The organism is Leptothrix discophora (assembly GCF_030705305.1).
Taxonomy (GTDB): Bacteria; Pseudomonadota; Gammaproteobacteria; order Burkholderiales; family Burkholderiaceae_C; genus Sphaerotilus; species Sphaerotilus discophorus.
This window is the reverse complement of record NZ_JAUZEE010000001.1, coordinates 283,202-508,282: the sequence shown is the minus strand read 5'-3', so window position 1 is coordinate 508,282 and position 225,081 is coordinate 283,202. Positions and strand designations below refer to the sequence as shown.

Annotated in this window: 201 protein-coding genes, 5 tRNA genes and 1 pseudogene (2 of these 207 only partly in view); 97 read left to right on the top strand and 110 right to left on the bottom strand. The window is 70.7% G+C overall.

Features of this window, described 5'->3' with window-relative positions; translation table 11 throughout:
* From alaS to Q8X39_RS02240, 4 genes are all read right to left on the bottom strand, one after another.
* A protein-coding gene (gene alaS / locus Q8X39_RS02255; RefSeq protein ID WP_305747999.1) for an alanine--tRNA ligase crosses the window boundary here: on the bottom strand, positions 1 to 2,104 show its 5' portion. Its footprint begins 524 nt before the window's first position; the window shows 2,104 of its 2,628 coding nt (coding positions 1-2,104); its start codon is at positions 2,102 to 2,104; the stop codon falls past the left edge of the window.
* Positions 2,105 to 2,126: 22 nt separating this feature from the next.
* On the bottom strand, positions 2,127 to 2,612 hold the full coding sequence (locus tag Q8X39_RS02250) for a type II toxin-antitoxin system VapC family toxin (protein WP_305747998.1): 486 nt from the start codon (positions 2,610 to 2,612) through the stop codon (positions 2,127 to 2,129).
* On the bottom strand, positions 2,596 to 2,841 hold the full coding sequence (locus Q8X39_RS02245; RefSeq protein WP_305747997.1) for a type II toxin-antitoxin system Phd/YefM family antitoxin: 246 nt from the start codon (positions 2,839 to 2,841) through the stop codon (positions 2,596 to 2,598). The genes Q8X39_RS02250 and Q8X39_RS02245 overlap by 17 nt, the downstream gene beginning before the upstream one ends.
* A 95-nt stretch (positions 2,842 to 2,936) precedes the next feature.
* Positions 2,937 to 4,346: an aminotransferase-like domain-containing protein gene (locus Q8X39_RS02240; RefSeq protein ID WP_305747996.1), complete on the bottom strand. Its 1,410-nt coding sequence runs from the start codon at positions 4,344 to 4,346 to the stop codon at positions 2,937 to 2,939.
* Positions 4,347 to 4,513: 167 nt separating this feature from the next.
* On the opposite strand from Q8X39_RS02240, the gene gabT reads away from it, so the two are divergent.
* The 9 genes from gabT (at position 4,514) to Q8X39_RS02195 (ending at position 16,357) form a co-directional block, all read left to right on the top strand.
* Positions 4,514 to 5,812, top strand: coding sequence for a 4-aminobutyrate--2-oxoglutarate transaminase (gene gabT, locus Q8X39_RS02235; protein WP_305747995.1), 1,299 nt, complete (start codon positions 4,514 to 4,516; stop codon positions 5,810 to 5,812).
* 59 nt (positions 5,813 to 5,871) lie between these two features.
* A complete protein-coding gene (locus tag Q8X39_RS02230; RefSeq protein WP_305747994.1) occupies positions 5,872 to 7,062 on the top strand; it encodes an acyl-CoA dehydrogenase in 1,191 nt (396 codons plus the stop codon).
* Positions 7,062 to 8,267: a CaiB/BaiF CoA transferase family protein gene (locus Q8X39_RS02225; protein ID WP_305747993.1), complete on the top strand. Its 1,206-nt coding sequence runs from the start codon at positions 7,062 to 7,064 to the stop codon at positions 8,265 to 8,267. Before Q8X39_RS02230 ends, Q8X39_RS02225 begins: the two co-directional genes overlap by 1 nt.
* A 168-nt stretch (positions 8,268 to 8,435) precedes the next feature.
* On the top strand, positions 8,436 to 9,611 hold the full coding sequence (locus tag Q8X39_RS02220; protein WP_407067946.1) for an ABC transporter ATP-binding protein: 1,176 nt from the start codon (positions 8,436 to 8,438) through the stop codon (positions 9,609 to 9,611).
* A 57-nt stretch (positions 9,612 to 9,668) separates the two neighbouring features.
* Positions 9,669 to 10,703 (top strand): ABC transporter substrate-binding protein, encoded by a 1,035-nt coding sequence (locus Q8X39_RS02215; protein ID WP_305747992.1) that lies wholly within the window; start codon positions 9,669 to 9,671, stop codon positions 10,701 to 10,703.
* A gap of 43 nt (positions 10,704 to 10,746) precedes the next feature.
* Positions 10,747 to 12,006, top strand: coding sequence for an ABC transporter permease (locus Q8X39_RS02210; protein WP_305747991.1), 1,260 nt, complete (start codon positions 10,747 to 10,749; stop codon positions 12,004 to 12,006).
* 24 nt (positions 12,007 to 12,030) lie between these two features.
* A complete protein-coding gene (locus tag Q8X39_RS02205; protein WP_305747990.1) occupies positions 12,031 to 12,861 on the top strand; it encodes an ABC transporter permease in 831 nt (276 codons plus the stop codon).
* Positions 12,862 to 12,995: 134 nt separating this feature from the next.
* Entirely contained in the window at positions 12,996 to 14,486 is a 1,491-nt protein-coding gene (locus Q8X39_RS02200) for an NAD-dependent succinate-semialdehyde dehydrogenase (protein ID WP_305748257.1), read from the top strand.
* A gap of 149 nt (positions 14,487 to 14,635) precedes the next feature.
* Positions 14,636 to 16,357 (top strand): sensor domain-containing diguanylate cyclase, encoded by a 1,722-nt coding sequence (locus Q8X39_RS02195; protein WP_305747989.1) that lies wholly within the window; start codon positions 14,636 to 14,638, stop codon positions 16,355 to 16,357.
* On the opposite strand, the gene argP is transcribed toward Q8X39_RS02195, so the two are convergent.
* The gene (gene argP / locus Q8X39_RS02190) at positions 16,354 to 17,283 is read right to left on the bottom strand and encodes an HTH-type transcriptional regulator ArgP (RefSeq protein WP_305747988.1); all 930 of its coding nucleotides are present in this window, start codon (positions 17,281 to 17,283) and stop codon (positions 16,354 to 16,356) included. The two genes, Q8X39_RS02195 and argP, sit on opposite strands and share 4 nt — an antisense overlap.
* 81 nt (positions 17,284 to 17,364) lie before the next feature.
* On the opposite strand from argP, the gene Q8X39_RS02185 reads away from it, so the two are divergent.
* Positions 17,365 to 19,044 (top strand): flavin monoamine oxidase family protein, encoded by a 1,680-nt coding sequence (locus Q8X39_RS02185; protein WP_305747987.1) that lies wholly within the window; start codon positions 17,365 to 17,367, stop codon positions 19,042 to 19,044.
* Between the two features lie 8 nt (positions 19,045 to 19,052).
* Complete coding sequence (locus Q8X39_RS02180; protein ID WP_305747986.1) at positions 19,053 to 19,877, top strand: carbon-nitrogen hydrolase family protein; 825 nt, start codon at positions 19,053 to 19,055, stop codon at positions 19,875 to 19,877.
* Positions 19,878 to 19,888: 11 nt separating this feature from the next.
* Here Q8X39_RS02180 and Q8X39_RS02175 read toward each other — a convergent pair whose 3' ends face one another.
* The gene (locus Q8X39_RS02175; RefSeq protein ID WP_305747985.1) at positions 19,889 to 20,800 is read right to left on the bottom strand and encodes a GGDEF domain-containing protein; all 912 of its coding nucleotides are present in this window, start codon (positions 20,798 to 20,800) and stop codon (positions 19,889 to 19,891) included.
* 293 nt (positions 20,801 to 21,093) lie between these two features.
* On the opposite strand from Q8X39_RS02175, the gene Q8X39_RS02170 reads away from it, so the two are divergent.
* Complete coding sequence (locus Q8X39_RS02170; protein ID WP_305747984.1) at positions 21,094 to 21,630, top strand: hypothetical protein; 537 nt, start codon at positions 21,094 to 21,096, stop codon at positions 21,628 to 21,630.
* A 33-nt stretch (positions 21,631 to 21,663) separates the two neighbouring features.
* Here the strand turns inward: Q8X39_RS02170 and tam are convergent, their stop codons facing one another.
* On the bottom strand, positions 21,664 to 22,449 hold the full coding sequence (tam, locus tag Q8X39_RS02165; RefSeq protein WP_305747983.1) for a trans-aconitate 2-methyltransferase: 786 nt from the start codon (positions 22,447 to 22,449) through the stop codon (positions 21,664 to 21,666).
* A gap of 106 nt (positions 22,450 to 22,555) precedes the next feature.
* On the opposite strand from tam, the gene mfd reads away from it, so the two are divergent.
* Together mfd and serB are read left to right on the top strand one after the other, a co-directional pair.
* The gene (gene mfd / locus Q8X39_RS02160; RefSeq protein ID WP_305747982.1) at positions 22,556 to 26,101 is read left to right on the top strand and encodes a transcription-repair coupling factor; all 3,546 of its coding nucleotides are present in this window, start codon (positions 22,556 to 22,558) and stop codon (positions 26,099 to 26,101) included.
* A 180-nt stretch (positions 26,102 to 26,281) separates the two neighbouring features.
* Positions 26,282 to 27,001, top strand: coding sequence for a phosphoserine phosphatase SerB (serB, locus tag Q8X39_RS02155; protein WP_305747981.1), 720 nt, complete (start codon positions 26,282 to 26,284; stop codon positions 26,999 to 27,001).
* A gap of 80 nt (positions 27,002 to 27,081) precedes the next feature.
* Here serB and Q8X39_RS02150 read toward each other — a convergent pair whose 3' ends face one another.
* The 4 genes from Q8X39_RS02150 to Q8X39_RS02135 all read right to left on the bottom strand — a co-directional run bounded on the left by Q8X39_RS02150 (position 27,082) and on the right by Q8X39_RS02135 (position 31,987).
* Positions 27,082 to 27,948: an HDOD domain-containing protein gene (locus Q8X39_RS02150; RefSeq protein WP_305747980.1), complete on the bottom strand. Its 867-nt coding sequence runs from the start codon at positions 27,946 to 27,948 to the stop codon at positions 27,082 to 27,084.
* 91 nt (positions 27,949 to 28,039) lie between these two features.
* Positions 28,040 to 28,570: a ribonuclease E activity regulator RraA gene (gene rraA, locus Q8X39_RS02145; protein WP_305747979.1), complete on the bottom strand. Its 531-nt coding sequence runs from the start codon at positions 28,568 to 28,570 to the stop codon at positions 28,040 to 28,042.
* A gap of 83 nt (positions 28,571 to 28,653) precedes the next feature.
* Entirely contained in the window at positions 28,654 to 30,582 is a 1,929-nt protein-coding gene (dsbD, locus tag Q8X39_RS02140; protein ID WP_305747978.1) for a protein-disulfide reductase DsbD, read from the bottom strand.
* A 49-nt stretch (positions 30,583 to 30,631) separates the two neighbouring features.
* Entirely contained in the window at positions 30,632 to 31,987 is a 1,356-nt protein-coding gene (locus Q8X39_RS02135) for an MFS transporter (protein WP_305747977.1), read from the bottom strand.
* 230 nt (positions 31,988 to 32,217) lie between these two features.
* Between Q8X39_RS02135 and Q8X39_RS02130 the strand changes: the two genes are divergently transcribed.
* The 4 genes from Q8X39_RS02130 (at position 32,218) to Q8X39_RS02115 (ending at position 36,657) form a co-directional block, all read left to right on the top strand.
* Positions 32,218 to 33,636 (top strand): roadblock/LC7 domain-containing protein, encoded by a 1,419-nt coding sequence (locus Q8X39_RS02130; protein WP_305747976.1) that lies wholly within the window; start codon positions 32,218 to 32,220, stop codon positions 33,634 to 33,636.
* Between the two features lie 44 nt (positions 33,637 to 33,680).
* Positions 33,681 to 35,027, top strand: coding sequence for a hypothetical protein (locus Q8X39_RS02125; RefSeq protein ID WP_305747975.1), 1,347 nt, complete (start codon positions 33,681 to 33,683; stop codon positions 35,025 to 35,027).
* Positions 35,028 to 35,143: 116 nt separating this feature from the next.
* A complete protein-coding gene (gene nadA / locus Q8X39_RS02120; protein ID WP_305747974.1) occupies positions 35,144 to 36,271 on the top strand; it encodes a quinolinate synthase NadA in 1,128 nt (375 codons plus the stop codon).
* 101 nt (positions 36,272 to 36,372) lie between these two features.
* On the top strand, positions 36,373 to 36,657 hold the full coding sequence (locus Q8X39_RS02115; protein ID WP_305747973.1) for a late competence development ComFB family protein: 285 nt from the start codon (positions 36,373 to 36,375) through the stop codon (positions 36,655 to 36,657).
* Between the two features lie 15 nt (positions 36,658 to 36,672).
* Here Q8X39_RS02115 and nadB read toward each other — a convergent pair whose 3' ends face one another.
* The gene (nadB, locus tag Q8X39_RS02110; RefSeq protein WP_305747972.1) at positions 36,673 to 38,298 is read right to left on the bottom strand and encodes an L-aspartate oxidase; all 1,626 of its coding nucleotides are present in this window, start codon (positions 38,296 to 38,298) and stop codon (positions 36,673 to 36,675) included.
* A 189-nt stretch (positions 38,299 to 38,487) separates the two neighbouring features.
* On the opposite strand from nadB, the gene Q8X39_RS02105 reads away from it, so the two are divergent.
* Positions 38,488 to 39,738 carry a hypothetical protein gene (locus Q8X39_RS02105; RefSeq protein WP_305747971.1) on the top strand — a complete coding sequence of 417 codons (1,251 nt, stop codon included), beginning with the start codon at positions 38,488 to 38,490 and terminating at the stop codon, positions 39,736 to 39,738.
* 66 nt (positions 39,739 to 39,804) lie between these two features.
* Here Q8X39_RS02105 and clpB read toward each other — a convergent pair whose 3' ends face one another.
* The 9 genes from clpB to Q8X39_RS02060 all read right to left on the bottom strand — a co-directional run bounded on the left by clpB (position 39,805) and on the right by Q8X39_RS02060 (position 49,734).
* Positions 39,805 to 42,396 (bottom strand): ATP-dependent chaperone ClpB, encoded by a 2,592-nt coding sequence (gene clpB, locus Q8X39_RS02100; protein ID WP_305747970.1) that lies wholly within the window; start codon positions 42,394 to 42,396, stop codon positions 39,805 to 39,807.
* Between the two features lie 160 nt (positions 42,397 to 42,556).
* Positions 42,557 to 42,949 carry a fluoride efflux transporter CrcB gene (gene crcB / locus Q8X39_RS02095; RefSeq protein WP_305747969.1) on the bottom strand — a complete coding sequence of 131 codons (393 nt, stop codon included), beginning with the start codon at positions 42,947 to 42,949 and terminating at the stop codon, positions 42,557 to 42,559.
* A complete protein-coding gene (locus tag Q8X39_RS02090) occupies positions 42,946 to 43,482 on the bottom strand; it encodes a molybdenum cofactor biosynthesis protein MoaE (RefSeq protein WP_305747968.1) in 537 nt (178 codons plus the stop codon). The genes crcB and Q8X39_RS02090 overlap by 4 nt, the downstream gene beginning before the upstream one ends.
* Positions 43,483 to 43,518: 36 nt before the next feature.
* Positions 43,519 to 43,770 carry a MoaD/ThiS family protein gene (locus Q8X39_RS02085; RefSeq protein WP_305748256.1) on the bottom strand — a complete coding sequence of 84 codons (252 nt, stop codon included), beginning with the start codon at positions 43,768 to 43,770 and terminating at the stop codon, positions 43,519 to 43,521.
* A gap of 11 nt (positions 43,771 to 43,781) precedes the next feature.
* Positions 43,782 to 45,062 (bottom strand): molybdopterin molybdotransferase MoeA, encoded by a 1,281-nt coding sequence (locus Q8X39_RS02080; protein WP_305747967.1) that lies wholly within the window; start codon positions 45,060 to 45,062, stop codon positions 43,782 to 43,784.
* On the bottom strand, positions 45,052 to 45,597 hold the full coding sequence (mobB, locus tag Q8X39_RS02075) for a molybdopterin-guanine dinucleotide biosynthesis protein B (RefSeq protein WP_305747966.1): 546 nt from the start codon (positions 45,595 to 45,597) through the stop codon (positions 45,052 to 45,054). Before mobB ends, Q8X39_RS02080 begins: the two co-directional genes overlap by 11 nt.
* Positions 45,598 to 45,670: 73 nt before the next feature.
* Positions 45,671 to 47,089 (bottom strand): threonine synthase, encoded by a 1,419-nt coding sequence (gene thrC, locus Q8X39_RS02070; RefSeq protein WP_305747965.1) that lies wholly within the window; start codon positions 47,087 to 47,089, stop codon positions 45,671 to 45,673.
* Positions 47,090 to 47,097: 8 nt separating this feature from the next.
* Positions 47,098 to 48,408: a homoserine dehydrogenase gene (locus tag Q8X39_RS02065; RefSeq protein ID WP_305747964.1), complete on the bottom strand. Its 1,311-nt coding sequence runs from the start codon at positions 48,406 to 48,408 to the stop codon at positions 47,098 to 47,100.
* Positions 48,409 to 48,504: 96 nt separating this feature from the next.
* Positions 48,505 to 49,734 carry a pyridoxal phosphate-dependent aminotransferase gene (locus Q8X39_RS02060; protein ID WP_305747963.1) on the bottom strand — a complete coding sequence of 410 codons (1,230 nt, stop codon included), beginning with the start codon at positions 49,732 to 49,734 and terminating at the stop codon, positions 48,505 to 48,507.
* A 117-nt stretch (positions 49,735 to 49,851) separates the two neighbouring features.
* Between Q8X39_RS02060 and Q8X39_RS02055 the strand changes: the two genes are divergently transcribed.
* From Q8X39_RS02055 to Q8X39_RS02040, 4 genes are all read left to right on the top strand, one after another.
* Complete coding sequence (locus tag Q8X39_RS02055) at positions 49,852 to 50,223, top strand: Mth938-like domain-containing protein (RefSeq protein ID WP_305747962.1); 372 nt, start codon at positions 49,852 to 49,854, stop codon at positions 50,221 to 50,223.
* Between the two features lie 151 nt (positions 50,224 to 50,374).
* Positions 50,375 to 50,854: a peroxiredoxin gene (locus tag Q8X39_RS02050; RefSeq protein WP_305747961.1), complete on the top strand. Its 480-nt coding sequence runs from the start codon at positions 50,375 to 50,377 to the stop codon at positions 50,852 to 50,854.
* A 262-nt stretch (positions 50,855 to 51,116) separates the two neighbouring features.
* Positions 51,117 to 52,958: a PhoH family protein gene (locus Q8X39_RS02045; RefSeq protein ID WP_305747960.1), complete on the top strand. Its 1,842-nt coding sequence runs from the start codon at positions 51,117 to 51,119 to the stop codon at positions 52,956 to 52,958.
* 73 nt (positions 52,959 to 53,031) lie between these two features.
* Positions 53,032 to 54,255, top strand: coding sequence for an SLC13 family permease (locus Q8X39_RS02040; protein ID WP_305747959.1), 1,224 nt, complete (start codon positions 53,032 to 53,034; stop codon positions 54,253 to 54,255).
* Positions 54,256 to 54,272: 17 nt separating this feature from the next.
* On the opposite strand, the gene Q8X39_RS02035 is transcribed toward Q8X39_RS02040, so the two are convergent.
* The 10 genes and pseudogenes from Q8X39_RS02035 to Q8X39_RS01990 all read right to left on the bottom strand — a co-directional run bounded on the left by Q8X39_RS02035 (position 54,273) and on the right by Q8X39_RS01990 (position 65,707).
* Positions 54,273 to 55,976, bottom strand: a complete 1,704-nt coding sequence (locus Q8X39_RS02035) for an ATP-binding cassette domain-containing protein (protein ID WP_305747958.1) — start codon at positions 55,974 to 55,976, stop codon at positions 54,273 to 54,275.
* Positions 55,973 to 57,394, bottom strand: a complete 1,422-nt coding sequence (locus Q8X39_RS02030; protein WP_305747957.1) for an ABC transporter permease — start codon at positions 57,392 to 57,394, stop codon at positions 55,973 to 55,975. The genes Q8X39_RS02035 and Q8X39_RS02030 overlap by 4 nt, the downstream gene beginning before the upstream one ends.
* Complete coding sequence (locus tag Q8X39_RS02025; RefSeq protein ID WP_305747956.1) at positions 57,391 to 58,407, bottom strand: ABC transporter permease; 1,017 nt, start codon at positions 58,405 to 58,407, stop codon at positions 57,391 to 57,393. Before Q8X39_RS02025 ends, Q8X39_RS02030 begins: the two co-directional genes overlap by 4 nt.
* A complete protein-coding gene (locus Q8X39_RS02020; protein WP_305747955.1) occupies positions 58,404 to 60,641 on the bottom strand; it encodes an ABC transporter substrate-binding protein in 2,238 nt (745 codons plus the stop codon). The genes Q8X39_RS02025 and Q8X39_RS02020 overlap by 4 nt, the downstream gene beginning before the upstream one ends.
* A gap of 4 nt (positions 60,642 to 60,645) precedes the next feature.
* The gene (locus Q8X39_RS02015) at positions 60,646 to 61,590 is read right to left on the bottom strand and encodes an LD-carboxypeptidase (protein WP_305747954.1); all 945 of its coding nucleotides are present in this window, start codon (positions 61,588 to 61,590) and stop codon (positions 60,646 to 60,648) included.
* A 465-nt stretch (positions 61,591 to 62,055) separates the two neighbouring features.
* Positions 62,056 to 62,562, bottom strand: a pseudogene (tadA, locus tag Q8X39_RS02010) (tRNA adenosine(34) deaminase TadA); the annotation flags it as partial.
* Between the two features lie 240 nt (positions 62,563 to 62,802).
* Entirely contained in the window at positions 62,803 to 63,570 is a 768-nt protein-coding gene (locus Q8X39_RS02005; protein ID WP_305747953.1) for a tetratricopeptide repeat protein, read from the bottom strand.
* Positions 63,563 to 63,859, bottom strand: coding sequence for a hypothetical protein (locus Q8X39_RS02000; protein WP_305747952.1), 297 nt, complete (start codon positions 63,857 to 63,859; stop codon positions 63,563 to 63,565). The genes Q8X39_RS02005 and Q8X39_RS02000 overlap by 8 nt, the downstream gene beginning before the upstream one ends.
* Positions 63,860 to 64,004: 145 nt before the next feature.
* Positions 64,005 to 64,388: a hypothetical protein gene (locus Q8X39_RS01995; RefSeq protein ID WP_305747951.1), complete on the bottom strand. Its 384-nt coding sequence runs from the start codon at positions 64,386 to 64,388 to the stop codon at positions 64,005 to 64,007.
* Between the two features lie 101 nt (positions 64,389 to 64,489).
* Complete coding sequence (locus Q8X39_RS01990; protein WP_305747950.1) at positions 64,490 to 65,707, bottom strand: ammonium transporter; 1,218 nt, start codon at positions 65,705 to 65,707, stop codon at positions 64,490 to 64,492.
* A gap of 212 nt (positions 65,708 to 65,919) precedes the next feature.
* On the opposite strand from Q8X39_RS01990, the gene Q8X39_RS01985 reads away from it, so the two are divergent.
* From Q8X39_RS01985 to gloA2, 5 genes are all read left to right on the top strand, one after another.
* On the top strand, positions 65,920 to 66,318 hold the full coding sequence (locus Q8X39_RS01985; protein ID WP_305747949.1) for a GFA family protein: 399 nt from the start codon (positions 65,920 to 65,922) through the stop codon (positions 66,316 to 66,318).
* Between the two features lie 131 nt (positions 66,319 to 66,449).
* Positions 66,450 to 66,857, top strand: a complete 408-nt coding sequence (locus Q8X39_RS01980; RefSeq protein ID WP_305747948.1) for an SRPBCC domain-containing protein — start codon at positions 66,450 to 66,452, stop codon at positions 66,855 to 66,857.
* 9 nt (positions 66,858 to 66,866) lie between these two features.
* Entirely contained in the window at positions 66,867 to 67,415 is a 549-nt protein-coding gene (locus Q8X39_RS01975) for a DUF4256 domain-containing protein (protein WP_305747947.1), read from the top strand.
* Between the two features lie 22 nt (positions 67,416 to 67,437).
* The gene (locus Q8X39_RS01970) at positions 67,438 to 67,899 is read left to right on the top strand and encodes a methyltransferase family protein (RefSeq protein WP_305747946.1); all 462 of its coding nucleotides are present in this window, start codon (positions 67,438 to 67,440) and stop codon (positions 67,897 to 67,899) included.
* A gap of 20 nt (positions 67,900 to 67,919) precedes the next feature.
* Positions 67,920 to 68,303, top strand: coding sequence for an SMU1112c/YaeR family gloxylase I-like metalloprotein (gloA2, locus tag Q8X39_RS01965; protein ID WP_305747945.1), 384 nt, complete (start codon positions 67,920 to 67,922; stop codon positions 68,301 to 68,303).
* A gap of 12 nt (positions 68,304 to 68,315) precedes the next feature.
* Here gloA2 and Q8X39_RS01960 read toward each other — a convergent pair whose 3' ends face one another.
* Positions 68,316 to 69,230, bottom strand: coding sequence for a LysR family transcriptional regulator (locus tag Q8X39_RS01960; protein ID WP_305747944.1), 915 nt, complete (start codon positions 69,228 to 69,230; stop codon positions 68,316 to 68,318).
* Positions 69,231 to 69,359: 129 nt separating this feature from the next.
* Here Q8X39_RS01960 and Q8X39_RS01955 point away from each other — a divergent pair, with 129 nt between their 5' ends.
* Positions 69,360 to 69,758 (top strand): tautomerase family protein, encoded by a 399-nt coding sequence (locus tag Q8X39_RS01955; RefSeq protein ID WP_305747943.1) that lies wholly within the window; start codon positions 69,360 to 69,362, stop codon positions 69,756 to 69,758.
* 108 nt (positions 69,759 to 69,866) lie between these two features.
* Complete coding sequence (locus Q8X39_RS01950; RefSeq protein ID WP_305747942.1) at positions 69,867 to 70,442, top strand: dihydrofolate reductase family protein; 576 nt, start codon at positions 69,867 to 69,869, stop codon at positions 70,440 to 70,442.
* A 20-nt stretch (positions 70,443 to 70,462) separates the two neighbouring features.
* Here the strand turns inward: Q8X39_RS01950 and Q8X39_RS01945 are convergent, their stop codons facing one another.
* The 3 genes from Q8X39_RS01945 to Q8X39_RS01935 are packed head-to-tail and all read right to left on the bottom strand — an operon-like array spanning position 70,463 to position 72,153.
* Entirely contained in the window at positions 70,463 to 70,780 is a 318-nt protein-coding gene (locus tag Q8X39_RS01945) for a cupin domain-containing protein (RefSeq protein ID WP_305747941.1), read from the bottom strand.
* Between the two features lie 34 nt (positions 70,781 to 70,814).
* Positions 70,815 to 71,435 carry an isochorismatase family protein gene (locus Q8X39_RS01940; protein ID WP_407067945.1) on the bottom strand — a complete coding sequence of 207 codons (621 nt, stop codon included), beginning with the start codon at positions 71,433 to 71,435 and terminating at the stop codon, positions 70,815 to 70,817.
* Complete coding sequence (locus Q8X39_RS01935; RefSeq protein WP_305747940.1) at positions 71,428 to 72,153, bottom strand: TetR/AcrR family transcriptional regulator; 726 nt, start codon at positions 72,151 to 72,153, stop codon at positions 71,428 to 71,430. The genes Q8X39_RS01940 and Q8X39_RS01935 overlap by 8 nt, the downstream gene beginning before the upstream one ends.
* Before the next feature lie 116 nt (positions 72,154 to 72,269).
* Between Q8X39_RS01935 and Q8X39_RS01930 the strand changes: the two genes are divergently transcribed.
* On the top strand, positions 72,270 to 73,964 hold the full coding sequence (locus tag Q8X39_RS01930) for a 4-hydroxyphenylacetate 3-hydroxylase family protein (protein ID WP_407067944.1): 1,695 nt from the start codon (positions 72,270 to 72,272) through the stop codon (positions 73,962 to 73,964).
* Here the strand turns inward: Q8X39_RS01930 and Q8X39_RS01925 are convergent.
* Positions 73,949 to 74,779, bottom strand: coding sequence for a hypothetical protein (locus Q8X39_RS01925; RefSeq protein WP_305747939.1), 831 nt, complete (start codon positions 74,777 to 74,779; stop codon positions 73,949 to 73,951). The genes Q8X39_RS01930 and Q8X39_RS01925 overlap by 16 nt on opposite strands.
* 78 nt (positions 74,780 to 74,857) lie before the next feature.
* Complete coding sequence (locus Q8X39_RS01920) at positions 74,858 to 75,835, bottom strand: LysR family transcriptional regulator (protein WP_305747938.1); 978 nt, start codon at positions 75,833 to 75,835, stop codon at positions 74,858 to 74,860.
* 155 nt (positions 75,836 to 75,990) lie between these two features.
* Between Q8X39_RS01920 and Q8X39_RS01915 the strand changes: the two genes are divergently transcribed.
* Both Q8X39_RS01915 and Q8X39_RS01910 read left to right on the top strand, forming a co-directional pair.
* A complete protein-coding gene (locus tag Q8X39_RS01915; RefSeq protein ID WP_305747937.1) occupies positions 75,991 to 76,617 on the top strand; it encodes an FMN-dependent NADH-azoreductase in 627 nt (208 codons plus the stop codon).
* A gap of 108 nt (positions 76,618 to 76,725) precedes the next feature.
* Positions 76,726 to 77,601, top strand: coding sequence for a pirin family protein (locus Q8X39_RS01910; protein WP_305747936.1), 876 nt, complete (start codon positions 76,726 to 76,728; stop codon positions 77,599 to 77,601).
* 16 nt (positions 77,602 to 77,617) lie between these two features.
* Here Q8X39_RS01910 and eptB read toward each other — a convergent pair whose 3' ends face one another.
* On the bottom strand, positions 77,618 to 79,387 hold the full coding sequence (eptB, locus tag Q8X39_RS01905) for a kdo(2)-lipid A phosphoethanolamine 7''-transferase (protein ID WP_305747935.1): 1,770 nt from the start codon (positions 79,385 to 79,387) through the stop codon (positions 77,618 to 77,620).
* A gap of 237 nt (positions 79,388 to 79,624) precedes the next feature.
* Here eptB and Q8X39_RS01900 point away from each other — a divergent pair, with 237 nt between their 5' ends.
* Positions 79,625 to 79,912, top strand: coding sequence for a DUF1653 domain-containing protein (locus Q8X39_RS01900; protein ID WP_305747934.1), 288 nt, complete (start codon positions 79,625 to 79,627; stop codon positions 79,910 to 79,912).
* Between the two features lie 115 nt (positions 79,913 to 80,027).
* Here Q8X39_RS01900 and Q8X39_RS01895 read toward each other — a convergent pair whose 3' ends face one another.
* From Q8X39_RS01895 to Q8X39_RS01870, 6 genes are all read right to left on the bottom strand, one after another.
* The gene (locus Q8X39_RS01895; protein ID WP_305747933.1) at positions 80,028 to 81,050 is read right to left on the bottom strand and encodes a transketolase family protein; all 1,023 of its coding nucleotides are present in this window, start codon (positions 81,048 to 81,050) and stop codon (positions 80,028 to 80,030) included.
* A complete protein-coding gene (locus Q8X39_RS01890) occupies positions 81,047 to 81,889 on the bottom strand; it encodes a transketolase (protein WP_305747932.1) in 843 nt (280 codons plus the stop codon). The genes Q8X39_RS01895 and Q8X39_RS01890 overlap by 4 nt, the downstream gene beginning before the upstream one ends.
* A gap of 15 nt (positions 81,890 to 81,904) precedes the next feature.
* Positions 81,905 to 83,164 (bottom strand): TRAP transporter large permease, encoded by a 1,260-nt coding sequence (locus tag Q8X39_RS01885; protein ID WP_305747931.1) that lies wholly within the window; start codon positions 83,162 to 83,164, stop codon positions 81,905 to 81,907.
* The gene (locus Q8X39_RS01880; protein WP_305747930.1) at positions 83,161 to 83,685 is read right to left on the bottom strand and encodes a TRAP transporter small permease; all 525 of its coding nucleotides are present in this window, start codon (positions 83,683 to 83,685) and stop codon (positions 83,161 to 83,163) included. The genes Q8X39_RS01885 and Q8X39_RS01880 overlap by 4 nt, the downstream gene beginning before the upstream one ends.
* 93 nt (positions 83,686 to 83,778) lie before the next feature.
* The gene (locus Q8X39_RS01875; RefSeq protein ID WP_305747929.1) at positions 83,779 to 84,765 is read right to left on the bottom strand and encodes a TRAP transporter substrate-binding protein; all 987 of its coding nucleotides are present in this window, start codon (positions 84,763 to 84,765) and stop codon (positions 83,779 to 83,781) included.
* Between the two features lie 109 nt (positions 84,766 to 84,874).
* On the bottom strand, positions 84,875 to 85,624 hold the full coding sequence (locus tag Q8X39_RS01870) for an SDR family NAD(P)-dependent oxidoreductase (protein ID WP_305747928.1): 750 nt from the start codon (positions 85,622 to 85,624) through the stop codon (positions 84,875 to 84,877).
* Positions 85,625 to 85,788: 164 nt separating this feature from the next.
* Between Q8X39_RS01870 and Q8X39_RS01865 the strand changes: the two genes are divergently transcribed.
* Complete coding sequence (locus tag Q8X39_RS01865) at positions 85,789 to 86,673, top strand: LysR substrate-binding domain-containing protein (RefSeq protein WP_305747927.1); 885 nt, start codon at positions 85,789 to 85,791, stop codon at positions 86,671 to 86,673.
* A gap of 86 nt (positions 86,674 to 86,759) precedes the next feature.
* Here Q8X39_RS01865 and gudD read toward each other — a convergent pair whose 3' ends face one another.
* From gudD to Q8X39_RS01850, 3 genes are all read right to left on the bottom strand, one after another.
* Positions 86,760 to 88,139 (bottom strand): glucarate dehydratase, encoded by a 1,380-nt coding sequence (gene gudD, locus Q8X39_RS01860; RefSeq protein WP_305747926.1) that lies wholly within the window; start codon positions 88,137 to 88,139, stop codon positions 86,760 to 86,762.
* 31 nt (positions 88,140 to 88,170) lie between these two features.
* Complete coding sequence (locus tag Q8X39_RS01855) at positions 88,171 to 89,151, bottom strand: Bug family tripartite tricarboxylate transporter substrate binding protein (RefSeq protein WP_305747925.1); 981 nt, start codon at positions 89,149 to 89,151, stop codon at positions 88,171 to 88,173.
* A 153-nt stretch (positions 89,152 to 89,304) separates the two neighbouring features.
* Complete coding sequence (locus tag Q8X39_RS01850) at positions 89,305 to 90,360, bottom strand: LacI family DNA-binding transcriptional regulator (protein WP_305747924.1); 1,056 nt, start codon at positions 90,358 to 90,360, stop codon at positions 89,305 to 89,307.
* Positions 90,361 to 90,463: 103 nt separating this feature from the next.
* Between Q8X39_RS01850 and Q8X39_RS01845 the strand changes: the two genes are divergently transcribed.
* Positions 90,464 to 91,657, top strand: coding sequence for a GGDEF domain-containing protein (locus Q8X39_RS01845; protein WP_305747923.1), 1,194 nt, complete (start codon positions 90,464 to 90,466; stop codon positions 91,655 to 91,657).
* A gap of 9 nt (positions 91,658 to 91,666) precedes the next feature.
* Here Q8X39_RS01845 and Q8X39_RS01840 read toward each other — a convergent pair whose 3' ends face one another.
* Positions 91,667 to 92,587: a LysR family transcriptional regulator gene (locus Q8X39_RS01840; protein WP_305747922.1), complete on the bottom strand. Its 921-nt coding sequence runs from the start codon at positions 92,585 to 92,587 to the stop codon at positions 91,667 to 91,669.
* A 161-nt stretch (positions 92,588 to 92,748) separates the two neighbouring features.
* On the opposite strand from Q8X39_RS01840, the gene Q8X39_RS01835 reads away from it, so the two are divergent.
* From Q8X39_RS01835 to Q8X39_RS01815, 5 genes are all read left to right on the top strand, one after another.
* Positions 92,749 to 94,026, top strand: coding sequence for an aromatic ring-hydroxylating dioxygenase subunit alpha (locus Q8X39_RS01835; protein WP_305748253.1), 1,278 nt, complete (start codon positions 92,749 to 92,751; stop codon positions 94,024 to 94,026).
* An 11-nt stretch (positions 94,027 to 94,037) separates the two neighbouring features.
* A complete protein-coding gene (locus tag Q8X39_RS01830) occupies positions 94,038 to 94,529 on the top strand; it encodes an aromatic-ring-hydroxylating dioxygenase subunit beta (RefSeq protein ID WP_305747921.1) in 492 nt (163 codons plus the stop codon).
* A 16-nt stretch (positions 94,530 to 94,545) separates the two neighbouring features.
* Positions 94,546 to 94,863: a non-heme iron oxygenase ferredoxin subunit gene (locus tag Q8X39_RS01825; RefSeq protein WP_305747920.1), complete on the top strand. Its 318-nt coding sequence runs from the start codon at positions 94,546 to 94,548 to the stop codon at positions 94,861 to 94,863.
* A gap of 164 nt (positions 94,864 to 95,027) precedes the next feature.
* Positions 95,028 to 96,128: a GGDEF domain-containing protein gene (locus Q8X39_RS01820; RefSeq protein WP_305747919.1), complete on the top strand. Its 1,101-nt coding sequence runs from the start codon at positions 95,028 to 95,030 to the stop codon at positions 96,126 to 96,128.
* A gap of 135 nt (positions 96,129 to 96,263) precedes the next feature.
* A complete protein-coding gene (locus tag Q8X39_RS01815) occupies positions 96,264 to 96,926 on the top strand; it encodes a DUF6647 family protein (protein WP_305747918.1) in 663 nt (220 codons plus the stop codon).
* Between the two features lie 19 nt (positions 96,927 to 96,945).
* Here the strand turns inward: Q8X39_RS01815 and Q8X39_RS01810 are convergent, their stop codons facing one another.
* Positions 96,946 to 97,872, bottom strand: coding sequence for a carbohydrate ABC transporter permease (locus Q8X39_RS01810; RefSeq protein ID WP_305747917.1), 927 nt, complete (start codon positions 97,870 to 97,872; stop codon positions 96,946 to 96,948).
* A 51-nt stretch (positions 97,873 to 97,923) separates the two neighbouring features.
* Positions 97,924 to 98,898: a carbohydrate ABC transporter permease gene (locus Q8X39_RS01805; protein ID WP_305747916.1), complete on the bottom strand. Its 975-nt coding sequence runs from the start codon at positions 98,896 to 98,898 to the stop codon at positions 97,924 to 97,926.
* 395 nt (positions 98,899 to 99,293) lie between these two features.
* On the opposite strand from Q8X39_RS01805, the gene Q8X39_RS01800 reads away from it, so the two are divergent.
* The 6 genes from Q8X39_RS01800 to Q8X39_RS01775 are packed head-to-tail and all read left to right on the top strand — an operon-like array spanning position 99,294 to position 107,040.
* A complete protein-coding gene (locus Q8X39_RS01800; RefSeq protein WP_305747915.1) occupies positions 99,294 to 100,469 on the top strand; it encodes an ABC transporter ATP-binding protein in 1,176 nt (391 codons plus the stop codon).
* Between the two features lie 46 nt (positions 100,470 to 100,515).
* Positions 100,516 to 102,693 (top strand): alpha-galactosidase, encoded by a 2,178-nt coding sequence (locus tag Q8X39_RS01795; protein ID WP_305747914.1) that lies wholly within the window; start codon positions 100,516 to 100,518, stop codon positions 102,691 to 102,693.
* A 38-nt stretch (positions 102,694 to 102,731) separates the two neighbouring features.
* Positions 102,732 to 103,832: a UDP-glucose--hexose-1-phosphate uridylyltransferase gene (locus Q8X39_RS01790; protein ID WP_305747913.1), complete on the top strand. Its 1,101-nt coding sequence runs from the start codon at positions 102,732 to 102,734 to the stop codon at positions 103,830 to 103,832.
* Positions 103,833 to 103,872: 40 nt separating this feature from the next.
* Positions 103,873 to 105,054 carry a galactokinase gene (gene galK / locus Q8X39_RS01785; RefSeq protein ID WP_305747912.1) on the top strand — a complete coding sequence of 394 codons (1,182 nt, stop codon included), beginning with the start codon at positions 103,873 to 103,875 and terminating at the stop codon, positions 105,052 to 105,054.
* 53 nt (positions 105,055 to 105,107) lie between these two features.
* Positions 105,108 to 106,115 (top strand): aldo/keto reductase, encoded by a 1,008-nt coding sequence (locus tag Q8X39_RS01780; protein WP_305747911.1) that lies wholly within the window; start codon positions 105,108 to 105,110, stop codon positions 106,113 to 106,115.
* Between the two features lie 49 nt (positions 106,116 to 106,164).
* The gene (locus tag Q8X39_RS01775) at positions 106,165 to 107,040 is read left to right on the top strand and encodes an NAD(P)-dependent oxidoreductase (RefSeq protein ID WP_305747910.1); all 876 of its coding nucleotides are present in this window, start codon (positions 106,165 to 106,167) and stop codon (positions 107,038 to 107,040) included.
* 57 nt (positions 107,041 to 107,097) lie between these two features.
* On the opposite strand, the gene Q8X39_RS01770 is transcribed toward Q8X39_RS01775, so the two are convergent.
* Positions 107,098 to 108,129 carry a M12 family metallopeptidase gene (locus Q8X39_RS01770; protein WP_305747909.1) on the bottom strand — a complete coding sequence of 344 codons (1,032 nt, stop codon included), beginning with the start codon at positions 108,127 to 108,129 and terminating at the stop codon, positions 107,098 to 107,100.
* 192 nt (positions 108,130 to 108,321) lie between these two features.
* On the opposite strand from Q8X39_RS01770, the gene Q8X39_RS01765 reads away from it, so the two are divergent.
* From Q8X39_RS01765 to Q8X39_RS01705, 13 genes are all read left to right on the top strand, one after another.
* Positions 108,322 to 110,796, top strand: coding sequence for an alpha-ketoacid dehydrogenase subunit alpha/beta (locus Q8X39_RS01765; protein ID WP_305747908.1), 2,475 nt, complete (start codon positions 108,322 to 108,324; stop codon positions 110,794 to 110,796).
* Positions 110,797 to 110,845: 49 nt separating this feature from the next.
* Positions 110,846 to 111,091, top strand: coding sequence for a lipoyl domain-containing protein (locus Q8X39_RS01760; protein ID WP_305747907.1), 246 nt, complete (start codon positions 110,846 to 110,848; stop codon positions 111,089 to 111,091).
* Between the two features lie 5 nt (positions 111,092 to 111,096).
* Positions 111,097 to 111,873: an alpha/beta fold hydrolase gene (locus Q8X39_RS01755; protein WP_305747906.1), complete on the top strand. Its 777-nt coding sequence runs from the start codon at positions 111,097 to 111,099 to the stop codon at positions 111,871 to 111,873.
* Between the two features lie 20 nt (positions 111,874 to 111,893).
* Positions 111,894 to 112,898, top strand: coding sequence for a sugar-binding transcriptional regulator (locus tag Q8X39_RS01750; RefSeq protein ID WP_305747905.1), 1,005 nt, complete (start codon positions 111,894 to 111,896; stop codon positions 112,896 to 112,898).
* 64 nt (positions 112,899 to 112,962) lie between these two features.
* A complete protein-coding gene (locus tag Q8X39_RS01745; protein ID WP_305747904.1) occupies positions 112,963 to 113,253 on the top strand; it encodes a nucleotidyltransferase family protein in 291 nt (96 codons plus the stop codon).
* On the top strand, positions 113,250 to 113,615 hold the full coding sequence (locus tag Q8X39_RS01740; protein WP_305747903.1) for a HepT-like ribonuclease domain-containing protein: 366 nt from the start codon (positions 113,250 to 113,252) through the stop codon (positions 113,613 to 113,615). The genes Q8X39_RS01745 and Q8X39_RS01740 overlap by 4 nt, the downstream gene beginning before the upstream one ends.
* On the top strand, positions 113,533 to 113,982 hold the full coding sequence (locus Q8X39_RS01735) for an SRPBCC domain-containing protein (protein WP_305747902.1): 450 nt from the start codon (positions 113,533 to 113,535) through the stop codon (positions 113,980 to 113,982). The genes Q8X39_RS01740 and Q8X39_RS01735 overlap by 83 nt, the downstream gene beginning before the upstream one ends.
* A gap of 44 nt (positions 113,983 to 114,026) precedes the next feature.
* On the top strand, positions 114,027 to 114,239 hold the full coding sequence (locus Q8X39_RS01730; protein ID WP_305747901.1) for a DUF4287 domain-containing protein: 213 nt from the start codon (positions 114,027 to 114,029) through the stop codon (positions 114,237 to 114,239).
* 9 nt (positions 114,240 to 114,248) lie between these two features.
* Positions 114,249 to 114,704, top strand: a complete 456-nt coding sequence (locus Q8X39_RS01725; RefSeq protein WP_305747900.1) for a gamma-glutamylcyclotransferase family protein — start codon at positions 114,249 to 114,251, stop codon at positions 114,702 to 114,704.
* Positions 114,705 to 114,712: 8 nt separating this feature from the next.
* Positions 114,713 to 115,114 (top strand): PPC domain-containing DNA-binding protein, encoded by a 402-nt coding sequence (locus tag Q8X39_RS01720; RefSeq protein ID WP_305747899.1) that lies wholly within the window; start codon positions 114,713 to 114,715, stop codon positions 115,112 to 115,114.
* A gap of 83 nt (positions 115,115 to 115,197) precedes the next feature.
* Entirely contained in the window at positions 115,198 to 115,668 is a 471-nt protein-coding gene (locus Q8X39_RS01715; protein WP_305747898.1) for a methyltransferase family protein, read from the top strand.
* Between the two features lie 57 nt (positions 115,669 to 115,725).
* Positions 115,726 to 116,445, top strand: a complete 720-nt coding sequence (locus Q8X39_RS01710; protein ID WP_305747897.1) for an SDR family NAD(P)-dependent oxidoreductase — start codon at positions 115,726 to 115,728, stop codon at positions 116,443 to 116,445.
* 35 nt (positions 116,446 to 116,480) lie between these two features.
* On the top strand, positions 116,481 to 116,792 hold the full coding sequence (locus Q8X39_RS01705; protein ID WP_305747896.1) for a hypothetical protein: 312 nt from the start codon (positions 116,481 to 116,483) through the stop codon (positions 116,790 to 116,792).
* A gap of 1 nt (position 116,793) precedes the next feature.
* Here Q8X39_RS01705 and Q8X39_RS01700 read toward each other — a convergent pair whose 3' ends face one another.
* The 3 genes from Q8X39_RS01700 to Q8X39_RS01690 all read right to left on the bottom strand — a co-directional run bounded on the left by Q8X39_RS01700 (position 116,794) and on the right by Q8X39_RS01690 (position 120,038).
* Complete coding sequence (locus tag Q8X39_RS01700) at positions 116,794 to 117,249, bottom strand: hypothetical protein (RefSeq protein WP_305747895.1); 456 nt, start codon at positions 117,247 to 117,249, stop codon at positions 116,794 to 116,796.
* Positions 117,249 to 118,772 carry a tyrosinase family protein gene (locus Q8X39_RS01695; RefSeq protein WP_305747894.1) on the bottom strand — a complete coding sequence of 508 codons (1,524 nt, stop codon included), beginning with the start codon at positions 118,770 to 118,772 and terminating at the stop codon, positions 117,249 to 117,251. Before Q8X39_RS01695 ends, Q8X39_RS01700 begins: the two co-directional genes overlap by 1 nt.
* A 99-nt stretch (positions 118,773 to 118,871) precedes the next feature.
* The gene (locus tag Q8X39_RS01690) at positions 118,872 to 120,038 is read right to left on the bottom strand and encodes a phytanoyl-CoA dioxygenase family protein (RefSeq protein ID WP_305747893.1); all 1,167 of its coding nucleotides are present in this window, start codon (positions 120,036 to 120,038) and stop codon (positions 118,872 to 118,874) included.
* 116 nt (positions 120,039 to 120,154) lie between these two features.
* Between Q8X39_RS01690 and Q8X39_RS01685 the strand changes: the two genes are divergently transcribed.
* A complete protein-coding gene (locus Q8X39_RS01685) occupies positions 120,155 to 121,177 on the top strand; it encodes a LacI family DNA-binding transcriptional regulator (protein ID WP_305747892.1) in 1,023 nt (340 codons plus the stop codon).
* On the opposite strand, the gene Q8X39_RS01680 is transcribed toward Q8X39_RS01685, so the two are convergent.
* Positions 121,178 to 122,344: a four-carbon acid sugar kinase family protein gene (locus Q8X39_RS01680; RefSeq protein ID WP_305747891.1), complete on the bottom strand. Its 1,167-nt coding sequence runs from the start codon at positions 122,342 to 122,344 to the stop codon at positions 121,178 to 121,180. It abuts the gene before it with no gap.
* Positions 122,341 to 123,198: a DeoR/GlpR family DNA-binding transcription regulator gene (locus Q8X39_RS01675; RefSeq protein WP_305747890.1), complete on the bottom strand. Its 858-nt coding sequence runs from the start codon at positions 123,196 to 123,198 to the stop codon at positions 122,341 to 122,343. Before Q8X39_RS01675 ends, Q8X39_RS01680 begins: the two co-directional genes overlap by 4 nt.
* Positions 123,199 to 123,361: 163 nt before the next feature.
* Here Q8X39_RS01675 and Q8X39_RS01670 point away from each other — a divergent pair, with 163 nt between their 5' ends.
* The 5 genes from Q8X39_RS01670 to Q8X39_RS01650 are packed head-to-tail and all read left to right on the top strand — an operon-like array spanning position 123,362 to position 128,696.
* Complete coding sequence (locus tag Q8X39_RS01670; protein ID WP_305747889.1) at positions 123,362 to 124,408, top strand: Bug family tripartite tricarboxylate transporter substrate binding protein; 1,047 nt, start codon at positions 123,362 to 123,364, stop codon at positions 124,406 to 124,408.
* A 50-nt stretch (positions 124,409 to 124,458) separates the two neighbouring features.
* Positions 124,459 to 125,514: a 4-hydroxythreonine-4-phosphate dehydrogenase PdxA gene (pdxA, locus tag Q8X39_RS01665; RefSeq protein ID WP_305747888.1), complete on the top strand. Its 1,056-nt coding sequence runs from the start codon at positions 124,459 to 124,461 to the stop codon at positions 125,512 to 125,514.
* A 25-nt stretch (positions 125,515 to 125,539) separates the two neighbouring features.
* Entirely contained in the window at positions 125,540 to 126,739 is a 1,200-nt protein-coding gene (locus Q8X39_RS01660) for a sialidase family protein (RefSeq protein WP_305747887.1), read from the top strand.
* The gene (locus Q8X39_RS01655) at positions 126,736 to 127,899 is read left to right on the top strand and encodes an iron-containing alcohol dehydrogenase (protein WP_305747886.1); all 1,164 of its coding nucleotides are present in this window, start codon (positions 126,736 to 126,738) and stop codon (positions 127,897 to 127,899) included. Before Q8X39_RS01660 ends, Q8X39_RS01655 begins: the two co-directional genes overlap by 4 nt.
* Before the next feature lie 29 nt (positions 127,900 to 127,928).
* Positions 127,929 to 128,696: an HpcH/HpaI aldolase family protein gene (locus tag Q8X39_RS01650; RefSeq protein WP_305747885.1), complete on the top strand. Its 768-nt coding sequence runs from the start codon at positions 127,929 to 127,931 to the stop codon at positions 128,694 to 128,696.
* A 39-nt stretch (positions 128,697 to 128,735) separates the two neighbouring features.
* On the opposite strand, the gene Q8X39_RS01645 is transcribed toward Q8X39_RS01650, so the two are convergent.
* From Q8X39_RS01645 to Q8X39_RS01620, 6 genes are all read right to left on the bottom strand, one after another.
* Positions 128,736 to 129,569, bottom strand: coding sequence for a shikimate dehydrogenase family protein (locus Q8X39_RS01645; protein ID WP_305748252.1), 834 nt, complete (start codon positions 129,567 to 129,569; stop codon positions 128,736 to 128,738).
* 59 nt (positions 129,570 to 129,628) lie between these two features.
* Positions 129,629 to 131,566 (bottom strand): bifunctional sugar phosphate isomerase/epimerase/4-hydroxyphenylpyruvate dioxygenase family protein, encoded by a 1,938-nt coding sequence (locus Q8X39_RS01640; RefSeq protein ID WP_305747884.1) that lies wholly within the window; start codon positions 131,564 to 131,566, stop codon positions 129,629 to 129,631.
* Between the two features lie 169 nt (positions 131,567 to 131,735).
* Positions 131,736 to 132,740, bottom strand: a complete 1,005-nt coding sequence (locus Q8X39_RS01635) for a DctP family TRAP transporter solute-binding subunit (protein WP_305747883.1) — start codon at positions 132,738 to 132,740, stop codon at positions 131,736 to 131,738.
* A 75-nt stretch (positions 132,741 to 132,815) separates the two neighbouring features.
* Positions 132,816 to 134,093, bottom strand: a complete 1,278-nt coding sequence (locus Q8X39_RS01630) for a TRAP transporter large permease subunit (protein WP_305747882.1) — start codon at positions 134,091 to 134,093, stop codon at positions 132,816 to 132,818.
* A gap of 36 nt (positions 134,094 to 134,129) precedes the next feature.
* The gene (locus Q8X39_RS01625; RefSeq protein WP_305747881.1) at positions 134,130 to 134,678 is read right to left on the bottom strand and encodes a TRAP transporter small permease; all 549 of its coding nucleotides are present in this window, start codon (positions 134,676 to 134,678) and stop codon (positions 134,130 to 134,132) included.
* A 117-nt stretch (positions 134,679 to 134,795) separates the two neighbouring features.
* Positions 134,796 to 136,205 (bottom strand): MFS transporter, encoded by a 1,410-nt coding sequence (locus Q8X39_RS01620; RefSeq protein ID WP_305747880.1) that lies wholly within the window; start codon positions 136,203 to 136,205, stop codon positions 134,796 to 134,798.
* Between the two features lie 152 nt (positions 136,206 to 136,357).
* On the opposite strand from Q8X39_RS01620, the gene Q8X39_RS01615 reads away from it, so the two are divergent.
* The gene (locus Q8X39_RS01615; RefSeq protein ID WP_305747879.1) at positions 136,358 to 137,131 is read left to right on the top strand and encodes an IclR family transcriptional regulator domain-containing protein; all 774 of its coding nucleotides are present in this window, start codon (positions 136,358 to 136,360) and stop codon (positions 137,129 to 137,131) included.
* Between the two features lie 45 nt (positions 137,132 to 137,176).
* Positions 137,177 to 137,593, top strand: a complete 417-nt coding sequence (locus tag Q8X39_RS01610) for a hypothetical protein (RefSeq protein ID WP_305747878.1) — start codon at positions 137,177 to 137,179, stop codon at positions 137,591 to 137,593.
* A gap of 55 nt (positions 137,594 to 137,648) precedes the next feature.
* Here Q8X39_RS01610 and Q8X39_RS01605 read toward each other — a convergent pair whose 3' ends face one another.
* Positions 137,649 to 138,011: an H-NS histone family protein gene (locus tag Q8X39_RS01605; RefSeq protein WP_305747877.1), complete on the bottom strand. Its 363-nt coding sequence runs from the start codon at positions 138,009 to 138,011 to the stop codon at positions 137,649 to 137,651.
* A 593-nt stretch (positions 138,012 to 138,604) separates the two neighbouring features.
* Here Q8X39_RS01605 and Q8X39_RS01600 point away from each other — a divergent pair.
* The gene (locus Q8X39_RS01600; protein ID WP_305747876.1) at positions 138,605 to 139,387 is read left to right on the top strand and encodes a CAP domain-containing protein; all 783 of its coding nucleotides are present in this window, start codon (positions 138,605 to 138,607) and stop codon (positions 139,385 to 139,387) included.
* 7 nt (positions 139,388 to 139,394) lie between these two features.
* Here the strand turns inward: Q8X39_RS01600 and Q8X39_RS01595 are convergent, their stop codons facing one another.
* Positions 139,395 to 140,366 (bottom strand): LysR family transcriptional regulator, encoded by a 972-nt coding sequence (locus tag Q8X39_RS01595; RefSeq protein ID WP_305747875.1) that lies wholly within the window; start codon positions 140,364 to 140,366, stop codon positions 139,395 to 139,397.
* A 395-nt stretch (positions 140,367 to 140,761) separates the two neighbouring features.
* Here Q8X39_RS01595 and Q8X39_RS01590 point away from each other — a divergent pair, with 395 nt between their 5' ends.
* From Q8X39_RS01590 to Q8X39_RS01555, 8 genes are all read left to right on the top strand, one after another.
* Positions 140,762 to 142,861, top strand: coding sequence for a bifunctional rhamnulose-1-phosphate aldolase/short-chain dehydrogenase (locus Q8X39_RS01590; protein ID WP_305747874.1), 2,100 nt, complete (start codon positions 140,762 to 140,764; stop codon positions 142,859 to 142,861).
* Between the two features lie 118 nt (positions 142,862 to 142,979).
* Entirely contained in the window at positions 142,980 to 144,269 is a 1,290-nt protein-coding gene (rhaI, locus tag Q8X39_RS01585) for an L-rhamnose catabolism isomerase (protein ID WP_305747873.1), read from the top strand.
* Positions 144,270 to 144,452: 183 nt separating this feature from the next.
* Positions 144,453 to 145,442, top strand: coding sequence for a rhamnose ABC transporter substrate-binding protein (gene rhaS / locus Q8X39_RS01580; RefSeq protein ID WP_305747872.1), 990 nt, complete (start codon positions 144,453 to 144,455; stop codon positions 145,440 to 145,442).
* 99 nt (positions 145,443 to 145,541) lie between these two features.
* Positions 145,542 to 147,179 carry a sugar ABC transporter ATP-binding protein gene (locus Q8X39_RS01575; RefSeq protein ID WP_305747871.1) on the top strand — a complete coding sequence of 546 codons (1,638 nt, stop codon included), beginning with the start codon at positions 145,542 to 145,544 and terminating at the stop codon, positions 147,177 to 147,179.
* The gene (locus tag Q8X39_RS01570) at positions 147,176 to 148,195 is read left to right on the top strand and encodes an ABC transporter permease (RefSeq protein ID WP_305747870.1); all 1,020 of its coding nucleotides are present in this window, start codon (positions 147,176 to 147,178) and stop codon (positions 148,193 to 148,195) included. Before Q8X39_RS01575 ends, Q8X39_RS01570 begins: the two co-directional genes overlap by 4 nt.
* On the top strand, positions 148,192 to 149,193 hold the full coding sequence (locus Q8X39_RS01565) for an ABC transporter permease (protein ID WP_305747869.1): 1,002 nt from the start codon (positions 148,192 to 148,194) through the stop codon (positions 149,191 to 149,193). The genes Q8X39_RS01570 and Q8X39_RS01565 overlap by 4 nt, the downstream gene beginning before the upstream one ends.
* A 20-nt stretch (positions 149,194 to 149,213) precedes the next feature.
* Positions 149,214 to 149,555 (top strand): L-rhamnose mutarotase, encoded by a 342-nt coding sequence (locus Q8X39_RS01560; protein WP_305747868.1) that lies wholly within the window; start codon positions 149,214 to 149,216, stop codon positions 149,553 to 149,555.
* 8 nt (positions 149,556 to 149,563) lie between these two features.
* Complete coding sequence (locus Q8X39_RS01555) at positions 149,564 to 151,045, top strand: FGGY-family carbohydrate kinase (protein WP_305747867.1); 1,482 nt, start codon at positions 149,564 to 149,566, stop codon at positions 151,043 to 151,045.
* A 7-nt stretch (positions 151,046 to 151,052) separates the two neighbouring features.
* Here Q8X39_RS01555 and Q8X39_RS01550 read toward each other — a convergent pair whose 3' ends face one another.
* Complete coding sequence (locus Q8X39_RS01550; protein WP_305747866.1) at positions 151,053 to 151,457, bottom strand: XRE family transcriptional regulator; 405 nt, start codon at positions 151,455 to 151,457, stop codon at positions 151,053 to 151,055.
* 157 nt (positions 151,458 to 151,614) lie between these two features.
* Between Q8X39_RS01550 and Q8X39_RS01545 the strand changes: the two genes are divergently transcribed.
* Positions 151,615 to 152,475 carry a hypothetical protein gene (locus Q8X39_RS01545; protein WP_305747865.1) on the top strand — a complete coding sequence of 287 codons (861 nt, stop codon included), beginning with the start codon at positions 151,615 to 151,617 and terminating at the stop codon, positions 152,473 to 152,475.
* A gap of 16 nt (positions 152,476 to 152,491) precedes the next feature.
* Here the strand turns inward: Q8X39_RS01545 and Q8X39_RS01540 are convergent, their stop codons facing one another.
* Positions 152,492 to 153,418, bottom strand: coding sequence for an L-lactate dehydrogenase (locus Q8X39_RS01540; protein WP_305747864.1), 927 nt, complete (start codon positions 153,416 to 153,418; stop codon positions 152,492 to 152,494).
* A gap of 266 nt (positions 153,419 to 153,684) precedes the next feature.
* On the opposite strand from Q8X39_RS01540, the gene fabI reads away from it, so the two are divergent.
* Positions 153,685 to 154,491 (top strand): enoyl-ACP reductase FabI, encoded by an 807-nt coding sequence (gene fabI / locus Q8X39_RS01535; protein ID WP_407067955.1) that lies wholly within the window; start codon positions 153,685 to 153,687, stop codon positions 154,489 to 154,491.
* A gap of 35 nt (positions 154,492 to 154,526) precedes the next feature.
* Positions 154,527 to 155,945: a bifunctional enoyl-CoA hydratase/phosphate acetyltransferase gene (locus tag Q8X39_RS01530; protein WP_305747863.1), complete on the top strand. Its 1,419-nt coding sequence runs from the start codon at positions 154,527 to 154,529 to the stop codon at positions 155,943 to 155,945.
* Positions 155,946 to 155,985: 40 nt separating this feature from the next.
* Here the strand turns inward: Q8X39_RS01530 and Q8X39_RS01525 are convergent, their stop codons facing one another.
* Complete coding sequence (locus Q8X39_RS01525) at positions 155,986 to 156,381, bottom strand: YkgJ family cysteine cluster protein (RefSeq protein ID WP_305747862.1); 396 nt, start codon at positions 156,379 to 156,381, stop codon at positions 155,986 to 155,988.
* A 142-nt stretch (positions 156,382 to 156,523) separates the two neighbouring features.
* On the opposite strand from Q8X39_RS01525, the gene Q8X39_RS01520 reads away from it, so the two are divergent.
* Positions 156,524 to 157,420 (top strand): plasmid replication/partition related protein, encoded by an 897-nt coding sequence (locus Q8X39_RS01520; RefSeq protein WP_305747861.1) that lies wholly within the window; start codon positions 156,524 to 156,526, stop codon positions 157,418 to 157,420.
* Between the two features lie 2 nt (positions 157,421 to 157,422).
* Here Q8X39_RS01520 and Q8X39_RS01515 read toward each other — a convergent pair whose 3' ends face one another.
* From Q8X39_RS01515 to ligA, 4 genes are all read right to left on the bottom strand, one after another.
* Positions 157,423 to 158,598 (bottom strand): DUF2235 domain-containing protein, encoded by a 1,176-nt coding sequence (locus Q8X39_RS01515; RefSeq protein WP_305747860.1) that lies wholly within the window; start codon positions 158,596 to 158,598, stop codon positions 157,423 to 157,425.
* Positions 158,599 to 158,753: 155 nt separating this feature from the next.
* Positions 158,754 to 159,569, bottom strand: coding sequence for a general secretion pathway protein GspB (locus Q8X39_RS01510; protein ID WP_305747859.1), 816 nt, complete (start codon positions 159,567 to 159,569; stop codon positions 158,754 to 158,756).
* A 3-nt stretch (positions 159,570 to 159,572) separates the two neighbouring features.
* Positions 159,573 to 161,273, bottom strand: coding sequence for an ExeA family protein (locus tag Q8X39_RS01505; RefSeq protein WP_305747858.1), 1,701 nt, complete (start codon positions 161,271 to 161,273; stop codon positions 159,573 to 159,575).
* A 49-nt stretch (positions 161,274 to 161,322) separates the two neighbouring features.
* Positions 161,323 to 163,434, bottom strand: coding sequence for an NAD-dependent DNA ligase LigA (gene ligA / locus Q8X39_RS01500; RefSeq protein ID WP_305747857.1), 2,112 nt, complete (start codon positions 163,432 to 163,434; stop codon positions 161,323 to 161,325).
* 140 nt (positions 163,435 to 163,574) lie between these two features.
* On the opposite strand from ligA, the gene Q8X39_RS01495 reads away from it, so the two are divergent.
* Positions 163,575 to 164,057, top strand: coding sequence for a hypothetical protein (locus Q8X39_RS01495; RefSeq protein ID WP_305747856.1), 483 nt, complete (start codon positions 163,575 to 163,577; stop codon positions 164,055 to 164,057).
* Between the two features lie 53 nt (positions 164,058 to 164,110).
* Here the strand turns inward: Q8X39_RS01495 and aroE are convergent, their stop codons facing one another.
* From aroE to Q8X39_RS01470, 5 genes are read right to left on the bottom strand one after another with little or no spacing between them, the layout of a single operon-like run.
* Positions 164,111 to 164,941, bottom strand: a complete 831-nt coding sequence (gene aroE, locus Q8X39_RS01490) for a shikimate dehydrogenase (RefSeq protein ID WP_305747855.1) — start codon at positions 164,939 to 164,941, stop codon at positions 164,111 to 164,113.
* 10 nt (positions 164,942 to 164,951) lie between these two features.
* Entirely contained in the window at positions 164,952 to 166,205 is a 1,254-nt protein-coding gene (locus Q8X39_RS01485; protein WP_305747854.1) for a CaiB/BaiF CoA transferase family protein, read from the bottom strand.
* 42 nt (positions 166,206 to 166,247) lie between these two features.
* Positions 166,248 to 166,718, bottom strand: a complete 471-nt coding sequence (locus Q8X39_RS01480) for a MaoC family dehydratase (RefSeq protein WP_305747853.1) — start codon at positions 166,716 to 166,718, stop codon at positions 166,248 to 166,250.
* Positions 166,719 to 166,723: 5 nt separating this feature from the next.
* Positions 166,724 to 167,113 (bottom strand): VOC family protein, encoded by a 390-nt coding sequence (locus Q8X39_RS01475; protein WP_305747852.1) that lies wholly within the window; start codon positions 167,111 to 167,113, stop codon positions 166,724 to 166,726.
* Entirely contained in the window at positions 167,110 to 168,081 is a 972-nt protein-coding gene (locus Q8X39_RS01470) for a ketopantoate reductase family protein (RefSeq protein ID WP_305747851.1), read from the bottom strand. The genes Q8X39_RS01475 and Q8X39_RS01470 overlap by 4 nt, the downstream gene beginning before the upstream one ends.
* A gap of 138 nt (positions 168,082 to 168,219) precedes the next feature.
* Between Q8X39_RS01470 and Q8X39_RS01465 the strand changes: the two genes are divergently transcribed.
* Positions 168,220 to 169,167 carry a LysR family transcriptional regulator gene (locus Q8X39_RS01465; RefSeq protein WP_305747850.1) on the top strand — a complete coding sequence of 316 codons (948 nt, stop codon included), beginning with the start codon at positions 168,220 to 168,222 and terminating at the stop codon, positions 169,165 to 169,167.
* A 29-nt stretch (positions 169,168 to 169,196) separates the two neighbouring features.
* Here the strand turns inward: Q8X39_RS01465 and Q8X39_RS01460 are convergent, their stop codons facing one another.
* From Q8X39_RS01460 to Q8X39_RS01440, 5 genes are all read right to left on the bottom strand, one after another.
* Positions 169,197 to 169,655, bottom strand: coding sequence for a toxin-activating lysine-acyltransferase (locus tag Q8X39_RS01460; RefSeq protein WP_305747849.1), 459 nt, complete (start codon positions 169,653 to 169,655; stop codon positions 169,197 to 169,199).
* 100 nt (positions 169,656 to 169,755) lie between these two features.
* Positions 169,756 to 170,202, bottom strand: a complete 447-nt coding sequence (locus Q8X39_RS01455) for a toxin-activating lysine-acyltransferase (RefSeq protein WP_305747848.1) — start codon at positions 170,200 to 170,202, stop codon at positions 169,756 to 169,758.
* Positions 170,199 to 176,045, bottom strand: a complete 5,847-nt coding sequence (locus tag Q8X39_RS01450; RefSeq protein ID WP_305747847.1) for a calcium-binding protein — start codon at positions 176,043 to 176,045, stop codon at positions 170,199 to 170,201. Before Q8X39_RS01450 ends, Q8X39_RS01455 begins: the two co-directional genes overlap by 4 nt.
* Before the next feature lie 294 nt (positions 176,046 to 176,339).
* The gene (locus Q8X39_RS01445; protein ID WP_305747846.1) at positions 176,340 to 177,389 is read right to left on the bottom strand and encodes an RNA methyltransferase; all 1,050 of its coding nucleotides are present in this window, start codon (positions 177,387 to 177,389) and stop codon (positions 176,340 to 176,342) included.
* 29 nt (positions 177,390 to 177,418) lie between these two features.
* Positions 177,419 to 178,150: a GntR family transcriptional regulator gene (locus Q8X39_RS01440; protein ID WP_305747845.1), complete on the bottom strand. Its 732-nt coding sequence runs from the start codon at positions 178,148 to 178,150 to the stop codon at positions 177,419 to 177,421.
* Positions 178,151 to 178,251: 101 nt separating this feature from the next.
* On the opposite strand from Q8X39_RS01440, the gene Q8X39_RS01435 reads away from it, so the two are divergent.
* Complete coding sequence (locus Q8X39_RS01435; RefSeq protein ID WP_305747844.1) at positions 178,252 to 179,406, top strand: LLM class flavin-dependent oxidoreductase; 1,155 nt, start codon at positions 178,252 to 178,254, stop codon at positions 179,404 to 179,406.
* Between the two features lie 22 nt (positions 179,407 to 179,428).
* Here Q8X39_RS01435 and Q8X39_RS01430 read toward each other — a convergent pair whose 3' ends face one another.
* The 7 genes from Q8X39_RS01430 to Q8X39_RS01400 form a co-directional block, all read right to left on the bottom strand.
* A complete protein-coding gene (locus tag Q8X39_RS01430; protein ID WP_305747843.1) occupies positions 179,429 to 181,600 on the bottom strand; it encodes a glycoside hydrolase family 31 protein in 2,172 nt (723 codons plus the stop codon).
* Positions 181,597 to 182,637 (bottom strand): ABC transporter ATP-binding protein, encoded by a 1,041-nt coding sequence (locus Q8X39_RS01425; RefSeq protein ID WP_305747842.1) that lies wholly within the window; start codon positions 182,635 to 182,637, stop codon positions 181,597 to 181,599. The genes Q8X39_RS01430 and Q8X39_RS01425 overlap by 4 nt, the downstream gene beginning before the upstream one ends.
* Before the next feature lie 40 nt (positions 182,638 to 182,677).
* Positions 182,678 to 183,727: a carbohydrate ABC transporter permease gene (locus Q8X39_RS01420; RefSeq protein ID WP_305747841.1), complete on the bottom strand. Its 1,050-nt coding sequence runs from the start codon at positions 183,725 to 183,727 to the stop codon at positions 182,678 to 182,680.
* Positions 183,724 to 184,743 (bottom strand): carbohydrate ABC transporter permease, encoded by a 1,020-nt coding sequence (locus Q8X39_RS01415; protein ID WP_305747840.1) that lies wholly within the window; start codon positions 184,741 to 184,743, stop codon positions 183,724 to 183,726. The genes Q8X39_RS01420 and Q8X39_RS01415 overlap by 4 nt, the downstream gene beginning before the upstream one ends.
* Before the next feature lie 31 nt (positions 184,744 to 184,774).
* Positions 184,775 to 186,043 carry an ABC transporter substrate-binding protein gene (locus Q8X39_RS01410; protein ID WP_305747839.1) on the bottom strand — a complete coding sequence of 423 codons (1,269 nt, stop codon included), beginning with the start codon at positions 186,041 to 186,043 and terminating at the stop codon, positions 184,775 to 184,777.
* A 173-nt stretch (positions 186,044 to 186,216) separates the two neighbouring features.
* On the bottom strand, positions 186,217 to 187,362 hold the full coding sequence (locus Q8X39_RS01405; protein WP_305747838.1) for a Gfo/Idh/MocA family protein: 1,146 nt from the start codon (positions 187,360 to 187,362) through the stop codon (positions 186,217 to 186,219).
* Positions 187,363 to 187,443: 81 nt separating this feature from the next.
* Positions 187,444 to 189,813 carry an ATP-dependent DNA helicase gene (locus Q8X39_RS01400; protein WP_305747837.1) on the bottom strand — a complete coding sequence of 790 codons (2,370 nt, stop codon included), beginning with the start codon at positions 189,811 to 189,813 and terminating at the stop codon, positions 187,444 to 187,446.
* Positions 189,814 to 189,914: 101 nt separating this feature from the next.
* Between Q8X39_RS01400 and Q8X39_RS01395 the strand changes: the two genes are divergently transcribed.
* Complete coding sequence (locus tag Q8X39_RS01395) at positions 189,915 to 190,421, top strand: acyl-CoA thioesterase (protein ID WP_305747836.1); 507 nt, start codon at positions 189,915 to 189,917, stop codon at positions 190,419 to 190,421.
* On the opposite strand, the gene Q8X39_RS01390 is transcribed toward Q8X39_RS01395, so the two are convergent.
* Positions 190,414 to 191,655, bottom strand: a complete 1,242-nt coding sequence (locus tag Q8X39_RS01390; RefSeq protein WP_305747835.1) for a cell division protein ZipA C-terminal FtsZ-binding domain-containing protein — start codon at positions 191,653 to 191,655, stop codon at positions 190,414 to 190,416. The two genes, Q8X39_RS01395 and Q8X39_RS01390, sit on opposite strands and share 8 nt — an antisense overlap.
* 4 nt (positions 191,656 to 191,659) lie before the next feature.
* A complete protein-coding gene (gene smc / locus Q8X39_RS01385) occupies positions 191,660 to 195,172 on the bottom strand; it encodes a chromosome segregation protein SMC (protein WP_305747834.1) in 3,513 nt (1,170 codons plus the stop codon).
* Positions 195,173 to 195,315: 143 nt separating this feature from the next.
* Between smc and dapC the strand changes: the two genes are divergently transcribed.
* The 9 genes from dapC (at position 195,316) to Q8X39_RS01340 (ending at position 204,230) form a co-directional block, all read left to right on the top strand.
* Entirely contained in the window at positions 195,316 to 196,536 is a 1,221-nt protein-coding gene (gene dapC, locus Q8X39_RS01380; protein WP_305747833.1) for a succinyldiaminopimelate transaminase, read from the top strand.
* Between the two features lie 87 nt (positions 196,537 to 196,623).
* Positions 196,624 to 197,448, top strand: coding sequence for a 2,3,4,5-tetrahydropyridine-2,6-dicarboxylate N-succinyltransferase (gene dapD / locus Q8X39_RS01375; RefSeq protein ID WP_305747832.1), 825 nt, complete (start codon positions 196,624 to 196,626; stop codon positions 197,446 to 197,448).
* Between the two features lie 65 nt (positions 197,449 to 197,513).
* Positions 197,514 to 198,737, top strand: coding sequence for a PilT/PilU family type 4a pilus ATPase (locus Q8X39_RS01370; RefSeq protein WP_305748250.1), 1,224 nt, complete (start codon positions 197,514 to 197,516; stop codon positions 198,735 to 198,737).
* Between the two features lie 70 nt (positions 198,738 to 198,807).
* Complete coding sequence (dapE, locus tag Q8X39_RS01365; protein WP_305747831.1) at positions 198,808 to 199,962, top strand: succinyl-diaminopimelate desuccinylase; 1,155 nt, start codon at positions 198,808 to 198,810, stop codon at positions 199,960 to 199,962.
* 61 nt (positions 199,963 to 200,023) lie between these two features.
* Positions 200,024 to 200,932, top strand: a complete 909-nt coding sequence (gene prmB, locus Q8X39_RS01360; RefSeq protein ID WP_305747830.1) for a 50S ribosomal protein L3 N(5)-glutamine methyltransferase — start codon at positions 200,024 to 200,026, stop codon at positions 200,930 to 200,932.
* Complete coding sequence (locus Q8X39_RS01355; RefSeq protein WP_305747829.1) at positions 200,929 to 201,168, top strand: RNA-binding S4 domain-containing protein; 240 nt, start codon at positions 200,929 to 200,931, stop codon at positions 201,166 to 201,168. The genes prmB and Q8X39_RS01355 overlap by 4 nt, the downstream gene beginning before the upstream one ends.
* A 154-nt stretch (positions 201,169 to 201,322) precedes the next feature.
* A complete protein-coding gene (locus Q8X39_RS01350; protein ID WP_305747828.1) occupies positions 201,323 to 202,303 on the top strand; it encodes a Tim44 domain-containing protein in 981 nt (326 codons plus the stop codon).
* Positions 202,304 to 202,372: 69 nt separating this feature from the next.
* Positions 202,373 to 202,711, top strand: coding sequence for a hypothetical protein (locus Q8X39_RS01345; protein WP_305747827.1), 339 nt, complete (start codon positions 202,373 to 202,375; stop codon positions 202,709 to 202,711).
* Between the two features lie 7 nt (positions 202,712 to 202,718).
* On the top strand, positions 202,719 to 204,230 hold the full coding sequence (locus Q8X39_RS01340) for a DEAD/DEAH box helicase (RefSeq protein ID WP_305747826.1): 1,512 nt from the start codon (positions 202,719 to 202,721) through the stop codon (positions 204,228 to 204,230).
* 80 nt (positions 204,231 to 204,310) lie between these two features.
* Here the strand turns inward: Q8X39_RS01340 and Q8X39_RS01335 are convergent, their stop codons facing one another.
* The 6 genes from Q8X39_RS01335 to Q8X39_RS01310 all read right to left on the bottom strand — a co-directional run bounded on the left by Q8X39_RS01335 (position 204,311) and on the right by Q8X39_RS01310 (position 211,184).
* Positions 204,311 to 205,876 (bottom strand): sensor histidine kinase, encoded by a 1,566-nt coding sequence (locus Q8X39_RS01335; RefSeq protein ID WP_305747825.1) that lies wholly within the window; start codon positions 205,874 to 205,876, stop codon positions 204,311 to 204,313.
* A 3-nt stretch (positions 205,877 to 205,879) separates the two neighbouring features.
* Entirely contained in the window at positions 205,880 to 206,569 is a 690-nt protein-coding gene (locus tag Q8X39_RS01330) for a response regulator transcription factor (RefSeq protein ID WP_305747824.1), read from the bottom strand.
* 184 nt (positions 206,570 to 206,753) lie between these two features.
* Positions 206,754 to 207,389, bottom strand: a complete 636-nt coding sequence (locus Q8X39_RS01325; RefSeq protein WP_305747823.1) for a Spy/CpxP family protein refolding chaperone — start codon at positions 207,387 to 207,389, stop codon at positions 206,754 to 206,756.
* A gap of 147 nt (positions 207,390 to 207,536) precedes the next feature.
* Positions 207,537 to 208,187, bottom strand: a complete 651-nt coding sequence (locus Q8X39_RS01320; protein WP_305747822.1) for a CDP-alcohol phosphatidyltransferase family protein — start codon at positions 208,185 to 208,187, stop codon at positions 207,537 to 207,539.
* Positions 208,180 to 208,866, bottom strand: coding sequence for an ATP-binding cassette domain-containing protein (locus Q8X39_RS01315; RefSeq protein ID WP_305747821.1), 687 nt, complete (start codon positions 208,864 to 208,866; stop codon positions 208,180 to 208,182). Before Q8X39_RS01315 ends, Q8X39_RS01320 begins: the two co-directional genes overlap by 8 nt.
* Positions 208,863 to 211,184 (bottom strand): ABC transporter substrate-binding protein, encoded by a 2,322-nt coding sequence (locus Q8X39_RS01310; protein WP_305747820.1) that lies wholly within the window; start codon positions 211,182 to 211,184, stop codon positions 208,863 to 208,865. Before Q8X39_RS01310 ends, Q8X39_RS01315 begins: the two co-directional genes overlap by 4 nt.
* 139 nt (positions 211,185 to 211,323) lie before the next feature.
* Here Q8X39_RS01310 and Q8X39_RS01305 point away from each other — a divergent pair, with 139 nt between their 5' ends.
* Together Q8X39_RS01305 and Q8X39_RS01300 are read left to right on the top strand one after the other, a co-directional pair.
* A complete protein-coding gene (locus tag Q8X39_RS01305) occupies positions 211,324 to 211,884 on the top strand; it encodes a sigma-70 family RNA polymerase sigma factor (RefSeq protein ID WP_305747819.1) in 561 nt (186 codons plus the stop codon).
* 5 nt (positions 211,885 to 211,889) lie between these two features.
* Positions 211,890 to 212,135, top strand: a complete 246-nt coding sequence (locus Q8X39_RS01300; RefSeq protein WP_305747818.1) for an anti-sigma factor family protein — start codon at positions 211,890 to 211,892, stop codon at positions 212,133 to 212,135.
* A 32-nt stretch (positions 212,136 to 212,167) separates the two neighbouring features.
* On the opposite strand, the gene Q8X39_RS01295 is transcribed toward Q8X39_RS01300, so the two are convergent.
* From Q8X39_RS01295 to Q8X39_RS01280, 4 genes are all read right to left on the bottom strand, one after another.
* A complete protein-coding gene (locus Q8X39_RS01295) occupies positions 212,168 to 213,142 on the bottom strand; it encodes an NAD(P)H-dependent flavin oxidoreductase (protein ID WP_407067954.1) in 975 nt (324 codons plus the stop codon).
* Positions 213,139 to 214,929, bottom strand: a complete 1,791-nt coding sequence (locus Q8X39_RS01290) for an acyl-CoA dehydrogenase (RefSeq protein ID WP_305747816.1) — start codon at positions 214,927 to 214,929, stop codon at positions 213,139 to 213,141. The genes Q8X39_RS01295 and Q8X39_RS01290 overlap by 4 nt, the downstream gene beginning before the upstream one ends.
* Before the next feature lie 179 nt (positions 214,930 to 215,108).
* Complete coding sequence (locus Q8X39_RS01285) at positions 215,109 to 216,038, bottom strand: electron transfer flavoprotein subunit alpha/FixB family protein (RefSeq protein ID WP_305747815.1); 930 nt, start codon at positions 216,036 to 216,038, stop codon at positions 215,109 to 215,111.
* Between the two features lies 1 nt (position 216,039).
* Positions 216,040 to 216,789 carry an electron transfer flavoprotein subunit beta/FixA family protein gene (locus tag Q8X39_RS01280; protein ID WP_305747814.1) on the bottom strand — a complete coding sequence of 250 codons (750 nt, stop codon included), beginning with the start codon at positions 216,787 to 216,789 and terminating at the stop codon, positions 216,040 to 216,042.
* Between the two features lie 174 nt (positions 216,790 to 216,963).
* On the opposite strand from Q8X39_RS01280, the gene murI reads away from it, so the two are divergent.
* The gene (gene murI / locus Q8X39_RS01275) at positions 216,964 to 217,821 is read left to right on the top strand and encodes a glutamate racemase (protein ID WP_305747813.1); all 858 of its coding nucleotides are present in this window, start codon (positions 216,964 to 216,966) and stop codon (positions 217,819 to 217,821) included.
* A gap of 120 nt (positions 217,822 to 217,941) precedes the next feature.
* On the opposite strand, the gene Q8X39_RS01270 is transcribed toward murI, so the two are convergent.
* The 10 genes from Q8X39_RS01270 to Q8X39_RS01225 form a co-directional block, all read right to left on the bottom strand.
* Positions 217,942 to 218,030 (bottom strand) — tRNA-Leu (locus tag Q8X39_RS01270).
* A 77-nt stretch (positions 218,031 to 218,107) separates the two neighbouring features.
* Positions 218,108 to 218,183 (bottom strand) — tRNA-Gly (locus Q8X39_RS01265).
* A 45-nt stretch (positions 218,184 to 218,228) separates the two neighbouring features.
* Positions 218,229 to 218,302 (bottom strand) — tRNA-Cys (locus tag Q8X39_RS01260).
* A 75-nt stretch (positions 218,303 to 218,377) separates the two neighbouring features.
* A tRNA-Gly gene (locus Q8X39_RS01255) sits at positions 218,378 to 218,453 on the bottom strand.
* Positions 218,454 to 218,566: 113 nt separating this feature from the next.
* Positions 218,567 to 220,990 (bottom strand): endopeptidase La, encoded by a 2,424-nt coding sequence (lon, locus tag Q8X39_RS01250; protein ID WP_305747812.1) that lies wholly within the window; start codon positions 220,988 to 220,990, stop codon positions 218,567 to 218,569.
* A gap of 121 nt (positions 220,991 to 221,111) precedes the next feature.
* Complete coding sequence (clpX, locus tag Q8X39_RS01245; RefSeq protein ID WP_305747811.1) at positions 221,112 to 222,380, bottom strand: ATP-dependent Clp protease ATP-binding subunit ClpX; 1,269 nt, start codon at positions 222,378 to 222,380, stop codon at positions 221,112 to 221,114.
* Between the two features lie 98 nt (positions 222,381 to 222,478).
* A complete protein-coding gene (clpP, locus tag Q8X39_RS01240; RefSeq protein WP_305747810.1) occupies positions 222,479 to 223,087 on the bottom strand; it encodes an ATP-dependent Clp endopeptidase proteolytic subunit ClpP in 609 nt (202 codons plus the stop codon).
* Between the two features lie 253 nt (positions 223,088 to 223,340).
* Positions 223,341 to 224,654: a trigger factor gene (tig, locus tag Q8X39_RS01235; protein WP_305747809.1), complete on the bottom strand. Its 1,314-nt coding sequence runs from the start codon at positions 224,652 to 224,654 to the stop codon at positions 223,341 to 223,343.
* Between the two features lie 38 nt (positions 224,655 to 224,692).
* Positions 224,693 to 224,779, bottom strand: a tRNA-Leu gene (locus Q8X39_RS01230).
* Positions 224,780 to 224,923: 144 nt separating this feature from the next.
* Positions 224,924 to 225,081, bottom strand: partial view of an efflux RND transporter permease subunit gene (locus Q8X39_RS01225; protein WP_305747808.1) — the 3' portion only. The gene runs 3,034 nt beyond the window's last position; only the last 158 of its 3,192 coding nucleotides appear in the window; its start codon lies beyond the right edge, outside the window; it ends in the stop codon at positions 224,924 to 224,926.

Here is a 225,081-nt window from a genome sequence, read left to right as displayed (position 1 = left end):
TGTCGCCGGTGACCGCCTCGACGCGCCGGATGCCGGCGGCGACGCCGCTTTCGGCCACGATCTTGAACAGGCCGATGTCACCGGTGCGGCCGACGTGCGTGCCGCCGCAGAGTTCCTTGCTGGAGCCGATGGTCAGCACCCGCACGGTCTCGCCGTACTTCTCGCCGAACAGCATCATCGCGCCGCTCTTCTGCGCGTCCTCCAGTGCCATGACCTGGGCGTTCGCGGCGGCGTTGGCCAGGATCTCGGCGTTCACGAGGGCCTCGACGCGGCGGATCTCCTCGTCGCTCATCGGCGCGTGGTGGGCGAAGTCGAAGCGGGTGCGTTCGGCATTGACCAGGCTGCCCTTCTGCTGGACGTGGCCGCCGAGCACCTCGCGCAGCGCCTTGTGCATCAGGTGGGTGGCGCTGTGGTTGCGCACGGTGCGGGCACGCCGCTCGGCATCGACGCGGGCCGCGTACACGTCACCCACCTTCACCGAACCCTCGATTACGCGGCCATGGTGGCCGAACACGTCGGCCTGGATCTTGATCGTGTCCTCGACCAGCACGCGGCTGGTGGCGTTGCGCAGCTCGCCGCTGTCACCGACCTGGCCGCCGCTCTCGGCATAGAAGGGCGTGTGGTCCAGCACGATGACGGCGTCGTCGCCGGCCTCGGCAGCTGCGACCGGGCTGCCGTCGACATAGACCGCGACGACCGTCGAGGTCTCGCAGACCAGGTGCTCGTAGCCGTGGAAGGCGGTGGCCACGCCCGTGTAGTCGAGGCCGGCAGCCATCTTGAACTTGCCGGCCGCACGGGCCTGCTCGCGCTGGCGGTTCATGGCGGCCTCGAAGCCGGCCTGGTCGACGCTCACGCCGCGTTCGCGGCAGACGTCGGCGGTCAGGTCGACCGGGAAGCCGTAGGTGTCGTGCAGCTTGAAGGCGGTCTCGCCGTCGATCGTCTGCGCACCGCCAGCCAGGGCGCCTTCGAGGATCTCCATGCCGTGCTGGATGGTCAGAAAGAAGCGTTCCTCCTCCTGCTTGAGCACCTCGGTGACACGGGCCTGGGCGGCGCGCAGCTCGGGGTAGGCCTCGCCCATCTGCGCGACCAGCTCGGCCACGATCAGGTGGAAGAAGGGCTTGCGCGCGCCGAGCTTGTAGCCGTGGCGGATCGCGCGGCGGGCGATCCGGCGCAGCACGTAGCCGCGGCCCTCGTTGCCGGGGATGACGCCGTCGGTGATCGTGAACGAGCAGGCACGGATGTGGTCGGCGATGACCTTCAGGCTGGGCGAGTCGGGGTCGATGCCGGCGCCGCCGCTGGCCTCGACCGCCGCCTTGGCCGCCGCCAGCAGCGCGACGAACAGGTCGATCTCGTAGTTGCCGTGCACATGCTGCAGCACCGCGGTGATGCGCTCCAGGCCCATGCCGGTGTCCACCGAGGGCTTGGGCAGCCGGTGCATCACGCCGTCCTCGGTGCGGTTGAACTGCATGAAGACGTTGTTCCAGATCTCGATGTAGCGGTCGCCGTCCTCGTCCGGGCTGCCGGGAGGGCCGCCGGGGATGCCTTCGCCGTGGTCGAAGAAGATCTCGGTGCAGGGCCCGCAGGGGCCGGTGTCGCCCATCATCCAGAAGTTGTCGGACATGTAGCGGCCGCCCTTGTTGTCGCCGATGCGCACGATGCGCTCGGCGGGCACGCCGACAACCTTGTTCCAGATCTCGTAGGCCTCGTCGTCCTCGGCGTAGACGGTCACCCAGAGCTTGTCGACCGGCAGCTTGAAGTGCACGGTCAGCAGTTCCCAGGCGTACTGGATGGCGTCGTGCTTGAAGTAGTCGCCGAAGCTGAAGTTGCCCAGCATCTCGAAGAACGTGTGGTGGCGCGCGGTGTAGCCGACGTTGTCGAGGTCGTTGTGCTTGCCGCCGGCGCGGATGCACTTCTGGCTGGTCGTGGCGCGGGTGTAGGCGCGCTTGTCGAAGCCCAGGAACACGTCCTTGAACTGGTTCATGCCGGCATTGGTGAACAGCAGCGTCGGGTCGTCACCCGGGATCACCGGCGACGAGCTGACGATGGTGTGGCCCTTGCTCTCGAAGAACTTCAGGAAGGTGTTGCGGATGTCGGAGGCTTTCATGGGCTTGCGGTCTCGGTGGAATTCATGCGGCCGGGACGGCCGTCGGATGCGGGTAGAGGGTGATGCCGGCGCGCACGGCGGCACCGGCCATCTCGGCGTCATAGGTGGCGAGCGAGGCACGCCGCCGCTGGGCCAGTTCAAGGTAGAGGCTGTCGTAGGCGCTCAGGCCGTGGACACGCGCGAGTTCGAGGTTGCGGGCCACGTCGACCGGCGTGAGGTCGACGTCCGGCTCCAACGCCATGATCACCGCCAGCGCCTGGCCGATGCGGGCAGGATCGGCAACGGCCCGGCGCTCGGCCTGCACCAGCGCGTTGGCCACCTCGGCCTGCCAGAGTGCCGGCACGACCAGCTCGCAGTGCGCCAGCAGCTGCAGTCCCTCCGGGTGCGGACGCGGCGCCGAGGTGTGCAGCACGTAGCGCAGCACGAAGGATGCGTCGACGACGACCGCGCGCGTGCGCAGGGCCGGCGGCGGCGCCGCTGCGCCGGCGCCCTCAGCTCCGACCGGCACGGATCAGATCCTCGATGCGGACGTCGCCCAGCGCGATCGGCTCGAACGACTGCAGGGCCTGCAGCGCCTCGCGGCGGCGGCTTGCGACCGCAGGCGTCACCTCGTTGATCGGCACGATGCGTGCGACCGGCTTGTTGTGCCGCGTGATGATCACTTCCTCGCCCCGTTCGGCACGGGCGATCAGCTCGGACAGGTGCGTCTTCGCTTCAAACAGTCCGACGGTTTCCATGGCAAGGCCCGATGGGTATTGGTTGAATCAACCAGATTCTAGAGGACCGACACCCGGGCGACGACCCGTGCGCCGCCCGTGAGACAGCCCCCGCGTCAGACCGCCTGACGCCGGCTTTCGAGGAAGGTGTAGAGCCGCTCGTCCTCGCAGTAGGCGACGTTGAAGCGCATCCACGGCGTCGGTGCGAGGTCGGCGCTGAAGAGGTGGCCGGGGCCCAGCAGCAGGTCGTGTTCGGCGGCCTGGTTGGAGGTCTGGACCGCGTCGGGCATGTCGGCATGGCGGGCCCACAGGAACATGCCGGCCTTGGGCTCGCAGAAGATCTCGAAGCCCAGGTCGTCGAGCCGCTGGGCGACCCGCTCGTGGGCCTTGGCCAGGCGGTCACGCAGCGCCTTCAGGTGCTTGCGCCAGCGTCCCTCGGTCAGCGCGCCATAGGCCAGCCGCTCGCCGAATTCGGAGCTGGTCAGGCCGGCGATCATCTTCAGCTGGGCCAGGTCCTCGACCAGGTCCGGGTGCGCCACCAGATGGCCCACGCGGATGTTGGGCGAGATGGTCTTGCTGTAGCTGCCCACGTGGACGACCCGGTTGAGCTGGTCCAGGCTGGCCAGCGAGGGGCGCGGTTCCGGATCGAGGTCGGCGTAGATGTCGTTCTCGATGATCAGCACGTCATGCTTCTCGGCCAGCTGCAGCACCCGGTGCAGCTGGGCCAGCGTGGCGACCGATCCGGTCGGGCTCTGCAGGCGGGGCTGGGTGAAGAACACGCGCGGCTGGTGCTCGACCAGCGCGGCTTCCAGCGCGGCCAGGTCGTAGCCGCCCGGCGTGCGCGGCACGCCGACCAGCCGGGCACCCTGGAAGCGCAGGCAGAACAGCAGGTTGGCATAGCCCGGATCGTCGACCAGCACGGCATCGCCGGGCCGCACCAGGCGACGTGCGCAGAGGTCCAGCGCCTGGCTGCTGCCCTGGGTCAGCAGGACCTGTTCGGGCGTGACGGCGACCTCCTGCTCGGCCAGCGTGTCGCGGATCAGCTGGCGCAGCGGGGGATAGCCCTTCGGATCGCCATAGCCGCCCAGGTCGACGTCGTCACCGGCGAGGCCGCGCAGGCTGCGCTTGAGGCCATCCTCGAACAGCCAGTCGCCGGGCAGCCAGCCGCAGCCGGGCTTCATCGACAGGTGGCGGTTCTCGAAGATCTTGCGCAGGTACCACATCGAGTCGAAGGACGTGCCCGCGATGCCGGCCGGCGAGGCCACGTCGACCGCCGCGACCGCGCCCTCGCTGCGCTTGCGCACGAAGAAGCCCGAGTGCGGCCGCGACACCAGCCAGCCTTGCGCGACCAGCCGGTCATAGGCCTCGACCACCGTGAAGATGCTGACCTGGTGGGCATGCGCGAACTGGCGGATCGACGGCACCTTGGTGCCCGCACGCAGGCCGCCCTCCTCGATCTGCCGGCTCAGGGCCTGGACGATCTGGACCACCAGCGGCGTGGCGGACTTGGGGTTGAGCGTGAACATGGCGGGGGCGTGAGGCGGGAAGGCGGAGGTGCCAGGTCCGACCGACCGCGCGGCTGTGCCGGTCGACGGCCCAGCACAGTGCATCGGTGCGGGGTGGCTGCCTGTACATGGTAGACGGCGGGTGCGGCCCCTACAGTGCCCTGACAGTCGCCACCCGGAGTCCCACGATGCAACGCGAACCCCACCTCAACAACGCCGCCCTCATGGCGCGCCGCCGTGCCGCCCTGCCAGCCGGCCTCGGCCAGAGCCACGAGATCTTCGTGCAGCGGGCCGAGAACGCCGAGGTCTGGGACGTCGAGGGCCGTCGCTACATCGACTTCGCCGGCGGCATCGCGGTGCTCAACACCGGCCACCGCCACCCGCGCCTGGTTCAGGCCATCGCCGACCAGCTCGACAAGTTCACCCACACCTGCTTCCAGGTCCTGGCCTACGAGCCCTATGTCGAACTGGCAGAGCGCCTGAACGCCAAGGCCCCCGGCGACTTCGCCAAGAAGAGCTTCTTCCTGACCACCGGCGCGGAAGCCGTGGAGAACGCCGTCAAGGTCGCCCGCGCCTACACGAAGCGCCAGGCGCTGATCGCCTTCGGCGGCGGCTTCCATGGCCGCACGATGATGGGCATGGCGCTGACCGGCAAGGTGGCACCCTACAAGACCGGCTTCGGCCCCTTCCCGGCGGAGGTCTACCACGCCAGGTTCCCGTGCGCGCTGCATGGCGTCAGCGTCGACGACGCGATGGCCTCGATCGAGTCGATCTTCAAGTACGACGTCGAGGCCGCCCGCGTCGCCGCCATCATCCTGGAGCCGGTGCAGGGCGAAGGCGGCTTCTATGTCGCGCCGCCCCAGTTCGCGCAGCGCCTGCGCGCGTTGTGCGACCAGCACGGCATCGTGCTGATCGCCGACGAGGTCCAGACCGGCGCCGGCCGCACCGGCACCTGGCTGGCCTGCGAGCAGTGGGGCCCGGCCGCCGTGCCCGACCTCATCACCATGGCCAAGTCGCTGGCCGGCGGCATGCCGCTGTCGGCCGTCATCGGCCGGGCCGAGATGATGGACGCGCCCGGCCCCGGCGGCCTGGGCGGCACCTATGCCGGCAACCCGCTGGCCTGCGCCTCGGCGCTCGCCGTTCTCGACGTGTTCGAGCAGGACGGGCTGCTCGAACGCGGCCGTGCGGTCGGTGAGCGCCTCAAGGCCGGCCTGTCGGCCATCGCCGCGAAGCACCCGGTGATCGCCGAGGTCCGCGGCCCCGGCGCGATGGTCGCCATCGAGCTGTGCAGGAACGGCGACCCGCACCAGCCCGACGCGGCGCTGACCGGTGCGGTCGTCAAGGAAGCCGCCCGCCGCGGCCTGATCCTGCTGTCCTGCGGCACCTATGCCAACGTGATCCGCGTGCTGGTGCCGCTGACCGTCTCCGATGCGGTGCTCGACGAGGGCCTGGCCATCATCGGCGACTGCTTCGCCGCGCTGGGCTGAACCGCCCCGCCGTCGCCACCGTCACCCGCCGTCACCGACCCGCAAGGAAAGACCGATCCATGGCCAGCCACGCCGCCTTCAACTGGGAAGACCCCCTCAACCTCGACGCGCAGCTCAGCGCCGACGAGCGCGCGGTGCGCGATGCCGCGCATGCCTACTGCCAGGAACGCCTGGCGCCGCGCGTGCTGGAAGCCTTCCGGCACGAGAAGACCGACCGCGCCATCTTCAGCGAGATGGGCGAGCTGGGCCTGCTGGGCCCGACCATCGCCGAAGCCTACGGTGGCTCCGGCCTCAACTACGTCAGCTACGGCCTGGTGGCGCGCGAGGTCGAGCGCATCGACTCCGGCTACCGCTCGATGATGAGCGTGCAGTCCTCGCTGGTGATGGTGCCGATCGAGGCCTTCGGCACCGAGGCGCAGAAGCAGAAGTACCTGCCGAAGCTGGCCCGTGGCGAGTGGGTCGGCTGCTTCGGCCTGACCGAGCCGGACCACGGCTCCGATCCCGGCAGCATGGTCACGCGGGCCTGCAAGGTGCCGGGCGGCTGGAAGCTCTCGGGCGCGAAGATGTGGATCACCAACAGCCCCATCGCCGACGTCTTCGTCGTCTGGGCCAAGGACGACGAGGGCGCGATCCGGGGCTACATCCTCAACAAGGGCGGGCATGGCACGTCAGGCCTGAGCGCACCGGCCATCAACAGCAAGGTCGGCCTGCGCGCGAGCATCACCGGCGAGATCGTGATGGACGAGGTCTTCTGCCCGGATGAGGACGCCTTCCCCGATGTGCGCGGCCTCAAGGGTCCATTCACCTGCCTGAACAGCGCCCGCTACGGCATCGCCTGGGGCGCACTCGGTGCGGCCGAGGACTGCTTCCACCGCGCCCGCAGCTACACGCTGGAGCGCAAGCAGTTCGGCCGTCCGCTGGCGGCCAACCAGCTGATCCAGAAGAAGCTGGCCGACATGCTGACCGACATCGCGCTGGGCCTGCAGGGCTGCCTGCAGCTCGGTCGCCTGAAGGACGCCGGCACGGCATCGGTCGAGGCCACGTCCATCCTCAAGCGCAACAGCTGCGGCAAGGCGCTCGACATCGCCCGCATGGCGCGCGACATGCTCGGCGGCAACGGCATTTCCGACGAGTTCGGCGTGGCCCGGCACCTGGTCAACCTGGAGGTGGTCAACACCTACGAGGGCACGCACGACGTGCACGCGCTGATCCTCGGCCGCGCGATCACGGGCATCCAGGCGTTCTCGTGATGGACCGCCCCTCGATGCTCGACGGCATCCGCGTGCTGGACCTGTCGCGGGTGCTGGCGGGTCCCTGGGCCGGCCAGCTGCTGGCGGACTACGGGGCGGACGTCATCAAGGTCGAACGACCCGGTGCCGGCGACGACACGCGCGGCTGGGGTCCGCCGTGGTGGGGGCCGGCCGATGCGCGCATGTCGGCCTACTACCTGAGCGCGAACCGGGGCAAGCGCTCGGTCGCCATCGACCTCGCAACGCCCGAGGGTGCGGCGATGGTGCGACAGCTGGCGGCCGAGGCCGACGTGCTGCTGGAGAACTACAAGGTCGGCCAGCTCGCCCGCTACGGCCTGGACGCGGCCAGCCTGATGGCGCTCAACCCACGGCTGGTCTATTGCTCGATCACCGGCTACGGCCAGGACGGGCCGCTGGCGCAGGCCGCCGGCTACGACTTCGCGATCCAGGCCACCGGCGGGCTGATGAGCCTGACCGGCGAGGCGCAGGGCACGCCGGGCTCGCAGCCGCAGAAGGTCGGCGTCGCGGTGACCGACCTGTTCACCGGCGTCTATGCCGGCACCGCCATCCTGGCCGCGCTGGTCGAACGTGGCCGCACCGGTCGCGGCCGGCACATCGATGCCGCCTTGCTGGACGTGCAGGTCGCCATGCTCGCCAACCAGGCCAGCAACCACCTCGTCGGCGGCGGCGTGCCGCGCCGCATGGGCAACGCGCATCCGAACATCGTCCCCTACCAGGTCTTCGAGACGGCCGACGGTCACCTCGTGCTGGCGATCGGCAACGACGGCCAGTTCACCCGCTTCTGCGAGCTGGCCGGCCATGCCGAACTGGCCCGCGATGCGCGCTACGCCAGCAACCCGCAGCGGGTCGCGCACCGCAACGAGCTGGTGCCCATCCTGGCCGACTGGCTGCGCACGCGCACCACGCAGGCCTGGGTCGACCTGCTGGAGCCCCAGGCCGTGCCCTGTGCACCGATCCTGGACATCCAGGGCGTGTTCGCGCACCCGCAGGTGCTGGCCCGCGGCTTGCGTGTGGACCTGCCGTCCGACACGCGCGTGGCGGCCCCGCCCATGCCGCTGGTGCGCAACCCGATGCGCTTCGACGGCGCGGCTGCGCTGGCCGACCTGGCCCCTCCGGCACTGGACCAGCAAGGCGACGCCATCCGCGCCGCGCTGGCCCGGGGCGAGGGGTGGCCCACGCGATGAGCCAGCGGGCCGACCTTGTCCCGAAGGCGGCCCGCCGGTCCGGTGCAAGCCCCTGTTTCTGTGTATCGGCTGCACACCCGATACAGCCTGCCCGCTGTCTGAGGCCGGCTGTACATGGCGCGCCGCCGCACCCGGTCGCAACATCGCCGCGCTCACCCTGAGAACACCATGCCACCTGCCGCCATCCTTCGACATCCCTCGCTCGATGCCACGCCCGCGACGCCGCCGGCCAGCGGCCTGGCCGACGCCGACACGCTGGTGCGCTTCCGTGGCGTGCAGAAGACCTACGACGGCGAGAGCCTGGTCGTGCGTGGCCTGGACCTCGACATCCGGCGCGGCGAGTTCCTGTCGCTGCTGGGTCCGTCCGGATCGGGCAAGACGACCTGCCTGATGATGCTGGCGGGCTTCGAGTCGCCGACCGCCGGCGAGATCACGCTCAACGGCCAGCCCATCACCCGGACGCCGCCGCACAAGCGCAACTTCGGCATGGTGTTCCAGAACTACGCGCTGTTCCCGCACCTGTCGATCGCCGACAACGTCGCCTATCCCCTGACCGTGCGCAAGGTGCCGAAGGCGCAGGTTGCCGAACGCGTCGCCAAGGCCCTGGCGATGGTGCAGCTGACCGGCCGCGACCAGCGCTACCCGTCGCAGCTGTCCGGCGGCCAGCAGCAGCGTGTCGCGCTGGCCCGCGCCCTCGTCTTCGAGCCGCAGCTGGTGCTGATGGACGAGCCGCTCGGTGCGCTCGACAAGCAGCTGCGCGAGCACATGCAGATCGAGCTGAAGGCGCTGCACCGCCAGCTCGGCGTGACCTTCGTCTACGTCACCCACGACCAGGGCGAGGCCCTGACCATGAGCGACCGCGTGGCCGTGTTCAACGACGGCGAGATCCAGCAGCTCGATGCCGTCGACCGGCTCTACGAGACGCCATCCAACCGCTTCGTGGCCGGCTTCGTGGGTGACAGCACGCCGCTGGCCGGCTCGCTGGGCGCGATCACCGGCCATGCCGTGCAGCCCGGCAGCCAGTGCGAGCTGAGGCTCGCCGGTGGCGCGCGTCTGACCGGCATCAACGTCAACGGCGTGGCCGATGGCACGGCGGTGCTGGCCTCGGTGCGGCCCGAGCGCATCGAGGTGCGCGTCGAGCCCGATGCGCTGGGCCAGCCCAACACCCTGCCGGCCGAGGTCGATGACGTCATCTACTTCGGTGACCACCTGCGCCTGCGCTGCCGCATCGCCGGCCAGGCGCCGGCCACCGTCAAGCTGCCGCTGTCCGGCGTGGCCCACCCGCAGGTCGGCCAGCGCATCGGCCTGCACATCCCGACACCGTTCCTGCGCGTGTATGCCTGAGCCGGCCCTCCCGAGCCGGCCACCCTGCCCCCATCCCCAACCCGAGGAGTTGCTCGCATGAAGAAGATCGCCCACTGGTCCGTCGCGGCCGCCGCCCTGATCGCCCTGCCCGCGCTGGCCCAGTCCCAGCTGACGGTTGTCAACTTCGGCGGCGCCAACGGCGCGGCGCAGAAGAAGGCCTATTTCGAGCCCTTCGAGAAGACCGGCGCGGCCAAGATCGTCGGCGTCGAATACAACGGCGAGCAGGCCAAGATCAAGGCCATGGTCGAGACCAAGAAGATCAGCTGGGACGTCGTCGAGGTCGAGAGCCCGGACGTCAACCGCGGCTGCGACGAAGGCCTGTTCGAGAAGCTCGACTACAGCAAGATCGGCAACAAGGCCGACTTCCAGCCGGCCGCCGTGCACGAGTGCGGCATCGGCGTGTTCGTCTGGTCGACCGTCATGGCCTACAACGGCGACAAGCTCAAGGACGCCCCGAAGACCTGGGCCGACTTCTGGGACGTCAAGAAGTACGCCGGCAAGCGCGGCCTGCGCAAGGGCGCGCGCTACAACCTCGAGTTCGCGCTGATGGCCGACGGCGTCAAGTCCGCTGACGTCTACAAGGAACTGGCCACCAAGGCCGGTGCCGACCGCGCGTTCAAGAAGCTGACCGAGCTCAAGCCGAGCATCCAGTGGTGGGAAGCCGGCGCGCAGCCGCCGCAGTTCCTGGTCGCTGGCGACGTGACGATGACGACCGCCTACAACGGCCGCATCGACGCGGCGCAACGCGAGGGCAAGAACCTCAAGATCTCCTGGACCGGCGGCATCTACGACCTGGACTACTGGACCATCGTCAAGGGCTCGCCCAACAAGGACGCCGCGATGAAGTTCATCGCCTTCGCCTCGTCGCCGGACGCCCAGGCCGAGTACGCCCGCAACATCAGCTACGGCCCGACCAACAACAAGGCGCTGGCCAAGCTCGACGCCAAGGTGCTGGACCTGCTGCCGACCTCGCCGGCCAACAGCAAGGACGCGCTGCAGTTCAACATCAAGTTCTGGGCCGATGCCGGCGAGGAACTCGAGAAGCGCTTCGCCTCCTGGGCGGCCCAGTAAGGCCCGTCCCCGCCACGACCCGCCGCCTGAAAGCGCCCCGCCGATGACCGCCACCGTGCTCGATGCCCCTGCCCTGCGACGTTCCCTGAAGCGGGTGCAGGTGCGTCAACGCTGGCTGGCCATCGGCCTGACGCTGCCGCTGCTGGTCTTCCTGCTGGCCACCCTGCTGGTGCCGATCGGCGCGCTGCTGCTGCGCGCGGTCGAGAACCCCGAGGTGGCCGGCGCCCTCACGCGCACCGGCGCGGCCCTGTCGAGCTGGGACCGCCAGGCCGAGCCACCGGCCGCCGCGTTTGCCGGCGTCGCGCAGGACCTCGCCGCGATCGAGGAAGGCGCGCAGGCCGGCGCACTGGCGCGCCGCCTGAACACCGAGGCCTCGGGTGCCCGGTCGCTCGTCATGGGCACCTACAAGGCCGTGCACAACCCCGAGACCTGGGGCGCCGACCTGGCCTCGCAGACGCCCGACCAGATCCGCGAACGCATGCTGGCGCTCGACGCCCGCTGGTCCGACCTGAAGTACTGGCAGGCGATCGCCAAGAACGCCTCGCCCTGGACGCCCGACTACCTGCTGACCTCGCTGGACCTGCGCCGCACGCCCGCCGGCGACATCGCCCGCGTCGAGCCGGACCAGCGCGTCTTCGGCCGCATCCTGCTGCGGACCTTCGAGATCAGCGCGCTGGTCACCGTCTGGTGCCTGCTGCTGGCCTATCCGCTGGCCTACTGGCTGTCGACGCTGGCCGCGCGCAAGGCCAACGTGCTGATGATCCTGGTGCTGGTGCCGTTCTGGACCTCGATCCTGGTGCGCGTGGCCGCCTGGATCGTGCTGCTGCAGCGCGAGGGCCTGGTCAACAAGTCGCTGATGGCGCTGTCGGTGCTCAACGAGCCGGCCGCGCTGCTGTTCAACCGCACCGGCGTGGTCATCGCGATGGTCCACATCCTGCTGCCCTTCATGATCCTGCCGCTCTACAGCGTCATGAAGTCGGTGCCGCCGACCTACCTGCGCGCGGCGGTCTCGCTGGGCAGCGCGCCGCTGGCGGCCTTCTTCCGCGTCTACGTGCCGCAGACCTTCCCTGGCATCGGCGCGGGCGCCTTGCTGGTCTTCATCCTGAGCATCGGCTACTACGTGACGCCGGCGCTGCTCGGCGGCGCCGACGACCAGATGCTCAGCTACTACATCGCCCAGTACACCAACGTCGACATCAACTGGGGCATGGCCTGCGCGCTCGGCGCGGTGCTGCTGGTGACGACGCTGCTGCTCTACGGCGTCTACCGCCGGCTGGTCAAGTCCGAGCTGAGCCTGGGCTGAGGCCGAGCCTGAAAGGGAACCGCCATGCTGCCGAAGTCGCTCGCCCTGCCCATCTTCCCGGCCTACTACACGCGGCTCGACCAGCTCGGCTGGTGGGCGCTGCGGCTGTTCGGCGTGGCCATGCTGCTGTTCCTGCTGCTGCCCATCCTGGTGATCGTGCCGCTGTCGTTCTCGGCCAGCTCCTTCCTGGCCTACCCGATGCCAGGCTGGAGCCTGCAGTGGTACGAGAACCTGTTCACCTCCGACGACTGGGCCCGCGCCGCACGCAACAGCTTCATCGTCGCGCCGGCCGCGACGTTGGTCGCCACCGTGCTGGGCACGCTGACGGCGGTCGGCCTGGCGCGGGTCCAGTTTCCCGGCAAGGGCCTGCTGATGAGCGTGCTGATCGCGCCGATGGTCGTGCCCATCGTGGTGGTCGGCGTGGCCTGCTACCTGTTCTTCGCCCGCATCGGCCTGTCCGACACCTACCTCGGCCTGATCGTCGTGCATGCTGCGCTGGGTGCGCCCTTCGTGGTCACCACCGTGCTGGCGACGCTGCAGGGCTTCAACCACAACCTCGTGCGCGCCAGCCTGAGCCTGGGTGCCGGGCCGCTGGAGACCTTCTGGCGCGTGACGCTGCCGGTGATCGCGCCGGGCGTGATCTCGGGCGCGCTGTTCGCCTTCGCGACGTCCTTCGACGAGGTCGTCGTGACGCTGTTCATCGCCGGCCCCAGCCAGGTCACGCTGCCGCGCCAGATGTTCACCGGCATCCGCGAGAACATCAACCCGACCATCGCCGCGGTCGCGACGCTGCTGACGATCTTCACGACCGGCCTGATGCTGGTGCTCGAATGGATACGCGGCAAGAAGGCCTGAACCGCGTCGGCGCCGACCTGCCCCCAGGAGATGCCGTGCGTGATGCCCGGCATGCGACGCCCGGCATCCGACGAACTTGCGCGCCGCGACGTAGAGTTGCCAGCCCTTTCCACCGCATGAGACGACCCACCACCATGGACACCAAGACCTCTCCGCTGGCCCTGCTCAACGATCCCACGCTGCTGCGCACGGATGCCCTGGTCAACGGCCAGTGGCTGGCCGGGAGCGGCCGCTTCGCCGTCGAGGACCCGGCCACCGGCCTGACGCTGGCCGAGGTCGCCAACACCGGCGCGGCCGAGGCCGAACAGGCCATCGCCGCTGCCCACGCCGCCTGGCCGGCCTGGAAGGCCAGGCCCGCCAAGGAGCGCGCCGCCATCCTGATGCGCTGGTACCACCTGCTGGTCCAGCATGCGGACGACCTGGCCCGCATCATGACCGCCGAGCAGGGCAAGCCGCTGGCCGAGGCCCGCGGCGAGGTGATCTACGGCGCCAGCTTCATCGAGTGGTTCGCCGAGGAGTCCAAGCGCGTCTACGGCGAGACCATCCCGACCACCGACCCGAACAAGCGCTACATCGTGCTCAAGCAGCCGATCGGCGTCTGTGCCGCGATCACGCCGTGGAACTTCCCCATCGCGATGATCACCCGCAAGGTGGCGCCGGCCCTGGCCGCCGGCTGCCCGGTCATCATCAAGCCGGCCGAGCAGACGCCGCTGTCGGCGCTGGCCTGCGCCGAACTGGCGCTGCGTGCGGGCATGCCGGCGGGCGTGCTGAACATCCTCAGCGCCGATGCCGACCGCTCGATCGAGATCGGCAACGTGCTGTGTGCCTCCGACGTGGTGCGCCACCTGAGCTTCACCGGCTCGACCGAGGTCGGCCGCATCCTGATGCGCCAGTGCGCGCCGACCATCAAGAAGCTCAGCCTGGAACTGGGCGGCAATGCGCCCTTCATCGTCTTCGACGACGCCGACCTGGACAGCGCGGCCGAGGGCGCGCTGGTCAGCAAGTACCGCAACGCCGGCCAGACCTGCGTCTGCGCCAACCGGCTCTATGTGCAGGCCGGCGTCTACGACGCCTTCGTCGAGAAGCTGGCCGCCAAGGCCCGCAGCATCCAGGTCGGCAACGGCTTCGAGCCGGGCGTGAACCAGGGTCCGATGATCGACGGCCAGGCCATGGCCAAGGTCGAGGCGCACGTCGCCGATGCACTTGCCAAGGGCGCCACGCTGGTGACCGGCGGTGGCCGCGCCGCGGGTCCGCTGGCCGAGCGCTTCTACACGCCCACCGTGCTGGCCAACGTCACCGCCGACATGCTGTGCGCCCGCGAGGAAACCTTCGGCCCGGTCGCGCCGGTGTTCCGCTTCGAGACCGAGGCCGACGTCATCGGCCTGGCCAACGCCACCGAGTTCGGCCTGGCGAGCTACTTCTACAGCCGCGACATCGGCCGCATCTTCCGCGTCGCCGAGGCGCTGGAATCCGGCATGGTCGGCATCAACACCGGCCTGATCTCGGTCGCCGAGGTGCCCTTCGGCGGCGTCAAGCAATCCGGCCTCGGCCGCGAGGGCTCGCGCCACGGCATCGAGGACTATGTCGAGATGAAGTACCTGTGCATCGGGGACGTGCTGCGCTGAATCGGTCCATGCACGGCGGAACAGCGCTGCCCTGGCCGGCATCTTCCGGCGATCGTCGCGGCAACGTCCAGTCGACCATGCAGAGGCCTTCCGCCGCATCCCGAACCCGGTGTCCTCCGAGAGGACGACGGCGGGCCTGAGCCTCGTCCATGCCATACAGATTCTTTGCCGATCCCGCCGCGACCCAGGTCCTTCCCTTCGGCCACGACCCGGGCCTGGTCGCGCTGTCCGTCGCCATTGCCGTCATCGCGTCGATCATCGCCCTGCAGGTGGCGACGCTGGCACGGTCCTCGCTGAAACTGAGCCACCGCATGCTGTCGATTGGCAGCGGAGCGGTCGCGCTGGGCGGCGGCGTCTGGGCCATGCACTTCGTCGGCATGATGGCCATGGAGGTCTGCTTCCACACGTCCTACGACCTGCATTGGACCGCCGCCTCGGTGCTGCCCGCGTTGCTGGCGGCCGGGCTGGCGCTGAGCCTGCTGTCGCGTGAACAGATCCGGCCGGCCCAGCTCGTGGGCGGCGGCATCCTGGTCGGTGCCGGCATCGGCCTGATGCACCACGGCGGCATGCTGTCGCTGCGCATGACGCCGTTGCTGCGCTTCGAGCCGCTCACCTTCGGGCTATCCATCGTCGCGGCGGTGGTGCTGGCGACCTTCTCGTTGTGGATCCGCGAAGCCCTGCTGGCCAGCGGACGCTTCAGCGGACTGCTGACGACGGCCATTGCCGGCACATTGATGGGCGCGGCGATCACCTCGATGCACTACCTCGGCATGGCCTCGGTGCGCTTCATCGGCGTCGCCGAGACCGACATGCCGACCGCCAGCGAAGGCGTGGTCGCGCTGGCCGGCTTCGTGGCGCTGGCCGCCGTCATCATGGGCGTGGTCGCGCTGGGCGGCAACACGATCCTGAAGTACCGCCTGGTGGTCGCGCAGCTGCAGTCCAGCGAGGCACGGCTGCAGGCCATGTTCGACACGGCCGTCGACGGCATCGTGACCATCGACGCGCGCGGCCTGATCCGCACCATCAACCGTTCGGCCCTGAAGATGCTGCGCTACGAAGCCGATCAGCTGATCGGCCGCAACGTCTCGGTGCTGATGCCCGAGCCCTACCGCAGTGGCCATGACGGCTACCTGCACCGCTATCGCCAGGGCGGCGAACCGCGCGTGATCGGCATCGGCCGCGAGGTCACGGCCCAACGCAGCGACGGCACGGTGCTGCCGGTGCGGCTGGCGGTCGGCCGGGTCGAGAACCCCGACGACGACGCCTCGCGCCAGCTGTTCGTCGGCTTCCTGACCGACATCAGCGCCCTCAAGGAAGCCCAGGCCGTGCGCGAGCACGAGGCCAGCCACGATGCGCTGACGGGCCTGCCGAACCGGCGCGCCTTCTTCCTGATGCTGGAGGGCGCGCTCAGCCGGGTGCGTCGCCAGGGCACCGCCGTCGCGCTGCTGTTCATCGACCTGGACGGCTTCAAGGCCGTCAACGACCAGCACGGCCACCACGCCGGAGACCAGCTGCTGATCGGTCTGTCGCAGCGCATGCGCGGCCTGCTGCGCCAGACCGACACGCTGGCCCGGCTTGGCGGCGACGAGTTCGTCGTCCTGCTCGAAGGCCTGAAGAACACGCCGGACGATGCCCAGCAAGTCGCCGAGCTGCTGCTGCTGGCGGCCGGCGAGCCGGTCCAGGCCGACGGGGCGACGTTGCGCGTCAGCGCCAGCATCGGCCTGGCCTGCCTGCGGCCCGGCTGCGAGCTGAGCAGCGACGAACTCGTCAAGCTGGCCGACGACGCCATGTACCGCGCCAAGCGCAGCGGCCGAAACCAGATCCGCATGGCCGCATGCGAGAACGACTCGGTGGTGCTGGCCGGCCACTAGGTCGCCGCGTTCAGCGCCACGGCCTGCCCTTCCTGTGTCAGTGCGGCATGCGCCGCTGCCTTGACCGCCGCGGTCAGCCGCCGCGCCGGCTCGGACTCGCGGGCCCAGTGCTGCCAGTAGAGGCGCACGTCGACGGTCGCGCCGGGCAGGATCTCGGCCAGGCCGGGACGGTCGACCAGGTGCTGTTCCGGCACCATGCCCCAGCCCAGGCCCAGCTCGATGGCGCGCTCGAAGGCGTCGACCGCCGGCGCGTGGTGGCGTGGGTAGTGCGGCTGCCGCAGGCCCAGGTGCTGGACCAGGAAGGCGTCCTGCAGCGCGTCCTTGCGGTTGAAGATCACCGCCGGCTCGGCCAGCAGGCGGTGCGGTGACAAGCGGCCGCCGGCCGTGTGGCAGCGCGCGACGACCTCGGGTGCCGCCACGCAGCGGTAGCGCAAGGCGCCCAGCGGCTCGGCCACGCAGCCACGGATGGCACGCGCGAGCGTGGTCACGCAGCCGACCACGTCGCCGCTCTTGAGCGCGTCGTGGGTGTGGTCCTGGTCGTCGATGACGATCTCCATCAGCAGCCGATCGCGCTGCAGCAGCGGCGCGACGCCGGGCAGGAACCAGCTGGCGACCGAATCGGCATTGATCGCCACGCCCAGGCTCTGCCATGTGGCCGCGCCACGTGCCTGGCCTCCGGGCAGGCCGGCCAGCAGGTCGGCCTCCATCAGCCGGACCTGCTTGACGTGCGCCAGCAGCGCCTGGCCGGCGGCCGTCGCGCGCACGGTCTTGCCCCGCACCACCAGGCGCTGTCCCAGGCTGGCCTCCAGCGACTTGATGCGCAGCGAGACCGCCGCCAGCGTCAGGTCCAGCGCCAGCGCCGCAGGGCCGAAACCGCCCTGCTCGATCACGGCGACGAAGGCTTGCAGCTGGCGGACGTCGAGCATGTTGGTTCAAGGAGATATTGAGTGAATCGACTTTAATTGAACTTCCTTCAAGTACCGGTTGCGCCTCTCCACACTGGCGGCATGAACTCGACCCGCGCTGCCATCCCTGCGTCCGACCAACCCGTGACGGTGTTCGGCCCCGACTTTCCCTTTGCCTACGACGACTGGCTGCGCCACCCGGCCGGCCTGGCCACGCTGCCGCCCGAGGTGCACGGCACGGAGGTCGGCATCGTCGGCGCGGGCATCGCCGGGCTGGTGGCCGCGCATGAGCTGATGAAGCTGGGCCTCAAGCCGGTCGTCTACGAGGCCTCGCGCATGGGCGGCCGGTTGCGCTCGCAGCCCTTCGAGGGCGGCCAGGGCGTCGTCGCCGAGCTGGGCGGGATGCGCTTCCCGGCCTCCAGCACCGCCTTCTTCCACTACGTCGACCTGCTCGGGCTGAAGACCCGGCCCTTCCCGAACCCGCTGACGCCGGCTGCCGGCAGCACCGTCATCGACCTGGCCGGACAGAGCCACTACGCGCGCAGCCTGGACGACCTGCCGCCGCTGTTCCGCGAGGTGGCGCAGGCCTGGGACGAGGCGCTGTCCGAGCTGGGCTTCGGCGAGCTGCAGGCGGCACTGCGCGAGCGCGACACGGTCCGCCTGAAGGCGCTGTGGGACCGGCTCGTGCCGCTGTGGGACGACCGCACCTTCTACGACTTCGTGGCCCAGTCGCGGGCCTTCTCGCGGCTGTCGTTCCGGCACCGCGAGGTGTTCGGCCAGGTCGGCTTCGGCACCGGCGGCTGGGACTCGGATTTCCCCAACACCATGCTGGAGATCCTGCGGGTCGTGCTGACCGGCTGCGACGAGAACCAGCACCTGATCGAGGGCGGCGTGCAGCAGGTGCCGCTGGGCCTGTGGGGCCATGCGCCCGAGGCGATCGCGCACTGGCCGCAGGGCACCTCGCTGGCCAGCCTGCATGGCGGCGCGACCCGGCCGGGCGTGACGGCCATTGCCCGAGCGCCGAACGGCCGCCTGGCCGTCACCGACACCTGGGGCACCCGGCGCGAGCATGCGGCCGTGCTGGTGACCTGCCAGAGCTGGCTGCTGACGACCCAGATCGAGGTCGAGGAAAGCCTGTTCTCGCAGGCCTTGTGGATGGCGCTGGACCGCACGCGCTACATGCAGTCGAGCAAGACCTTCGTGATGGTCGACCGGCCGTTCTGGAAGGACCGCGATCCGCGCACCGGCCGTGACGTCATGAGCATGACGCTGACCGACCGCCTGACCCGCGGCACCTACCTGTTCGACCACGGGCCGGACCGGCCGGCCGTCATCTGCCTGTCCTACGCGTGGATGAGCGACGCGCTGAAGATGCTGCCGCACGGACCCGAGAAGCGCGTGCAGCTCGCGCTGGCCGCGCTGGCCAAGATCTACCCGGACGTGGACATCGCCCGCCACATCGTCGGCGACCCGATCACCGTGTCCTGGGAGGCCGATCCGTATTTCCTCGGTGCCTTCAAGGGCGCGCTGCCGGGCCACTACCGCTACAACCACCGGATGCACGGGCATTTCATGCAGGACGGCCTGCCGCCGGCCGAACGCGGCATCTTCATCGCCGGCGACGACGTGTCCTTCACGCCGGCCTGGGTCGAGGGCGCGGTGCAGACCTCGCTGAACGCGGTCTGGGGCATCGTCCACCAGTTCGGCGGTCGCAGCCCGGCGGCCAACCCCGGCCCCGGCGACCGCTACCCGGCACTGGGCCCGGTGGCTTTGCCGGACTGACACCCGTCATGGACACGCTCACCCTCGCGCTCTGCCAGACCGGCTACGCCCGCGAGCCGGCCGAGGCCCTGGAACGCCTCGACGCCAGCGCTGCCCAGGCCCGCCAGGCTGGCGCCGACCTGCTGCTGTGCCCGGAGATGAGCCTGACCGGCTACGCGATCGGCGCGCAGGCCGTGCAGGCGCGCGCCGAGCCGATCGACGGTCCGCTGGCACAGGCCGTCTCGGCGCTGGCGCGGCATCACGGGCTGGCGCTGGTCGTCGGGCTGGCCGAGCGACACGCCGATGGCTCGGCGCCCTACAACACCGCGCTGGCGGTCGACGCGGACGGTTCGCGCCTGGCGTCCTATCGCAAGACCCACCTGTTCGGCGAGCTGGACCGGCGCCAGTTCAGCGCCGGTGAGGTCGGCTCGGCGGCCTTCGACTGGCGCGGCTGGCGGCTCGGCCTGCTGATCTGCTACGACGTGGAATTCCCGGAGACCGTGAGGCTGCTGGCGCTGCAAGGCGTCGACGCGGTGCTGGTGCCGACCGCCAACATGCGCGGCTACGACGAGGTCCCTCAGCTGCTGGTGCCGGCGCGGGCCTGCGAGAACCGGGTGGTCGTGGCCTATGCGAACGCCTGCGGGTGCGAAGGTGGGCTGCGCTACGGCGGCCTCACGACGGTGGCCGGGTCGGACGGCCGGATTCTGTTGCGCGCCGGTCGGGAGGCCGGCCTGCACACCGTCCGGCTCAGTCGCGCGGCGCTGGACGAGGCCCGCCGGCACGATCCGCTGGCCGACCGGCGGGTCGATCTCTACATGCCGCTGGCCGGCCCTCCCGACACGAGCGTGCGGTAGCCGGCGCGACGTCAGTCGTCGTTCGCCGCGTCGTCCATGCCGCCGACCAGTCCACCGCGGCGCGGATTGCGCGACTGGACGGCACCGGCGTAGGCCAGCCGCAGCAGTTCCTCGGCCTGGCGGCCGTGGTCCGGGTAGAGGCTGACGCCGGTGCCGATGCCGAGCACCGCCTGCTGGCCGATGACGACGTAGGGCTCGCTCATGCTGAGTGCGAGCTTGGCGGCGACACGTTCGCCGTCCTGCGGGCGTTCCATGCTGGGCAGCACGGCGGCAAAGGCATCGCTGCCGACGACGGCCACGACGTCGCTCGACCGCAGCCCGGCGCGCAGCCGCACGGCCGCCTTGCGCTTGAGCAGTTGCGCCGCCTGGGCACCCAGTCGGGCCTGGATCGCGTCCAGCCCGTCGAGCCGGAACACCAGCAGCGCCATCGGCACGGGCTCGCGCTCGCGCAGTGCGCACAGCTGGTTCAGCAGCTCGACCAGCAGGGCGCGGTTGGGCAGGCCGGTGCCGAGGTCGATCGACCAGGCGCGGCGCACTTCGAGGTCCTGCGCCTTGCGGTCGATGGCCTGGAAGACCGCGCGCTTCAGGCGCTGGCCCTGCGCGTCCTCCAGCGCCAGCACGTCCTGCACGCCGGTCTGGATCAGGCGGCGGGCCAGATCACGGTCCGGTGCCGGCCAGGCCACCACGACCGCCGACGCGGCAGCGGCCTGGGACAGGCCGCTCCAGGTCAGCAAGGACTGGGCCTGCTGACGGTTCGGACAGCCGATCACGATGGCCGGCGGGGTGTGCAGCTGCAGCTGGGCGCTCAAGGCTTCCAGGCTGTCGACGGCCTCCCAGACCAGGCCATCGGCCACCTCGTTGGGCAAGCCGCCGGTCAGTCCGAGATGACAGACAGCGACCCGATCGTTACGCGGCTTGGACATGGCAGACAGGCGGACACGGGAGCAACAAGGGCCCCGATGTTACTGAGGCTGAACCGCGAGGAACGCCGGCGGCCGCAGCAGTCGTGCGCGACCACACGAACACCTCCGTCGTTGCCCCTCAAAGCCGCACCCAATCCGCACCAAAGCCGTGCAAAGCCACAGATTCCTGAGACAGATTGATTTTCATCAAGAAGCTTTGGGGCTTACACCCAGTTTCTTCATCACTATGGGGGGAGCGAAGTTTTCATGTTCCACCTTAATCTGCTGTTCAGTCACTCAAACAAGTAGTCCACATGAAAGCCCTCCTGCTCAGCCACGCCAGTGACCTGCAAGTGCTGCTCCAGCATGAGTTGCGCCGTCGTCGGACGGATGCGGAGATCGCTCGAACCCACACCCTCGCCAGCGCCCTGCCTTACCTGCGGCAGGAGCCGGAGATCGACCACGTCGTGCTGGACCTGTCGCTGTGCGGCTGGTCGAAGATGAGCACCTTGGTGACCACGCTGCGTCCCTGCCTCGGCAGCCGCAAGCTGGTGCTGCTGGTCGACACGGTCGAGGACGTGATGCGGGTGCGTGCGCAGGGCGTGACGGTGGACGCCTGCCTGCCCAAGTCGGCCGGCCTGGGTGCCCTGGCCGATCACCTGCTGCAGGTGGACGCGACGCTGCCGGTGCTGACGGCCACCCGCTGGGCCTACCGCGACCATGCGGCGCAGGAACTGGCGTCGACCGGCTTCACGCCGGCTCCCGCCGCGCGCGGCGCGGTGCGGGTGCAGGGCGACGGCGCGTCGTCGGCCAAGGTCTATTCGGTGATGTTCAACCGCATGGCCTGGTGAACCGTGGCCTGACGCGGCGTCACCGCGCCGCGCTCAGGCCCGCCGCACCACCATGAACAGCCGCGGGAAGCGGAACAGGCGCCGGCCATCGGCCCGCCTCGGGTAGGCCGCGTCGATGCGTGCGCGGTAGGCCGCCAGGTAGTCGGCCCGCTCGGACTCGTCGGCCAGCGCGTCCAGGAAAGGCCGCAAGCCGGTCGCCCGGACCCAGTCGACGATCGCGTCCGCATCGTCCATGACCTGCTCGTAGCGGGTCTCCCAGAGGTCGATCTCGGCGGCCAGCGGCGCCAGCAGGTCGAAGTAGTCGGCCGGCGCGAGCACGTGGTTCATGGCCTCGGCCGCCGCGCCCAGGCGGCCGGACCAGGGACCGGGCAGCTCGCGCATCCAGCGGTGGCTGGGCTCGTCGCGGTTGGCCGGCATCTGCAGGGCGAGCACGCCGCCCGGCCGCACCTGGCCCAGCAGGCGGGGCAGCAGCCGGGCATGGTCCGGCACCCACTGGAACACCGCGTTGGCGAACAGCAGGTCGACCGGTCGGCCCTCGCTCGCCTGCCAGGTCGCGACATCGGCCTCGACCCAGTCCAGCGCCGGCAAGGCCCTGCGTGCGGCCTGCAGCATGGCGGGCGAGCGGTCGACGCCGGTGATGTGCGCCTGCGGCCAGCGTGCGGCCAGCAGCGCGGTGGAATTGCCGGGGCCGCACCCCAGGTCGACGACCTCGTGCACCGCCGCGCGGGGTTCGGGCTGCACGCGCGCAAGCAGGTCGACCGCCGCGCGGGTGCGCTGGTCGCCGAAGCGCAGGTAGAGGGTGTCGTTCCAGTCGCTCATGCCCTGCATTCTGGCGCCCTGCTCCCTAGAATCCGCCGCCTTGCCACGCGCCCGGACGCCGACCCGCAATCCCTGCCGGTCCGACCCTTGCGTGCACCGTCCCACCATGCAGCTCCCGACCCTCGTCCCCGGCAAACGCTACACGGTCCCGCGCTCGATCGGCTCATCCGACGCGCTGCTGCTGGCGCGCCACGCGCAGGCTCGTCGGGCCGTCGGCGAGCTGGTCGTGATCGTCGTGGCCGAACCGGCCGACGCGCAGCGCCTGCCCGACGAGCTGGCGTTCTTCGCACCGGAGCTGACGGCGGCCGTCTTCCCCGACTGGGAAACCCTGCCCTACGACAGCTTCAGCCCGCACCAGGACCTGATCTCCGAGCGCCTGGCGACGCTGTGGCGGGTGCTGCAGCGGCGCAAGGCGGCCGACCCGCTGGACGTCGTCATCCTGCCGGCGACGACCGCGCTGACGCGGCTCGCGCCCCCGTCCTTCCTGGCCGCCTACACCTTCCACTTCAAGCAGAAGCAGAAGCTCGACGAGCAGGGCCTGCGCTCGCAGCTGACGCTGGCGGGCTACCAGCACGTCAGCCAGGTCGTCTCGCCGGGCGAATACGCCGTGCGCGGCGGCCTGATCGACCTCTACCCGATGGGCTCGACCGTGCCCTACCGGGTCGACCTGTTCGACAACGAGGTCGACTCGATCCGCGTCTTTGACCCGGACAGCCAGCGCAGCCTCTACCCGGTGCCGGAGGTGCGCCTGCTGCCCGGCCGCGAATTCCCGATGGACGATGCCGCGCGCCAGGCCTTCCGCTCTCGCTGGCGCGAGAAGATGGACGGCGACCCGAGCCGCGCCCGCATCTACAAGGACATGGCCCAGGGCATCGCGACCTCGGGCATCGAGTACTACCTGCCGCTGTTCTTCGACGAGCCGGCAACCTTCTTCGACTACCTCGGCGAGCAGGCCTCGCTGGTGCTGCACGGCGAGGTCGACGAGTCGCTGGAGCGCTTCTGGACCGAGACCCGCGAGCGCCACCGCTTCCTGCAGCACGACCCGGAACGCCCGGTGCTGCCGCCCGAGGAGCTGTTCCTGCGCGGCGAGGCCTTCTTCACCCGCTGCAACGACTTCGCCCAGCTGGCCGTGCGGGGCAGCAGCCCCGTCGACTGGGCCCGGCCGCTGCCCGACCTGAGCGTGCAGCGCGGCGCGCAGGACCCGCTGCGCCGGCTGGAGGACCAGCTGGCCCGCCTGCGCGAATCCGGCCAGCGCCTGCTGATCGTGGCCGAGAGCGCCGGCCGCCGCGAGAGCCTGCTGGAGCTGCTGCGCGACCACCGGCTGGAGCCACCGTCGGTCGACACGCTGGCCGCCTTCCTGGCCAGCGACCACGCCTACGCGATCACGACCGCGGCGATGGCCTCGGGCTTCTTCTGGACCGACGCGACCGAGGCCTACGGCGTCCAGCTCGTCACCGAGACCGAGCTGTTCGACACCACGCCGACGGTGCGGCGGCGCCGCAAGCAGGAGGCCACCAGCGACGTCGATGCGCTGATCAAGGACCTGTCCGAGCTGAAGGTCGGCGACCCGGTGGTGCATGCCAACCACGGCATCGGCCGCTACCGCGGGCTGGTCAACATCGACCTCGCCGGCGACGGGTCGAGCAACGAGTTCCTGTTCCTCGAATACGCCGACCAGGCCACGCTGTACGTGCCGGTGGCGCAGCTGCAGCTGATCAGCCGCTACACGGGGGTCAGCGCCGACGAGGCTCCGCTGCACAGGCTCGGCTCGGGCCAGTGGGAGAAGGCCCGCCGCAAGGCCGCCGAACAGGTGCGCGACGCGGCAGCCGAGCTGCTCAACCTCTATGCCCGCCGGGCCGCCCGCGAAGGTTTCGCCTTCCGCTACAGCCCGCAGGACTACGAGGCCTTCGCCACCAGCTTCGGCTTCGAGGAAACGCCCGACCAGGCCGCCGCGATCCATGCGGTCATCCAGGACATGATCAGCCCGCGCCCGATGGACCGGCTGGTCTGCGGCGATGTCGGCTTCGGCAAGACCGAGGTGGCGCTGCGGGCCGCCTTCGTGGCCGTCACCGGCGGCAAGCAGGTCGCCCTGCTGGCGCCGACCACGCTGCTGGCCGAGCAGCATTTCCAGACCATCGCCGACCGCTTCGCGCCCTGGCCGGTCAAGGTCGCCGAGATGAGCCGCTTCCGCTCGCCCAAGGAGGTCAAGGCCGCGATGGAGGGCCTGGCCGCCGGCACGATCGACATCGTCGTGGGCACGCACAAGTTGCTGAGTCCGGAGACCAAGTTCAAGAACCTCGGCCTGCTCATCATCGACGAGGAACACCGCTTCGGCGTGCGCCACAAGGAACAGATGAAGGCGCTGCGGGCCGAGGTCGACGTGCTGACGCTGACGGCCACGCCGATCCCGCGCACGCTGGGCATGGCGCTCGAAGGCCTGCGCGACCTGAGCGTGATCGCGACCGCGCCGCAGCGCCGCCTGGCCATCAAGACCTTCGTGCGCAACGAGACCACCGGCACGATCCGCGAGGCGGTGCTGCGCGAGCTGAAGCGCGGCGGCCAGGTCTACTTCCTGCACAACGAGGTCGACACGATCGAGAACCGGCGCCAGAAGCTCGAAGAGCTGCTGCCCGAAGCCCGCATCGGCGTGGCCCACGGCCAGATGCCCGAGCGCGAGCTGGAGCGCGTGATGCGCGACTTCGTCGCCCAGCGCCACAACCTGCTGCTGTGCTCGACCATCATCGAGACCGGCATCGACGTGCCGAGCGCCAACACCATCGTCATCAGCCGGGCCGACAAGTTCGGCCTGGCCCAGCTGCACCAGCTGCGCGGCCGGGTCGGTCGCAGCCACCACCAGGCCTATGCCTACCTGATGGTCCCGGACATCGAGGGCCTGACCAAGCAGGCCCAGCAGCGGCTGGACGCGATCCAGAGCATGGAAGAACTCGGCTCGGGCTTCTATCTCGCCATGCACGACCTGGAGATCCGCGGCGCCGGCGAGGTGCTGGGCGACAACCAGAGCGGCAACATGATGGAGGTCGGCTTCCAGCTCTACAACGAGATGCTGGCCGAGGCCGTGCGGGCGCTGAAGAACGGCCAGGAGCCCGACCTGCTGTCCCCGACCGGCTTCTTCGGCACGGCCACCGAGGTCAACCTGCATGCGCCGGCGCTGCTGCCCGAGGCCTATTGCCCGGACGTGCAGATGCGCCTGAGCCTGTACAAGCGGCTGGCCAGCACCGACCGTGCCGACAAGATCGACGCGATGCTCGAAGAGCTGGTCGACCGCTTCGGCAAGCTGCCGGCTCAGGCCCAGACGCTGTTCGACCTGCACCGGCTGCGCATCCAGGCCAAGGCCTGGGGGGTGCAGAAGATCGAGGCCGGGCCGGGCGTGATCTCGATCCACTTCCGGCCCAACCCGCCGATCGATCCGATGAAGATCATCGAGCTGGTGCAGAAGAACCGCCACATCAAGCTGGCCGGCAACGACAAGCTGCGCATCGAGCGCGCCTGGCCCGATCCGAAGGACCGCGCGCAGGCCGTGCGCGAGGTCTTCCGCCTGCTCGGCACGCCGCAGGTCGCGCCGGCCAGGCCCGCTGCACCGACCGCTCCTTCCGGCCCTGCCGCCCCTGCCACACCCCGCACCGTGCGCTGAACGCCTCGGGACGCCCGTCACGAGACGTTCAGCCCGTCGCCTGGCCATGGGCCGGCAGGCAAGCGGCACCGGGTTGACCCTCATCGGGGAGAATTGCCGGTTCGCCAAGCCGCTGGCCTCGCGCCCTGCACCTGCCGTTGTCTGGCCTTTCCGTCTGCCCTTTCCGTCTGCCCCTTGCCGATGACCGTACCGACCTTCCCGATCGCCGCCGGCCTGACCGTGCGCGGCTTCACCCCGCCGCTGCGGCTGGCCGACTTCAAGCTGATCGCGTTCGACATGGACTCGACGTTGATCAACATCGAGTGCATCGACGAGATCGCCGATGCTGCCGGCCGCAAGCCCGAGGTCGCCGCCATCACCGCCGCCGCGATGCGCGGCGAGATTGCCGACTACAAGGAAAGCCTGCGCCAGCGCGTCGCCCTGCTTCGGGGCGTGCCAGCCAGCGCCCTCGACGAGGTCTACACGCAGCGCCTGCAGCTCAACCCCGGTGCCGAGACGCTGGTGCGGGCCTGCCAGGCCGCCGGCCTGAAGACCCTGCTGGTCTCGGGTGGCTTCACCTACTTCACCGACCGCCTGCAGCAGCGCCTGGGCCTGGACTGGACCCGCAGCAACCAGCTCGAGATCGTCGACGGCATGCTGACGGGCCGCCTGGTCGACCAGGCCTGGGGCGACATCTGCGACGGCGAGGAAAAGCGCCGCACCGTGCTGGAGACCTGCGCCGCCATGGGCATCTCGCCCAGCCAGGCCATCGCGATGGGCGACGGCGCCAACGACCTGCCGATGATGTCGGTGGCCGGCCTGTCGGTCGCCCACCATGCCAAGCCCGCCGTGCGCGCGCAGGCGATGGTCGCGATCGAGGACGGCGGCCTGGACCGCCTGCTGGACGTCCTGCGCGCCTGAGGTCGGCCCAGGCCGGGCTTGCATGCCTGGCCGCTTCGGCAGGTGCCAGGAGGTCCGCAGGCAGCTCCCTGCGTCGGGCCTCAGGCCATCAGTTCGAGCTGGCTTTCCAGTTCGTCGCACCAGATGTCGAACGCGGCCTCGGTCGCACCGAGCGCCAAAAGGGCCTGCGCGCCACCACGCTGCCATTCGCCATGGCGGTTGCGCCCCTGGCGGCGCTGGATGTAGCGGTCCGCCACCAGCGCCAGCGCGACCAGGTGGGCGACGCGCGTGCGGCCCGGCTGGGTGAAGACGCGGTAGTCGTGGTGCCAGGCGACGGCCTCGACGATCTCGTCGCTGACCCCCCAGCTCTGCGCCAGCGCCGCGCCAACGGCCGCGTGGTCGGTGGCATGGCGTGACCGTTCGACCTCGGTGAAGGGCTTGTGGCCCAGGTTGGCCTCTGCCAGCGTCACGCGGTAGCTCGGGGTCAGGAAGCGCTGCAGCAGCACCGGGATCCCGACGTCGCAGAACAGCCCGAAGGTGTGCGCCTGGTCGGCCTCGACGACGCCGAGCTGGCGGGCCAGCCAGGCCATCGCCAGGCTGCGACGGTGGGCGACGTCCCAGAAGCGCTCGAAGGTCGGACCCTGCACCGGAAAGACCTTGCGCAGCACCAGCGCGCTCAGGATCGAGATGCAGCGCTTGCTGCCCAGTTGCTCGAAGGCCCGCCGCAAGGTGCCGGCACCGGAGCGCGTGCCCGGCCCGCGCGCGTTGGCGACCTTCAGCAGCGCGGCGGCGATGGCGACGTCGTAGGACGCCAGTTGCACCAGCATGTCGAGCCTCGGCTCGTCGCGCGTCAGCTCGTCGTGCAGGCGTTCGAGCAGCTGAGGCCGCGGCGGAATGCCGATGTCACGCACCAGCGTGGACAGCTGCGAGGCGTCGATCAGGGGATCGGCAAGGACGGAAAATGGCATGGGCGACCCGTGTGGTCCGGCCCACACGACATCCGGTGGCCGGCTTCTCCTGTTGTCGGCCGCCCGTGCGTGAACTTGAGCCTGAAGCGCGTCAGCCTGGTGCCTTCGTCATCACGACGACACCATCGGCGTCGGCGCACAGCCACTCGCCCGGTCGCACGGTGACGCCCTGGACCTGCACCGGCACGTCGACTTCGCCGGCGACGCGGCGCTCGGTCGGCAGCGGCATCGGGGCCAGCGCCAGGATGCCGAGGTCGCAGGCGGCCAGCTCGGCGACGTCGCGCACGCAGCCGTCGACCACCACGCCGGCCCAGCCGTTGCGGGCCGCCGCCGCGCCGATGTTGCCGCCCACCAGGGCCCGGCGCAGCGAGCCGCCGCCGTCGACCACCAGCACGCGACCAAGGCCGGGGCCTTCGAGCAGCTGCTTGACGGGGGTGTTGTCCTCGAAGCACTTCACGGTCACGACGCTGCCGGCGAACGCAGATCGGCCGCCGAAGCTGCGCCAGACCGGCGGCAGCACGCGGAACGCACCGCTGCGATCGGCCTTGTGAACGTCGCAGAGGTCGCAGGTCGCGGGAACGGGGGCGGGGACGGTGGCTGGGGGCGAGGCAGGGCTGTTCATCGGCGCAGCGGCCCGGCGGGCCGTCGAGGAAGAGGAAGAAAGGAAGGTCCGGACCAGCTTATGAGCGCCTCACGACGCGCCGCTTACAGGCCGGCCGCGCCCAGGCTCTTCAGGAACTGCGGGACGTTCTGGTAGCCGATCACGCGGGCGGCGCTGCGCTCCTGGCCCTGTGCGTCGAAGAACAGGATGCCGGGCGGGCCGAACAGGGAAAAGCGCTTGAGCAGCTCGCGGTCGGCCGCATCGTTGGCCGTCACGTCGGCCTGCAGCAGCAGCGCTCCGGCGAGCCGGGCCTGCACCTGCGGGTCGGGGAAGGTGAACTGCTCGAACTCCTTGCAGGACACGCACCAGTCGGCATAGAAGTCCAGCATCACCGGCTGGCCGGCGGTCTGGAGGATCTGGTCCAGCTCGGCCGAGGTCTTGACGCGGCGGTAGGTGATCAGCCTGGCGTCGTTGGGCGCACGCGCTGGCCCTTCGCTGGCGGCACTCGCACCCGCACCCGCCGCGCCGCCCGCCAGGTGGCCCAGCGGCTGCAGCACCGAACGACCGCCCGACAGCAGCCCGATCCACTGCGCCGCGCCCACCAGCGCCAGCACCAGCGCCAGGCCCTTGGCGCTGCGCGACAGCATCGAGGCCGACTCGGGCAGGCGGTCCAGCAAGCCCAGCAGCACGGCCGAGACGATCAGCAGCAAGCCCCAGGCGGCCATCGCGACCCAGGTCGGAATGACCGGCGTGAGCATCCAGATCGCCACCGCCAGCATGGTCACGCCGAAGAAGCGCTTGACGCCGTCCATCCAGGCACCGGCGCGCGGCAGCAGCGACCCGGCCGAGGCACCGACCAGCAGCAGCGGCACGCTCATGCCGCAGGCCAGCGCGAACAGCGCCACCGCGCCGACCAGCACGTCGCGGGTCTGGGAGATGTAGAGCAGCGCCCCGGCCAGCGGTGCGGCCACGCAGGGGCCGACGATGAGCGCGGAGATGCCACCCATCACGAACACGCCCAGGTGATGACCGCCGCCGCCCAGGGAACCCGACCAGGCCGTCAGCCGCGTCTGCAGCGACGCCGGCATCTGCAACTCGTAGGCGCCGAACATCGACAGCGACAGCAGCACCAGCAGTGCGGCAAAGGCGCCCAGCACGGCAGGCGTCTGCAGCGTCGCGGCCAGGCCTTCGCCGGCCAGGCCGGCCAGCACGCCGAACAGCGTGTAGACCAGCGCCATGCCCAGCGCGTAGCTGATCGAGAGCATCAGGCCACGGCTGCGCGAGGTCGCTGCGCCATGGCCGACGATGATCGACGACAGGATCGGCACCATCGGCAGCACGCAGGGCGTGAAGGACAGCAGCAGGCCGGCCAGCGCGAACACCGCGACGACGCTCCACAGGCTGCCCGAGCGCAGGGCGCGCGCGACGGCGTCGCCGTTGTTGCCGTCGTTGCCAGCCATGGGCTGCGCGACCGCCACGGCGGTGATGGCCTGCACCGGACCGGCCGCGGGCATCCAGGCCAGGCCGGCCTCCTCGCCCATGACGTCGACCGAGCGGATCGCGCCGCCTTCGGTCTTCACCTTCAGCACCTGTTCGCGCGGCGGGTAGCACAGGCCGGCGTCGGCGCAGCCCTGGCTGGTCACGACCAGCTTGAATTCGGCCGGCGCGGCCTGCACCGGCACCTGGAAGACCAGCTCGTGGCGATAGGTCTCGACGTCCTTCTGGAAGGTCTCGTCGAACTTGACCTTGCCCGGCGGGATGACCGGCGTGCCGAGCACCACGCCGTCGGGTGCGGCGACGACGGCCAGCCGCTCGCGGTACATGTAGTAGGCGTCGACGATGTCGAAGCGGACCTCGACCTGGGCGCCGTCCGGGCTGCGGGCCGACAACTGGAAGGCCTTGTCCGGCTCCATGAAGTCGGCGGCGCGTACCGACGCGAAACCGCACAGCAGCAGGACCATCAGGCACAGGCTGCGCAGCGCCCGGACCGACAGGAGGATCGGGCGCAGCGCAGGCGCGGCGGAAAGGCTCATGGAAGACATCCTGAAATTGTCGCCCGCTTCGAACGGGCCTGCCTTGCGCTCAGGCAGACGCGACGGCAGCCGTCGCGGCGGTCCGTGCGGTATGTCGCCCGACCAGCGACGAGGCCAGCACCGCCGCCCCGAGCGCCAGGGCCGACCCGGCCAGCACGCCGGCCGGCTGGCCACGGTCGAGCAGCCAGCCAAAGATCGGCGCGGCGACCGAGAAGCCCAGGTCCAGGCCGGAATAGACCATGCCGTAGACCCGGCCCGATGCGTCCGGCGGTGCGGCCCGGCGGATCAGCATGTCGCGCGACGGTCCGGCCAGGCCGGTGCCGATGCCCGCCAGCGAGACCAGCGCGAGCGCCAGCCAGCCCGGCACCCAGGGCGTCGCGGCGACCAGCAGGAAGGTGGCCGCCAGCATCAGCGCGCGGGCGATCAGCGGCTCCAGCCGCTCGGCCCGCGCCAGCAGGAAGCCGCCCGCCACCATGCCCAGCGCGCCGCAGACCATGTAGGCGCTGACGACCCAGGCGGCCCACCGCAGCGGCACGTCGTGCAGCAGCTGCAGGGCGGGGCTGGCGAAGCTCTGGATCGCGGCCAGCGCGCTGGTCGTGAAGAAGAGGAAGGAGAAGCACAGCCAGACCGACGGCAGGCGCAGGAAGCCAAAGGTCGAGCCACCGGCGGTCGCCGCGGATGCCGCGGATGCCGCCTTCGCGGGGCTGGCGACCGCCGCAGGTGCTGGCGAGGACGCTGGAGAAGATGCCGGCGAGGGTCCCGGCGTAGGTACCGGCGAGCGGCGCAGCGCGGCGCGGTCGTCGAGGTCGTCGCGGCGCCACCAGACGATGGCCAGCACCAGCAGCGCGACGCCCGCCACCGCCGCGTAGGTCAGGCGCAGCGAGCCGGTCAGCGCGAACAGCTCGATCGAGAAGATCGGCGACAACGCCCAGCCCAGGTTGCCGCTGATGCCATGCACGGAATACGCGTGGCCCAGGCGCGGCGTCGAGACGCGCCGGTTGAGGATCGTGAAATCGACCGGGTGGAAGGGCGCGTTGCCAAGGCCGGCCAGCGCGGAGGCCATCATCAAACCGACATAACCGTCGGCGCTGGCCGCCAGCAGGGCCGCCGCGACAAAACACCCGAGCGCGCCGAACAACGCCGGCCGCGCGCCGATGCGGTCGACCAGGAAACCCGACAGGGCCTGCCCGATGCCGGATATCACGAAAAACACCGTGACCAGCAAACCGAGCTGCGAATAACTCAGGCCGAATTCACGCATGAAATGCGGGAACAGGGGCGGCAGCAGCAGGTGGAAGAAGTGCGAAGTGCCGTGTACCAGACCGACCAGGCCGATGGTCCGGGCGTCGCGGCGCAGCTCGTCGGCGGGACGGCCCGGCAGGGTGTCGGAGGCAATCGAGGACATCCCGGAATGATAGGAGCTGGGCCTGGCGGGCGGCGTTCAGGGGCCATCGTCGCGCCGCCGCCGCGTGGTGTGGCCTGGTGTGGCCTGGTGTTGCCAACTGTTTCGCCCGGACGTTTGCGGGCGTAACCCATGCGACTAAAGTACGGCCTGCCGGGGTCTCTCGCCGAGGGTTCCGGTGCCCCCCGGATGTCGATACCTGCCGAGAGCGTCGCCGCGAGAACGAGGAATTCATGCTGAAAAGCCTGTTTGGAGATTTGGCCCCGCTGCGTGAACCGGCCGAGCGACGCGAACCGCAACCCGACTTCGTCGCCACCGCGATACTCGAATCGGTCGCCGGCGAGGTCGATGACCGCGGCCAGATCGTCGACCGCAACCTGCGTGACCTGTTCGTGACCGGCTCGCCCGCCCAGGCGATGCGGGCGCACTTCGCCGGCACCCGGGAAGAACACGGCAGCGACCAGCGCATCATCAGCCTGCACGACCCGGCCCAGATGTGGGCGGCGGCCGTCATCAAGGCGCTGGCCGATGCCAGCGGCCAGCCGGTCGAACGCCTGCACCTGCGCGACCAGACCACGCTCAGCACGCTGGCCATGATCGAGCGCACGACCCTGCCGCGCCGCGCCGGCGACACGCTCAAGGTCTACCACGCCGACGTGCGCGGCCAGGGCGCCGACGTGACGGCGGTGCCTTTCGCGCTGATGGAACGTTCGGACCTGACCGCCGTCATCGTCGGCCCGCTGCCGCCGTCGGCGATCGACGAGATGCTGTCGCAGCTGCGCACGGCGATCGCCAGCGACACCTGGCACTGCCCCAACCTGCTGTTCCTGCTGCCGGTGGGCGCGGCCTGGATCGCCAACAAGATCGAGGCGATGGGCTGGCCGGCCGGCATGCAGGTCCACACGCTGGCCGAGCCGCTGACCAGCGCCAGCGCGGTCTGGAACAAGCTGCTGGCGCACTGGAACCAGCTCAAGAGCGGTCAGCCGGCCGCCGGCGGCAACGGGAACGGTTCCGGGGCCGGTGCCCGGCATGCCTCGGGCCCGACGGCCAGCCCGGCCGGCGCACGCGCCGATGCTGGGCCGAGCGGCTTCGGGCTGGCCTCGGCTTTCGCGCCAACCTATCCACCGGCCCTGAGCCCGGCGCCGCACAACGAGAGCGTCCACACCAACAACACGACCACGGTGCTGGTGGCGACGCCGGCCTATCCGTCGGCCGCCTCGGCCTACCCGAGCACCGGCGGTGCGGATGCGGGCGGTGCCGGCGACGCCTCGCGGCGCGCGCCCGACGGCCAGCGCGCGGCCAGCATCCTGCACGAGCTGATGCTGCTGGATGGCCTGATCTTCGCGGCGCTGGTCGACGTCAACACCGGCCAGGTCGTGGCCAGCGAAGGCCGCGGCCCGGACATCGACCGTGCCGCCGTGGCCGCCAGCGAGGTGCTGCGGGTGCACCGCCGCACGCTGCGCCAGATGGGCCATGCGCGGGTCAACGACCCGGTCGACGAGGTGCTGGTGACGGCCGGCAGTCGCTACCACATCCTGCGCACGCTGCAGGCGCACCCGGACTACTTCATCCTGGCCGTGCTCGACAAGCTGCGCAGCAACCTGGCCATGACGCGCTTCCGGATCATGGAAGCGCAGCAGGTCCTGAACTGAAACTCGACCGTCCCGCCTTGAACGGCGCCGATCCGAGGCCGGCGATGTCCGCCACACCAGACGATCCCGACGCCCGAAGTTCGCAGCCCGCCCGCGTGCGGCTGCTGCGGCGCGAGCTGCGCACCACCGAACAAGCGCCGGACGCACCACCGCTGGCCCGCGTGTTCGGCACCGCGCCGGCCGCCGAACATGCCTGGGTCGTGATCTGGGATGCCTCGCGAAGCTGGCCGGCGCTGTCGATGGTCGACCTGGCCGAGGCCGGCAGCGGCCTGCTGACCGACCTGTCGCTGCGCCGTGAAGGCCAGCTTGCACCGCTGCTGCATGCCGAACACGCCGAGCTGCGCGTCGACGGCCGGCCCACCAGCGTGCTGCTGCTGCGGACCCTGCCGCACCACACGCCGTCGATGAAGCTGGCGCTGTCGCTGATGCGGCAGGCCGACCGCCTGGTCGTGATGGCCGGCGGCACCACCGACCATGAATGGCAGCAGGTGCTCGAGAACGCGCTGCCCGAAGACGGCTGGCAAGGGCCGGCCTGGCAGGTCGCCGTACCGGTCGAGCATCCGACCCGCGCCGCACGCCTGCGACGCCACGCCTGGCCGGGTGGCGTGCGGGCGCAGGCCTTCGACTGGCCACGCGCCGGTCGCAGCCACTGGAGCCTGGACCTGCTGCGGCGGGTCCTGCTGGAACCGGTCGGCGCGGTCGCGGTGGCCGAGCCGACGCGCCCGGCCGTCCGTGCCCCGGTGGCCATCCCCCTGAATCCGATGAACCCGGCCGGTGCGCACACCGGTCCCGACATGGAGTCCCGCGTGTCCCGTTCAAAACCCCACCGCCCGGCCCTCCAGCGTGCGCTCGGCCCGGCCCTCGCCCGCGAGACGAGCCAGGCCGGACCGGCCAGCGCGGCGGTCGTGTCGCTGGCGGCCTGCGCACCTTCCGCGCAAACATCCGCCCAGACGTCCGCCCAGACGTCCGCCCAGACATCCTCACCAACTTCCGCCCCGACATCCGCACCCGCCACCTTGCCCCCGCTGGGCCCGCCCGACCGCCTGCACGAGGCCGCCTGCAGGCAGCTGATCGGCGTGCCCGGCGTGCGCGCCTGCGCCGTGCTGCGTCTGGCCGATGCGGCCGTGCTGACCCAGCAGGGCGACACCGCCTGGCTGGCCGACGGAGCGGCCGAGACCGGCCGCGTCGCCCGGGGCTGGCGCCAGGACCCGGCCCAGCCCGTGGCAACGCCCGATGCCCTCAGCTGGACCCATGCCAGCCGCCAGCACCTGCTGCTGCGCCTGCCCGACGACGGCCGCGATCTGGCCCTGCTGGCGCTGTCTGACCCGGCCGCCACCGATGCGGCCGAACTGCGCTGGATGGCCACCGTGGCCCGAAACGCCCTGGCCTGAACCGGCCCGCCTGCTGGGCTAGCATGCCGGCCCGGTCGGGTTCGCCAGCCTGTCGAACCCGTTCCACCCGAGCCCGCCCCGCCGCTTGCCGCCGCCTTCCGTCGTCTGCCCCCGCCATGACCACCGCCTCCCCCGCTTCCGCCACCGCCCAGTACGACTACGACCAGCAGGACGCCAGCGGCGCCACTTGCACGGCGCATGCCTGGGCCAAGGTCCCGGCCCCGCTGACGCCGGTCCAGCGTCGCGAACTGAAGGCGCGCGCGGCCGAGCTGCTGCGAGCCCGCGGCGCGGTGCTGGTCGCGCACTACTACGTCGACGGCGACCTGCAGGACCTGGCGGTCGAGACGGGTGGCTGCGTGTCCGACTCGCTGGAGATGGCCCGCTTCGGCCGCGACCATTCGGCGCAGACACTGGTCGTCGCCGGCGTGCGCTTCATGGGCGAGAGCGCCAAGATCCTGTCACCGGCCAAGCGGGTGCTGATGCCCGACCTGGACGCGACCTGCTCGCTCGACCTGGGCTGTCCTTCGGATGCCTTCAACGCCTTCTGCGACGCCCATCCGGACCGCACCGTGGTGGTCTACGCCAACACCAGCGCGGCGGTGAAGGCACGTGCCGACTGGATGGTCACCAGCAGCTGCGCGCTGCCGATCGTGCGCCACCTGCATGCCCAGGGCCGCAAGATCCTGTGGGCACCGGACCGCCACCTCGGTGGCTACATCCAGCGCGAGACCGGCGCCGACATGCTGATGTGGAACGGCGCCTGCATCGTGCACGACGAGTTCAAGGGCCTGGAGCTGGAGCTTCTGAGGCGCGAGCACCCGAAGGCGAAGATCCTGGTCCACCCGGAGTCGCCCCAGCAGGTGGTCGAACAGGCCGACGTGGTCGGCTCGACCGCCCAGCTGCTCAAGGCGGTGATCGAGCTGGACGCGCGCGAGTTCATCGTCGCGACCGACAACGGCATGTTCCACCGCATGCGCCAGGCCGCGCCGGGCAAGGTGCTGATCGAGGCCCCGACCGCCGGCAACGGCGCAACGTGCAAGAGCTGCGCGCACTGCCCCTGGATGGCGATGAACGCGCTGCAGGGCGTGATCGACTGCCTGGCGCAGGGCCAGGGCGAGATCCTGGTTGACGAGCCGATCCGCAGCCGGGCCGAGGGCTGCATCCGCCGCATGCTGGACTTCGTCGCGGCCCAGCCAGCGGCAGCGATCGCGCAGCCGATGGCCACGGGCATGGGCGCGGCCTGAGCAGGCCGTCACGGTCGAGCGGCGCGGCTTGCGGGTTTGTTCAAGTCCGGCGCCACGCCGCCGATAAGGCCGACAGACAGACCTCTGCGGAACCGCCTGCCATGACGCCCGACTTCAGCTCCGTGCACAACCACTACGAACGACCGGTATTCGACGCCGTCGCCCGCATGGCGCCGAACTACCCCTACCTGAGCGAGGAGCAGCTGCCCGATGTGGCCTGCGTGGCGCTCAACCGGCTCGGCGCGCGCTACATCCGCCACACCGTCGACCTGGCCTTCTACCTGACCGAGAAGGAACGCCTGTCGATGGAACAGACCATCAGCGACGCGGTCAGCTTCGCCTTCGAGTTCGTGCAGGCCCGCATCGCCATGCGCGCCCGTCGCTGACGACGGAGCGCTGGCTCAACCGGCGTCGATCGAGCGGCGTCGCGCCTCGCGCACCAGGATGGTCGGGAAGCTCACCGGCAGCGTGTCCGGAAAGTCGCGGCTGAAATGCAGCCCGCGGCTCTCGTGGCGCATCAGCGCCGAGCGCACGATCAGCTCGGCGCAGTCGACCAGGTTGCGCAGCTCCAGCAGGTCGCGGTTGACGCGGAAGTTCTTGTAGTAGTCGTCGATCTCGCTGCGCAGGAACTCGATGCGGTGCAGCGCCCGCTCCAGCCGGCGGGTGGTCCGCACGATGCCGACGTAGTTCCACATCAGCAGGCGCAGCTCGTCCCAGTTGTGCGAGATGACGACCTGCTCGTCGGCATCCTCGACCTTGCTCTCGTCCCAGGCCGGCAGCGTCGGCCGCGGCTCGTCCGGCCGGGCCAGGATGGACTCGGCGCAGGTCCGCCCCAGCACCACGCATTCCAGCAGCGAATTGCTGGCCAGCCGGTTGGCACCGTGCAGGCCGGTGTAGGTCGTCTCGCCGACCGCGTAGAGGCCCGGCAGGTCGGTGCGGCCGTGCAGGTCGGTGACCACGCCGCCACAGGTGTAGTGCGCCGCCGGCACGACCGGGATCGGCTGCTTCGCGATGTCGATGCCCAGCGCGAGGCAGCGCGCGTGGATGGTCGGGAAATGCTCGAGCAGGAAAGCCTCGCCCAGGTGCGTGGCATCGAGCCACACATGGTCCAGGCCGTGGCGCTTCATCTCGAAGTCGATCGCCCGCGCCACCACGTCGCGCGGCGCCAGCTCGGCGCGCTCGTCGTGGTGCGGCATGAAGCGCGTGCCGTCGGGCAGGCGCAGCAGGCCGCCCTCCCCGCGCAGCGCCTCGGTGATCAGGAAGCTGCGGTCCTGCGGGTGGTAGAGGCAGGTCGGGTGGAACTGAATGAACTCCATGTTGCCGACCCTGCAGCCGGCCCGCCAGGCCATCGCGATGCCGTCGCCGGTGGAGGTGTCGGGGTTGGTCGTGTAGCGGTAGACCTTGCCGGCACCGCCGCTGGCCAGCACGACCGCGCCGGCCGGCAGCGTCTCGACCCGGCGGCTGTCGATGTCCAGCGCATAGACGCCGTAGCAGCGCGGGGCCTCGTTGCGGCGCACGTGGCGCGAGGTGATCAGGTCGACCGCCATCCAGCGCGCCCGCAGCGAGATGCGCGGGTGCTGGCGGACCTCCGCCAGCAGCGCCTCATGGATCGCCCGCCCGGTCGCGTCGGCGGCATGGGCGATGCGGCGCACCGCATGGCCGCCCTCGCGCGTCAGGTGCAGGCCCAGCGGGCCTTCCGGATCGGGCGAGAACGGCACGCCGCGGTCGACCAGCCAGCTGACGGCCTCGGCGCTGCGCTCGGCGATGAAGCGCGCAGTGTGCTCGTCGACCAGGCCGGCGCCAGCCTCCTGCGTGTCGCGCACGTGGCTGTCGACGCTGTCGTCGTCGCCCAGCACGCCGACGATGCCGCCCTGTGCCCAGGCGGTCGCCGACTCTTCCAGGTTGCGCTTGGCCAGCACGACCACGTCCAGGCCCTCCTGGGCCAGGTGCAGGGCGACGGTCAGGCCGGCCAGCCCGGCGCCGATGATGACGACGGGCAGACCATTGGAAACGGGGGTGGAGCTCATGAAGCGGCTTTTGCGCGACACCTCTGGAGCGGTCCGGAATGTCCGCCTGGGTTCGTCGCTGTCGGTGGGGGCCGGATGATAGGATGACCGAATGTAAACAAATGCAGCAGCGCGGATCGGCCCTTCCGATCGCCTTGCGCCCTGCGGCAGTACCCAGCGCAAGGTCCACCCGGGCCTGGAGGCACAGGCATGAACCGTCCGCTCGAACTGCCACCACGCCGACGCGCTGACAGCGGCCCGGACACCCGCCCCTCCGGCCTGTCGACCTTCGGCCACCTGCCGGACGCCGGCCCCGACAGCCAGATCCACACCATGATCGCCCCGAACCCGGGCGACTACCTCGGCGAGCGGCCCGACATCGGTCGCGCGGTCGGCAACCAGACGCGTGAGCTGTTCGTCTCCTGCGAGGTCGGCGATGCGCTGCAGCAGCAGTTCGACCACCTCCAGCCGGCCTACATCGCCCTGCACGACCTCGCCTGCCACGCGGCCAGCCACCTGCTGCACGCCGTCGGCGCGGCGGCCGGGCGGCCGGTCCAGCGCCTGGTGATCCGCCGCCAGGGCTATGGCACGACGCTGGCCAGCCTTGAGTTCGTCGACTGCCCGACCAGCAACCAGGGCGTGGTGCGCACCTACAGCACCGATGCCGACACCGACACCCAGTCCCGCACGGCGCTGACCCGCGTGCTGCTGAGCCGGGCCACGCTCTCGGTCGTGATGATGGGCGACCTGCCCAGCCACGCCGTGCCCGAGCAGCTGCAGCCGCTGCGCGAGCTGCTGTTCAGCCCGGCATGGGAATGCCCGCACCTGCAGCTGATGCCGCTGGCACCGGCCACCGCGGTCGCGCTGAAGTCGGTCGCCGGTGGCCTGACCGCCGGGGCCGGCGTGCAGACCCGGCTGGCGCCGATGGTCAGCCGCCCGGCCGAGGCCTGGGCCTACCTGAGCGCGACCTGGAACCACATCCAGGCCCAGTTGCATCCGGACGGCCAGGGCCTGTCCCTGCTGGACAACCTGGCGCCGGCGCGCGAGGTCCGCCAGCCCATGCCCGACACCCGCAGCGGCACCCCGCGCCCCCGTCCGCTGGAGCGCTTCGTGCACGAGGTCAGCGCCCTGCCCGGCGTGCGCGACATCTGCCTGTTCGAGGTCTCGACCAGCCGCGTGCTCGCCCATGCCGGCGTCCACCCCAGCCCGACCGAGCTGGCGCGGCGCGGCACGCTGCTGCTGGCCGCCGCGGCCAGCAACCGCAAGCAGCTGGGGCTGGAGGGTCCAGCCGACGAACTGCTGCTGATGGGTGGCCTGCAGGCCCAGGGCCTGCGGATGCTGCACAGCCAGCCCGGCATCGCGATGCACGTCCTGTTCACGCCGACCCAGTCGGACTGGCCGCAGCTGCGTCCGAAGCTGATGGCGCTGGACGCCGCGCTGCCGCGCAGTCCGGTGATCTGAGGCCCCTCGCCCAGCGGGTACGCCGGGCGATCCCCCGAGGGGATGCCGCCCGGCTTGGGGCGGCGGTCAGTGCACCGTGCGCCCGAACTCGAAGCTGCCGTCCGCGGCCAGGTTCACCGGCACGACGTCCTTCGGCCCGAAGCGGCCTTCGAGGATCAGCCGCGCGACCGGGTTCTCGATGCGCTGCTGGATCGCGCGCTTGAGCGGGCGGGCACCGAACAGCGGGTCGAAGCCGACCTTGGCGAGTTCGGCCAGCGCCTCGGGCGAGACCTCCAGCGCCATCTCCATCTTCGCCAGCCGGCCTTCCAGCGCCTTGAGCTGGATCTTCGCGATGGCCTCGATGTGGGTCTGGTCGAGCGCGTGGAAGACCACCGTCTCGTCGATCCGGTTGAGGAACTCGGGGCGGAAGTGCTGCTTGACCTCCTCCCAGACCGCCTCGCGGATGACCTCGCTGTCCTGCCCGGCCATCTGCATGATCAGGTGCGAGCCGAGGTTGCTGGTCATCACGATCACGGCGTTCTTGAAGTCGACCGTGCGGCCCTGGCCATCCGTCAGCCGGCCATCGTCGAGCACCTGCAGCAGCACGTTGAAGACGTCCGGGTGGGCCTTCTCGACCTCGTCGAGCAGGATCACGCTGTAGGGCTTGCGCCGCACCGCCTCGGTCAGGTAGCCGCCCTCGTCGTAGCCGACGTAGCCGGGCGGCGCGCCGATCAGGCGCGAGACCGAGTGCTTCTCCATGAACTCGCTCATGTCGATGCGGATCATGTGCTCCTCGCTGTCGAACAGGAAGCCTGCCAGCGCCTTGCACAGCTCGGTCTTGCCCACGCCGGTCGGGCCCAGGAAGAGGAAGCTGCCGAGCGGCCGGTTCGGGTCCGACAGGCCGGCGCGCGAACGCCGGATCGCGTTGGCGACCGCGACGATCGCCTCCTGCTGGCCGACCACGCGCTCGTGCAGGCGGCCTTCCATCTTCAGCAGCTTGTCGCGTTCACCCTGCATCAGCTTGGACACCGGGATGCCGGTGGCGCGGGAGACCACCTCGGCAATCTCCTCGGCGCCCACCATCGTGCGCAGCAGCTGCGGCCGGCCGGTGCCCTTCTTGCTGGTCTCGGCGTCCTGCGACGCCTTCAGGCGCTTCTCGATCTCGGGCAGGCGGCCGTACTGCAGCTCGGCGACCTGGTCAAAATTGCCCTTGCGGGTCAGGTCCTCGATCTGCGAGCGGATGCGGTCACGCTCGGCCAGCAGGTCCTCGCTGCCCAGCGCAGCGGCCTTCTCGCTCTTCCAGATCTCGTCGAGGTCGTTGAGCTCGCGCTGGAGCTTGAGCATCTCGTCCTCGATCAGGTCGAAGCGCCGCACCGAGGCCTCGTCCTTTTCCTTGCGCACGGCCTCGCGCTCGATCTTCAGCTGGATCAGCCGGCGGTCGAGCTTGTCCATCGCCTCGGGCTTGCTGTCCTTCTCGATCTTGATCTTGGCCGCGGCCTCGTCGATCAGGTCGATCGCCTTGTCGGGCAGGAAGCGGTCGGTGATGTAGCGGTGGCTCAGTTCGGCCGCCGCGACGATCGCCGGATCGGTGATCTCCACGCCGTGGTGGACCTCGTACTTTTCCTGCAGGCCGCGCAGGATGGCCACCGTCGCCTCGACGCTGGGCTCGTCGACCAGCACCTTCTGGAAGCGGCGTTCGAGCGCAGCGTCCTTCTCGACGTACTTGCGGTACTCGTCCAGCGTGGTCGCGCCGATGCAGTGCAGCTCGCCGCGTGCGAGCGCCGGCTTGAGCATGTTGCCGGCGTCGATCGCGCCTTCGGCCTTGCCCGCACCGACCATGGTGTGCAGCTCGTCGATGAACAGGATGATGCGGCCCTCGTCCTGGGCGACTTCCTTGAGCACCGACTTCAGGCGCTCCTCGAACTCGCCGCGGAACTTGGCGCCCGCCAGCAGGCCGGCCATGTCCAGCACCAGCACGCGCTTGTTCTTCAGCGACTCGGGCACTTCGCCGTTGACGATGCGCTGGGCCAGGCCCTCGACGATCGCGGTCTTGCCCACGCCCGGCTCGCCGATCAGCACCGGGTTGTTCTTGCTGCGCCGCTGCAGCACCTGGATGGCGCGACGGATCTCGTCGTCGCGGCCGATGACCGGGTCGAGCTTGCCCAGGCGGGCCCGCTCGGTCAGGTCCAGCGTGTACTTCTTGAGTGCCTCGCGCTGGCCTTCGGCCTCGGCCGAATCGACCTTCTGGCCGCCGCGCACCGCGTCGATCGCGGCTTCGAGCGACTTGCGCGAGAGGCCATGACCGCGCACCACGCCGCCGATGTCGTTGCGGGCATCGGCCAGCGCGAGCAGGAACATCTCGCTGGCGATGAAGGGGTCGCCGCGCTGGCCGGCTTCCTTCTCGGTCGCCTGCAGCAGCTGCATCAGGTCGCGGCCGGGCTGGATCGGGCCGCCGCCCTGCACGCTCGGGTAGCCCTTGACGAGGGTGTCCATCGCGGTCTTGAGCGCGGCCACGTCGGCACCGGCGCGTTCGAGCAGCGCACGCGGGCCATCCGGCTGGGCCAGCATGGCGGCCAGCAGGTGGGCGGGTTCGATGTAGGGGTTGTCGCGGGCGACGGCCAGGCTCTGGGCGTCGGCGAGCGATTGCTGGAAAGCGGTGGTGAGCTTGTCGAGACGCATGGGGATGTCCTCCGATTGCTGCAGGACATGAGGCGAGCCCGGATCATTTCAAGCCTGGCCGCCGCCATCGAGCGGTGCGATGCGCCGCGTTTGCACTGCGTTTGCGCCGCGTTTGCGCTGCATCAAGCCGGGACGGCCGACGGCCGCGCCGCGCGGAACTTCAGGCCGACGGCCAGATCGCGCGGGCCAGCGCGACACCGGCCGCCGCCGCCGCCAGCGAAGCCAGCACATGCGCCAGCGTGTGCGCCAGCGCCCAGCCGTGGCGGCCGGCCTGCAGCAGCGCGAGCGACTCCGCCGAGAACGACGAGAAGGTCGTGAAGCCGCCCAGCACGCCGGTGACCAGCAGCAGCCGCAGCAGCGGATCGGGCCAGCGCTGCAGCCCCACCAGGGTCACGCCGATCAGCAGGCCGCCGACCACGTTGACCAGCCAGGTGCCGAGCGGAAAGCCCTTGAAGACCGGGTTGAAGACGACGCCGACCTGCCAGCGCGCCAGCGCGCCGAAGGCGGCGCCGCCGGCCACGGCGGCGGCTTCCAGCAGGCCCGGTCCGCTCACGAAGGCAGACCCGGCAGCGTGGCCGCACCGGATGCCGCGCCGGCCTCGGCGTTCGACGTCTTCAGGCCCCAGCGGCGCGCCGCCGCGTCGTCGCTGACGCGGGCGTCGACCCAGCGCGCGCCCTCGGGCGTGGTTTCCTTCTTCCAGAACGGTGCCTCGGACTTGAGGTAGTCCATCAGGAACTCGCAGGCCTGGAAGGACTGGCCCCGGTGCGCCGAGCTGACGGCCACCAGGACGATCTGGTCGAGCGCTTGAAGCAGGCCGACGCGGTGGATGACACGCGCGGCGCGGATGTCGAAGCGGCGCAGGGCCTCGTCGATCATGGCCTCGATGGCGCGTTCGGTCATGCCGGGGTAGTGCTCCAGCTCCATGGTCGAGATGCCGTGGATGCCGGCGCCGTCGTCGCGGTCGCGCACCGTGCCGACGAAGCTCGTGACCGCGCCGACGCCGCCGTCCCCGGCGCGCAGCGCAGCCACCTCGGCGCCGAGGTCGAAGTCGGCGGTCTGGATCGTGACGCGCGGGGTGCTGGCCATGTCGGGCTCCGGATGGGTGCGGGCGAGGCGGCCGGATCAGCCGCCGGTCACGGGCGGGAAGAAGGCCAGCTCGACACCGTCGGACAGCTCGACGGCCTCGGTCACCATGGCCTGGTCGAGCGCGGCGCGCACGGCGCGGCCACGGGCCAGCGCGCTGGCATGGGCACCGCCCCGGGCGATCAGCAGGTCCCGGACCTGGGCGACCGTCGCGGGCGCGGCCAGTTCGAGCGTCTCGCCCGGCCCGAGGGCTTCGCGCAGGGCGGCGAAATAGCGCAGCTGGATCTTCATGCGGGGATGGCTCATTCGGTGAACGGGATGAAGCGCACGGTGTCGCCACGCGCGATGGTCTGGCCGCCCGGGTTGTCGACCAGGCCGTCGGCCCACCCGGCCGAGGTCAGCACGCCGGAGCTCTGGTTCGGGAACAGGTCCAGGCCGCCGCGCTCGTTCAGGCGCGCGCGCAGGAACTCGCGCCGCGGGTCGGCACGCGGCCAGTCGAAGTCGGCCCGCAGCGGAAACGCCTTGGGGGCCAGCGCGGTCGCGCCCTGCAGGCGCAGGATCACCGGCCGGACCATCAGCAGGCAGGTCACGAAGCTGGAGACCGGGTTGCCCGGCAGGCCGATGAACCACGCGCCCAGGTGGCGGTCGGCATCGGGCGCATCGACGGCCCGTCGCACGCTGCCGAAGGCCAGCGGCTTGCCCGGCTTCATCGCGATCTGCCACAGGTGCAGACGGCCTTCGGCCTCGACGGCCGGCTTGATGTGGTCTTCCTCGCCGACCGAGACGCCGCCCGAGGTCAGGATCAGGTCATGCGACTGGGCCGCCTCGCGCAGCGCCGCACGGGTGTCGGCCAGCCGATCCGGGACGATGCCCAGGTCGGTGACCTCGCAGCCCATCCCTTCCAGCAGCGCCCTCAGCGTGTAGCGGTTGGAGTTGTAGATCGCGCCAGGGCGCAGCGGCTCGCCGGGCATGACCAGTTCGTCGCCGGTCGAGAACAGCGCGACGCGCGGACGCGGTGCCACCGCCAGCCGCGCAGCGCCGACCGACGCCGCCAGCCCCAGCGCCGCCGCGTTCAGGCGCGCACCGGCCTGCAGCACGGTGCTGCCCGTGCGCACGTCCTCGCCCTGGCGGCGGATCCACTGGCCGGCCCCAGGCCGGGCCAGGATGACGACGTGGCCGAGGCTGCCGTCGTCGGCCGGCTCATGGCGGGTCTGTTCCTGCATCACGACCGCGTCGGCCCCGGCCGGGATCTGCGCGCCGGTGAAGACCCGCGCGGCCGTGCCCGGCTGCAGCGGCTGGCCGACCACGCCGGCGGGGATGCGCTGGCCGATGCGCAGCCGGGACACGTCGTCGGACAGGTCGGCCACGCGCAGGGCGTAGCCGTCCATCGAGGTGTTGTCGGCTGGCGGCACGTCCAGCAGCGAACGCACGTCCTCGGCCAGCACGCGGCCGCGGGCGGCAAAGGTCGACACGGTCTCGCGCCGCGAGGCCGGCAGCGGCTGCACGGTGGTGAGCAGCCGAGCAAGGGCCTCGTCGAGCGGCAGCAGCGGCGCGGCGGGGCGGCGGGCAGGTTCAGTCGACATGCGGGGCAGGCTCGTAGTCATGGCGTCGCGGATCTTGCAACAGGTGGTCGACGATCTGCTCGGGCCGGTCCAGATCCAGCACCGGCAGCCCGGTTGGCACCGGCAGCGGCTCGCCGGCCTTGGCGGCCACGGCGATGACGTGCGCGTCGCCCCGTGCATAGAGCGGCAGCCCGTCCGAACCGCCGCGCCAGACCTCGATCTTGTGCAGGCTGGCGTGCTTGAAGCCTTCGACCAGCACCCAGTGCGCCGGTCCCAGGTCGATCAGCTCGGCCAGCATCTGGTGCACGTCCAGCGCCTCGGGCGACTCGAACTCGCGCACCTTGGCCAGCCGGTGGTCGTTGGCGATGACGACCTCGAAGGCGCCGGCCTGGCGATGCCGCCAGCTGTCCTTGCCCGGCAGGTCGATGTCGAAGCGCTTGTGCGCATGCTTGACCACCGAGACCCGCAGGCCACGGGCCTTGAAGGCGGCGATCAGTCCTTCGGCCAGGGTCGTCTTGCCCGAGCCGGAAGGACCGCAGAGACCGACGACGCGCATGGGGCGGGATCCGGTTCGGGAAGGATGGCCGTGAGGTGGACCGCGGCACGGGCCGCGACCCGTGCCGTCTGCTTCACAGGATGACGTGAGCCTCGATGTAGCGCTGCACCGTGGCGGTGTCGGCCGGCACGACCTGGAAGCGCTTCGGGCGAGATTCCAGGTCGGCCAGATGGGCCGGACGCGGCGCATGCACCGCATCGCCGAGCGCCTCGGTGATCGTGGCCTCGAACTTGGCCGGCAGCGCGGTCTCCAGCACGATCATCGGGATGCCGTCCTGGCGGTGCTCGCGCGCCACCTTCAGGCCATCGGCCGTGTGGGTGTCGACCAGCACGCCGTGGGCCTGCCAGGTCGCCTGGATCGTCGCCAGCCGGTCGGCGTGGGTGCTGCGCCCGGCCACGAAGCCGTAGCCCGCCACCCGAGCGAACTCGTCGGCCGACAGCGTGAAGGCCCCGTCGCGCGACAGGGCCGCGCCGAACAGCGACTGCGTGCGCGCACCGTCGCGGCCCAGCAGGTCGAACACGAAGCGCTCGAAGTTGCTGGCCTTGGAGATGTCCATCGACGGGCTGGAGGTCTCCCAGGTCTCGGCACTGCCGCGAACCCGGTAGGTGCCGGTGCGGAAGAACTCTTCCAGCACGTTGTTCTCGTTGGTCGCCACCACCAGCTGCGCGATCGGCAGGCCCATCATGCGGGCGACGTGGCCGGCGCAGACATTGCCGAAGTTGCCGCTCGGCACGGTGAAGCTGACGCGCTCGTCGTTCGTCGTGGTGGCCTGGAAGTAGCCCGCAAAGTAGTAGACGACCTGGGCCAGCAGCCGGGCCCAGTTGATCGAGTTGACCGTGCCGATGCGGTAGCGGCGCTTGAAGGCCAGGTCGTTGGAGACCGCCTTGACGATGTCCTGGCAGTCGTCGAACACGCCCTCGACCGCGAGGTTGTGGATGTTGGCGTCCTGAAGGCTGAACATCTGGGCCTGCTGGAACGGGCTCATGCGGCCATGCGGGCTGAGCATGAAGACGTTGACGCCGCGCTTGCCGCGCATGGCGTGCTCGGCCGCGCTGCCGGTGTCGCCCGAGGTCGCGCCGAGGATGTTGAGGCTCTCGCCGCGCCGGTCCAGTTCGTACTCGAACAGGTTGCCCAGCAGCTGCATGGCCATGTCCTTGAAGGCCAGCGTCGGGCCGTTGGACAGGGCTTCCAGCGCCAGGCCGGGTTCCAGCGGCTTGAGCGGCACGATGGCGGCGCTGCCGAACACCTCGGCGGTGTAGGTCTTGCGCACCAGCATGCGCAGGTCCTCGGCCGGGATGTCGTCGATGTAGAGCGACAGGATCTCGAAGGCCAGGTCGGCATAGGACAGGCCGCGCCAGGCCGCCAGCATGGCCGCATCGACGTGCGGATAGCGGACCGGCAGGTAGAGGCCGCCGTCGGGCGCCAGGCCTTCCAGCAGGATCTCGGAGAAGCCGCGCAGGGTCTGGTCGCCGCGGGTGCTGATGTACTTCATGGTCGGCCTCAGGCGAGTTCTTCCTTGCGCAGGCTGACGATCGGCGCGAGCACCGTCGGCAGGGCCTGCATCTGGACCAGCGCCGCGCGCATGCGGCCCTCGACGGTCTCGTGCGTCAGGATGATGACGTCGGTGGAGTTCTCGCCCTCGGCCGACTCGCGCTGCAGCACCGCGTCGATCGAGATGTCCGACTCGGCCAGGATGCGCGTGATGGCGGCCAGCACGCCCTTCTGGTCGGCCACCTGCAGGCGCAGATAGAAGGAGGTCACGACCTGGTCGATCGCGACGATGGGCGTGGCATGCAGCTCGTCGGGCTGGAAGGCCAGGTGCGGCACGCGCTGTTCCGGGTCGGCGGTGTGCAGGCGGGTGATGTCGACCAGGTCGGCAATGACCGCGCTGGCGGTCGGCTCGCTGCCGGCGCCCTTGCCGTAGTAGAGCGTCGTGCCCACCGCATCGCCCTGCACCATCACCGCGTTCATCGCGCCTTCGACGTTGGCGATCAGGCGCTTGCTGGGCACCAGCGTCGGGTGCACGCGCAACTCGATGCCGGCGGCCTGGCGGCGCGCGATGCCCAGCAGCTTGATGCGGTAGCCGAGCTGTTCGGCATAGCGGATGTCGGCGGCCTGCAGCTTCGTGATGCCCTCGACGTGGGCCCGATCGAACTGGACCGGGATGCCAAAGGCCAGCGCGCTCATCAGGGTGGCCTTGTGGGCCGCATCCACGCCCTCGATGTCGAAGGTCGGATCGGCCTCGGCATAGCCCAGCCGCTGCGCTTCCTTCAGGACCACCTCGAAGTCGAGGCCCTTGTCGCGCATCTCGCTGAGGATGAAGTTGGTGGTGCCGTTGATGATGCCGGCGACCCACTGGATCTGGTTGGCGGTCAGGCCCTCGCGCAGGGCCTTGATGATCGGGATGCCACCGGCCACGGCGGCCTCGAAGGCCACCATCACGCCCCTGTCGCGGGCGGCCGCGAAGATCTCGGTGCCGTGCACCGCCAGCAGCGCCTTGTTGGCGGTGACGACGTGCTTGCCGGCGGCGATGGCCTCGAGCACCAGCTCGCGCGCCAGCGTGTAGCCGCCGATCAGCTCGACGACGATGTCGATCTCGGGGTTGCGGATGATGTCGCGCGGGTCGGCGACGACCTGCGCATGGTCGCCGACGATCTCGCGGGCCTTGGCTAGGTCACGGCGCGAGACCATCACCAGCTCGATGCCGCGACCGGCGCGACGCTTGATCTCTTCTTGGTTGCGACGCAGCACCTCGAAGACGCCGCTACCGACGGTACCGATGCCGAGCAGGCCGACTTTGATGGGTTTCATGACAGCGAGACGCAGAGCGCCAGGTTCTAGGACAGAGGCAGGAAGGATGGCGAGGCGTGCCGCTTGCGAGCGGCACCGCCCAGGCCCGGCACGCGCTCAGCGGCCGTGGCGGCGACGGAAGCCGTCGAGGAAGCGGGCGATGCGCGTGACCGCATCGGTCAGGTCGTCCGAGTTCGGCAGGAACACGAGCCGGAAGTGGTCCGGCGTCGGCCAGTTGAAGCCGGTGCCCTGCACGATCAGGACCTTCTCCTCGGCCAGCAATTCGTAGGCGAAGGCCTGGTCGTCCGAGATCGGGTAGAGCTTCGGGTCGAGCCGCGGGAACATGTAGAGCGCGCCCTTGGGCTTGACGCAGCTGACGCCGGGGATGTCGGTCAACAGCTTGTGCGCGAGGTCACGCTGGCGGCACAGCCGGCCGGTCGGCGCGACCAGGTCCTTGATGCTCTGGTAGCCGCCCAGCGCCGTCTGGATCGCCAGCTGGCCGGGCGTGTTGGCGCACAGGCGCATGGAGGCCAGCATGGTCAGGCCCTCGATGTAGTCGCGGGCATGGCGCTTGTCGCCCGAGACGACCATCCAGCCGGCCCGGTAGCCGCAGGAGCGGTAGTTCTTGCTCAGGCCGTTGAAGGTCAGCGTCAGCACGTCGTCGCACAACGAGGCAATGCTGGTGTGGGTGTGGCCGTCGTAGAGCGTCTTGTCGTAGATCTCGTCGGCAAAGATGATGAGCTGGTGCTCGCGCGCCACCTCGATCAGCTCCAGCAGCAGGCTGTCCGGGTAGAGCGCGCCCGTCGGGTTGTTCGGGTTGATCACCACGATCGCCTTGGTGCGCGGCGTGATCTTGGCCTTGATGTCGCCGATGTCCGGGTACCACTCGCTCTGCTCGTCGCACTGGTAGTGCACCGGGCGGCCACCGGACAGCGCCACGACAGCGGTGTAGAGCGGGTAGTCGGGCGAGGGGATCAGCACCTCGTCGCCGTCGTCGAGCAGCGCGTTCATGCTCATCGCGATCAGCTCGGAGGCGCCGTTGCCGAGGTAGACGTCGTCCACCGTCACGCCCTTGACGCCCTTCTCCTGCGTGTAGTGCACCACCGACTTGCGTGGCGCGAACAGGCCCTTGCTGTCGGTGTAGCCGGCCGAATGCGGCATGTTGCGGATCATGTCCTGCACGATCTCGTCGGGCGGCTCCAGCCCGAACACGGCGAGGTTGCCGATGTTGAGCTTGATGATCTTGTGGCCTTCTTCCTCCATCTGGCGGGCCTTCTCCAGCACCGGGCCACGGATGTCGTAGCACACGTTGGCGAGCTTGCTGGACTTGGCGACGGGCTTGAGCACGAGGTCTCCTGATGGGCGGCCGCAACCGGCAACCACGGACCCTTCCGAGCGCTGCCTGAGGCACAAAGCATAGAATTTTAGCCCCAGCCCAAGGGCGCTCCTGGTCATCTCCGCACCGTGAAGTTCCAACCCGAACGCCTCGACGGCGTCAACGCGATCCAGGCCAGCACCTCGACCCAGGTGACCGTCAACCAGCAGGTCTGGACCACCAGCGTCAGGGTTCCCTGGCAGGGCGAGATCACCGCCTGGCCCTGCGCCAGGGTCGAGGACCTGACGGTCGGCCAGTTCGAGTCGCTGCTGGCCTTGCAGCCCGAGGTCGTGATCGTCGGTACCGGCGCCCGGCACCAGTTCGTGTCGCCGCGCCTGAGCCACCCGCTGCTGACGCGCGGCATCGGCGTCGAGAGCATGGACACGGCTGCGGCCTGCCGCACCTACAACATCCTGATCGGCGAAGGCCGTCGCGCCGTCGCGGTGCTTTTGCTGGATTGAGCCGATCACCACGGGCATCCCGCGCGTCGAAAGCCTCCTGTCAGCACCCGATCAGGCGGTGCCATGACCCGCGAACGGGGCCCGGACGGTTCCAGCGTTTTATAATGACGGGATTGCACTCGACCGAGTGCTATTCCAGATAGAACGCTGCATGACGCCTGCTCTCAACAAAGCCCTGCCGGACATCGACGCCAACGCCACGGGAGGCGTCAAGTTCACGTCGCAAGCCTTCCTGGGCAAGGCCGTGGTGCTGTACTTCTACCCGAAGGACAACACGCCGGGTTGTACCACCGAAGCGATGCAGTTCCGGGACCAGCACCAGGAGTTCAAGGACGCCGGTGCGGTGGTCTTCGGCGTGTCGCGCGACAACATGGCCTCGCACGACAAGTTCAAGCAGAACCTTGAACTGCCCTTCGAGTTGATCGCCGACACCGAAGAGAAGCTCTGCCACATGTTCGGCGTGGTCAAGAACAAGATCATGTATGGCAAGAAGGTCAAGGGCATCGAGCGCTCGACCTTCCTGATCGACGCTGAAGGCGTGCTGCGTGCCGAATGGCGCGGCATCAAGGTCGCCGGCCATGTCGAGGAAGTCCTCAAGGCCGTGCGCGAACTCAACATCACCACCGCCTGACCGGGCGCGTGGTGGCGGTCCGGGGCACCCGCCAGGTGCTTCCGCGTCACGGTTCGGACGGGTGCTGCAGCAGTCTCACCCTTCGCACCGGGGCCACGTTCACCGCAGTTTTGCCCATGCATAATGGGCTCATGCCTGCGACGACCAGATCGCACCCCATGACAAAGCCGCCCAGCTTGCTGCGCGGCTTTTTTGTTGTCGCGCCGGTTCCCGTCCCCGCCAACCGGCGCGTTCTGTCCTCAGCCCGCGAAGCCTGAACTCGATGCCTCTGCCTCAACCTCCCGCCAAACGCGGCGCTGTCCTCGACCCCAGCCAGTACGACGCGCAGTCCGCGCCCCGCAGCAGCCGTCGCACGGCATCGGCCAGCCGGTCCGATGGGGCCGACAGCCTCACCGCCAGCGCCGGCACCGGCGCCGTCCTGGAACTGAAGGCCCCCGAAGCCGCCCTGGCGGCTGCGCCGACCGAGGCGACGGCCGTCGCCGCGCCGGCCAAGGCGCCCCGCGCCAAGTCGGTCAAGGCCGCGACAACCCCCGCCAAGACCGCCGCCGCGCAGCCCGCCAAGGCCGCTTCGCCGGCCGTGGTCCAGCCGCCCGCCCTGCCCGCTCCGGCACCGGTCGCCACGCGCGCCGGCCAGGGTGCCTCGCCGACGTCCCGCAGTGCTGCCAGCGCCGGTTCGACCCGCGCCCGCAAGCCGCGCTCGACCGGTCCGGCCAAGCTGTTCGTGCTCGACACCAACGTGCTGATGCACGACCCGATGTCGATCTTCCGCTTCGAGGAGCACGACATCTACCTGCCGATGATCACGCTCGAGGAACTCGACGGCCACAAGAAGGGCATGAGCGAGGTCTCGCGCAACGTGCGCCAGGTCAGCCGAGAGCTCGACGCGCTGGCCGCCAGCCTGGACGAGAACGGCAAGCTCGACGCCGCCGACGGCATCGCCCTGGCCAAGACCGGCCACCGCGAGGCCGGCGGCAAGCTCTACTTCCAGACCACCTTCCTGGACATCAAGCTGCCCGACGGCCTGCCGCAGGGCAAGGCCGACAACCAGATCCTGGGCGTGGTGCAGAGCCTGCGCGGGGCCATGCCCGAGCGCGAGGTCGTGCTGGTGTCCAAGGACATCAACATGCGCATCAAGGCCCGCGCGCTGGGCCTGCCCGCCGAGGACTACTTCAACGACAAGACGCTGGAAGACGGCGACCTGCTCTACACCGGCGTGATGCCGCTGCCGTCCGACTTCTGGGAGCGCCACGGCAAGACCATGGAGAGCTGGCAGCAGGGCGGCTCGACCTACTACCGCATCAGCGGACCGCTGGTGCCGGTGCTGATGGTCAACCAGTTCGTCTACCTCGAGACCCCCGGCAACGCTGCGCTGTATGCCAAGGTCACCGAGATCACCGGCAAGACCGCCGTGCTGAAGACGCTGAAGGACTACACCCACGCCAAGCATGCGGTCTGGGGCGTGTCGGCCCGCAACCGTGAGCAGAACTTCGCGCTCAACCTGCTGATGGATCCGGACTGCGACTTCATCACGCTGACCGGCACCGCCGGCACCGGCAAGACGCTGATGACGCTGGCCTCGGGCCTGGCGCAGGTGCTCGACGACCGCCGCTACTCCGAGATCATCGTGACCCGCGTGACCGTGCCGGTCGGCGAGGACATCGGCTTCCTGCCCGGCAACGAGGAAGAGAAGATGGGGCCGTGGATGGGCGCGCTGGACGACAACCTCGAGGTCCTGGCCCGCGGTGACAGCGCCGCCGGCGAATGGGGCCGTGCGGCCACCAACGACCTCGTGCGCAGCAAGATCAAGATCAAGAGCCTGAACTTCATGCGCGGGCGCACCTTCCTGAACAAGTTCGTCATCATCGACGAGGCCCAGAACCTCACGCCCAAGCAGATGAAGACGCTGGTGACGCGCGCCGGTCCGGGCACCAAGATCGTCTGCCTGGGCAACCTCGCGCAGATCGACACGCCTTACCTGACCGAAGGCAGCTCGGGCCTGACCTTTGCGGTCGACCGCTTCAAGGGCTGGCCGCATGCCGGCCACATCACGCTGGCACGCGGCGAGCGTTCGCGCCTGGCCGACTTCGCCTCCGACGTGCTCTGACGCACACCCGGGCGTACCTGGCCCTGCTTGCAAGACCGGCTCCGGCCGGTCTTGCCGTTTCTGGAGACCCGCCATGACCCCGGCCCAGGATGTCACCGTCCTCGTCTTCGCGCTCGTCTACCTCGGCATGGTGCTGGGCGGCCTGCCCTTCCTGCAGCTGGACCGCACCGGCGTGGCACTACTCGGCGCGATCGCGCTGATCGGCGGCGACGTGCTGTCGATGCAGGATGCCGCGCAGGCCGTTCACGTTCCCACCGTCATCCTGCTGTTCGCCTTCATGGTCGTGTCCGCCCAGATGCGCCTGGGCGGCTTCTACGACTGGGCGACGCGCCGGCTGGCCGCCCTGCCGCTCTCGCCCGCCGAGCTCCTGGGCGCGCTGATCGTGGTCAGCGCGGTGCTGTCGGCGGTCTTCAGCAACGACATCGTCTGCCTGGCGGTTGCGCCGGTGCTGGTGGACGCGGCCCGGCGGCGCGGCCTGAACCCGCTGCCGCTGCTGCTGGCGCTGGCCTGCGCGTCCAACATCGGTTCGGCCGCGACGCTGATCGGCAACCCGCAGAACATGCTGGTCGGCGAGACCCTGAAGCTCGACTTCGCCGGCCATGTGCGGGATGCGACGCCACCGGTGCTGCTGGCACTCGGCCTGACCTGGGCGATCGTCGCGTGGCTGTTCCGCGGGCGCTGGACCGGGCCGGTCGAGGCGGGCACCGGCGTGGCCGAGATCGCGTTCGACCGCTGGCAGACCGCCAAGGGCCTGGGCGTCGCGCTCGGCATCGTCGCGTGTTTCCTGCTGACCGACTGGCCGCGAGAGGTCATCGCGCTGACCGGCGCTGGCCTGCTGCTGCTCAGCCGCAAGCTGCACTCGCGCGACATGCTCGGACTGATCGACTACGAGCTGCTGCTGCTCTTCATCGGCCTGTTCATCGTCAACCATGCCTTCGAGGCCACCGGCCTGCCGCAGCAGGCGGTCGACGCGCTGGCCCGGGCCGGCATCGCGCTTGCCGACCCGGCGCCGCTGGCGATCACGACCTTCGGGCTGTCCAACCTGGTCTCCAACGTGCCCGCCGTGATGCTGCTGCTGCCCCATGCGACGCATGCGCTGGCGGGGTTGACGCTGACCCTGGTCAGCACGCTGGCGGGCAACCTGCTGATCGTCGGCAGCATCGCCAACATCATCGTGGTCGATGCGGCCCAGCGGCGCGGCGTGGCGATCGACTGGCGCACCCATGCGCGGGTCGGCGTGCCGGTGACACTGGGTTCGCTGGCGGTGACCGGGCTGTGGCTGGCCTGGCTGGCCTGACCACCGGAGCGGCCTGTTCACAACCTCGGCAGGGCTGCCCACAGCGAACGCGTGACCGGGTGGCGCTGGCCGGCCACGGGGTCCAACACGCGGTCGACCGGACCGGACTCGACGATGCGGCCGGCGTCCATCACCGCCACCTCGTCGGCGATGGCCTCGACCAGCGCGAGGTGATGGGTGATGAAGACCATCGCCACGCCGGTCTCGCGCTGAAGGTCGCGCAGCAGGCTCAGCACCTGAGCCTGCGTGATCAGGTCCAGCGCCGAGGTCGGCTCGTCGCAGACCAGCAGGCGTGGCTGGCAGGCCAGCGCCCGCGCGATGGCCAGGCGCTGGCGCTGGCCGCCCGAATAGGCATGCGGATGGCGGCCGAGGTCCAGGCCCGCCAGCCCGACCTGCTCGACCAGACCGGCCAGGCGCGCGGCGCGGCGGCCGGCATCCCAGTCCGGGCGCAGCGCCGCGAGCGTCTCGGCCAGCATGTCGCCGACACGCTGGCGCGGGTCCAGCGACGCGAGCGGGTCCTGGAAGACCAGCTGCACGTCGCAGCGGGCCTGTCGCAGCGCCCGCCCCTTCAGCCCGCCCAGGTCGACGTTGTCGAGCAGGATCGAGCCCTCGAGCCTCGCCGACGCCGGCAGCAGCCGCGTCAGTGCCAGTGCAACGCTGGACTTGCCGCATCCGCTCGCGCCGACCAGCGCCAGCGTGCGCCCGGCCGCGAGCTCGAAGCCCACGCCGTCGACGGCGACATGGCCCGGCTCGCGTCCGATCAGCCCGGTCCGGCGCGCCGGGTAGGCGATGCGCAGCGCGTCGACGCGCAGCAACGGCGCGGTCGGGGTCGGGGTCGGGGTCGATCCCGGGCGCAGCTCGGCCTCCCCACGCCCCCAGCCCGCGCCACCTGGCACCGCATCCAGCAGCTCGCGCAACAAGGGCAGCGCCGGCGCACCATCGCGCCCCAGCAGCAGCGCGGTCGGACCGGCGGCGACCAGGCGGCCGTGGTCCAGCAGCGCGATGCGGTCGGCATGCCGGGCCGCGATCGCCAGGTCGTGCGTGATCAGCAGCAGGCCCAGCCGGCGCTCGGCCTGCAGGCGCTCGATCAGGCTCAGCACCTGAGCCTGCGTCAGCACGTCCAGCGCCGAGGTGGCCTCGTCGGCGATCAGCAGCTCAGGCTCGCCGGCCAGCGCGATGGCCAGCATCGCGCGCTGCTGCTGGCCGCCCGACAGCTCGAAGGCATGGCGGTCCAGCGCCGATGCCGGCAGGCCGACCTCGTCGAGCCAGCGCCGCGCCCGCGCCCCAGCCGCCGCACCGCGCAGCGCCGTGTGGGCCTCGATGGCCTCGCGCAGCTGACGGCCGATCGTCAGCACCGGGTTCAGGCTCGCGCTCGGGTCCTGAAAGACGATGCCGATGCGGCCGCCGCGCACCGGTCGCATCGCGTGTTCGGGCAGGTCGGGCAGGTTCTGCGTTGGCGCGCGACGGCCGTCGTGGGCCTCCGGGCCGCCGCGTGCGGCCAGGCGGACGTCGCCCGCGGCGATCCAGGCGTTTTCCGGCAACAGCCGCATCAGCGCCGCCGCCGTCAGGCTCTTGCCGCTGCCCGAAGGCCCGACCAGCGCGACCGTCTCGCCGCGCCGCAGCGCCAGCGACAGGCCGTGCAGCATCCGGCGCGGCCGCGGCTGCGCGTCGTCGTCCAGATCGACGCACAGCTCGGCGATGTCCAGCAGCAGCGTGCTCACGACCGTCCTCCGACGGACAGCGCGGCACGCGGGTCGAAGGCCTGCCGGATCGCATCGGCCAGCACGTTCAGCGCCAGCACCAGCACGACCATGAAGACGAAGGCCGCGCCAACCGACCACCAGACCACCGGCTCGCGCAGCAGCTCGCTGCGGGCCAGGTTGATCATGCCGCCGAAGCTCTGCAGCGCCGGGTCCACGCCGACGCCGACATAGGTCAGCACGGCCTCGTAGAGGACCAGCATGGACAGGTCCAGCGCGGCCTGGATCAGCACCAGGTGGGCGACGTTCGGGGCCAGGTGGCGCCAGACGATGCGCCCGTCCGACAGGCCGGCGCCGCGTGCCGCACGGATGAAGTCCTGCTCGCGCAGGCGCAGCGTTTCGGCCCGGACCAGCCGGCACAGCCCCGCCCAGCCGCCCAGGCCCAGGATCAGGCACAGCAGCATCAGCTTGGCGTCGGCCCGCTCCAGCGCCGACGCGAAGGCGTCCGGATGGGCGTCGATCGCGGCCTGCGCCAGCAGCACGCCGGCCGCGATCAGCAGCACGTTGGGGATGGCGGCCAGCACGGCGGTCAGGCCCTGAACCGCCGCATCCGCCGCCCCCCGGTACCAGCCCGCCAGCAGGCCCAGCGCGAGCGCCGGCGGCACCGTCGCGAGGCTGGCCAGCAGGCCGATCACGAAGGCGGTGCGCACGCTCTTGAGCGCCTGAACCAGCACATCCTGGCCGATCCGGTCGGTGCCCAGCACATGCCAGGCATCGGCCCAGCTCGCGATCACGCCGGCCAGCATCGCCAGCAGCGCGGCGGCCAGGGCCGCTTCTCGCGCCGGGCCAGCCAGCCGGTCCGGCCGGCGGCGCGTCACCGCGACGACCGCCAGCAGCGCGACGCCCAGGCCGAGCGCCGCACCCGCCAGCGCGCGGCCGGCCAGGTCCGCCAGCCGGCCGTCGACCGAGCCGCCCAGGTGCGCGCCGCCGTGCACCAGCCGCAACGGCTCGCGCCGCACCTCGCCGTCGCGCACGACGCTCTCGCGGGCCAGCGTCCAGGCATCCAGCGGCCGCGAGTAGCCCGATTCGCGCATCGCCAGCGGCCGGGCCAGCAGCAGGTCCAAGAGCGACTCGGTCTGGGTCGCATGCACGACGGGCGCACCGACCGACGCTCCCACCGGCCCCGGCAGCGCGCGCCGGAAGTGCAGGCTATCGACCAGCGCCAGCCCCGCCAGCGTCGTCAGCACGACCAGCGCCGCCGCCGCACCCGGCGTCTGCACGACACGCCCCCAGGCGCGCCGCTGCAGCGGGTCGCGGCGCAGCCGCCAGGCGCACAGCAGGCCGGCGGACAGCACGGCCCAGAGCAGCGCATCGGTCCACAGCAGCACCGGGCGGGCCTGCGCCAGCAGCATCCAGACGGGGGTCTCGGTCGGCGTCACCGGCCCTCCTCCGCCCCGTCCAGCCGGATGCGCGGATCGGCCCACAGCAGCGCCGCGTCGACCAGCAGCATGGCCGCGACGTAAAGCGCCGCGCCCAGCACGACCATGGTCCGCACGACCGCGAAGTCCTGCGCCGCGATCGCCTCGATCGCGTAGGCGCCCAGGCCGGGCAGGCCGAAGAAGCTCTCGAAGACGAGGCTGCCCAGGAAGACCAGCGGCAGCACCAGGCCGGCACTGGTCAGCACCGGCACGGCCGCATTGCGCAGCACGTGCCGACCGAGCACGGCGGCCTCGCCCAGGCCGCGCGCGCGGGCCGCACGCACATGTGGCTTGCCGGCTTCTTCGAGCAGCATCGCGCGGTACAGGCGCACATCGCCGGCCAGTCGCGTGAGCAGCGCCAGCAGCAGCGGCAGGACCAGGAACCGCCACGAGGCCCAGCCGTCCGCCCAGCCCGACACCGGCGCCAGCCGCAGCAGCTGCGAGAACAGCGCCTGTCCGGCGACGATGTAGAACAGGCTGGAGATCGACAGCATCAGCAGCGTCAGCGCACCGCCCCAGCGTTCCAGCGCGCTGCCACGCACGGCGACCAGCGCCAGCGCGATCAGCAGGCTGGCCAGCCCCTGCAGCACGAACAGCGGCAGCGCCAACTGCACGCTGACCGCCATGCGGCGAGCGACCTCACGGCCGATGTCGCCGCCGCTCTCGCTGTCGGCGCGGCCGAAGTCCAGCCGCAGCAGCGCGGCGGTGCGTTGCCAGAAGATGGTCCGGGTCAGCACAGCAGCCCCGTGTTCATCGGCATTCCAGAGCAGCGGCCGGTCGTAGCCGCGCTCGCGCTTCCAGTGCGTGACCTGCTCGGCCGTGACGCGCTTGCCGCCCAGCGCAAGGCGGGCCATGTCGTCGGGCGTGTTGATGCCGAAGAACAGCGCAAAGGTCAGCACATGCACGCCGATCAGCACCAGCGCGGCGTCGCGCAGCCGGCGCAGCAGGAAGACCACGGTGCGGCGCGCCGTCACGTCCTTGCTCCCGCCCGTGCTCCCGCCCGTGCGGAGGCCTCGGCCCGTCGATGCAGCTGGCGGCGCCAGGCCCAGGCCAGGGCAAGCGCCAGCAGCAGCGCGACGGCCAGCGGCGCCTGCCAGCGCGGCGCGTTCCACTGCGCCAGCAGGCGCGCGCGTTGCGCCGTGTCCAGCCGCAGGTAACGCAGCTGGTCCTTGGCCAGCACCGGCACGCCGGCATTGCGGACCCAGCCCTGCCAGGCCGCCCGGCCTTGCGAGATGTAGCCCCAGGCCCAGGGCGTGTCGTGCTGGACGATGGCGACGGCCTGGTCGATCAGCGCCTGCCGCGCCGGCCCGTCGGGCAGCAGCTGGATCTGGCGGAACAGCGCGTCGTAGCGGGCATCGGCGTAGTTCGACAGGTTCTCGCCGTCGCCCCGACTCTTGCCATTCGGGCCATGCAGCAGGAAGAGGAAGTTCTCGGCGTCCGGATAGTCGGCACCCCAGCCGGCGAAATAGAGCTGGTGGCGACCCTTGCGGACCTTGTCCTGGAACTGGTTGTTGTCGGTCGCACGCAGGTCCAGCGTGATGCCGAGCGCGGCGAAGCGGCCGGTCAGCCAGGCGATCTCGGCGCGCAGCTCGGGCGTCATCGCGCGGTAGAAGTCGAGGTGCAGCACCAGCGGCTGGCCGGACTGCGCCTCGCGGCCGTCGGGGTAGCCGGCCTCGCGCAGCAGCGCACGGGCCTCGTCCAGGCTGCGCCGCTCGGCCCGGCCGCCGCCGGGCGCCTGCGGGTGGTCGACCCAGCGGTGCGTCACCGGGTTGACGCCCTCGCGCGTGCCCTGGCGCGAGCCGGCCACGCCGGCCGGCAGCGGCCCCATCGCCTCGACCCCGCCCTTGGCCGGGAAGATGCGGGCGTGCTCGCCCCAGTCCAGCGCGATGGCGACGGCCTGGCGCAGCGCCCGGTGGCGGCGCTCGCGCTCGGGCGTGTCGCCCCGGCCGACCACCGGGTCGAGCATGTTGAAGCCCAGGTACCAGACCACCAGGTCGCCAGCCTCGGGCAGCTGCAGGCCGCGCTCGACCAGGCGGGCGCGGGTGGCCTCGTCGTCGCGCATGTCCAGCGCATGGTCAGCGCCCCGGTCGGTGCGCTCGACCTCGGGTGCGTCGAGCCACCCTTGCAGGAACTTGGTCTTGAGCGTGGCGGCCTCGCGCTCGATGCGGAACTCGATCCGGTCGATGAAGGGCAAGGTCCGGCCACAGTCGGCCAGCAGACCCCGTTCGGCGTCACCGGGCATGCCCTCGCAGGGATAGGTCTCGTGGCGGAAGTTCGGGTTGCGCACCAGCACGTGGCGGCGGTCCTGTTCATGGACCGCCAGCATGTAGGGCCCGGTGCCCACCGGCCAGCGGTCCAGCGTCAGGCCGCGCCGGGCCCGGCCGGGCTCGGCGTGGAAGGCCTCGACCTCCCACGGCACCGGCGCGACGAAGCTGGTCGCCAGCCAGTAGCGGAAGGCCGGGTAGCGGCCCTTTAGGCGGATGCGCAGCGTGTGCGTGTCCGGCGCGGTGACGCCTGCCAGCGGCCAGCGGCGGAAGTCCAGCCAGGGCAGGTCCGGGCTGTCCGGCGGCAGGCCGGCACGCAGCCGGGCGTCCTCGGCACGGACCTGGGCGCTGTACGCGGCCATGCCCACCACATGCTCGGCCAGCAGGCTGTGCAGCGGCGCGGGCAGGCGCGGCGTGGCGTGGCGCTGGAAGGCCAGCACGAAGTCGGCGGCGACGAGCTCGCGCGTGTCGAGGTGCGGGAAGTCCAGCGGCGCGTCGGGCTCGTCGACCAAGCGTTCGGCCTGCTCGCCGTGGTAGCGGAATCGGCCTTGCGCATCGCGCGCGAACGCCGGGTGTGGCTGGTAGCGCACACCGGGCCGGATGGCGATCTCGTAGACGCTCTCGGCGACCCGTTCGTCCGGCGCGCCATCGGGAAGGGTGCGCCCCTGCGCGTCCTTCAGCACCGGATCGGGCACGGCCAGCGCCAGGCGCGGGATCAGCGTGTACGGCCGCTTCAGGTAGTGGTAGGCCAGCAGCGGCTCGTAGACGCTGTAGGTGTAGGGCGTGTCCTGGTTCCAGTAGGACGCGACCGGGTCGAGGTGGCGCGGCGAGCGCTCGGTGAAGGCGGTGTAGAGCGTGTTCGCCTCGGCCGCGCCGGGCGGGTACGGGCTGTTGCCGCAGGCCGCCAGCAGGGCCAGCGCGGTGCTCGCCAGCCAGCGCCGCACCGCCTCAGCCCCAGGCCACCAGCGCGTCGCGGCCCTGCACCACCAGGTCCGCCTTCAGGCCGGACGGCAGCGTGACCTTGGTGCGGCCATGTCCGATCGGCAGCCCGGTCAGCACCGGCACGTCGCAGACGCTGCGCAGGTGCTCGACCACGGCCTTGAGGTTGTAGCCCCGGTCCAGCGGGCTCTTCTTCCAGCCGCTGAAGTCGCCCAGCAGGACGGCCTTCTGCGCGCCCAGCACGCCGGCCTGGTGCAGCTGCAGCAGCATGCGCTCGACCCGGTAGGGATGCTCGTTGACGTCCTCCAGGTACAGGAGGCCGCCGCGCACCTTGGGCCAGTGCGGCGTGCCCAGCAGGCTGGTCAGCACGCACAGGTTGCCGCCCCAGAGCCGGCCGCTGCGTTCAAGGCCATCGTGGCCCTCCGGCACGCGGAAGCCGATCGCCTCCAGCTCGCCGCTGACCGCCTCGTGGAAGCAGTCGGGCGTGACCTCGTCGAGCCCGCCGTCGGCCTCGCTGGCGCCAAAGTCGGCACAGGCCAAGGGGCCGTGCCAGGTCACCGCGTTCGGGCTGTTGCCGATGTGGGCCAGCAGGCCGGCCTGCAGTGCCGTCTGGTCGCTGTGGCCGACCCAGTGGGTGCCACGCTCGACCGCCTGGGCGATCCGCTGCCAGTCGATCCGGTCGAGCAGGCGGGTCAGGCCGTAGCCGCCCCGGCTGGCCAGCGCGACATGCGGCGCGGCATCGGCGACGCGGTGCAGCGCGGCCAGGCGGGTGTCGTCGTCACCGGCGAAGCGCTGGTGGCGGGCCAGCGCGGACCCGTCCAGCGTGACGCGGTAGCCGGCCTGGCCCAGGCGCTTGACCGCGCGCCGCAACACGGCGGCCTGCGCGACGACGCCGGACGGGCTGTAGACATGCAGGTCGCCCAGACCCGGTTCGGAAGACGGCTCAACGGTCATCAAGGACTTTCAGACGGCAGGTCAGCGGGGATCGGCAGCCAAGCCAGACGAGACCGCGCGGTTGCGGCCTGGCGGGCACACGCGGCGGGACGTCCGGCCAGGCAGTCAGCTGCGAGAGGACGGCCCGCGCTTCTTCTCGTCGATCAGCGGGGTCAGCGCCGCAAATGCGCTCAAGCCACCCAGCTGCGTCAGCGAGGCCTCGGCCACGTCCGGCACCGGCAACGGATCGATCGGCGCGAGCTGGGTCACCGGCATGTCCTCGATCACCTCGGGCAGCGTGAAGGTCAGCGCATCGGTCTCGCGGGTCGTGTCCGGCGGCCCCGGCGGATGGCCGCCGATGTCGACCACCGGCGCGGCATGGCGCCCGGACTCGCGCGCGGCCGGGTGGCCCAGGATGGGCGCGTGCACCAGGCCGACCGGCGCATCGTGCGACGGCTGGCGGGCATCGTGGCCATCGCGCTGCGCCTCGCCGTGCGGCAGGCCGGCCATGCCCTCGGCCCCGCGGGCCAGGCGTTCGGCCCGCTGCTGGGCCCGGCGTTCGGCGAAGAAGTCGTGCAGCACCCGGCCGCAGGGCTCTTCCAGCACGCCGCCGACGATGGACGTGTGGTGGTTCAGCTGGTTCAGCCCGAACAGGTCGACCACCGAGCCGGCCGCACCGGTCTTGGGGTCGCGCGCACCGAAGACGACGCGCTTGAAGCGGGCGTGCAGCAGCGCCATCGCGCACATCGGGCAGGGTTCGAGCGTGACGTAGAGCTCGCAGTCCGGCAGCCGGTAGTTCTCGACCAGTGCGGCGGCATGGCGCAGCGCGACAAGCTCGGCATGCGCGGTCGGGTCGTGCGTGGTGATCGGCCGGTTGTAGCCGGTCGCCAGCACCTGCGGGCCGTGTTCGGTGTGCTGGACGATGACCGCGCCGACCGGCACCTCGCCGGCCAGGTGGGCGTTGAGCGCCTGGTCCAGCGCCAGCCGCATCATGTGCTCGTCGACCGGCGTGACGCTCGACGGCAGGGGGTAGTGGTCGATCCCGGTGCCGAGCTCGGCAGGCGGTACGGACGGGTCAGGAGCGCGGGGGTCGGACATCTCGGTCTCGGCGGCATCGATCGGGAAGACACACGGGCAGGTCAAGGCCCGGACTGGCCTGCATTGTCTCCGCTGCGGCATGCCCGCAGCCGTGGCATCGCGGCCACCCGCACCTGCCGTCGCGGACCGGACCGATCAATTCCCGGTCTGGCCCCGAGGTGCCTGCGTGACCCAGCAGGATGCGAGCGACTGCCGTGCGGCGGCCGCATCGACCGGCGCGGCAAAACGCGATGCGAACCCGGCATCGAGCATGAACGGCCGGAACTGGCCGTCCTCGCACAACCACCGGACCATGCCGGGCTCGGCCTGCAGCATGTCGGTCAGGACCTGGATCGCCTCATCCCTGCGCTTGACGTGTTCGAGCATGACGACCAGGTTGTAGGCCGCCCAAGGTTGACCGCCCTGGCGCAGGCGGATCGACTCGCGCAGATGGCGCTCCGACAAGGCCAGCGCCTGCGACTCGGCGGTCTCCAGCTCGCGCCGGCGGTCCGCCGACAGCTTGGGCGCCTTGCCGGACTGGCGCAGCGACTTGGCCAGCCGCAGTTGCGCATAGCCCAGCATGGCCTGCGCATCGGCGTTGTCGGGAAACCGGTCGACGTAGGCCTGGTAGCTCTGGATGGCATCCGGATACTGCCGGTTCAGCAGCGACTGGGTGCCCGCCTGGATCTGGCCGAAGGCCTCGACCGTGCGGACCACCTGGGCCTCGACCTGATCCAGCTGGGCCTGCTTGCTCGACAAGGCCGCATCGAGCGCGCGCACCCGCTGCTCCAGCGGCGCCAGGCGCGTGGCGCTGTAGTACAGCGCACCGGCCAGGCAGGCGGCCCCCAGCAGCACCATCGACAACGAGGCCCTGGACGACCGTTGAAGATCGCCCAGCGTCGATAGGATCCGATCGTCATTCATGCTTGGACAGGCCTTGGATCAGACCTTCGACCAGCGTGAAGGCGCGGTGGAAGAAGTGGCTCACGCGCGCCGACGATGCCGTGACCAGCCCGGTGCTGCCGAAGACGGCCACCATCGCCGTCGTGTCCATCGCGCGGTCGGCGATCAGCTGGTAGCCCGCGAACAGCAGCATCACGAAGGACACCGCCGTCAGCAACAGGTAGACGATGCGCTCGACCTGGAACATCCGCAGCAAGCGGTCCAGCGCGTCGAGCGCCATGTTGACCATTTCCTTCTTGTCGTCCGCCATGTGCCTCTCCCAGTGGGTCCGTCATCCGACGCGACGCGAGTTTGAAGCACCGGCGGCTGGAACTGGCAGACCAGCGATCACTTGATCAGTGTCGGCGTCAGTTTTTGCACATCGCCGCCGGATGAGGCACAGGGGCGCCGCGGCTTCAGCGCAAGCCGCCCACATAGCGCCCCAGCAGCCCCTGCGCTGGCCGCAGGGAACGCGCGTCATCCAGCGGCATCGGCCCGCTGTTGGCGGCGACCCTGGCCGGTGCCGGCGGGGCGACCGCCGGCGCGGGCGGGAACAGCGCCGTCTGCAGCTTCAGGCCCCAGGCCTGCAGCTCCGGATGATCACGTTCGGCCAGGGCCAGCCGGATGATTTCCCGCGCATAGGCCTCGCTGCGCAGCAGCCATTCGACGTCGGTCACGCGCCCGATCTTGCGGCGCATGGCCACGTGCAGGTGCGCGGCGACGGCGAGCTTGTCGCTGTCGCTCAGGCGTTCCAGGGCGCGACCAGGAAAACGTTCGGGCGAGGAGGACGGTTCGGACATGGCGATTCCTGCGGGCTGCAAAGGACAAGGCTGCGCGGAGCAGTCCCGGTTCGACATGCAGGATCAGGGCCAACCCTGACCAGGCCCGTCGCGCCCGGCCTTCACTCGACCCGCTCGCCGTGCTGGCTCAGGTCCAGGCCGGCATGTTCCTGACGCGGCGTCACCCGCAGGCCCACCGTCATGTTCAGAAGCCAGAGGATCGCGGCCGTCGCCACCGCGCTGTAGAGCGCCACCGCGCCGGCGGCGGTTGCCTGCACCACCAGCGAGCCGCTCACCCCGCCGATCTGCGGGTCGGCCAGCACGCCGGTCAGCAGCGCGCCCAGCAGCCCGGCCACGCCGTGTACGCCGAACACGTCCAGGCTGTCGTCGGCCCCCAGCAGGCGCTTCAACCCGGTCGCGCCCCAGTAGCTGGCGACACCGGCCAGCGCGCCGATCAGCACCGCCGCGCCCGGACCCACGTAGCCCGAGGCCGGCGTCACCGCCACCAGGCCGGCCACCGCGCCGCTGCACAGGCCCAGCAGGGTCGGCGTGCCGCGCACCAGCCACTCGGCCGCCATCCAGGCCAGCGTGCCGGCCGCGGCCGCCATCTGCGTGTTCAGGATGGCGATGCCCGCCCGCCCATCGGCGGCCATGGCCGAGCCCCCGTTGAAGCCCATCCAGCCGACCCACAGCAGCCCGGCGCCGGCAAAGGTCCAGCCCAGGTGCGACGGCATCAACGGCACCTCGCCGTAGCCGATCCGTCGCCCCAGCATCGCGGCGGCGACCAGCCCGGCCACGCCGGCATTGACGTGAACGACGGTCCCGCCGGCAAAGTCCAGCGCCCCCATCGCCGCCAGCCACCCACCCGGCCCCCAGACCCAGTGCGCCACCGGCGCGTAGACGGCCAGCGTCCACAGCGACATGAACCACAACAGGGCAGCGAACCGCATGCGCTCGGCAAAGGCGCCCACGATCAGGGCGGGCGTGATGACCGCGAAGCTGAGCTGGAACATCACGAACACCGACTCCGGCACCGTGGGCGCCAGCGCATGACGGCTGACCACGCCATGGGCCAGGTCGACCTGCAGCGTGCGCAGCCAGGCCGCGCCGGCATCCCCGATCCAGCCATTGCCCGGCCGGAACGCCAGGCTGTAGCCGAGCGCGAACCACAGCAGCGTCACCACCGCGCACGTCGCCAGCACCTGCGCGAGCGTCGCCAGCAGGTTCTTCTTGCGAACCATGCCGGCATAGAACAGGGCCAGTCCCGGCAGCGTCATGAGCAGGACGAGCACGGTGGCGACGAGCATCCAGGCGGTGTCGCCAGGGTTGAGAGCAGGCATGGAGGTGGGGGTGTCGGTAGGGAAGGTGGCCGGATGTTGCAAATTGCGGGCCTTGTCCCGGCGCTGCCGTCGTTTCCTGCAGGCCGCGACGCCTGCCCGCCGAGTCCTGTCCACCGCAGTCGACCTCACGACACGCGGGCGCCAGCGACAGGACCGCGGGTCGCCGATATGCTCGGCGCCCGATCCTTCATCCGCACGTCAACGGAGCCACCATGCAGATCCACGGCCGATGCCATTGCGGCGCCATCGAGTTCACCGCGCTGATCGACCCTGCCAAGGTTTTCGCCTGCCATTGCACCGACTGCCAGACGATGTCTGGCGCCCCCTTCCGGGCGGTGGTGCCGGTGGCCGCCGAGGCCCTGTCGCTGAGCGGGACACCCAAGGTCTACATCAAGACCGCCCAGAGCGGCAACCGGCGTGCGCAGGGCTTCTGCGGCGAGTGCGGCACGCCGCTCTACGCGACGTCTGCCGATCAACCCACCCACTACGGCTTGCGGCTGGGCTGCGTGGACGAACGGGCACGGCTGGCCCCGAACCGGCAGGTCTGGACACGCTCGGCCATGCCGTGGCTCCAGGACCTGCATGACGTGCCGGCTTCCCCGGAACAGTGAAGCGGTCGACCGCAACGATCCCATGACGACGATCCATCGCGGCCGGTACACGGCCCCTGCGATCCCGTCCTGCCCCAACCCCGATCAGCCCAGAGACACGGCGCACCGCTGACGCCAGACCGGAGAACGACATGAAGATCACCGTCCAGACCCGCATCGCCGCCCCGATCGCCGAGATCTGGCGGGCCTACACGACGCCCGCCGACATCGTGCAATGGAACACCGCGCAGGACGACTGGCACACCACGCGGGCCAGCGTGGACCTGCAGGTCGGCGGCAAGTTCTCGTCGCGCATGGAGGCCAAGGACGGCAGCTTCGGCTTCGACTTCGAGGGCGTCTACACCGTCATCGATCCGCTGCGACGCATCGAATACGCCTTCGGCGACCGCATCGGCGTGGTCGAGTTCATCCCCGACGGCGAGGCCGTGACGGTGCAGGTGACCTTCGACGCCGAGAACGACTATCCGCCCGAGCAGCAGCGCCAGGGCTGGCAGGCCATCCTCGACCGCTTCGGCCGGCACGTGATGTCGCTGAGCTGAGCGGCCGACATGCCCGATCCCACCGACGAGGACTTGCTGGCCTTGCTGCAGACGCGCCATGCGACGCACCGGCACCGCCACGCCGGCATCGCCTGGGTCGACGTGCGCGACCGGCTCGCCGCCCATCCCCGAGCGCTGCCGGTGCTGCGGGCGATGGAGGCCAGCGGCGGCGAGCCGGACGTGGTCGGCATCGACGAGGCGACCGGCGCGATCGTCTACTGCGACTGTTCGCCGGAAAGCCCCGCCGGCCGGCGCAGCCTGTGCTTCGACCGCCAGGCGCTGGACGCGCGCAAGGAGAACAAGCCTGCCGGCAACGTGGAAGAACGCGCCGCCGCCCTCGGCATCGAGTTGCTGACCGAGGCGCAGTACCGCGCGCTGCAGGCGCTCGAACCCGTCGACCGCAAGACCTCCAGCTGGATCCGCACGCCGCCGGCGATCCGCGCGCTGGGCGGCGCGCTGTTCTGCGACCGGCGCTACGACCAGGTCTTCACGTACCACAACGGGGCCGAGTCCTACTACGCGGCGCGCGGTTTTCGCGGCCGCCTGCTGCTCGCCTGAGCGGACCATCCCGGAGTCCACGATGAGCTTCCTCGACCACAGGATTCCCCCGCCGGCCATCGGCGCACTCGTCGCGTGGGGCATGTGGGGCCTCGCCGGACAGGGGCCGTCGCTCGGCCTGGCGCCGGCCTGGCAGTCCGGGCTGGTGGCCACCCTCGTGCTGTCCGGCCTGGCCTTCGACGTCGCCGGGCTGCTGGCCTTCCGGGCCTCGCGCACCACCATCAACCCGATGCGGCCGCAGCGCAGCACCGCGCTGGTCACCGGCGGCGTCTACCGGCTGACGCGCAACCCGATGTACGTCGGCATGGCCCTGCTGCTGACGGCCTGGGCGCTGCACCTGGGCGCGTGGCTGGCGCTGGCCGGGCCGGTGGTGTTCGTGCTGTACATCACCCGCTTCCAGATCCAGCCCGAGGAGCGCGTGCTGGCCGGCCTGTTTGGCGACGCGTTCATGCGCTACGCGGCACAGGTTCGGCGCTGGCTGTGACGGCGAACGCCCTGCCCCCGATGCTGCGGCGCATCCACCACGTCGCGGTCATCTGCGCCGACATCGAGGTGTCCAAGCGCTTCTACGTCGGGCTGCTGGGGCTGCGCGTGCTGGCCGAGAACCACCGTGCCGCGCGGCAATCCTGGAAGGTCGATCTCGCGCTGCCGGACGGCAGCCAGATCGAGCTGTTCTCCTTCCCCGACGCGCCACCGCGGCCGTCCTGGCCGGAGGCGCGCGGGCTGCGCCACCTCGCCTTCGGCGTCGACGACGTGGCCGCCTGCAAGGCCCGGCTGGAGGCGGCCGGCGTGGGGGTCGAGCCCATCCGCATCGACGAGCACACCGGCCGGCGCTTCGTCTTCTTCGCCGACCCGGACGGGCTGCCGCTGGAGCTGTACGAGGCTTGAGTCCGGCCGTCGTCAGGCCAACGGCGACGCGCCGCCGTGGGCAGCCAGCCAGGCGGCCCAGTGGTCGACGCAGGCGCGCACCTTGGGCAGCCGATGGCGCTCGCGCAGCATCACCGCGTGGACGGGTGTCGGCGCCGAGCTGAACAGGTCCGGCAGGACCGGCACCAGCGCACCGGCGCGCACCAGCGGGGTGGCGACGAGGTCGGTCAGGCGCGAGATGCCCGCGCCCGCCTGCACCAGCGCGACCAGCGCGGCCGAGCTGTCGACGCGGGTGTCACCCCGAGCGGTCCAGACCTGCTCGCGGCCGTCGCGCTGGAAGGTCCAGTCGTTCAAGGCCGGTGAGGCGCTGCTGGTCACGAGCCGGTGGCGCGCCAGATCGTCCAGGTCCTTCGGCATGCCGCAGCGCGCGAGGTAGCCGGGCGAGGCGTAGAGCCCGCGCCGAAGCGTGCCGATTGGCCGGGCGACCACGCTGTCGCTGGCCGGCGCGCCGGTGCGGATCGCCACGTCGATGCCGTCCCGCACCATGTCGATCAGCCGGTCATCGGCGGCGATGTCCAGGCGCAGCGCCGGCCAGGTCGCCTGCAGGCTCGGCAGGCTGGGCGCGATCAGGGTCTGGGCCAGCACCGCGCTCACGCTGACCCGCACCCAGCCGCCCGGCGCGCCGAGCCGCCCGCTCAGGTCGGCCTGCAGCTCGGACTGGATGTCCAGCATGCGGCGCGACTGGGCCAGGAATGCGTCGCCCTCGTCGGTCAGGCTCAGGCCATGGGTCGAGCGCCGCAGTAACGCGACGCCACAGACCGCTTCGAGCCGGTCGACCGCCCGGCTGACCTGGCTGACCGGCACGTCGCGCTCGCGGGCCGCCGCCGAGAGGGTGCCCAGGTTGGCTACGCGCACGAACAGCGCGACATCGTCAAGTTGCAGGTTCATGGGGCGGCATGGTCGACAGGTTTTGCATTGACTGCAAGACCGTTGCGCCAGATGGCAGGTTTCCGGACCTTGCTTGCGCACCTAGAGTGCAAGCCAGCCCATCCACCTGACCCGACAAGGGACGAACCCATGCCCATCCTGACCGTGCTGATCGGCACCCTGCCCTCGCCGCAACTGGCCCGCGACGTCGCCGAAGACCTGCTGGAACTGACCGAGAAGGTGCTGGACAAGCGCCGCGACCTGACCTCGATCGCGCTGCAGTTCGTGCCGCCAGCGCAGTGGTTCATCGGCGGCGACAGCGTGCAGACGCTGGACCGGCCGACCGCCTTCGTCGAGATCCGCATCACCGACGAGACGAACACCAAGGCCCAGAAGGCACGTTACGTGGCGCTGGTCCACGAGGTGCTGCGCGCCCGGCTGGGTCAGCTGCACCCGGTCAGCTACGTGCAGATCAGCGACGTTCGAGGGGCCGCCTGGGGCTGGGGCGGGCGCACGCAGGAGGCTCGGGCGCATCGGCCGGAGGGGTGATACGGGCTCCGGGTGCCTCGCAGGAGGGTCGGAGGCCAGACACTGGCCGCTGCGCCTGCGGCATGGATAGCATCGTTTCCCTGTCCCTGACCGGAGGCCCGGCACACCATGACGACCCCCCGCAAGTCCAAGACCCAGTACTACACGGCGACCAGCCTGGACGGCTTCCTGGCCACCGAGGACCACTCGCTCGAATGGCTGTTCCCGCTGGGCGACATCGCCGAGACCGGCTACCCGGCCTTCATCGCCGAGGTCGGCGCGCTGGCGATGGGTTCGTCGACCTATGAATGGATGCTGCGCCACGCGGTGCGGGTGGCCGACCAGACCGGCAGTGCCTGGCCCTACACGCAGCCGACGTGGGTGTTCTCCAGCCGCGAGCTGCCGGCAGTGCCGGGCGCGGACATCCGCTTCGTGCGCGGCGACGTGCGACCGGTGCATGCGGCGATGTGGACGGCGGCCGGCGAGCGCAACGTCTGGCTGGTCGGCGGCGGAGACCTGGTCGGGCAGTTCCTGGACGCCGGCCTGCTCGACGAGCTGATCGTGCAGGTCGCCTCGGTGACGCTGGGCCGCGGCCAGCCGCTGCTGCCGCGTCGCCACACCTCGCCACCCTTTCGGCTGACGGCGGCACGCCGCATCGGCGACGGCTTCGCCGAGCTGCGCTACGACGTGCCCCGGCCCGGCTGAGGCCGGCCGGCGCCTCCCACTCAGTCCCTGCGCGCGACCCAGTAGGTCGCCCCCTCGGCACCGTAGCGCTCGCGGTGCGGCACCTCGCGGGCGACCTCGAAGCGGTCGCCCGGACGCAGGTGGCATTCGACGCCCACCGTGCCGCCTTCATCGACCGCCAGCCACATCTCGCCCTGCACCACCAGCGCGCTGGCGGCGAAGGGATGGGTGTGGGTGTCCAGCACGGTCAGCGGCGCCCAGTGGCGCTCCAACACCGCATCGGCACCGGCGGCCCGCGCGGCGGCCTCGAACTCGGCGTAGGTGGTCGTCACGGCGGCGGATTTCTCGGGGATGGACATGGCGGGCTCCAGCAGGAAGGGCCGATCAGGCCGGTCAGAGGATGGGGGTCTTGAGCAGCGGCAGCAGCGCCTTGAAACGTTCGTGCTCGCAGCTGCGCAGCCACTCGAAGGCGACCATCTCGACGCCGATGCAGGTCGCGCCGGCACGTTCGAGGCGGCGCAGGCCGAGCGCACGATCGTCGGCGCGGCGCGAGCCGCAGGCCGGCTCGACCACCCAGACGCGCAGCCCCGCACGCAGCAGGCCCAGCGCGGTCTGCATCAGGCAGACATGGGCCTCGCAGCCGGCGATGACGACCTCGCGCAGCGGCTGGCCGGAGCGGCCACGCAGCGCGCGCAGGGCCTCGACCAGGCCGTCGGCGCAGGCGTCGAAATGCATCTTGGCCAGCGTCGCGCCGCAGCGCTCGCGGATGGCCGGCTCGTTCGGTCCGAGGCTGTGCGGGTTCTGTTCGGTGCCGATCACCGGCACGCCCATCACTCGGGCGATGTCGGCCAGCCGGACCGCATGGGCCAGCACCGAGGCGGCGTCGTGGATCGCCGGCATCAGGCGCTGCTGGTAGTCGACCAGCACCAGCGCACTGGCCTCCGGGTTGATCAGCTCGGCCAGCGGGTCGGGCGACATGCACTCCGTCATGCGCTCGGTCATGCGCTCAGTCATGTCCACCCCCCGGCCTGCGTTGCAGCAGCTGGTCCAGGTAGCGCTGGAACAGGTCGGTCGACGGCTGGCGGAACATGCGGATGCGGCCGGTGTGGCTCAGCACCAGCAGGCCGACGACGTGGGCGAACAGCGCGGTGGTCTCGGTCAGGGCGCCGTCCTCCGGCCAGCCCAGGCCGATCAGCGCGTGGCGGGTCGGCTCCAGCGCGTCGCGCAGGCGGGCGTTCAGCGTCTCGTTGAGTTCGGGCGTCAGGCCGCGCGGCTGCATGCCCTGGAACAGGTAGAAGCCGAGGTCCAGGTCGCGCGGGTTCTCGCGGTAGAAGTCGAAGAAGGCCAGCGCGGCGGTGCGCAGCGCGGCCGTGGGCGATTCGGCTGCGGCGGCCGGTGCGACCGCCGCGTTCAGGCGCTCCAGCGACTCGGCCAGCAAGGCGCCGTAGACGGCTTCCTTGCTGTCGAAATAGCTGTAGATCGCACCGGGCGTGTAGCCGGCGCGGCGGGCGATCTCGCGCAGGCTGGCCCCTTCCAGTCCCAGCTCGAAGAAGGCATCGCGGGCGGCCTTGAGCACCAGGCTGCGGCGCACGTCGGCCAGCGCACGCTGGCGTTCGGCACGGGCGCCAGACGGGTCGGCGGCGTCGAGGTCGGTGCCACCGTTGTCGGACTCCAGCGCGGCGGCGGAGGCGCGCGCATCGGTGTTCGCGCGGGTTCGGGAGGTCTTGGCCATGAGCGGATTATGCGCTTGAGCAATTCATTGAACAGTGTTTAAACTTGTTTCATCCCGACCCGCAAACTGCCTGGCAACTGCCTGGTAACTGCCCGGAACCCGCCTGGAGACCGTCCATGAACGCCCCCGTTGAAGCCCTTCCCGATGCCGTTCCCGTCGCCGATCCGCGGCCGGCCCTGAGCGCCCGGCTGATGTCCGGTGCCGACTACCGCGAGTCGCTGCGCGCGCTGTCACCGGTGGTCTACGTCGACGGCCGGCGCATCGACTCGGTGGCCGACGCGCCCGAGCTGCTGCCGGGCATCCAGGCGCTGGCGGTGAGCTACGACTTCGCGCTGGACCCGGCCCGCGCCCGCCACATGACGGCCTTGCAGGCCGACCGAGGCGTGGTGGTCAACCGCATGCTGCACATCAACCGCAACAGCGACGACCTGCTGGCCAAGCTGGAGGCGGTGCGGCTGCTGTGCCAGGAGACCGGCTGCGCCCAGCGCTACCTGGCGCACGACGCGCTCAACGCGCTGCAGCAGGCCAGTGCCCGGCTGGACGACGCACTCGGCCGCACCGAATACCGGGCCCGCTTCGCCGCCTACCTGGCGCATGTGCAGGATCACGACCTGAGCCTGGGCATCGCGATGACCGATGCCAAGGGCGACCGCTCGAAGCGACCGCACCAGCAGGCCAACCCCGACACCTACGTTCACGTGGTGGAGCGCAACGGGCGAGGCATCGTCATCAGCGGCACCAAGGCGATCGTGACCGGCGCGCCCTACATGCACGAGCTGCTCGTCATGCCCTGCCGGCAGATGGGCCCGGCCGATGCCGACTTCGCGGTCTGCTGCGCCGTGCCGGTCGATGCGCCGGGGCTGACGATGGTGGCGCGGCCGGCGGGGCGGCCGGGCGCCAAGGTCGAGCATGGCGCGCCGCTGTTCTCGCGCCGCTACGGCCAGTCGACCGCGGTGGTCGTGTTCGACCGCGTCTTCGTGCCCTGGGAGCGGGTGTTCTTCTCCGGCGAACCGGGCGAGGTCGAGCAGGCCGGTGCGGCGACCACGCACTACGCCACCCACCACCGCCACAGCTGCATCGGCGCGCGTGCCGGCTTCGGCGACCTGCTGATCGGCGCGGGCGCGCTGATGTGCGAGGCCAACGGCTTCGACCCGGGCGAGAAGGCCAACCTGCGCGACCCGATGGTCGAGCTGATCAAGATCACCGAAGGCTTCTACGCCTGCGGCGTCGCCGCCAGCGTCTACGGCAGCGCCGACCCGCACAGCGGCAGCTGGATGCCCGAGCCGGTCTTCAGCAACATCGGCAAGCTGCTGCTGGCGACCCAGATCTACGACATGCACCGGCTGGCGCACGAGGTCTCCGGCGGCCTGATCGTCGCCCTGCCCGGCCCCGACGAGGACCACAACCCGGCGACCGCCGCGACGCTGGCCGAGGTGCTGCGCGCCCATCCGGCCGTGCCCTACGACAAGCGCATCGAGGTGGCCCGCTTCATCGAGGACCTGACCGCCAGCTACCAGGGCGGCTGGTACTCGGTCATCAGCCTGCACGGCGGCGGCTCGCCAGCGGCGATGAAGCAGGAGATCTGGCGCCAGTACCCGGTCGGCGACAAGGTCGACCTGGTCGAGCGCCTGCTCGACCGCGGCGTGCTGCACGACGAGGCTCGCGCCATCACCCGCAACCGATCCGCCGCCCGCCAGCCCGGTGCCTGCTGCGACCCCGGCTGCCAAGCGCCGGGCCAGCCGGTGGTGATCGAGCCGCCGCTGTCGCTGCGCCGGCCGGGTCATCCGGACGAGCCTCAGAGCCCCAGCTGACCTTCGTCCGGCTGGGCCTGCGGCGCCTTGCGCGCCAGCGCCATCCAGACGCCGAAGGGCAGGCCACCGGGCAGGTCCAGCGGCCGGGTCGGCGCCAGCCGCTGGACTTCCAGCAAGACCGGCTGGCCGGCCGCCTCGGCATGCTCGCGCGGGCTGCCGCGGGCCAGCAGCACGCCGCATGCGGGCGGCACGTCGTCGGCGTCGCCGATGCCCTCGGCCAGCACGTAGTACAGCGCACCGGCCAGCGCGAGGTAGGCGGCCCGCTTGTCGACCAGGCGCAGGTCGGCCAGCAGGTCGGCGCGGCTGACCTTGATCTCGTGGACCTGCGGCTGCAGCCAGGCCGCCGCGCTGGTCTGGCGGATCGAGTAGACGTCGGGCAGGACCAGGGCCCAGCGGTTCGATGCGGGCGATGCGGCCGGCGCGTCCGGCGCATCCAGCGCGGGTTCGGCCAGCGCGGCCAGCAGGTCCTCGGTCGGCCCGACCGGGTGGGCCTCGACCGCCAGCGGCGCGCGCACGCTCAGGCCGCACCAGGCCAGCCGGCCCTCGCGCGCCAGCGTCGCGGCGACCCGGCTGACCAGGCCGTCGTGGGCGCTGCGGGCGCGCCGGTTCTGCTCGCTGGCGCGCACCAGCTCCTGCACGCCGGCATCGCTCAGGTGCAGCGTCATGCGGCCCTGTTCGTCCAGCACGCGCTGCACCAGGCCGGCGGCCAGCAGCTCGGCCTCGACCCGGTCATGGCAAGGCCAGCCAGCCGACTGCCACAGCAGGCGCAGCCGCCGGCGATGGGCCGAGCCGATCGGCGGCGGGGTGGCGGGCATGGGTGCAGACATCGGCTCGGACATCCGGCAGGTCGCTTCTGGCGTGGATTCTGTTGTCGCTTCGGTTTTCATGCCCGCTCAGGCTAAGGCCGGCGCTGGCTCGCGGGATGAGCCCGCCGAAGGATCGACCGCGCCAGCACAGCCGTGCGCCCGGCAGCGCTGGGCCAGGCCGGCCACCATCGCGTCGATGAAGGCCCGCGTGCGGGCGGGCATCAGGCGGCGCTCGGGGAAGACCGCCCAGACGGTCGCCAGCTCGGTCTGCCAGCCGGGCAGGACCCGCACCAGTCGGCCGTCGGCGACGGCCTCGGCGGCGTAGAGGTCCGGCAAGGCGGTGATGCCCAGCCCGGCCGTCGCCAGCTGGCCCAGCAGGTGCGGCGAGTTGGCGGCGGCATGCACGCGCGGCCGGCCGGTCCAGGTCCGGGCCGTGGCCGTCTCGGACAGTTTCCAGGGACGCGGATCGGCCCCGTCGCGCGACAGCACCAGGCCGTCCAGCAGCGGCAGCTGGTCCGGATCGACCACCGGCTCGCGCCGGTCGACCCAGGACGGCGCGGCATAGAGCGCCCCGGTGAAGTCGACCAGCCGGCGCGCCGCGAGGCTGCTGTCGGCCGGCAGCTCGCCGGCACGGATGGCCACGTCGATGTTCTCGGCGATCAGGTCGACCCGGCGCGGCGACAGGTCCAGTTCCAGCGTGATCAGCGGGTGGCGGACCAGGAAGTCGGCCACCAGGTCGGCCATCAGGAAGGTGGCGAGGTCGCCCGCCATCGACACCCGCAGCCGGCCCGAGGGCACGACCTGGCGGTGCGCGGCCAGCGCCTGGGCGGCCTCGACCTCGACGGCGACCTGGCGGGCGTGTTCCAGCACGCCCTGGCCGAACTCGGTCAGGCTGAGCCGGCGGGTGCTGCGCTGGAGCAGCCGCTCGCCGAGCCGCTGTTCCAGCCCGGACAGCCGCCGCGACACGGTCGACTTGGGCCAGTCCAGCCGCAGCGCGGCGGCGCTCAGGCTGCCGGCCTCGACCACGCGGGCGAACAGCAGCAGGTCGTCGGCATCGATGGTCATGGCGGGCTCCGGTCGTGCGCGAAGGTTTTTAAGAGGCAAGATTGTTCCACTGACGGATCAATCATATCCACAGGCGTGGCTTCTGTTGCTGATTCAGCATCGATAGAGTTCATCCCATCGCCACACCGTTTCCCGACGTTCCGAAGGACACCGCCATGAACATCCTGCAAGTCAACACCAGCGCCCGTACCGCCACCGCCGACGCGGGTTCCCTGTCCAGCCGACTGGCCGCCGAGGTCGTCGAGCGCGTGCTGGCGGCCCATCCCGGCGCCTCGCTGACGGTGCGCGACCTGGCCCGCCAGCCGCATCCGGTGCTGGACGAGGCCGCCCTGCAGGCGCTCTTCACGCCGGCCGAGCAGCGCAGCCCGGAGGCCGCCGCCCGGGTCGCGCAGGACGATGCGCTGATCGCGGAGATCCAGGCCGCCGACGTGGTCGTGATCGGCTCGCCGATGTTCAACTTCGGCGTCACCGCGCAGCTCAAGAACTGGATCGACGCGATCGCCAAGGTGCGCGTGACCTTCCAGTACACCGCCACCGGCCCGGAAGGCCTGCTCAAGGGCAAGAAGGTCTATGTCGTTGCCACCCGCGGCGGCATCCACCGCGAGCTGCCCAGCGACACCCAGGTGCCCTACCTGCGCCAGGTGCTGGGCTTCCTGGGCATGACCGACGTCGAGGTGATCTACGCCGAGGCGCAGGGCATGGGTCCGGAGGCCAGCGAGCGCGGCATCGCTGAGGCCCGCGCCCAGATCGACGCGCTGTTCGGCGAGCCCGCCACGGCCTGATCGAGGCGGCCACGGCAGAGGCGACGTTTCAACGAAACTTCGCGCCTTGCCGGGGCCGACCCGCCCACACGTACGCCACGCAGCCATCGGAAGACAGGAGCCCAGACCATGACCACCCCCGTTGCCACCCTCACGCAGCCGCGCACCGTCGAGCGCCTGGTCGCTGGCCAGCCGACCTCGGACGGCGCGGGCGTCAAGCTGACCCGCGTGCTGACCAACAACCTGCAGCGCCGGCTCGACCCCTTCCTGATGCTGGACGCCTTCGGCAGCGACCAGGCCGACGACTACATCGCCGGCTTCCCCGACCACCCGCACCGCGGCTTCGAGACGGTGACCTACATGCTGTCGGGCCGCATGCGCCACCGCGACTCGGCCGGCAACGAGGGCCTGCTGACCAACGGCGGCGTGCAGTGGATGACCGCCGGCCGCGGCGTGATCCACAGCGAGCTGCCCGAGCAGGAGGAAGGCCGCATGGAAGGCTTCCAGCTCTGGGTCAACCTGCATTCGCGCGACAAGATGCGCCCGGCCTGGTATCGCGACATCCCGTCCAGCGAGATCCCCGAGGTGCGCCTGCCCGGCGCGACCGTGCGCGTGATCGCCGGCAGCAGCCAGGGCGTCAGCGGCGCGATGCAGCGCGACACCACCGAGCCGGTCTACCTGGACCTGCACCTGGCGCCGGGCGCGGTGGTCGAGCAGGAACTGCCGCCCGGCCACAACGCCTTCGTCTACGTCTACCGGGGTGCGGCCAGGGTCGGCCCGGACGGCGCGGCCACCGACGTGCCGGTGCAGCGCATGGCCATCCTGGCCAACCAGCCGGCGGCCGACGGCGTGCGGGTGCAGGCCGGTGGCGACGGCGCCCGCCTGTTGCTGATCGCCGGTGCGCCGCTGAACGAGCCGATCGCCCAGTACGGCCCCTTCGTGATGAACACGCAGCAGGAGCTGTACCAGGCGGTCGAGGACTTCCGCGCCGGCCGGCTGGCCTGAGCGCGCGGCCTCCGGCTCAAGGCCCGGCGCAGAGGTCGCGCGCCGGGTCGATGCCGCCGTCCGGCGAGCGCACGCCCAGGCAGCCCAGCAGGGTCGCGTACAGCTCGTGGTGGCCGTGCAGGTCGGGCGGGTCGCGGCGCGCCCGTGCCATCAGCCGGGCATGGGCGCGCGCCAGCAGCGGGTGGTCCAGCCAGCGTGGGCTGGCCCAGAACAGCATCGGCACCTTGAACTGTTCGGGCGGTGCGACCGCCTTGGGCGTGGCGTGGAAATGCATGCCCCCGCCGACCGATTCGCCGTGGTCGGCGCTGTAGGCGACCCAGGCACGCCGGTCGCGCACCGCATCGCGCACGCCCTGCAGCACGGTGTCGACCTGGCGCACGCTGTTGTCGTAGGCATTGAGCAGCGCCGCGTCGTCGCAGCGGTCGTCCGGATCGCTGCAATCGGGCGTCCAGACCGCCTGCCCGGCCGGGTAGCGCTGCGCATAGTGGAAGTGCGAACCCTTGGTGTGCAGCACGACCAGCAGCGGCTGGTGGCTGCGGCGCTCGTCATGGCGGCGCAAGGCGGCCTGCAACTGGTCGACCAGCAGCACGTCGTGCACCGGCCGGCCGGCGTTGGCGGGCTCGGCCAGGATCATCTCGCGCAGCTTCATCTCGTCCGCGCCGACCCGGCCGTAGAAGCCGGCCTCGCCTTGCAGCGCGTACAGCTCGATGCGGAAGCCCAGGCTGCGAAAGACCGAGAACACGTCGCGCTCGGTGATGCGGTCGGGCGCCCCGTCGCTGCCGGCAACCACCGCCTGCGGGCGCACGAACATGCAGGCCAGCGACAGTTGCGTCGAGGTGTCGCAGGCGCGGCCGGCAAAGGCCGCCAGGTCGCGCTCGCGGGCCAGCGCCGGCGTGGTGTCGCGGTCGTGGCCCAGCAGACCCATGCGATCGTGGCGGGTGCTCTCGCCAATCACCAGCACGACCACGCGGTCGTCCAGTGGCACCTGTGGCAGGTGGCGATGCTGCGCGGCCGGGTCCAGCAGCTGCTGGCCATCGCGGTGCTGGCGCCAGCGCTGCGCAAGCACCGCGCCAACGCCAGCCAGCCAGTTCGACGGCAGGTAGGCATGGGCGGCGATGCCGGCCGGGCTGGCCGCATGCGGCGCGTTGACCGGGCCGGACCCATGAGGCGCCCGCTCCGCCGCCGTCGCCAGGGCCAAGCGGGCGCCGGCCATCAGCAGCGCCGACAGCGCGATCCAGGCCAGCCAGGCGCCGAGCCGGCGGCACCGCAGCGGCCCGCGCCACCAGCTCGCCGGCGCAACCCGAAACCAGGCCAGCGCCGGCAGCAGGCCGACCACCAGGCACCACAGCATCAGCCTCGGCTCGAACAGCTCGCGTGTCAGGTCGTGGTCGATCGTCAGCGCGGCCAGCACGGTGCCCAAGCCGATCACGACCTGGTGCTGCCACATGAACCAGGCTGCCGCCGCGCCGATCCCGATCACCGCCACGCCGAACAGGCGCAGCACGCCACGGCCCAGCAGCGCCGCCAGCCCGAGCAGCAGGCCGCTGAGGCCGACCATCAGCAGGGCTTCCAGCGCGGTCATGCGCACCGCGTGGGTGAGGCCGGACGCCGCCACCAGCCCGCTGGCGCGGCGCCAGCCGACCGGCAGGTTCAGCAGCAGGCCGGTGCCCAGCACGAAGGCCAGGCAAGGCCAGCCGAAGGGCGAACGCGGCGGGTCGTACCTGTCACCGGATATGCCGGATATGCCGGGGGTGGCGTGGGTGCCGGGCAGGCCGCCGGCAGGCAAGGAAGGGAGGGGGTCGGGATGCACCATCGGCGGCTTCAAGCAAGGTGGGAGAAAGCGCCGCACGCTACGAACGAGGCCCCCGTCGCTGCATCACCGGAATCGGCTGAAAAGCCGCAAGAACAGGTAGGCCGGGTCGGTTCCAATCGCTGGCCAGACCGCCCGCCGCAAGCCGGACGCCCTGTCCCGTCCCTTGCGCCCACCACGGCCCCTTCCACAGCCCAGCCACAGGACCTGCCGATGCCCGACACCCCCTCGATGTCTGCCCTGCCCGCCCATGGCGCGGGTGACGACCTGCCCGAGCTGCCGTCGACACCGACCGGCCGCTACCGCCACCACAAGGGCGGCGAGTACGAGGTCATCGGCGTGGCCCGCCACAGCGAGACGCTGGAGCCGCTGGTGCTCTACCGGCCGATCTACAACTCGACCGGCTGGTGGGTCCGGCCGCACGCGATGTTCTTCGGCACGGTCGAGGTCGACGGCCGCACGGTGGCGCGTTTCGCCCGCATCGACCCGGCGGGCGGCTGAACCGGCCGCGACCTCTGCGCCGGATCGTGCGCCGGGTCTTGCGCCGGGTCTTGCGCCAGGCCATGCGCGTGACCAGCGTGTCATCACGCCGGAGGGCTCGGCCCTGTCGATGCGTTCAGCGGCCGAGCCAGCCCTTGATGCGTCCGGCCAGCGCGGTGCGGCTGATGCCGTAGCGCTCATGCAGCGTGGGCAGCGCGCCGGCGTCGAGGTAGGCGTCGGGCAGGCCGGCCAGCTCGAAGCCGGCCGGCTGCACGCGGTGGCGCAGCAGGCTGCTGGCGACCGCCTCGCCCAGGCCGCCGATGACCGAATGGTTCTCGGCCACGACGACCAGGCGCGGCTTCGCGCCGACCGCCGCGAGGATCGTGGCCTCGTCCAGCGGCTTGATGGTCGGGCAGTGCAGCACCGCGACGTCGACGCGGTCGGCGCGCAGGTCCTCGGCCACTTCCAGCGCCCGCATGGTCATGAAGCCGCTGGAGATCACCAGCACGTCGGCACCATCGCGCAGCAGCTTGGCCTTGCCCAGCTCGAAGCGGTAGTCGTATTCATCGAGCACCAGCGGCACGTTGCCGCGCAGCAGCCGCAGGTAGACGGGGCCGGGATGGTCGGCGATCTGCGGCACGGCCTGCTCGATGTCGAGCGCGTCGCAGGGGTCGACGATGGTCAGGCCGGGGATGCCGCGCATCATGGCCAGGTCCTCGGTGGCCTGGTGGCTGGGGCCGTAGCCGGTGGTCAGGCCGGGCAGCGCGCAGCACATCTTGACCGGCAGGTTTTCCTCGGCGATGACCTGGTGGATGAAGTCATAGGCCCGGCGCGTGCCGAACACCGCGTAGGTGGTCGCGAAGGGGATCAGCCCCTCCTTGGCCATGCCACCGGCGGCGGCCATGAGCAGCTGCTCGGCCATGCCCATCTGGTGGAAGCGTTCCGGGTAGGCCTGCGCGAACAGGTGCAGGTCGGTGTACTTGGCCAGGTCGGCGGTCAGGCCGACGATCTCGGGCCGGTTCGCGGCCAGCTCGACCAGCGCCTTGCCGAAGGGTGCGGCCTTGACGCGCTGCCCTTCGCTGGCGATCGAGGCAATCATGGCCGAGGTGGTCAGCCGGGGCTTGGCCGGGGTGCGGGTGTCGACGGCGGGCGTGTTCATGCGGCGGTTTCCTCGGGCTGGTTGGCGTCCAGGATCGCGATGGCCTGCTGCCATTCGGGCGGATCGACGCGGATGAAATGGTTCTTCTCGCGCTGCTCCAGGAAGGGCACGCCCTTGCCCATCAGCGTGTCGAACAGGATCACGCGCGGGCGCGGCTCGGCCAGCGTCCGGGCGGTGTCGAAGGCGGCCAGCACGGCGGCGAGGTCGTTGCCGTCGATGCGCTGGACGTGCCAGCCGAAGGCGGCCCACTTGTCGGCCAGCGGCTCGAAGCCCAGCACCTTCGACGAGGGTCCGTCGGCCTGCTGGTTGTTGATGTCGACCAGGCAGATCAGGTTGTCGAGCCGGTGGTGGGCGGCGGCCATCGCGCCTTCCCAGGTCGAGCCCTCGTCGAGCTCGCCGTCGGACATCGAGTTGTAGACGAAGGCCGGGTTGCGCTTGTGCTTCAGGCCCAGCGCCATGCCCACCGCGATCGGCAGACCCTGGCCCAGCGAGCCGCCGGAGATCTCCATGCCCGGCGTGTAGGTGGCCATGCCGGACATGGGCAGGCGGCTGTCGTCGCTGCCGTAGCTCTCCAGCTCGGACTCGGGGATCACGCCGGCCTCGATCAGCGCGGCATAGAAGGCGATGGCGTAGTGGCCATGCGAGAGCAGGAAGCGGTCGCGCCCTTCCCACTCGGGCTGTTCGGGCCGCAGGTTCAGCGCATGGCCGTAGGCCACGGCCAGCACGTCGGCCCAGCCGAGTGCCTGGCCGATGTAGCCCTGGCCCTGGACCTCGCCCATGCGCAGGGCGTAGCGGCGGATGCGGTGCGCGCGCAGGCGCAGCTCTTCAAGGGTGCTCATGAGGATGCTTCCGGATCAGTGGAGGGTGAGCCAGGGCAGGTAGGCAAAGCCCAGCAGCAGCCCGATGGCGACGATGTAGAAGGGGATCAGCTCGACCACGACGTCGCCGATGCGGACCTTGGCGATCGAGGCGGTGATGAACAGCGTCGTGCCGATCGGCGGGTGGTACAGGCCGATCGAGAGGTTCACGATCATCATGATCCCGAGCTGGATCAGGTCCATGCCCACGGCCGAGGCCAGCGGCACGAACATCGGCGTGAGCAGCAGCACCGCGGCGGGCAGGTCGATGAACATGCCGGTGGCCAGCATGATCAGGTTCATCGCCAGGATGATCAGCCACGGCGACTGCAGCGTCTCGGTCGCGAAGCGGGTGAAGACGGCCGGCAGCTGCTCGTAGGTGACGATCCAGCCGACGATGCTCGACGCCATGATGATCAGCAGCACCACGCCGGTAGAGATGCCCGCCTCGATCGCCGCATGCTTGAGCTTGGCCAGCGTCAGGTCGCGGTAGACCAGCCCGGCGACGAGCAGCGCGTAGAGGGTCGACATCACGCTGACCTCGGTCGGCGTGGCGATGCCGAAGCGCAGGAAGATGATGATCAGCACCGGCATCGCCAGGGCCGGACCGGCCTGGGCCAGCTGCACCGCGAAGGCACCCCATTCGAACGGCGTGGTGTCGCGCGGGAAGTTGCGACGGCGGCCCTGGATGTAGCAGACCAGCATGAAGCCGCCGCACATCAGCAGGCCCGGCAGGATGCCGGCCACGAACAGCGCGCCGATCGAGGCACCCGAGACCAGCGCGTACACGATCATCGGGATCGACGGCGGGATCAGGATGTCGATGGTGGCCGCTGCGGCCAACGTGCCCGCCGCGAACGGCGCCGGGTAGCCGAGCTTCTTCAGCCAGGGGATCAGCATCGAGCCGATCGCCGAGGCATCGGCCACGGCCGAGCCGGACACGCCGCCGAAGATGGTCGACGACAGCACGCCGACCTGGGCCGGACCGCCATGCACGCGGCCGATCATCATGGTCAGCAGGTTGACCAGGCTCTGGCCCAGCTTGCCGCTGACCATCAGCGCGCCGGTCAGCATGAAGAACGGGATGGCGATGAGCGGGAAGCTCTGCATCTGGGAAATCATCTGCTGCACCGCCAGGTCGACCGGGATGCGGCCCGACAGCAGCAGCGCGCTGACCGAGGCCAGCACCAGCGCATGGGCGATCGGGATCGACGCCAGCGCGGCGACGATGAACAGGCCGATGATGAGGGCGGTCATGACGTGGCTCCTTCGAGGCGATCGGCAGGCGCCGCGTCCGCATCGGACGAGGCGGCGCGCCACACCAGCGGCAGCTGGCAGAGGTTGACGACGGCCAGCAGCACGAAGCCGATCAACAGGCAGGCGACGGTCAGCGAGCCGGGCACCTGCAGGATGGGCGAGCGTTCGTCGGCGGCGATCTCCATCAGCGGAAGCGCCGCCCAGGACAGGCCGAGGTAGAGCGCCGAGACCAGCAGCGAACCGCCGCCCAGCACCCAGCGCCGGCTGCCCCGCAGGCGCTGCGTCAGGATGACCACGGCGATGTGCGAGCCGTGCTGGGCCGCGAGCACCACGCCGCTCATGATCATCCAGGGGAAGAGCAGCTCGGGCAGCTCGGAGGCCCAGGCCAGGCTGGAGCCGGCGGCATAGCGCAGCGCGACGTTGATGCTGAGGATCAGGAAGGTCACGGTCAGGGACGCGTACAGCACGATGCGGCAGCACGCGCCGATGGCCCCGTTGACCCGGTCGAGCAATCGTTTCAAGGCAGGCACCTCAGCCGGCGCGAGCGGGTCGCGGCGGCGCTCAGGGGTGTGAGTAGCCGGCGACGGTCAGGCCGCCGCCGGCGTCCGGATCGGTCAGCGCGCGGCGGCGATGACCTTCTTCAGGTAAGGCCCGATCGGCGTGGCCAGCCACTTGTCATCGACGTTGGCGGTGGCCTTGGCGAAGGCGGCCTTGTCCACGGTCGTGACCTGCACGCCCTTGGCCTTCAGCTCGGCCAGCAGCCTGTCGTCGGCCTCCTGCGACATCCGGCGCTGCAGCGCGGTGGCCTCGGCGGCGGCCTCGGTCACGGCCTTGCGATCGGCTTCGGACAGGCGGTCCCAGCTGCGCTTGCTCATCAGGAAGGGCGTCATCTGGAACATGTGGCTGGTCAGCGCGAGGTGCTTCTGGACCTCGTAGAGCTTGCTGGCGTGGATGTTGACCAGCGGGTTCTCCTGGCCGTCGACCACGCCCTGCTGCAGCGCCACGTACAGCTCGGCGAACTTGATCTGCTGCGCCTCGGCACCGAGGGCATGCATGATGTCCACGAGCACCGCGTCGGGCGGCGTGCGCATCTTCAGGCCCTTCATGTCCTCGACCTTGCTGATCGCGCGCTTGCTGTTGGTCATGTGGCGGATGCCGTTGTCCCAGTAGCCCAGCACGACCATGCCCTTCTCGGCCGACTTGTCGGCCAGCTCCTTGCCGAGCGGGCCGTCCAGCAGCTTGAAGGCCTGGGCCGGGCTGGCGAACAGGAAGGGCATGCCGTAGGCGGCGTACTCGGGCACCGTGGTCGCGACCGCGCCCTGCGAGTTGGCCGACAGGTCCAGCGCGCCGGTGCGCAGCGCGGTGACCATCGCGGCATCGTCGCCAAGCTGGGCCGACGGCGCGACCTGGACCTCGATGCGGCCGCCCGACTTCGCCTTGGCGACCTCGGCGAACTTGACGGCGGCCTCATGGCGCGGGTTGCCCGGCGCGGCACCGTGGCCGAGCGTGAGCTTGACGGTCTGGGCCTGGGCGGCCGGCAGGGCGAAGGCGCTGGCCAGGGCGGTGGCGACGAGCGCGCGGACGAAGGTGTGGCGTTGCATGGTCTGTCTCCGTGGGATCTTGTGGATGGGGCGGTGGGCTGGGGATGCGGATCGGGCGGAAGGCTCGAACCGGTCGAACCGGTCGAACCGGTCGAGCAGGTCGAACAGGTCAGTGGATCAACATGCCGCCGTTGACGTCCAGCGTCACGCCGGTGCAGTAGGCCGACAGCTCGCTGGCGAGGAAGACGCAGGCGCCGGCGATGTCGGACGGCCGGCCCAGGCGGGCCAGCGGGATGGTCGCGTTGATCTCGGCCTTGCGCTCGTCGCTGAGCTTGCCGGCGGTGATGTCGGTCTCGATCAGGCCGGGCGTCAGGCAGTTCACGCGGATGCCGTCGCCGCCGAACTCGCGCGCCATCGCGCGGGCCAGGCCCAGCACGCCGGCCTTGGCCGCCGAGTAGTGCGGTCCGCCGAAGATGCCGCCACCGCGCTGGGCCGAGACCGACGAGATGCAGATGATCGAGCCCGACTGCTGGCGCTTCATCGCCGGCAGGGTCGCCTGCGACATGTAGAGCGTGCCGCGCAGGCTGACGTCGAGGATGCGGTCGTAGTCCGCGCCGGTGATCTCCAGCGTCTTGACCGGCTGGGTGATGCCGGCGTTGTTGACCAGCACGTCGATGCGGCCGAAGCGCGCCAGCACGGCCTGCACCGCCGCCTCGCAGGAGGCCTTGTCGGTCACGTCGGCCACCAGGCCCAGGTGATCCGGGCCCAGGTCCGCCGCAGCGGCGGCCGGGTCGGCCCGTTCGAGGTCGAGGATGACGACGCGTGCGCCTTGCGCGGCCATCGCGCGGGCGGTCGCATGGCCGAGTCCGTTGCGTCCGGCACCACCGGTGATGACGGCAACCTGGTCATTGAGCAGCATGGGAAGGGTCTCCTGTCGAGGCTGGCACGGGGGCCGTGCCGGTGGGGTTCGTGATGCGTCCCGGGATGGGATGGATCGCATTCTTCGAGCCCGCTCAGATGACGACAAGCGAATAGGTTTCAGACTAGGATGACGTTTCATCATCTGACATCCGGGAACACCCCATGGCCGCGATCCCGCCCTCGCCCTACCTGCTGGCCTTCGAGGCGGTGGCCCGCCGGCGCAGCTTCGCGCTCGCGGCCGCCGAACTGCACCTGAGCGCCTCGGCCATCAGCCACCAGATCACCAAGCTCGAGAGCCAGCTCGGCGTGCGCCTGTTCGAGCGCAGCGCCCACGGCGTGCGCCTGAGCACCGCCGGCGAGTCCTACCTGTCGCGCGTGGGGGGTGCGCTCACCGCCATCAAGGCCGCCACCGAGGACCTGCGCCAGGGCGTCAGCAACAGCCTCTACGTGCATTCCGCGCCCAGCATCGCCAGCCTGTGGCTGATGCCGCGGCTGCGGCAGTTCGCGCAGGCCTATCCGGACATCTCGCTGAACCTGTCGGCCGCGCACACGCACAGCGATTTCGCGCTCGGCCAGGCCGACGTCGACATCCGCTACGGCATCCCGCAATGGCCGGACCTGGAGGTCGAGCCGCTGTTCGAGGAGCGCATCCTGCCGCTGGCCAGCGCCAGCTTCATCCGCGAGCACGGCCTGAAGCGCCCGGCCCAGCTGCTGGAGGTGCCGCTGATCCAGAGCAACGTCAGCATCGTGCAGTGGTCCGACTGGTTCGGCACCTACACCGACCTGCGCGCGCCGGAGCGCTACGCGGTGCGATTCGACCGCGCGCAGATGTCGCTGGATGCGGCCACGCAGGGCCTGGGCGTCGCGCTGGAGAGCGCCACCAACGCCGGCCAGCACATCGCCGACCGCCGCCTCAAGCCGGTCTTCGGCCTGGACATGGCGATCCGCGTCAAGGCGCACTTCGCGGTCTACCCGCTGCGCCACGCCAAGCGGCCGCCGGTCGATGCCTTCCTGACCTGGCTGCACCAGGAGGCGGCGAAGTCGTGATGGGCACGGCCGCCACCGACGGCAGCCACCGACCGCCGCCGCCGCCCACCCACGCGGTCGTCAGCCGGCCATGCCCTGATCCGGCCTCACCGCACCAGCGCCGGCCGCTTCGGGTCGAAGCGCCAGCCCGGCAGCAGGTACTGCATGGCGATCGCGTCGTCGCGCGCGCCCAGGCCGTGCTGGCGGTAGAGCTGGTGGGCACGCTCGACCTCGGCCATGTCCAGCTCGATGCCCAGGCCCGGCCGGTCCGGCACGCGCACATGGCCGTCGACGATCTTCAGCGGATCCTTCGTCAGGCGCTGGCCGTCCTGCCAGATCCAGTGCGTGTCGATGGCCGTGACCTTGCCCGGTGCGGCCGCGCCGACGTGCGTGAACATGGCCAGCGACACGTCGAAATGGTTGTTCGAATGCGAGCCCCAGGTCAGGCCCCAGTCGCGGCAGGTCTGGGCCACGCGCACCGAGCCGGCCAGGGTCCAGAAATGCGGATCGGCCAGCGGGATGTCGACCGACTGCAGGCTCAGCGCATGAGCCATCTGGCGCCAGTCGGTGGCGATCATGTTGGTGGCCGTCGGCAGGCCGGTGGCGCGGCGGAACTCCGCCATCACCTCGCGGCCTGAATAACCGTCTTCCGCGCCGCAGGGGTCCTCGGCATAGGCCAGCACGCCGTGCAGGTCGCGCATCAGGCGGACCGCGTCCTTCAGCAGCCAGCCGCCATTGGGGTCCAGCGTGACGCGGGCCTGCGGGAAGCGCTCGTGCAGCGCACGGATGGCCTCCACCTCGGCCTCGCCGGCCAGCACGCCGCCCTTGAGCTTGAAGTCGTTGAAGCCGTAGCGCTCGCGGGCCGCTTCGGCCAGCCGGACGATCGCCTCGGGCGTGAGCGCGACCTCGTGGCGCAGCCGGCACCAGTCGTCGGCCGCGTCGGGCTCGCTGGCGTAGGGCAGATCGGTGCGGGTGCGGTCGCCGACGTAGAACAGGTAGCCCAGCATCTCGACCGCGTCGCGCTGCTGGCCCTCGCCGAGCAGGGCGGCCACCGGCAGGCCGAGGTGCTGGCCCAGCAGGTCCAGCATGGCCGACTCGATCGCCGTCACCGCATGGATGGTGGTGCGCAGGTCGAAGGTCTGCTGGCCGCGCCCGCCGGCATCCCGGTCGGCAAAGGCACGCTGCACCGCCTGCATCACGCGGGCATGGTCGCCGACCTTCTGGCCGACCACCTGGCCGGCCGCGTCTTCCAGCGTCTGGCGGATCTTCTCGCCGCCGGGCACCTCGCCCACGCCGGTGCGACCGGCGCTGTCGGTCAGGACCAGCAGGTTGCGGGTGAAGAACGGCGCATGTGCGCCACTCAGGTTGAGCAGCATCGCGTCGCGTCCAGCCACCGGGATGGCACGCATCGAGACGATGCGCGGCGTGTCGAGCCGGGTCTCGGGATGGATCGCGGGATCGGTCTCGGGATCGTTCACGGGGTTCATGTCGTTCCTTCCGGCACGCAGGCCGCGTGGATCAGTCGGCCGTGATGCGGCGGGTCTCGATCAGCTTCTTCCAGCGCGCATGTTCCTGGAGCTGGAAGGCGGTGAACTGCTCCGGCGTGTTGCCGACGATCTCCAGCCCGACGGCGGTGAACTGCTGGCGGATCTGCGGATCGTTCAGTGCCGCGATCAGCGCGGCATGCATGCGCGTGCGGATCTCGGCCGGCAGGCCCCGGGGCGCGGCCACGGCCTGCCAGGAATAGACGTCGACGTTCTTCACGCCGGCCTCGGCCATGGTCGGGACCTCGGGCAGCACCGGCGAACGCTTCGCGCCGGTCACCGCCAGCGCACGCAGCTTGCCCGACCGGATGTGCTGCATCACCGCGTTGACGTTCTGGAACGAGGCATCGACCTGGGCGCCCAGCAGGTCCGAGATCGCCGGGCCGCCGCCCTTGTAGGGCACATGCACGCCGGTGGTCCCGGATTCGAGCCAGAACAGCTCGGCGGTCAGGTGGTCGCTCGACCCGTTGCCGGACGATGCGAAGGTCATCTTGTCGGGCTGGGCCCGGGCTTGCGCCAGGACGTCGGCCACGGACTGGTGCGGCGACGCGGCCGGCACCACGAGCACGTTGGGCGCCTGGACCGCGACGGTCAGGTGGTCGAAGTCCCGGGTCGCGTCATAGGGCACGCCCTTGAGCAGGTGCGGCGCGATCACCAGCGGCCCCAGCGAGGTGACCAGGAAGGTGTAGCCATCGGCCGGCGCACGCTTGACCGCCGCCGCCCCGATCGTGCCGGTCGCACCGGCCTTGTTGTCGACCACGAAGGTCTGGCCGAAGGACTTCGCCAGCGCCGGTCCGAGCGTGCGCGCGATCGTGTCGGTCGAGCCACCCGGCGGGAACGGCACCACCAGGGTGACGGGTCGGGACGGCCAGGTCTCGGCCTGTGCCGCGGCACTCAGTGCCAGGCCGGCGAACAGCGCGGAGAGCGCGGACAGGACCAGCATCCATTTCTTCATCGGTTTGCTCCAGACGGTTTCAGGGTTCGGTCCGCGCATCGGTAGCGCTACCAGCAAGAGGCGGAATGCTAGCGCTACCGTCAGTTGTCGTACAACCTCGACGACCCCCGTGGTAACCCGCCCTGTCGGGCTGGCTGCGCCCCCAGGCGTGGCTCAGGCGCTGTCGCGTTCGACGACCGAAAAGCCGATGTCGACGACCCGCTCGACCACCTCGCGGCCTTCGGCGCGGTCCACGATGAACTGCGCCGCCTGCCGGCCGATGGCCGCGCCCTTGATCTGCACGGTCGTCAGCGCGGGCACCAGGTCGGCGGCGAAATCTAGGTCGCCGAAACCGACCACCGCCAGGTCGTCGGGCACCGCGCGGCCCCGAACGCGGGCCTCGGTCATGACGCCAAGGGCCAGCAGGTCCGAACTGCAGAAGACCGCATCGGGCACGGTCCCGCCGGCCAGCAGCTCGGCCAGCCCGGTGCGGCCGCTGCGCAGCGTGGTCGGGGCGCTGACACGGGCGACGCGGGCCTCCGCCAGGCCGAGCGCCCGCGCGGTCGCCTGGAAGGCCTCGCAGCGCCGCAGCGCGCGTTCGTCGTCGCCGGTGACGATGGCCAGCCGGCGCCGACCCCGCGCGTGCAGGAACAGCGCCACCGCCCGGCCGACCTCCAGGTGCGAAAAGCCGACCAGCATGTCGATCGGCGTGGGCGTCAGGTCCCAGGTCTCGACCACCGGGATGCCGCTGGCCAGCAGCCGGCGCCGGCCCTCGGGCGAATGCAGGATGCCGGTCAGCACGATGCCGTCGGGGCGGCGGCCGACGATGGCCTCGATCAGGGCGTCCTCGCGGTGGCCGGTGTAGCCCGATTGCCCCAGCATCAGCTGGTAGCCCTGGGCGGCCAGCGCCTCTGTCAGGGCCTGCACCGACGGCAGGAAGACGGTGCCCGACAGGGTCGGCACCAGCGCCGCGACCAGCCGGCTGCGGGTCGAGGCCAGGCCGCCGGCCAGCAGGTTGGGCACGTAGCCGGTCCGGGCGACGGCGTCGGCGACCTTGCGCCGCACCTCGGCCGACACGAGGCCGGGCGAGTTCAGCGCCCGCGAGGCGGTGATGGGCGCGACGCCGGCCAGCCGGGCGACATCGTGCAGCGTGACCGCACCACTGCCCCGGCGGCTGCGGCGGGCGCGGGGCTCGGGCAGCTCATCGGCGGCGCGTTCGGGCGTGTCCATGGCCCATTCTAGGAAGCCGCCTTCCCCCCGGATCCAGGGGGCGTGGCTGGCTCAAGGTCACGGCCCCCGGGCCGAAAACAAGCACAGGAAACCGCTCTACCTGATGAAGTCGTCCCCGTCTCCTGCCGCCTCGTCCGCCCCGCCTGCGGGTCCGCGCCGACGCGCCCGCGTCGCCGAGCCCGACACGGTCTCGCGGGTCATGCACCTGCTGCTGTTCATCGGTGCGGCCATGATCCTGGCGGTCTGGGCGATGGAGCTGCACGAGGGCGTCATCAACCCCTGGGACCGGTGGATGCAGCCCTTGCTGGCGCTGGTGGTCGGCGGCGCGGCGGTGCTGATGGTCTGGCGTCCGACGCTCGACCCAGTGCTGCGGCCGCTGCCGGTGCTGTCCTTCAACCTCTACCTGATCGTGACGCTGCACATGACGCTGCTGTACGGCTCCGGCCCGCAGCAGTGGTATCAGACGCTCACCGCGCTCTACTGGGTGCCGCTGGCCTATGGCTGCGGCTTCGTCTTCCTGCGCCAGCGCATGGCGCTGCTGGTCTGCACCTTCACGGCCACCGGCATCTTCCTGCCCATGCTGGTGTGGTGGCAGCGCGGCCAGCTGCCGGCCTGGACCCACGAACATGGGCCGCTGCTGGTGATCGTGGCGATGTCCCACGTGATGTACGTGCTGCTGCTGTGGGCCGTCATCAAGCTGCGCGACAGCCATGCCGATGCGCGCGACAGCGCCGAGCGCATGCGCACGCTGGCCGCGACCGACGTGCTGACCGGCCTGCCGAACCGCCGGTCCATGCTCGACACGCTGGCCACCGCGCTGGCCGAGTCGCGCCGCAGCGGCCAGCCGCTGACGATCGCGCTGGTCGACGTGGACCACTTCAAGGCCGTCAACGACCAGCATGGCCATGCCCAGGGCGATGCCGTGCTGATGCAGATCGGCGCCTGCATGCGCGCGCAGCTGCGTGCGGTCGACGGACTGGCACGCTGGGGTGGCGAGGAGTTCCTGATCTGCGCCACCGCCACGCCGCTGGCCGCTGCGGTCGAGCTGGCCGAGCGGGTCCGCGTCGCCGTCTCGGCTTGCCCGATGCCGCACGGCGAGCAGGTCACCATCAGCCTGGGCCTGACGCCCTGCGAGCCCGGCGACGACGTCGACACCCTGCTGCAGCGCGCCGACCACGCGCTCTACGAGGCCAAGGCCCGTGGCCGCAACCGCAGCGTGACCCGCACCCGCGAGCAGGAACGGTCGGATGCGGCACGTCCGGCCAGCATGGCGACGCAAGGGCTGACGACGCCCTGATCGGCCCGGTCAGGCCGGGGCGACCAGCGGATCCGCGAACAGCTCGAAGACCCGCCCGCGCAGCCACAGGTTGGCCGCGTCGCGGTGGGCCTTGGCATGCCAGAAGACCTTGATCGGCGCCTCGGGCAACTCGACCGGATGGACACGCCAGGTCAGGCCGAAGGGTCCGGCCAGGCGCTGGGCCAAGCGCTCGGGCACGGTCGCGACCAGGTCGGTGCCTTGCAGGATGTGGCCGACGCCGACGAAGTGCGGCACGCGCAGCCGCACCGTGCGCTCGACGCCGGCGCGCTTCAGGCGTTCGTCGACCTTGCCGTGGCCGGTGCCGGCCGACAGCACGACCAGGTGCTCGGCGGCGCGGAAGTCCGCCAGCGTCAGGCCGGGCCGGTCGAGCGGATGGCCACGACGGAACAGGCAGACATAGGGCTGGCGGAACAGCTGGCGCTGGAAGTAGCCGGCCTTGAGCTGCGGCAGCAGGCCGATCGCCAGGTCGACCCGGCCGGCGGCCATGTCGTCCTGCAGGTGGACGGCGCTGCTGCGCACGGTGCTCAAGCTCACGCCCGGCGCCTCGCGGCCGATGCGCTCGACCAGTGCGGGCAGGAAGACGATCTCGCCGATGTCGGTCATGGCCAGCGTCATCGCGCACCGCACGCGGGCCGGATCGAACGAGGTCGGCGGGTTCAGGCCGCGGTGGATCAGCGCCAGCGCCTCGCCGACCGGCCCGGCCAGCTGTTCGGCCAGCGGCGTGGGCACCATGCCCGCGGGGGTGCGCAGGAACAGCTCGTCGTCAAACTGGCGCCGCAGCCGGGCCAGCGCGTTGCTGACCGCCGGCTGCGTGATGCCCAGCCGCTCGGCCACGGGGGTCACCCGGCGCTCGGCCATCAGGTGGTGAAACAGCAGCAGCAGGTTGAGGTCGACGTCGCGGAGTTCCATGGCTTGCCCGACATCACGAACGATGATGTCGAACATTCAAGCCATTCTATTGAGTGAATGCCGTCCAACCCCGAAGATCGCCGGCCAGATCCAGAGACCCACAGGAGACGCCGATGACGGAGCAGCCGCTGAAGGACATGCGCCAGGAGATGGGCCAGGACATGCGGGACGGTGCGCCCGCACGCCCGGCCGACACGGTCTTCCCGGCCGCGCCGCAGTGGGAGGATGACGGCACCCACCGCATCCCCTTTGCCGCCTACACCAGCGAGGACCTGCACCGGCGCGAGCTGGAGCGCTTCTTCTACAAGGGCCACTGGTGCTATGTCGGCCTGGAGGCCGAGGTGCCCGAGCCGGGCGACTACAAGCGCACGGTGGTGGGCGAGCGCTCGGTGATCCTGGTGCGCGATGCCGATGGCAGCCTGAACGTGGTCGAGAACGTCTGCGCCCACCGCGGCATGCGCTTCTGCCGCGAGCGCCACGGCAAGGCCAAGGACTTCGTCTGCCCGTATCACCAGTGGAGCTACGCGCTCAACGGCGACCTGCAGGGCGTGCCCTTCCGGCGCGGCGTCAAGCAGGACGGCCAGGTCCACGGCGGCATGCCGTCGGACTTCAGGACCAGCGACCACGGTCTGACCAGGCTGAAGGTCGCCGTGCGCGGGGGCGTGGTGTTCGCATCCTTCGACCACGGGATCGAGTCGCTGGAGGACTACCTCGGACCGACCATCCTGGGCTACTTCGACCGCCTGTTCAACGGCCGCCAGCTCAGGATCCTGGGCTACAACCGCCAGCGCATCCCGGGCAACTGGAAGCTGATGCAGGAAAACATCAAGGACCCGTACCACCCGGGCCTGCTGCACACCTGGTTCGTGACCTTCGGCCTCTGGCGCGCCGACAACAAGTCGCAGCTGCGCATGGACGCCAAGCATCGGCACGCGGCCATGATCAGCACCCGCGGCAGCGCCGGCCAGGCCGACCAGGTCACGCAGGTCTCGAGCTTCAAGTCCGGGATGACGCTCCACGACCCGAGCTTCATCGACATCGTGCCGGAGGCTTGGTGGGGTGGCCCGACGGCGGTGATGACGACGATCTTCCCGAGCGTCATCCTGCAGCAGCAGGTCAACAGCGTGTCCACCCGCCACATCCAGCCCGACGGCCACGGCAGCTTCGACTTCGTCTGGACCCACTTCGGCTTCGAGGACGACAGCGAGGAGATGACGCAGCGCCGGCTGACGCAGGCCAACCTGTTCGGCCCGGCCGGCTTCGTGTCGGCCGACGACGGCGAGGTGATCGAGTTCTCGCAGCAGGCCTTCGAGTCCAAGCCCTTCCACCGCGCGGTCGCCGAGCTGGGCGGGCGCACGGTCGAGGACACCGAGCACATGGTCACCGAGACGCTGATCCGCGGCATGTACCGCTATTGGCGCGAGGTCATGGACGCGTGAAGGAGACCCCGATGAGCCCTGCGGCTGCCCTGAACTTCGCGGACTGGCTGGCCCTGAACCAGCTCTGCGCCGACTACGCCAGCGCGGTCGATTCCGGCGACTGGGACCTCTGGCCCGGCTTCTTCACCGAGGACTGCGTCTACCGCCTGCAACCGCGCGAGAACCATGAGCGCGGCCTGCCGCTGGCCACGCTGTCCTTCACCAGCAAGTGCATGCTCAGGGACCGCGTCTACGGCATCCGCGAGACGCTGTTCCACGACCCCTACTACCAGCGCCACGTGGTCGGCAGCCCGGTGATCCGGCGGGTCGATGCGGACGGCACGATCCATGCCGAATCGAACTACGCCGTGTTCCGGACCAAGCTGTCGCAGCCCAGCACGGTCTTCAACGTCGGCCGCTACCTCGACACCGTGGTGCGCACGGCCGAAGGCCTGAAGTTCTCGCAGCGGCTGTGTATTTACGACACCGAGCTGGTCCCGAATTCCATCATCTACCCGATCTGACACCGCGAGCCCTCCCATGAGCGAACCCACCTGGCACGACGCGCTGGCCTTCGATGAACTGCCCGTGGACGACGTCCTGGGCCTCTCGGTCGCCGGCCGCGACATCGCCGTCTACACCGTCGGCGACGAGGTCTACGCGACCGACAACCTCTGCACCCACGGCCATGCCCGGCTGTGCGACGGCTTCCTCGAAGGCCACGAGATCGAATGTCCGCTGCACCAGGGTCGCTTCGACGTGCGCAGCGGTGCGCCCTTGTGCGCGCCGCTGACCGTGGGCGTGCGCAGCCACCCGGTCAAGGTCGAGGGCACGCGGGTCTGGCTGCAGCTGGCCTGACCGGGCGCGCCCGGCGCGACCCGAACACGAAAAAAGACACCCGAATCGCCACAACGGGTCACACGGTCAGGCTGCAAGGGGAGGCCAGCAAGCTTCGGCTCACGTAACGACCCGTTACGGCATTTAGCATCGGCGATCCTGCCCGTCGGATGCCCGCCCTGCCCATGTTCCGCCCCTACGCCGCCTTCATCGACTACTTCGGCGCGCACCGCGGACCGCTGCGGGTGCGCCATGAGGTCGATCGGGCGATCCAGCGCGTGGTGATCGGCTTGCTGGTCGCGCTGGCCACGCTCTGGCATGACCACGAGGCCTCGCAGATGGACCTGGTGGTGCATGCGATGCCCTACTTCTCGGTCGCCTACGCCCTGCTCGCGCTGCTGTACTGGCGCGTGATCCGGGCCCGTCCGGACGCAGCGGTCGCGGCGCAATACGCCTTCATCGTCGCCGACCCGGTGCTGACCGTGCTGGCACTGGCCGCCTCGCCGACGCTCCTGGCGCCGCTGAACATGTTCCTGATGGTCCAGATCGTGCGCTGCGGCATCCGCTATGGCGTGCGCACGCTGTGGCTGGAATGGAGCGTCGCGGTGCTGGCCTCGGCGCTGCTGCTGCCGCTGTCGGCCTTCTGGACGCTGGCTCAGCCGCTGACCCAGTCCCACATCGCCATGCTGCTGGTGACCCCGTTGCTGTTCGCGCCCCTGATCCGCCAGCTGCACCGCGCCAACGACGAGTTGCGCGCGGCGGCCACGTCCGACCCGCTGACCGGCCTGGGCAACCGCCGGCTGCTGTCCGAGCACCTGCGCATCGCGCAGGAACGCAGCCGCCGCGATGGCACCTGGCTGGCGCTGATCCTGTTCGACCTCGACAACTTCAAGGCCGTCAACGATGCCCGCGGCCATGCCAGCGGCGACGCGCTGCTGCTGCACATCACCCGCGCGCTGCGCGCCAACCTGCGCGGCGGCGACTACCTCGCGCGCATCGGCGGCGACGAGTTCGTGCTGCTGGTCGAAGGCCTGCCCGCGGACGAGGCCGGCCGCCTGGCCCAGGCCATGGCCGACAAGATCGTGCGAGTGGTCGCCGAGGCCGCCCGCGATGCCAGCCCCGACCAGCCGGTGACGGCCAGCGCCGGCGTGCACTGCTGGTCGGGCTCGGATCCGACCGGCCACGACGAGGCCACGCCGATGGAGCGGGCCGACCAGGCCATGTACGAGGCCAAGCGCGCCGGCAAGGACCGCGCCGTCGCGACGCAGGTGGCCACGCTGGGCTGAATCGGCCGGACGGTCGACGCCGCGCGGGGCCGGCGGGCGCGACCGCCTGCTGCCCCTTTCCTTCCGGGCATTTCAGGCGTTGAATCGATCCCGGCGCCCCGGCGATCCAGGCCGTCCGGCGCAGGGAGAAGACACATGACCCGCCCACATGCCCGGCACCTGCTGGTCGAGACGGCGCTCGTCGGCTTCGCGGCCTGCGGGCCGTGCGCCGCCGCCGGCCGGCCGGCCCCGAACCCTGGCCTCGACCCCGAGCTGTTCGACGACCTGGTCGGCTGGGCGGTGCGGCTCAGCGGTCGCGGCGCAGCGCCCGAGTCGATCCGGCCGACGGTGCAGCGGCTCGACGCCGCCGGCATCGCCCGGCGGGTCTGTCCGGAGACGCCGCGCAGCTGCCAGGGCCTGGTCGGCGTCTACGGCAGCCATGACCGGACCATCCTGCTGCGCGACGACCTGGATCTGCGCGACCCGACCGACCAGTCCTTCCTGGTGCATGAACTGGTCCACTGGCTGCAGCACCTGGCCGACGGTGACGCGATCGACGCCAGTTGCCGCCGCGTCATGGCCCACGAGGCCGAGGCCTACCGCGTGCAGAACCTCTACCTGGCGCGCTTCCGGCAGTGGCGCCGGGTCGGCGAGGTGATGCGCTACATGCACTGCCCGGACGACGGCGCGGGCAATAGCGCGGGCAACAGCGCGGGCGAGCCTGCGCTGGAGTTCGGCGGCGTGCGCGATCCGCATCCGATCGGCGTGCCGGTCGGGCATCCGCGTGCGCTCGGCGAGCCGGCCGGGATCGATCGCTGAGCGGCCCGCAGCGCGCCGTTCACTTGCTGCCGCTGAACTGCACCGACTCCACCACCTTGCGGCCAAAGGCCACCAGCAGCAGCAGCGTCGGCAGGATGGTCAGCGCGGTGGCGGCCATCAGGCCGGTCCAGTCGGGCGAGCCCTGCGGGGTCTGCGACTTGAAGCTCTGCAGCGCCACGGTCAGCACCTGCTGCTCCTCTTCCTTGGCCACCAGGAAGGGCCAGAAGAACTCGTTCCACATGTTGATGCCCTGCAGGATCGCGATGGTCGCGATCGGCGTGGTCGCCAGCGGCAGCACCACCGTCCAGAAGATGCGCAGCGGCGAGGCGCCTTCGAGCATCGCGGCCTCTTCCAGGTCACGCGGGATGGACATGAAGAACTGGCGCAGGAAGAAGATCCCGAAGGCCGAGAACAGGCAGAAGGGCGCGACCATGCCGGCCAGCGTGTTGAGCCAGCCCAGGTCCTTGACCAGGATGAAGTTGGGGATGAAGGTGACCACGCCGGGCACCATCATCGAGACCACGAACAGCCCGAACAGCAGGTCGCGGCCGGGGAAGCGCAGCCGCGCAAAGGCATAGGCGGCCATCGCGCTGGTCAGCACCTGCGAGACCACGACCAGGGTGGTGAACAGCAGCGAGTTGCCCAGCGAGCGCAGGAAGTTGATCTGCGCGCCCGAGCCGCCGTGCGACATCGCCTCTTCCGGGCTGAGCAGGCCCAGCACGCGGGCGAAATGGGCGATCGTCGGGTGGTCGGGCAGCAGGCTGCCGCCTGGCGTGAACAGGTCGCCGGTGGGCGTGATGGCGGTCTTGAGCACCAGCCACAGCGGCGCCAGCGTGATGAACAGCATCAGGCCGAGGATGCCCCAGGCCAGCCAGCGCGAGGCCGACACTCGGCGCGCGCGCACGGCGGCGGAAGGGACGACGGGGGTGGTGATCGAAGTCGACATGCGGAGGTCTCCTGCGTCGTGGGGTCGTGACGGCGGCTATGAACGCGCGGCTCAGGCCAGGTCGTTCTCGTTGGCGCGCAGGATGCGCATCTGCACCAGCGTGTAGGCCACCATCACCAGGCACAGCGTCATCGACATCGCCGAGGCGTAGCCCATCTTGTAGAAGCTGAAGGCGTTCTGGACAATGTAGTGGACGATCACGCGGGTCGAGTCCAGCGGGCCGCCGTTGGTCGCTACGGCCACGGTGTCGAAGATCTGGAACGAGCCGGTCACGCTGGTCACCAGCACGAAGACCATCACCGGGCGCAGCAGCGGCAGCGTGATGCGGCGGAACATCTGCCACTCGCTCGCGCCTTCGAGCGAGGCGGCCTCGTAGAGGTAGCGCGGGATGTTCTGCAGGCCGGCCAGGAAGAGCAGCGCGATCAGCCCCATGTGGCGCCAGATGTTGACCGCCGCGACCGTGGCCAGCGACTGGTCCGGGCTGGCGAAGAAAGGCTGGCGATCGAGGCCGACGGCGGTGATCAGGTGGTTGACGCCGCCCAGCAGCGGATCGAGCAGCCAGACCCACATCAGCGCGACCAGCACGTTCGACAGCAGGTAGGGCAGCAGCACCACCGACTTGACGAACAGCGAGCGGGTCAGCCGGTCCATCGCCACCGCCAGGAACAGGCCCAGCACGGTCTGCAGCGGGATGTTGAGCACCACGTAGTAGAGCGACAGCTTCATGCCCTGCCAGAAGCGGCCGTCCTCCAGCATCTTCGCGTAGTTGGCCCAGCCAACCGGCTTGGGTGGACTCAGCAGGTTCCAGTCGGTGAAGCTGATCTCGAGCGCCCGCACCGCCGGCATTGCATAGAACAGCGCGAAGCCGATCAGCGCCGGCAGCACCAGGGCCAGGCCGGTGACGGTCTCCAGCCGGCGCAGCGGCGAGACGGCGGCGCGCCAGTCGCGCGCCAGGCGCTGGAGGCGATCGAGGTGCTGGCGGGAGCCGGAGCGAGGTCCGGACGGTAGGTCGGTGGCGACGGTCATGGCAGCCCTGTCGAAAAGAACGGGTGAGCGCGAAGCGCCTGGAACGGCGGTGGACGGCGGCGTGACTAACACGCGTTACGTGATCGAACGATACGCACCGACGGATCGACAGGCCATCGGGTTTCCACCAGTATTAGCAAATTTATTATCAGATGGATCGACCGATCGGCCGCCGCGTGCCGGGTCGGCACTCTTTATAGCGCGCTGCATTCACCGATCGATCACCCGTCGGGCCTGTTCGGGGCGCGCCCACACCCTGGCGCGGGCCACGTCAAGCAACTTCGGCGTTCGAGGCATCGGGGTTTTCACTACTTATCGCTAATTTTATTAGCAACACAATCCAGCACCAGAGTCGCCCACCCTCCTCTCCACCTTGCCGGAGCCCGAACCGCACCATGGCCAGCATCGAACTCAAGAACGTCTTCAAGGCCTACGGCGACCTGCCGCCGGTGATCCGCGAGGTCGACCTGCAGATCGCCCAGGGCGAGTTCTGCGTCTTCGTCGGCCCGTCGGGCTGCGGCAAGTCGACGCTGCTGCGCATGATTGCCGGGCTGGAGGACATCACCGCCGGCGAGCTGCGCATCGGCGGCGCGCTGATGAACGAGGTGCCGCCGGCGCACCGCGGCGTGGCCATGGTGTTCCAGACCTACGCGCTGTTCCCGCACATGTCGGTCTACGAGAACATGGCCTTCGGCCTGGGCCTGGCCAAGGTCGACAAGAAGGTGATCGACGAGAAGGTGCGCGCCGCCGCGAAGGTGCTGCAACTCGACCACCTGCTGGAGCGCAAGCCCAAGGCGCTGTCGGGCGGCCAGCGCCAGCGGGTGGCGATCGGCCGGGCCATCGTGCGCGAGCCGGGGGTGTTCCTGTTCGACGAGCCGCTGTCCAACCTCGATGCCGCGCTGCGCGTGCAGACCCGCTTCGAGATCGCCAAGCTGCACCGCGACTTCGGCCGCGCATCGACCGTCTACGTCACCCATGACCAGGTCGAGGCGATGACGCTGGCCGACCGCATCCTGCTGCTCAACACCGGCGAGGCGGTCCAGCGCGAGGGCTCGGTGGCCCAATGCGGCTCGCCGCTGGCGCTCTACCACCGCCCACGCAACCTCTTCGTGGCCGGCTTCATCGGCAGCCCGAAGATGAACTTCCTCAAGGGCACGCTGGTCAGCGCCGGGCCGGCCTCGGCGCGGGTCCGCGTGAACGGCTCGAACGAGGAGCTGGAGGCCAGCGTCGACGCCCGCAGCCTGCAGCCGGGCACGCCGGTGACGCTGGGCATCCGCCCCGAGCACACCGAACTGGGCACGGGCACGCAGCACATCGTGCGGCCGGTGCAGTGGCAGGAGCGGCTGGGCGAGTCGACCTTCCTGTACCTCGATGCCGGCGACGGCGAGCACAGCCTGGCCGCCGGTGGCGACGCGCTGGTCGCCAAGGCGCCCGGCCATGCCCATGCGGTCGCCGGACACCGCATCGCGCTGGCGATGCCCGCGAGCGCGATCCACCTGTTCGACCCGCAAGGCCACGCCCTGCCCCGCCTGATCGCCGACACCGACCTGCTGCTGCCGCAGGCCGCCTGAGTCACGCCTGCCCCTCTCTTCGTCGCCCCAGCCGTACCGCCCCTCCATGACCGCCACGCCCCTGCCCAGCGCGCCCGCGCAGTTCATCGCCCTGCACGGCCGCGCCAGCAGCCTGATCCTCGAAGTCCACGCCGACGAGGCGCCGCTGTGGCGCTACTGGGGCCCGCGCCTGCCCGAGGCGACCACGCCCGAGATGCCGCTGCGCGACAGCCGACCGCTGCCCAGCTTCATGCTGGACGTCGACCAGCCGCTGACGGTGGTGCCGACCTTCGGCGTCGGCTGGTTCGGCCAGAGCGCGCTGCTGGCGCACCGCGACGGCCAGGACTTCGCGCAGGCCTGGACCGGCTGCGAGGTCGAGTGGCTCGCGCCCGGCTCGGCCGTCTGCCTGAAGCTGCACGACGCCGTCGCCCGGCTGCGCCTGGACCTGACGCTGCGGCTGGACGGCCCGAGCGACGTGCTGGTCGCGCAGAGCGTGCTGCACAACCTCGGCGACCGCGCGCTGGACGTGCAGTGGCTGGCCGCCGCCACGCTGCGCCTGCCCGACCACTGCGACGCGGTGCGGTCCTTCGCCGGCCAGCATGTGCACGAGTTCCTGCCCCAGGTCGATCCGGTGACGCGCAGCCTGTGGCGCAAGGAAAGCCGGCGCGGCCGCACCAGCCACGACTGCTTCCCCGGTGCCATCGCCACCACGCCGGGCACGACCGCCGACGCCGGCCTGTGCTTCGGCGCGCACCTGGCCTGGTCGGGCAACCACCAGCAGACCATCGAGTGGCTGCACGACGGCATCTACCAGTGGCAGATGGGCGAGTGGCTGGCGCCCGGCGAAGGCCGCCTGCAGCCGGGCCAGTCGCTGCACACGCCCGAGCTGGTCGCGACCTGTTCGATCGACGGCCTGAACGGCATCGCCGCCAACTTCCACGCCGAACTGCGCCGCCGCCTGAACTGGCCGGGCGGCGCGATGAAGCCGCGCCCGGTCCACCTCAACACCTGGGAAGGCTTCTACTTCGACGTGCACCCCGGCCCGGTCCAGGAACTCGCGACCGCCGCGGCCGAGGTCGGCATCGAGCGCTTCGTGCTCGACGACGGCTGGTTCCACGGCCGCCACCATGACCGCGCCGCGCTGGGCGACTGGTGGCCCGACGAGACGAAGTTCCCGAACGGGCTGGGCGAGCTGATCGCCCACGTCCACGCGCTGGGCATGGAATTCGGCCTGTGGGTCGAGCCCGAGATGGTCAACCCCGACAGCGAGCTGTTCCGGGCCCATCCGGACTGGGCCCTGCAGGTCGCCGGCCGGCCGCTGCTGACGGCGCGCAACCAGCTGGTGCTGGACATCTCGCGGCCGGAGGCGGCCGACTACCTGTTCGAGAAGATCTCCGCGCTGCTGACGGCCCATCCGATCGCCTACCTGAAGTGGGACCACAACCGCGACCTCGCGCCGGCCGGCCTGGCCGACGGGCGGGCCGGCTACCGGGCCCAGGTCCACGCGGCCTGGGCGCTGATGGCGCGGCTGCGGGCGGCCCATCCGGCGGTCGAGATCGAGAGCTGTTCCGGCGGCGGCGGCCGGATCGACTTCGGCGTGCTGCGCCACACCCACCGCGTCTGGACCAGCGACTGCATCGACGCGCTCTCGCGCATCGAGATCCAGCGTGGCCTGCTGCAGTTCTTCCCGCCCGAGATCATGGGCGCGCACGTCGGCACCGCGCCCTCGCACACCACCGGCCGCAGCCAGGCCATGCCCTTCCGCGCCGCCGTCGCCCTGCCCGGCCACCTCGGCGTCGAGCTGGACGTGCGCCACCTGTCGGACGACGAGAAGCGCGTGCTGCGCGACTGGATCGGCATCTACAAGCAGCTGCGCGAGCGCCTGCACCACGGCCGCGTCTGGCTGGGCGAAGGCGCCGACGAGCTGGTCTGGCAGGTCCATGGCGACGAGGCCGTGAACGCTCTGGTGCTGCTGGCCTACCGGCCTCAGCCCAGCAGCCTGCGCTACGCGCCGACGCTGCGACTGCCAATGCTGGATGCGGCCGCGCGCTACCGCGTCCGCGAGGTCCTGCCGGCCGGCACCGTGCGCTCGAAGGAGCGCCACCACACGGCGGCCTTCTTCGATGCCATCAACAGCGCCGACGGCCTGTTGGTCGACGGTGCCTGGCTGGCCCATGCCGGCCTGCCGATGCCGCGGGCGCAGGCCGAGACCGCCTTCATCGTCACGCTTGAACGCGTCGCCTGATGCGGTCCGCCGCCGACCCCACGCTTGCCACGCCTGCCATGAACGCCCCCGCCTTCGACCCGACCGAACACTCGCACCGCCGCCGCAACCCGCTGACCGGCCAGTGGGTGCTGGTCTCGCCCCAGCGCAGCAAGCGGCCCTGGCAGGGCCGGCAGGAAGACGCGGCCGACGAGACGCTGCCCTCGCACGATCCCGGCTGCTATCTGTGCGCCGGCAACACGCGGGTCAGCGGCGACGTCAACCCGGCCTACACCGGCACCTTTGTCTTCACCAACGACCATGCCGCCCTGATGCCGGACGTGCCGCAGATGCAGGCCACACCGGCCTCGCCCGACCCGCTGTTCACGGTCGCCTCGGCACGTGGCACCAGCCGGGTGATCTGCTTCTCGCCCGACCATGCGCGGACCTTGCCCGAGCTGTCGCTGGCGGCCATCGGCGGCGTCATCGACACCTGGTGCGAGCAGTCCGTGGAGCTCGGCCGCAACCACCCGTGGGTTCAGGTGTTCGAGAACAAGGGCTCGATCATGGGCTGCTCGCAGCCGCATCCGCACGGCCAGATCTGGGCCACCGGCCACCTGCCCAACGAGGCCGCCGCCGAACACCGCGAGCAGCGCCTCTACCTGGCCCGACAGGGCCGGCCCATGCTGCTGGACTATGCCGAGCGCGAGGCCGCCCTTGGCGAGCGCACGGTGGTGCAGACCGCGCACTGGCTCGCGGTCGTGCCCTACTGGGCCACCTGGCCGTTCGAGACCCTGCTGCTGCCGCGCTTCGCGGTCCAGCGCCTGCCGCAGCTGGACCCGGCGCAGCGGGCCGACCTGGCGGTCGCGCTGAAGGCACTGACCTCGCGCTACGACAACCTGTTCCGCTGCAGCTTCCCGTACTCGATGGGTTGGCACGGCGCGCCCTTCGACGCGGTCGGCGACGACGCGCGGGCCTGGCAGCTGCACGCCCATTTCTACCCGCCGCTGCTGCGCTCGGCCACGGTGCGCAAGTTCATGGTCGGCTTCGAGATGCTGGCCGAGGCGCAGCGCGACCTGACGCCCGAACAGGCCGCCGAGAAGCTGCGCGCGGTGAGCGACGTTCACTACAAGGCATCGGACGTCGCCTCGGACGAGACCTCGGACCCGGCCACGGCCTGAGCCGTCGACATCGCCCCGCCCCACCACAAGGACGCACCCGATGAGCTCCCCCCTGATGACGCGCGTGCTCGCGTCGTTCGCCGACAGCTTCGATGCCGCGCCGACCACCGTCGTGCATGCCCCCGGCCGCGTCAACCTGATCGGCGAACACACCGACTACAACGACGGGTTCGTGCTGCCCTGCGCGATCGACTACCACACGCTGGTGGCCGCCCAGCCGCGCGACGACATGACGGTGCGCGTGGTCGCCAGCGACTACGGCGACCAGCTCGACGAGTTCCGCCTCGACGCGCCCATCCTGCCGGTGCAGGGCCGGGCCGACCAGGCCTGGATCAACTACGTGCGCGGCACCGTCAAGGCCCTGCTCGACGACGGCTGGCCGCTGCGCGGCGCCGAACTCGCCGTGGCCGGCAACGTGCCGCAGGGCGCGGGCCTGTCGTCGTCGGCCGCGCTGGAGGTCGCCATCGCCCAGGCCTTCAAGTCGCTGCAGGACCTGGACCTGAGCCAGACCCGCATCGCCCAGCTCGCGCAGATCGCCGAGAACCGCTTCGTCGGCTGCAACTGCGGGATCATGGACCAGCTCATTTCCGCGCGCAGCACGGCCGGCCATGCGCTGCTGATCGACTGCCGCAGCCTGGACGTGAGCCCCGTCCACCTGGACACCGACATCGCCGTGCTGATCGTGCATTCGCGCGTCAAGCGTGGCCTGGTCGACAGCGAATACAACACCCGCCGCGAGCAGTGCGAGGCGGCCGCCGCGCACTACGGCGTGGCCGCCCTGCGCGACCTCGACGAAGCCCGCCTGGTGGCCGGGCGCGGCGACCTGGACGAACTGGCCTGGCGCCGCGCCCGCCACGTCGTGACCGAGAACCGCCGCACCCTCGATGCCGCGCAGGCGCTGGCCGCGGGCGACATGGTGCGCATGGGCGCGCTGATGGCCGAATCGCATGTGTCGATGCGCGACGACTTCGAGATCACCGTGCCGCCGATCGACCAGCTGGTCGAGATCCTGCAAGGCGTGATCGGCCCGGCCGGCGGCGCGCGCATGACCGGTGGTGGCTTCGGCGGCTGCGTGGTCGCGCTGTTGCCCGAGAACCTGGTCGGCGCGGCCCGCGAGGCCATTGCCGCGCAGTACCGCGCACCCAGCGGCGAGGCGGCCTCGGTCTACGTCTGCCACCCCAGCGCGGGAGCGGGTCCGGTCGCCCTGCACGGTCATGCCTGACGGCCGCGCGGCGGCCTCCCAACCTGTCCACGAACAACGTCCTTGAAACGTCCATGACCCCCAGCCCCTGGCTCGCCGCACCCGACCGCTGCGAGCGCCTGCCCTACCGGCGCTGCGGCGCCAGCGGCCTGAAACTGGGCGCGGTGTCGCTCGGCCTGTGGCACAACTTCGGCGACGTCGACCGTGCCGACACCCTGCGCGAGACCCTGCGCTGCGCCTTCGACCTGGGCGTCACGCACATCGACCTGGCCAACAACTACGGCCCGCCGCCGGGCTCGGCCGAGGAACACGTCGGCCGGCTGCTGAAGCTCGACTTCGCGGCCCACCGCGACGAGCTGATCGTCTCGACCAAGGCCGGCTACCGGATGGGCCCCGGCCCCTACGGAGACGGCGGCTCGCGCAAGTACCTGCTGGGCAGCCTGGACCAGAGCCTGCGCCGCATGGGCCTGTCCCACGTCGACATCTTCTATCACCACCGGCCCGATCCCGACACGCCGCTGGAGGAGACCCTGGCCGCGCTCGACCACGCCGTGCGCAGCGGCCGGGCGCTCCACGTCGGGCTGTCCAACTACCCGCCCGACCGGCTGCGCGAGGCGGCCGCGATCCTGCGTCGGCTCGGCACGCCCTGCCTGATCCACCAGCCGCGCTACAACCTGCTGGACCGTGGCATCGAGGCGGCGCTGCTGCCGGCGCTGGCCGACGAGGGCATCGGCTGCATCGCCTTCTCGCCGCTGGCCCAGGGCCTGCTGACCGACCGCTACCTGGGTGGCCAGGTGCCGGCCGATTCACGCGCGGCCAAGGGCGTGGGCTTCCTCAAGCCGGCCGACCTGACGCCGCAGCGGCTGCGCACCATCGAGGCGCTCGACGCCATCGCCCGTGCCCGCGGCCAGAAGCTCGCGCAAATGGCGTTGACCTGGGTGCTGCGGCATCCGGGCATGACCAGCGTGCTGATCGGCGCGAGCCGGCCGCAGCAGGTCCGCGACGCGGTCGAGGCGGCCCACGCCGCACCGCTGTCGGACGAGGAACTCACGGCCATCGATGCCGCGTTGGCCGCGCCCTGAGCCGCGTCGCCGACACTCCCGGCCTGCACGACTGGCCAGGAGCCGGCCCATGAAGATCGCCCTTGTCGGCCTCGGTGAGGTCGGCCGCATCTACGCCGATGCGCTGCGCGCCGCCGGCCTGGACCTGCGGACCTGCCAGGCGCGGGCCAGCCTGAAGGCCGCCGCCGATGCCGCCGCCGCCGCCTCCGATGCCGATGCCGATGCCGATGCCGATGACACGCTCGGCCCCTGGCTCGCCGACCGCGACTGGATCCTGACCTGCGTGACCGGCTCGCACACGCTGGAGATCACCCGCCGCTGCCTCGCGCTGGCCCGTCCGGGCGCGACGCTGTGCGACCTCAGCACCGCCAGCCCGGACACCAAGCGCGAATCGGCACGGCTGGCCGCCGCCGCTTCGCTGCGCTATGTCGACGTGGCGATCATGGGGGCGGTCTCGCTGGCCGGTGCGCGCACGCCGCTGCTGGCAGCCGGCGACGGCGCGGCCGAACTGGCTCGGTGGATGAGCCAGGCCGGCGCGCGCGTCCAGGTGATCGAAGGGGGACGCCCCGGCGACGCGGTGGCGCTCAAGCTGCTGCGCAGCGCCTTCACCAAGGGGCTGGAGGCCCTGAGCGTCGAGCTGCTGGTGGCCGCCGAGCGGCAGGGCCTGCGCGCCCAGCTGTTCGAACAGCTGCGCGACATCGACCAGACGCCGCTGCAGGACTTTCTGGAGATGCTGGTGCGCACGCACGTCGTGCATGCCGGCCGGCGCGCCCATGAGGTCCACGAGGCAGCCGCCGAACTGGCCCGGCATGGGCCGGCATCGGTGGTGCTGCCGGGCGTCGAGCGACGCTTCCAGCAGACCGCGGCGGCCCGGGCCGAGAGCCCGCCGCCGCAGGCCGCGCCGGACATGGCCCAGGCGCTGGCCTGGCTGCTGTCGCGGCGCTGATCGGACCGGCCGGACCGGCGAGCAGGCCGCGGTCGGTCGTTCCGCGCCCCTTTCGGATCAAGCCGAACGGCGCACCCGCACCGAGTAGTCGCCCACGCCGCTGCGGCGGTTGTAGTGGCGCACCTGCACCCAGTGCCGGCCCGGCATCAAGGCTCGGGCGATGCGGGCATTGCGGCCGATGCCGGAATCGTCGTCCTCGGCGATCAGCGCGGTCGGCGAGTCGGGTCCGAACAGCTTCATCACCACATCGCTCGGCCCTTGCGTATCGACGATGTGCAGGCCGCGCTGCGCGACGGTGAAGGTGTAGAGGTCCTCCTCGCCGAACTGGCCGATCGTGGCGGGCGTGCGCTCGCGCGCATTGACCGCCAGCGTCACCGCGCTGCCCACCGTCGGACCTTGGGCCTTCGGGTACATCCTGGCGCCGGCGACGAATTCCCTGTCCAGCGCCGACAGCACGTGGTTGGCATGCGTGGCGATGCCGTTGGTGGTCCAGGAGGCCGGGAAGAAGTACAGCATGACCGAGTCGGGATCGAACTGCGTGCCGTTGATCTGGTCGGTGGCATAGCGCGCCAGCACGTTGTGGCGGGTCATCGCCTCGGACCAGTTGTTGGGCGGTCCGCCCAGTTCCCGGATCACCACCACCTCGTTCCACTGGATGCCGCCGGCCGGGTTCTGGTGCTCGTGGGCCAGGCCGATGGCGTGGCCGAACTCGTGCGCGGCGGTGCCGCCGTCCTCGAAGCCGAGGTTCATGGTCGGTTGGTCGTAGGGGATGGAGCGGGCGTCGGTGCCGATGTAGGACCAGGCGCCGTCGTCCGGGTTGAAGGCGATGCGGATCTCGGCCTGCGGCGCGTCGTCGAACACGAAGCCCAGGTTGCAGGCCGCCTGCCACCAGCCGGCCTGCACCTGCGCGTTGGCCCGCTCGGCGGCCGTCCCGCCGATGAAGCGCACATGCAGCGTCGAGCCGTTCATCCAGGTCTTGCCGATCGGCGAGATCGCGCGGGTGCGACCGGCCACCTGCATCGTGCCGGCCGGCAGGAACAGCTCGCGCGGCAGGATGCGGTCGAAACAGACATGCGGACGTGGGTTCATGACGTGCTCCTGGGCGCGGCCGCGCCGGTCGGGAAGACCCGCATCTTGAACCGCCCGTGCGACGGCTTGGGTATCGATTCGTTCCGGTGTCCTCGACGGCGAGTTCCCATGGTCCCGATGCGTCTTTTGTTTTCTATGAAAAACAAATGTGCCTAGAATCACACACATCCCACCGACGCCCTGCGACGCACCATGCCCAAGAGCCTGCCCATCGATCCCGCCCTGACCCGCCAGCCCGGCCAGCTGTCTGTGCCGACGATCCCGGTGCATGCCTATGCCCGGGCGCTGGCCGAGGAACGTGACCGGCGGGGCGATGCGGCGTTGCGCGAGGTGCTGCGCCACATGCTGGTGATCCGCGAGTTCGAGACCATGCTCGCGACCTTCAAGGCCAAGGGCGCCTACGCCGACATCGTCTACAACTACAAGGGACCCGCCCACCTGTCGATCGGACAGGAAGGTGCGGCCGTCGGGCAGGCCCTGGGCCTGCAGGTCCAGGACCTGATCATGGGCAGCCACCGCAGCCACGGCGAGTTCATCGCCAAGGGCCTGGCCGCCATCCAGCGGCTCGACGCGGCGGCGCTCGACGCCATCCTGGCCGGCCACCAGGGCGGTGCGCTGCTGGGCTCGGTGCGCCGCCACCTGCCGGGCGCGACGCCGCGTGACGAGGCCGAGCACTTCCTGCTGCTGGGCCTGCTGGCCGAGATCTTCATGCGCGCCAACGGCTTCAACGGCGGCATGGGCGGCTCGATGCATGCCTTTTTCCCGCCCTTCGGCGCCTACCCGAACAACGCGATCGTGGGCGCCTCCGCCGGCATCGCCACCGGCGTGGCGATGCGCCTGAAGCGGTCCGGCAAAGGCGCCATCGCGGTGGCCAACGCGGGCGACGGCTCGACCGGCTGCGGCCCCGTCTGGGAGGCCATGAACTTCGCCGCCATGGCGCAATGCCGCACGCTGTGGGGCGAGGCCGACGCGGCCCCGGCCGGGGGGCTGCCGGTGCTGTTCTTCTTCTCCAACAACTTCTACGCCATGGGCGGCCAGACCGCCGGCGAGACCATGGGCTGGGAACGACTGTCGCGCATCGGCGCGGGCATCAACGCCGAGGCCCTGCATGCCGAGACGGTCGACGGCGTGAACCCGCTGGCCGTCGCCGATGCGGTCGAGCGAGCCCGCGCGAAACTGGTCGCCGGGCAAGGTCCTGCCCTGCTGGACGTCGAGTGCTACCGCTACAGCGGCCACTCCACCAGCGACGCCAACGCCTACCGGACCCGCGAAGAGCTGGCCGCCTGGGAGGCGCATGACCCGATCGCGGTCTACACCGCCGCGCTGGTCGCCGAGGGCCTGCTGGACACCGAGGCCGTCGCCGCGATGCGGGCGCAGGTGGCGCAGACGATCCGCGCGGTCACCGCCGCCGCGGTCGATCCGCAGGTCTCGCCGCTGGTCGACATCCCGGCCGACCCGACCCTGATCGGCCGGCTGATGTTCTCGGACGCGGTCAGCGAACTGCCCGCGACGCCCGCGCCGCTGCTGGCCCCGCTGGAGAGCTGCGCGCGCATCCGCCAGGACGCGAAGAAGGCCCGCTTCGGGCTCGACGCGGACGGTAAGAAGCTCTCGCCGATGCGTGCCATCACGCTGCGCGACGGCCTGTTCGAGGCCGTCCTGCACCACATGGTCCACGACGAGCGGCTGGTCGCCTACGGCGAGGAGAACCGCGAGTGGGGCGGCGCCTTCGGCGTCTACAAGGGCCTGCACGAGGTGATGCCCTACCACCGGCTGTTCAACGCGCCGATCTCGGAGGCCGCCATCGTCGCCACGGCGGTCGGCCATGCGCTGGCCGGCGGCCGTTCGCTGGTCGAGCTGATGTATGCCGACTTCCTCGGCCGGGCCGGCGACGAGGTCTTCAACCAGATGGCCAAGTGGCACGCGATGTCGGCCGGCGCGCTGCGCCTGCCGGTGGTGCTGCGCTGCTCGGTGGGCAGCAAGTACGGCGCCCAGCATTCGCAGGACTGGACCGCGCTGGTCGCCCACATCCCCGGCCTCAAGGTCGTCTACCCGGCCACGCCGCACGATGCCAAGGGCCTGCTGGCGGCCGCGCTGGCCGGCGACGACCCGGTCGTGTTCTTCGAGAGCCAGCGCCTGTACGACACGGTCGAGCAGTTCCAGGGCGGCGGCGTGCCGGCCGGCTACTACCGCCTGCCGCTGGGCCTGCCCGACATCAAGCGCGAGGGCACGGACGTCACCGTGCTGACCATCGGCCCCTCGCTCTACCCGGCGCTGGCCGCCGCCGAGGAACTGCAACACGACTTCGGCCTGTCCGCCGAGGTGATCGACGCCCGCACCCTGGTGCCCTTCGACTACGACGTGCTGCTCGCCTCGGTGCGCAAGACCGGCCGGCTGCTGATCGTCTCGGAAGCCTCCGAGCGCGGCAGCTTCCCGATGACGCTGGCGGCCAACGTCACCCGCTTCGCCTTCGCCGACCTGAAGGCTGCGCCGCGCGTGCTCGGCGCGCCCAACTGGATCGTGCCGGGCGCGGACATGGAGTCGACCTACTTCCCGCAGGCCGACGACATCGTGGACGTCGTCACCACCGAACTCTTCCCCGGCCGCCGCGACGCCCGCCGCGGCGTGCGCGGCTGGGATGATCTGGCGCTCGCCCGGCGCGCGCTCTGAAGCCCCTCCTGAACCTGCCCACCTGCCCACCTGCCCACAAGGACACCCCATGGACATCCCCGTCGTCATGCCCCAGCTCGGCAACGAGATCGAGGAAGCGCTGATCCAGCAATGGCACAAGGCCGTCGGCGAGACCGTCGCGGCCGGCGAGGCGCTGCTGACCATCGAGACCCCCAAGGTCACGATCGACATCGAGGCGCCGGCCGCCGGCGTGCTCAAGGAGATCACCGTGCCCATCGATGAACTGGCCGGCGTCGGCGCGACGCTGGGCCTGATCGACGGCGACGGGGCCTGAGCGCGATGGCGGTGCTCAAGCGCCTCGGCGGCGCCGGTCCGGACGCGGTGCTGCTGCACGGCTACGGCTCGGACAGCCTGTCCTGGGTCGTCAACCAGACGGCGCTGCAGACCGCCGCGACGCTGCATGCGGTCGACCTGCCGGGCCATGGCAGCGCCGACACCGCCGTGGACGACGGCCGCGTCGCGACGCTGGCCGCGCGGGTCGCGCAGGCGCTGGACGCGGCCGGCCTCACGCGCCTGAACCTGGTCGGCCATTCGCTGGGCGGCGCGGTCGCGCTGCGGCTGGCGCAGGTCCGCCCGGACCTGGTCGCGTCGCTGGCGCTGATCGCCCCGGCCGGCCTCGGACTGGGCGTCGATGCCACCTTCCTGGACACCTATCCGGACCTGGAAGATGCCGTCCAGGCCAGCGCACTGATGCAGCGCCTGGTCGTGCAGCCGCGCCTGATCGGCCGTGTGCTGGTCGCCCGCGTGCTGGCCCAGCTGGGCGAGCCCGGCCGGCGCGACGCGCTGCGCCGCATCGCCCAGGCCCTGCGCGACGAGGCCGCCACGCTGGAAGCCACCGCCGAGGCCATCGGCCGCACCCCGCCGACCGCCCTGCCCCGCCTGGTGATCTGGGGCGCGCAGGACCGCATCAACCCACCGGACCCGGACCGGCTGGCCCGCTTCGGCGCCGAGACCGTGCTCGCACCCGAGGCCGGGCACCTGCCGCATGTCGAGTCGGCCGCGCTCGTCAACGAGGCGCTGCGGGCCTTTCTGCAAGCCCGCGCCGCCGCACGCTGAGGCCGGCTGCCACACCATCCATGACCCGACTGCGCCGCAACGCCCCGACCGCACTGAGCGACACCGCCTCGCTGCGGCTGCGCGCGGCCTGGCTCTACTACCACCACGGCCTGACCCAGAAGGACATCGCCGACCGCCTCGGACTGGGCCGCAGCACGGTGGTGCGCATGCTCGAAGAGGCGCTGCGCCGCCACGAGGTCCGCATCTGGATCGACGAGGGCGATGGCGACTGCATCGCGCTGGCGCTGCGGCTCGAACAGGCGCTCGGCCTGGACGAGGCGGTGGTGGTGCCGTCCGCGCCGCAGGGCCCGGGCGCTCAGGACCTCGATGCCACCGCGAAGAACGTCGGCCTGGCGCTGGGCAAGTTCCTGTCCGAGGCGCTGGTCGATGGCATGTCGATCGGTGTCGGCTGGGGCCGCACGCTAACCGCCTCGCTGGCCAGCTTCCGTCCGCCGCGCCACGAAGGCATGCAGGTCATGTCGCTGCTGGGCGGCACGGTCCAGACCGACCATGCCAACCCGGTCGAGTTCGCCTGGCGCCTGAGCAGCCTGCTCGACGCGCGCTGCCACCTCTTCCCCGCGCCGGTGCTGGTCGACAGCCCCGAGACCCGCCGCCTGCTGATCGAACATGCCGGCCTGGCCCCGCTCTACCGCATGGCCGGGTCGCTGGACCTGGCCATCCTCAGCGTCGGCGACGTCGGTCGCGGCGCGAGCGCGCTGGGCAGCCAGCTTGTCACCCCGACCGAACGCACCGAGCTGGCCGCAGCCGGCGCGGTGGCCGACCTGATGTGCAACTTCATCGATGAACACGGGCACAGCGTCGACCACCCGGTGAATGCGCGGGTCATGTCGGTCGGCCTGGACGCGGTCCGCCAGTCCCGCCACGTTCTGATCGCCGCCGGCGGCGCGCACCGCGCCCGCGCCATCCTTGCCGCCCGCCGCCGGGTCGGCTGCGGCACGCTGGTGACCGACGAGTCGGCCGCGACGGCCTTGCTGGAACTTGTCGAGGCAGGCCCGGCGGGGTGAGCCGGGGGAGGCGGGAGGTCGGTATATTCAGTGCACTCCGGCCTTGTGGATGCGACCCGAGACCATGCGCCCCTCCGACGCCCTTGAACACCACCGCGCCACCATCCGCCGCGTCGTGGCCGCCCATCGCGCCGGCAATGCCCGCGTCTTCGGCTCCGTGCTGCACGGCCTGGACTCCGAGTCCAGCGATCTCGACCTGCTGATCGACCCGACCCCGGACACCACGCTGTACGACATCGGCGCCATACGCCTGGAACTGCGGCGCCTGCTTGGCGTCCGCGTGGACGTCCTGACACCCGATGCCTTGCCGGATGCCTTCAAGGCCAAGGTGCTGTCGGAGGCTCGGCCGGTATGACGCTGGATCCGGCTCGCGTGCAGGACGACCTGGGCCACATCGCTGAAGCGATCGAACGCATCCAGCGATACACGGTCGACCTGGACCTGGCGGGCTTCCAGTCCAGCCTGATCGTCCAGGATGCGGTGATCCGCAATCTTGAGGTCATCGGCGAAGCCAGTCGCAACATCGAGCGATCCGACCCGGGCTTCGGGGCGGCACACCCGGAACTGCCACTGTCCATCGCCTACGACATGCGCAACTCTTTGTCGCCCGGCATGACCCATCCGAGGATCCCGAATGAACCCCACTGCCCCCCGCTCCGACACCCGCAGCCTGCTGGTCCCCGCGACGCCGTCGGAGGTCTATGCCGCCATCCGTGACCCGGCGCGGATCGCGCGCTGGTGGGGGCCGGACGGCTTCACCAACACCGTGCATGTCTTCGAGTTCGTCGAGGGCGGCCTGTGGACGCTGACCATGCATGGCCCCGATGGCAAGGACTACCCGAACGAGAGCCGCTTCGTCCGCATCGAGCCGGACCGCTGCTTCGCGATCGAGCACGTGCAGGGTCACCACTTCATCCTGACGCTGGAACTGGAGGCCCGAGATGACGGCACCCTCGTGCACTGGCAGCAGACCTTCGACACGGTCGAGCACTACCAGGCCATCGCGTCCTTCGTCGCCACGGCCAACCAGCAGAACCTGGAACGGCTGGCCGCCGAGGTGAAGCGCGGCATCGCGGCGGCCTGAGCAGCGGACGCGTCCAAACCACCCGTCACCACAGGAGCCACGACATGCCCGCAGCAGAGAAGATCAAGGGTCCGGCCTCGTATTTCCCTTCAATTGAGAAGACCTACGGCCAGCCGATCGATCACTGGATGGCGATCCTCAAGGTGGCCGGCCCGCTCAAGCACATGGAACTGGTCACCCTGCTGAAGTCCGCCCACCAGATCGGCCATGGCCACGCCAACGCGCTGGTGGCCTGGTTCCTGGCGCAGCCGCGCTGACCACGACCGATGAACCCCGGTCACGCCCGCATGCCCGTCTTCCTGTTCGTCTACGGCACGCTCAAGGACGGTTTCCCCAATCGCCACCTCAACACCGGCCGCCGCGTCGGCGGCCGCTACCGCACGGTCCGGCCCTGGCCGCTGCACGTCGTGCAACTGCCCCACGAGGACCGCGCACCCTGGCTGCTGGACGCCCCCGGCACCGGCCTGCAGGTGCGTGGCGAGGTCTTCGAGGTCGACGAGACGGACCTTCAGGCCATGGACCGCTTCGAGGAAGTCGGCCTGCCAACCGGCTACGTGCGGGTCGCGATCGAGCTGGAAGCCATCGACGCGGGCCCATCGCGTCTCCAGGCCCACGCCTACCTGAAGCCGCCCGAGCAGCTGCGCGACTGCCTGGCGGTCGAGGGCCCGTTCGACGAGTACACGCTGGGGTTGGCGCAGGGGTATTGGCTGGGGGTGGGGTGACGCACGACATGCCCCCTCACCCCCTGCGCCTGAATCCCGGCGACGACCTGAGGCTGGCGCTGGAAGCGTGGAGTCGCCCGTACCGATCCGCCTTTGTCATCGCCGGCATCGGCAGCCTGCACGATGCGCGCATCCGCTGGGCGGGGGCCGCCGAGGCAGAGACGGTGGAAGGACCACTGGAGATCATCAGCCTGTCGGGCAGCCTGAGCCCGGACGGTGCCCACTTGCACATCGCCGTGGCCGACGCGCAGGGACAGGTGCGGGGCGGACATCTCGCCGCCGGCAGCCGGGTCCGGACCACCGCCGAGGTTCTGGTGGCAGACCTGCCGGGATGGCAGTTCCGGCGCGAGCAGGACGCTGGCACGGGCTACCCGGAGCTGGTGATTCATCCGAGGCGGCATCCGGGCTGAGCGCGATGCCCAAGGCGCCACGGCGCTTCGGCGCTGCGGCGCTTCGGCGCTACGATCGCCGCCCACCCCACCCTGCGCCCGCCGTGCCCACCCTCGACACCCTCGACACACGCATCCCCGCCCCGGTCATCGCCGGACTGGCCGGCCTCGTGATGAAGGCGGCGACGCTGCTGGCCGGGTTGCGCATCGATCCGAGCGCCTGGCGCATGCACCTGGGCGTGGCGCTGTCGCAGCTCAGCGCGGTGATCGCGCTGGCGGCGCTGGCCACGATGTGGCGGGCGCGGACGACCCTTAATCCGATCCATCCGGAGCGGGCCTCGCGGCTGGTCACCGGCGGGATCTTCCGGCTCTCGCGCAATCCGCTGTACCTGAGCCTGTTGCTGCTGCTGGTGGCCTACGCGGTGCGCATCGATGCCTGGGCCGCCTGGCTCGGGCCGGTCGTGTTCTGGGCCTATGTGACGCGCTTCCAGATCCGCCCGGAGGAACGTGTGCTGGCCGACAAGTTCGGCAGCGCCTATGACGCCTACCGGCGGCGCACGCGGCGCTGGATCTGAGCCTCGCGCGTGCCGCGCGTGGTGTCCGACGACGTTCCTGAAAAGGCCTTGCCCACCATGAAACTCGCCCTCGTCACCGGCGGCTCGCGCGGCCTCGGGCTGGCGCTGTGCCAGCAGCTTGAACAGGCCGGCTGGCAGCTGCGCGAGTTCTCGCGCAGTGCGCCGCATGCCCATTCGGTCCGGGTCGATTTCGCCGATCCGGATGCGGTGGTCGACGCGGTCGAGGCCACGCTCGCGGCGATCGATCCGCTGGCCTGCACGGAGCTGCTGGTCATCGGCAACGCCGGCACGCTGTCGCCGATCGGGCCGACCTGGCGCCAGCCGGCCCGCACGCTGCGCCAGAACCTCGATGCCAACCTGACCTCGGCCATCCTCTTCCTGGCGACGGTGGTGCGGCACTTTCGAGCCGCACCCTGCCGCAAGACGATCCTCACCGTGTCCTCCGGCGCCGCGACCAAGGGCTATGCCGGCTGGTCGCTCTACAGCGCCAGCAAGGCCGGCCTGGAGGGCTACATCCGCGCCCTGGCCGCCGAGGAAGCCCGCGAGCCGCAGCCCTTCATCGCCGTGTCGGTCAACCCCGGTGTGATCGACACCGCGATGCAGGCGCTGATCCGCTCGACCGATGCGGCCGATTTCCCCGAGGTCGAGCGCTTCCGCCAGCGCCACCGCGACGGCCAGCTCGCGACACCGGCCGCCGTGGCCGCGTCCATCCTGCGGCTGGCTGCCCGCGACGACCTGCCCGCTGGCGGCGTGGTCGACGCCGCGCCGGGCCGTTGATCCCGTACCCACACCCTCACGAAAGCACCGCCACCATGGGACAAGCCCGCCAGCGCGGCAGCCTGGAACAACGCCAGCAAGCCGCCATCGACCGCCAGCTCGCGCTGCGGCCGAAGTTCATCACCTGCAACCACTGCCAGGCCACGCTGACCGACATGGCACCGGTCGACGTGTCGGCACTGCCGGGCGTCTCCGCCGCCTTCGAGGCCCATTGCCCGCACTGCGAGCACGACACCTACGCCATCAAGGGCGAGCCCGAGGCGGTCGCCCGCCTGCATGCCGCGATCGAGCAGGCGGCCGGCAGCAGCAGCGGTGCGGGCGTCGTGCCTGCGGCCAACAAGGGCTGAATCAGCGCGCCGGCAGGCCCGCCCACTGGGCCTGCACCGACACCCGCGCGAGACCGGGCGAGTCGACCTGCAGGACCAGCCCCGCGCCCGCCGCCGATGTGCGGCGGCTGGCCTCGACCAGCGCCGGCGGCACCCGCACGACGAAGGTCGCGGCGACGTCCGGCGGATGGAGGCTCCAGCTGCCCAGCCGCGTGCGCTGCGCGGGCTGGTCGGCCGGGTAGAGGCTGGCATGGACCGTCAGCGACGCCGGCGCGGTGCCGCCGACCGGGGCCGCCGGGCTCACGCGGATGCGCAACACGGCGGCCTCGGGTGGTGCAGCCGGCAAGCGGATCGTCCAGGCCTCGGACCGGTTCGGGTCCGGCACGGGGTCCCCACCGGCGGCCGCGCAGGCGGCCAGCGACAGCAGCGCGCCGATCACGGCGGTCGCGGCCGTCGCGGCCGTCGCGGCGGTGCGCATCACTTCGCCACCGGTTCACCGCCAAGCGGACGCGGCGCGGGCGCGCTGCCCTGCGCCAGGTGCAGCTCCAGGCTGGCCACGCGCAGGGACTTCTCGCGCGGTGGCTGCTGATCGGACTGCGGCACCGCGACGAGCTGCACGCTCAGGCTGGGGTCGACCGCGAGCCCGGCCGCGCGCATCTTCTCGATCGCCGCGCCGACGTCGACCACGAAGGCGGCGTTGCTCATGACGCCACCCGCATGGGCATGTGTCTGGGTATGGGCATGGTGGGCCTCGGGATCGTGGAAGAACGCGAAGCTGCCGACGTAGTTGGGCAAGTCGGTCGAGGTCGACGGACCGGCCTGCGGCAGGCCGATGAAGACCCGCACGAAGTGGTCGCCACTGGCGGGCTGTTCGGCCGGCACGATGCGCAGCAGCAGGCGCTGCGGTCCCTTGCGGCTGACCTGGGCGAGCACCGCCGCGTTCTCGATCGCGAGCGGTCGCGACAGCGCCTGGCCCACCGGCACCTCGAAGGCCTCCGAGCGAGCCAGCGTGGCGACGCGGCGCAGCTCGACCGGCCCGCCTTCCTGCAGCAGCTTGCGCAGCGCGACCTCGTCGGTGATGCGCCACGGCGGCAGGATGCGGCCGCAGAAGGTGAAGGGATCGGCGTCGAAGCGGTAGCTCAGCAGCGGCGCCAGGTTGAGCAGGCCGACGGTGATGTTCTGGATCAGGTTGCCGTCCTTGTCGCAGAACATGCCACCCAGGCTGAGCTGGTGCCAGGCCGGGTCGTTGGTGTTGGCGTTGCCGCGAACGCCGTTCCAGTCCCACCAGACCCGCTCGATCATGTTGTGGTGCATCCAGAAGATCGGGTCGCGCGGCGACTGGTAGCCGCCCATCACGCCGCCGACGAAGCCGTGCACCGAGTTGTGCGGCGTGCCTTCGAGCGTGCCGTAGCCGACCGGCGGGCGCAGCGCGGTGGCCGGGTCGCTGGCGAAGAGGTTGAAGTTGGTCTCGTCGAGGATGCCGTCCATCACGGCCGGGCCGACCAGCGAGTCCGCCAGCGCGGCCGGCGGCACGCCGGTGCGTCCACCGACGAACAAGGGGTCGGACGCGTCACCCAGGAAGGGCGCCGGCAGCTGGCGCTGGCAGGTCCAGTTCCAGTACGGCAACGCGAAGTCCTGCTCGCCGGTGAGCTGGCGGCAGATCTGCTCGAAGTACAGCAGGTAGGCGCGGTGCCAGGGCAGGAAATACCAGTTGCCGTGCGGGCAGAAGTCGAAGTGGATCTGGGCCTGCGCGTTCCAGCTGCGCCGGTCGGACGCCGGCAGCGCCTTCATCGCGGCGACGGCCGCCCGATAGGTCTGGATCACGGGATCGTTGTCCGGCAGCGTGCGCAGGCTGCGCCGGATCGGCCGGTTGCGGATGCGCTCGAGCAAGGCCTCGCAGCCACCCAGCGCGAAGGGCGCGCCACCCAGCAGCGACAGGGCGCCGAGGCGGCCCAGTCGATCCAGCGCGGTGCGCCGGCCCACGGATTCGATGGTGTTCATCGCCGTACTCCTCCGCCCGTGAGGGGCGGCAGGTGCATGGTCCCGCGATGACGCGCGGCCGTCAGCCCTCAACTGGATGACGCGACGGCGCCGGGCTCCTCAGGCCCGCTGCGCCGTCGCCCGCCCCTGCAACGCCTCGGCGAAGCGCGGCGGCGCCCAGCCTTCGGCCAGCGCCAGGCGCATCAGCGCCTGGTGGCTCTGCGGCGCGAGGCCGCCCAGCGGCGGGTCGAGGTCCAGGTTGGTCGGGAAGGCATAGCCTTCGGCGCAGCAGGCGATGGCGCACGAGGCCGCGTCCAGGTCGAGCCGGCCGGCCGCCAGCTCGGCCCGCAGCACCGGGTAGAGCGCCAGGCTCATCGCGACGCGGTCGACGCTTTCCATCGCCCGGCCGAAGGCCGACGAGACCTGCAGCAGGTTGCCCATGCGGCGGATGTCGGTGGTGCGGTTGGTGCCGGCGGCATGGATCAGGGCCGGGTTGAAGAACACCGCATCGCCCTTGCGCAGCGGCAGCTGCACGTGCTCGCGCGCAAACAGCGCGTCGAACGCGGGCCGGTGCGCGACCAGGTAGCCGGGCTCGTACTTGTGCGAATGCGGCAGCAGCAGCGTCGGCCCGCTGGCCAGCGGCATGTCGACGTGGGCCACCGCGCCCTGCAGCGTCAGCGCCGGCGACAGCCGATGGACACGGGCCGGCCAGGCGACGGCCTGCTGTGCGCTGCAGAAGCCGAGGTGGTAGTCGCGGTGCGGGTCCTGCGCCTGGCCGCCCGGGTTGACGCAGTTGATCTGCGAGGTCATCTGGTACGCCGGGCCGAGCCAGGCCGTGCTGACTGCCGCCAGCATCGGGTTGGCGTAGTAGTGGGCGAACAGCGCCGGCTCGCGCAGGCAGAGCTTCTGCAGCGCGTTCCAGACCCGGCTGTTGCTGCCGGCCTTGGCGAAGTGGTCGGCGCCAGTGCTGGTGGCGCGCTCGTCCTCGATCAGGCGCTCGAAGGCGGCGGTGACGGCATCGAGCCGGTCGAGGTCGTCCCAGGCGCCCGACAGCACCAGCACGCCGGCACCGTCGGCGAAGACCTCGTGCCATTCGGCCATCAGCGCGCGGGCGGAGGCCGGATCGGCCAGCAGCGGACGCAGCGCCGCGCCGTCGTAGATCGGCACGCCACGCGCCAGCTCGGCGGCGTGCGCTGGCCTGGCCGCGCCGCGTCCGGCGTCGAGGATGGCCTGCAGGTCTTCAACGCGGCAAGCGTCGGCATCGAGCCAGACGGGGTGGTGGTTCATGCGGGGTCTCCGGTGCGGGAACAGGTTCGGCAAGCACCGTAGCGTAGGGAGGGACGTCCGTCCCGGCGGCGGCAGAATGCATCAGGAATCCATCAGGACCGCATCGACTTCCCGCCATGGCCCGCCCCTTTCTCGTCAAGGACATCGCCCTGCAGGCCGGCGTCAGCACGGCCACGGTCGACCGCGTGCTGCATGGCCGCGAGAACGTGCGCGAGCACATGGTCCGTCGGGTCGAGCAGGCCATGGCCGCGCTGGAGCGCCAGCGCGGCCAGGTCGGCCTGGTCGGTCGCAAGTTCATGATCGACCTGGTGATGGAGACGCCCGCGCGCTTTGCCACCGAGGTGCGCGACGCCCTCGATGCCGAGATGGCCGCGCTGCGGCCCGTCCTGTTCCGGGCCCGCCACGAGACCCGCGAGGTCTGGTCGCCCGACGGCATCGTCGAGACGCTGGCGCGCATCGCCCAGCGCGGCAGCCACGGCGTGCTGCTGAAGGCACCGGACGTGCCGGCGGTGAACGCGGCGGTGGCGCAGCTGACCGGACTGGGCATCCCGGTGGTGACGGTGGCGACCGACCTGCCGGCCTCGCGGCGGCTGGCCTACGTCGGCCTGGACCATGCGGTGGCCGGCCAGACCGCCGCCTGGCTGATCGGCCAGTGGCTGGGTCCGGTCCGTCGCGCCGCCGTGCTGGTCTCGCTCAGCAGCGTGCGCTTCCGGGGCGAGGAAACGCGCGAGAGCGCCTTCCGGCTGGCCCTGCAGCGCGAGCATCCGCGCCTGCGCACGGTCGACGTCAGCGAAGGCCACGGCCTGCACGAACGCACCGCCCGGCTGGTGCGCCAGCGCCTGCGTGCGCACGAGGACCTGGTGGCGGTCTACTCGGCCGGTGGCGCGAACGCGGCCATCCTGGAAGCCTTCGAGCTGGAGGGCCGCCGCTGCCGCTGCTTCATCGGCCATGACCTGGATGCGGACAACGTGCGGCTGCTGCGCGAGCGCCGCCTCCACGCGGTGCTGCACCACGACCTGCGCCACGACATGCGCCGCGCCTGCCTGGCGCTGCTGGCCGCACACGGCGTCAGCGGCCTGGAGCCGCCACCCGGCCTGTCGCCGGTGCATGTGGCGACGCCGTTCAACCTGCCCGGCTGATCAGGGCCGGGCCAGCACGTCGACCAGGTCGCGGTCGCCACCGAAGGCGCCCGAACGGGTGCGGCACGACACGCCGTCCCAGGCCCCGCCGCACAGCCGGGCCTGGCCCCAGCCGGGCTGCGACGGCGCGGCCATCGAGCGCAGCGCCTGCGCGCCCGAGGCCCGGCACAGCGCGAGCAGCGTGTCGCCGCCGACGACCACCAGCGCATCCGGCCGGGGCAGGCGCGCGACCAGGGCCCCGGCATGCGCGTCGAGCCGGCGAAGTGCCTCGTCCGGCGTCAGGCGCTCGGACGGCGCCAGGTCGAAGCCGGCGGTCAGCGGGCGGTGGCGGCGTTCGCCACGACCGATCCGTTCGATGAGTTGATCGCGTGCCGCCGGGTCCGCATGACGGGCCATCGGCAGGGCCGGCTGCGCTTGCGCCAGCGCGTCCCACTGCCGGCGCGAGACCGCGTGGTGGCTGGCGCTGACCAGCAGGCGCAGCCCACCGGGAGGGTCTGTCGCGGGCTCGGCGCCCGGCATCGCCGGCAGCGCGCCGACGGCGGCCAGCGCCTGCGCCAGGCCGGCGCTGCCGACCCACAGCCAGCGCTCGGCCGGGTGCTCTGCCTCGTGCGCGATGACGGCCCGGGCGCAGGCCAGCAGGTCGGCATCGCTGCGGGCCTCGGGCAGCCAGATGCCGGCACCTGGGCGCAGCTCGGCATCGACCGCCCGGCCACGCGCGCGCATCGCCTCGCGCATGGACACGCCGGTGGGCTCGACCGCCGAGCCTCCGGGCGGGCGCAGCCACAGGCGGCCGTCGCGGGTCTCGCGGCCCTGCGCCGGGAAGGCCGGCGCCAGCAGCACCCGCGTGCAGCCGAGGGCGCGGGCGGTCGCGTCGATCTCGTCGAAGCTGTTGCCGCGCAGCAGGCTGTCGACCTTCTTGAAGCCGCGCACGCCCGGTGCGCCCAGCCAGGGCCAGGCCGGTGCGAGCGCTTCGGCCAGGGCGTCGGGCGGGATGTCGCGGGTGGCGGTGGCGAGGACCTCGATGGGCGCACCGGCCGGGGCCGCCGACGCGTCGCCCGGCCGGCCCAGCCACACCGGCACGCCAGCCCCGAAGGCGGCGGCGGTGTCGAGCGCGCCGGTCAGGTCATCGGCCAGCACGCGCAGCCGCCGCAGGGGCGGGCCGCTCATCGCCGGCAGCGCGCGATCGTGACCTGCAGCGACAGCGCGCGCAGCCGCTCCTCGTCGGCCGCGCCGATGCCATCGTCGGTGATGACCTCGTGCAGCTCGCCCAGCGTGGCGACCTGCATGAAGGCGCGCGGCCGGAACTTGGAGGCATCGACCAGCAGCCGGCGGGTGGTGGCGGCGGCCATCAGCGCGCGCTTGGTCGCCGCCACTTCGGCCGAGGTCTCGGACAGCACGCCGTCGGTGACCGCATGCGCGCCCATCAGCAGCACGTCGGCGCAGATCGTGCGGGCCTGTTCGACCAGGCTCTGGCCGGTCACCGTCGGACTGCCAGGACGCAGCACGCCACCGAGCAGGTGGACCTGGATCTGCGCCGAGCCGCCCAGCAGCTGCGCGATGGTCAGGTCGTTGGTGACCGCGATCAGCGGGATGTTGCGGCGCAGGGCCGCCCGGGCGGCCTCCAGCACGGTGCTGCCGCTGTCGAAGATGACGCTCTGGCGCGGCAGCAGCGCGTCGGCGGCGAGCCGGCCGATGGCCTCCTTCTCCAGCGGCGACAGCTCGGCGGCGGCGCCGGCATCGGGCTCGAAGGTGCTGTATTCCTGCTGGCGCAGCAGCGCGCCGCCGTGGGTCCGGTCGATCACGCCCTCGGCAGCCAGGCCGTCGAGGTCGCGCCGCAGCGTCGACACCGACACGCCCAGCGCCTGCTCCAGCTGTTGCAGCGTCACCGCGCCATGTCGGCGCAGGAAGTCGACGATGTGCTGGCGGCGCTGCGCCGGCAGCAGCGGGACGACGGTGCCGTCGGTCGCGGTCGTGCCACCGGCCAGCGGCGTGGAAGCGGGGAAATCGGCGGGCGTGCTCATGGCGAAATCATGGCACAGGCGGTGATGGGTTGTGAACCCTATTGACCGTTTGTGAAAGCTTATGGAACATTTCAGCCCATCGAGCGCCACAAGACGCCAAGACCCATCACCGGCCACCGACCTCGGCGGTCCTCCCCCAACGGCTCACACAGGAGACAAAGCCGTGTACGAACTGACCCAGACCGAACTGACCCAGACCCGTTCGTCCGCCCCGGCCGCACGCGAGCACGGCCGCCGTCGCTGGCTCGCCGTGATGGCCGGTGCCACGCTGGCCGGCCTGCTCGCCGGCACCGCCCTGCCGGCCGCCGCGCAGGGCTTTCCGAACAAGCAGATCACCTTCGTCGTGCCCTACCCGGCCGGTGGCGCCAACGACATGCTCGGCCGCCTGATCGGCCAGAAGATGGGCGAGGCGCTGGGCCAGCCGGCCCTGGTGGACAACAAGCCCGGCGCGGCCGCGCTGCTGGGCGCCAACGCGGTCGCCAAGGCCGCGCCGGACGGCTACACGCTGCTGATCGGCGGCCTGGCCACGCATGCCGCCAGCCCGAACCTGCTGAAGGCCGACTACGACCCGCTGAAGGACTTCGAGTCCATCGGCCTGATCGGCAGCGCGCCGATCATCGCGATCACCTCGCTGGAGTCGCCGTACAAGTCGCTCAAGGAGGTGGTCGATGCGGCCCGCAAGGACCCGCGCGGCGTGATGTACGCCTCCTCCGGCAACGGCTCGCCGTTGCACCTGGCCGGCGAGCTGTTCACGGCCAACGTCGGCGTCGAGATGACGCACGTGCCCTACAAGGGCGGCAACGCGCACATCATGGATCTCATCGGCGGACGCGTGCCGGTGATCTTCGACACCGCGACCAACTCGATGCCGCTGCTCAAGGGCGGCAAGGTCCGCGCGCTGGCCATCGGCACGGCCAGCCGCATCGCCGACCTGCCCAACACGCCCACCTTCGCCGAAGCCGGCTACCCGCAGTTCCAGTTCACGGCCTGGTATGGCGTGTTCGCGCCGGCCAAGACGCCCAAGGACGTGGTCGCCAAGCTGTCGGCCGCGCTGGGTGCGGCGTTGAAGAATCCGGAGGTGATCAGCAAGCTCAACGGCGTCGGCCTGAGCGTGGCCAGCGGCGATTCGGCCGAACTCGCCAAGCTCGTGCCGGTCGAGTACGAGCGCATCGGCAAGCTGATCAAGACGGCCAACATCAAGGCCGACTGATCCTTCCCCCGGCCGCCGGCCTGCCCTGTCCTCGCATCGAAAGCTGACCCATGCACGCACCCACCCGACTGGCCTTCACGATGGGCGACCCGGCCGGCATCGGTCCCGAGATCATCGCCAGGGCAACCCGCCGGATGGCACCGCTGCGCCGCGATGGCACGGCCGAGTTCATCGTGCTGGGCAGCGCCGAGGCGCTGCAGCGGGCCGAGCAGGCGCTGGGCCTGCCACCGCTGGACGATGCCGGCCAGCCCTTCTACCGGCTGGTCGATGTCGGCCCGGTCGACGCGCCGGTGCCGGTCGGCCAGGTCAGCGCGGCCGGTGGCGAGTGGGCCTACCGCGCGGTGGCACAGGCCGCCGCGCGGGTGCAGGCCGGCGAGGCCGATGCGATCGTCACGGGGCCGCTGTCCAAGGAAGCCCTGCACCTGGCCGGCCACCTGTTCGAAGGCCACACCGAGCTGCTCGCCCACCTGACCGGCCAGCGCGACGCGGTGATGATGCTGGCGCACGGCGAGCTGCGCGTCACCCACGTCACGACCCACTGCGCGCTGGCCGACGTGCCGCGCCGCATCACGCCGCAGCGCCTGCGCCGGGTCTTCGACGTGACGCTGGACGCGCTGCACGCGCTGGGCGTGCAGAACCCGCGCATCGGCGTGGCCGGCCTGAACCCGCACTGCGGCGAGGGCGGCATCCTGGGCACCGAGGACGACGCCATCGTCGCGCCGGTGGTGGCCGAGTACGCGACACGCGGCATCAGCGGCCCCTGGCCGGGCGACACCATCTTCATCAAGCTGCGCGCGCAGCAGTTCGACGCGGTCGTGGCGATGTTCCACGACCAGGGCCACATCCCGATCAAGCTGCTGGGCTTCCACGTCGACCCGGCGACGGGCAAGTGGCAGGCCATCAGCGGCGTCAACATCACGCTGGGCCTGCCCATCCTGCGCACCTCGGTCGACCACGGCACCGCCTTCGACATCGCCGGCAAGGGCCTGGCCAACGAGGACAGCCTGGTCGAGGCGGCCGAGTACGCGCTCAAGCTCGTGAGCGGCCAGCGCGCCGCCGCGGTGGCCGCAGCCGCTGCGACGGCCCCGGCCGCCCTGTCCTCCTGAGGCCGGGCATCGCCGGGGAACACCGATGAACACGACCCTCTCTCCCGCCGGTCGGACCGACGGCATCCTGCGCCCGCATGCCGAGGACCCGCAGCGCCAGGTCGCCGACCTGCCCTCGCCCTGCGTGCAGGCCCATGCCGCCAACCTGATGGTGCTGGGCGACGGCGCACTCGGCTGCGTCTGGTTCGGCGGCACGATGGAAGGCCGCTCGGACATCTCCGTGCACTTCTCTCGCCTGGCGCCCGGTGCGTCCGGCTGGTCCGATCCGGTCCTGCTGTCGCACGACCCGGATCGCTCCGAGCAGAACCCGGTGCTCTTCCCCGCGCCGGACGGGACCTTGTGGCTGCTGCACACGGCGCAGACCTCCGGCCACCAGGACACCGCCTTCGTGCGCTGCCGCGTCTCGCACGACCACGGCCTGAGCTGGGGCCCCGTGCGCACGCTGTTCGACGCACCGGGCACCTTCGTGCGCCAGCCCGTGCAGGTGCAGCCCGACGGCGCCTGGCTGGTGCCGGTGTTCCGCTGCCGCACGCAGCCGGGCCTGGCCTGGGACGGCTCGCTCGACGACGCCGCCGTGATGCGCTCGACCGACCAGGGCCGCAGCTGGCAGACCCTCGCCGTGCCCGACAGCCTCGGCTGCGTCCACATGAACATCGTGCCGAGCGCCGACGGTCGCCGCCTGCTGGCCTTCTACCGCAGCCGCTGGGCCGACCACGTCTATCGCAGCACCAGCGACGACGGTGGCCTGAGCTGGCAGCCGCCGCAGCCGACCGGCCTGCCGAACAACAACTCGTCGATCCAGGCGATCCGGCTGCGGGACGGCCGGCTGGCGATGATCTTCAACGCTTCGAGCGCGGCCGATGCGCGCGAGCGCCGGGTCTCGCTCTATGACGAGCTGGACGACGCACCGGACGACGCAAGCGCTGCCATGCCGCCCGCCGCTGCCCCCGGACGCCGCGCCTTCTGGGGCGCGCCGCGCGCCCCGCTGACGCTGGCGCTGTCCAACGACGACGGCCTGAGCTGGCCCCATCAACGCCACCTCGAGACCGGCGACGGCTACTGCATGACCAACAACTCGGCCGACCGGCAGAACCGCGAGTACTCCTACCCGTCGATCCGCCAGAGCGATGACGGTGCCCTGCACCTGGCCTACACGGTGTTCCGCCAGCACATCCGCCATGCCCGCGTGATGCCCGACTGGATCGTTGCCGGAGCGGCACGATGAACGCCCCCGCCACGCTGCACCAGGCCGGCCAGGTCGTGATCGGCGCCGGCTCGCTGGGCCAGCTGCCGCAGCTGCTGCGCGGCCTGCGCACCGGCCGCGCGCTGCTGGTCGTCAGCCGCAGCGTGCGCCGCGCCGGCCTGCTCGATGCGGTGCTGGCCGGGCTGGATGCGGCCGGCATCGGCCACGTCATCGTCGACGACACGCCGGCCGAGCCGGACGTGCAGGACGTCGAACGCACGCTGGCGGCCTCGAAGGCGGCCGGCGCCTGCGACGCCGTGGTCGGCATCGGCGGGGGCAGCGTCATCGACGTGGCCAAGATCGCCGCGGTCGTGCTGGCTCATGACGTGAGCCTGCGTGACCTGCTCGCCAAGCGCGTGCCGGTTCCCGGCCGCGGCCTGCCCACCGTGATGGTGCCGACCACCGCCGGCACCGGCGCGGAGGCCACGCCCAACGCGATCGTGCTGGTGGCCGAGGACGCGCTGAAGGTCGGCATCGTCGACCCGCACCTGGTGCCCGACGCGGTGATCCTGGACGCGCAGCTGACCCTGACGCTGCCGCCCGAGGTCACCGCCTCGACCGGGATGGATGCGCTGACCCACGCGATCGAATGCGTCTGCTCGCGCAAGGGCAACACCTTCAGCGAGCTGTACGGGCTGGAGGCGATCCGCCTGATCGGCCGCAGCATCCGCCGCGCCGTCGCCGATGGCCACGATGCGAAGGCGCGCGAGGACATGCTGCTGGGTGCCTACTACGGCGGCGTGTGCATCGCCACGTCCAGCACGACGGCGGTGCATGCGCTGGCCTACCCGCTGGGCGGCACCTACCGCATGGCGCACGGGCTGTCGAACGCGATCCTGCTGCCCTCGGTGATGGCCTACAACCGCATCGGCCAGCAGGCCCGCTTCGCGGCCATGGCACGCGCGATGGGCGTGCCGGTCGAGGGTCTCGACGACGAGGCCGCCTCGCGGGCCTTTGTCGACGCGCTGCGCCAGCTCAATGCCGACCTGGGCGTGCCGGCCGACCTGCGCGGCCTGGGCATCGGCGCGGCCGACCTGGACGCGCTGGTCGACGGCGCCGCCAAGGTCACGCGCCTGCTCGACAACAACCCGCGGCCGATGACGCGCGACGACCTGCGCGCGATCTATGCCGAGCTGATCTGAAGCCCCCGCACACCACCCGAGGCGACGCCATGAACTCCCTGCCCGTCAACACCTTCAAGCAGGCGCTGGCGCGCCAGCAGCGCACCATCGGCCTGTGGGTCACCTTCGCGCACCAGCCCATCGCCGAGGTGCTGGCCGATGCCGGCTTCGACTGGCTGCTGTTCGACATGGAGCACAGCCCGACCGACCTGCACCAGGTCGGCCAGCAGCTGCTGGCGGTGCGAGGCCGACCGGTCGCGCCGATCGTGCGCATCCCCATCCACGACATGGGCTGGACCAAGCGCGTGCTCGATGCCGGCGCGCCCAACATCATGGTGCCCAACGTGCGCTCGGCCGCCGAGGCCCGCGAGGCCGTGGCCTGGACACGCTTCGCGCCCGAGGGCCTGCGCGGCGTCGCCGGCAGCACGCGGGCCGGCAACTACACCCGCTACAAGGACTACATGGCGCGCGCCAACGACGAGGTCGGCGTGATCCTGCAGATCGAGTCGCAGCAGGCGCTCGATGAACTGGACGCGATCTGCCGCGTCGACGGCGTCGATGCCGTGTTCATCGGACCTTCCGACCTGGCCGCCAGCCTGGGCCATCGCGGCGCATCCGGCCATCCGCAGGTGCAGGCCGCCATCCGCGCGGCCATCGCCACCGGCCGCGCCGCCGGCAAGCCGGTCGGCATCCTGGCCGCCGATGGCAAGGCCGAGCACTACCTCGAAGCCGGCGCCACGATGGTCGGCGTCGGCACCGACCTGCACCTGCTGATCGCCGGCGCGGGCGCGGTGGCGCAGCGCTACCGGGCCGCGTGAAAAGGCCGTCCAGCGCCGTTCAAGAGCCGCCGATGGGCCTCAATACTTCAAGGTCGCGATCGAGCGCAGCACCTCGGGGGTCGTGCTCGGGAAGCCGAAGTATTCGAGGTAGGCGGGGATCTGCTCGAACAGCATGTCCGAGCCGATCTGGTAGGGACAGCCGCGGGCGGCGGCGGCGCTGAGGAAGGCGGTCATCTCGGTCTTCATGACGACCTCGCCGACGAAGGTGGTCGGGGCGATGCGCGAGACGTCCATCGGCATCGGGTCGCCCTCGTTCATGCCCATCGGCGTGGCGTTGACGACCACGTCGTGGCCGGCCGGGTCGTTGCTGCCCAGGCTCACCCGCAGATGCGGGTAGTGGCTGCGCAGGCGCTCGCCGAGCGCCTCGGCCGATTCGGCGCGGGCGTCGTGCAGGCCGATGGCGGCGACACCGGCGGCCGCCAGCGATGCGGCGATCGCCGAGCCGACCCCGCCGCAGCCGACCACCAGCACGCTGGCGCCTTTGAGCACGCGGCCCTTGCGCAGCACGCCGCGCACGAAGCCCTCGCCGTCGAACATGTCGCCCTGCAGGCGGCCGTCGGGCAGGCGTCGCACCGCGTTGCAGGCACCGGCGATGGCCGCGGTGGGCAGCACCTCGTCGACCAGGTGGGTGGTGACGACCTTGTGCGGCATCGTGATCAGCGCGCCCCGGATGTTCGAGAGCTGGAAGACCGAGCGCAGGAAGGTCGCGTAGTCCGGGCTCTGGCAGCCCATCGGCACGACGACCGCGTTGACGCCGGCCTTCTCGAACCACGGGTTGTAGATCATCGGCGCCTTGAAGGCATGGGTGGGAAAGCCGATGTGGGCGACGATCTCGGTGTTGCCGTTGATGATCATGTGCGTGCTCCTGGGATGCGGGTGGAGGGTTCGGAGGTGGCGTTCAGGACGAGCGCTCAGGTCGCTGCGGGTTGACCGGGCTGCCGGTCCCGCCATTGCGCCATCGCGGCCAGCCGGAACGGCGCGTTGGCCGTGCCGTAGCCGGCGTAGCCACCGCGACGCTCGACCAGCTCGAAGTGGAAGCGCTCCTCGAAGGGCAGCAGGTAGAGCTGCAGGAACTCGGCCCCGCCGGGTTCGCGGTCGTAGAGGATGCCCAGCTCGCGCATCGCGGCGAGCAGGCCGGGCTCGACGTCGTACTTGGCCAGCACGTCGTCGTGGTAGTTGTCGGGGATGGGCAGCAGCGGCGCACCGAGCGCCTTCAGGCGCCGTGCCGTGGCCACCAGGTCGGGCACCGCCACGGCGATCTGCTGGATGCCCGCGCCGCGCTGGCGCGAGACGCTGCGCGCCACCGACGTGTTCTCGCGTTCGGAGACCGTCACCGACAGGCGCACCGCCCGGTCGAGCGACTCGATCTCGCGGCTGCGGATCACGCCGTAGGGGTCGTGCAGCACCACATTGCGCTCGGGCACCAGGCCCAGCACCGCGCGGCTGAACAGGGTCCAGGGTTCGACCTGGCCGGCCGGCACCGCATGAACCAGGTGGTCGATGCGCGCACCCTGGCCGAAGGCACCGGCGACGTCCGCGCCAGCGTCCAGGATGAAGTCGGCCTCGAAGGCATGGCGGCCGTCCTGGGACGAGGCGCAGAAGTAGATCAGGCTGCCGTCGGGCGCACGCACGGCCGGGATCGCCAGCTCGTTCTGGCCGATGCGGCCGATCGCGCGCGGGCACAGCAGCGCCTCGGCACGGGCCACGGCGGCGGCCGGATCGGCACCGGCCAGCGCGACCGCGCAGACCGAGGGGCCGTGCATCTCGAAGTGGCTGCGGGCGAAGGAATCGGCCTCCAGGTTGAGCACGATGCGCACGTCGCCCTGGCCGTACAGGTCGACCTGCTTGGAGCGGTGCCGGCCCATGCTCACGAAGCCGGCCGAGGCCAGCCATGCCGCCAGCACGGCACCGGCGGCCGGGTCGACCGCGAACTCGATGAAGGACCAGCCGTCCAGCCGGGCCGGCGGCGGCGGGTCGAACAGCGGCACCTTGTAGGGCGGCGGAGGCGGCTGCATCGCGGCGGACTCGGCGGCACGGTCCAGCCGCACCTGTTCCTCGAGCCACAGCAGCGAGCGCATCGCGTCGACCGCGTTGGAGCGCGCCGGTGCGGCGCGGAACTCGTCGTTGAAGATCTCCAGCGACAGCGGGCCGTTGTAGCCGGCGTCCAGCGCCGCGCGGGTGAACCGGGCGACCTCCAGCTCGCCCTGACCGGGGAAGCAGCGGTAGTGCCGGCTGTGGGTCAGCACGTCGGTGTTGACCCAGGGCGCGTCGGCCAGCTGGACGAAGAAGATCTTGTCGCCGGGGAGTTGGGCGATGCCGCTCGGGTCGTCGCGCAGGGCCAGCGTGTGGAAGCTGTCGAGTGCCAAGCCGAGGTGCGGATGGTCGACCCGGCGGACGATGTCCCAGGCCTGGGACCACAGCTTCACCTGGCTGCCCCAGGCCAGCGCCTCGTAGGCCACGCGCATGCCGCGTCGGCCGGCGCGTTCGGCCAGCTGGGCGAACTGCTCGGCCAGCACGACCGGATCGGCCACCGCATCGGGCTGCACGTTCGAGCACACGAGGATGGTCTGCGTGCCCAGTTCCTGCATCAGGTCGAACTTGCGCTCGGCGCGTTCGAGGTTGCGGGCCAGCTGGGCCGCGCTGGGCGCATCGAAGTCGCGGAAGGGCTGGAACAGGTCGATGCTCAGGCCCAGGTCCTCGCACATCGTGCGCACGTCCTTGGGCGATCCGGGGAACTGCAGCAGGTCGTTCTCGAAGATCTCGACCCCGTCGAAGCGCGCGGCGGCCGCAGCCTGCAGCTTCTCGCGCAGCATGCCGGATAGGGAAACGGTCGCAATTCCGCGTCGCATGGGGATGTCTCGTGAATTCGGGGAGGAGCGGACCGGACGCGCGGGCTGCGCGCCGGAGCCGTCGTCGGGCATGCCGGAGGTGGCATGCCGGTCGACCGTCGGGCCGGTCGACCTTGTCGTTTCCGGGCGGTCCGCGACACCCAAGGGGGACGCGGACCGCCCATGCGCCTTACTTGCGCAGCTTGGCCAGCTCGGCCTGGACCTCGGCCACGATCGGGCCGGCCGATGCGCTGTGCTTGTCGATCACCGGCTTCATCTTCTCGCGCAGCTTGGCCACTTCGGCGGCCGGCAGCGTCGTGACGTTCATGCCGTTCTTCTTGAGCAGCTCGAGGTTGTTGGCCAGCGCGGCACGGGCGGCTTCGCGCTGGGCCTTGACGGCCTCGTCGGCGGACTCGTCGATGATCTTGCGCTCGGCCGGGCCCAGGGTGTCCCAGACCTTCTTGCTGAAGATGACCGACTGCGGGTTGTACTGGTGGTTGGTCAGCGCCACGTTCTTCTGGACTTCCCAGAACTTGTTGGCCGCGATCACCGAGATCGGGTTCTCCTGGCCGTCGATCGCGCCCTGCTCCATCGCGGCATAGACCTCGGGGAAAGGCATCGGCGTCGGGTTGGCGCCGAGGGCCTTGACCCAGTCGACGTTGATGCCGTTGGGGATCACGCGCAGCTTCAGGCCGGCGATGTCGTCGACCTTGGTGATCGCGCGCTTGCCGGTGGTGATGTTGCGGAAGCCCAGCTCCCAGTAGGACAGGCCGACGATGCCCTTGTCGGCCAGCGCCGCGTGCATCTTCTGGCCGAGCGGGCCGTCGGTGATGGCGTCCGCTTCCTTCTCGTTGTTGAACAGGAAGGGGAAGTCGAACACCTCCAGCGCCTTGACCTCGCTGGCCAGGATGCCGGAGTTCATGACGGCCATCTCGACCGTGCCGCCCTTGATGGCCGACAGCGTCGCCTGGTCGCTGCCCAGCGTGCCGTTGAGGAACAGCTGGACCTTGATCTTGCCGCCCGACTTGGACTCCACCGCGGCCTTGAACTTGTTCATGCCGGCGACGGCCGGGTGGCCTTCGGGGCCGTTCAGGCCGAACTTGAGCGTGCGCTCGCGGATTTCCTGGGCCGAGACGGCACCGACGGCGGCCAGGGCCACGCTGGCCAGCAGGGTCTTGAGGAACAGTCGCTTCATGTCTTGTCTCCGTGGACGTTGGTGGGGGAAGGGAACAGGGGAAAAGGGAACGGGGAACGGGGAACGGGGAACGGGTCAGTAGAACCAGCGCGCCGGCACCATGACCAGTTGCGGGAACGCGATCATCAGGAACATCGCGGCGAACTGGGCAATCATGAAGGGAATGACGCCCTTGGTGACCTCGTCCATCGACATCTTGCCGGCGCCGGCCACCGCGTTCAGCACGGTGCCCACCGGCGGGGTGATGAGGCCGATCGCGTTGTTGATGATGAAGAGCACGCCGAAGTAGACCGGGTCGATGCCAGCGGCCTTGACCACCGGCATCAGCACCGGCGTCAGCAGCAGGATGGTCGGGGTCATGTCCAGCGCGGTGCCCACGACCATGGTCAGGACCATGATGGCCAGCATCAGCAGGCGCGGGCTGTCCAGCAGCGGCTGCAGCAGCTCGACGATCTGGCCCGGCAGGTTGGCCACGGTGATCAGCCAGGCCGACACCATCGCCGCAGCGACCAGGAACATCACGACCGCGCTGGTCTTGGACGCCGAGATGAACAGCGGCACCAGCTTCTTGAAGTTCAGCTCGCGGTAGATGAAGGTCGAGACGAACAGCGAATACATCGCCGCGACCACGGCCGCCTCGGTCGGCGTGAAGATGCCGAACTTCAGGCCGAAGACGATGATCAGCGGCAGCACCAGCGCCCAGCCGGCCAGGCGCATGGCTTCGAGCACCTCGCCGAAGCTCTTGCGCGGGGGCGGGGTGATCTCTTCCTTGCGGCACAGCCACCACCAGGTCACGACCAGCGACAGGGCCAGCCAGATGCCCGGGAAGATGCCGGCCATGAACAGCTTGGTGATCGAGACGCCACCGGCCACGCCGAAGATCACGAAGCCGATCGACGGCGGGATGATCGGGGCGATGATGCCGCCCGAGGCGATCAGGCCGGCCGAGCGGCCCTTGTCATGGCCCGCCTTGACCATCATCGGCAGCAGCAGCGCCGCCAGCGCGGCCGCGTCGGCCACCGCCGAACCCGACAGCGAGGCCATGATCACCGCGGCCACGATGGTCACGTAGCCCAGGCCGCCCTTGACGTGGCCGACCAGCGCCATCGCGAAGTTCACGATGCGGCGCGACAGGCCGCCGGCGTTCATGATCTCGCCGGCCAGCATGAAGAAGGGCACGGCCAGCAGCGGGAAGCTGTTGGCGCCTTCCAGGAGGTTCTGGGCCAGGATCTGGGCATCGAAGTTGCCCATGTGCACCATCAGCGCGACGCCGCACAGCAGCAGCGCAAAGGCGATGGGGACGCCCAGCGCCATCGCGGCGAGCAGGGAGCCCAGGAAGACGATCACGGTCATGTTGTTTGCCTCGTTGTCGTTGTGCGGGTCGGCGTCTCAGCGGCCGGCGGTCGGTGCGTCGGCCTCGCCGTGCGGCGCCTCTTCCGACTCCTGGATCAGCATCAGGTGGTCGTCGTCGATCTGGCCGGTCAGCAGGCGCACGAGGTCCATGATGAGGATGGGCGCGCCGAGCACCGCGAAGGTCATGCCGCTGGCATAGAACCAGCCCATCGACGCTTCCATCACCGGGCTTTCGGAATCGACGTTGACCTTGTACTGCTCATAGCTGCCCTGGAACAGCAGCCACAGCACATAGAGCATCAGCGCCAGCGACAGGCCCATGCAGATGCGCTTGCCGGTCGGGCCGAGCTTGCCCACCAGCATGTCGGTGCCCAGGTGGGCGTTCTCGCGCAGCGCGATGACCGCACCGAGGAAGGTCAGCCAGACGAACAACCAGCGCGACAGTTCCTCGGACAGCGTGAAGCCCGAGTTGAAGCCATATCGCATCACGACGTTGCCGAACACCAGCACCACCATCACCGCCATCGCGGCGGCGATCAGGTAGCCGATCCATCGGCAGTAGCCGGCGATCACCTTGTCAATCATCTTTGTCTCCTCGTGGAAAGGGTATGGCGCTGGCTGACGCGCCGGGTCGGAATTCTGGTCGGTCGGCCGGCCCGCGACAGCCGGGGCTACCCCGCTGCGCAAACCGTTCGACGCGTGTCAGCCCAAGGACTTGAAGGCCCGGGAGTTCAGCAGCGACTGCTCGCGCTGGCGGTCGTAGACGGTCTTCTTCTCCGGCACGGCATCGGGCTTGCCGAGGTCATGCATGTGGACCCGGTAGGTCTCGCGTGCCGACCAGGCCGACAGGGCGGCCAGCACGGTCGCGGCCAGCGTGATCGAGCCGACGATCACCGGGATGTTGGTCGCCCCCGGAGGCGCCACGGTCGCGAACAGCGCCGGCAGCATCGCCGTCACCAGCGTGCCAAGGTTCTGCGAGATCGCCATGGCCGAGACACGGGTGCGGGTCGGGAACAGTTCGGGGAAGAAGCTCGGGAAGACCGCGTTGTAGCCCTGGTAGACCACGCCCCACATCAGCAGCGACATGGCCATGGCCAGCGGCACGTTGTGGATGCTGATCGCGTACAGGTAGGCGAAGGACAGCAGGCCGGAAGCCAGCGCGCCGAAGATGATGGGCGGTCGCCGACCGATCTTGTCGGACAGGTTGCCGACGAAGGGAATCACGATCACGGCCAGGATGTTGCCCAGCACGGGAATCCACAGGTAGACGTCCTTGTCGAAGCCGATGCCGTAGCCCGGCTGCACCGCATAGGCCGCACCGAAGATCGAGGTGACCACCGGGATCACGTTCATCAGCGCCATGCAGATCACGCGCAGCATGTCGCGCCAGCTCTCGGTGATGGCCTGCACCATCGGCGCCCTGGGCACCTGGCCCTGCTGGCCTTCCTCGGTGAAGGCGGGCGTCTCGTCGACCTCGCGGCGGATGATCCAGCCGGCCACGATGACCAGGAAGCTCAGGATGAACGGGATGCGCCAGCCCCAGCGGTTGAAGTCGTCGGCGGGCATGAAATGCGCCAGCGGCAGGAACACGGCGGCCGCCAGGATCTGGCCGGCCTGCACGCCTTGCAGCGTGAAGCTCGCGAAGAAGCCGCGCCGGCCAAAGGGTGCGTGCTCCAGGATCATCGAGCTGGCGCCGGAGATCTCGCCGGCCACCGCGAAGCCCTGGATCAGGCGCAGCAGCACCAGCATCGCCGGCGCCCACAGGCCGACCTGGTCGTAAGTGGGCAGCAGGCCGACCGCGACGGTCGAGAAGCCCATCAGGAACATGCACAGCACCAGCACCTGCTTGCGGCCATGCGTGTCGCCCCAGTGGCCCAGGAAGAAGGCACCGATCGGACGCGCCACGTAGCCCACGCCATAGGTCGCCAGCGAGGCGATGATGGCCGCCTTCGGGTCGCCCTTCGGGAAGAAGATCTGCGGAAAGATCAGCGATGCGGCGGTCGCGTAGATGAAGAAGTCGTAGTACTCGAGCGCCGAGCCGATCCAGCCGCTGGCGGTCGCCTTGCGGGTCTGGTGTTCGCCTTCGGGCTCGTGTTCGAGGGGTTGGGCCATGGGGTTCCCGGTGTTGGGTACAGCGGCGTTCAATGTAGGACGCGAGGTTTCCCGACACCAGAAGAGAACGCATGGCGCGATCGATCACCGATCGCAAACTATCATGGACCGATCGCATTAGTGGTTTTCCCTAGACCCGCCGTCGAGCCGCCATGACGCAAAACCGCCCGCCCGTCGACCGTTCGCTGCTCATTGAAGGCCTGGGAAAAGGGCTGCGGGTGATCGAGGCCTTCAGCGACGACTGGCCGCGCATGACGGCCACCGAATGTGGCGAGCGCACCGGCCTGACCCGCACCGCCGCGCGCCGCTACCTGATGACCCTGGTACACGACGGCTATGCCGACACCGACGGCAAGCACTACTGGCTGATGCCCAGCGTGCTGCGCCTGGGCCAGAGCTACCTGGAGGCGGCGCGGCTCCCGCGCCTGGTCCAACCCTTCCTGCAACGCCTGTCGATGCACACCGGCGAGACCGCGAACTTCAGCGTGCTCGACGGCCATGACGTGGTCTACCTGGTGCGCAGCAACTCGCCGCGGGTGGTGTCGATCGGCTTCCAGGTCGGCGCGCGCATGCCGGCCCATGCGGTCTCGCCGGGCACCGCCGTGCTGTCGACCTGGAGCCCCGAGGCGCTGGAAGCCTGGCTGGCCACGCACGACTACCTCAAGTTCAACGCCGCCACTGTCGGCGATGCGGACCGCCTGCGCGAGCGCGTCGAGCGAGCCCGCCAGCAGGGCTACATCCGGCTGGAGCAGCAGGTCGACGTCGGCCTGGGCGGTCTTGCCGTGCCGCTGGTTGACCGCAAGGGCCGCTGCGTCGGCGCCTTGAGCATCACCTTCCAGGCCCAGGCCTATCCCGAGGAAACCTGCCTGCAGCGCCTGCTGCCACCCTTGCAGGAAGCCAGCCAGGCCCTGCGACCCATCGTCTGATCGACCGATCGGACATATCGACCATTCGAGCCCGTGCATGCCGAAATGAACCAGGACCTGCCACCGCAAACCCTGCCCGACTGGGATCTCTACCGCGCCCTGCGCGAGCAATGGACCCACGAGGACAACCTCGTCAATCACCGCCTGATGTGGCTGATCCTGTCCGAGGGCCTGCTCTTCACCGCCTATGGCACGCTGACCACCGCAAAACTGCACTGGCTGGTCTTCGGGTTTCCGATGTTCGGCATGGCAGTCGCCGGGGTGATCGGCGTGAGCATTTATGCGGCGCTCGATGCGACCGACGAGATCGCGCGCCAATACGAGCAGGCCGGCCTGATGCGCCTGTGCAACCTGACGCCCACCAAACAGGTCGGCAACCGTGGTCGCTGGGCCCCTCTCGCGCTGCCCTTCGTGTTCGGCGCACTCTGGGTGCTGGCGATGGCCGGGGCTTTCGGCAGTTGAAAAAGGAACGGGGCCCCGACTCGCGTCGGGGCCCCGTCAAGGATCGCCTGAGGGCTCAGGCCGCCGCGATCAGGAAATCCTCGATCTTGGCGCCGCCTTCCAGGGCGGCGGTCAGCCACTTTGGCTTCAGGCCGCGGCCGCTCCAGGTTTCGCCGGTGGACGGGTGGCGGTACTTGGCCGCCACGGTCTTGCCGGTGCGGCCGTCGGTGCCCTTGACCTTGTTGGGGCCACGCGTGCGGCGGCCTTCGACGGCAGCGATGTCGGAGACGGTCAGGCCATGTTCAGCCATCAGTGCACGCACCTTGTCGATCGCCGACTGACGCTCCGCATTCTGGAGTTCCTTGAGGGCCTGCTCCAGGGCTGCCTGCTGCGCAGCCAGGGCCTCGCGTTGCTTGATGAGTTCGGAAATGCTCGACATGGCATCCATCCTTTGAATATCAGGGAAGCTAGACCACCATGGGCCGGTGGGTTTCAAGGGCCGCAGCGGGACTGCGGCAAAACTGCTGGGGCCGAGTATAACGATACCTTGAGGGTTTGGCGCAAGGCGGATCGGGTTTAATCCTTGGATTGCCAAACTGATGCGCTGCATCGACACCCGAGCGCGACGACGCAGGTCAGCCCAGGGTCTTACCCGGTGCGACCGCGGGTCAATCTGGCAGGCATGCACCGATTTGAGTCCGGAATGTGTCGGCGCCACCTTCTGTTTCAGGATGAAGGTCAGCTGAATTTCCTGAAGGATCGCTTCCTGGCCTTGCAGGCGTTTTCCGGAACTGAGACTTTCGATTCAGACGCATGCGCCCGCGCCGCGTTGCGTCGAGTCCGCGGACAGGTCACGTGCGGGACCACCCGTCCGCCATCCCCGATACATGGGCCTGTCGTGTCGAGGTCGCGCCCTACATTTCTTCACGCCTGCCGATGCAAGGCCGCGGAGATACTTTCGGGATGCCTGAACCGCACCTCCTGACGCACCTCCTGACGCACCTCCTGACGCACGTCCCGCCGAACGTCCCGATGCCCGTCCCCCAACGCGCCTTCGCCCTGCTGATCCGCCTGGCGAGCGGTCTCGCGACCGCGCTGCTGGTGGCCTGTGCCGGCATGCCCGACGATGCCGCGCCACCCGCCACGCCCAACGCCGACGACGCGGCACGGACGATGGTCGGACGGCCGATCGTGCCCGTGACCACGATCCGCGAATGCGCGCTGACGCCGGCCCAGCGCGCCACCCAGCAGGCCATGCTCGACGAACTGAACCACGCGCGCACCCAGCCGGCGCGCTACGCCGCGCTGGTCGAGGCGAACTACGCCGGCCTGGGCGAGGACCGCATCTACCTGCGCGACGGCGTGCGCATCCGCATGACCGAAGGCCTGAGCGCCGTGCGCGAGGCGGTCGCCTTCCTGAAGCAGGTGCGGCCGGTGCCGGCGCTGCGCGCCCACGGCTGCCTGTCGGTGGCGGCGCAGAGCCACGTCAAGGACCAGGGGCCGCGCGGCAGCGTGGGCCACGGCGGGAGCGACGGCAGCGATCCGCCGCGCCGTGCGGCCAGGGCGCTGGGCCGCAAGTCCGCCTGCGGCGAGAACATCAGCTACGGGCCGGAATCGCCGCGCGAGCATGTCATCGGCCTGCTGGTCGACGATGGCGTGGCCGACCGCGGCCACCGCAACAACATCTTCCTGGCCGAATACCGCAGCTTCGGCGCCGCGGTCGGACCGCACAAGGTCTACCGCCAGATGGCGGTCCACGTGATGTGCTTCGAGGACATCCGCGACGAGGCACCGGCCAGGGCCACGCCGCGCTGAAGCCTGCTCAGGCCACCGTGCCGGCACCGTCCTGGACCGCCGAGCGGCAGGCCGCGTAGAGCGCACCCTCGTCCAGCACGAACTGCCGGAAGGCCGCGTTGACGCCGCCGAGCTGGGTGTCGCGGCGTTGCACGAAGCACCAGTCGATGTGCTTGGGCATGCCCCGCACGTCCAGCAGCGCCATGCGGCCGGCCTCCAGCTCGACCTGGAAGGTGTGGGCCGACAGGAAGCTGATGCCCATGCCGCACATCACCGCCTGCTTGATGGTCTCGTTGCCGGCCAGCTCCAGGCCGGCGCGGACCTGGATGGACTGCTGCTGCAACAGGTGCTCCAGGAACTGCCGGGTGGCCGAGCCGGCCTCGCGGAAGATGAAGTGCTCATCGCGCAGGTCGGCCCAGTCGAGGTCGCGCCGGCCCACCAGCGGGTGCGAGGGATGGGCCACGATGCAGTGCGGATGGCGCGCGAAGCTGGTCGCCTCCAGGTCGGCCTCGGACGGCGGATAGCCGCTGATCGCCAGGTCCAGCCGGTGCTCGTGCAGCATCGCCAGCACCTCGCCGCGCTTGGCGACCGTGAGCTTCAGTCGCACGTCCGGGTGACGCTGGTGGAAGGCATGCATCAGGCGCGGCGCGAAGTAGTGGGCGGTCGAGACGACGCCCAGGTGCAGCAGGCCGCGGAAACCGCGCGCCGCACCGCCGGCCTCGTCCACCGGACCGCGCAGCGCATCGAGCGCCTCATCGGCCGCGCGGGCCTGGGCCAGCAGGATGCGCGCATGCTGCAGCAGTTCCTGCCCGGCGGCGGTCAGGCGCTGGCGTTGCGGACGCTCGAACAGCGTCGCGTCGAGGTCGGTCTCGAGCTGGCGGATCTGCATCGACACGGCCGGCTGGCTCATGCCCAGCACCTCGGCGGCGCGCGAGAAGCTGCCGCAGGCCGCGACGGTCTCGAACAGGTGCAGGTGGCGCAGGTTGAAGTGCATCGGCATGGCGGGGCGCCGGTCGGCATGAGTCGGCATGAGTCGGCATGAGTCGGCATGAGTCGGCATGAGTCGGCAAGGGGCGGCAAGGGGCGGCAAGGGTCGATCACGGGTCGCGGAGCGGATGCTGCGGCGCGTCATCCGGCCCGTTCCGAACGGGTTTCCAGGGACTTTCCCGGATCCGAAGCGCAGATCGCCACCACGGGGCGCCGTCGGCCCTGGGCCAGGGCGACGCCGGGACGGTCTGGTGGGCGAATCATAAGGACAACCTGATTGACTCCATCAAGCTTCATCAATTGCTCGTGAAGCCCTGCCTCACTAACCTGCCAGACATCGACATCGCCGATCGATGTCCGGAACCGATCACCGACCGAACACCCCGCGACCTTGCCCGAGACCGCCACATGACCACCTCCGCCCCCTTCCCGCGCTGGGACGACGCCCGCGCCGCCGCGCTCGATGAGCCCGGCCTGCTGCTGTACCGCTCCAACCTCCTGGGCTCGGACCTGCGCATCACGAACTACGGCGGCGGCAACACGTCGGCCAAGATCTGGCAGAAGGACCCGCTGACCGGCCAGGACGTCGAAGTCCTGTGGGTCAAGGGCTCCGGCGGCGATGTCGGCTCGATGAAGCTGGACGGCTTCTCGACCCTCTACATGGACAAGCTGCGTGCCCTCAAGGGCCTGTACCGCGGCCGCGAGCATGAGGACGAGATGGTCGGCTACCTGCCGCACTGCACCTTCAACCTCAACAGCCGCGCCGCCTCGATCGACACGCCGCTGCATGCGTCGCTGCCCTACACGCACGTCGACCACATGCACCCCGATGCGCTGATCGCGATCGCGGCGATGGCGAACTCCGAGGCCATCACGAAGCAGGTCTTCGAGGGCACCGTCGGCTGGCTGCCCTGGCTGCGTCCGGGCTACGAGCTGGGCCTGCAGCTGGCCGCGCACGACGCCGCCCACCCCGGCCTGCGCGGCATCGTGCTGGGCGGCCACGGCCTGTTCAGCTGGGGCGAGACCGCCAAGGCCTGCTACGAGAACACGGTCGACCTGATCGAGCGGGCGCAGTCCTGGCTGGCCAGCGAACGCGCCCGCCGCCACGTGCAGGTCTTCGGCGGCACCGCCTTCAGCACCCTGCCCGAGGCCGAGCGCGACACCACGCTGGCGCGTGTGCTGCCGGTGCTGCGGGGGCTGAGTGCAGAGGGTGGTTCCAAGCTGCTGGACCTGAACACGTCGGCCGAAGTGCTGGCATTCGTCAACTCGAAGGACCTGGCGCCGCTGGCCGCGCTGGGCACGTCCTGCCCGGACCATTTCCTGCGCACCAAGATCCGCCCGCTGGTGGTGCCCGAGTCGGTCTACACGCTCGATGGCGCCGAGCTGAGGTCGAAGCTGGGCGAGCTGCTGGCCGCCTACCGGGCCGACTACGCGGCCTACTACGAACGCTGCAAGCGCGCCAACAGCCCGGCGCTGCGCGACCCAAACCCGGTCGTGATCCTGCTGCCGCGCATCGGCATGGTGACGATCGCCAAGGACAAGGCCACCGCCCGCATCGCCGGCGAGTTCTACGTCAACGCGATCAACGTGATGCGCGAGGCCAATGCGGTCGACCGCTACGTCGGCCTGCCCGAGCAGGAAGCCTTCGACATCGAGTACTGGCTGCTCGAAGAGGCCAAGCTCCAGCGCATGCCCCGCCCGAAGCCCATGGTCGGCAAGGTCGCGCTGGTGACCGGCGGGGCCGGCGGCATCGGCCAGGCGATCGCCCGGCGCATGCTGGCCGACGGCGGCTGCGTGGTGCTGGCCGACATCGACCAGGAGGCGCTCGACAGCGTCGGCGCCGAGCTGGCGAAGACCTACGGCCGCGACCACGTGCGCGGCGTGCGCTGCGACGTCACCGACGAGGCCAGCGTGATCGCCGCCTTCGGCCGTGCCGCGATCGCCTTCGGCGGCGTCGACATCCTGGTGAGCAACGCCGGCATCGCCTCGGCCGCGCCGATCGAGGAAACCTCGCTGGCGCTCTGGAACCGCAACCAGAGCATCCTCGCCACCGGCTACTTCCTGGTCGGCCGCGAAGCCTTCAAGCAGATGAAGGCCCAGGGCACCGGCGGCAGCATCGTGATGATCGCCAGCAAGAACGGCATGGTCGCCAGCGCCCAGGCCACCGCCTACTGCGCGGCCAAGGCCGCCGAGATCCAGCTCAGCCGCAGCTTCGCGCTCGAAGGCGCACCGCTGGGCATCCGCAGCAACGTGGTCAACCCCGACGCGGTGATCCGCGGCTCGAAGATCTGGACCGGCAAGTGGAGCGAGGAGCGCGCCGCCGCCAACAAGATCAGCGAGCAGGACCTCGAAGCCTTTTACCGCGACCGCTCGATGCTCAAGCGCAGCGTCTTCCCCGAGGACATCGCCGAGGCCACCTACTTCTTCGCCGCCGAGCACCTGAGCGCGAAGTCCACCGGAAACATCCTCAACGTCGACGCCGGCAACCTCGCCGCCTTCACGCGATAGGTCCACCCCCGAAGCGCCTGCGGCGCTCCCCCTCAAGGGGGCGCGACGGGTGGACCGGCCGAGCCGGATCCACCGTCGCCGCTGGCTGAACTCACAAGGTGCATCCAAGGAAGAACACATGACCCACCTCATCGACCGCAGCGTCATCGACGCCCACAACGCCCGGCTGCAGCGCGACCTCGACAGCGACTACGCCCACCTCGGCGAGCAGCTGGCCCGGCGCGGCATCGACATCGAGACCGTGCGCGCGCAGGTCGCCGCCTTCGGCGTGGCCATCCCGAGCTGGGGCGTGGGCACCGGCGGCACCCGCTTCGCGCGCTTCCCCGGCCAGGGCGAGCCGCGCCACGTGTTCGACAAGCTGCAGGACTGCGGCGTGATCCAGCAGCTGGCCCGCGCCACGCCGACCGTGTCGCTGCACATCCCCTGGGACAAGTGCTCGGACTGGAACGAGCTGCGCCAGACCGCATCGGCCTACGGCCTTGCCTTCGACGCGATGAACTCCAACACCTTCTCCGACCAGAAGGGCCAGGCCCACAGCTACAAGTACGGCAGCCTGACGCACACCGATGCGGCCACCCGGGCCCAGGCCGTGGCCCACAACCTCGAGTGCATCGAGATCGGCCAGAAGCTCGGCTCCAGGGCGCTGACCGTGTGGGTCGGCGACGGCAGCAACTTCCCCGGCCAGCAGCATTTCCGCCGCGCCTTCGACCGCTACCTCGACAGCTCGGCGCAGATCTACGCCGCCCTGCCGTCGGACTGGCGCATGTTCCTGGAGCACAAGATCGCCGAGCCGGCCTTCTACAGCACCGTGATCCAGGACTGGGGCAGCAGCTTCCTCGCGGCCCAGGCGCTGGGTCCGAAGGCGCAGTGCCTGGTCGACCTCGGCCACCACGCGCCCAACGTCAACATCGAGCTGATCGTGGCCCGCCTGATCGCGGCCGGCAAGCTCGCGGGCTTCCACTTCAACGACAGCAAGTACGGCGACGACGACCTCGACGCCGGCAGCGTCTCGCCCTACCGCCTGTTCCTGGTCTTCAACGAGCTGGTCGCCGCCGCGCATGAAGGCGTGCCCTTCGAGCCGGCCTACATGCTCGACCAGAGCCACAACGTGACCGACCCGATCGAGAGCCTGATGACCAGCGCCGCGCAGGTGCTGCGCACCTATGCGCAGGCCCTGCTGGTCGACCGCCAGGCGCTCGACGCGGCCCAGGACGGCAACGACGCGATGACCGCGACCCACCTGCTCAAGCAGGGCTTCCAGACCGACGTGACGCCCATCCTGCAGCGCGTGCGCCTGGACGCCGGCGGCGCGATCGACCCGGTCGGCGCCTACCGCGCCAGCGGCTACCGCCAGCGCGTCGCCGGCGAACGCCCGGCCGTCGTAGGCGGTAGCGGCGGGATCGTGTGAGCCCCCGGCTGCGGCGTACCGCAGCCACCCCCCGGGGGGGTGTCGGTCGGCTTGGGGCGGCCCTGCGCTCGACCGACTGAGCTCCGCCCTCGCCCCACCTGACCTGCCCTGCCTGATTACCTGCGTTTTCACCCCCGCCGCAACCCCCGCGGCATCACAACCCCGCCCGAGGAGACACCTGAGATGACCACCCGCTACAAGCTGATTGCCGCCGCCGCCCTGTCGGTCTGCCTGACCACGCCGGCGCTGGCCGCCGACAAGATCGCCCTGGTCGTGAAGGCCATGGGCATCGGCTTCTTCGACGCGACCCACCAGGGTGCGCTCGAGGCCGCCAAGGAACTGGGCGACGTCGAGATCATCTACACCGGCCCGGCCAAGGCCACCGCCGAAGGCCAGATCGAGATCATCAACTCGCTGATCGCGCAGAACGTCAAGGCCATCGTGGTCTCGGCCAACGACCCCGACGCGCTGGTGCCCGTGACCAAGAAGGCCATGCAGCGCGGCATCAAGGTCATCTCCTTCGACTCGGGCATCCGCAAGGACGGCCGCCTGCTGCACCTCGCACCGTCGAACAACGCGCTGATCGGCGAGAAGCTGGTCAAGATGTCCGAGCAGGTCGTGGGCAAGACCGGCGAGATCGCCGTGCTGTCGGCCACCGCCCAGGCGACCAACCAGAACACCTGGATCGCCGAGATGAAGAAGGTCCTGGCCCAGCCCGCCTACAGCGGCCTGAAGCTGGTCAGCGTGGTCTACGGTGACGACCAGACCGACAAGAGCTACCGCGAGGCGCAGGGCCTGTTCAAGAGCTACCCCAACCTGAAGGCGATCGTCGCCCCGACCACCGTGGGCATCGCCGCCGCCGGCAAGGCGGTGACCGACGAGAAGAAGGTCGGCCAGGTCTACGTGACCGGCCTGGGCCTGCCCTCGGAGATGGCCGGCCACGTCAAGAGCGGCGCGGTCAAGTCCTTCGCGATCTGGAACCCGATCGACCTCGGCTACTCGTCCATCCACCTGGCCCACGCGCTGGTCAAGGGCGCCAAGGCCGCGCCCGGCGAAAGGCTGAAGATGGGCCGCGTCGGCACCGCGACGCTGGACAAGGACAACGAGGCCGCGATGGCCGAGCCCTTCACCTACGACGCCAGCAACGTCGAGCAGTTCGCCAAGATTTTCTGATCGAGCACGTCCTGCAGGCCTGTCCACCGCGGTGGCGGACCACTCCCAGCAGTCCCGCAACGGCCCGCATCGCAGCGGGCCGTTGTCCAGAATGACGCCATGAACACCCACCCTGCCCAGAGCGCGCTGCTCACGCTGCGCGGCCTGCACAAACGCTTCGGGCCGACCCACGCGCTGCGCGGGGTCGACCTGGACCTGGTCCCCGGCGAGGCGCTTGCGCTGATCGGCGAGAACGGTGCCGGCAAGTCCACGCTGGTCAAGACGCTGACCGGCGTGCACCAGCCCGACGAGGGCGAGATCCGCATGGCCGGCGAACGTGTGCGCTTCGCGGTCGCGCAGGATGCGCAGGCCGCCGGCATCGTCGCGGTGCACCAGGAAACGGTGATGTTCGAGGAACTCACCGCCGCCGAGAACATCTTCATCGGCCGCCAGCCGCTGAAGGGCCCGGCCTGGCTGCGCGTGATCGACTGGGCCCGCATGAACCGGGAGGCCCAGGCCGCGCTGGACCAGGTGGTGGACCGCGACGCGGCCGGCTTCACGGCCACGACGCTGGTGCGCGAGCTGAGCCTGGCCCAGCGCCACCTGATCGAGATCGCCCGGGCGCTGTCCCAGCGGGCCCGCGTGGTCATCCTCGACGAGCCGACCGCCGCGCTGTCGCAGGCGGAGATCCGCGACTTCTTCGGCATCGTGCGTGGCCTGAAGGCACAGGGCGTGGCCGTCCTCTTCATCACCCACAAGTTCGACGAGATCATGGCCGTGTGCGACCGCTACGTGGTCCTGCGCGACGGCGCCTCGGTCGGCAGCGGCCGCATCGCCGAGGCGCAGGAGCAGCAGCTCGTCGCGCTGATGGCCGGCCGCGAGATCGCCGACATCTACCCGCCGGTGGCCGACCGCCGCGGCGACACCGTGCTGCAGGTTCACGGCCTGAGCCACCCGACCGAGTTCGCCGATGTCTCCTTCGAGCTGCGGCGTGGCGAGATCCTCGGCTTCTACGGCCTGGTCGGTGCTGGCCGCAGCGAGGTCATGCTCGCGCTGATGGGCCTGAACCCCGATGCGAGCGGCCAGGTCCGCATCGACGGCCGGCCGGTCGACATCCGCCGGCCCGGCGACGCCATCGCCGCCGGACTGGCCTACGTGCCCGAGGAACGCCAGCGCCAGGGCGGCATCCTGGCGTTCTCGGTGCGCCACAACATCAGCCTCGCCGGACTGGCCGGTCCGCGCAGCGCCATCGGCGCCAGCCTGTCGCGCGGTCCGTGGCTGTCGGCCGGGCGCGAACAGGGCCTGGCCGCCCGCATGATCGAGCGGCTGCGCATCAAGACCGCCAGCCAGGACACGCCGCTGTCGGGCCTGTCGGGCGGCAACCAGCAGAAGGTCGTGATCGCCAAGTGGCTCGGCCTGGAGCCGCGCATCGTCATCCTCGACGAACCGACCAAGGGCATCGACGTCGGCGCCAAGCAGGCCGTCTACCACCTGATCGCCGAGATGGTCGAACAGGGCCTGGCGGTGATCCTGGTGTCCTCCGAACTGCCCGAGGTGATGCACCTCGCGCACCGCACGATCGTGATGCGGCGCGGCCGGCCGGTGGCCGAGTTCGAGGCGGGGCAGGCCGATGCCGAGACCCTCGTCGCCGCCGCCTCGGGCCTGTCGCACGGCGGCGCCGGGCCGCTGGCCCACCACGCTGCCGGAACGGTCCCGCCCGCCCCGGCCCTGCACCTCCAGGCGGAGCCTGCCGCATGACGCGCCCCAACCTTCCCCACCTGCGCCGCGAGTGGATCCTGCTCGCCATCATCCTGGTCATCGCCCTGGCCGTCGGCGCCCGCGCGCCGGTCTTCCTGACCGTGCGCAACGCGCTGGACATCGCCAACGACTCGGCCATCCTCGCCATTCTGGTGATCGGCCAGATGCTGGTGCTGCTCACGCGCGGCGTCGATCTGTCGGTGGCCAGCAACCTGGCGCTGACCGGCATGCTGTGCGCGCTGGCCGGCCGGGCCTGGCCGGGCATCCCGCTGGTGGCGTTGCTGGCCATGGCCGCCGGCATCGGCGCGCTGCTGGGTGCCGTCAACGGCTGGCTGATCGTGCGCTTCAACCTGCCGGCCATCGTCGTCACGCTGGGCACGATGTCGGCCTACCGTGGCGCGATCTTCGTGGTCAGCGGCGGCGCCTGGATCTCCGACCACGAGATCCATCCGCTCATCAAGGGCCTGCCGCGCGAGACCTGGGCCGGCCTGCCCGCGCTGCTGTGGTTCGCCGCCGCCGCACTGCTGTTCGGTGCCTGGCTGCTGCGCTGGCGGCGCGAAGGCCGCGAGCTCTACGCCTTCGGCGGCCACCCGTCCGCGGCGGTCTATGCCGGCATCCCGGTGCAGCGACGCCTGCTGATGGCCTACACGCTGTCGGGCCTGCTGGCCGGCATCGCCGGGCTGCTGTGGGTCGGCCGCTACTCGATCGCCTTCACCGAGCTGGCCTCGGGCTTCGAGCTGACCGTGATCGCGGCCTGCGTGATCGGCGGCGTCAGCATCGGCGGCGGCGTCGGCACGGTCGGCGGTGCGCTGCTGGGCGTGCTCTTCATCGGCGTGGTCAACGGCGCGCTGCCGGTGATCCAGGTCTCGCCGTTCTGGCAGCAGGCCATCGCCGGCGCGGTCATCCTCGTCTCGGTCGCGCTCAATGCCGGCACGCAGCGCCAGCGGGGTCGCCAGATCCTCGAACGCCATGACGCCGCCCGCGTCGCCACTGCCCCACACGGAGCCCGCGCATGAAAGCCCTCGACACCTGGGAACGCGTGCTGATCGGCCTGATCGCGCTCGTCTACCTGACCTTCGGCCTGACGGTCGACAACTTCCTGTCGCCCTACGCGCTGGCCGACAGCACCTTCAACTTCAGCGAGAAAGCCCTGATCGCGCTGGCCATGGCGCTGCTGATCGTCTCCGGCGAGATCGACCTGTCGATCGCGGCGACCATGGCGCTGGCCTCGCTGGCCATGGGCTATGCGATGCAGGCCGGCGCCAGCCTGCCGCTGATGCTGCTGGCCGCGCTCGCCACCGGCGTGGCCTGCGGTGCGCTCAACGGCTGGCTGGTGACGCGCTGGAAGCTGCCCAGCATCGTCGTCACCATCGGCACGCTGTCGCTCTACCGCGGCCTCGCGCTGGTGCTGCTGGGCGACCAGGCCATCACCGGCTACCCGGAGACCCTCAGCACCTGGGGCAACGGCAGCCTGGGCGACCTGTTCGGGCTGGAAGACCCGACCCGCCTGATCGTGCCGATCGAGTTCGCCGTGATGCTGCTGGCCACGCTGGCCGTGGGCCTGTTCCTGCACCGCAGCGTGATGGGCAGGCGCATCTACGCGATCGGCGCCAACCCGATCGCCTCGCGCTTCTCGGGCATCGCGGTGGACCGCTACCGCCTGGGCCTGTTCATCTTCGCGGGCGTCATGGCCGCGCTGGCCGCCGTGCTGCTGACCGGCCGCATCGGCAGCACACGGCCCAACCTGGCGATGGGCTGGGAGCTGGACGCCATCACCATCGTGATCCTCGGCGGCGTGGCCATCGAGGGCGGGCGCGGCAGCATCGTCGGCGTTGCGCTGGCGGCCGTGCTGATGGGCGGCTTCACCTTCGCGCTGGGCATGATGAACGTCGCCGGCATCGTCATGTCGATGATCGTCGGCGCCCTCCTGATCGTCGCGATGGTGCTGCCGCGCTGGCTGCGCCGGCGGCCCTCGGCACCGGCAGCCGGCAAGCCGGCAGCCCAGGCCGCCTGAAGCATCCGGAGGATCACGACATGAGCCACCCCAGCCACGCCGCGCCGACCGAGAAGTTCGCCTTCCGGATGTTCCTCAACCCCGGCCAGGTCGACGAGTACCGGCGCCGCCACGACGCGATCTGGCCCGAGCTGGTCGAGCTGCTCAAGGTCAGCGGCATCAGCGACTACAGCATCTACCTGGACCCGGACAGCCTCGTGCTGTTCGCGGTCCTGCGCCGCGCCCACGGCCACACCATGGAGCGCCTGCCCGAGCATCCGGTGATGCAGCGCTGGTGGGCCCACATGGCCGACATCATGCGGGCCCACCCGGACGGCTCGCCGGTGGCCGAGCCGCTCGCCTGCCTGTTCCACCTCGACTGAACCCCGCGATGCCCCTGCAGGACGACCTGACCCTGGTCCTCGACATCGGCAAGAGCAACGCCAAGCTGCTGCTGATCGATGCCGACGGCCACGTGCGCGAGCGCCGGGTGCAGCCCAACGCCAGCACGCCCGCCGCCGTCGACGGCCCGGCCTACACCGCGCTGGGCGTGGCCGCGCTGCAGGGCTGGCTGCTCGACGCCATCCCGGCGCTGGCCGCAGGCGACGCGGTGCGGCGCCTGTCGATCACCACCCACGGCGCGGCCTTCTGCGGCATCGATGCCGACGGCCTGGTGCTGCCGCCGATGGACTACGAATGGGACGGCTACGGCGAACTGCACGCGCGCCACGCGGCCGCCGTCGACGCCTATGCCGACAGCGGCAGCCCGCGCCTGCCGCAGGGGCTCAACGCCGGCATCCAGCTGCACTGGCTGCTGGAGAACCATCCCGAAGCCTGCCAGCGCGTGCAGCACTGGCTGGCCTGGCCGCAGTACTGGGCCTGGTGGTTCAGCGGCGTGGCGGCGAGCGAGCGTTCCTCGCTGGGCTGCCACACCGACCTGTGGCGTCCGCGTGACGACCGCCCCAGCGACTGGGCCGTGCGCAGCGGCCTGGCCGCACGTTTCGCGCCGATGCGGTCGGCCTGGGAGGTGCTCGGCCCGCTGCGGCCCGCGCTGGCCGCGCAGCTGGGGCTGCGCGGCGACGTGCAGGTCCACGTCGGCTCGCACGACAGCAACGCCTGCCTGGCCCGCTACCTGCCGAGCCACCCGGATGCCACCGTCGTCTCGACCGGCACCTGGTGCGTGCTGATGGCACCGGGCGCCGCAACCGAGCGGCTGGACGCGGCCCACGACCAGCTCGTCAACGTCGCGGTCGACGGCCGACCGGTGGCCACCGCGCGCTTCATGGGCGGACGCGAGTTCGCCGCGATCTGCGGCGACGCCGACCCGCTGCGGGCCGACGAGGCCGCGCTGGCCGAGGTGCTGGCGCAAGGCTGGCTCGCGCTGCCGGCCCATGCCGAGTCGGGCGGCCCCTATGCCGGCCGCCAGCCGCAGCTGCTGCGCCACGGCAGCGTCGTCGAGGCCGGGCTGGCCTGCGTGCCAGCGGCGCTGCGTCCGGCGCTGGCGGCGCTGTACTGCGCCCAGCTGACGGCAGAACGGGTCACGCAGCTCGACGGTGGCGGCGCGCCGCGCCCGCTGGTGCTCGAAGGCCCGCTGGCCGGCAACGCCGCCTGGCTGCGCGCGCTGGCCGGGCTCTGCCCGGGCCGGCCGCTGCTGCGTCCCGACGACGAGCTGGAAGGCACGGCGCGCGGCGCCTGGCTGCTGACGCGGCCGCTGACCTTGACCGTGACGTCGCCGCCGTCTGAAGCGACACCGGCAATCGCCAGCGCCCGGCTGCAGCGCCTGTTCCCGCATGGCGACGACGCCGCCTTGCAGCCCTCGCTGGACCGCGTGCTGCAGGCCCGTCAGCAGCAATGGGTGCAGGCCCTGGCCTGAACGACGCTCAGGCCCCTTCGACCTGGTGCGCCACGGCCAGTGCCGCGATCACGTCGCGGGCGGTCTTGCGGGCCGGCACCGGCAGCTTCAGGTAGAGCTCGAAGATGTGCCGGTCGGCATAGCCGATGCCCTGGTCCCAGCTGGCCTGGCGGGCCTCCAGCGCCCGGCGCGGCTCCGAGCCGAAGGCCAGGTCCTCCGGCGGGACGCGCAGCCAGCGCGACAGCGTCAGCAGCTTGTCCTGTGACGGCATGGTCTGGCCCAGCAACCAGCGCCGCACGCCGTGCAGCGTCATCGACTTGCCGAAGTGGCGGGTGTTGAACTCGCGCTCGAGCACGGCCGGCCGAGGGGCATAGCCCTCGGCCACCATCGCCTCGCGTAACCGAAGCGCAAATTGCGCCTTCGCCGTGTTCATCCGGCTGACGCTACCTACCTTTGGGGGATAGGGCGAAACCGGGGGACGCAGTCAACTCCCTGACGTGACAAATGATCACGTAACTACCCAAGCGAGTCACGCCCGAGCGGCGGCTCACGTCCTGGCCTGCCCGGCCAGCCTGCTGCTGGCGACCGCCTTGGCGCTGTCCGGATGCGGTGGCGGTGGCAACGGTGGCGACACCGCTCCCGCGTCGCCCCCCGCACCGTCCACCGACCCGCCGGCCGCGCGGACGCTGGCACGCAGCGCCGCCACCGCCCACTGGCCAGGCGACGTTCCGGCCGGCCAGCGCCGCGCGCTGGTCGTCGTGATGACGGACCCGGCGCTCGATGCCTCGCCCGAGCCGGCCCTCGCCACGTCCTTGCTGGTGGCCGGTCACGTCACGCTGACGCTGGTCGGCGCGGGCCGGCCGGAGGCCGAGGTCGCCGACGCCGTCGATCAGCTTTGCGCGATGCCGGACGTGCCCGTGGCCTGCGAGACCACCGCGCTGCTGGGCAGCGGCCGTGCAGCCGGTTCGATCGAGGCCCTGGCCCGGCGCTGGGCACCGGGCGCCGGTGCGCGCATCCAGGTCCGGGCCCTGCTGACGGTGGATGCCGGCTACGTCCCACCCGGAATGGGGATGGACAGCGCCTGGGTCCGCACCGGGCTGGCCGACCTGACACAGCACGGCGTCGCGATGATCCAGAGCCGTGACGACCCGGCCGCCGCCGACTGCGGCGAGCGGGCCTGCGGCGTGCTGCCGCTGGTGGTGGCGCATGGCGCACGCAGCCAGCCCATCCTGAGCGCATGCCCCGCAGCCGGCCCGGCGGGCGTCCACCGGCCGAGCGCCGGGCTGCCCGACTGGAACGCCTGGATCGTCGCCGCGCTGCAGCAACTGCTGCGGCCCTGGCAGGACCGGCCGGACGCCGCCCCCGGCCCGGCCGATCTGCCGGTCAACGGCTGCCTGACCGACCTCGAACGGCTGCGCCCGCCAGGGCCGAGCCTGCCGTCGATCCGCTGATGCCGCCCTCCCCGTCTCAGCCCGCCAGCGTGCCCAGCGCCCGGCGCAGCACCTCGGCCGACGCCTGCAGCGCGGCGCGTTCGGCCTCGTCCATCGCAGGCTCGATGACCTCGGTGCCGCCGGCGGCGCTGACCACCGTCGGCAAGGACAACGCCACGCCCTGCAGAGCGCAGGCGCCGGACTGCAGGCGCGAGACGGTCAGCAGCCGGCGCTCGCCGCGCAGCAGCGTGCCCAGCAGGTTGGCCGTCACCAGGCCGATCGCGTGGTTGGTGGCGCCCTTGCGCTGGATGACCTCGTAGGCGGCGCGGCGCACGTCGTGCGCGATGCGCGGCTCCAGCGTCGCTGCGTCCCAGCCCTGCCACTGCCGCAGCGGCATGCCGCCGACCCGGGCGCCGGACCACAGCACGACCTCCGAATCGCCGTGCTCGCCGATCACCTGGGCATGGATCGAGTGCGTGTCCAGCCGCAGCTCGGCCCCCAGCATCTGGCGCAGCCGGGCGGTGTCGAGCATGGTGCCGGTGCCCAGCACACGCGAGGGCGGCAGGCCGCTGGCTTCGGTCATGACCTGGGTCAGCACGTCCACCGGGTTGGTCACCAGCACGACGGTGCCGTCGAAGCCGCTGGCCAGCGTGCGACCGATCTCGGCGATCAGCCGGGCGTTGTCGCGCAAAAGGTCCAGCCGGGATTCGCCGGGCTTGCCATTGCGGCCGGCGGCCACGACGACGACGTCGCAGGCGCGGACCTCCGCCAGCTCGGCCACCGCCCGCACCCGGCACGGCGGGTAGAAGGCGGCGCCGTGCGCCAGGTCCATCGCCTCGCCCTCGGCGATGGCGCTGCGGGCGTCGTGCAGCCAGAGTTCGTCGGCCACGCCGGCCTGCAGGGTGGCCATGGCCACGCTGGTGCCGACCCAGCCGGTGCCGATGATCGCGATGCGTCGGGTCATGAAAAGCTCCAGTCCAGGATGCGGTTGAGGATGCGGTTGGCGATGCGGTTGACGATGAATGTGCAGCGACGAATTCTCGATCGGCCGGGTCGCCGCGTCGCGTCACGCCGCTGAGATGCCGCGCCGGCAAGATGCCGCGTGATCGGTGGTGACCCTGACTGTTCTCTTGATGTCGATCAGTTTCAAGTCCGGCTGGACCCACCTACATTGCCTTTTGTCCATTCCTGACCCGACCCATGCCCATGCCCATGCCCATGCCCATGCCCATGCCCATCCCTTCTTTCAGCGCCTCGTCCGCGGCCCTGGAGCGCCTGCCGCTGGCCGGCCGCCGTGGCCTCGTGCTGGGCGTCGCCAACGACCACAGCATCGCCTGGGGCTGCGCACGGACCTTGAAGGCGCGGGGCGCCGAGGTCCTGATGACCTGCCTGAACGAGAAGGCCCGGACCCATGCGCAACCGCTGGCCGACTCCATCGGCGCGACGCTGCGGGTCTGCGACATCGAGCAGCCCGGCGCGCTCGAAGCGGTGGTGGCCGAGGCCGCCGGTGCGGACGGCGTGCTGGACTTCGCGGTCCACTCGATCGCCTGGGCACCGCTGGCCGACCTGCACGGTCGCGTGGTCGACAGCAGCGCGGCCGGCTTCGCCCGCGCGGTCGAGGTGTCCTGCCATTCCTTCGCCGAGCTGGCCCGCCTGTGCGAGCCGCACCTGGCCGTGCGCGGCGGGGTGCTGGTGACCATGAGCTACCTCGGCGCGGACGAGGCCATCGCCCACTACGGCCTGATGGGTCCGGTGAAGGCCGCGCTCGAATCGATGGTGCGCTACATGGCACTGGAGCTGGGCGGCCGGAACATCCGCGTGCATGCGGTCTCGCCCGGTCCGATGCCCACCCGCGCGGCCTCCGGCCTGGTCGACTTCGATGGCCTGATGGCCCGCACCGTCGAGACCGCGCCGCTGCGCCGCCTGGTCACGCTCGACGAGGTCGGCGGCTGCGTCGCCTTCCTGGTCGGCCCGGACGCCACCGGCATGACCGGCCAGACCCTGTTCGTCGACGGCGGCGCGCACGCGGTGCGCTGAGCCGACCGGCCCGACCCCTCCTCCACTGGACCGCCATGATCGCCCCTGACGAAGTCATCGAGAACATCACCTACGACGAGCTGCGCGTGGGCCAGTGCGCGCAGATGCGCCGCACCCTCAGCCGCGACGACATCAACGCCTTCGCGCTGGTGTCGGGCGACGTCAACCCCGCCCACATCGACGACGAATACGCCGAGGGCACGCGCTTCCACGGCGTGATCGCCCATGGCATGTGGGCCGGCGCGCTGATCTCCAGCGTGCTGGGCACCGAATTCCCCGGCCCCGGCACGATCTACCTGGAACAGAGCCTGAAGTTCCTGCTGCCGGTGCGGGTCGGCGACACGCTGACCGTCACGCTGTGCGTCAAGGACAAGGACGACGCCCACCGTCACGTCCGCATGGACTGCACGGTGCTGAACCAGAACGGCGAGCCAGTGGTGACCGGCGAGGCGCTGGTCCGGGCCCCGACCACGCGCATCAGCCGGCGCCGTGCGGCACTGCCCACGCTGCACCTGTTCGACCCGGAGGCCCGCATCGAGGAATGGCTCGCGACGCTCCAGGGCCACCCCGCCGTGCGCTGCGCGGTGGTGCATCCCTGCGACGAGGCCTCGCTGCGCGGCGCGCTCGATTCGGCCGAGGCCGGCCTGATCGTGCCGGTGCTGGTCGCCCCGCGGTCCCGGCTGCTGGCGCTGGCCGCGAGCCTGGGCCTGTCGCTCGACGGCGTCGAGATCGTCGACACCGAGCACAGCCATGCCTCGGCCACCACCGCCGCGATGCTGGCCGCGCGGGGCGAGGTCGGCATGCTGATGAAGGGCAGCCTGCACACCGACGAGCTGATGGCGGCGGTGCTGGCCGAGCGCGGGCTGCGCACCGGCCGGCGCATGTCGCATGTCTTCCGCTTCGAGGTGCCGGCCTATCCGCGCCCGCTGCTGGTGACCGACGCGGCCATCAACATCGCGCCGACGCTGGAGGACAAGGCCGACATCGTGCGCAACGCCGTCGACCTGGCCCGCGCGCTGGGCGTGGACCGGCCCAGGGTCGCGCTGCTGTCGGCGGTCGAGACGGTGACGCCGCGCATCGCCTCGACGCTGGACGCCGCCGCGCTGTGCAAGATGGCCGACCGAGGCCAGATCGCGCACGCCACGCTGGACGGCCCGCTCGCCTTCGACAACGCGATCTCGGCCGAGGCCGCGCGCATCAAGGGCATCGAGTCGCCGGTGGCCGGCCAGGCTGACATCCTGGTCGTGCCCGACCTGGAGGCCGGCAACATGCTCGCCAAGCAGCTCGAGTACCTCGCCGGCGCCTCGTCCAGCGGCGTGGTGCTGGGCGCGCGCGTGCCGATCGCGCTGACCAGCCGGGCCGACCCGGCGGTCGCCCGCAAGGCCTCGGCGGCGCTGGCCGGCGTGATGGCGCGGGCGATGCACGCTGCCGCGCAGCCGTCGACCGGGGACTGACGCGGGAACAAGCCGGCTCGGGCCGGCGAGGGCCGGCCCGTCAGATGCGGCGCCCGTACGGGCAATGCCCCGGCCTCGGCCCGACCTCCGGATGCTTGCGGCAGGTGTCCGGGCGCTGCGCGTAGACCGTGCAGCGGCGGCTCGCGGCGTCCAGGAAATGGCAGTCGCCATTGGCCCGCCGCGCCAGCGTGTAGATGCCCGACCTGACGTGGTAGCGCTCGACCACGCGGGCTTTCTCCAGCCGCCGGGCGATCTGCTTCGGCGCCTCGTGCTCGGCCTCGAACGGATCGACCAGGTCGAGCCGGACGAGGTCCGGCAAGCGCACCTCCACGGGCATCGTGCAGCAGTTGGCGGCGCAGTCGTCGCACAGGCCCTTGCGGTAGCGGGTCCAGGTGATCGGGCGGTCGACGTCGACGATGGAGATGGGCGAGCGCATGGTCGGGCGGTGGGTGCGGGGCCGGGGAACGGGTGGGCAGGCAGGCGAGCAGGGGCCGGATCATCGCCGGTCCGGCCGCGACACCCCGGCCCCCTAGAATCCGCGCCCTTTCGCGTCCTTCCACGAGCCCAGACCGCCGCCCATGTCAGACACCCGCATCGTCATAGACCCCGAGATCCAGGCCTACATCGACCCGCTGACGCCCGACGAGCACGATGCGCTCGAGCGCAGCCTCGTCACCGAAGGCTGCCGCGATGCGCTGGTGCTGTGGGGCGAGCTGCTGGTGGACGGCCACAACCGCTACGGCATCTGCCAGAAGCACGGCCTGCCCTTCCGCACGGTCCAGAACACGCGCTTCCGCTCGGTCGAGGACGTCAAGCTGTGGATGATCGAGCAGCACCTCGGCCGTCGCAGCCTGACCGACTTCCAGCGCGGCGAGCTGGCGCTGCGCCAGCGCGAGATCGTCAAGGCGCGGCGCGAGCGCCAATTGCAGGAGGCGGCCGAGCGGACCTCGCAGGACCCGGCCACCGACGCCCCGCCCGCCCGCGACGCCGCGCCCTGGGATGTCGACGGCGCGCCCCCCGTCACGGCATCGGCGGATGGCAGCCCCGCCGCCGCACCGATCGCGCCGTCCGCCCTCAAGAGCCGCGAGGAGCTGGCCCGCGCCGCGCGCCTGAGCCCGGCCCAGGTCGCGATGATCGAGAAGATCCACCAGCAGGCCGCGCCGGAAGTCGTCGCGGCCGTGCGGGCCGGCGACCTGTCGATCAGCGCCGCCGCCGCCGTGGCGACGTTGCCGGCCGAGGAACAGGTCGCCGCCGCCAGCGGTGGCAAGGACGAGCTCAAGCAGGCCGCCCGGCGCGCCCGCGAGGCCCGCCGCAAGCCGCGCGAGGACGGCGCGGCCGATGCGGCTGCCGACGCGTCTGCAGAGACCTCAGGCGGCGCACCCGATTCGGTCGAGGTGCTGCGCGCGCGCATCGCCGAGCTGGAGGCCGAGAACGCGGCGCTCAGGCGGCAGCTCGCGGCGCTCCAGTCGGCCTGACCTCAGGCGAACGGCTCGGGCTTGCCCGCCAGCGCCGCCAGGCGCTCGTCGACCGCCAGATGACGCGGCACGCCCTGCGCGTCCAGGTCGCGGTCGGCCTTGCCGGCGAAGCGGAAGGTCGGCGATTCCCAGGGCTTGTGGGCCGGGCCCAGCGGGTTGCCGGGATGCAACTCGGCCAGGTCCTCCCGGATGCGCACGCCCAGCCGGCGCAGTTCGCCGGCCATCCAGTTCAGGCTGATGTTGGACAGGCCGGATTCCTCGCCAGCCGGGTAGCCACCGCCAACGTCCGAGTGCGCGCCGGGAAACTGCATCTGCAGGATCTGGCCGCGCGTGGGCTCCCACAGCGTCGGCGTGAAGTCGACCCGGCGCTCGCCGCGCGCGACCGCATGCAGGCCCCATTCGACCTTCTCGCTGAGCTGGTTGTCGGCGAACTGGTAGCGGTCCTTGCGGATGTTGCCCTGGTAGTCGGGCAGGCCCAGCGATCCGACGGTGTCCCAGACCGCCACGGCGCGGATGCGCTCGACCGGCACGAAGTCCGTGTCCTTCAGCCCGTCGCTGCGGATGAAGGCACCCAGGTGCGACACCGATTCGGCCAGCCGGGCCCGCCAGTCCAGGTTCTGGCTGCGGTTCTTGCGGTAGCGGAACCAGGCCTTGGCGCCAGCCTGGTAGGCGGCTTCCTTCGGCTGGGTCAGGCCCTTGCGCAACAGCCCCTGCCCGGCCACCAGGCCGGCCAGCGCGCGGGCGGTGTAGGCACCGCGGCTGAAGCCGACGATGACGATCGCGTCGCCCGGCTCGTGGTTGCGCGACAGGAAGGTGTAGCCACGCACGATGCGCGAGATGATCCCCGCGCCGAAGGTGCCGCCGAACAGCGTGGTGATCGGCCCGCCCGAATCGCCGACGCCGTGGATGTAACGGGCGCGCTGGACCTCCACGCCGTCGACCACCAGGACCTTCTCCTGCTCCTCGGCCTCGGCGTCGTCGTAACCGAGCCGTTCACCCTCCAGCGCCTGGAAGAGCTTGAGCACGTTGGTGATGCCGTCGAGCTTGCGCTCCTTCTCGTCCGGGCCGTCCGGGCCGGCGCGGGTCGGATCGGCGGCTGCGGCGGCGGCCGTCGGCGCGTTGTCGTCGTCGGGGCCGTTCCAGGTGCCGTCGGCACAGAACACGAGGGTCTTGGGCATCTTGTCTTCCTCCTGCGCGACGGGTCTGCCAAGGCGGCAAGTCGGCTGGAGGACTGTCGCGCCCGGCCGGTGCCAGCGTCAACTCGCCCGATGCGACCGGCGCCACGCCCGAACTGGCAATACCGCACGCGAAGCCGGTCGGCGTGCGGCCGCGCTCAGATGCCCAGCAGCACCCGCCAGCCCTTGTGGCGCAGCACGGCCTGGCCGTTGCCGATGCGTTCGAGCACGAGGCCGGGCTGGATCGCCTCGCCTTCCATCACGATCACGCCGTTGATGATCAGGCTGCGACGCGGCGGGTCGTCCATCTGGATCAGGCCGCCCACGCTCAACGGCGGCAGCTCCCGGCGCACGTCCTCGGGCAGGTCGGCCAGCGCGACCGGGCGGCCATCGGCCGGCGGGGTGGCCGGGGCGGCAACGGCCGGAGCGACCGGCGTGATCGGCGCGATCGGCGGCGTGATCGTTGAAGGAACCGTGTTGGCCTGCGGCGCCGGCGTGGCCTGGCCCAGCGGCACGATCTTCGTGGGCGAGGTCGCCGCGGCCGGCGCGGCCGGCGGGGTGACGGGCGTCGGGACCGGTGCCGGTGCAGGAACGGGCGTCGGACCTGCTGTCACGCGAGCCGTCGCTGCGATCGGTGCCGGCGTGGTGGCCGGGCTCGGGACCGGCACCGACGCGGACGGCAGCGGTGTCGATGGCGAAGGTTGCGACGGTTGTGACACGCCCGCGAATGACCCGTTCGCCGGTTGCGCCACGTCCGCACGGACCCAGCGCCACCAGGCGCCCGCACCGATCACCACCGCGATCAGCACCAGCAGGCCGCCGGCACCGGCCGCCAGCCAGGCCCAGGGCAAGGCAGCGGTGCGGCTGGCCGGCAGCGGCACCACCGCCGGACCGAGGCCGCTGTGCAGGCCGGGCACCTCGCCACGGGCCCGTTCGGCTTCGGCCTTGCGCAGGGCATCCAGGACGATGGACATGGTTCAGTTCGCTCCCGCCACAGCGGCGTGTTCGAGACGTGGCTCGGCGACGCCGGTCGCCTGGTTCAGGCGCATCAGCGTGATCGGCCCGACCTTGCCGTCGGGTTGCAGGCCCTGGGTGACCTGGAAGGCCTGCAAGCGGGCCTGCACCCGGGCGTCGGGCGAGTTGCCCGACGCGATCTCGGCGATGCCGGGCAGGCGCTGCAAGGAGGTGTCCAGCCAGGCCTGCAGGGGCGCGGACGGCAGGCCGGCGCCGCTGGACAGGTAGCCATCGGGCGCGCGCCAGAGCGTCAGGTAGTCGCCGCGCCACTGGCTGGCCAGACGGGTCAGCGGCACCCGCAGGCGGCCGTCCGGCACCTGCAGCAGGGCCTGTTGTTCGTCGAGGCCCAGCAGCATCGCCAGGGTGAACGAGCCGTTCTCGGCCGGCAGACGGATCAGCGCCGGCCGGTCGAGCTGGCGGGCCAGCGACAGGCTGGCCTGGGCGCGGTAGCAGACGATGCCGGCGCGGCGGGCCGTGTCGCAACCTTCGCCGGCGCCCAGATCCGGGCCCCACAGCCGCACCAGGCGACGCAGCGCGACCGACTCGTCCGACCACCCGACGAGGGGCTCGACCGCACCGAGGGACTTCGCGTCGGCAGCCTCGGCGCCCGCCGGGGCCATCGCCGCGGCACCGGCCGACGTTGCCGCGTCGTTGCGCCCCGCGTCGATGCCGTTCGGCGCCGAGCGTTCGGACTCGGCCCGGCCGGAGCCGCCCAGCTCGCCGGCATGCCAGGCCGACGCCAGGAAACCGACCAGCACCGCGATGCTGGCGATCCCGCCGCCCCACAGCAGCTGGCGGCCGACCTCGCGGCGTTCGTCGGACCGCCGCGCCCGACGTGCGGAGCGGGCATCGAACACCTCGTTGGCGGCACTGCGCACCACCGTCGCATCGACCTGGGCCTGACCGCGCGAATAGGCTCCCAGCAGGGCGCGGTCGCACAGCAGGTTGATGCGGCGCGGCACGCCACCGGTCAGCTTGTGGATCTGCATCAGCTGCCGGGCGGTGAACGGCGACGCCGCGCCCAGGCCGGCCACGCGCATGCGGTGCAGCACGTACTGCGCCGTCTCGGTCGCGCTCAAGGCACCGAGGTGGCAGCGCGCGACGATGCGCTGGGCCAGTTGCTCCAGGTCCGGCCGGGCGACCATGTCGCGCAGCTCGGGCTGGCCGATCAGGATGATCTGCAGCAGCTTGCGTTCGGCCGTCTCGAGGTTGGTCAGCAGGCGCAGCTGCTCCAGCACCTCCGGTTCGAGGTTCTGGGCCTCGTCGATGATGAGGATGCTCTTGCGCCCGGCCGCATGCGTGGCCAGCAGGTGGCGGTTGAGCGGCTCGACGTGGTCCTGCACCGTCACGCCGGGCGTCCCGGCCGCCGGTGCCTCGATGCCGAACTCGTCGCAGACCGCCTTGAGCAGCTCGTGGACGGTGAGCTTGGGGTTGAAGATGTAGGCGACCTCGCAGTCGGCCGGCACCTGGTCGAGGAAGGCGCGGCAGACGGTGGTCTTGCCCGCGCCGATCTCGCCGGTCAGCAGCACGAAGCCGCCGTTGCCGCGGATGCCGTACATCAGGTGGGCCAGGGCCTCCCGGTGGCGCTCGCTCATGTAGAGGAAGCGCGGGTCCGGTGCGATCGAGAAGGGTTCGTGCTGGAGGCCGAAGAAGGACGCGTACATGGTCTCGAGAATAACGGTCGGCCCTCCGCAAACCTGAGCGAGAAATTTCTCAGGCCTGTGGCGTCTGACCGGCCAGCAAGGCCTGCAGGCCCGCCTCGTCCAGCACCGGGATGCCCAGCTCGCGGGCCTTGTCGAGCTTGCTGCCGGCTTCGCTGCCGGCAATCACGTAGTGGGTCTTCCTCGACACCGAGCCGGAGACCTTGCCGCCGGCCGCCTCGATCAGGTCCTTGGCGTCGTCGCGGCCCAACGTCGGCAGCGTGCCGGTCAGGACCAGCGTCTTGCCGGCCAGCGGCAGCATCGAGGCGTCCATCTCGGCACTGCCCTCGTGCTCGTCCCAGGTGATGCCCGCCGCGCGCAACTGCTCGACCACCTCGCGGTGGTGCGGCTGGTCGAAGAAGGCACGCAGGCTCTGCGCCACCACCGGGCCGACGTCGCGTACCGCCTGCAGCTGCTCGACCGTCGCATCCATGATCCGGTCCATCGCGCCGAAGTGGCGCGCCAGGTCCTTGGCGGTCGCCTCGCCGACATGGCGGATGCCCAGCGCGTAGACGAAGCGCGCCAGCGTCGTGCGCTTGCTGGCCTCCAGCGCGGCGACCAGGTTCTGCGCGCTCTTCTCGCCATAGCGTTCCAGCTCGACCAGCTTGCCCACGCCGAGCTTGTACAGCTCCGGCAGCGTGCGGATCAGGCCGCTGTCCACCAGCTGGTCGACCACCTTGTCGCCCAGGCCCTCGATGTCCATCATGCGGCGCCCGGCCCAGTGCAGCAGCGCCTGCTTGCGCTGCGCCGGGCAGGTCAGGCCGCCGGTGCAGCGCCAGTCGACCTCGCCTTCCTCGCGTGCGATCGGGCTGGCGCAGACCGGGCAGCGCCCGCCCAGCCGGGCATACAGGTCGAAGGGCTCGCCCACATCGTCCGGGCGGCGTTCCAGCAGCACGCCGACCACCTCCGGGATGACATCGCCGGCGCGCCGCACGATCACCGTGTCGCCCACCCGCACGTCCTTGCGGCGGGCCTCGTCCTCGTTGTGCAGCGTCGCGTTGCTGACGGTGGTGCCGCCGACGAAGACCGGCTCCAGCTTGGCCACCGGCGTCATCTTGCCGGTCCGGCCGACCTGGATGTCGATGGCCAGCAGCCGCGTCAGCTGCTCCTGCGCCGGGTACTTGTGGGCGACCGCCCAGCGCGGCTCGCGGGTCTTGAAGCCGAGCTGCTGCTGCAGCGCGCGGTCATCGACCTTGTAGACCACGCCGTCGATGTCGAAGGGCAGCGCATCGCGCTTGGCGCCCATCGCCGCGTGGAAGGCGACCAGCCCGGCCGCGCCCTCGGCCACAACCCGGTCGGCGCAGACCGGCAGGCCCATCGCCACGAAGGCATCGAGCAGGCCGGCATGGCTGGGCGGCAGGTCCCAGCCCTGCACCTCGCCCAGCCCGTAGGCATAGAAGCTCAGCGGCCGCTGCGCCGTCACCGCCGGATCGAGCTGCCGGACCGCACCGGCGGCGGTGTTGCGCGGGTTGACGTAGGTCTTCTCGCCCTTGACGCGCTGCGCCTCGTTGAGCCGCTCGAAGTCGTCGCGGCGCATGTAGACCTCGCCGCGGACCTCGATCACCGGCGCGTCGTTGCCGTGGAGCCGCAAGGGGATTTGGCCGATCGTGCGGATGTTCTGGGTCACGTCCTCGCCGGTCTCGCCATCGCCCCGGGTGGCCGCCTGCACCAGCACGCCGGCCTCGTAGCGCAGATTGATCGCCAGGCCGTCGAACTTCAGCTCGGCCGCGTAGCGCACCGGCGGGTCGGACTCGGCCAGCTTGAGGGCCGAACGGACCCGTTCGTCGAAAGCGACGGCGCCCTGCGCGGTGGTGTCGGTCTCGGTCTCGATCGACAGCATCGGCACCGCATGGCGCACCGGCTGCAGGCCGTCCAGCACCTGGCCGATCACGCGCTGGGTCGGCGAGTCGGCGGTGCGAAGTTCGGGATGTTCCGCCTCGATCGCCTGCAGGGCCTGGAACAGGTGGTCGTACTCGGCATCTGGAACGGTCGGCGCATCGAGCACGTAATAGCGATGGGCATGGTGCTGCAGCGTCGCGCGCAGCCAGGCGGCACGGTCGGCGGCCGGCGCGTCGTCGACGGGCGGGGTGCTCGGGGGTGACGGAAACAGGGTCGGTTCGGGCATCCCGGCAGTCTAGCCAGCAGCACCCGCACGATGCGAACACGAGTGCTTACGAGGCCGCGCAAGGGCTTACATAACGGGCCTGAAGGATGGGCCCGGCGCGGCCGAAAACCGATCAACGCAGCCTCGATCGGATCCACACCATGGCCCACGCAGCATCCCGGATCGCCCCGCTGGCCCGACTCGTCCCCCGCATCCTGCTGGTGGGCGTGCTGGGCGGCGCCACGGGCGCACAGGCCGCGCTGGACCTCACGCCGGAGCCGATCGGACCGGTCTCGACCGCCACGGCGGCCTGGCGCGTGCACATCGGCCCGGTGTCGCGGCCGGGCTTCGAGCTGGTCACCCAGCTGTCGGCCGATCCGGGCCGCGAGCGGCTCTACGCCTACGTCGACCTGCAGGACCGCCTGCCCATCCCCGTGCGCCGCGTGCTGCGCCAGGCCGACGGCGGCATCACCGTCGAACGCACGCCGGTCGCGCTGTCCGTCCCCAAGCTGGACGGCCGCCCCAGCGCCCGCGCCAACCTCGGCTCGATGCTGCGCTGGCGACTCGAAGGCGGTTCGCAGATGGCCGTGAAGCTCCAGGCCCGCAAGGTCGGGGTGCAGGTGGTGACGCCGCTGGTGTTCTGAAGGGGGCGTGGCGCTGTCCGGCGCCCGGACGTCCGATCGCGCATCTCGGCAGATCAGACCAGCGGCACCGTCAAGGTCCGGATCACGTCGGCCGTGTCGGGCCGCACGCCGCGCCACCACAGGAAGGCCTCGGCAGCCTGCTCGGCCAGCATGCCCACGCCATCGGCGATGCGCTCGACGCCGGACTCGCGCGCCAGGCGCAGGAAGGGCGTCAGGCCCTTGCCGTAGGCGAGCTCATAGGCCAGCGCAGACGCGGCGAAGACCCCGGCGGGCACCGGCGGCCGTTCGGCGCGCAGGCTGGCGGAGGTCGCGTTGAAGACCAGGTCAAAGCGCTGGCCCGCCAGGTCGGCATAGCCGCAGGCCGCCACCGAGCCACCTTCGGCAGCGCCGATGCGGGCCAGTTCGCGGGCCTTGTCGACGTCGCGGTTGGCGATCACCAGCTCGGCCGGCCGCTCGGCCAGGAAGGGCAGCAGCGCGCCGCGTGCGGCGCCGCCCGCCCCCAGCACCAGCACGCGCCGACCGGTCATCGGCACGGCCAGGTTGCGGGTCACGTCGCGCACCAGGCCGACGCCGTCGAAGTTGTCGGCGACGACACGCTCGCCGTCGAACGTCATCGCGTTGGCCGCCCCGGCCAGTTCGGCCCGCTGGCTGCGCTCGGTCGCGTAGGCAAAGGCGTCCAGCTTGAACGGCGCGGTGATGTTGAGGCCGCGTCCACCTTCGGCCCGGAAGGCGTCGACGGCCTGCGCGAAGCCGCCCGGCCCGAGTGGGCCTTCGATCTTGCCGTAGTCGATGTCCTGCCCGGTGGCCTGCGCATACAGGCCGTGGATCAGCGGCGACTTGCTCTGGGCGATGGGGTTGCCGATGACGGCGTAGCGATCGGTCATGGCGCGTCCTTCAGGATTGCTCGTGGTTGCCCAGGTCCGGCGCGAAGAGGACGCCATCGGCCTGCAGCGCGGCGATCTCGTCGGCGGTGTAGCCCAGCGAGCGGGCGACCTCGGCGTTGTGCTCGCCCAGGTCGGGGGCGACCCGGTGGACGGTCGTGTCGCAGCCGGAGAAGCGGAACGGCAGGTTGGGCAGGCGCAGCGTGCCGTGGCGCGGATGCTGCTGCTCGACCACCATGCCGCGGGCCTGGATCTGCGGGTCGGCCAGCACCTCGTCGATGCGCTGGACCTTGGCGCTCGGCACGTCGATGCCGTCCAGCAGGGCCAGCACCTCGGCCACCGGCCGCGCGCCGACAAAGGCCCGCACGGCGGCGAGGATCTCCAGCCGGTGCGTGTTGCGGCCGTTGAGCGTGTGGAAGCGCGCATCGGCTCCGAATCCGGCCGGGCCGCCATGGGCCTCGACCAGCGTGGCAAAGCGCTTCCAGGCGTCGTCCACCTGGGCGGCGATGACGAGGTCGCCGTCCTGCGCCCGGAACACGCCGTAGAGCGTGCTGGTCGGCATGTCGTGCCCGGTCTGCTCGGGCAGCACGGTGCCGCCCGACAGCGTGCAGCACTGCACCGCGTACTCGTGCATCGAGACCAGCGTGTCGTAGAGCGCCATGTCGATGTGCTGGCCCCGGCCGGAACGCTCGCGGCCCAGCAGCGCCGCGTTGATCGCGGCCACCGCGTGGATGCCGGTGTACATGTCGCCCAGCGAGATGCGCAGCAGCGGCGGTGCCTCGCCGGGCGTGCCGACCATCTGCATGATCCCGCTCTTGGCCTCGGCGATCAGGCCGAAGCCGGCGCGGTGCGCGTCCGGGCCGGTGTGGCCATAGGCCGAGATCGAGCAATAGACCAGCCGCGGGTTGCGCGCCGACAGCTCGGCATGGCCCAGGCCCAGCTTGTCGAGCGCACCGGGGCGGTAGTTCTCGATGAACACGTCGGCGCTGTCGCACAGCTGGTGCATGAAGGCCTTGCCGCGCGGGTCCTTCATGTTGACGCTGACGCCCTGCTTGCCCATGTTGAGCTGCAGGAAGTAGCCGCTGGTGTGCCCGTCCAGCACGTGGGCATGCTGGCGTCCGGCATCGCCGCTGCCGGGCCGCTCGACCTTGATGACCTCGGCACCGAGCGCGGCGAGGCAGCGGCCGACGTAGGGGCCGGCCAGGAAGTGCGAGTAGTCGATGACGCGGATGCCCGCCAGCGGCAGCGCCTGTGGATCGTGGCTCATGGGTCGTGTGCTCCGTGTCGGGTCAGACGTGTTCAAGCGGGTTCAGAACGTGCCGGGCCGGCGCGGCACCATCAGACGGTGCTCGCCCTTCTGCACCACCTGGCCGTGCTGGTTGACCAGCTCGGAGGGCAGGATGACGATGCCCCAGCCGGGCTTGCTCTTCGAGGCGCGCAGGCCGGTGATCGAGAAGCGCACGTGCAGCTCGTCGTCGACCCGGATCGGCAGCAGGAAGTCCCAGGTCCAGCCCAGCGACATGCCGGGCAGGAAGCGGTAGTCGCTGCGCGTCTTCAGGCCGTCGGCGATGGACAGGCCGAACAGGCCGTGCGCGACGATGCCGCCGAAGTGGCTGGCCTGGGCATAGGCCTCGTCGACGTGCACCGGCGTGTGGTCGCCGGTCAGGTCGGCATAGGCCAGGATGCGTTCCTTCGTGACGAGGTAGGTCGGGCTGGTGCAGGTGTCGCCCTCCCGGGCATCGTCCCAGTGCTTCTCGGGGCTCGGGGTGTGCAGGCTCATGGCGTTCATTTCTCGGCACGCGGGTTGATGGCCAGCGCGGCGGCCACGCAGCTGGCGGGTCGGGCCTGCATGAACTCGACCGCCAGCCCGTCGGGCAGGCGCAGCCAGTTGCGGCCCTGCGGCATCTCGACGACATCGAAGGCACGGGCGGCGGCCAGCGTGGCGTCGAGGTCCTCGCACATCACGCCGAGGTGGCCGAGACGGCCTTCCGGGCCGTCGAAGTCGGGCTTGGCGATGAACTGCAGGCCACCCAGCGTCCAGTACTGGACCGGGTTCTCCAGCGTGCCCTGCACCTCGCGCATGGGCATGCCGCAGACCTCCTGGAAGAAGCGGATGTGCCAGTGGATGTCGCGCACCCGGATGGCGACGTGTTCGAGGTAGGTGCGGGCGCTCATGCCGGTACTCCTTGGGGATCGGACGCCTGGACGACGAGGGCACGCTCGATGCCCTTGATGCAGGCCACCAGCGTGGCGTTGACGGGGGTCGGGATGCCGTGCCGCAGGCCGCCGCGCACGACGGCACCGTGGATGAAGTCGACCTCCGTGATCGGCCCCCTGCCCCGCGCGCCCTTCTCCAGGCTTTGCAGCATGCTGGCCTTGAAGGCGCGCGGCAGCCCTTCGGCGGCCCGGTTCCAGGCCTGCACCGGCTCGGTGAAGCTCAGCCTCACGCCGGCGGCGCGGGCGACGGCCAGGGCCTCGGCCACGGCGGCCAGCGCGGTCTCGCGGACCTCGGGCACCTCGTAGAGATCGCCGTAGCTCAGGCGCGTGATGCCGCTCAGCGCGCTGGTGGCGACGTTGACCAGCAGCTTGTCCCACATCGTGCCGAGGATGTTGTCGCTGACGGTGGTGGCCAGCCCGGCACGGTTGAATTCAGCCGCGATGGCCTGCACGCGCGGCGTGATCGCGCCGTCCAGCTCGCCGATGAAGGTCTGCTTGCCGACCGTGCCGGAGATGATCCGGCCCGGCGCCAGCATCACGCCGCCGAGGTAGGTCTTGCCCGCCAGCATGCGGCCGCGGCCGACCGCGTCGGCCAGGATGTCCTCGTGGCCCAGGCCGTTTTGCAGCGACAGCACGGCGGTGTCCGGACCGATCACCGGCGCGGCGCCCAGGATGGCCGCCTGCGTGTCGTAGGACTTGACCAGCACGATCACGAGGTCGGCCACCGGCAGGCCGGCGCAGCCCGTCGCCGCCCGGACCGGCACGCTGCGCTCACCCTCGGGCGTCACGAGTTGCAGGCCGTGGCGGCTCATGGCCTCGACCTGGGCGGGCGAGCGGTTGATCAGCCAGACGCTGGATCCGGCCTCGGACAAGGCCGCGCCGATGGCGCAGCCCAGTGCGCCAGCACCGACGATGCAGATGTTCACGGTTGCTCCTGGAAGCCTGAAGGACGAGACGGACGATAGGCCGGCGCCGTCATGCTGTCGATGCAATGGACGCAATGTCCGCATTGCCGATCACAATGAGGCGCCCAGCTGCCGAGCCATCCCGAGAGAAGTCCCGACATGACCGCCTTGCCCGAGCCGCTCCCCGACCGCATGCCCGATGCCATGCCCGACCTCAAGCTGCTGCGGCTGTTCGACGTGCTCTACGGGACCCGCAGCGTGACCCGCGCGGCCGAGCAGCTGGGCCAGAGCCAGCCCACCGTCAGCATCTGGCTGGGCCGCCTGCGCGAGCAGCTGGGTGATCCGCTGTTCGTGCGCACGCCTTCAGGCATGCAGCCGACGCCACGTGCCGACGCGCTGATCGGCCCGACCCGCAGCATCCTCGAATCGCTGCGCCGGCTGGCCGCGCAGGACGACGCCTTCGACCCCGCCACGGCACGGCGGCGCTTGCGCATCTGCATGACCGACGCCAGCCACATCACGCTGCTGCCGCCGCTGCTGGCCCGCGTGCGGGCCGAGGCGCCCGGCGTCCAGCTGGCCGCCACCCGCATGGACGGCGACACGGCCCAGGCCCTGGCATCGGGCGAGGCCGACCTGGCGGTCGGTTACGCGCCCTGGCTGGAGACCGGCATCCACCAGCAGACGCTGTTCCAGCAGGACTGGGTCTGCCTGGCCAGCCCGACCCACCCGCGCCTGGCGCGGCGCCGCAACCTCAACATGGACCTCAGCCTGGACCTCTACCAGGCCGAGCCCCACGTCACCATCGCGGCCGGCACCGGCGCCCACCTGCTGGACGCGGCCCTGGCGCGTGCCGGCGTCGTGCGCACGGTGCAGCTGGAGCTGCCGAGCTTCCTGGGCCTGGCCCCCATCATCTCGGCCACCGACCTGCTGGCCACCCTGCCCCGCCAGATCGGCGAGACGCTGGCCACCCTGGGCGGGCTGAAGGTGTTCGACTGCCCCGTGCCAGTCGAGACCTTCCCGGTCCGTCAGCACTGGCATGCGCGCTACCACCAGGACCCCGGCAACCAGTGGCTGCGTGGGCTGATGCGGGAGCTGTTCAGGGCTTGAGGGACACGCCCGATCCCTGCGCCTGAAGGTCAGGATGCTGCAGACCGCTCCGATCGGATCGGCGGAAACACCAGGGGCGATGCGCCGGCCGGTCGGAAGCGGACCTGCCGGACCTGGCGTCGCGCCTCGCCGATGGCGCTGACCTCGTGCCAGTTCGCCACCGTGCCGGCGGGCACGACGGTGCGCATCGACCGGACCACCGCGCGCAGCTGGCCGGGCTCGTGGACCATCTCCATGAACCAGAGACAGGAGCCGCCGACCCACTGGTCCGGTTCGACATGGCATTGCGTGCGGCGGTAGCGCTCGGCCAGCGTCTCGTCCAGCCAGGCCCAGTTGTAGAAGCCGACCGGCCGGCCCTGGTGCCACAGGATCCGGTATTGGCCGAGCCAGATGGCCGGGAAGATGCGCGTGCGCAGGATGGCCAGCGGGTAATGCTTCTGGATGGCCGAACCCCGCACCAGTTGCAGCATGGCGCCGAGGTCGGTCATCGCGTGGACAAAGCGTGCGTGTGGACCAGGGTGGCCGAGCAGCGCTGCATCGGCAGGTGTCATCGTCGTCCCCTTGCCCTGTGGGCGTTGGACCGGTGACTCACAACCCGGCCAGGGATGTGAGCGGTACGTTGAAGTGGAAGCGGCCGGCACCGCCGTCGGCGCTCGGGTCATGCCAGCTCAGCCCATCGGCCTGCACGCCCCGCTTGCGCAGCAGCTCGCGGACGGCGGTGGCGACGCGGTCATCGCAGCCGAAGGGCCGGACCCAGAAGTCGAGCCAGACGTTGCCGCGGACCTCGGCCAGCGAACGGCTGGAACCGGCCTGGACGAGCCGGTCGCGCCAGTCCGGCTCCGACAGGCTGCGCCAGGCCAGCCAGGCCACCGGTTCGGCACCACGCTGGATCACGTGAACCGCACGCGCGAGCAACAGAGGTTCGAGTTGTCGCAGGAATTCCTGCGCCGTCAACCGGTGGTGGGTGTCGCCGATCATGGCCAGCCAGCTGACCACGCCCACGTCCACCAGGGCCGGCGCGGCTGCCCCGCTCAAGCCAGCACCGCCGCGTTGATCGCCAGGCGGCTGTCGAGGTAGTCGTACAGCTTGGCCATGTCAACCGGCGCGGTCGTGCCCGCCGTGCTGGCCGGCAAGGTCGGCGACCAGGGCGTCGTGGCGCCGCCGGCGTGGCTGGCCATGGACGACAGGGCCACCGACTTTGCGCCGTCGACGCCTTGGAGCACGATGGCGTCGTCCTTGCCGCCAAAGCCGTCGAGCACGATCTCGCCGTAGGTCGTGCCCGCCTTGATGACCGAGATCGTGCGGCTGGCGCTGTTGTAGTAGAGGTCCGACGCGACGATGTCGACGCTGGCACCGAGGCTGCGGATCTGCTCGGCATGCACGGTCAGCGTGTTCGAACCGGTGCCCAGGTCGCGCACCGTCATGCGACCGTCGCCGAGGTAGTAGGCATAGCGGTCATCGCCTTCGCCACCGTCGGCGATCAGGTTCTGGAAGCCCGAATAGAAGCTGTCGCTGCCAGCCGCGCCGTAGGCATAGGCGTTGGTGTTGTCGCTGCGGACGTAGTCGTCGAGCGTCTTGGGGACCGCCTCGCCGCTCAGGCCGCGGCCCAGGCTGTCAAGGGCATCGAGCGCACGGTCGATCGCGTCGACCGTGCACGACAGTTTCCCCACGTCAGCCAGTTGCCGGCTGGCGATGCCGCGCGCCAGGAAGACGTCGTTGCCGTCCTGGCCCCACAGCAGGTTGGCGGCACCGATCGCGAACAGCACGTCGTCGCCGCTGCCGGCCATCACGTTGTTCGTCGCGCCGGCCACGTACATGACGTCGTTGCCCAGACCGCCCTGGACCGCGTTGCTGGCACCCAGCGTGAACGAGCGGTCATCGCCCTCGCCCAGGTCGACCTGCTGGGCCAGGCCAGCGGTCAGCACGATGTCCTTGCCGGCATTGCCCTGCACCACGTTGCCCAGGCCCGCGCCGAGGATCAGGTCGTTGCCGCCATTGCCCTGGATCTGGTTCTTGCCGCCCAGGAACGCGACCACGTCGTTGCCGTTGTCGGCAGCGCTGAAGTCGCCGTAGACCTTGTTGCTCCAGCCGACCGCCAGCACCATGTCGCCGCCCTGGCCGCCGTCGATGTCGTTGGTCATGCCGCAGGCGATGACCCAGTCGTCACCGCGACCGGCCTTGACCGTGTTCTCCATGCCCAGCACCAGCAGGGTGTCGTTGCCGTCGCCGGTCGTGTCCTCGGCCTTGCCGTTGATGTCGTTGTTCATGCCGATCACCAGCATCAGGTCCTTGCCTTCGCCACCATCGACCGCGTTGGACTTGCCCAACGCCAACAGCACGTCATCGCCGGAGCCGCCCTCGACCTTGTTGGTCAGGCCCAGCGCCAGCACGACGTCGTTGTCTTCCTGGCCCTTGAGCGTGTTCTCCTTGCCGCCGGCGAGGATGAAGTCGTTGCCCTTGCCGCCGCGCCAGGCGTTCTTCTCGCCGACCAGGAGGCCCGCATCGTTGCCCTCGCCCATCAGCAGGATGTTGGTCTGGCCCAGCACCAGCGCCAGGTCGTCGCCGGGGCCGGTCATGACGCGGTTGTCCTGCCCGCCGACGACCGCGACGTCGCCCTCGCCCTGGTTGAACCGGTAGTTCGTGCCGAGCGACGGCAAGCGGGACTGGTAGTCCAGACCGGCCACGCGCGGCAAGGACAAGCTAGGCAACGCATAGCTCGTGCCCTTGATCGTCAGGGCTTGCGTGCCGCCCACGTGGTCGCTGAGCTTGATGTCGTCGACCTTGAACTCCGGCAGGCTGAAGTCCGGCAAGGTCGCGCCGAACAGGTCGCGCCCCGAGAACAGCGTGGTGAAGAGCTTGGCGTAGCCGCCAAAGTCAAAGCCGTTGAGCTGAAGGTCGGGCAACTTGATGTCCCCGAAGGACAGCGTGGGCAAGGCGTACTCGGTGCCGCTGGACGTCGTGCCGGTGGATGTGGCGCTGCTGGCGCTGGCGCTGCCCGCGTCGCTGAAGACATTGCCCGCACCGAACACCTTGCCCGAGCTGCTGTTCGTGCCATCGGTGCTTGCCGCCGCCTGTCCGCTCGCATGCGTGCTGGCATGGGCCACGATGGCGTTGGCGCTGGCCTCGGTGTGGCCGCTGACCTTGCCGGTCAGGTCGGCATGGTCGAAGCCGACATCGCCCGTGACCTTGGGTTGCACGCTGAGCTTGCCGCCCAGCAGCGTGCCCGAACTGCCGCCGGTCGGGCCGGGCAGGCCCGTCAGTGACTGGAAGCCGGACGACGCACCGCCCAGCCAGTCGGAGCCCACGTTGAAGTCGACGAAGAAGTTCGGCTTGAGCTGGCCGATGTCGACGCCCATGTCCTCGAAGTTCGGCAGGCTAAACGACGGCACCGTGATGCCCGGCAGTTGCAGTTCCGGCGTGCTGAGCAACGGAAAACTCAGCGACGGCAGGCCATAGCTGCCGAGCGTGCCGTATTCGTAGGCCGGCGAAGACCGCAGCGCGGGCGTGGACGGAATCTGGTAGCTGACCGACGGCAGCGTCAGGGTCGGGTACTTCCAGTCGTTGGAATTGGGGGTCGAGAACTCGATGTCCGGGAAGTAGAAGGACAGGTCCATCGAGAGCTTCAGCTCGGCCTGGGTCGAGACGTCCATGCCGGTCTTCTTGGACCAGTCCTCATCCTTGGCATTGAAGCCCTTGACCTTCTTGGACTCCTTCAGCGCGCCGAGGTCATCGTCGGTGAAGACGATCTCGTTGTCGGTCGCCACCCTGTTCTTCGTGCCGAACACCGCCACCAGGTCGTGACCGCTGCCGGTCAGCACGTAGTTGGTCTCGCCGAACACGCCCACCATGTCATGGCCGCTGCCCGACAGCATGAAGTTGTTCTGCCCGATCACCAGCGCCACGTCGTCGCCCGCCTCGGTCAGCACGATGTTGGTCTTGCCGACGACCACGGCGACATCGTCGCCCCAGCCGGTGTGGACGAAGTTGGTCTGGCCGATGACGGCGGCGATGTCGGCGTCTCCGCCGGTGTGGACCAGGTTGTACTGGCCGATGGCGATCACGTTGTCGATGCCGTTGGCGGTGCTGACCAGGTTGTATTGGCCGACCGCCAGGACGCTGTCGCGGCCACTGCCCGTCAGGACCACGTTGGCCCTGCCACCGGCGATCGCGAAGTTGTTGCCATCGCCCAGCAGCAGGATGTTGCCGACATACAGGCCGAGCGCGATCACGGTGTCGTTGCCGCTGCCCGTCCACACGAGGTTGCCACCACCGCCCAATGCGCCGACCGTGTTGTTGCCGTCGCCCAGCACCATCACGTTCCACTGCCCGAGGCTGATCACGCGGTCGTCCCCCGAGCCAGCCTGCACCACGTTGCCCAAACCACCCGCCAGCAGCGCGGTGTTGTTGCCACCGCCGAGGATGGCGATGTTGCCGCCGCCGACCGCCAGCATGTCGTCGTCGCCATCGGCCGCGACAAACAGGTTGCCCCCGCCGATCGCGGTCATGCGGTTGTTGCCCGCATTGGCGAAGAAGACGTTGGCACCGCCCAGGGCCTGCATCTCGTCATGGCCCGAACCCGCCACCACGATGTTGGCCGAGCCGATCGAGAAGATGCGGTTGCGGCCGTTGCCGACCAGCGCCCCGTTGAAGCCGCCCACCATCGTGACCTCGTCGTCGCCCGATCCGCTCTGGATCATGTTGTAGCCGCCGAAGGCCTTGACCTTGTTGTGGCCGTCGCCAGCGATGACGATGTTGCCGGCATTGGTCGCCGCGTTGAGCACCAGGCTGACGATGTTGAGCGTGGTCTTCTTGATCGTCTCGCCCGCGTCCTTGTCCATCACGACCACGCGGTCGAAGGAGAACTCGTCGTCACTGACGCCAAAGCTCGTGGTGGCCACGCCCAGCAGGCTGCCTGCCTTGATGCGGTCGTTGCCACTGCCCGAGATGATGAGGTTGCCGATGCCCGTCAGGTAGCCCACGCCGTAGGCGCGGATGGTGTTGCCGCCGTCACCCGCCATCAGGATGTTGGTGCTGCCGTAGGCATCCAGCGTGGCCGCGCCCTGCCCGGTCAGCACCACGTTCAGGCCGCCGTAGACCTTGGACGAGAAGCGGCCGTTGCCGTTGAGCACGAAGTTGCCGCCCCCGTAGGCATCGACCACGTTGCTGCCATGGCCCGTCAGCACCACGTTGAGGCCGCCCGAGGCATGCACCGTGCTGTCACCATGGCCGACCTGCACGACGTTCGCGCCGCCGCCGACCGTCACCGACTTGCGGCCCCAGCGCCCGGCATGGATGACGTTGACGCCCCCATAGGCTTCGACCGTGTCGTCGCCGTTGCCCAGGTCGATCCCCTGCCCGCCGATGCCCAGGCTCCAGACGCGGTCGTTGCCATCACCGGTATTGAGCGTTGCGCCAGCGGCCCGAAGGTCCACGACGTCGTCGCCCGCCCCCGTGTCGATGGACGCGCCAATGCCGCGTGCCACGACCGTGTCGTTGCCGCCGGCCGTGGCGATGCGCGTGCCCAGGCCGTGGAAGTCGACCGTGTCGTTGCCATGTCCGGTGTCGACGTAGGCGCCTCCGGCGCGCGCCAGCACGCGCTTGTCGCCCCAGGTGTCGCCGTCGTCGAGATGGGCATCCACCCCGTCGAGCGTGACGCGGTCGTTGCCATTGCCGCTGGACACCCGGGCCGAGACACCGCTGACGTCGATGGTGTCGTTGCCGTGGCCTGTCCTCACGATCACGCCAGCGCCTCGTGCCTCGATCGAGTTGTTGCCACCGGCATCCTCGACACGGGTGGACCAGAGGCCGAAGGCGTTGATGGTGTCGTCGCCAAAGCCGGTCTGGACAAAGGTATTGCCAGCCGACACATGGATGGAGCGACGGCTGTTGCCCCACCAGCACCCCTCGTGAATGTTGAGGTCTCCTGCCAGATGGTTCGTGACGATGGTCTTGTCACCCGAGTTCATGGTGACCTTGGCGCTGACCCCCGAATGGATGCGCAATTCGTCGTTGCCGCTGTCGAGGTTGACCTCGGTCCAACTGCCGCCCATCCAGAAATTGATCAGGTCATTTCCGCGGGTTGCCCAGATCACGTTGCTGCCCGGCGAACTGATGTCGAGCTTGCTGCCGCCGTCCGAGCCCCACAGGTTGATTGAGTTCCAGCTCAGGCCGTAGGCGTTGATGGTCGCGTGGTTGCTGACACGTGCATCCACCTTGGTCGACCAGGACGAGCCGTCATACGCCAGGTTGTAGAAACTCGTGCCCCAATGATCGGTGGACTGGATCGTCGTGTCGCCACCGCGATACTCATGGCCCGAGACAGATAAATTGCCGCCAGACTGGACGATGTCAGCGCCCCAACCCGACCACAGATGGACGTTGTTGCTGCCGTGTCCGAGGGATGCCTTCAGATAACCTGAGCCGCTCAAGTGAACGGTGTTGTTGCCACCCGCATCCTCCACGAGGGCCTGCGACAGCCCATAAGCAGAAATCGTGTCGTCTGCAAAGCCTGACTGCACGTAGGAATACCTGGCTGAAACTTGGGTGTTTCGTTGACTCCACCAGTTCGTTTCATACACGTTGATGCTGCCGGCCAGATAATTGGAACCAACGTTCTTGTAGCCGCTGCCGTTGTAGATGGTCGCGTTGATGCCGGATTCGATGAAATACCGATCGTTGCCCGACCCACTGTAGATTTCCGTGTTGAGTGCACCCACGCTGATGTCGTCGTTGCCAGCGCCGTCGAAGATTCGCAGGTAGGTGATGGCCTTGTTGCTGGCGCGAACGGTGTGAGGCCCGCCGCCTTCGAGATGCACCGTCCGATCGGTCACACCTTCCCAGATGTTGACGTCACCGTAGTTCCACGTTTCGACACCCATGATCCGCTCCGATATCCATCGATTGAATGGCCGGATCGTCTCTGCGCGTCATGTCAGTTACGTGAAAAATCCAACAATGAATCCCACCAATAAATGCAATACAAACTACAAGAACATGTAGCCAACAAGGTGAAACGGGTTTCTCGAAATACCCAAACGTTATCGCGGCAACACCGAAGCAATCGCCGATACGCAGCAAGCATCAATACCCAAGCGCTGCCAGTTCCATGCTTGCGGAACATCACGACGACGATCCATTTCCCGGGATCGCGGCCCGGGCTGCAAGGGGTCTCGTCAGGCCAGCGACGGCGGCGCGACCACCTGGCGCACCACCTTCACCGGCCGCTCGCCCGCCGCCCGGGCGCGCAGCTGGCCGCAGCCGCCGTCGACGTCCTGGCCGGCGGACTGGCGCAGCTTGGTCAGCACGCCGCGGCGGTGCAGGTGGCGGGCGATGGCCGCCGCCTGTTCCCAGTCCGGCCGCTCGAAGGGCAGGTCCGGCACGCTGTTGTACGGGATCATGTTGAGCACCGCGTACTTGCCGCGCATCAGCTCGACCAGCGCATCGAGCTCGTCGGCACCGTCGTTGATGCCGCGCAGCAGGGTCCACTGGACCTGCATCGGGTAGCCGGTCGCACGGGCGTAGGCCTCGCCACGGGCGAGCAGCTCGGCCGGTTCGTAGCGCGGCGCACGCGGCAGCAGCTGCGCGCGAAGGTCGGCCTGGGTGGTGTGCAGCGACAGCGCCAGCGCCGGCTTGACGGGGCCTTGCGGCAGGCGCTCGAAGACCCGCTCATCACCGACGGTCGAGAACACCAGCTCCTTGTGGCCGATGCCGCCGACGGTGCCCAGCAGCTCGATCGCCTCCATCACGTTGTCGAGGTTGTGGGCCGGCTCGCCCATGCCCATGAACACGACCTTGCGGACCCGCCGCAGCCGCCGCGCCAGCGCCACCTGGGCGACGATCTCGGCGCTGCCGACCTGGCGGATCAGGCCCTCGCGGCCGGTCATGCAGAAGACGCAGCCGACCGCGCAGCCGACCTGCGTGGACACGCACAGGCCGTCGCGCTGCAGCAGCACGCTCTCGACCTGCTGGCCGTCGGCCAGGTCGACCAGCAACCGGGCCGAACCGTCCTCGCCAGGGTGCTGCGAATGCAGCCGCGCGAGGCCGTCCAGCATCGCGCGCCAGCCGGGCAGCGCCTCGCGCACGGCCTGCGGCAGGAAGTGCTCGGGCTTGCTGCGCCCGGCATCGTCGGGCAGCGCGTTCAGCCAGGTGCGCAACAGCCGGCGCACATGCACGGGCTTGGCGCCGAGGTCGATCAGGGGCTGTTCAAGGGCGGGAATGCGCATGGCGCGAGTGTAGGAAACCGGCCAGAGCCTCACTGGCTCAGGCGCGACGTGTAGCAGCAGCGCGCCGGGTCGAACCAGGTCTGCGAGCACTCGGCCACCGCGTTGCCGGCGGTCCAGGCGATGCGCTCGATGTGGCCGGCGCTCTCGCCCGGTCGCAGGCCGAAGGGCGGTGCGGCCCAGTCGGGTGCGGGGGCGGCGCCGAGGCGGTCCTCGACCCGCGCGATCCAGAGCTGGAAACGCTGCTGGTAGAAGCCGTACATCGAGTCGCCCAGTTCTTCGGCGCTGAGCGTGTCGCAGCGTGCGCCGCTGAACCAGATCTCCTCCAGCGCCACCGGCTCGCCGCTGAGCAGGCGCAGCCGGCGCACCCGCCAGGCCTCGTCGCAGGGCGGCCCGCCGAAGGCCGGCAGCTCGGCCGGCCGCGCCAGCCGGGCGACGTCGAGGACGCGCGCGGTCGGCAGGCCCGGGCCGGTGTGGCGCAGTTCCAGCCGCAGCAGCTCGTAGAGCCGGCGGCGGCGCGAGACCCGCTTGACGTAGGTGCCCGAGCCCTGCACCCGTTCGAGCAGTTCTTGCTCGGCCAGCAGCGCCAGCGCCTTGCGCAACGTGCCCACGGCGACCTGCAGCGTCACCGCCAGCTCGGCCTCCGGCGGCAGCCGCTCGCCCTCGTGCCAGTAGCCGGCGCGGATCTGGCGCGCGAGCAGTTCGGCGACCTGGCGGTAGACCGGCAGGGCCGGCGCAGAGGCAACGCTTGCAGGGCTGGGCATCGGGCCAGTATGTCAAACGCAAGGCTCGGGACTTACCCCTGGGGATGCCGGCACGGGGCTCAAGTCCTCTACGATTGATTCATGTCTTCAAGGAGCTGGCGATGAGCATCGTCCCGATCCGTGGTGCCGACATCGACGGTGCCGAGGTGTCCTGGTTCGCGCCGCTGTGCTCGGACGACTACCGCCACCTCGGCGTGCCCGATGGCGATCTGCGCAGCAGCTGGGAGCACACCCGCCGCATCGCGCTGCGGGCCGAGGCGCTGGGCTACCGCAACATGCTCTGCCCCTCGTCCTACCAGGTCGGGCAGGACACGCTGAGCTTCGTCGCCGCGATGGCGCCGTTGACCACGCGCATGAACCTGCTGGCGGCGATCCGCTGCGGCGAGATGCACCCGGCGATGCTGGCCCGCACGGTCGCCACGCTGGACCACCTGCTGCAGGGCCGCCTGACGCTCAACGTGATCTCCTCGGACTTCCCCGGCCAGCAGGAATCGAGCGAGCTGCGCTACCGCCGCTCGCGCGAGGTGGTGCAGATCCTCAAGCAGGGCTGGACGCGCGAGACCCTCGACCACGACGGCGAGATCTACCAGCTCAAGGGCCTGTCGACCGACCCGGTGCGGCCCTACCAGACCGGCGGGCCCTTGCTGTACTTCGGTGGCTACAGCCCGGACGCGCTGGCCCTGTGCGGCGAGCATTGCGACACCTACCTGATGTGGCCCGAGCCGCGCGAGATGCTGGCCCAGCGCATGCGCGAGGTCCATGAACAGGCCGAGCGGCATGGCCGGGTGCTCGACTACGGCCTGCGCGTTCACATGATCGTGCGCGACACCGAGGCCGAGGCCCGCGAGGCCGCGCGCGAACTGGTCTCGCGCCTGGACGACGACGAAGGCCGCGCCATCCGCGCCCGCGCCCTGGACGCCACCAGCCTGGGCGTTGCGCTGCAGCGCACCAACCGCGAGCGGGCCGACGACGAGGGCTATGTCGAGGACCTGCTCTGGACCGGCATCGGCCGCGCCCGCAGCGGCTGCGGCGCCGCGCTGGTCGGCAGCGTCGACCAGGTGCTCAGCCGCATCCACGCGTACATGGCCATGGGCATGCGGGCCTTCATCTTCTCGGGCTACCCGCATCTGGACGAGTGCGAGACCTTCGGCACCAAGGTCCTGCCGCAGCTGCGCACGGTGTCGCTGCCACAGGCCTACGGCCGCGTGCCGGCCAGCCTGCCGGCAACGCCGCTGGGGTGCGGCGTGAGGCGCTGAATCCCTGGTCCGGCGGACGGGCTCAGAAGCGGAGGATCTCGCTCACCGGATCGTCATGCCGCGGCAAGGCATCGCCCAGCGGCGCGGCCAGCGGCAGCTCCGCGCCCTCGACCACGAACAGCGGCAGGCGGTCCAGCGGGGCGTCGACCTCGTGCCAGTTGCCGGCGCGAAGGCGCTGCCGGTCGTGGAAGCCGATCCAGTCGCGGCCGTCGGGCAGCTGCGGCAGGTAGAGGCGGCGACGGCGTTCGCCCTCGTGGACCACCGGCGCGACCAGCAGGTGCTCGCCGAGCATGTACTCGTCGCCGTCCTCGAAGCACTGCGGGTCGTCGGGCCAGTTGAAGAAGGTCGGCCGGATGATGGGCAGGTGCTGCGCGCTGGCGCGCTCGACGCACTGCCACAGCCAGGGCATCAGGCGATAGCGCAGCCGGATCGCGGCGATGACCAGCGGGGTGACCTCCGGGTGCATCCACGGCAGGTTGCTTTCGTTGCCGGCCTTCCACGAGTTCATCACCATGCGCGGGTTCAAGGCGCAGGCCTGGGCCCAGCGCACCAGCAGCTCGGGGCCGGGCAAGGGTCCGTGGAAGCCGCCGACGTCGTGACCGACGTGGAACAGGCCCGACAGGCTCATCTGCAGGCCGGTGCGGATGTTCCACTTCAGCGTCGCCCAGCTGGTCGTGTTGTCGCCGGACCAGGTCTGCGCATGGCGCTGGATGCCGGGCGGGCCGGCCCGCGTGACGGTGTAGACCGCCTCGTCGCGGCCCTGCTCGGCCAGCCACGCCTGCTGGGCCTCGAAGGTCGCGCGGGTCATCAGCAGGGCATGCAGCGGCCGGCTGCGGTGCATCGGCAGGGGCTGGTCGCTGCCCTGGCTGAAGGCGTGTTCGGACTGGATGGCGTACTCGTTGTTGTCGTTCCAGCCGACGTCGATGCCCTTGGCGAGGATCTGCTCGCGCAGCTGCTGCTGCCACCAGCCGACCGCCTGCGGCCGCGTGAAGTCGAGGTGCGAGCCCTGCCCGTCCCAGTAGGGTTCGACGACCGGCTCGCCGGTGCTGCCATCCTCGATGAAGGCATGGGCCTCGCGCAGCGCGGCATAGGCCGGGTGGTCGTCCAGCAGGCAGGGCTTGAGGTTGGCGACCAGGCGCATGCCGGCGGCCTGGAAGCGCGCGTTGATGCCTTCGGGATCGGGGAACTTGCTGCGGTTCCAGGTGAAGACGTAGCGCTGCCGGCCACGGCTGGAATAGCCCGAGCCGTAGTGGAAGGACGAGATCGGCACGCGGTGCTCGCCGCAGGCGTCGATGAAGCGTTCGAGCTGCTGCTGCGCGTCGGGCGCGTCGGCCAGGCCCATCGCGGTCTGCGCATAGCCCAGGCTCCAGCGCGGCGGCAGGTGGGTGCCGCCGATCAGCGCGACGAACTGCGCCACCACCTCGGCCGGGCTGCGGCCGACCATCAGGAAGTAGTCGATGTCGCCATCGTCGATCTCGAGCGTGCGGAACAGGCCGTGGTAGTTGTCGTGCTCGCAGCCCAGGTCGTAGGTGCAGGCCGAGAGGGTGTCGTGGTAGAGACCCGTCCAGAGCCCTTCGGGCGTGCGCGTCAGCACGAAGGGCCAGTGCTTGTAGAGCGGGTCGCCGTGCCGCGGGTCGTAGCCGATCGAGTCCTGGCCGAGACAGCGCAGCCGGCGGCCGTGCAGGTCCAGCGGACCGGTCTTGTCGCCCAGGCCGAAGTAGCGGTCGCGTGGATCGCGTTCCAGGCAATGGCGGACCAGCCCCGTTCGGGCCTCGCGCAGGTAGGCGCTGGTGATGCGATCGGCCTGGTAGACGCTGCCGCTGACCGGGTCGCGCCAGACCAGCCGCAGCGGCTGGCCAGGGCCGCCATGCAGCTGCACCGACAGCGCGGCCGTGCGCAGCGACGGCGGCTCACCCGCACCGGCCGGCGTCGGATCGGCCGTGACGGCCGGCCGCTCGAAGCCGGCCAGGCTGAGGCGCTCGCGGCCTTCCCAGGGCACCTCGCGGGCGGCCGGCGGTGCGATCGACCAGGTGCGCGGCTGGCGCAGGCCGGTGGCCGGCAGCCAGGTGACGCGGGCCAGGGTCGGCGACAGGAAGACGACGCGCAGCTGGCCGCCGTCGACCAGTCGGGCGGTCGCATCGGCCGACGCCGCGCCCGGATGCAGCTGCCAGCCGGTGGACTTGAATGGCGTCATGCGGTGGTCCTTTCGAGGCGTCGACCGTCCGCGTCGAAGGCATGCCAGTGCGCCGGCTGCGGGCGGATGCCCAGGCGCTCGCCGGACTGCGGCGCGGTCGATGAATCGACCAGCAGCTGCACGACCGTGGCGTCGTCGAGCTGGCCATGCACCAGGCGCTGCGCGCCCAGGTATTCGCTGGCCGTCACCGACAGGGCCAGGCCCTGCCCGGCCGGCAGCACCTGCCAGTGTTCGGGTCGCACGCCCATCTGCGCCGTGTCGAGCGGCAGCAAGGCGGCCAGCGCGGTGTCCTGACGGGCCAGCGCGGCGGGCACGAAGTTCATGCGCGGGCTGCCGATGAAGCCGGCGACGAAGACATTGTCCGGCCGGTCGTGCAGCTGCTGCGGCGTGCCGACCTGCTCGATGCGACCGGCGCGCAGCACGACGATGCGGTCGGCCAGCGTCATCGCCTCGACCTGGTCGTGCGTGACGTAGACCATGGTCGCGCGCAGGCGCTGGTGCAGCGCACGCAGCTCGGCCCGCATGGACACCCGCAGCTCGGCATCGAGGTTGGACAGCGGCTCGTCGAACAGGAAGATCTTCGGGTCGCGCACGATGGCGCGGCCGATCGCCACGCGCTGGCGCTGGCCGCCCGACAGCTGGGTCGGCTTGCGCTGCAGCAGCGCATCGAGCCGCAGCAGCTCGGCGGCGGCGCGCACGCGGGTCTCGATCTCGGCGCGTGGCATGCGGATGTTCTCGAGCCCGAAGGCCATGTTGGCGTACACGGTCATGTGCGGGTAGAGCGCATAGGACTGGAACACCATCGCGCAGCCGCGGTCGGCCGCGCCGATCTCGTTGACGCGCTGGCCGTCAATGCGGATCTCGCCGCCGCTGGGCTGGTCCAGCCCGGCGATCAGCCTCAGCAGCGTGGACTTGCCGCAGCCGGAAGGGCCGACGAACACGACGAACTCGCCGTCGCGCACGTCCAGGTCGACCTGGTGGATGACCTTGACCGGGTCGAAGGACTTGTCGATGGCACGCAGTTCGAGTGTGGACACGGGCGGGGGCCTGAAGGGATGACGTCGTGGGGCGTGCGGCTCACTTCACCCCGGCACTGGCGATGCCGGTGGTGATGTGGCGCTGCAGGAAGGCGAACACCAGCGTGACCGGCAGCAGCGTGATCACGGTCATCGCCAGCAGGTAGTGCCATTGCGTGTTCAGCTCGCCCTGGAAGGCGTTCAGCGCCAGCTGCAGCGTGAACTGCTCGTTGCGCGACAGCACGATCAGCGGCAGCAGGAAATCGTTCCAGCGCCACATCACCGAGAAGATCGCCAGCACCGCGAGCGCCGGCGCGGACAGCGGCAGCACGATGCGCCAGTAGATGCGCCATTCGCTGGCGTGGTCCATGCGCGCGGCCTCGATCAGCTCGTCGGGGATGGTCAGCATGTACTGGCGCAGCAGGAAGACGCCGGTCGGCGTGGCCACCGCCGGCAGGATCACGCCCCACAGGTTGTTGAGCAGCCCGACCTGGTTGATGACCAGGAAGACCGGCACGAGGATGATGGTCGGCGGGATCATCAGGGTCGCGATGATCAGCAGGTAGACCGCCTTCTGGCCGGTGAAGCGGTACTTGGACAGCGCGAAGGCCGCCATCGAGTTGAACAGCAGCGTCAGCAGCGTCGCGACGACGGTGATGAAGACGCTGTTCCAGAGGTAGGTGCCGAAGGTGAACTTGCCGAACAGGTCGGTGTAGTTGCGCCAGGCGAAGCCCAGTTCCTGCACCGGCTGACGCTGCCGGATGTTGACCTTGAGCGTGTCCTCCGGCCGGGCCGGATCGACCATCGTGGCCTGGATGCCGATGCGGCTGACCTGGGCCATCTCGCGGCTTTCGCCGGACGGCGTGGTGACGCGGTAGAGCGGCAACGGCTGCGCGTGGCCGGCCACCTGCACCACCTTCTGGCTGTAAGGCAGGAGGGTCGGCGGGAACTGGCCGATCGCGGCCTCGGTCTTGAACGAGGACAGCACCAGCCACAGCACCGGCGCGAACAGCGTGAACAGGCCGACCAGCAGGTAGGCGTAGCTCAGCACGTCGGTCCAGTGCAGGCGCCGCCGGCCGCGCGTGCGCAGCAGGAAGTCCAGGGCCTTCATGGCGTGTCGTCCTTCGCGCCGTCGATGCCGCGCGCCTGCCGGCCGGCCTCGGCCGCCCGCGTCAGGCGCAGCTGGGCCAGTGTCAGCAGCATCAGGAACACCGCCAGCGCCAGCGAGGCCGCCGCCGCCAGGCCGTAGAGGTGGATCTGCTCGGCGAAGCCGGTCTGGTAGATGAACTGGACGATGAAGGTGGTGGCCGAACCCGGCCCGCCACCGGTCAGCACGAAGACCTCGTCGAAGACCTGCACCGCGCGGATCGCCGACAGCACCAGCACCACGATCAGGTTGGGCATCAGCAGCGGCAGCGTGATGCGGGTCAGCACCCGCCACGGACTGGCGCGGTCCATCTCGGCGGCCTCGAACAGGTCACGCGGGATGGCCTGCAGGCCGGCCAGCAGGATCAGCGTGTAGAAGCCAATGTGGGCCCAGATCGACACGAACACGGTCCAGAAGAAGGCCCAGCCGGCATCGGTCAGCCAGTCGACCGGCGACAGGCCGGCGCCGACCAGCGCGGCGTTGAACACGCCCTGGCTCTGCAGCAGCCACTTCCAGACCAGCGCCACGACCACCGGCGACAGCAGCACCGGGTAGAAGAACACGCCGCGCCAGAAGCCGCGCCCGGCGATGCGGCGGTTCAGCACCAGCGCGGTCAGCAGCGACAGCAGCACCATCAGCACGACCTGGATCAGGCTGAACTTCAGCGTGTTGCCGATGGCACGCCAGAACACGTCCTTGCGGCAGGTCGAGAGGTCCAGGTAGTTGCCGCACTCGAACAGGGTCTGGAAGTTCTCGGCCCCCGTCCACGGCCGCTGCAGCGGCTGCAGGTTGACGCCGCCGGTCAGCGCGTAGGCGACGTTGATCAGGATGGGCAGGAAGGTGAACAGCCCGAACACGGCCAGGTTGGGCGCCACGAACAGCCAGCCCAGCCGCGACAGGCCCAGCCAGCGCTGGCCGAGCCGGAACACCGGCTCGAACAGGTCGAAGAAGAAGGCGGCCAGCCCGGCCAGGGCACGCACGGCGGATCGGGGATCAGGCGTCAGCGCCGGGTCACTTCTGCGCCTGCTTGATGGCGTCCTGCATGTCGGCGGTGATCTTGCCGACCGCCTCGTCGACGCTTATCTCGCCGACGATGGCCTGGGTCACGCGGGCCACCGTGGGCAGCATGATGGCGCGGTTGTACTTGTAGCCCTGGAACTGGTAGGCCACCGGCGCGAGGCTCGCCACGCCCGAGCCGAACACGCCGAGTGCCGCCCGCGCCGCCGGCTGTGCGGCCGGGTAGCTGACCTTGCCGGCCAGGCCGGCATGGGCGGGGATGTTGCTGGTGCGGCTGGTGAACTCCTGGTAGGCCGCCTCGGAGGCCATGAACTCCAGGAAGGCCGCCGTCTCCTTGGGCGACTTCGCGGTCTTGAGCGCCACCCAGGCCGCGCCGCCGGGGATGCCCGAGCAAGCCGCCGGACCGCAGGGGTTGGGCACGGCGATCCAGTCGAACTTGCTGCCGACGTCGCGCTGCAGCCGGTTGATCTGCCAGCTGCCCGACAGCACCATCACGACGTTGCCGTTGACGAACTCGCCGATCGAGTCGGCATAGGTCGAGCCGCCCGAGCCGGACCAGACCTCGCGCAGCATCGTGCCGTCCTTGTGCCAGGCGACGAACTTCTGCACCGTGGCCTTGTAGCCCTCGTCGATGACCGGGTTGCCCTGCGCGTCGAACAGCTTGGCGCCGTTGCTGATGGCCGGACCGGCGAAGCGGTGGCCGGAGCGGTCCCAGGCGACCGCCGCCTTGGTCTCGGTGGCGCGGGCGACCTTGCGGGCGGCGGCCATCCAGTCGTCCCAGCTGGCCTTGGGGCCGGGCAAGGCCACCTGGGCCTGCTCGAACAGCGTCTTGTTGACGTAGGGGCCCGTCATGGTCAGCTGCGACATGAAGCCGTAGATGCCCTTGTCGCTGGCCGAAGGCCGCAGCCAGCCGGCCGTGGCGCCGAACTGGGTGTCGAAGTACTTGCGGTCCTTCAGCTCGCCGGAGATGTCGAGGTAGTGCTTCGCCAGCCCGCCCAGGTCGGTGACGCGGGCGATGTCGGGCCCCTGCCCGGCCGCCAGCTGCACCGGCAGCTGCTCGACGATGGTCTTGTAGGGCACGACGTCGACGATGACCTTGGTACCTGGCGTGCGGGCCTCGAAGCGGCGGGCCAGCTCGTTCGTGACGTCGCATTCGATGCCGTCCTGGTAGCACATCACGCGGACCTCGCCGGCTTGCGCCAGGCCGCTCAACAGGACGAGGCCGGCGGCCAGCGCGAGGGTCTTGAGGTTCGCTGCGTGCATCGATGTCTCCAGGGATCTGGTGGGGTCTTGAGGGGTCTTGAGGGCTCGGATCGAGCTTCAGGCCGGTGCCTGGGGCTGGCCAAAAATGTAGGGGCGCGGCCAGCGTCCGGTCCCGCTGGTTTACACGAATGATGAAGGACTTGGGCGTCGTGACCGGCCCCGTCCACGCGCGATCAGGCCCCGTCGAGCAGGGCCGGCAAGGCGTGCTCGCCGCGCCTCAGGTCGATCGCCTGGCCGGTCTGCGCCGAGGCCTGCGCGGCCAGTCCCATGACGACCGCCGCCAGCCCGTCGCGCAGGCCGACCTCCACGCCGCCCTGGCCACGCACCGCCTTGACGAAGCGCTGGTGCTGTTCCAGCGTCGAGCCGTTGTGATCGCCGGCCGCGAGTGCGACCGGGTCGACCGGGACCTCCAGCTCGCGCGGCCCCTTCGGCTCGCGCGGGCTCAGCACCAGCCGGGGCAGCGGCGGCGCGCCCAGGTGCGCCGGCCAGAAGCGGCCCGGCCCGGGCACGAAGCACTCGACCTTGCCGAGCGGGCCGACCGCGCTGATCTCCTCCTGGTAGCGCGAGCCCTCGGCGAACATGCACAGGTCCAGCACGGCCCGCTGGCCGCCGGCGAAGTCGACCGTCACGAAGGCGTTGTCGAGGATGTCGGGCACGCCGTCCGGGTAGCGCTCGTCGCGGTGGTTGTGGGCCATCGACGCCGAGGCATAGATGCGCACCGGCTCGCTGCGAACCAGGTGGCGCATCAGGTCGAAGAAGTGGCAGCACTTCTCGACCAGCGTGCCACCGGTGTAGCGGTTGAAGCGGTTCCAGTCGCCGACCTTCACGAGGAAGGGGAAACGGTGCTCGCGGATCGCCAGCATCACCAGCGGGCCCAGGACCTGCTGGCCATGCACCGCCTCGATCAGCCGGGCCACCGGTGGCATGTAGCGGTATTCCATCGCCACCCACAGCGGTGCCGGGTAGCTTCGTTGCAGGCTGGCCAGCGCGCGCACGTTGTCCAGCGTCGTGCAGGCCGGCTTCTCCAGCAGCACCGGCAGCGGCCGGCGCGTGGCGATCTCGCGCAGCTGTTCGGCATGGCGGAAGTTCGGGCTGGCGACCAGCAGGCCATCGACCTCGGGCGAGTCCACCACCTCGGCCAGACTGCCGACCCGCCGCGCCCCCGGCGCCAGCGCCAGGCTGGCCTGCGCCATGCCGTCATCGGGCTCGTAGATCCGGCTGACCGAGACGCCCGGCAGCAAGGCGATGTTGCGCAGGTGCTCCTGGCCCATCATGCCGCTGCCGATGAGGCCGTAGCGGACGGGGATCGGGTCGGTCATGGCATGGTCTCCGGGCTGGTATGACGGGGCGCGCATGTTCGCCGATGGGCGCGGCCGTCCGAGGCCCGGGCTTGCCCTGGGTCAGGCCCCGTCGATGCGCCACCACGCCGGCAGGAGCGCCCGGACCTCGGGCCGGCCGTAGCGGTCGTCCAGCAGGTGCAGCACGCCGCGGTCCTGGGTGGTGCGGATGACCCGGCCGGCGGCCTGCACGACCTTCTGCAGGCCGGGGTAGAGGTAGGTCGCGTCCCAGCCGTCGCCGACCAGGGCATCGAGGCGCTCGCGCATCTGCTCATTGACCGGGTTGACCTGCGGCAGGCCCAGCGTGGCGATGAAGGCGCCGATCAGGCGGTCGCCGGGCAGGTCGATGCCTTCGGCAAAGGAGCCGCCCAGCACGGCCAGCGCGATGCCGCGTCCGCCCGCGTCGAAGCCGGCCAGGAAGGCAGCCTGTTCGGGCTCGCTCATGCCGCGACGCTGGGCCCGCAGCGGCAGGTCCGGGTGCTCGCGGGCCAGCGCGTCCTGCACCTGCGCGAGGTAGTCGAAGCTGCTGAAGAAGGCCAGGTAGTGGCCGGGCCGCTCGCGGTACTGCGCGGCGATGCGCGCCACCACGCGCGGCAGCGAGCGCTCGCGGTGCTGCCAGCGGGTCGACACGTCGGCCGCGACATGCACCGCCAGCTGCTCAGCCGAGAACGGCGCGGCCACATCCAGCCAGCCGCTGTCCTCGCCCAGCCCCAGCAGCGTGCGATGGTGGTCCGGCGGCTGCAGCGTGGCCGAGAACAGCGTCAGGCTGTGCGCCGCCGCCAGGCGCGGCCGCAGGTGCGGCGCGGGCACGACGTTGCGCAGCGTCAGGCGGATGTCCTCGGCCTCGCCACGACGGCCGGGCAGGCGCTCCAGGTCGACCAGCGTGTGCGGGCCGAAGACCTCGGCCAGCCGGACCCATTGCAAGGCATCGAAGCCGAACTGCAGCAGGCCCGGATCGACCGAATCGGGCGCATCGACCAGCCGGTCGATGACGGCGGTGGCGGCCTGCTGCAGGGCTTCGACGAGGTCGTCCGGCGGCTCGTCCAGCACGAGGTAGTTCTTGTCCGTCAAGGCTGGCGCGGCGACGCCGGCCCGGGCCTTCGGGGCCGCCAGCGCGTGCGCGACCAGCAGCGCCTTCCAGCGCCGCTGGACCTTGTCGAGCGCCTTGCGCACCTCGCCGGCCGCGTTCAGTCGGGTGCGCCGGATCTGTTCGCCCGACAGGCTGGCGCTGTACATCGCGCGGGCCCGCTCGATCAGGTTGTGGGCTTCGTCGACCAGCAGCGCCACGCGCCACTCCTCCTGCTGCGTCAGCGCGTGCAGCAGCGCGCTGCCGTCGAAGAAGTGGTTGTAGTCGCCGACCGCGACATCGGCCCAGCGCGCCAGTTCCTGCGCCAGGTAGTACGGGCAGACCTGGTGCGAGGCGGCATGCCGGCGGACCGTCTCGCGGGACCAGTCCGGCAAGGCGCAGGCGGCCTCGCGCGCAGCCGGCAGGCGGTCGTGGAAGCCGCGGGCCAGCGGGCAGGACTCGCCGTGGCAGGCCTTGTCCGGGTGCTCGCAGGCCTTGTCGCGGGCGACCAGTTCGAGCACCCGCAAGGGTGTCGGCGCGGTGGGGTCGGCGCCGCGCAGCCGCGCCAGCGCGTCCAGCGCGAGCGCCCGGCCGGAGGTCTTGGCGGTCAGGAAGAAGACCCGGTCCAGCCCCGCCACCGGCATCGCCTTGAGCAGCGGGAACAGCGTGCCCACCGTCTTGCCGATGCCCGTCGGCGCCTGCGCCAGCAGGGTCCGGCCGCCCTTGGCACCCTTGAAGACGGTCTCGGCCAGGCGGCGCTGGCCGGGTCGGAAGTCGGCATGCGGAAAGGCCAGCGCGGCCATCGCCGCATCGCGGGCGACGCGGTGTGCGGCCTCGGCCCGGACCCAGGCCAGCGCACGCTCGCACAGGTCCTCGAAGTGGCGGCGCAGCGCGTCGGCCGTGTGCGGCTCGACCAGCACGGTCTCGGTGTCGTGGTCGACATCGAGGTAGACCAGCGCCAGCTCGACCGCGTCCAGGCCCTCGGCCTGGCACAGCATCCAGCCATAGACCTTGGCCTGGGCCCAGTGCAGCGCGCGCTGGCCGGGGTTCTGGCGGGCGAGCTTGCCGCGGTGGGTCTTGACCTCCTCCAGACGGCGCGCGGCCGGGTCCCAGCCATCGGCCCGGCCACGCACCAGCAGCGCGCCGTGGCGGGCGCTCAGGCCGACCTCGGTCAGCCGCTGCGCGCCACGCCGACGGGCGATCAGCGCATGGCCGTCGATGCCCTGCTGGGCGCTCGGCGCGGGCGTGTTGCGCAGGTCCAGGTCACCGCGCCGGGCGACCAGCTCGCACAGCGCGCGCACGGCCAGCACGTGCAGCGGGCCGTCGTCGAGATCGACCTCCGGACGGCCCGGCGCGGGCGGGCTCATCGCAAGCCTCCCGTCAACCGTACGTGGTTGGCACAGGACCTGCACGTCGCCGGCGCGCCTAGACTGCGCGCCTTGCGACGATCCCGGAGCCCTGCCTGACCATGGACCTGCCCGCCCACCAGCTCACGATGACGGTGCTGATGACGCCCGACACCGCCAACTTCGCCGGCAACGTGCACGGCGGCACCATCCTCAAGCTGCTCGACCAGGTGGCCTACGCCTGCGCCAGCCGCTATGCCGGGCGCTACGTGGTGACGTTGAGCGTCGACCAGGTGATGTTCCGCCAGCCGGTGCACGTGGGCGATCTGGTGAGCTTCCTGGCCAGCGTGAACCACACTGGCCGCACGTCGATGGAGATCGGCATCAAGGTGATCGCGGAGAACATCCGCACCCAGGAGAAGCGCCACGTCAACAGCTGCTTCTTCACGATGGTGGCGGTCGACGACGATCGCAAGCCGGTCGAGGTGCCGCCGCTGCGCCCCTTCTCCCCCGACGAACGCCGCCGCCACGCCGCCGCCGAACTGCGTCGCCAGCTGCGACAGGAGTTCCGGGCGCGCTTCGACGAGGTGCGCAAGTCCGGCCACGACGCGGCCGAGGGCCTCAGCTGAACAGCCGCCGCGCCGCCAGCGAGCCGGCGGCGAGGTCGCGTTCGGCCAGTTCGGCGTAGAGCTGGGCCAGGTCGGCGCCGATCTGCGGGAAGGCGGCCGGGTTGAGCGGCTGGCCCTGGTCGTCGCTGACCTGGGCGTCCAGCGCGATCGCCAGCGCCTGGCCGGCGGCGCACCAGGCGTTGTAGGGCTCGTCGCCGGCCGGCGTCTGCGGGACGTCGAACATCAGCGTGATCTCGGCGACCTGGGCATCGCGGGCGTTGTCGGCCATCGCGGCCTGGGCGTCGAACTGCAGCGCCAGCATCGGCGGGGCGCCTTCCTCGGCCGAGGGCAGCACCAGCCGGCCGGCCGTCGCGCCGGCGACGAAGCCGTGGCGGGCCGCATGCTGGGCCACCCAGCCGATCGGCCAGGCGGCCTTGCGGGCCTGCAGCCGCATCGCCAGCTGGGCATCGTGGCCGCTGGCGAAGGCGTCCAGCTCGCGTCCCCGGGCGACCACGTCGAGCATGTCGGGGAAGTCGGGCATCGCGCCGATCGCGTCGGCGAAGGCCTGGATCTTCTGGACGAACTCGGAGTACTCGATCTCGTTGATCGGCCCGAGCCGGTTGGCCAGCTGCACGCCGGCCTGCACCTCGTCGTACCAGGCGTTCAGGCGCGGCGACTCCCACTCGCCGCTGGCGACGTCGCGGGCCTCGATCAGGAAGGGCTTGCCGCCGGCGCGGCGGGTCGTCGGCAGGTGCTGCAGCAAGGTCTCGCCGGACAGCCGGCCCTCGAAGCCGAGGCTGGCGATGCCGTCGATCAGCGCGTCGATGCGCGGCACGTAGGCATGGCGGCGCGGCAGCGGCAGGCCGATCACCGGCTCGATGCGGGCCGATGCGGCCGGCGCCGCCGCACCGGGGATCTCCTGGTCCAGCACCGGCAGATCGATGTCAGGCGCGGCAGCGGCAAAGGCAGCGGCAACGCCAGCACCGGCACCAGCACCAGCGGCCGGTGCGGGGGCCTGGGCGCCCGCCGCGCCGACATCGTCAAAACTCGGTTCGCGGGCCTGGCGGCGGCCAGGCACGGCGTCACCGAAGGTCGGCTCCTGGGCGACCCGCGCGGCCGGTGCCGGCGCCGGACCGGTCTCGGGCCAGCGCAGCCCGGTGGCCGACGTGCGGCGGGCCTGCACGAGGTAGTGGACGACCAGCGCCACGATCACGCCCGCGCCCACCAGACCGAGCCAGAACTGCAAGCTGTTCATGGGCTCAGGCCTCGGCCATCGCGAGGGCGGATTCCATGTCGACCGCGACGATGCGCGAGACGCCCTGTTCCTGCATCGTGACCCCCACGAGTTGCTCGGCCATTTCCATCGCGATCTTGTTGTGGGAGATGAAGAGGAACTGCGTGCCGCTGGACATCTGCTTGACCAGCCGGGCGTAGCGTTCGGTGTTGGCGTCGTCCAGCGGTGCGTCGACCTCGTCGAGCAGGCAGAACGGCGCCGGGTTGAGCAGGAAGATCGCGAAGACCAGCGCGATGGCGGTCAGCGCCTTCTCGCCACCCGACAGCAGGTGGATGGTGCTGTTCTTCTTGCCCGGCGGCTGGGCCATGACCTGCACGCCGGCGTCGAGGATCTCGTCGCCGGTCATCACCAGCCGGGCCTGGCCGCCGCCGAACAGGCTGGGGAACATCTGGCCGAAGCCCTCGTTGACCTGGTCGAAGGTGCCCTTGAGCAGGTCGCGCGTCTCGGCGTCGATCTTGCGGATGGCGTCCTCCAGCGTGGTCATGGCGCGCGTCAGGTCCTCGTTCTGCGCATCGAGGAAGCCCTTGCGCTCGCGCGCGGCGACCAGCTCGTCGAGGGCAGCGAGGTTGACCGCGCCGAGCGCGGCGATCTCGCGGTTGATGCGGTCGATCTCGGTCTGCAGGCCATGCAGCTTGACCGCGTCGGCCTCGATCTGCGCGGCCAGCGCGGCCAGGTCGACCTCGGCGGCGGCGAGCTGTTCCATGAACTGCGCGCCACCGAGCTGGGCGGCCTGCTCTTCGAGCTGCAGCCGGGTGATCTCGTCGCGCATGGGCTGCAGGCTGCGCTCGAAGGCCATGCGCTGCTCGTCGGCCCGACGCAGCTGGCCGGACAGGTCGTCGTAGCGGCTGCGCGCGGCGCCCAGCGCCTGTTCGCGGTCGAGCCGCAGGGCCAGCGCTTGCTGCAGGCCGCCCTCTGCGGCGGCATCGTCGAAGCGGGCCAGCTCTTCCTGCAGCTGTTCGGCGTTGCGGGCGTTGGCGGCCTGTTGCTGCTCGGCGGTCTCGATGCTGCGCTGAAGCTCGCCGCGCCGGGCGGCCATGGCGCGGACCGAGAACTGCGCCTCCTGGGCCTCGCGCTCGGTGCGGCGCAGCTGCTCGCGGGCATCGGCGGCGCGTCGCTCGGCGGCGATCACCGCCTCTTCCAGCTCGGCATGCGCTTCCTGCTCGGTCGCCAGCGCCTGGTCGAGTTCCTCGAAGCGGGCCTCGCCGGTCATGCGGCGTTCCTCGATGTCCTCCAGCTGGGCATCGATCTCGGCCAGCTCGCCATCCAGCTGCCCGCGTCGCTGGCTGGCCTGCTCGGCCTGCTGGCCCAGCCGCAGCACCTCGACCTGCAGCTGGTGGGCGCGGGTCTGGAAGTCCTGGGCCTCGCGGCGCAGCCGCGACAGGCGCTGGCTGGCCTCGGTGTAGTCGGCCTCGGCGCGGACCTGGGCGCTGCGGGCCTCGTCGGCCAGCAGCGCCTGGGCACGGCCCTGGCGGTCGAGGTTCTCGATCTCCTGGGCCCGCGCCAGCATGCCGGCCTGCTCGGAATCGGGCGCGTAGAAGGCCACCGCGTACTGGCTGACCGCGTGGCCGGCCGCCGTCATGATGACCTCGCCGTGGGTCAGCCGGCCGCGGTTGGCCAGCGCCTCGTCCAGGCTGGCGGCGGTGTAGACGCCTTCGAGCCAGTCGTTGAGCAGCGCCTTCAGGCCGCCGTCGCCCAGGCGCAGCAGGTCGCTCAGGCGCGACAGGGTCTGGTGGGTGTTGGCGATGGCGCCGTGGGGCGGCGTGTAGAAGGCCAGGCGGGCCGGCGGCGCATCGGTCTCGAAGGCCTTGACGGTCTCGATGCGGCCGACCTCCAGCGCGCCCAGGCGCTCGCGCAGCGCGGCCTCCAGCGCGGTCTCCCAGCCGGGCTCGATGTGGACCCGGGTCCACAGGCCGGACAGCCCGTCCAGCCCGTGCCTGGCCAGCCAGGGCTTGAGCTTGCCCTCGGTCTGGACCTTGTCCTGCAGCGCCCGCAGGGCTTCGAGCCGGGCCTTGATCTGGGCCGCGCGCGCGGTCTCGGCGTTGACGGCTTCCTGCTTCAGGCGGCGTTCGTCCTCCAGCGCCGGCATCTCGGCGGCGAGGTCCTGCAGCTGGGCATCGTTCTCGTCGCGCAGGGCCTCGGCCTCGGCGAGCTGTTCGCGCTGCCCGGCCAGGTGCTCGGCATCCGGCGCGACGAGGTTGCGCTTCTCGCCGACCAGCCGGTCGCGGCGCTGGTTCAGCTCGCGGCGGCGCTCGTCGAGGTTGCGCGACTGCGCGGCCAGCAGCTGGATCTGCTGCTGCACCTCGGCGGCCTTGCCGCGTTGCAGGTTGGCACGCTGCTGGGCCTCGCGCACGGCCTCTTCCCAGCGCGGCAGCTCGGCGGCCTGGTCCTCGGCCTGGGCCGACAGGATCTCGCCCTGCTCGTCGGCCGCGGCGATCTGTTCGGCCAGCTGGTCCAGCTCGTCGTGCGCGGCAGCAGCCCGTTCGGTCCACTGCGTGTTCTGGGTCTCCAGGTCGGCCAGGCGCTGCTGCGCGCGGGCGCGGCCCTCGACCACGTGACGGATGCGCTCCTCAAGCCGGCTGACCTCCATCGCGGCCTCGGCCAGCAAGCCCTGCGCGGCATGCAGCTCGTCGTTGGCGGCGTAGTGCTGCTGGCGGACGTCCTCCAGCTCGGCCTCGACGTGGCGCAGCTCGGCCATGCGGGCCTCGAGCGCCGTGCCGGCCGTCAGCACGGCCTCATGGGTGCGCTGCTGCTCGGTGCTGGCGTCGCGGTGCTTGAGGAACCAGAGCTGGTGCAGCTTGCGCGTGCCGCTGTCCTGCAGGCCCTTGTAGCGGGTGGCGACCTCGGCCTGGCCTTCGAGCCGCTCGAGGTTGTTGTTGAGCTCGCGCAGGATGTCGTCGACGCGGGTGAGGTTCTCGCGCGTGTCCTTGAGCCGGTTCTCGGTCTCGCGGCGGCGTTCCTTGTACTTCGAGACGCCGGCGGCCTCTTCGAGGAACAGGCGCAGCTCCTCGGGACGCGACTCGATGATCCGGCTGATGGTGCCCTGGCCAATGATGGCGTAGGCCCGCGGTCCCAGGCCGGTGCCGAGGAACACGTCCTGGACGTCGCGGCGCCGGACCGGCTGGTTGTTGATGAAGTAGCTGGAGGTGCCGTCGCGGGTCAGCACGCGCTTGACGGCGATCTCGCTGAACTGGTTCCACTGGCCGCCGGCCCGCGCGGCGGTGTTGTCGAACACCAGCTCGACGCTGGCCCGGCCGGCCGGCTTGCGGTTGCCGCTGCCGTTGAAGATGACGTCCTGCATCGACTCGCCGCGCAGCTCGCTCGCTTTGCTTTCACCGAGCACCCATCGCACGGCGTCCATGATGTTGGACTTGCCGCAACCGTTCGGCCCGACCACGCCCACGAGCTGCCCTGGCAGCTGGAAATGGGTCGGATCGGCGAAGGACTTGAAGCCTGAAAGCTTGATGGAATGCAGTCGCATGGGACGGTCAAAAGCGGGCCGGATGATAGCGGCGCGCCCCTGCCGGCCGGACCGCCGCGTCGCGGGGGCCGCGGCGACAAGGTGACAACAAGCGTCACCGCCGGACGCGCGGCCTGCCTGGGTCGTGCCGATAATGCCGGCCCATGAATCCGCTCCTCCAGCGCCTGCAGCCCTATCCCTTCGAGCGGCTGCGCGCCCTCGTCAAGGACGTGACCCCCAACCCGTCCCTGCGGCCGATCAGCCTGGGCATTGGCGAGCCGCGCCACGCGGCCCCGAAGCTGCTGACCGACACGCTGGCCGCCTCGCTGTCGGGCCTGTCGGCCTACCCCGCGACCGCCGGCCTGCCGGAGATGCGCCAGGCCTGTGCCGACTGGGTCCGGCGTCGCTACGGCGTGAGCGTCGACCCGGCCACCGAGGTCCTGCCGGTCAACGGCTCGCGCGAGGCGCTGTTCGCGCTGGCGCAGACGGTGATCGACCCCGGCGCCCATGCGGCCGAGGGCGGCCCGGTGGTCGTCTGCCCCAACCCGTTCTATCAAATCTACGAGGGCGCGGCCCTGCTGGGCGGGGCCACGCCGGTGTTCGCCAACAGCGATCCAGCCCGCAACTTCGCGGCCGACTGGAAGCAGATCGACGAGGCCACCTGGGCCCGCACGCAGCTGCTCTACGTCTGCTCGCCCGGCAACCCGGCCGGCGCGGTGGTGCCGCTGGACGAGTGGCGCGAGCTGTTCGAGCTGTCCGACCGGCACGGCTTCGTGATCGCCTCGGACGAGTGCTATTCCGAGATCTACTTCCGCGACGAGCCGCCGCTGGGCGCCCTGCAGGCCGCCCAGGCGCTGGGCCGCACCGACTGGCGCCGCCTGGTCGTGCTGACCAGCCTGTCCAAGCGCTCGAACGTGCCGGGCCTGCGCTCGGGCTTCGTCGCCGGCGATGCGGCCTTGCTGAAGAACTTCCTGCTCTACCGGACCTACCACGGCAGCGCCATGAGCACGACGGTGCAGCAGGCCAGCATCGCGGCCTGGAACGACGAGGCCCACGTGATCGACAACCGGGCCCAGTACCGCGCCAAGTTCGCGCAGGTCACGCCGCTGCTGGCCGGGGCGATGGACGTGGCGCTGCCCGACGCCGGCTTCTACCTGTGGGCGCGTGTGCCCGAACAGGTCTGCGGTGGCTCGGACACCGCGTTCGCCCGCGAACTGCTGCGTCAATACAATGTGGCGGTGCTGCCCGGCAGCTACCTGGCGCGCCAGGCGCACGGCCTCAACCCCGGTGCCGGGCGGATCCGGATGGCGCTGGTCGCCGAGGTCGACGAGTGCCTCGAAGCCGCCCACCGCATCGTGCGCTTCATCCGCGAACAGCAGGGCTGAACCGCCCCCGCATCGACTCCCTCGGCCCGGTCCCGCAGCGTCCGGGCACGACCGTTTCACTTCCCTCACTCCAAGAGCCACACCAACATGTCCAGCCAGCTCCAAGCCGTCATCGAAGCCGCGTGGGAAGACCGCGCCAACCTGTCCGTGGCGGCTGCGCCGGCCGAGGTCCGCGACGCCGTCAACCACGCCATCGCCGAACTGGACGCCGGCCGCCTGCGCGTGGCCGAGCGCCAGGGCGTGGGCCAATGGCAGGTCAACCAGTGGCTCAAGAAGGCCGTGCTGCTGAGCTTCCGCCTGAACGACAACGTGCCCATGGGCAGTGGCGACCTGACCTTCTTCGACAAGGTCCCGACCAAGTACGCCGGCCTGTCCGACGCCGAGCTGCGCGCCACCGGCGTGCGCGTGGTGCCGCCGGCCGTCGCGCGCCGCGGCAGCTTCGTCGCCCCCGGCGCGATCCTGATGCCGTCCTACGTGAACATCGGCGCCTACGTCGACTCCGGCACGATGGTCGACACCTGGGCCACCGTCGGTTCCTGCGCGCAGATCGGCAAGAACGTCCACCTGTCGGGTGGCGTGGGCATCGGCGGCGTGCTGGAGCCGCTGCAGGCCAACCCGACCATCATCGAGGACAACTGCTTCATCGGCGCGCGTTCGGAGGTCGTCGAAGGCGTCATCGTCGAGGAGAACTCGGTCATCTCGATGGGCGTCTACATCGGCCAGAGCACCAAGATCTACGACCGCGCCACCGGCGAGGTCAGCTATGGCCGCATCCCCGCCGGCTCGGTCGTGGTCAGCGGCAACCTGCCGTCGTCGGACGGCAAGTACAGCCTCTACTGCGCGGTGATCGTCAAGCGCGTGGACGCCCAGACCCGCGCCAAGACCAGCATCAACGACCTGCTGCGCGGCTGATCCCGCCCCGCCCAGCCGGTCCGACGAGCACCCCCACACGCATGGCCACCTCCCCGAGCAGCGGCATGACCCGCAACATGGAACGCATCCTCCGGCTGATGGCCGAGAAGCGCGCATCGGACGTGTTTCTCTCGGCCAACATGCCGGTGCTGATCAAGATCCATGGGCAGATGCTGCAGCTCACCCAGGAGCAGCTCACCCCGGTCCAGCCGCGCCAGCTGCTGTCCGAGGTGCTGACGGCCACGCAGCTGGAGGAGCTCGACGAGACCGGCGAGCTGAACTGCGCCGTCGCGGTGCCCGGCGTGGCGAGCTACCGGCTTTCGGCCTTCCGCCAGCGCGGCACGATCGCGGCGGTGTTCCGCTGCATCCCGACCGACATCCCCGAGCTGGACACGCTGAGCCTGCCGACCATCCTGCCGTCGCTGGCGCTCGCCAAGCGCGGGCTGGTGCTGGTGGTCGGTGCCACCGGCAGCGGCAAGAGCACGACCCTGGCGTCGATGCTGCAGCAGCGCAACCGCACGATGACCGGGCACATCCTGACGGTCGAGGACCCGATCGAGTTCCTGTTCACCAACCAGAAGTCGCTGGTCAACCAGCGCGAGGTCGGCCGCGACGTGCAGTCGCTGCAGATCGGCCTGAAGAACGGCATGCGGCAGGCGCCCGACTGCATCCTGATCGGCGAGATCCGCGACCGCGAGACCATGAGCGCGGCGCTGTCCTACGCGCTGTCAGGCCACCTGGTGCTGTCCACGCTGCATGCGAACAACAGCCAGCATGCGCTCAACCGCATCATGAGCTTCTACACGCCGGAGTCCCGCCCAGCGCTGCTGTCGGACCTGGCCTCGGGCCTCAAGGCGATCGTGTCGCAGCGGCTGCTCAAGGCGGTCGCCGGCGCCCGCGTGCCGGCCTGCGAGATCCTGCTGAACACGCAGCTGATCGCCGAGCTGATCGACCAGGGCAACTTCGCCGGCATCAAGGATGCGATGGAGCGCTCGATCGCCGAGGGCTCGCAGACCTTCGAGGAAGACCTCGCCCGGCTGCTGTCCGAAGGCCTGGTGACGCGCGAGGAGGCCCTGACCAACGCCGATTCGCCGACCAACCTGCTGTGGCGGCTGCAGAACGAGCAGTCCGGCGGCAAGAAGCAGGCCGAGGCCGAGCCCGAGGCCGAACCCGGTCCGTCCTTCACCGAGATCACGCTGGACGTGCATGCGCAGCAGGCCAACAAGGGCCGCCGCAACCCGGCGCTGCGCCCGGTCCAGACGCAGACCGGCGGCCTGAGCTCGAAGTGACGCCACGCCGACCGGCGGCGCCGCGTCGCGCCACGGCCGGTCCCTGCCCCGCCCCTGCCCCGATCCCGCCATGTCCCTGAACACCCTCACGCTGCTGGAGGCGCTGATCGCGCGCCGCTCGATCACGCCCGATGACGCCGGCTGCCAGGCCCTGATTGGCGCGCGACTGCACGCGCTCGGCTTCACGCTGCACGACCTGCCCTTCGGCCCGGCCGATGGCCGCGTCGACAACCTCTGGGCGGTGCGCGACGGCGGCCTGCCCGGCCCGACCCTGGTCTTTGCCGGCCACACCGACGTGGTGCCGACCGGCCCGCTGTCGCAGTGGCACAGCGACCCCTTCGTGCCGACCCACCGCGACGGCAGGGTCTACGGCCGGGGCGCGGCCGACATGAAGGCCTCGCTGGCCGCGATGGTCGTTGCCACCGAGGCCTTCTTGGCCGAACGGCCGCAGCATGCGGGGCGCATCGCCTTCTTGCTGACGAGCGACGAGGAAGGCCCGTCGGTCGACGGCACCGTCAAGGTCTGCGAGTGGCTGGAAGCGCGCGGCGAGCGGCTGGACGCCTGCATCGTCGGCGAGCCGACCTCGGTGAAGTCGCTCGGCGACATGATCAAGAACGGCCGCCGCGGCTCGCTGTCGGGCCGGCTGTTCGTGCAGGGCCTGCAAGGCCACATCGCCTACCCGCATCTGGCGCGCAACCCCATCCACCTGGCCGTGCCGGCACTGGCCGAGCTGGCCGCGACCGCCTGGGACGCCGGCAACGACCACTTCCCGCCGACCAGCTGGCAGATGTCCAACATCCACGCCGGCACCGGCGCGACCAACGTCATCCCGGGCGAGCTGGTGGTGGACTTCAACTTCCGCTATTCGACCGAGTCGACGCCCGAGGCGCTGAAGCAGCGCGTGCACGACGTGCTCGAACGCCACGGCGTGCCGCACCGGATCGACTGGACGCTCGGCGGCCGGCCCTTCCTGACGCGACCGGGCACATTGATCGGCGCCCTGTCCGCCGCGATCACCGAGGTCACCGGCGTGCAGACCGAGCTGTCGACCACCGGCGGCACGTCCGATGGCCGTTTCATCGCCCGCATCTGCCCGCAGGTGGTCGAGTTCGGCCCGATCAACGCGACCATCCACCAGGTCGACGAACACGGCGCGGTGGCCGATCTGGAGCCGCTGGCCGAGATCTACCGCCGCACGCTGGCCGCCATGCTGCCGGCTGCCTGAGCCGCGCTGCACCAACCCTGCGCCATCCCTGCCCCATCCGCACCCGACCCGAGCCCGACCGATGCCCAGCCCTGCCCCCAGCGACCGTCCGACCCTGGCCCAGGTGGTCGAGCAGATGGCCACCCGCATGACCGCCGCCGGCATCGTCTTCGGCCATGGCACGCACAACGCCCGCGACGAGGCGATCTGGCTGACGATGTGGCGCCTCGGCCTGCCGCTGGACGGCTACGACGAGCTGGCCTCCGGGCCGGTCTCGGAGGAGCAACTGGCCGACGTCGCCGCCGTGGTCGATGAGCGCATCGCCAGCCGCAAGCCGGCGGCCTACTTGACGCGCGAGGCCTGGCTGCAGGGCGTGCCCTTCTTCGTCGACGAGCGCTGCATCGTGCCGCGCTCCTTCATCGCCGAGCTGCTGGGCGACCCCGACTATGGCCATGCACTGGACGCCTGGCTGAGCGACCGCACCCGCCAGGTGCTGGACCTGTGCACCGGCAACGGCAGTCTGGCGGTGCTGGCGGCCATGGCCTTTCCGGACGTGATGGTCGATGCCTCGGACCTGTCGGCCGCCGCGCTGGACGTGGCGCGCATCAACGTCAACCGCCACCACCTGGCCGACCGCATCACGGTGCTGGAGAGCGACGGCCTGGCCGACGTGCGCGGCCCCTACGACCTGATCCTGTGCAACCCGCCCTACGTCAACGCGCGCTCGATGGCCGCGCTGCCGCCCGAATTCCGCGCCGAGCCCGAGATGGCGCTGGCCGGCGGCGAGGACGGCATGGACTTCATCCGCCAGCTGCTGCGCGACGCGCCGGCCCGGCTGAGCGACATCGGCGTGCTGGTCATCGAGATCGGCCATGAGCGACCGCACTTCGAGGCCGCCTTCCCGCGCCTGCCGGCGGTCTGGCTGGAGACCAGCGCCGGCGCCGACCAGGTGCTGCTGCTGACGCGCGACGCGCTGATCGGACCCGCATGACGACCACCACATTCGCCGTGCGCGGCGACCACATCACGCTCGACGCGCTGCTCAAGGTCTGCGGCCTGGTGCCCAGTGGCGGCGCGGCCAAGGTAGCCATCGCCGCCGGCGAGGTCGAGGTCGACGGCTCGGTCGAGACCCGCAAGACCCGCAAGCTTCGCCCCGGCGCCGAGGTCCGCTACGCCAGCGAGTGCATCCGCATCGTCGCCGGGGGCGACGCCGCCACGCCGGGCTGACCCGCGCAGCCCCCTGGAAAGGGGGCGCGGCGGGAACTTCCGCTGCGTGCGTGCGTCACACGCCACACAAGGCAGCTGACAGGTTCAGCCCCTTGTGGGCGAGGCCTCTGGCCTCATCTGCACAAGACTTCGATCACGAACAGAGGACGACACGATGAAACAAGGCTGGATGGCTGCCCTTGCGGTGGCTGTGGCAATGGTCACCTGGACCGTGGACGCGGACGCCAAGCGTCTGGGCAGTGGCGGTTCGGCGGGCATGCAGCGCAGCATGCCGGCCAAGCCGATGCAGAACCAGCAGGCCACCCCGGCACAGCCGGCCACGCCGGCCCAGCAGGCCCAGGCTGGCGCGCCTGCTGCGGCTGGCGCGGCCGCGACGCCGCCCAAGCGCAACTGGCTGGGTCCGATCGCCGGTCTGGCCGCAGGCCTGGGCATCGCCGCGCTGCTCAGCCACCTCGGCATGGGCGAAGCGGTGTCGAACTTCCTGATGATGGCGTTGCTCGCCGTTGCAGTCGTCTTCCTGGTGACCTGGCTGATGCGGCGGTTCGGTGCCGGCAAGGGCAAGAACGGAGCCGCCAACCAGCCGGCTTATGCCTACGCCGGCACGGGGTCGCCGTCGACGTCAGCCGAACCCGCCAGCACCGTCGCCTCGGCCCCGGTCCTGCAGCGCAACGCCCTGCCCGGCAGCGCGGCCGACAGCTTCCGCATCGACGGTGGTGCCCCGGCCGTCGCGCCGCAGGCGGCCGGTTTCGCCGCGCCCACCCTGCCGGCCGACTTTGATGCGTCCGCCTTCGAGCGCATCGCCCGGATGATCTTCATCCGCATGCAGACCGCCAACGACCGCGGCGACCTGGACGACCTGCGCCAGTTCACCACCCCCGAACTGTTCGCCAACATCCGCCTGGACCTGCAGGACCGTGGCGGCAAGACCCAACAGACCGACGTCGAGCAGGTCGCCGCTCAGGTTATCGACTTCGACCGCGAGCCCGCCCGCGACGTCGTCAGCGTGCGCTTCCACGGCCTGATCCGCGAGGAAGCCGGTGCTGCGGCAGCCGGCTTCGACGAGATCTGGCACCTGGTCCGCGAGGACTCGGCGCCGCAGGTCTGGCGCATTGCCGGCATCCAGCAGAGCCACTGAAGGACACTCGGGCGGTGATGCCGCCGTGACGTCCAACCGAAGCCGCCCACCTGGGCGGCTTCTTTCTTGGTGCAATGCAACAAGAACCCGAGCATTGCGCTACACTTCGCGCCGCTCGCCCCACCCGTTGGGGCGATGCTGTTTCGTTCATCCCCTCTGACCTTCCTCTTTCCCCTCATCCTCCAGCGGTCGACCTTCACGGTCCGGGCCGCGGGGCTGCAGGCGCGGTCGGCGGCGATGCTGTTCGACCCGGGCGGGCACCTTCCCCTCCTTGAGCTCTTGTACCGCTACCGCGCGTTGATGGATGCCGCGCGGGCTGTGCTTTTGCCTGCCCAAGACCGATCACCAACCGGTGATGCGGCGACCGAGACGTCCGGCGGCGATCCCTCCGTGCGTCAGAAAGACTGAAGTCATCATGAGTTTTGCAGACCTCGCCCTGAACCCGGCCATCCTGGCCGCCCTGACCGATTCCGGCTACACCGAGCCGACCGATGTCCAGGCACAGACCATCCCCGCCGCGCTGACCGGTTCCGACCTGCGCGTGTGCTCCAACACCGGCAGCGGCAAGACCGCCGCCTTCGTGATCCCCGCGCTGGAACGCGTCCTGGCCGCCCGCCTGGACCCGGCACAGCGTCGCCCGCGTGGCGAAGTGAGCGGCCCGCGCGTGCTGGTGCTGGCACCGACCCGTGAACTGGCCCTGCAGGTCGCCAAGGCGGCCTCGAACTACGGCCGCCACATCCCTGGCCTGAAGGTCGCCACCGTCGTCGGCGGCGTGCCCTACGGCGCCCAGCTGGCCGCGCTGCGCAAGCCGCTGGACCTGCTGATCGCGACCCCCGGCCGCCTGATCGACCACCTCGACAGCGGCAAGGCCATCCTGGCGTCGGTCGAGCTGCTGGTGCTCGACGAAGCCGACCGCATGCTGGACATGGGCTTCATCGAGGACATCGAACGCATCGCCGAATCCCTGCCGGCGTCGCGCCAGACCGTCATGGTCAGCGCCACCTTCGCCGGCCAGGTCGGTCGCCTCGCCGACCAGATCCTGAAGCCGGACGCCCAGCGCATCGAGATCGCCAACCACACCGACAGCCACGAGAACATCACCCAGAAGCTGCTGTGGGCCGACAGCGTCGAGCACAAGGCCGCGCTGCTGGAGCACCTGCTGACCGACCGTGAAGTCCAGCAGGCCGTCGTCTTCACGAGCACGCAGCGTGACGCCGACGAGCTGGCCGCCCACCTGTACGACATCGGCCACGCGGTCGCGCCGCTGCACGGTGGCATGCCGCAAGGTCGCCGCACCCGCACGCTGATGGCGCTGCGCAGCGGCGAGCTGAAGGTGCTGGTCGCCACCGACGTTGCCGCCCGCGGCATCGACGTGCCCACCATCAGCCACGTCATCAACTTCGGCTTGCCGATGAAGGCCGAGGACTACGTGCACCGCATCGGACGCACCGGCCGTGCTGGTCGCTCGGGCCTGGCGATCACGCTGGCCGAGCGCCGCGATGCCGGCATGATCCGCCGCATCATGCAGTTCACGACCCAGACGATCCCGGTCGAGACCATCGTCGGCCTGGAGCCGACCCGTCCGGGTCCGGACCTGAGCTCGCGTCCGGCCCGTCCGGCCTTCGACCGCCGTCCGGGTGGCGCACCGCGCCGCCATGACGAGCGCGGCGGCCCGCGCGCCGGTGGCTGGAACAACGACCGCAGCGGTCGTCCGGCCCATGCCGGCGAGCGTCCGCATCACGCCCCGGCGTTCGGCCATGCGCCGGAAGCCCGCGTGTTCGACCGCCCGCATGGCGATCGTCCGCCGCATGCCCACGCACCGCGTCCGGCCGGTGGCGAATGGCGCGGTGCCGCCCCGGCCCGTGGTCCCGGCGGCCCGAACCGTGGTTTCCGTCCGGCCCCGCAAGGCCGTCGCGGCGATCGCTGATCCAGCCGCCTGATCCGGCCGCCCGGCCGGATCGCTCGCGCTGACACGACAACGGCCACCTTCGGGTGGCCGTTGTGCTTTCAGCCCGGCCAGCGCACCTGCACGCGCAGGCCGGGCATGGCGGCCTCGAAGGCCAGCTGGCCGCCGTGGGCCTGGGCCACCAGGCGACACAGGTAGAGCCCCAGCCCGACGCCGCCACTGTGGCGGGTCCGGGCAGCGTCGGTGCGATAGAAGGCCTCGGCCAGCCGCGCCAGATGCTCCGGCGCGACACCGGGGCCGTGGTCGCGCACCGTCATCAGCCAGCCGCCGCCCGCGTCGTCGCGGCGGATCGACAGCTCGATGTCCTCACCCGCCGCACCCGATCCCTCGCCGGGTCGGCCGTGGCGCAAGGCGTTGTCGACGAGGTTGCGCAGCAGCAGCCGCCAGCGCGCCGGATCGACCGCCGCCTGGCTCAGCGACTGAGCCACCTCCGGCGTGACGTCCCAGCGCACCGTCGGCACCGGGCCGTCCGTCGAGGTGGCCTCCCGCCAGCTGCGCAAGCGGTCGTCGACGACCTGGCGGGCCAGCGCGACCAGGTCGGTCGGCTCGGTCTGCAGCGACGCATGGCCGGCGGCCAGGCGTTCGCCTTCGAGCAGGTCATTGATCAGGCCGCGCATCTCTTCCAGGTCACGCAGCAGCGCATCACGCGGCGGGCCCTCGTCGACCAGTTCGGCGTTCAGGCGTGCGCGGGTCAGCGGCGAGCGCAGTTCGTGGCTGATCGCCAGCAGCAAGGCGCGCTTCGCATCCAGCCGCTCGCGCAGGCCGTCGGCCATCGCGTTGATCTGGCCGGCCAGCCGGCCGAGTTCGTCCGGCCGACGGATCGGGATGGCGGCGCTGAAGTCGCCCTGCCCGTAGCGGCCGGCCCCCGCGCCGATGTCGTCCAGCGGCCGCAGCAGCCGGCGCATCGCGAGGTAGGCGGCGGCGGTGACCAGCAGCAGCGCGGCCAGCGTGATCCAGCCGATCACGCGCGGCTGGTGCCTCAGTGGCACCTCGCCCAGCGCGAAGGTGATGCGGTGGCCGTCCGACGTCAGGCGGCTCAGGGCGACCACGCCGCGCGCGCCGGGTGGGTCGTCGCGGGCATCGTCGGTGTCGTCGTGGCGCCAGCGCGGCGGACCGCGGTGCGGCGGCGGGCCGTCGCCGGATGTGGAGGCGTCGCGGCGCCAAGGTGGCGGTGGGCCATCGCGAACCATGTCGCGAGCCATGTCGCGGCCCATCTCTCCACCCATCTCCCGACCCATCTCCCGATCGCGCCACGGCCGCATCGGCAGCGGCATCGGGTGGCGCGGCAGGCCGTCCGGGTGCGAGGTCCAGTTGACGTCCGGTCCCTCGATCCGGATCGCCAGCGGCAGGCGTTCGGTCATGGCGCGGGCCCGCGCGATGTCGGGCGGGCTGCCGATGTCGGCCGCCAGGCGGTCGACGTAGTCGGCCACCAAGGGTCGCACCAGCGCCCGCCAGCCGCCACCCAGCGCGTGCTGCATGCCGGTCAGGAAGGTCAGGCCCATGACCAGCGCCAGCACGATGAAGAGCAGCACCAGCCGCACGCCCAGCCGGCGGTGGCGTTCGACCGGACGGGTCAGCCAGGCGTGATCGTCGCTGCGCGGGGTCATGGCTCAGTCCGTGACCCGCGCCGCCGCGAAGGCGTAGCCCGCATTGCGCACGGTCTTGATGCAGTCCAGCGGTTCGAGCTTCCTGCGCAGCCGGCTCACCAGGATGTCGACCGCGCGGGTGTAGAGCTCGGCCTCCTGGCCGCGCAGCCGGGTCAGGATGTCATCGCGGCTGAAGACCTTCTGCGGCTCGCGCGCGAGCAGGCCCAGCAGCTCGAACTCGGTGCCCGTCAGTTCGACCTCGCGGCCCTGGACCTCGACCTGGCGGCGCTCGAAGTCCACCCGCAGGCCCTCGAACACGAGCGGCGCGGTGCTGGCGGCCTCCTGCCGGTCGGCGCGCTGGCGGCGCAGGATGGTCTGCAGGCGCGCGGCCAGTTCACGCGGCTCGAAGGGCTTGGGCAGGTAGTCGTCGGCACCCAGTTCCAGGCCGATGACGCGGTCCATCACGTCGCCGCGCGCGGTCAGCATCAGGATGGGGATGTCGCTGGTCTTGCGGATCTCGCGGCAGACCGCGAAGCCGTCCATTTCCGGCAGCATGACGTCAAGGATCACCGCGTCGTAGGCGGTGGCCGCCAGCCGCGCCAGGCCGGCGCTGGGCCGGTCGGCATGGTCCAGCGCCAGGTCGAAACGCTGCAGGTAGGCGGTCAGCGGCGCGGCCAGGTGCTGGTCGTCGTCGATCAGGAGCAGTCGGTGCATGGCGGGATGATCCCAGAAGGGTTGCCGGAAGGACGGGCGGGCTGGCGGGCCGGAAAGCGGAACGACCCGGCAGCGTGCAGGCACGCGGCCGGGTCGAGGTGCGGATGTGGATGCCCAAAGGTCAGGGAGGCGGTGTGGTGCCCGCACCCCGGACCGGCTCAGTCGCCTGGATCAGACGCCCCGATCAGCCACCCTTGGCACCGGCCGGCGGCGTGCCACGGTCACCGCGATCGTCGCCCCGGCCGCCGTGCATGCCGCGGTGGCCATCGTGGCCACCACGTCCCGCGCCGCGGGCCAGGTACTCGCGCACCTGGGTCTGCTGCTCGGGCTTGAGGTTGTCGAAGAAGTCGGCCGCCGCAGCGATCACCGCCGGGCTGGACTTCTGGATCGCCTGCGCCTTGGCATCGGCCAGTTGCTGGGCCCGGGCCTTGTCGAAGCGGTTGCCGGCGATCAGCGCCTGCCACTCGTCACGCGGGCCGGCCGGTTTGGCATCGCCCGCCTTCGGGGCCGCAGCGCCTTCCGGCTGCAGGGCCTGATGCTGGGCATGCAGCGCGTCCATCAGCTTGCCCAGGCGCTGCTTCTGTGCCTCGTCGAGCTTGAGCCTGTTGGTGGCGCGCTCGAGCATGCGCTCGCGCATCTTCTGGTGGTCGGCGTCGGACATCGGGCCGTGATGGCCCATGCCGCCATGGCCGCCCATCATGCCCATCATGTGCTCGCCCCCCATCGGTGCGGCGAGCACCGCACCGACACCGCCGAGCAGGCCGAACGAGAGTGCGGTGGTGGCCAGGACGGTCAGGCTGCGTTGTTTCCAGGTCTTCATGGGAATCATCCTTTCGGGACGGGTTGAGATCCGTTGCGATCCGCCCGGCGCTGCGTGTCAGCGGCTGCGGTGGATCGATGGAAAGGATGTTGCCGGCCGGCCGGCGCGGTGTCCTTGCAGCGCGGTATCGGCGTGTTTCGTTTCTTTTCAGCGCGGCGGCGGTCGCGTGTCCGGACCGGCCCGGTCCAGCGCGCCGAAGCAGCGCCAGCCGGCCTGCACGCGCATCGCCACGGTCAGCCCGCACAGCGCCGCGAAGCCGTAGGCCAGCAGCGCGAAGTGCTGCGGCCACAGGCACATCGCGGCGAAGCAGGCCAGCGTCTCACCGGCCTCCGTCAGGCCGCCGAGGTAATAGAAGCCCTTGCGCGGGAAGGCGACGCTGCGCAGGCCATGGCGTTCGGCCAGCACGGCATAGGCCAGGAAGCTGCTGCCGGTGCCCATGAAGGCGGCCAGCAAGGTCGCGCCGGCAAGGCTGTTGGCTGCGGGGTCGGACCACGCGAAGGCCAGCGGCACCAGCGCGTAGAACAGGAAATCGAGCGTGATGTCCAGGTAGGCGCCACGCGCGCTGGCGCGGCCCAGGTGGCGGGCCAGCGCGCCGTCCAGCCCGTCGGCCAGCCGGCTCGCCAGGATCAGCGCCAGCGCCAGCACGTGGACCTGCTCGACGATCGCGGCGGCCGCCGCCAGGCCCAGACCGAAACCGGTCCAGCTCAGCCCGTCCGGGCTCAGGCCGGTGCGCGCCAGCCGCGCGGCCAGGCGTTCCAGCGGCGGCCCGAAGCGGGCGACGAAGGCGGCGTCAAGCATGGTCGGCGCCCTCCTCCGGCGCGCTCTGCAAGTCGATCCGGCGAGCGCCCGGCGGCAGGTCGTCGAGGTCGTGCGTGACCAGCAGCGCCGGCAGGCCGCGCTCGGCCAGCGTTGCCCAGACCCAGGCGCGGAAGCTGGCGCGCAGCGTCGCGTCCAGGCGCGAGAACGGCTCGTCCAGCAACAGCGCACGCGGCTCGGACAACAAGGCCCGCAGCAATGCGACCCGTTGGCGCTGGCCGCCCGACAGCTGCTCCGGCCGGCGCGAGGCGCAGCCGCCCAGGCCCGCCCGCTCCAGCGCCGCGTCGACCCGGCCCAGCCGCTCGCGCCGCGTCCCGCCGGCGGGCATCCCGAACAGCAGGTTGCCGGCGACATCAAGGTGCGGCAGCAGCAGGTCGTCCTGGAACATCAGGCCGAGCCGGCGCGACTCGGCCGGCAGGCCGGCCAGGTCGACGCCGCCCAGCGTGGCCAGGCCGGTCAGGCGCAGCGGCAGCGACAGCACGCCAGCCAGGCCCAGCAGCAACGAGCTCTTGCCGCAGCCGCTCGGACCGGTCAGCGCCAGCACCTCGCCGGGGCCGACGTCGGCATCGATCGGGGCGAGCAGCGGCCGGCCGGACAGGGTCAGGCGCAGGTCGCGCAGGACCAGGCCACGAGGTTGCGGCGCGCGGTCGGGGTGGCTCATCGGGCGAGCCTCCCGGAGGACGCGGCGCGGCCCGATCGGCCGACCCTGCTGGCCAGCAGGAAACCGGCCAGCGGCAGCAGCGCCTGCAGCAGCGCGAAGGCCGCCGCCGCATGGCGCTGGCCGCCGGCGGCCAACGTGACGGCCTCGGTCGTCAGCGTGCGGTGCCGGCCCGCGCCGATGAACAGCGTCGGCAGGAACTGGCCCAGGCTGACCGCCCAGCCGACCGCCAGCGCCGATGCGATCGGCGCGGCCAGCATGGGCCGCCGCACCGACCAGAGCTGGCGCCACGGCGTGAGCCCGAGCGTTCGTGCGGTCGCCAGGTAGCGCGGATCGAGCGCGCGCCAGGACGGCTGCAGCGCGACCGCGACATAGGGCAAGGCCATCAGGCCATGGACCCAGACCAGGCCGGGCCAGCCGCCGTCGAGCCGCCAGACCAGGAACCAGGGGTAGAGGCCGGCCAGCAGCAGCAACGTGGGCAGCACCAGCGTCGTGCTGCTCAGGCCGATGGCCCAGCGGTCCCAGGTCGGCGGCGCGAGTTGCAGCCAGGCGATCACCGTCGCCAGCGACAGCAGCGCCGTGGCGGCCGCCAGCAGCACGCTGTCGCGCAGCACGCCGCCGTCCAGCACGGCCTGTTGCCAGGCTTGCCCGGTCAGCGCCTGTGGCCACAGCGCCGGGTAGCGCCAGCTTGCGCTGACCGAGCCGATCGCCAGCACCAGCCACAGGACGGCATAGAGCCCGCCCAAGCTCGTCAGTGCGCCGCGTGCGAGCCGTCCCGGCCCATCGGGGCGGCGCAAGGTCGAGGAAAGGGGCGGGCCGTCCCGCAGCGACTCGGCCAGCCGGTTCGACACCCACCCCATCGCCGCACGACCCGCCACCGCCAGCAGCAGCAGCGTGACGGTCAGCAGCCAGGCGGCGGCGACGGCCTGCGACTGGCGCGACGGGTCGGCATCGCGCAGCCCGTCCCAGGCCAGCACCGCCAGCGTCGGCGGATTGCCGGGGCCGAGCAACAAGGCCATGTCGACGACGGTCAGGCCATAGGCCAGCACGGCCAGCAAGGGCCAGCGCAGCCGTGCCAGCATCTGCGGCCACAGCAGTCGCCAGGCCAGGCTGCGGGCCGGCCAGCCCAGGCTGCGGCCCACCACCAGCTGCTGCGACAGGCGCTGGGCCAGCTCCGGCCGGGCCCAGTCGGCCGCCAGCATCCACAGCAGGAAGGGCAGTTCCTTGACGACCAGCGCCAGCACCAGCGCATGGCCCTGTGGATCGTTGGCCAGCACCAGCTCGGGCGGCGCGTCCCAACCCGGGCCAGGCACCGCCAGTGCCGCCAGCCGGACCAGCCAGCCCGAGGGCATCAGCAGCCACAGCAGGCCGATCGCGGCGGCGGCATGCGGCATCGCCAGCATGGCGCCCCAGCCCCGCACCCGCCGCTGCCAACGCGGCGTGCCGGCCAGCGCGTCGGCCTGCCAGGCGCTGCCGATCCACAGCGTTGCCAGCAGGGCCAGCGTGCTGCTGAGCAGGGCAGTCTGGACCGACAGGCGCCAGGCCGGCAAGGTCTGCGGATCGGCCGCCAAGGCCTGCCAGCCGGCCGGGTCGACACCCTGCCGGACAGCCTCCGCCAGCGCCTGCGCCAGCGGCCACGGCACCAGCGCGAGCAGCAGCAGCGCCTCCAGCAGCACCTGCTTCAGGAAGGTCGTGCCGTGGAACTGCGGCGGGCGTGGGTAGCTGAAGCGGCCCGGATGGCGACGGGCCCAATCGAGCAGCGCGGCCAGGCTGCGCGGCGGCGCACCGCCCAGCCGTGGCGCATCGCCGTAGAACGTCAGCTGGGCCATGCCCCAGGGCGCTTCCAGGCCGTCGACCGGCTCGCCGAAGTCGCTGCGCGTGGTCGGCTTGCCCTGGGTGTCGACGCCGGCATAGGACGGCAGGCGCTCGGCCCAGGGCGCGAGCAGCAGGCGGTCGCGCTTCATCGCATGGAAGTTCTCGCCGTTGATCCACAGCAGGTCGACCGAGCCGTCGCTGCGGCCGGCACGCTGTTCGGCACGCACGCGCTGGACCACCTCCGCCGCGTCGGTGATGCGCACGTGCTCGAGCTTGATGCCGTGGCGACGCTGCAGCTCGCCGGCGGCCCACTGGATGTAGGCGTTGATCGGCTCGCTGCCGGCCCAGGCATTGAAGTAGACGGTCTGGCCGCGGGCCTGGGCCTCGGTGCGCGCCCAGGCCGCGTCCTGTGCGCGGACGTCCAGGCCCAGCGTCGCGGCGGCGCCGAGGCCCAGCCATCGCAGGTGGGTGCGTCGCGTGGTGGCAGCAGGGTCGGGACAGGTCATGCGCGGATCTCCGGAAGGGCAGTAAGAATGATGCCAGCGGACACGACTGAGCCGGGGCCCGGGCCGATGCCGCGAACCGCTTCGTCGCACGTCATGCCCTGTCCTTACACTGCGCCCGCCCTCCGCTCCAGACGCCCCCATGACCGATCTCGCGAACCAGCTGCAAGCCCTGCGTGAACCGCTGATGCGCTATGCCCGCAAGCAGCTGCGCAACGAGGCCTGGGCCGAAGATGCGGTGTCCGAGACGCTGATCGTGGCGCTGGAGAAGCCCCAGTCCTTCGGCGGCCAGAGTCAGCTCAAGACCTGGCTGATCGGCATCCTCAAGCACAAGCTGATCGACCAGATCCGCCGCCACGGCCGCGAGATCTCCAGCACGCGCGAGGACGACGAGGACCTCGACGACCTGCTCTTCAAGCCGGACGGCCACTGGCGCGAGGCCCCGGCCGAATGGGGCAACCCGGAGGCGACGCTCGGCCAGCGCCAGTTCATCACCGTGCTGGACGCCTGTGTCGACCACCTGCCCGGCCAGCAAGGGCAGGTCTTCATGATGCGGGAGTGGCTGGGCCTGGAAACCGACGAGGTCTGTCAGCAACTGGGCATCAGCTCGACCAACCTGTTCGTGCTGCTGCACCGCGCCAAGCTGAGGCTGCGCGCATGCCTGCAGACCCACTGGTTCTCTCCCCCCAGTCCTGGACGATGACCCCCATGCGACCGATGCTCAGCTGCCGAGATGTCACCCGCCTTGTCCTCGAAGGCGAGGAACGCACCCTGTCGCTTGGCGAACGGGTGGGCGTGCGGGTGCACCTGTGGATCTGCAAGGCCTGCCCGGTGTTCACCCGGCAGACGCGGCTCACGCGCAGCGCCATGGACCACTGGCGCGCCTACCGTGACGCGGGTGAAGGGCTGGACGAGGACCTGGACAAGCAGAAGGCTGGCGGCGACCGGCGCTGAGCCCGTCGCCGGCCCGGCCTTCCACCCAAACATCAGGCCGCCGGACCGAGGCAGAGGCGACGTCGCGCCAGCTCGTATTCATCGGACAGGCGCCGCACCAGTTCGCCGGCGGGCGCGATGCGGTCGACCGCGCCGATGCCCTGGCCGCAACCCCAGATGTCCTTCCAGGCCTTCTTGGCATCGGCCCCGGCAGCGCCGAAGTTCATCTTGCTCGGGTCGGCCTCGGGCAGCGCGTCCGGATCCATGCCGGCGGCCCGGATCGACGGCTTCAGGTAGTTGCCGTGTACGCCGGTGAACAGGTTGCTGTAGACGATGTCGTCGCTGTTCGACTCGACGATGCACTGCTTGTAGGCGTCGCTGGCGCGGGCCTCGTCGGTGGCGATGAAGGCCGAGCCGATGTAGGCGAGGTCCGCGCCCATGGCCTGCGCGGCGAGCACCGCGCCGCCACTGGCGATCGAGCCTGACAGCGCCAGCGGGCCGTCGAACCACTGGCGGATCTCCTGGATCAGCGCGAACGGGCTCTTGGTGCCGGCGTGGCCACCGGCACCGGCGGCCACCGCGATCAGGCCGTCGGCGCCCTTGTCGATCGCCTTGTGGGCGAACGCGTTGTTGATGATGTCGTGCATCACCAGCCCGCCCCAGGCATGCACCGCATGGTTGACGTCCTCGCGCGCGCCCAGGCTGGTGATGACCAGCGGCACCTTGTAGCGGGCGCAGACCTCAAGGTCGTGTTCCAGCCGGTCGTTGCTCTTGTGAACGATCTGGTTGATCGCGTAGGGCGCGGACGGCTGATCCGGATGCGCCGCATCCCAGGCTGCCAGCGTTTCGGTGATCTCGGCCAGCCACTCGTCGAGCTGCGAGGCCGGCCGGGCGTTCAGCGCCGGCATGGAGCCGACGATGCCGGCCTGGCATTGCGCGATCACCAGCTTGGGGTTGCTGATGATGAACAGCGGCGAGCCGATGACCGGCAGCCTCAGCGTGTCGAAGATCGGAGGCAGCGACATCAGAAGGCCTCCAGCGCCAGCGCGCAGACCGACTCGCCGCCTTCGAGCACGCTGTCGCGCTGGCCCGGCACACGCGTCAGGATGTGGTCGCAATAGAAGCGCGCGGTCGCGATCTTGGCCTGCATGAAGGGCACGTCGTCGCCCTCGTTGATGGCGTCCTCGGCGGCCAGCAGCGCACGGCCCATCTGCCAACCGGCCATCAGGTTGCCGGCCAGCATCAGGTAGGTCACCGAACCGGCGAAGACCTCGTTCGGATGGGCCTTGGTGCGGCCGGCGACGAAGTCGACCACCTCGATGAAGGCCTCGCGGGCGGCCTTCAGGCGACGTGCGTAGGTCTGCGCGGCGACGCTCGAATGGGCGGCGAGCGCGGCCTCGGTCAGCTCGATCTGGCCGGCGATGGCCTTGGCGGTCTGACCGCCATCGCGGGCCGTCTTGCGGCCGATCAGGTCATTGGCCTGGATGGCGGTCGTGCCTTCGTAGATCGTCAGGATCTTGGCGTCGCGGTAGAACTGCGCCGCGCCGGTCTCCTCGATGAAGCCCATGCCACCGTGAACCTGCACGCCCAGGCTGGTGACCTCCAGGCTCATCTCGGTGCTGTAGCCCTTGATCAGCGGCACCATGAATTCATAGAAGGCCTGGTTGACGCGGCGGGTGTCGGCGTCCGGGTGGTGGTGCGCGGCGTCGTAGGCGGCGCCGGCGACCAACGCGAGCGCGCGGCAGCCCTCGCTGAGCGAGCGCATCGTCATCAGCATGCGGCGCACGTCGGGGTGGTGGATGATCGCGCCGGCCGTCGGCAGCGAGCCGTCCACCGGGCGCGACTGCACGCGGTCACGGGCGTACTGCACGGCCTTCTGGTAGGCCCGGTCGGCCACCGCGATACCCTGGATGCCGACCGCGTAGCGGGCCGCGTTCATCATGATGAACATGTACTCCAGGCCGCGGTTCTCCTGGCCGACCAGGTAGCCGACCGCGCCGCCGTGGTCGCCGTACTGAAGCACCGCGGTTGGGCTGGCCTTGATGCCCATCTTGTGCTCGATGGACACGCAGTGCACGTCGTTGCGCGCGCCCAGGCTGCCATCGGCATGGACCAGGAACTTCGGCACGATGAACAGGCTGATGCCCTTGACGCCCTCGGGCGCGCCGACCACCCGCGCCAGCACGAGGTGGACGATGTTCTCGGCCATGTCGTGCTCGCCGTAGGTGATGAAGATCTTGGTGCCGAAGATCTTGTAGGACCCGTCCGCCTGTGGTTCGGCGCGGCTGCGCACCGCCGCGAGGTCGGAGCCGGCCTGCGGCTCGGTGAGGTTCATCGTGCCGGTCCAGCGGCCCTCGATCATCGGCGGGATGTAGGTCGACTTCTGCTCGTCGGTGCCCGCGGTCAGCAGCGCCTCGATCGCGCCATCGGTCAGCAGCGGGCACAGCGCGAAGCTGAGGTTGGCGCTGTTGAGCATCTCGATGCAGGCCGCACCGATCGCCTTGGGCAGGCCCTGGCCACCGAACTCGGGCGGATGCTGCAGGCCTTGCCAGCCACCCTCGGCGAACTGGCGAAAGGCGTCCTTGAAACCGGGCGTGGTCGTGACCTGGCCATCCTTCCAGGACGAGGGGTTCTTGTCCCCTTCCCAGTTCAGGGGCGCGACGACGTTCTCGTTGAGCCGCGCACATTCCTCCAGCACGGCCGCCGCCGTCTCCAGGCCGGCCTCCTCGAACGCGGGGATCTGCGTCAGCTGCTCGAGGCCGGCGAGCTCCTTCAGTCCGAACAGGAAATCCTTGACGGGGGCGCGGTAGGTCATGGCACGGTCTCCGGTGCGTGTGGTGTTGAAACGGAAAGGGGACATCGGGACAGGGGTGTCGGGAAGCGGCGAGGCTCGTGCAGTCGCCTGACGTGACCCGGACAAGACAGGGGCGCCGCAACGCTGCCGTTGGGCGCCCCTTGCAGACGGCTCAGGACAGGTCCTTCAATGCCGCGCGTTCAGAGCGACTTGACCAGTTCCGGCACCGCCGCGAACAGGTCCGCTTCCAGCCCGTAGTCGGCCACCGAGAAGATCGGCGCCTCCGGATCCTTGTTGATCGCGACGATCACCTTGGAATCCTTCATGCCCGCCAGGTGCTGGATCGCGCCCGAGATGCCGGCCGCGATGTAGAGCTGCGGCGCGACGATCTTGCCGGTCTGGCCGACCTGCCAGTCGTTGGGCGCATAGCCCGCATCGACGGCGGCACGGCTGGCACCCAGCGCGGCGCCGAGCTTGTCGGCCAGCGGCGTCAGCACCTCGTTGAACTGGTCGCTGCTGCCGAGTGCGCGGCCGCCGCTGACGATGATCTTCGCGGCGGTGAGCTCGGGGCGGTCGTTCTTCGCGATCTCGCTGCCGACGTAGCGGCTGGTGGACGAGTCGGCCGCTGCGGCGACGGTCTCGATGGCGGCGCTGCCACCGGTCGATGCAGCCGCGTCGAAGGCGGTGCCACGCACGGTGATCACCTTCACCGCATCGGCGCTCTGCACCGTCGCGATCGCGTTGCCGGCGTAGATCGGGCGCTCGAAGGTGTCGGCGCTGACCACCGCCGTGATGTCGCTGATCTGCGCGACATCCAGCAGCGCGGCCACGCGCGGCGCGGTGTTCTTGCCGCCGGCCGTGGCGGGGAACAGGATGTGGCTGTAGCCACCGGCGAGACCCACCACCTGCGAGGCCAGCGACTCGGCCAGGCCATGCGCCAGGCTCGCGCCATCGGCGTGGATGACCTTGCTGACGCCGACGACCTGGCTCGCCTGTTGAGCCACCCCGGCGGCGTTCTGGCCAGCCACGAGGATGTGGACTTCACCCAGCTTGGCAGCCGCGCAGACGACGTTCAGCGTCGCGGGCTTGAGGGTGTTGTTGTCGTGTTCGGCAATGACGAGGACAGCCATCTCAGATCACCTTTGCTTCGTTCTTGAGCTTGTCGACGAGTGCGGCGACATCAGCGACCTTGATGCCCGCCTTGCGGCCAGCGGGCTCGGCGACCTTCAAGGTCTTCAGGCGCGGCGTGACGTCCACGCCCAGATCGGCCGGCGTCACCTTGTCCAGCGGCTTCTTCTTGGCCTTCATGATGTTGGGCAGCGTCACGTAGCGCGGCTCGTTCAGGCGCAGGTCGGTCGTGATGACCGCCGGCAGCGACAGGCTCAGCGTCTCCAGGCCGCCGTCGATCTCGCGCGTCACGACGGCCTTGCCGTCGGCGATCTCGACCTTCGAGGCGAAGGTGGCTTGCGGCAGGTTGGCCAGCGCCGCCAGCATCTGGCCGGTCTGGTTGCAGTCGTCGTCGATGGCCTGCTTGCCGAGGATCACGAGGCCGGGCTGTTCCTTGTCGACCAGCGCCTTGAGCAGCTTGGCCACGGCCAGCGGCTGCAGCTCGGCATCGGTCTCGACATGGATCGCGCGGTCCGCACCGATGGCCATGGCGGTGCGCAGCGTCTCCTGGCACTGGGTGACACCGCAGGACACGGCGATGACCTCGGTCACGACGCCCTTCTCCTTGAGCCGCACGGCCTCCTCGATCGCGATCTCGTCGAAGGGGTTCATGCTCATCTTGACGTTGGCGATGTCCACGCCCGTGCCGTCGCTCTTGACGCGCACCTTGACGTTGTAGTCGACCACCCGCTTGACGGGGACGAGTGCTTTCATCGGTCTCTCTCCAATGGCCTGTGGTGAATCACGGCCGGCATTCTATGGGGCCACGTCAACGTGTTGTCGCACCCGTGAAACAAAATCGAACGATCGTTCTATTTTAGGATGGAACCCAAGCGGCGAGCAAGAACAGGCCTCTCGGCCCCGTTGCTAGACTGCCGCGCCCACCGCATGAACAACGACCGCGCCGACACCCGCATGAACCCGCAGACTGCCACCGCGCCACGCATCGGCGTGTTCGATTCCGGCCTGGGCGGTCTGTCGGTGCTGCGCAGCCTGTGCCGGCTTCGCGACGATGCGCGCTTTGTCTACGTCGCCGATTCCGGACACGCGCCCTATGGCGACAAGCCGGTCGACTTCATCGTGGCGCGCTCGCTGCGCGTCGCCGACTTTCTTGTCGATCAGGGCGTGGACATGCTGGTGGTCGCCTGCAACACCGCGACGGCGGCCGCGGTGAAGGCGCTGCGCGCGGCCCATCCCGAATTGCCCATCGTCGGCGTCGAACCCGGCATCAAGCCGGCGACCCAGCGCACGCGCAACGGCCGCATCGGCGTGTTGGCCACCGAGGCCACGCTGCGCAGCGAGCGCTTCCAGCTCCTGGCGCAAGCCCACGCCGACCGCATCGACCTGACGCTGCAACCGGGCGTCGGCCTGGCGGCCGCGATCGAGAACCACGCGCTGGACAGCGCGACGGTCCGGGGCTGCGTCGAACGCTGCTGCGCCCCGCTGCGATTGGCCGGCGTCGACACGGTCGTGCTCGGCTGCACGCACTACCCGCTGGTCGCCGATCTGATCGCCAGCCAGTTCGGGGAGGACGTCGCGCTGGTCGACACGTCGGAAGCCATCGCCCGTCGCACGCTGGACCTGCGTCCGCTCGGGCAGGCCCTCGGCACCGGCGTCGACACCCGCCTGCAACTGTGGAGCAGCGGCGATCCGGCCCTGCTGACGGCGGCCAGCCAGCGATGGCTCGGCACGTCTTGTCTCGCCCAGCCCTTGCCTGGTCCCTGGAACCGCGTCGACGGGGCCTGATTCACCGTCCAGCAAGGCTTCGCCAGAAACACGGTCGCCGCTGTATTCACAACGGTGCCGAGCGGCGAGAAACAAGGGGCGGAGCGCCAATCCGGCGAAGCGCGCTCAGAGGCTGGAGTTTGGTGCCCAGGACGGGACTCGAACCCGTACGCCCTGCGAAAGGCCGCGGATTTTAAGTCCGCTGTGTCTACCGATTTCACCACCCGGGCGGGCGCAAGACTGCAACGTGAATATCTGCCCCACAACGCACAAAGCCGTCACAGGGACGGCTTTGAGGGTCTGCATGTGGAGCGGGAAACGAGACTCGAACTCGCGACCTCAACCATGGCAAGGTTGCGCTCTACCAACTGAGCTATTCCCGCATGAACTGACAAAACTGCTTTGCCGAGCCCCCACCACCAGCATTCTGGAGGCGCGGAGTGGAGTCGAACCACCCTGGACGGATTTGCAATCCGCTGCATAACCGCTTTGCTACCGCGCCGCGGGCTCGACTGTGCCGTTCCTCAACAAAAAGTAAGCCTTGTGAGCCTCCCTGATGCCAAATCCGGCCGGAAACTGGAGCGGGAAACGAGACTCGAACTCGCGACCTCAACCTTGGCAAGGTTGCGCTCTACCAACTGAGCTATTCCCGCATTGCTCTTTGCTTTTTGCATTGACGCTGTGGGCGTTTGCTGCTTTGCATCGAGACTGAAAGTATAGGAGGAAATCGGCGAAGGCTGCAAGCCCCTTCGCCGACTTTTTTGCCTCAGTGCTTGGTCGCGTCGGCGACGACCGGCGTGGCGCTGTCCGCCGCAGGCTTGGCTTCCTCGACCTTGACCTCCTCATCGGGGAGCGCCACCGGTGCTCGCGTCAGGGCGATCTCGAGGACCTTGTCGATCCATTTGACCGGCACGATCTCGAGCTGGCTCTTGACGTTGTCCGGAATCTCCGCGAGGTCCTTGGCGTTCTCTTCCGGGATCAGTACCGTCTTGATGCCGCCACGGTGGGCCGCGAGCAGCTTTTCCTTCAGGCCGCCGATCTCGGTGACTTCGCCACGCAGCGTGATCTCGCCAGTCATCGCGACGTCGGCCCGCACCGGGATGCCGGTCAGCGCCGACACGAAGGCCGTCGTCATGGCGGCACCCGCGCTCGGACCATCCTTGGGCGTCGCGCCGTCGGGCACGTGGATGTGGATGTCACGCTTCTCGAACAACTCATCCTTGATGCCCAGGCGATGCGCCCGGCTGCGCACCACCGTGCGGGCGGCCTCGACCGATTCCTTCATCACGTCGCCCAGCGAGCCGGTGCGGATGATCCCGCCCTTGCCTGGCATGACCGTGGCCTCGATGGTCAGCAGGTCGCCGCCCACCTCGGTCCACGCCAGGCCATTGACCTGGCCGACCTGGTCCTGCTTCTCGGCCTGGCCGAAGCTGTATCGGCGCACGCCCAGGAAGTCGCCAATGTTCTCGCCGGTCACCTGCACGGTGCCTTCGTACTTCTTCAGCGACAGACCCTTCACGACCTTGCGGCAGATCTTGGAGATCTCGCGCTCCAGCGAACGCACGCCGGCTTCACGCGTGTAGTAGCGGATGATGGCCCGCACTGCGTCCTCGCTGACGTCCAGCTCGCTGTCGGCGACGCCGTTGTTCTTGCGTTGCTTGGGCAGCAGGTAGCGCTGGGCGATCGAGACCTTCTCGTCCTCGGTGTAGCCCGAGAGGCGGATCACCTCCATCCGGTCCAGCAGCGCCGGCGGGATGTTCAGCGAGTTCGACGTCGCCACGAACATCACGTCCGACAGGTCGAAGTCGACCTCGACGTAGTGGTCCGCGAAGGTGTGGTTCTGCTCCGGGTCCAGCACCTCCAGCAGCGCCGACGACGGGTCGCCACGGAAGTCCATGCCGAGCTTGTCGATCTCGTCGAGCAGGAACAGCGGGTTGCGCACCCCGACCTTGCCCAGGCTCTGCAGCACCTTGCCTGGCATCGAGCCAATGTAGGTGCGGCGGTGGCCGCGGATTTCGGCCTCGTCGCGCACGCCGCCCAGCGCCATGCGGACGAACTTGCGGCCCGTGGCGCGGGCCACGCTCTGGCCGAGCGAGGTCTTGCCGACGCCCGGAGGGCCGACCAGGCACAGGATCGGCGCCTTGACCTTGTCGACACGCTGCTGCACCGCGAGGTACTCGAGGATGCGTTCCTTGACCTTCTCGAGGCCGAAGTGATCCTCGTTGAGCACCTCCTCGGCCAGCGGCAGGTCGTGCTTGACCTTGCTCTTCTTGGCCCAGGGCAGGTTGACCAGCGTGTCGATGTAGTTGCGCACGACCGTCGCCTCGGCCGACATCGGCGACATCAGCTTGAGCTTCTTCAGCTCGGCATCGGCCTTCTTGCGTGCTTCCTTGGGCATGCGAGCGGAGATGACCTTCTTCTCGAGCTCGTCGAGATCGGCCCCTTCTTCGCCTTCGCCCAGTTCCTTCTGGATCGCCTTGACCTGCTCGTTGAGGTAGTACTCGCGCTGGCTCTTCTCCATCTGGCGCTTGACGCGACCACGGATCCGCTTCTCGACCTGCAGGATGTCGACCTCGTGCTCCAGCAGCTCCAGCAGCTTCTCGAGACGCTTGGACACCTCGACCAGGTCGAGGATGGCCTGCTTGCTCTCGAGCTTGAGCGGCAGGTGCGCGGCGATGGTGTCGGCCAGCCGGCCGGCATCGTCGATGCCCGCGATGGACGTCAGGATCTCCGGCGGGATCTTCTTGTTGAGCTTGACGTACTGATCGAACTGCTGAGTGACCGCGCGGCGCAGGGCCTCGATCTCGGGCGTGCCCTGGTCGGGCGGCGGCACCGGCACGAGGTCGGCGGTGAAGAACTCGCCGGCATCGTCGATCGCGGTGGTGTTGGCGCGCTGCAGGCCTTCGACCAGCACCTTCACGGTGCCGTCGGGCAGCTTGAGCATCTGCAGGATGTTGGAGACGCAGCCGGTCTCGAACATGTCCTCGGGCTTGGGCTCGTCCTTGCCGGCGGCCTTCTGCGCCACCAGCATGATCTGGCGACCCGCTTCCATCGCGGCTTCGAGGGCCTTGATGGACTTGGGCCGCCCGACGAACAGCGGGATGACCATGTGCGGGAAGACGACCACGTCACGCAGCGGGAGCAGCGGCAGCTTGATGGGGTCGGCGGGGAGGATGGGGTGACCTGACATCAGAACCTCTCTTTCTGCATTTCCATGTGGGCACGCAGACATCGTTTGCAAGGGCGGGGCCAGGCGGCGGGGAAGCCGCCCGTCTCACGCCGTTCACAGCCCCAGGGGCTGGTCGTTCCGTTCAGGCGCTGGCCTTCTGTTCGCGATAGACCAGCAGTGGCTTGGCGTTGTCCTGGATCGTGCCTTCGTCCACGACAACCTTTGCGACGCCGTCCAGCGCGGGCAGCTCGAACATCGTGTCGAGCAGGGCCTGTTCGAGGATCGAACGAAGGCCGCGGGCGCCGGTCTTGCGCTTGAGCGCCTTGGTGGCGATCGCAGCCAGCGCCGACGGGCGGATTTCCAGCTCGACGCCGTCCATCAGGAACAGCCGCTGGTACTGCTTGAGCAGCGCGTTCTTGGGCTCGGTGAGGATCTGCACCAGCGCGTCCTCGGTCAGCTCGCCCAGCGTCGCGATGACCGGCAGACGGCCGACCAGCTCGGGGATGATGCCGAACTTGACCAGGTCCTCTGGCTCGATCTCGCGGAAGATCTCCGACACGCTGCGCTCGGACTTGCTGCGCACCGACGCGGCGAAGCCAATGCCGGACTTCTCGGAGCGGTTGGCGATGACCTTCTCCAGGCCGTCGAAGGCGCCGCCGCAGATGAACAGGATGTTGGTCGTGTCGATCTGCAGAAAGTCCTGGTTCGGGTGCTTGCGACCGCCTTGTGGCGGCACGCTGGCCATCGTGCCTTCGACCAGCTTGAGCAAGGCCTGCTGCACGCCCTCGCCCGACACGTCGCGGGTGATGGACGGGTTGTCGGCCTTGCGCGAGATCTTGTCGATCTCGTCGATGTAGACGATGCCGCGCTGGGCCCGCTCGACCTCGTAGTTGCAGTTCTGCAGCAGCTTCTGGATGATGTTCTCGACGTCCTCGCCGACGTAGCCGGCCTCGGTCAACGTGGTCGCGTCAGCGATCACGAAGGGGACATTGAGCATGCGTGCCAGCGTCTGCGCCAGCAGCGTCTTGCCCGAGCCGGTCGGGCCGATCAGCAGGATGTTGCTCTTGGCGAGCTCGACGTCATCCTTGGGCTTCTCGCCCATGTGCTTCAGGCGCTTGTAGTGGTTGTAGACCGCCACCGACAAGGAGCGCTTGGCCGAGTCCTGACCGATCACGTACTGGTCGAGCAAGTCCTTGATCTCGCTGGGGACCGGCAGGTCGCCGCGCGCGGCCTTGGCACCGGCCTCGGTCGGCGGCACCTCGTCGCGGATGATCTCGTTGCAGAGCTCGATGCACTCGTCGCAGATGAAGACCGACGGACCGGCGATCAGCTTCTTGACCTCGTGCTGGCTCTTTCCGCAGAAGGAGCAGTACAGGATCTTGTCGCCGGAGGAGCCTTTTTTGTCGGGCATGGAGGACTGCCTAAAGAAGTGCGAATTGATGATAAGACAAGGCCGTGACGGCCTGGACGGCCCGGCGCCGGGACCCGCCCGGCACCGGCGCCCCGCACTCAGGCGCGCTTGCTGATGACCTGGTCGATCAGGCCGTAAGTCTGCGCCTCGTCGGCCGACATGAAGTAGTCACGCTCGGTGTCGTTCTGGATCTTTTCCAGCGATTGACCGCTGCGCTCGGCCAGGATCTTGTTGAGCTGCTCGCGGGTCTTGAGGATCTCGCGGGCGTGGATCTCGATGTCCGTGGCCTGGCCCTGGGCGCCGCCCAGCGGCTGGTGGATCATGATCTTGGAGTTCGGCAGCGCGAAGCGCTTGCCCTTGGCGCCCGCCGTCAGCAGGAAGGCGCCCATGCTCGCGGCCAGGCCCATGCAAAGCGTCGAGACCTGCGGCTTGATGAACTGCATCGTGTCGTAGATCGACATGCCGGCGCTGACGCTGCCGCCGGGCGAGTTGATGTACAGCGAGATGTCCTTGTCCGGGTTCTCGCTCTCCAGGAACAGGAGCTGGGCGACGACCAGGTTGGCGGTCTGGTCATTGACCGGGCCGACCAGGAAGATCACGCGCTCGCGCAACAGGCGCGAATAGATGTCGTACGACCGCTCGCCGCGGCCCGACTGTTCAACGACGATGGGGACCAGGCCCAGATTGTTCGTATCGAGTGCGCTCATGTTGCTGACCCTGAGGCGGCCGTTGCCGCCGGTTTGATAGATGGGGAGGCGCGGCACGCCCGCGTGAACGGCGCGGACCTGTCGCCCGGGGTCCCTGATCCCGGGTGGAGGGGCATTATGCGATTGCCGGCGGTGGCCCTTCGGGCTACCCAAGCGGCCCGGATGTGACAAGGGGCGCTGTCAGCGCCCCTTGTGCTTGCCGGAGGACCGGCGACTGCCCCGGCGGGCGCCTCCGGTCCGGTGCGACGGCGTGTCAGCCGGCCGCGCCCATCAGCTCGTCGAACGGCAGGGTGATGTCGCTGACCTTGGCCTTGCCGAGCACGAACTCGGTCACGTTGGCCTCGATCACGACGGCCTCGACCTCGCCCAGGCGCTGCTGGTCACCGAAGTACCAGCGCACGACTTCCTCGGGACGCTCATAGCTCTGGGCCATCTCGTCGACGTGGGCCTTGATCTGCTCCATCGTCGCCGACAGGTTGTTGGCGCGCACGACCTCGGCGATCGTCAGGCCCAGGCGGACGCGGCGCTCGGCCTGCGGCTGGAACATCTCGGTCGGGATCGGGGCCTTGTCGGCGTCCTTGATGCCACGCTGCTTCAGGTCGTTGCGGGCGCCTTCGACCAGGCGAGCCAGTTCGTTGTCGACCAGCGCCTTGGGCAGCTCGAACGTGCCGGCCTTCTCCAGCGCGGCCATCACGGCCTGCTTGTTGCGGGCGGCGACGCGGAACTTCACCTCGCGCTCGAGGTTCTTCTTGATGTCGGCACGCAGGCCGTCGATGGTGGCGTCGGCGATGCCCAGCGATTCGGCGAAGGCGGCATCGACCTCGGGCAGCTTCTGCGCCTCGATCTGGGTCAGCGTGACCAGGAAGTCGGCTTCCTTGCCGGCCACGTCCTTGCCGTGGTAGTCCTCGGGGAAGGCGAGCGGGAAGGTCTTGGACTCGCCGGCCTTCATGCCGCGCACGGCCTTCTCGAAGGCTTCGAGCATGCGGCCTTCGCCGAGGATGAACTGGAAGCCTTCGGCCTTGCCGCCCTCGAAGGGCTCGCCGTCGATCTTGCCGGCGAAGTCGATGGTCACGCGGTCGTCGTCGGCGGCGGCTTCACCGAGGGCGCGCTGGGCGAAGGTACGGCGCTGCTTGCGCAGGATCTCCAGGGTGCGGTCGATCGCGACGTCGGTGACCTCGGTCGAGACACGCTCGATCTCGAGGGCCGACAGGTCGCTCAGGACGACCTCCGGATAGACCTCGAAGGTCGCGTCGAAGGACACCTGGCCATCGGCGGCGCCATCCTTCTCGGTGATGCGCGGCGTGCCGGCAACGCGCAGCTGCGCTTCGCTGGCGGCGGCGGCGAATGCCTGGCCGACCTTGTCGTTCATCACTTCGTACTGGACCGAGTAGCCGTAGCGCTGGGCCACGACGTTCATCGGCACCTTGCCGGGACGGAAGCCGTCGGCCTTGACGGTGCGGGCCAGCTTCTTGAGGCGGGCATCGACTTCCTTGCCGAGGTCCTCGGCGGACAGGGTCAGGGTGATGCGGCGCTCGAGCTTGTCGAGGGTCTCCACGGTAACGGCCATGTCTTGCTGCTCTTTCGGTTGCTTGTTCGTCGGAAAACTGGTGCGCGGAGCCGGACTCGAACCGGCACGCCCGTGAAGGCGTCAGGACCTAAACCTGGTGCGTCTACCCATTTCGCCACCCGCGCGTGTCCTGAGGTTGCCGGGGAACGCCCGGCCCGCTGCCGATCCCGGTGCCACCGGGGCTTCGACCGGCGCACGGGGCGCTGTCGCGGGCGGGGCGATCCGGGCGCCGCGAGGTGCGCCCCACGGCGAACCGTGAACCCGCGATTCTAGCCGGCGGCGGATGCGCCGCCTTGGCCCGGCTCGCGCCGGACGCGGAACCATGCCGCGTACATCGCCGGCAGGGCCAGCAGCGTCAACGCCGTCGCGACGATCAGGCCGCCCATGATGGCCACCGCCATCGGACCCCAGAACACGCTGCGCGACA

Bases quoted from the DNA above. Each gene is read 5' to 3' on its own strand.
- Q8X39_RS02245 (WP_305747997.1), bottom strand. From the start codon at position 2,841: ATGGAAACCGTCGGACTGTTTGAAGCGAAGACGCACCTGTCCGAGCTG.
- Q8X39_RS02240 (WP_305747996.1), bottom strand. From the start codon at position 4,346: ATGTTCACGCTCAACCCCAAGTCCGCCACGCCGCTGGTGGTCCAGATC.
- gabT (WP_305747995.1), top strand. From the start codon at position 4,514: ATGCAACGCGAACCCCACCTCAACAACGCCGCCCTCATGGCGCGCCGC.
- Q8X39_RS02230 (WP_305747994.1), top strand. From the start codon at position 5,872: ATGGCCAGCCACGCCGCCTTCAACTGGGAAGACCCCCTCAACCTCGAC.
- Q8X39_RS02225 (WP_305747993.1), top strand. From the start codon at position 7,062: ATGGACCGCCCCTCGATGCTCGACGGCATCCGCGTGCTGGACCTGTCG.
- Q8X39_RS02220 (WP_407067946.1), top strand. From the start codon at position 8,436: ATGCCACCTGCCGCCATCCTTCGACATCCCTCGCTCGATGCCACGCCC.
- Q8X39_RS02215 (WP_305747992.1), top strand. From the start codon at position 9,669: ATGAAGAAGATCGCCCACTGGTCCGTCGCGGCCGCCGCCCTGATCGCC.
- Q8X39_RS02210 (WP_305747991.1), top strand. From the start codon at position 10,747: ATGACCGCCACCGTGCTCGATGCCCCTGCCCTGCGACGTTCCCTGAAG.
- Q8X39_RS02205 (WP_305747990.1), top strand. From the start codon at position 12,031: ATGCTGCCGAAGTCGCTCGCCCTGCCCATCTTCCCGGCCTACTACACG.
- Q8X39_RS02200 (WP_305748257.1), top strand. From the start codon at position 12,996: ATGGACACCAAGACCTCTCCGCTGGCCCTGCTCAACGATCCCACGCTG.
- Q8X39_RS02195 (WP_305747989.1), top strand. From the start codon at position 14,636: ATGCCATACAGATTCTTTGCCGATCCCGCCGCGACCCAGGTCCTTCCC.
- argP (WP_305747988.1), bottom strand. From the start codon at position 17,283: ATGCTCGACGTCCGCCAGCTGCAAGCCTTCGTCGCCGTGATCGAGCAG.
- Q8X39_RS02185 (WP_305747987.1), top strand. From the start codon at position 17,365: ATGAACTCGACCCGCGCTGCCATCCCTGCGTCCGACCAACCCGTGACG.
- Q8X39_RS02180 (WP_305747986.1), top strand. From the start codon at position 19,053: ATGGACACGCTCACCCTCGCGCTCTGCCAGACCGGCTACGCCCGCGAG.
- Q8X39_RS02175 (WP_305747985.1), bottom strand. From the start codon at position 20,800: ATGTCCAAGCCGCGTAACGATCGGGTCGCTGTCTGTCATCTCGGACTG.
- Q8X39_RS02170 (WP_305747984.1), top strand. From the start codon at position 21,094: ATGAAAGCCCTCCTGCTCAGCCACGCCAGTGACCTGCAAGTGCTGCTC.
- tam (WP_305747983.1), bottom strand. From the start codon at position 22,449: ATGAGCGACTGGAACGACACCCTCTACCTGCGCTTCGGCGACCAGCGC.
- mfd (WP_305747982.1), top strand. From the start codon at position 22,556: ATGCAGCTCCCGACCCTCGTCCCCGGCAAACGCTACACGGTCCCGCGC.
- serB (WP_305747981.1), top strand. From the start codon at position 26,282: ATGACCGTACCGACCTTCCCGATCGCCGCCGGCCTGACCGTGCGCGGC.
- Q8X39_RS02150 (WP_305747980.1), bottom strand. From the start codon at position 27,948: ATGCCATTTTCCGTCCTTGCCGATCCCCTGATCGACGCCTCGCAGCTG.
- rraA (WP_305747979.1), bottom strand. From the start codon at position 28,570: ATGAACAGCCCTGCCTCGCCCCCAGCCACCGTCCCCGCCCCCGTTCCC.
- dsbD (WP_305747978.1), bottom strand. From the start codon at position 30,582: ATGAGCCTTTCCGCCGCGCCTGCGCTGCGCCCGATCCTCCTGTCGGTC.
- Q8X39_RS02135 (WP_305747977.1), bottom strand. From the start codon at position 31,987: ATGTCCTCGATTGCCTCCGACACCCTGCCGGGCCGTCCCGCCGACGAG.
- Q8X39_RS02130 (WP_305747976.1), top strand. From the start codon at position 32,218: ATGCTGAAAAGCCTGTTTGGAGATTTGGCCCCGCTGCGTGAACCGGCC.
- Q8X39_RS02125 (WP_305747975.1), top strand. From the start codon at position 33,681: ATGTCCGCCACACCAGACGATCCCGACGCCCGAAGTTCGCAGCCCGCC.
- nadA (WP_305747974.1), top strand. From the start codon at position 35,144: ATGACCACCGCCTCCCCCGCTTCCGCCACCGCCCAGTACGACTACGAC.
- Q8X39_RS02115 (WP_305747973.1), top strand. From the start codon at position 36,373: ATGACGCCCGACTTCAGCTCCGTGCACAACCACTACGAACGACCGGTA.
- nadB (WP_305747972.1), bottom strand. From the start codon at position 38,298: ATGAGCTCCACCCCCGTTTCCAATGGTCTGCCCGTCGTCATCATCGGC.
- Q8X39_RS02105 (WP_305747971.1), top strand. From the start codon at position 38,488: ATGAACCGTCCGCTCGAACTGCCACCACGCCGACGCGCTGACAGCGGC.
- clpB (WP_305747970.1), bottom strand. From the start codon at position 42,396: ATGCGTCTCGACAAGCTCACCACCGCTTTCCAGCAATCGCTCGCCGAC.
- Q8X39_RS02090 (WP_305747968.1), bottom strand. From the start codon at position 43,482: ATGGCCAGCACCCCGCGCGTCACGATCCAGACCGCCGACTTCGACCTC.
- Q8X39_RS02085 (WP_305748256.1), bottom strand. From the start codon at position 43,770: ATGAAGATCCAGCTGCGCTATTTCGCCGCCCTGCGCGAAGCCCTCGGG.
- Q8X39_RS02080 (WP_305747967.1), bottom strand. From the start codon at position 45,062: ATGTCGACTGAACCTGCCCGCCGCCCCGCCGCGCCGCTGCTGCCGCTC.
- mobB (WP_305747966.1), bottom strand. From the start codon at position 45,597: ATGCGCGTCGTCGGTCTCTGCGGTCCTTCCGGCTCGGGCAAGACGACC.
- thrC (WP_305747965.1), bottom strand. From the start codon at position 47,089: ATGAAGTACATCAGCACCCGCGGCGACCAGACCCTGCGCGGCTTCTCC.
- Q8X39_RS02065 (WP_305747964.1), bottom strand. From the start codon at position 48,408: ATGAAACCCATCAAAGTCGGCCTGCTCGGCATCGGTACCGTCGGTAGC.
- Q8X39_RS02050 (WP_305747961.1), top strand. From the start codon at position 50,375: ATGACGCCTGCTCTCAACAAAGCCCTGCCGGACATCGACGCCAACGCC.
- Q8X39_RS02045 (WP_305747960.1), top strand. From the start codon at position 51,117: ATGCCTCTGCCTCAACCTCCCGCCAAACGCGGCGCTGTCCTCGACCCC.
- Q8X39_RS02040 (WP_305747959.1), top strand. From the start codon at position 53,032: ATGACCCCGGCCCAGGATGTCACCGTCCTCGTCTTCGCGCTCGTCTAC.
- Q8X39_RS02015 (WP_305747954.1), bottom strand. From the start codon at position 61,590: ATGACCGTTGAGCCGTCTTCCGAACCGGGTCTGGGCGACCTGCATGTC.
- Q8X39_RS02005 (WP_305747953.1), bottom strand. From the start codon at position 63,570: ATGAATGACGATCGGATCCTATCGACGCTGGGCGATCTTCAACGGTCG.
- Q8X39_RS02000 (WP_305747952.1), bottom strand. From the start codon at position 63,859: ATGGCGGACGACAAGAAGGAAATGGTCAACATGGCGCTCGACGCGCTG.
- Q8X39_RS01995 (WP_305747951.1), bottom strand. From the start codon at position 64,388: ATGTCCGAACCGTCCTCCTCGCCCGAACGTTTTCCTGGTCGCGCCCTG.
- Q8X39_RS01990 (WP_305747950.1), bottom strand. From the start codon at position 65,707: ATGCCTGCTCTCAACCCTGGCGACACCGCCTGGATGCTCGTCGCCACC.
- Q8X39_RS01985 (WP_305747949.1), top strand. From the start codon at position 65,920: ATGCAGATCCACGGCCGATGCCATTGCGGCGCCATCGAGTTCACCGCG.
- Q8X39_RS01980 (WP_305747948.1), top strand. From the start codon at position 66,450: ATGAAGATCACCGTCCAGACCCGCATCGCCGCCCCGATCGCCGAGATC.
- Q8X39_RS01975 (WP_305747947.1), top strand. From the start codon at position 66,867: ATGCCCGATCCCACCGACGAGGACTTGCTGGCCTTGCTGCAGACGCGC.
- Q8X39_RS01970 (WP_305747946.1), top strand. From the start codon at position 67,438: ATGAGCTTCCTCGACCACAGGATTCCCCCGCCGGCCATCGGCGCACTC.
- gloA2 (WP_305747945.1), top strand. From the start codon at position 67,920: ATGCTGCGGCGCATCCACCACGTCGCGGTCATCTGCGCCGACATCGAG.
- Q8X39_RS01960 (WP_305747944.1), bottom strand. From the start codon at position 69,230: ATGAACCTGCAACTTGACGATGTCGCGCTGTTCGTGCGCGTAGCCAAC.
- Q8X39_RS01955 (WP_305747943.1), top strand. From the start codon at position 69,360: ATGCCCATCCTGACCGTGCTGATCGGCACCCTGCCCTCGCCGCAACTG.
- Q8X39_RS01950 (WP_305747942.1), top strand. From the start codon at position 69,867: ATGACGACCCCCCGCAAGTCCAAGACCCAGTACTACACGGCGACCAGC.
- Q8X39_RS01945 (WP_305747941.1), bottom strand. From the start codon at position 70,780: ATGTCCATCCCCGAGAAATCCGCCGCCGTGACGACCACCTACGCCGAG.
- Q8X39_RS01940 (WP_407067945.1), bottom strand. From the start codon at position 71,435: ATGACTGAGCGCATGACCGAGCGCATGACGGAGTGCATGTCGCCCGAC.
- Q8X39_RS01935 (WP_305747940.1), bottom strand. From the start codon at position 72,153: ATGGCCAAGACCTCCCGAACCCGCGCGAACACCGATGCGCGCGCCTCC.
- Q8X39_RS01930 (WP_407067944.1), top strand. From the start codon at position 72,270: ATGAACGCCCCCGTTGAAGCCCTTCCCGATGCCGTTCCCGTCGCCGAT.
- Q8X39_RS01925 (WP_305747939.1), bottom strand. From the start codon at position 74,779: ATGCCCGCCACCCCGCCGCCGATCGGCTCGGCCCATCGCCGGCGGCTG.
- Q8X39_RS01920 (WP_305747938.1), bottom strand. From the start codon at position 75,835: ATGACCATCGATGCCGACGACCTGCTGCTGTTCGCCCGCGTGGTCGAG.
- Q8X39_RS01915 (WP_305747937.1), top strand. From the start codon at position 75,991: ATGAACATCCTGCAAGTCAACACCAGCGCCCGTACCGCCACCGCCGAC.
- Q8X39_RS01910 (WP_305747936.1), top strand. From the start codon at position 76,726: ATGACCACCCCCGTTGCCACCCTCACGCAGCCGCGCACCGTCGAGCGC.
- Q8X39_RS01900 (WP_305747934.1), top strand. From the start codon at position 79,625: ATGCCCGACACCCCCTCGATGTCTGCCCTGCCCGCCCATGGCGCGGGT.
- Q8X39_RS01895 (WP_305747933.1), bottom strand. From the start codon at position 81,050: ATGAACACGCCCGCCGTCGACACCCGCACCCCGGCCAAGCCCCGGCTG.
- Q8X39_RS01890 (WP_305747932.1), bottom strand. From the start codon at position 81,889: ATGAGCACCCTTGAAGAGCTGCGCCTGCGCGCGCACCGCATCCGCCGC.
- Q8X39_RS01885 (WP_305747931.1), bottom strand. From the start codon at position 83,164: ATGACCGCCCTCATCATCGGCCTGTTCATCGTCGCCGCGCTGGCGTCG.
- Q8X39_RS01875 (WP_305747929.1), bottom strand. From the start codon at position 84,765: ATGCAACGCCACACCTTCGTCCGCGCGCTCGTCGCCACCGCCCTGGCC.
- Q8X39_RS01870 (WP_305747928.1), bottom strand. From the start codon at position 85,624: ATGCTGCTCAATGACCAGGTTGCCGTCATCACCGGTGGTGCCGGACGC.
- Q8X39_RS01865 (WP_305747927.1), top strand. From the start codon at position 85,789: ATGGCCGCGATCCCGCCCTCGCCCTACCTGCTGGCCTTCGAGGCGGTG.
- gudD (WP_305747926.1), bottom strand. From the start codon at position 88,139: ATGAACCCCGTGAACGATCCCGAGACCGATCCCGCGATCCATCCCGAG.
- Q8X39_RS01855 (WP_305747925.1), bottom strand. From the start codon at position 89,151: ATGAAGAAATGGATGCTGGTCCTGTCCGCGCTCTCCGCGCTGTTCGCC.
- Q8X39_RS01850 (WP_305747924.1), bottom strand. From the start codon at position 90,360: ATGGACACGCCCGAACGCGCCGCCGATGAGCTGCCCGAGCCCCGCGCC.
- Q8X39_RS01845 (WP_305747923.1), top strand. From the start codon at position 90,464: ATGAAGTCGTCCCCGTCTCCTGCCGCCTCGTCCGCCCCGCCTGCGGGT.
- Q8X39_RS01840 (WP_305747922.1), bottom strand. From the start codon at position 92,587: ATGGAACTCCGCGACGTCGACCTCAACCTGCTGCTGCTGTTTCACCAC.
- Q8X39_RS01835 (WP_305748253.1), top strand. From the start codon at position 92,749: ATGCGGGACGGTGCGCCCGCACGCCCGGCCGACACGGTCTTCCCGGCC.
- Q8X39_RS01830 (WP_305747921.1), top strand. From the start codon at position 94,038: ATGAGCCCTGCGGCTGCCCTGAACTTCGCGGACTGGCTGGCCCTGAAC.
- Q8X39_RS01825 (WP_305747920.1), top strand. From the start codon at position 94,546: ATGAGCGAACCCACCTGGCACGACGCGCTGGCCTTCGATGAACTGCCC.
- Q8X39_RS01820 (WP_305747919.1), top strand. From the start codon at position 95,028: ATGTTCCGCCCCTACGCCGCCTTCATCGACTACTTCGGCGCGCACCGC.
- Q8X39_RS01815 (WP_305747918.1), top strand. From the start codon at position 96,264: ATGACCCGCCCACATGCCCGGCACCTGCTGGTCGAGACGGCGCTCGTC.
- Q8X39_RS01810 (WP_305747917.1), bottom strand. From the start codon at position 97,872: ATGTCGACTTCGATCACCACCCCCGTCGTCCCTTCCGCCGCCGTGCGC.
- Q8X39_RS01805 (WP_305747916.1), bottom strand. From the start codon at position 98,898: ATGACCGTCGCCACCGACCTACCGTCCGGACCTCGCTCCGGCTCCCGC.
- Q8X39_RS01800 (WP_305747915.1), top strand. From the start codon at position 99,294: ATGGCCAGCATCGAACTCAAGAACGTCTTCAAGGCCTACGGCGACCTG.
- Q8X39_RS01795 (WP_305747914.1), top strand. From the start codon at position 100,516: ATGACCGCCACGCCCCTGCCCAGCGCGCCCGCGCAGTTCATCGCCCTG.
- Q8X39_RS01790 (WP_305747913.1), top strand. From the start codon at position 102,732: ATGAACGCCCCCGCCTTCGACCCGACCGAACACTCGCACCGCCGCCGC.
- galK (WP_305747912.1), top strand. From the start codon at position 103,873: ATGAGCTCCCCCCTGATGACGCGCGTGCTCGCGTCGTTCGCCGACAGC.
- Q8X39_RS01780 (WP_305747911.1), top strand. From the start codon at position 105,108: ATGACCCCCAGCCCCTGGCTCGCCGCACCCGACCGCTGCGAGCGCCTG.
- Q8X39_RS01775 (WP_305747910.1), top strand. From the start codon at position 106,165: ATGAAGATCGCCCTTGTCGGCCTCGGTGAGGTCGGCCGCATCTACGCC.
- Q8X39_RS01770 (WP_305747909.1), bottom strand. From the start codon at position 108,129: ATGAACCCACGTCCGCATGTCTGTTTCGACCGCATCCTGCCGCGCGAG.
- Q8X39_RS01765 (WP_305747908.1), top strand. From the start codon at position 108,322: ATGCCCAAGAGCCTGCCCATCGATCCCGCCCTGACCCGCCAGCCCGGC.
- Q8X39_RS01760 (WP_305747907.1), top strand. From the start codon at position 110,846: ATGGACATCCCCGTCGTCATGCCCCAGCTCGGCAACGAGATCGAGGAA.
- Q8X39_RS01755 (WP_305747906.1), top strand. From the start codon at position 111,097: ATGGCGGTGCTCAAGCGCCTCGGCGGCGCCGGTCCGGACGCGGTGCTG.
- Q8X39_RS01750 (WP_305747905.1), top strand. From the start codon at position 111,894: ATGACCCGACTGCGCCGCAACGCCCCGACCGCACTGAGCGACACCGCC.
- Q8X39_RS01745 (WP_305747904.1), top strand. From the start codon at position 112,963: ATGCGCCCCTCCGACGCCCTTGAACACCACCGCGCCACCATCCGCCGC.
- Q8X39_RS01740 (WP_305747903.1), top strand. From the start codon at position 113,250: ATGACGCTGGATCCGGCTCGCGTGCAGGACGACCTGGGCCACATCGCT.
- Q8X39_RS01735 (WP_305747902.1), top strand. From the start codon at position 113,533: ATGAACCCCACTGCCCCCCGCTCCGACACCCGCAGCCTGCTGGTCCCC.
- Q8X39_RS01730 (WP_305747901.1), top strand. From the start codon at position 114,027: ATGCCCGCAGCAGAGAAGATCAAGGGTCCGGCCTCGTATTTCCCTTCA.
- Q8X39_RS01725 (WP_305747900.1), top strand. From the start codon at position 114,249: ATGAACCCCGGTCACGCCCGCATGCCCGTCTTCCTGTTCGTCTACGGC.
- Q8X39_RS01720 (WP_305747899.1), top strand. From the start codon at position 114,713: ATGCCCCCTCACCCCCTGCGCCTGAATCCCGGCGACGACCTGAGGCTG.
- Q8X39_RS01710 (WP_305747897.1), top strand. From the start codon at position 115,726: ATGAAACTCGCCCTCGTCACCGGCGGCTCGCGCGGCCTCGGGCTGGCG.
- Q8X39_RS01705 (WP_305747896.1), top strand. From the start codon at position 116,481: ATGGGACAAGCCCGCCAGCGCGGCAGCCTGGAACAACGCCAGCAAGCC.
- Q8X39_RS01700 (WP_305747895.1), bottom strand. From the start codon at position 117,249: ATGCGCACCGCCGCGACGGCCGCGACGGCCGCGACCGCCGTGATCGGC.
- Q8X39_RS01695 (WP_305747894.1), bottom strand. From the start codon at position 118,772: ATGAACACCATCGAATCCGTGGGCCGGCGCACCGCGCTGGATCGACTG.
- Q8X39_RS01690 (WP_305747893.1), bottom strand. From the start codon at position 120,038: ATGAACCACCACCCCGTCTGGCTCGATGCCGACGCTTGCCGCGTTGAA.
- Q8X39_RS01685 (WP_305747892.1), top strand. From the start codon at position 120,155: ATGGCCCGCCCCTTTCTCGTCAAGGACATCGCCCTGCAGGCCGGCGTC.
- Q8X39_RS01680 (WP_305747891.1), bottom strand. From the start codon at position 122,344: ATGAGCGGCCCGCCCCTGCGGCGGCTGCGCGTGCTGGCCGATGACCTG.
- Q8X39_RS01675 (WP_305747890.1), bottom strand. From the start codon at position 123,198: ATGAGCACGCCCGCCGATTTCCCCGCTTCCACGCCGCTGGCCGGTGGC.
- pdxA (WP_305747888.1), top strand. From the start codon at position 124,459: ATGCACGCACCCACCCGACTGGCCTTCACGATGGGCGACCCGGCCGGC.
- Q8X39_RS01660 (WP_305747887.1), top strand. From the start codon at position 125,540: ATGAACACGACCCTCTCTCCCGCCGGTCGGACCGACGGCATCCTGCGC.
- Q8X39_RS01655 (WP_305747886.1), top strand. From the start codon at position 126,736: ATGAACGCCCCCGCCACGCTGCACCAGGCCGGCCAGGTCGTGATCGGC.
- Q8X39_RS01650 (WP_305747885.1), top strand. From the start codon at position 127,929: ATGAACTCCCTGCCCGTCAACACCTTCAAGCAGGCGCTGGCGCGCCAG.
- Q8X39_RS01640 (WP_305747884.1), bottom strand. From the start codon at position 131,566: ATGCGACGCGGAATTGCGACCGTTTCCCTATCCGGCATGCTGCGCGAG.
- Q8X39_RS01635 (WP_305747883.1), bottom strand. From the start codon at position 132,740: ATGAAGCGACTGTTCCTCAAGACCCTGCTGGCCAGCGTGGCCCTGGCC.
- Q8X39_RS01630 (WP_305747882.1), bottom strand. From the start codon at position 134,093: ATGACCGTGATCGTCTTCCTGGGCTCCCTGCTCGCCGCGATGGCGCTG.
- Q8X39_RS01625 (WP_305747881.1), bottom strand. From the start codon at position 134,678: ATGATTGACAAGGTGATCGCCGGCTACTGCCGATGGATCGGCTACCTG.
- Q8X39_RS01620 (WP_305747880.1), bottom strand. From the start codon at position 136,205: ATGGCCCAACCCCTCGAACACGAGCCCGAAGGCGAACACCAGACCCGC.
- Q8X39_RS01615 (WP_305747879.1), top strand. From the start codon at position 136,358: ATGACGCAAAACCGCCCGCCCGTCGACCGTTCGCTGCTCATTGAAGGC.
- Q8X39_RS01610 (WP_305747878.1), top strand. From the start codon at position 137,177: ATGAACCAGGACCTGCCACCGCAAACCCTGCCCGACTGGGATCTCTAC.
- Q8X39_RS01605 (WP_305747877.1), bottom strand. From the start codon at position 138,011: ATGTCGAGCATTTCCGAACTCATCAAGCAACGCGAGGCCCTGGCTGCG.
- Q8X39_RS01600 (WP_305747876.1), top strand. From the start codon at position 138,605: ATGCCCGTCCCCCAACGCGCCTTCGCCCTGCTGATCCGCCTGGCGAGC.
- Q8X39_RS01595 (WP_305747875.1), bottom strand. From the start codon at position 140,366: ATGCCGATGCACTTCAACCTGCGCCACCTGCACCTGTTCGAGACCGTC.
- Q8X39_RS01590 (WP_305747874.1), top strand. From the start codon at position 140,762: ATGACCACCTCCGCCCCCTTCCCGCGCTGGGACGACGCCCGCGCCGCC.
- rhaI (WP_305747873.1), top strand. From the start codon at position 142,980: ATGACCCACCTCATCGACCGCAGCGTCATCGACGCCCACAACGCCCGG.
- rhaS (WP_305747872.1), top strand. From the start codon at position 144,453: ATGACCACCCGCTACAAGCTGATTGCCGCCGCCGCCCTGTCGGTCTGC.
- Q8X39_RS01575 (WP_305747871.1), top strand. From the start codon at position 145,542: ATGAACACCCACCCTGCCCAGAGCGCGCTGCTCACGCTGCGCGGCCTG.
- Q8X39_RS01570 (WP_305747870.1), top strand. From the start codon at position 147,176: ATGACGCGCCCCAACCTTCCCCACCTGCGCCGCGAGTGGATCCTGCTC.
- Q8X39_RS01565 (WP_305747869.1), top strand. From the start codon at position 148,192: ATGAAAGCCCTCGACACCTGGGAACGCGTGCTGATCGGCCTGATCGCG.
- Q8X39_RS01560 (WP_305747868.1), top strand. From the start codon at position 149,214: ATGAGCCACCCCAGCCACGCCGCGCCGACCGAGAAGTTCGCCTTCCGG.
- Q8X39_RS01555 (WP_305747867.1), top strand. From the start codon at position 149,564: ATGCCCCTGCAGGACGACCTGACCCTGGTCCTCGACATCGGCAAGAGC.
- Q8X39_RS01550 (WP_305747866.1), bottom strand. From the start codon at position 151,457: ATGAACACGGCGAAGGCGCAATTTGCGCTTCGGTTACGCGAGGCGATG.
- Q8X39_RS01540 (WP_305747864.1), bottom strand. From the start codon at position 153,418: ATGACCCGACGCATCGCGATCATCGGCACCGGCTGGGTCGGCACCAGC.
- fabI (WP_407067955.1), top strand. From the start codon at position 153,685: ATGCCCATCCCTTCTTTCAGCGCCTCGTCCGCGGCCCTGGAGCGCCTG.
- Q8X39_RS01530 (WP_305747863.1), top strand. From the start codon at position 154,527: ATGATCGCCCCTGACGAAGTCATCGAGAACATCACCTACGACGAGCTG.
- Q8X39_RS01525 (WP_305747862.1), bottom strand. From the start codon at position 156,381: ATGCGCTCGCCCATCTCCATCGTCGACGTCGACCGCCCGATCACCTGG.
- Q8X39_RS01520 (WP_305747861.1), top strand. From the start codon at position 156,524: ATGTCAGACACCCGCATCGTCATAGACCCCGAGATCCAGGCCTACATC.
- Q8X39_RS01515 (WP_305747860.1), bottom strand. From the start codon at position 158,598: ATGCCCAAGACCCTCGTGTTCTGTGCCGACGGCACCTGGAACGGCCCC.
- Q8X39_RS01510 (WP_305747859.1), bottom strand. From the start codon at position 159,569: ATGTCCATCGTCCTGGATGCCCTGCGCAAGGCCGAAGCCGAACGGGCC.
- Q8X39_RS01505 (WP_305747858.1), bottom strand. From the start codon at position 161,273: ATGTACGCGTCCTTCTTCGGCCTCCAGCACGAACCCTTCTCGATCGCA.
- ligA (WP_305747857.1), bottom strand. From the start codon at position 163,434: ATGCCCGAACCGACCCTGTTTCCGTCACCCCCGAGCACCCCGCCCGTC.
- Q8X39_RS01495 (WP_305747856.1), top strand. From the start codon at position 163,575: ATGGCCCACGCAGCATCCCGGATCGCCCCGCTGGCCCGACTCGTCCCC.
- aroE (WP_305747855.1), bottom strand. From the start codon at position 164,941: ATGACCGATCGCTACGCCGTCATCGGCAACCCCATCGCCCAGAGCAAG.
- Q8X39_RS01485 (WP_305747854.1), bottom strand. From the start codon at position 166,205: ATGAGCCACGATCCACAGGCGCTGCCGCTGGCGGGCATCCGCGTCATC.
- Q8X39_RS01480 (WP_305747853.1), bottom strand. From the start codon at position 166,718: ATGAGCCTGCACACCCCGAGCCCCGAGAAGCACTGGGACGATGCCCGG.
- Q8X39_RS01475 (WP_305747852.1), bottom strand. From the start codon at position 167,113: ATGAGCGCCCGCACCTACCTCGAACACGTCGCCATCCGGGTGCGCGAC.
- Q8X39_RS01465 (WP_305747850.1), top strand. From the start codon at position 168,220: ATGACCGCCTTGCCCGAGCCGCTCCCCGACCGCATGCCCGATGCCATG.
- Q8X39_RS01460 (WP_305747849.1), bottom strand. From the start codon at position 169,655: ATGACCGACCTCGGCGCCATGCTGCAACTGGTGCGGGGTTCGGCCATC.
- Q8X39_RS01450 (WP_305747847.1), bottom strand. From the start codon at position 176,045: ATGGGTGTCGAAACGTGGAACTACGGTGACGTCAACATCTGGGAAGGT.
- Q8X39_RS01445 (WP_305747846.1), bottom strand. From the start codon at position 177,389: ATGCGCATTCCCGCCCTTGAACAGCCCCTGATCGACCTCGGCGCCAAG.
- Q8X39_RS01440 (WP_305747845.1), bottom strand. From the start codon at position 178,150: ATGCCCAGCCCTGCAAGCGTTGCCTCTGCGCCGGCCCTGCCGGTCTAC.
- Q8X39_RS01435 (WP_305747844.1), top strand. From the start codon at position 178,252: ATGAGCATCGTCCCGATCCGTGGTGCCGACATCGACGGTGCCGAGGTG.
- Q8X39_RS01430 (WP_305747843.1), bottom strand. From the start codon at position 181,600: ATGACGCCATTCAAGTCCACCGGCTGGCAGCTGCATCCGGGCGCGGCG.
- Q8X39_RS01420 (WP_305747841.1), bottom strand. From the start codon at position 183,727: ATGAAGGCCCTGGACTTCCTGCTGCGCACGCGCGGCCGGCGGCGCCTG.
- Q8X39_RS01410 (WP_305747839.1), bottom strand. From the start codon at position 186,043: ATGCACGCAGCGAACCTCAAGACCCTCGCGCTGGCCGCCGGCCTCGTC.
- Q8X39_RS01405 (WP_305747838.1), bottom strand. From the start codon at position 187,362: ATGACCGACCCGATCCCCGTCCGCTACGGCCTCATCGGCAGCGGCATG.
- Q8X39_RS01400 (WP_305747837.1), bottom strand. From the start codon at position 189,813: ATGAGCCCGCCCGCGCCGGGCCGTCCGGAGGTCGATCTCGACGACGGC.
- Q8X39_RS01395 (WP_305747836.1), top strand. From the start codon at position 189,915: ATGGACCTGCCCGCCCACCAGCTCACGATGACGGTGCTGATGACGCCC.
- Q8X39_RS01390 (WP_305747835.1), bottom strand. From the start codon at position 191,655: ATGAACAGCTTGCAGTTCTGGCTCGGTCTGGTGGGCGCGGGCGTGATC.
- smc (WP_305747834.1), bottom strand. From the start codon at position 195,172: ATGCGACTGCATTCCATCAAGCTTTCAGGCTTCAAGTCCTTCGCCGAT.
- dapC (WP_305747833.1), top strand. From the start codon at position 195,316: ATGAATCCGCTCCTCCAGCGCCTGCAGCCCTATCCCTTCGAGCGGCTG.
- dapD (WP_305747832.1), top strand. From the start codon at position 196,624: ATGTCCAGCCAGCTCCAAGCCGTCATCGAAGCCGCGTGGGAAGACCGC.
- Q8X39_RS01370 (WP_305748250.1), top strand. From the start codon at position 197,514: ATGACCCGCAACATGGAACGCATCCTCCGGCTGATGGCCGAGAAGCGC.
- dapE (WP_305747831.1), top strand. From the start codon at position 198,808: ATGTCCCTGAACACCCTCACGCTGCTGGAGGCGCTGATCGCGCGCCGC.
- prmB (WP_305747830.1), top strand. From the start codon at position 200,024: ATGCCCAGCCCTGCCCCCAGCGACCGTCCGACCCTGGCCCAGGTGGTC.
- Q8X39_RS01355 (WP_305747829.1), top strand. From the start codon at position 200,929: ATGACGACCACCACATTCGCCGTGCGCGGCGACCACATCACGCTCGAC.
- Q8X39_RS01350 (WP_305747828.1), top strand. From the start codon at position 201,323: ATGAAACAAGGCTGGATGGCTGCCCTTGCGGTGGCTGTGGCAATGGTC.
- Q8X39_RS01340 (WP_305747826.1), top strand. From the start codon at position 202,719: ATGAGTTTTGCAGACCTCGCCCTGAACCCGGCCATCCTGGCCGCCCTG.
- Q8X39_RS01335 (WP_305747825.1), bottom strand. From the start codon at position 205,876: ATGACCCCGCGCAGCGACGATCACGCCTGGCTGACCCGTCCGGTCGAA.
- Q8X39_RS01330 (WP_305747824.1), bottom strand. From the start codon at position 206,569: ATGCACCGACTGCTCCTGATCGACGACGACCAGCACCTGGCCGCGCCG.
- Q8X39_RS01325 (WP_305747823.1), bottom strand. From the start codon at position 207,389: ATGAAGACCTGGAAACAACGCAGCCTGACCGTCCTGGCCACCACCGCA.
- Q8X39_RS01320 (WP_305747822.1), bottom strand. From the start codon at position 208,187: ATGCTTGACGCCGCCTTCGTCGCCCGCTTCGGGCCGCCGCTGGAACGC.
- Q8X39_RS01315 (WP_305747821.1), bottom strand. From the start codon at position 208,866: ATGAGCCACCCCGACCGCGCGCCGCAACCTCGTGGCCTGGTCCTGCGC.
- Q8X39_RS01310 (WP_305747820.1), bottom strand. From the start codon at position 211,184: ATGACCTGTCCCGACCCTGCTGCCACCACGCGACGCACCCACCTGCGA.
- Q8X39_RS01305 (WP_305747819.1), top strand. From the start codon at position 211,324: ATGACCGATCTCGCGAACCAGCTGCAAGCCCTGCGTGAACCGCTGATG.
- Q8X39_RS01300 (WP_305747818.1), top strand. From the start codon at position 211,890: ATGCGACCGATGCTCAGCTGCCGAGATGTCACCCGCCTTGTCCTCGAA.
- Q8X39_RS01290 (WP_305747816.1), bottom strand. From the start codon at position 214,929: ATGACCTACCGCGCCCCCGTCAAGGATTTCCTGTTCGGACTGAAGGAG.
- Q8X39_RS01285 (WP_305747815.1), bottom strand. From the start codon at position 216,038: ATGGCTGTCCTCGTCATTGCCGAACACGACAACAACACCCTCAAGCCC.
- Q8X39_RS01280 (WP_305747814.1), bottom strand. From the start codon at position 216,789: ATGAAAGCACTCGTCCCCGTCAAGCGGGTGGTCGACTACAACGTCAAG.
- murI (WP_305747813.1), top strand. From the start codon at position 216,964: ATGAACAACGACCGCGCCGACACCCGCATGAACCCGCAGACTGCCACC.
- lon (WP_305747812.1), bottom strand. From the start codon at position 220,990: ATGTCAGGTCACCCCATCCTCCCCGCCGACCCCATCAAGCTGCCGCTG.
- clpX (WP_305747811.1), bottom strand. From the start codon at position 222,380: ATGCCCGACAAAAAAGGCTCCTCCGGCGACAAGATCCTGTACTGCTCC.
- clpP (WP_305747810.1), bottom strand. From the start codon at position 223,087: ATGAGCGCACTCGATACGAACAATCTGGGCCTGGTCCCCATCGTCGTT.
- tig (WP_305747809.1), bottom strand. From the start codon at position 224,654: ATGGCCGTTACCGTGGAGACCCTCGACAAGCTCGAGCGCCGCATCACC.